The 224,626-nt window shown below is 65.3% G+C and carries 203 protein-coding genes, 6 tRNA genes and 4 pseudogenes (2 of these 213 only partly in view); 126 read left to right on the top strand and 87 right to left on the bottom strand.

Annotated features, from left to right (window positions below):
- A protein-coding gene (gene htpX / locus ACCQ10_RS12010; RefSeq protein WP_228889653.1) for a protease HtpX crosses the window boundary here: on the top strand, positions 1 to 838 show its 3' portion. The gene continues 41 nt to the left of window position 1, outside the view; 838 of the gene's 879 nt are visible here — the last part of the coding sequence; its start codon lies off the left edge, out of view; the stop codon is at positions 836 to 838.
- 220 nt (positions 839 to 1,058) lie between these two features.
- Here the strand turns inward: htpX and ACCQ10_RS12005 are convergent, their stop codons facing one another.
- The 4 genes from ACCQ10_RS12005 to ACCQ10_RS11990 all read right to left on the bottom strand — a co-directional run bounded on the left by ACCQ10_RS12005 (position 1,059) and on the right by ACCQ10_RS11990 (position 5,624).
- Positions 1,059 to 3,128 (bottom strand): EAL domain-containing protein, encoded by a 2,070-nt coding sequence (locus ACCQ10_RS12005; protein ID WP_372360767.1) that lies wholly within the window; start codon positions 3,126 to 3,128, stop codon positions 1,059 to 1,061.
- A 227-nt stretch (positions 3,129 to 3,355) separates the two neighbouring features.
- Positions 3,356 to 4,537, bottom strand: a complete 1,182-nt coding sequence (locus ACCQ10_RS12000; RefSeq protein WP_372360766.1) for a BaiN/RdsA family NAD(P)/FAD-dependent oxidoreductase — start codon at positions 4,535 to 4,537, stop codon at positions 3,356 to 3,358.
- Positions 4,534 to 5,082, bottom strand: coding sequence for a YaeQ family protein (locus tag ACCQ10_RS11995; protein WP_039407675.1), 549 nt, complete (start codon positions 5,080 to 5,082; stop codon positions 4,534 to 4,536). The genes ACCQ10_RS12000 and ACCQ10_RS11995 overlap by 4 nt, the downstream gene beginning before the upstream one ends.
- A gap of 56 nt (positions 5,083 to 5,138) precedes the next feature.
- Positions 5,139 to 5,624: a YaiI/YqxD family protein gene (locus tag ACCQ10_RS11990; protein ID WP_372360765.1), complete on the bottom strand. Its 486-nt coding sequence runs from the start codon at positions 5,622 to 5,624 to the stop codon at positions 5,139 to 5,141.
- Between the two features lie 267 nt (positions 5,625 to 5,891).
- On the opposite strand from ACCQ10_RS11990, the gene ACCQ10_RS11985 reads away from it, so the two are divergent.
- On the top strand, positions 5,892 to 6,101 hold the full coding sequence (locus ACCQ10_RS11985; protein ID WP_006451993.1) for a cold-shock protein: 210 nt from the start codon (positions 5,892 to 5,894) through the stop codon (positions 6,099 to 6,101).
- A gap of 374 nt (positions 6,102 to 6,475) precedes the next feature.
- A complete protein-coding gene (locus ACCQ10_RS11980; RefSeq protein WP_372360763.1) occupies positions 6,476 to 7,174 on the top strand; it encodes a glutathione S-transferase in 699 nt (232 codons plus the stop codon).
- Between the two features lie 100 nt (positions 7,175 to 7,274).
- On the opposite strand, the gene ACCQ10_RS11975 is transcribed toward ACCQ10_RS11980, so the two are convergent.
- Entirely contained in the window at positions 7,275 to 8,150 is an 876-nt protein-coding gene (locus tag ACCQ10_RS11975; RefSeq protein ID WP_372360762.1) for an alpha/beta hydrolase, read from the bottom strand.
- A 261-nt stretch (positions 8,151 to 8,411) separates the two neighbouring features.
- Here ACCQ10_RS11975 and ACCQ10_RS11970 point away from each other — a divergent pair, with 261 nt between their 5' ends.
- Together ACCQ10_RS11970 and ACCQ10_RS11965 are read left to right on the top strand one after the other, a co-directional pair.
- Positions 8,412 to 9,968, top strand: coding sequence for a protein adenylyltransferase SelO (locus ACCQ10_RS11970; RefSeq protein ID WP_372360760.1), 1,557 nt, complete (start codon positions 8,412 to 8,414; stop codon positions 9,966 to 9,968).
- A 94-nt stretch (positions 9,969 to 10,062) separates the two neighbouring features.
- Positions 10,063 to 10,623 carry an adenine phosphoribosyltransferase gene (locus ACCQ10_RS11965; RefSeq protein ID WP_184387385.1) on the top strand — a complete coding sequence of 187 codons (561 nt, stop codon included), beginning with the start codon at positions 10,063 to 10,065 and terminating at the stop codon, positions 10,621 to 10,623.
- A gap of 299 nt (positions 10,624 to 10,922) precedes the next feature.
- Here the strand turns inward: ACCQ10_RS11965 and dbpA are convergent, their stop codons facing one another.
- On the bottom strand, positions 10,923 to 12,299 hold the full coding sequence (dbpA, locus tag ACCQ10_RS11960; protein ID WP_372360759.1) for an ATP-dependent RNA helicase DbpA: 1,377 nt from the start codon (positions 12,297 to 12,299) through the stop codon (positions 10,923 to 10,925).
- 102 nt (positions 12,300 to 12,401) lie between these two features.
- Here dbpA and ACCQ10_RS11955 point away from each other — a divergent pair, with 102 nt between their 5' ends.
- Positions 12,402 to 14,291 (top strand): ATP-binding cassette domain-containing protein, encoded by a 1,890-nt coding sequence (locus tag ACCQ10_RS11955; RefSeq protein WP_372360758.1) that lies wholly within the window; start codon positions 12,402 to 12,404, stop codon positions 14,289 to 14,291.
- A gap of 163 nt (positions 14,292 to 14,454) precedes the next feature.
- Here ACCQ10_RS11955 and ACCQ10_RS11950 read toward each other — a convergent pair whose 3' ends face one another.
- Together ACCQ10_RS11950 and ACCQ10_RS11945 are read right to left on the bottom strand one after the other, a co-directional pair.
- Positions 14,455 to 14,880: a barstar family protein gene (locus tag ACCQ10_RS11950; protein ID WP_372360757.1), complete on the bottom strand. Its 426-nt coding sequence runs from the start codon at positions 14,878 to 14,880 to the stop codon at positions 14,455 to 14,457.
- Positions 14,877 to 15,317 carry a ribonuclease gene (locus ACCQ10_RS11945; protein ID WP_104579640.1) on the bottom strand — a complete coding sequence of 147 codons (441 nt, stop codon included), beginning with the start codon at positions 15,315 to 15,317 and terminating at the stop codon, positions 14,877 to 14,879. The genes ACCQ10_RS11950 and ACCQ10_RS11945 overlap by 4 nt, the downstream gene beginning before the upstream one ends.
- A gap of 260 nt (positions 15,318 to 15,577) precedes the next feature.
- Between ACCQ10_RS11945 and ACCQ10_RS11940 the strand changes: the two genes are divergently transcribed.
- A complete protein-coding gene (locus ACCQ10_RS11940) occupies positions 15,578 to 16,189 on the top strand; it encodes a superoxide dismutase (protein ID WP_039407641.1) in 612 nt (203 codons plus the stop codon).
- 159 nt (positions 16,190 to 16,348) lie between these two features.
- On the opposite strand, the gene ACCQ10_RS11935 is transcribed toward ACCQ10_RS11940, so the two are convergent.
- The gene (locus tag ACCQ10_RS11935) at positions 16,349 to 17,182 is read right to left on the bottom strand and encodes an inositol monophosphatase family protein (RefSeq protein WP_005913068.1); all 834 of its coding nucleotides are present in this window, start codon (positions 17,180 to 17,182) and stop codon (positions 16,349 to 16,351) included.
- Positions 17,183 to 17,298: 116 nt separating this feature from the next.
- Between ACCQ10_RS11935 and ACCQ10_RS11930 the strand changes: the two genes are divergently transcribed.
- Genes ACCQ10_RS11930 through ACCQ10_RS11920 form a run of 3 tightly spaced genes read left to right on the top strand, consistent with a single transcriptional unit; the run spans position 17,299 to position 21,158 of the window.
- Entirely contained in the window at positions 17,299 to 18,063 is a 765-nt protein-coding gene (locus ACCQ10_RS11930) for an RNA methyltransferase (RefSeq protein ID WP_372360756.1), read from the top strand.
- Positions 18,064 to 18,114: 51 nt separating this feature from the next.
- Positions 18,115 to 19,044: a phosphate/phosphite/phosphonate ABC transporter substrate-binding protein gene (locus ACCQ10_RS11925; protein ID WP_047697830.1), complete on the top strand. Its 930-nt coding sequence runs from the start codon at positions 18,115 to 18,117 to the stop codon at positions 19,042 to 19,044.
- Positions 19,041 to 21,158, top strand: coding sequence for a putative bifunctional diguanylate cyclase/phosphodiesterase (locus tag ACCQ10_RS11920; protein WP_372360755.1), 2,118 nt, complete (start codon positions 19,041 to 19,043; stop codon positions 21,156 to 21,158). Before ACCQ10_RS11925 ends, ACCQ10_RS11920 begins: the two co-directional genes overlap by 4 nt.
- Positions 21,159 to 21,296: 138 nt before the next feature.
- Here the strand turns inward: ACCQ10_RS11920 and epmB are convergent, their stop codons facing one another.
- Positions 21,297 to 22,325: an EF-P beta-lysylation protein EpmB gene (gene epmB, locus ACCQ10_RS11915; RefSeq protein WP_372360754.1), complete on the bottom strand. Its 1,029-nt coding sequence runs from the start codon at positions 22,323 to 22,325 to the stop codon at positions 21,297 to 21,299.
- A gap of 101 nt (positions 22,326 to 22,426) precedes the next feature.
- On the opposite strand from epmB, the gene efp reads away from it, so the two are divergent.
- The 6 genes from efp (at position 22,427) to ACCQ10_RS11885 (ending at position 27,447) form a co-directional block, all read left to right on the top strand.
- On the top strand, positions 22,427 to 22,993 hold the full coding sequence (gene efp, locus ACCQ10_RS11910) for an elongation factor P (protein WP_039407624.1): 567 nt from the start codon (positions 22,427 to 22,429) through the stop codon (positions 22,991 to 22,993).
- A gap of 4 nt (positions 22,994 to 22,997) precedes the next feature.
- Positions 22,998 to 23,846 carry a PA3715 family protein gene (locus tag ACCQ10_RS11905; RefSeq protein WP_372360753.1) on the top strand — a complete coding sequence of 283 codons (849 nt, stop codon included), beginning with the start codon at positions 22,998 to 23,000 and terminating at the stop codon, positions 23,844 to 23,846.
- Between the two features lie 18 nt (positions 23,847 to 23,864).
- Positions 23,865 to 25,202: a TRZ/ATZ family hydrolase gene (locus tag ACCQ10_RS11900; RefSeq protein ID WP_047697848.1), complete on the top strand. Its 1,338-nt coding sequence runs from the start codon at positions 23,865 to 23,867 to the stop codon at positions 25,200 to 25,202.
- 29 nt (positions 25,203 to 25,231) lie between these two features.
- On the top strand, positions 25,232 to 25,951 hold the full coding sequence (gene ubiG / locus ACCQ10_RS11895; RefSeq protein WP_372360752.1) for a bifunctional 2-polyprenyl-6-hydroxyphenol methylase/3-demethylubiquinol 3-O-methyltransferase UbiG: 720 nt from the start codon (positions 25,232 to 25,234) through the stop codon (positions 25,949 to 25,951).
- 112 nt (positions 25,952 to 26,063) lie between these two features.
- Entirely contained in the window at positions 26,064 to 26,729 is a 666-nt protein-coding gene (locus tag ACCQ10_RS11890; protein WP_372360751.1) for a phosphoglycolate phosphatase, read from the top strand.
- Positions 26,730 to 26,757: 28 nt separating this feature from the next.
- The gene (locus ACCQ10_RS11885) at positions 26,758 to 27,447 is read left to right on the top strand and encodes an isoprenoid biosynthesis enzyme family protein (protein WP_166748729.1); all 690 of its coding nucleotides are present in this window, start codon (positions 26,758 to 26,760) and stop codon (positions 27,445 to 27,447) included.
- Positions 27,448 to 27,513: 66 nt separating this feature from the next.
- Here ACCQ10_RS11885 and ACCQ10_RS11880 read toward each other — a convergent pair whose 3' ends face one another.
- The gene (locus ACCQ10_RS11880; RefSeq protein WP_372360750.1) at positions 27,514 to 29,181 is read right to left on the bottom strand and encodes a glycoside hydrolase family 28 protein; all 1,668 of its coding nucleotides are present in this window, start codon (positions 29,179 to 29,181) and stop codon (positions 27,514 to 27,516) included.
- Between the two features lie 385 nt (positions 29,182 to 29,566).
- Complete coding sequence (locus ACCQ10_RS11875) at positions 29,567 to 30,706, bottom strand: putative acyl-CoA thioester hydrolase (protein ID WP_372363112.1); 1,140 nt, start codon at positions 30,704 to 30,706, stop codon at positions 29,567 to 29,569.
- A 398-nt stretch (positions 30,707 to 31,104) separates the two neighbouring features.
- Here ACCQ10_RS11875 and ACCQ10_RS11870 point away from each other — a divergent pair, with 398 nt between their 5' ends.
- From ACCQ10_RS11870 to ACCQ10_RS11860, 3 genes are all read left to right on the top strand, one after another.
- Positions 31,105 to 31,593, top strand: a complete 489-nt coding sequence (locus ACCQ10_RS11870; RefSeq protein ID WP_039407610.1) for a pyridoxamine 5'-phosphate oxidase family protein — start codon at positions 31,105 to 31,107, stop codon at positions 31,591 to 31,593.
- A gap of 116 nt (positions 31,594 to 31,709) precedes the next feature.
- Positions 31,710 to 32,591: an MBL fold metallo-hydrolase gene (locus ACCQ10_RS11865; RefSeq protein WP_372360749.1), complete on the top strand. Its 882-nt coding sequence runs from the start codon at positions 31,710 to 31,712 to the stop codon at positions 32,589 to 32,591.
- Between the two features lie 93 nt (positions 32,592 to 32,684).
- Positions 32,685 to 32,975 carry a hypothetical protein gene (locus ACCQ10_RS11860; RefSeq protein ID WP_039407608.1) on the top strand — a complete coding sequence of 97 codons (291 nt, stop codon included), beginning with the start codon at positions 32,685 to 32,687 and terminating at the stop codon, positions 32,973 to 32,975.
- Between the two features lie 59 nt (positions 32,976 to 33,034).
- Here ACCQ10_RS11860 and eutC read toward each other — a convergent pair whose 3' ends face one another.
- The 6 genes from eutC to yidD form a co-directional block, all read right to left on the bottom strand.
- Positions 33,035 to 33,853: an ethanolamine ammonia-lyase subunit EutC gene (eutC, locus tag ACCQ10_RS11855; RefSeq protein ID WP_372360748.1), complete on the bottom strand. Its 819-nt coding sequence runs from the start codon at positions 33,851 to 33,853 to the stop codon at positions 33,035 to 33,037.
- Positions 33,850 to 35,262 carry an ethanolamine ammonia-lyase subunit EutB gene (locus ACCQ10_RS11850; RefSeq protein WP_372360747.1) on the bottom strand — a complete coding sequence of 471 codons (1,413 nt, stop codon included), beginning with the start codon at positions 35,260 to 35,262 and terminating at the stop codon, positions 33,850 to 33,852. The genes eutC and ACCQ10_RS11850 overlap by 4 nt, the downstream gene beginning before the upstream one ends.
- Positions 35,259 to 36,623: an ethanolamine permease gene (gene eat / locus ACCQ10_RS11845; RefSeq protein WP_372360746.1), complete on the bottom strand. Its 1,365-nt coding sequence runs from the start codon at positions 36,621 to 36,623 to the stop codon at positions 35,259 to 35,261. Before eat ends, ACCQ10_RS11850 begins: the two co-directional genes overlap by 4 nt.
- 907 nt (positions 36,624 to 37,530) lie before the next feature.
- Complete coding sequence (locus tag ACCQ10_RS11840) at positions 37,531 to 38,376, bottom strand: M23 family metallopeptidase (protein ID WP_372360745.1); 846 nt, start codon at positions 38,374 to 38,376, stop codon at positions 37,531 to 37,533.
- Positions 38,376 to 39,725, bottom strand: a complete 1,350-nt coding sequence (locus ACCQ10_RS11835) for a dihydroorotase (protein WP_039407595.1) — start codon at positions 39,723 to 39,725, stop codon at positions 38,376 to 38,378. The genes ACCQ10_RS11840 and ACCQ10_RS11835 overlap by 1 nt, the downstream gene beginning before the upstream one ends.
- Positions 39,722 to 40,018 carry a membrane protein insertion efficiency factor YidD gene (gene yidD / locus ACCQ10_RS11830; RefSeq protein ID WP_068838601.1) on the bottom strand — a complete coding sequence of 99 codons (297 nt, stop codon included), beginning with the start codon at positions 40,016 to 40,018 and terminating at the stop codon, positions 39,722 to 39,724. Before yidD ends, ACCQ10_RS11835 begins: the two co-directional genes overlap by 4 nt.
- Positions 40,019 to 40,102: 84 nt before the next feature.
- On the opposite strand from yidD, the gene dksA reads away from it, so the two are divergent.
- Positions 40,103 to 41,128, top strand: a complete 1,026-nt coding sequence (gene dksA, locus ACCQ10_RS11825) for an RNA polymerase-binding protein DksA (protein WP_372360744.1) — start codon at positions 40,103 to 40,105, stop codon at positions 41,126 to 41,128.
- Between the two features lie 16 nt (positions 41,129 to 41,144).
- Here the strand turns inward: dksA and ACCQ10_RS11820 are convergent, their stop codons facing one another.
- The 4 genes from ACCQ10_RS11820 to cysS all read right to left on the bottom strand — a co-directional run bounded on the left by ACCQ10_RS11820 (position 41,145) and on the right by cysS (position 45,221).
- The gene (locus tag ACCQ10_RS11820) at positions 41,145 to 41,270 is read right to left on the bottom strand and encodes a hypothetical protein (RefSeq protein WP_372360743.1); all 126 of its coding nucleotides are present in this window, start codon (positions 41,268 to 41,270) and stop codon (positions 41,145 to 41,147) included.
- Between the two features lie 167 nt (positions 41,271 to 41,437).
- Positions 41,438 to 42,688, bottom strand: a complete 1,251-nt coding sequence (locus ACCQ10_RS11815; protein WP_372360742.1) for an MFS transporter — start codon at positions 42,686 to 42,688, stop codon at positions 41,438 to 41,440.
- Positions 42,685 to 43,122 carry a SufE family protein gene (locus tag ACCQ10_RS11810; RefSeq protein WP_372360741.1) on the bottom strand — a complete coding sequence of 146 codons (438 nt, stop codon included), beginning with the start codon at positions 43,120 to 43,122 and terminating at the stop codon, positions 42,685 to 42,687. Before ACCQ10_RS11810 ends, ACCQ10_RS11815 begins: the two co-directional genes overlap by 4 nt.
- A 683-nt stretch (positions 43,123 to 43,805) precedes the next feature.
- Positions 43,806 to 45,221: a cysteine--tRNA ligase gene (cysS, locus tag ACCQ10_RS11805; RefSeq protein ID WP_372360740.1), complete on the bottom strand. Its 1,416-nt coding sequence runs from the start codon at positions 45,219 to 45,221 to the stop codon at positions 43,806 to 43,808.
- A 177-nt stretch (positions 45,222 to 45,398) separates the two neighbouring features.
- Between cysS and ACCQ10_RS11800 the strand changes: the two genes are divergently transcribed.
- From ACCQ10_RS11800 to ACCQ10_RS11740, 13 genes are all read left to right on the top strand, one after another.
- Positions 45,399 to 45,893 (top strand): hypothetical protein, encoded by a 495-nt coding sequence (locus ACCQ10_RS11800; RefSeq protein ID WP_047694959.1) that lies wholly within the window; start codon positions 45,399 to 45,401, stop codon positions 45,891 to 45,893.
- 309 nt (positions 45,894 to 46,202) lie between these two features.
- A complete protein-coding gene (locus tag ACCQ10_RS11795; protein ID WP_372360739.1) occupies positions 46,203 to 47,228 on the top strand; it encodes an N-acetylornithine carbamoyltransferase in 1,026 nt (341 codons plus the stop codon).
- A 71-nt stretch (positions 47,229 to 47,299) separates the two neighbouring features.
- The gene (locus tag ACCQ10_RS11790; protein ID WP_372360738.1) at positions 47,300 to 48,541 is read left to right on the top strand and encodes an argininosuccinate synthase; all 1,242 of its coding nucleotides are present in this window, start codon (positions 47,300 to 47,302) and stop codon (positions 48,539 to 48,541) included.
- Between the two features lie 223 nt (positions 48,542 to 48,764).
- Positions 48,765 to 49,892, top strand: coding sequence for an acetylornithine deacetylase (locus ACCQ10_RS11785; protein WP_372360737.1), 1,128 nt, complete (start codon positions 48,765 to 48,767; stop codon positions 49,890 to 49,892).
- A gap of 45 nt (positions 49,893 to 49,937) precedes the next feature.
- Positions 49,938 to 51,281 carry an acetylglutamate kinase gene (locus ACCQ10_RS11780; RefSeq protein WP_039414245.1) on the top strand — a complete coding sequence of 448 codons (1,344 nt, stop codon included), beginning with the start codon at positions 49,938 to 49,940 and terminating at the stop codon, positions 51,279 to 51,281.
- 5 nt (positions 51,282 to 51,286) lie between these two features.
- Entirely contained in the window at positions 51,287 to 51,898 is a 612-nt protein-coding gene (locus ACCQ10_RS11775; protein ID WP_372360736.1) for a GNAT family N-acetyltransferase, read from the top strand.
- Positions 51,895 to 52,851, top strand: a complete 957-nt coding sequence (gene argC / locus ACCQ10_RS11770) for an N-acetyl-gamma-glutamyl-phosphate reductase (protein WP_372360735.1) — start codon at positions 51,895 to 51,897, stop codon at positions 52,849 to 52,851. The genes ACCQ10_RS11775 and argC overlap by 4 nt, the downstream gene beginning before the upstream one ends.
- 108 nt (positions 52,852 to 52,959) lie before the next feature.
- Positions 52,960 to 54,255, top strand: coding sequence for an argininosuccinate lyase (locus ACCQ10_RS11765; RefSeq protein ID WP_372360734.1), 1,296 nt, complete (start codon positions 52,960 to 52,962; stop codon positions 54,253 to 54,255).
- The gene (locus ACCQ10_RS11760) at positions 54,255 to 54,614 is read left to right on the top strand and encodes a cupin domain-containing protein (protein WP_372360733.1); all 360 of its coding nucleotides are present in this window, start codon (positions 54,255 to 54,257) and stop codon (positions 54,612 to 54,614) included. The genes ACCQ10_RS11765 and ACCQ10_RS11760 overlap by 1 nt, the downstream gene beginning before the upstream one ends.
- A complete protein-coding gene (locus ACCQ10_RS11755; protein ID WP_372360732.1) occupies positions 54,614 to 54,874 on the top strand; it encodes a YciI family protein in 261 nt (86 codons plus the stop codon). Before ACCQ10_RS11760 ends, ACCQ10_RS11755 begins: the two co-directional genes overlap by 1 nt.
- Before the next feature lie 12 nt (positions 54,875 to 54,886).
- The gene (gene proB / locus ACCQ10_RS11750; RefSeq protein WP_184375005.1) at positions 54,887 to 56,038 is read left to right on the top strand and encodes a glutamate 5-kinase; all 1,152 of its coding nucleotides are present in this window, start codon (positions 54,887 to 54,889) and stop codon (positions 56,036 to 56,038) included.
- Between the two features lie 160 nt (positions 56,039 to 56,198).
- Positions 56,199 to 57,443 (top strand): glutamate-5-semialdehyde dehydrogenase, encoded by a 1,245-nt coding sequence (locus ACCQ10_RS11745; protein WP_372360731.1) that lies wholly within the window; start codon positions 56,199 to 56,201, stop codon positions 57,441 to 57,443.
- A 411-nt stretch (positions 57,444 to 57,854) separates the two neighbouring features.
- Positions 57,855 to 59,768: a CocE/NonD family hydrolase gene (locus tag ACCQ10_RS11740; protein WP_372360730.1), complete on the top strand. Its 1,914-nt coding sequence runs from the start codon at positions 57,855 to 57,857 to the stop codon at positions 59,766 to 59,768.
- On the opposite strand, the gene ACCQ10_RS11735 is transcribed toward ACCQ10_RS11740, so the two are convergent.
- The 5 genes from ACCQ10_RS11735 to ACCQ10_RS11715 all read right to left on the bottom strand — a co-directional run bounded on the left by ACCQ10_RS11735 (position 59,749) and on the right by ACCQ10_RS11715 (position 64,357).
- Positions 59,749 to 60,975: a CynX/NimT family MFS transporter gene (locus ACCQ10_RS11735; protein WP_039414269.1), complete on the bottom strand. Its 1,227-nt coding sequence runs from the start codon at positions 60,973 to 60,975 to the stop codon at positions 59,749 to 59,751. The genes ACCQ10_RS11740 and ACCQ10_RS11735 overlap by 20 nt on opposite strands.
- A gap of 123 nt (positions 60,976 to 61,098) precedes the next feature.
- Positions 61,099 to 61,175: transfer RNA gene (locus tag ACCQ10_RS11730), tRNA-Pro, on the bottom strand.
- Between the two features lie 60 nt (positions 61,176 to 61,235).
- Positions 61,236 to 61,346 (bottom strand): cytochrome bd-I oxidase subunit CydX, encoded by a 111-nt coding sequence (gene cydX / locus ACCQ10_RS11725; RefSeq protein WP_047696850.1) that lies wholly within the window; start codon positions 61,344 to 61,346, stop codon positions 61,236 to 61,238.
- 221 nt (positions 61,347 to 61,567) lie between these two features.
- Complete coding sequence (cydB, locus tag ACCQ10_RS11720; RefSeq protein ID WP_372360729.1) at positions 61,568 to 62,719, bottom strand: cytochrome d ubiquinol oxidase subunit II; 1,152 nt, start codon at positions 62,717 to 62,719, stop codon at positions 61,568 to 61,570.
- Between the two features lie 15 nt (positions 62,720 to 62,734).
- On the bottom strand, positions 62,735 to 64,357 hold the full coding sequence (locus ACCQ10_RS11715) for a cytochrome ubiquinol oxidase subunit I (RefSeq protein ID WP_372360728.1): 1,623 nt from the start codon (positions 64,355 to 64,357) through the stop codon (positions 62,735 to 62,737).
- Positions 64,358 to 64,534: 177 nt separating this feature from the next.
- Between ACCQ10_RS11715 and cydD the strand changes: the two genes are divergently transcribed.
- Complete coding sequence (gene cydD, locus ACCQ10_RS11710) at positions 64,535 to 66,244, top strand: thiol reductant ABC exporter subunit CydD (RefSeq protein WP_372360727.1); 1,710 nt, start codon at positions 64,535 to 64,537, stop codon at positions 66,242 to 66,244.
- Entirely contained in the window at positions 66,241 to 67,917 is a 1,677-nt protein-coding gene (gene cydC / locus ACCQ10_RS11705; protein ID WP_372360726.1) for a thiol reductant ABC exporter subunit CydC, read from the top strand. Before cydD ends, cydC begins: the two co-directional genes overlap by 4 nt.
- Before the next feature lie 55 nt (positions 67,918 to 67,972).
- Here cydC and ACCQ10_RS11700 read toward each other — a convergent pair whose 3' ends face one another.
- The 11 genes from ACCQ10_RS11700 to ccmA form a co-directional block, all read right to left on the bottom strand.
- Positions 67,973 to 68,272: a DUF1294 domain-containing protein gene (locus ACCQ10_RS11700; protein WP_372360725.1), complete on the bottom strand. Its 300-nt coding sequence runs from the start codon at positions 68,270 to 68,272 to the stop codon at positions 67,973 to 67,975.
- 101 nt (positions 68,273 to 68,373) lie between these two features.
- The gene (gene metX, locus ACCQ10_RS11695; protein WP_372360724.1) at positions 68,374 to 69,558 is read right to left on the bottom strand and encodes a homoserine O-acetyltransferase MetX; all 1,185 of its coding nucleotides are present in this window, start codon (positions 69,556 to 69,558) and stop codon (positions 68,374 to 68,376) included.
- A 681-nt stretch (positions 69,559 to 70,239) separates the two neighbouring features.
- Complete coding sequence (locus ACCQ10_RS11690; RefSeq protein WP_372360723.1) at positions 70,240 to 71,253, bottom strand: tetratricopeptide repeat protein; 1,014 nt, start codon at positions 71,251 to 71,253, stop codon at positions 70,240 to 70,242.
- Positions 71,253 to 71,690 (bottom strand): cytochrome c-type biogenesis protein, encoded by a 438-nt coding sequence (locus tag ACCQ10_RS11685; RefSeq protein ID WP_047696546.1) that lies wholly within the window; start codon positions 71,688 to 71,690, stop codon positions 71,253 to 71,255. Before ACCQ10_RS11685 ends, ACCQ10_RS11690 begins: the two co-directional genes overlap by 1 nt.
- The gene (locus ACCQ10_RS11680) at positions 71,687 to 72,289 is read right to left on the bottom strand and encodes a DsbE family thiol:disulfide interchange protein (protein WP_039565919.1); all 603 of its coding nucleotides are present in this window, start codon (positions 72,287 to 72,289) and stop codon (positions 71,687 to 71,689) included. Before ACCQ10_RS11680 ends, ACCQ10_RS11685 begins: the two co-directional genes overlap by 4 nt.
- On the bottom strand, positions 72,282 to 74,219 hold the full coding sequence (locus tag ACCQ10_RS11675; RefSeq protein WP_372360722.1) for a heme lyase CcmF/NrfE family subunit: 1,938 nt from the start codon (positions 74,217 to 74,219) through the stop codon (positions 72,282 to 72,284). Before ACCQ10_RS11675 ends, ACCQ10_RS11680 begins: the two co-directional genes overlap by 8 nt.
- 369 nt (positions 74,220 to 74,588) lie before the next feature.
- Positions 74,589 to 75,038: a cytochrome c maturation protein CcmE gene (ccmE, locus tag ACCQ10_RS11670; RefSeq protein WP_039565925.1), complete on the bottom strand. Its 450-nt coding sequence runs from the start codon at positions 75,036 to 75,038 to the stop codon at positions 74,589 to 74,591.
- Positions 75,035 to 75,205, bottom strand: coding sequence for a heme exporter protein CcmD (locus ACCQ10_RS11665; protein ID WP_166751088.1), 171 nt, complete (start codon positions 75,203 to 75,205; stop codon positions 75,035 to 75,037). The genes ccmE and ACCQ10_RS11665 overlap by 4 nt, the downstream gene beginning before the upstream one ends.
- Entirely contained in the window at positions 75,202 to 75,951 is a 750-nt protein-coding gene (locus ACCQ10_RS11660) for a heme ABC transporter permease (protein ID WP_372360720.1), read from the bottom strand. The genes ACCQ10_RS11665 and ACCQ10_RS11660 overlap by 4 nt, the downstream gene beginning before the upstream one ends.
- 112 nt (positions 75,952 to 76,063) lie before the next feature.
- Positions 76,064 to 76,759 (bottom strand): heme exporter protein CcmB, encoded by a 696-nt coding sequence (ccmB, locus tag ACCQ10_RS11655; protein ID WP_039414310.1) that lies wholly within the window; start codon positions 76,757 to 76,759, stop codon positions 76,064 to 76,066.
- Positions 76,756 to 77,400 carry a heme ABC exporter ATP-binding protein CcmA gene (gene ccmA / locus ACCQ10_RS11650; protein WP_372360719.1) on the bottom strand — a complete coding sequence of 215 codons (645 nt, stop codon included), beginning with the start codon at positions 77,398 to 77,400 and terminating at the stop codon, positions 76,756 to 76,758. Before ccmA ends, ccmB begins: the two co-directional genes overlap by 4 nt.
- A gap of 227 nt (positions 77,401 to 77,627) precedes the next feature.
- On the opposite strand from ccmA, the gene ACCQ10_RS11645 reads away from it, so the two are divergent.
- Both ACCQ10_RS11645 and ACCQ10_RS11640 read left to right on the top strand, forming a co-directional pair.
- The gene (locus tag ACCQ10_RS11645; protein WP_372360718.1) at positions 77,628 to 78,776 is read left to right on the top strand and encodes a pyridoxal phosphate-dependent aminotransferase; all 1,149 of its coding nucleotides are present in this window, start codon (positions 77,628 to 77,630) and stop codon (positions 78,774 to 78,776) included.
- Between the two features lie 148 nt (positions 78,777 to 78,924).
- Positions 78,925 to 79,728, top strand: coding sequence for an amidohydrolase (locus tag ACCQ10_RS11640; RefSeq protein ID WP_372360717.1), 804 nt, complete (start codon positions 78,925 to 78,927; stop codon positions 79,726 to 79,728).
- Positions 79,729 to 79,811: 83 nt separating this feature from the next.
- On the opposite strand, the gene ACCQ10_RS11635 is transcribed toward ACCQ10_RS11640, so the two are convergent.
- Positions 79,812 to 80,582 (bottom strand): glutaminyl-peptide cyclotransferase, encoded by a 771-nt coding sequence (locus tag ACCQ10_RS11635; RefSeq protein ID WP_372360716.1) that lies wholly within the window; start codon positions 80,580 to 80,582, stop codon positions 79,812 to 79,814.
- A gap of 163 nt (positions 80,583 to 80,745) precedes the next feature.
- Here ACCQ10_RS11635 and ACCQ10_RS11630 point away from each other — a divergent pair, with 163 nt between their 5' ends.
- On the top strand, positions 80,746 to 81,183 hold the full coding sequence (locus tag ACCQ10_RS11630) for a hypothetical protein (RefSeq protein ID WP_047696531.1): 438 nt from the start codon (positions 80,746 to 80,748) through the stop codon (positions 81,181 to 81,183).
- A gap of 204 nt (positions 81,184 to 81,387) precedes the next feature.
- Here the strand turns inward: ACCQ10_RS11630 and ACCQ10_RS11625 are convergent, their stop codons facing one another.
- The 3 genes from ACCQ10_RS11625 to ACCQ10_RS11615 are packed head-to-tail and all read right to left on the bottom strand — an operon-like array spanning position 81,388 to position 85,151.
- The gene (locus ACCQ10_RS11625; RefSeq protein ID WP_228315223.1) at positions 81,388 to 83,025 is read right to left on the bottom strand and encodes a pseudouridine synthase; all 1,638 of its coding nucleotides are present in this window, start codon (positions 83,023 to 83,025) and stop codon (positions 81,388 to 81,390) included.
- Positions 83,018 to 84,232, bottom strand: coding sequence for an SMC-Scp complex subunit ScpB (gene scpB, locus ACCQ10_RS11620; protein ID WP_372360715.1), 1,215 nt, complete (start codon positions 84,230 to 84,232; stop codon positions 83,018 to 83,020). The genes ACCQ10_RS11625 and scpB overlap by 8 nt, the downstream gene beginning before the upstream one ends.
- Positions 84,233 to 84,245: 13 nt before the next feature.
- Positions 84,246 to 85,151, bottom strand: coding sequence for a segregation and condensation protein A (locus ACCQ10_RS11615; protein ID WP_039412622.1), 906 nt, complete (start codon positions 85,149 to 85,151; stop codon positions 84,246 to 84,248).
- Between the two features lie 350 nt (positions 85,152 to 85,501).
- On the opposite strand from ACCQ10_RS11615, the gene ACCQ10_RS11610 reads away from it, so the two are divergent.
- The 11 genes from ACCQ10_RS11610 to ACCQ10_RS11560 all read left to right on the top strand — a co-directional run bounded on the left by ACCQ10_RS11610 (position 85,502) and on the right by ACCQ10_RS11560 (position 100,914).
- On the top strand, positions 85,502 to 85,801 hold the full coding sequence (locus tag ACCQ10_RS11610; protein ID WP_372360714.1) for a YciI family protein: 300 nt from the start codon (positions 85,502 to 85,504) through the stop codon (positions 85,799 to 85,801).
- Entirely contained in the window at positions 85,798 to 86,067 is a 270-nt protein-coding gene (locus tag ACCQ10_RS11605; protein WP_047694949.1) for a BolA family protein, read from the top strand. Before ACCQ10_RS11610 ends, ACCQ10_RS11605 begins: the two co-directional genes overlap by 4 nt.
- A gap of 204 nt (positions 86,068 to 86,271) precedes the next feature.
- A protein-coding gene (locus ACCQ10_RS11600) for an IS3-like element IS1389-B family transposase (RefSeq protein WP_223574235.1) occupies positions 86,272 to 87,374 on the top strand; the annotation gives its coding sequence in 2 pieces (ribosomal slippage) (positions 86,272 to 86,530 and positions 86,530 to 87,374; 1,104 coding nt in all).
- A 474-nt stretch (positions 87,375 to 87,848) separates the two neighbouring features.
- On the top strand, positions 87,849 to 88,871 hold the full coding sequence (locus tag ACCQ10_RS11595) for a LacI family DNA-binding transcriptional regulator (protein ID WP_372360713.1): 1,023 nt from the start codon (positions 87,849 to 87,851) through the stop codon (positions 88,869 to 88,871).
- A gap of 103 nt (positions 88,872 to 88,974) precedes the next feature.
- Complete coding sequence (locus ACCQ10_RS11590) at positions 88,975 to 91,953, top strand: TonB-dependent receptor (protein WP_372360712.1); 2,979 nt, start codon at positions 88,975 to 88,977, stop codon at positions 91,951 to 91,953.
- 103 nt (positions 91,954 to 92,056) lie between these two features.
- The gene (locus ACCQ10_RS11585) at positions 92,057 to 93,676 is read left to right on the top strand and encodes a glucoamylase family protein (RefSeq protein WP_047694946.1); all 1,620 of its coding nucleotides are present in this window, start codon (positions 92,057 to 92,059) and stop codon (positions 93,674 to 93,676) included.
- Positions 93,677 to 93,679: 3 nt separating this feature from the next.
- Positions 93,680 to 95,050, top strand: a complete 1,371-nt coding sequence (locus ACCQ10_RS11580) for a sugar ABC transporter substrate-binding protein (RefSeq protein WP_372360711.1) — start codon at positions 93,680 to 93,682, stop codon at positions 95,048 to 95,050.
- A complete protein-coding gene (locus ACCQ10_RS11575; protein WP_372360710.1) occupies positions 95,047 to 95,931 on the top strand; it encodes a carbohydrate ABC transporter permease in 885 nt (294 codons plus the stop codon). The genes ACCQ10_RS11580 and ACCQ10_RS11575 overlap by 4 nt, the downstream gene beginning before the upstream one ends.
- Entirely contained in the window at positions 95,928 to 96,764 is an 837-nt protein-coding gene (locus tag ACCQ10_RS11570; RefSeq protein WP_372360709.1) for a carbohydrate ABC transporter permease, read from the top strand. Before ACCQ10_RS11575 ends, ACCQ10_RS11570 begins: the two co-directional genes overlap by 4 nt.
- A gap of 26 nt (positions 96,765 to 96,790) precedes the next feature.
- Positions 96,791 to 99,928: a discoidin domain-containing protein gene (locus tag ACCQ10_RS11565; protein WP_372360708.1), complete on the top strand. Its 3,138-nt coding sequence runs from the start codon at positions 96,791 to 96,793 to the stop codon at positions 99,926 to 99,928.
- Between the two features lie 158 nt (positions 99,929 to 100,086).
- Positions 100,087 to 100,914 carry an endonuclease/exonuclease/phosphatase family protein gene (locus ACCQ10_RS11560; RefSeq protein ID WP_372360707.1) on the top strand — a complete coding sequence of 276 codons (828 nt, stop codon included), beginning with the start codon at positions 100,087 to 100,089 and terminating at the stop codon, positions 100,912 to 100,914.
- A 90-nt stretch (positions 100,915 to 101,004) separates the two neighbouring features.
- Here the strand turns inward: ACCQ10_RS11560 and ACCQ10_RS11555 are convergent, their stop codons facing one another.
- The 6 genes from ACCQ10_RS11555 to ykgO all read right to left on the bottom strand — a co-directional run bounded on the left by ACCQ10_RS11555 (position 101,005) and on the right by ykgO (position 105,690).
- A complete protein-coding gene (locus tag ACCQ10_RS11555) occupies positions 101,005 to 102,237 on the bottom strand; it encodes a TraB/GumN family protein (RefSeq protein ID WP_372360706.1) in 1,233 nt (410 codons plus the stop codon).
- Positions 102,218 to 102,757, bottom strand: coding sequence for a GNAT family N-acetyltransferase (locus ACCQ10_RS11550; protein ID WP_372360705.1), 540 nt, complete (start codon positions 102,755 to 102,757; stop codon positions 102,218 to 102,220). Before ACCQ10_RS11550 ends, ACCQ10_RS11555 begins: the two co-directional genes overlap by 20 nt.
- Positions 102,758 to 102,761: 4 nt before the next feature.
- Positions 102,762 to 103,646: a carbon-nitrogen hydrolase gene (locus ACCQ10_RS11545; RefSeq protein WP_039414639.1), complete on the bottom strand. Its 885-nt coding sequence runs from the start codon at positions 103,644 to 103,646 to the stop codon at positions 102,762 to 102,764.
- 115 nt (positions 103,647 to 103,761) lie between these two features.
- Positions 103,762 to 104,796: an agmatine deiminase family protein gene (locus ACCQ10_RS11540; RefSeq protein ID WP_039414636.1), complete on the bottom strand. Its 1,035-nt coding sequence runs from the start codon at positions 104,794 to 104,796 to the stop codon at positions 103,762 to 103,764.
- Positions 104,797 to 105,023: 227 nt separating this feature from the next.
- Positions 105,024 to 105,365 carry a hypothetical protein gene (locus tag ACCQ10_RS11535; RefSeq protein WP_039414634.1) on the bottom strand — a complete coding sequence of 114 codons (342 nt, stop codon included), beginning with the start codon at positions 105,363 to 105,365 and terminating at the stop codon, positions 105,024 to 105,026.
- A gap of 199 nt (positions 105,366 to 105,564) precedes the next feature.
- A complete protein-coding gene (ykgO, locus tag ACCQ10_RS11530; RefSeq protein WP_005913193.1) occupies positions 105,565 to 105,690 on the bottom strand; it encodes a type B 50S ribosomal protein L36 in 126 nt (41 codons plus the stop codon).
- A 174-nt stretch (positions 105,691 to 105,864) separates the two neighbouring features.
- Here ykgO and cmk point away from each other — a divergent pair, with 174 nt between their 5' ends.
- The 8 genes from cmk to galU all read left to right on the top strand — a co-directional run bounded on the left by cmk (position 105,865) and on the right by galU (position 114,429).
- Positions 105,865 to 106,548, top strand: coding sequence for a (d)CMP kinase (gene cmk / locus ACCQ10_RS11525; RefSeq protein ID WP_039414613.1), 684 nt, complete (start codon positions 105,865 to 105,867; stop codon positions 106,546 to 106,548).
- A 182-nt stretch (positions 106,549 to 106,730) separates the two neighbouring features.
- Entirely contained in the window at positions 106,731 to 108,416 is a 1,686-nt protein-coding gene (rpsA, locus tag ACCQ10_RS11520) for a 30S ribosomal protein S1 (protein ID WP_016903550.1), read from the top strand.
- Between the two features lie 88 nt (positions 108,417 to 108,504).
- A complete protein-coding gene (locus ACCQ10_RS11515; protein ID WP_002805779.1) occupies positions 108,505 to 108,816 on the top strand; it encodes an integration host factor subunit beta in 312 nt (103 codons plus the stop codon).
- A gap of 67 nt (positions 108,817 to 108,883) precedes the next feature.
- Positions 108,884 to 109,189: a lipopolysaccharide assembly protein LapA domain-containing protein gene (locus ACCQ10_RS11510; protein WP_039409757.1), complete on the top strand. Its 306-nt coding sequence runs from the start codon at positions 108,884 to 108,886 to the stop codon at positions 109,187 to 109,189.
- A gap of 6 nt (positions 109,190 to 109,195) precedes the next feature.
- Entirely contained in the window at positions 109,196 to 110,374 is a 1,179-nt protein-coding gene (gene lapB, locus ACCQ10_RS11505; protein WP_039409755.1) for a lipopolysaccharide assembly protein LapB, read from the top strand.
- A 269-nt stretch (positions 110,375 to 110,643) separates the two neighbouring features.
- Positions 110,644 to 111,615 (top strand): MraY family glycosyltransferase, encoded by a 972-nt coding sequence (locus ACCQ10_RS11500; protein WP_372360704.1) that lies wholly within the window; start codon positions 110,644 to 110,646, stop codon positions 111,613 to 111,615.
- Between the two features lie 13 nt (positions 111,616 to 111,628).
- Entirely contained in the window at positions 111,629 to 113,536 is a 1,908-nt protein-coding gene (locus ACCQ10_RS11495) for a polysaccharide biosynthesis protein (protein WP_039564076.1), read from the top strand.
- A complete protein-coding gene (gene galU / locus ACCQ10_RS11490; protein ID WP_372360703.1) occupies positions 113,536 to 114,429 on the top strand; it encodes a UTP--glucose-1-phosphate uridylyltransferase GalU in 894 nt (297 codons plus the stop codon). The genes ACCQ10_RS11495 and galU overlap by 1 nt, the downstream gene beginning before the upstream one ends.
- A 263-nt stretch (positions 114,430 to 114,692) precedes the next feature.
- Here the strand turns inward: galU and ACCQ10_RS11485 are convergent, their stop codons facing one another.
- Positions 114,693 to 115,028, bottom strand: a complete 336-nt coding sequence (locus ACCQ10_RS11485) for a DUF1244 domain-containing protein (RefSeq protein WP_372360702.1) — start codon at positions 115,026 to 115,028, stop codon at positions 114,693 to 114,695.
- 49 nt (positions 115,029 to 115,077) lie between these two features.
- Between ACCQ10_RS11485 and folD the strand changes: the two genes are divergently transcribed.
- The 7 genes from folD (at position 115,078) to ACCQ10_RS11450 (ending at position 121,742) form a co-directional block, all read left to right on the top strand.
- A complete protein-coding gene (gene folD, locus ACCQ10_RS11480) occupies positions 115,078 to 115,989 on the top strand; it encodes a bifunctional methylenetetrahydrofolate dehydrogenase/methenyltetrahydrofolate cyclohydrolase FolD (RefSeq protein WP_104579685.1) in 912 nt (303 codons plus the stop codon).
- Between the two features lie 181 nt (positions 115,990 to 116,170).
- On the top strand, positions 116,171 to 117,628 hold the full coding sequence (gene guaB, locus ACCQ10_RS11475) for an IMP dehydrogenase (protein WP_039409741.1): 1,458 nt from the start codon (positions 116,171 to 116,173) through the stop codon (positions 117,626 to 117,628).
- A 125-nt stretch (positions 117,629 to 117,753) separates the two neighbouring features.
- Entirely contained in the window at positions 117,754 to 119,319 is a 1,566-nt protein-coding gene (guaA, locus tag ACCQ10_RS11470) for a glutamine-hydrolyzing GMP synthase (RefSeq protein ID WP_039564078.1), read from the top strand.
- An 87-nt stretch (positions 119,320 to 119,406) separates the two neighbouring features.
- On the top strand, positions 119,407 to 119,658 hold the full coding sequence (locus tag ACCQ10_RS11465; RefSeq protein ID WP_372360701.1) for a hypothetical protein: 252 nt from the start codon (positions 119,407 to 119,409) through the stop codon (positions 119,656 to 119,658).
- Entirely contained in the window at positions 119,621 to 120,877 is a 1,257-nt protein-coding gene (locus ACCQ10_RS11460; RefSeq protein WP_372360700.1) for a tyrosine-type recombinase/integrase, read from the top strand. The genes ACCQ10_RS11465 and ACCQ10_RS11460 overlap by 38 nt, the downstream gene beginning before the upstream one ends.
- A gap of 60 nt (positions 120,878 to 120,937) precedes the next feature.
- Positions 120,938 to 121,213 (top strand): hypothetical protein, encoded by a 276-nt coding sequence (locus ACCQ10_RS11455; protein WP_154350593.1) that lies wholly within the window; start codon positions 120,938 to 120,940, stop codon positions 121,211 to 121,213.
- Between the two features lie 4 nt (positions 121,214 to 121,217).
- The gene (locus tag ACCQ10_RS11450; RefSeq protein WP_372360699.1) at positions 121,218 to 121,742 is read left to right on the top strand and encodes a helix-turn-helix transcriptional regulator; all 525 of its coding nucleotides are present in this window, start codon (positions 121,218 to 121,220) and stop codon (positions 121,740 to 121,742) included.
- Positions 121,743 to 121,755: 13 nt separating this feature from the next.
- On the opposite strand, the gene ACCQ10_RS11445 is transcribed toward ACCQ10_RS11450, so the two are convergent.
- The 5 genes from ACCQ10_RS11445 to ACCQ10_RS11425 form a co-directional block, all read right to left on the bottom strand.
- The gene (locus ACCQ10_RS11445; protein ID WP_372360698.1) at positions 121,756 to 122,133 is read right to left on the bottom strand and encodes a helix-turn-helix transcriptional regulator; all 378 of its coding nucleotides are present in this window, start codon (positions 122,131 to 122,133) and stop codon (positions 121,756 to 121,758) included.
- A gap of 222 nt (positions 122,134 to 122,355) precedes the next feature.
- Positions 122,356 to 123,456, bottom strand: a complete 1,101-nt coding sequence (locus ACCQ10_RS11440) for a hypothetical protein (protein ID WP_372360697.1) — start codon at positions 123,454 to 123,456, stop codon at positions 122,356 to 122,358.
- A 72-nt stretch (positions 123,457 to 123,528) separates the two neighbouring features.
- The gene (locus tag ACCQ10_RS11435) at positions 123,529 to 124,509 is read right to left on the bottom strand and encodes an IS5 family transposase (protein ID WP_372360696.1); all 981 of its coding nucleotides are present in this window, start codon (positions 124,507 to 124,509) and stop codon (positions 123,529 to 123,531) included.
- A 168-nt stretch (positions 124,510 to 124,677) separates the two neighbouring features.
- Entirely contained in the window at positions 124,678 to 125,463 is a 786-nt protein-coding gene (locus tag ACCQ10_RS11430) for an AAA family ATPase (protein WP_372363111.1), read from the bottom strand.
- 93 nt (positions 125,464 to 125,556) lie between these two features.
- Positions 125,557 to 126,659, bottom strand: a protein-coding gene (locus tag ACCQ10_RS11425) for an IS3-like element IS1389-B family transposase (protein ID WP_506191953.1) whose coding sequence is annotated in 2 segments (ribosomal slippage) — positions 125,557 to 126,401 and positions 126,401 to 126,659 — 1,104 coding nt in all. Because the reading frame shifts where the segments join, the coding sequence is not laid out codon by codon here.
- A 68-nt stretch (positions 126,660 to 126,727) separates the two neighbouring features.
- On the opposite strand from ACCQ10_RS11425, the pseudogene ACCQ10_RS11420 reads away from it, so the two are divergent.
- From ACCQ10_RS11420 to ACCQ10_RS11380, 9 genes and pseudogenes are all read left to right on the top strand, one after another.
- A pseudogene (locus ACCQ10_RS11420) lies at positions 126,728 to 127,159 on the top strand (replication initiator protein A); the annotation flags it as partial.
- Positions 127,160 to 127,412: 253 nt separating this feature from the next.
- Positions 127,413 to 128,051, top strand: coding sequence for a ParA family partition ATPase (gene parA / locus ACCQ10_RS11415; RefSeq protein ID WP_372360695.1), 639 nt, complete (start codon positions 127,413 to 127,415; stop codon positions 128,049 to 128,051).
- Positions 128,048 to 128,311, top strand: a complete 264-nt coding sequence (locus ACCQ10_RS11410; protein ID WP_372360694.1) for a chromosome partitioning protein ParB — start codon at positions 128,048 to 128,050, stop codon at positions 128,309 to 128,311. The genes parA and ACCQ10_RS11410 overlap by 4 nt, the downstream gene beginning before the upstream one ends.
- On the top strand, positions 128,308 to 128,841 hold the full coding sequence (locus ACCQ10_RS11405) for a DUF2840 domain-containing protein (protein WP_372360693.1): 534 nt from the start codon (positions 128,308 to 128,310) through the stop codon (positions 128,839 to 128,841). The genes ACCQ10_RS11410 and ACCQ10_RS11405 overlap by 4 nt, the downstream gene beginning before the upstream one ends.
- Positions 128,838 to 129,437 (top strand): S26 family signal peptidase, encoded by a 600-nt coding sequence (locus tag ACCQ10_RS11400; RefSeq protein ID WP_372360692.1) that lies wholly within the window; start codon positions 128,838 to 128,840, stop codon positions 129,435 to 129,437. The genes ACCQ10_RS11405 and ACCQ10_RS11400 overlap by 4 nt, the downstream gene beginning before the upstream one ends.
- A 436-nt stretch (positions 129,438 to 129,873) precedes the next feature.
- On the top strand, positions 129,874 to 131,835 hold the full coding sequence (locus ACCQ10_RS11395; protein ID WP_372360691.1) for a DUF3363 domain-containing protein: 1,962 nt from the start codon (positions 129,874 to 129,876) through the stop codon (positions 131,833 to 131,835).
- Between the two features lie 139 nt (positions 131,836 to 131,974).
- Positions 131,975 to 133,567 carry a carboxylesterase/lipase family protein gene (locus ACCQ10_RS11390; protein WP_372360690.1) on the top strand — a complete coding sequence of 531 codons (1,593 nt, stop codon included), beginning with the start codon at positions 131,975 to 131,977 and terminating at the stop codon, positions 133,565 to 133,567.
- 286 nt (positions 133,568 to 133,853) lie between these two features.
- Entirely contained in the window at positions 133,854 to 134,861 is a 1,008-nt protein-coding gene (locus tag ACCQ10_RS11385) for an alpha/beta fold hydrolase (RefSeq protein WP_372360689.1), read from the top strand.
- 100 nt (positions 134,862 to 134,961) lie between these two features.
- Complete coding sequence (locus ACCQ10_RS11380) at positions 134,962 to 135,927, top strand: SDR family NAD(P)-dependent oxidoreductase (RefSeq protein WP_372360688.1); 966 nt, start codon at positions 134,962 to 134,964, stop codon at positions 135,925 to 135,927.
- A gap of 9 nt (positions 135,928 to 135,936) precedes the next feature.
- On the opposite strand, the gene ACCQ10_RS11375 is transcribed toward ACCQ10_RS11380, so the two are convergent.
- Complete coding sequence (locus tag ACCQ10_RS11375; RefSeq protein WP_372360687.1) at positions 135,937 to 136,887, bottom strand: LysR family transcriptional regulator; 951 nt, start codon at positions 136,885 to 136,887, stop codon at positions 135,937 to 135,939.
- A 131-nt stretch (positions 136,888 to 137,018) separates the two neighbouring features.
- On the opposite strand from ACCQ10_RS11375, the gene ACCQ10_RS11370 reads away from it, so the two are divergent.
- From ACCQ10_RS11370 to ACCQ10_RS11285, 18 genes are all read left to right on the top strand, one after another.
- Positions 137,019 to 137,984 (top strand): SDR family NAD(P)-dependent oxidoreductase, encoded by a 966-nt coding sequence (locus ACCQ10_RS11370; RefSeq protein ID WP_372360686.1) that lies wholly within the window; start codon positions 137,019 to 137,021, stop codon positions 137,982 to 137,984.
- Between the two features lie 32 nt (positions 137,985 to 138,016).
- Positions 138,017 to 138,895: an SDR family NAD(P)-dependent oxidoreductase gene (locus tag ACCQ10_RS11365; RefSeq protein WP_372360685.1), complete on the top strand. Its 879-nt coding sequence runs from the start codon at positions 138,017 to 138,019 to the stop codon at positions 138,893 to 138,895.
- An 18-nt stretch (positions 138,896 to 138,913) separates the two neighbouring features.
- Positions 138,914 to 139,900 carry an aldo/keto reductase gene (locus ACCQ10_RS11360; protein WP_372360684.1) on the top strand — a complete coding sequence of 329 codons (987 nt, stop codon included), beginning with the start codon at positions 138,914 to 138,916 and terminating at the stop codon, positions 139,898 to 139,900.
- Between the two features lie 329 nt (positions 139,901 to 140,229).
- On the top strand, positions 140,230 to 141,138 hold the full coding sequence (locus tag ACCQ10_RS11355; RefSeq protein ID WP_372360683.1) for a LysR family transcriptional regulator: 909 nt from the start codon (positions 140,230 to 140,232) through the stop codon (positions 141,136 to 141,138).
- A gap of 32 nt (positions 141,139 to 141,170) precedes the next feature.
- A complete protein-coding gene (locus ACCQ10_RS11350; RefSeq protein ID WP_372360682.1) occupies positions 141,171 to 141,446 on the top strand; it encodes an EexN family lipoprotein in 276 nt (91 codons plus the stop codon).
- 222 nt (positions 141,447 to 141,668) lie between these two features.
- Positions 141,669 to 143,672, top strand: a complete 2,004-nt coding sequence (locus ACCQ10_RS11345; protein WP_372360681.1) for a conjugal transfer protein TraG — start codon at positions 141,669 to 141,671, stop codon at positions 143,670 to 143,672.
- On the top strand, positions 143,669 to 144,133 hold the full coding sequence (locus ACCQ10_RS11340) for a CopG family transcriptional regulator (protein WP_372360680.1): 465 nt from the start codon (positions 143,669 to 143,671) through the stop codon (positions 144,131 to 144,133). The genes ACCQ10_RS11345 and ACCQ10_RS11340 overlap by 4 nt, the downstream gene beginning before the upstream one ends.
- The gene (gene trbB / locus ACCQ10_RS11335; RefSeq protein WP_372360679.1) at positions 144,130 to 145,155 is read left to right on the top strand and encodes a P-type conjugative transfer ATPase TrbB; all 1,026 of its coding nucleotides are present in this window, start codon (positions 144,130 to 144,132) and stop codon (positions 145,153 to 145,155) included. The genes ACCQ10_RS11340 and trbB overlap by 4 nt, the downstream gene beginning before the upstream one ends.
- A complete protein-coding gene (locus ACCQ10_RS11330; protein WP_372360678.1) occupies positions 145,152 to 145,535 on the top strand; it encodes a TrbC/VirB2 family type IV secretion system protein in 384 nt (127 codons plus the stop codon). The genes trbB and ACCQ10_RS11330 overlap by 4 nt, the downstream gene beginning before the upstream one ends.
- Positions 145,532 to 145,801, top strand: a complete 270-nt coding sequence (locus tag ACCQ10_RS11325) for a VirB3 family type IV secretion system protein (protein WP_372360677.1) — start codon at positions 145,532 to 145,534, stop codon at positions 145,799 to 145,801. Before ACCQ10_RS11330 ends, ACCQ10_RS11325 begins: the two co-directional genes overlap by 4 nt.
- 13 nt (positions 145,802 to 145,814) lie before the next feature.
- Positions 145,815 to 148,265 carry a conjugal transfer protein TrbE gene (gene trbE, locus ACCQ10_RS11320; RefSeq protein WP_372360676.1) on the top strand — a complete coding sequence of 817 codons (2,451 nt, stop codon included), beginning with the start codon at positions 145,815 to 145,817 and terminating at the stop codon, positions 148,263 to 148,265.
- Positions 148,262 to 148,999 carry a P-type conjugative transfer protein TrbJ gene (gene trbJ, locus ACCQ10_RS11315; RefSeq protein ID WP_372360675.1) on the top strand — a complete coding sequence of 246 codons (738 nt, stop codon included), beginning with the start codon at positions 148,262 to 148,264 and terminating at the stop codon, positions 148,997 to 148,999. Before trbE ends, trbJ begins: the two co-directional genes overlap by 4 nt.
- Positions 149,000 to 149,010: 11 nt before the next feature.
- Positions 149,011 to 149,304 carry an EexN family lipoprotein gene (locus tag ACCQ10_RS11310; protein ID WP_372360674.1) on the top strand — a complete coding sequence of 98 codons (294 nt, stop codon included), beginning with the start codon at positions 149,011 to 149,013 and terminating at the stop codon, positions 149,302 to 149,304.
- The gene (gene trbL, locus ACCQ10_RS11305; protein ID WP_372360673.1) at positions 149,301 to 150,692 is read left to right on the top strand and encodes a P-type conjugative transfer protein TrbL; all 1,392 of its coding nucleotides are present in this window, start codon (positions 149,301 to 149,303) and stop codon (positions 150,690 to 150,692) included. The genes ACCQ10_RS11310 and trbL overlap by 4 nt, the downstream gene beginning before the upstream one ends.
- A gap of 12 nt (positions 150,693 to 150,704) precedes the next feature.
- Positions 150,705 to 151,409: a conjugal transfer protein TrbF gene (gene trbF / locus ACCQ10_RS11300; RefSeq protein ID WP_372360672.1), complete on the top strand. Its 705-nt coding sequence runs from the start codon at positions 150,705 to 150,707 to the stop codon at positions 151,407 to 151,409.
- A complete protein-coding gene (gene trbG / locus ACCQ10_RS11295) occupies positions 151,406 to 152,395 on the top strand; it encodes a P-type conjugative transfer protein TrbG (protein ID WP_372360671.1) in 990 nt (329 codons plus the stop codon). Before trbF ends, trbG begins: the two co-directional genes overlap by 4 nt.
- Before the next feature lie 2 nt (positions 152,396 to 152,397).
- Positions 152,398 to 153,684 (top strand): TraB/TrbI/VirB10 family type IV secretion system protein, encoded by a 1,287-nt coding sequence (locus ACCQ10_RS11290; protein WP_372360670.1) that lies wholly within the window; start codon positions 152,398 to 152,400, stop codon positions 153,682 to 153,684.
- Complete coding sequence (locus ACCQ10_RS11285) at positions 153,681 to 153,908, top strand: DUF2274 domain-containing protein (protein WP_372360668.1); 228 nt, start codon at positions 153,681 to 153,683, stop codon at positions 153,906 to 153,908. Before ACCQ10_RS11290 ends, ACCQ10_RS11285 begins: the two co-directional genes overlap by 4 nt.
- 190 nt (positions 153,909 to 154,098) lie before the next feature.
- Here the strand turns inward: ACCQ10_RS11285 and ACCQ10_RS11280 are convergent, their stop codons facing one another.
- The 3 genes from ACCQ10_RS11280 to ACCQ10_RS11270 form a co-directional block, all read right to left on the bottom strand.
- Positions 154,099 to 154,824 (bottom strand): class I SAM-dependent methyltransferase, encoded by a 726-nt coding sequence (locus tag ACCQ10_RS11280; RefSeq protein ID WP_372360667.1) that lies wholly within the window; start codon positions 154,822 to 154,824, stop codon positions 154,099 to 154,101.
- A 71-nt stretch (positions 154,825 to 154,895) separates the two neighbouring features.
- The gene (locus ACCQ10_RS11275) at positions 154,896 to 155,951 is read right to left on the bottom strand and encodes a nucleotidyl transferase AbiEii/AbiGii toxin family protein (protein ID WP_372360666.1); all 1,056 of its coding nucleotides are present in this window, start codon (positions 155,949 to 155,951) and stop codon (positions 154,896 to 154,898) included.
- Complete coding sequence (locus ACCQ10_RS11270; RefSeq protein ID WP_116521795.1) at positions 155,944 to 156,540, bottom strand: DUF6088 family protein; 597 nt, start codon at positions 156,538 to 156,540, stop codon at positions 155,944 to 155,946. Before ACCQ10_RS11270 ends, ACCQ10_RS11275 begins: the two co-directional genes overlap by 8 nt.
- 168 nt (positions 156,541 to 156,708) lie before the next feature.
- Here ACCQ10_RS11270 and ACCQ10_RS11265 point away from each other — a divergent pair, with 168 nt between their 5' ends.
- The 4 genes from ACCQ10_RS11265 to ACCQ10_RS11250 all read left to right on the top strand — a co-directional run bounded on the left by ACCQ10_RS11265 (position 156,709) and on the right by ACCQ10_RS11250 (position 162,148).
- On the top strand, positions 156,709 to 157,356 hold the full coding sequence (locus ACCQ10_RS11265; RefSeq protein WP_372360665.1) for a hypothetical protein: 648 nt from the start codon (positions 156,709 to 156,711) through the stop codon (positions 157,354 to 157,356).
- Positions 157,353 to 158,561 carry an XRE family transcriptional regulator gene (locus ACCQ10_RS11260; protein ID WP_372360664.1) on the top strand — a complete coding sequence of 403 codons (1,209 nt, stop codon included), beginning with the start codon at positions 157,353 to 157,355 and terminating at the stop codon, positions 158,559 to 158,561. The genes ACCQ10_RS11265 and ACCQ10_RS11260 overlap by 4 nt, the downstream gene beginning before the upstream one ends.
- A gap of 120 nt (positions 158,562 to 158,681) precedes the next feature.
- Entirely contained in the window at positions 158,682 to 160,937 is a 2,256-nt protein-coding gene (locus tag ACCQ10_RS11255; RefSeq protein WP_372360663.1) for an argonaute/piwi family protein, read from the top strand.
- Positions 160,934 to 162,148 (top strand): PD-(D/E)XK nuclease domain-containing protein, encoded by a 1,215-nt coding sequence (locus ACCQ10_RS11250; RefSeq protein ID WP_372360662.1) that lies wholly within the window; start codon positions 160,934 to 160,936, stop codon positions 162,146 to 162,148. Before ACCQ10_RS11255 ends, ACCQ10_RS11250 begins: the two co-directional genes overlap by 4 nt.
- Before the next feature lie 896 nt (positions 162,149 to 163,044).
- On the opposite strand, the gene ACCQ10_RS11245 is transcribed toward ACCQ10_RS11250, so the two are convergent.
- Positions 163,045 to 163,956, bottom strand: a complete 912-nt coding sequence (locus tag ACCQ10_RS11245; protein WP_372360661.1) for an AraC family transcriptional regulator — start codon at positions 163,954 to 163,956, stop codon at positions 163,045 to 163,047.
- Positions 163,957 to 164,111: 155 nt separating this feature from the next.
- Here ACCQ10_RS11245 and ACCQ10_RS11240 point away from each other — a divergent pair, with 155 nt between their 5' ends.
- Positions 164,112 to 164,870: an SDR family NAD(P)-dependent oxidoreductase gene (locus ACCQ10_RS11240; protein WP_372360660.1), complete on the top strand. Its 759-nt coding sequence runs from the start codon at positions 164,112 to 164,114 to the stop codon at positions 164,868 to 164,870.
- 367 nt (positions 164,871 to 165,237) lie between these two features.
- Here ACCQ10_RS11240 and ACCQ10_RS11235 read toward each other — a convergent pair whose 3' ends face one another.
- The 6 genes from ACCQ10_RS11235 to ACCQ10_RS11210 all read right to left on the bottom strand — a co-directional run bounded on the left by ACCQ10_RS11235 (position 165,238) and on the right by ACCQ10_RS11210 (position 173,353).
- Positions 165,238 to 166,161 (bottom strand): NADP-dependent oxidoreductase, encoded by a 924-nt coding sequence (locus ACCQ10_RS11235; RefSeq protein WP_372360659.1) that lies wholly within the window; start codon positions 166,159 to 166,161, stop codon positions 165,238 to 165,240.
- A 210-nt stretch (positions 166,162 to 166,371) separates the two neighbouring features.
- Positions 166,372 to 167,049 (bottom strand): TetR/AcrR family transcriptional regulator, encoded by a 678-nt coding sequence (locus ACCQ10_RS11230; protein ID WP_372360658.1) that lies wholly within the window; start codon positions 167,047 to 167,049, stop codon positions 166,372 to 166,374.
- A 373-nt stretch (positions 167,050 to 167,422) separates the two neighbouring features.
- Positions 167,423 to 168,064, bottom strand: coding sequence for a DUF8082 domain-containing protein (locus ACCQ10_RS11225; RefSeq protein ID WP_184374981.1), 642 nt, complete (start codon positions 168,062 to 168,064; stop codon positions 167,423 to 167,425).
- A gap of 43 nt (positions 168,065 to 168,107) precedes the next feature.
- On the bottom strand, positions 168,108 to 169,235 hold the full coding sequence (locus ACCQ10_RS11220; protein WP_372360657.1) for a Cache 3/Cache 2 fusion domain-containing protein: 1,128 nt from the start codon (positions 169,233 to 169,235) through the stop codon (positions 168,108 to 168,110).
- A 391-nt stretch (positions 169,236 to 169,626) separates the two neighbouring features.
- Positions 169,627 to 170,268, bottom strand: a complete 642-nt coding sequence (locus ACCQ10_RS11215) for a response regulator (protein WP_104579669.1) — start codon at positions 170,266 to 170,268, stop codon at positions 169,627 to 169,629.
- On the bottom strand, positions 170,261 to 173,353 hold the full coding sequence (locus ACCQ10_RS11210; protein WP_372363110.1) for a sensor histidine kinase: 3,093 nt from the start codon (positions 173,351 to 173,353) through the stop codon (positions 170,261 to 170,263). Before ACCQ10_RS11210 ends, ACCQ10_RS11215 begins: the two co-directional genes overlap by 8 nt.
- A gap of 472 nt (positions 173,354 to 173,825) precedes the next feature.
- Here ACCQ10_RS11210 and ACCQ10_RS11205 point away from each other — a divergent pair, with 472 nt between their 5' ends.
- The 7 genes from ACCQ10_RS11205 to ACCQ10_RS11175 all read left to right on the top strand — a co-directional run bounded on the left by ACCQ10_RS11205 (position 173,826) and on the right by ACCQ10_RS11175 (position 179,458).
- The gene (locus ACCQ10_RS11205) at positions 173,826 to 174,299 is read left to right on the top strand and encodes a helix-turn-helix domain-containing protein (RefSeq protein WP_104579667.1); all 474 of its coding nucleotides are present in this window, start codon (positions 173,826 to 173,828) and stop codon (positions 174,297 to 174,299) included.
- Positions 174,296 to 174,952, top strand: a complete 657-nt coding sequence (locus ACCQ10_RS11200; protein ID WP_184440418.1) for a hydrolase — start codon at positions 174,296 to 174,298, stop codon at positions 174,950 to 174,952. Before ACCQ10_RS11205 ends, ACCQ10_RS11200 begins: the two co-directional genes overlap by 4 nt.
- The gene (locus ACCQ10_RS11195; RefSeq protein ID WP_372360656.1) at positions 174,949 to 175,398 is read left to right on the top strand and encodes a DoxX family protein; all 450 of its coding nucleotides are present in this window, start codon (positions 174,949 to 174,951) and stop codon (positions 175,396 to 175,398) included. The genes ACCQ10_RS11200 and ACCQ10_RS11195 overlap by 4 nt, the downstream gene beginning before the upstream one ends.
- Positions 175,399 to 175,511: 113 nt before the next feature.
- On the top strand, positions 175,512 to 177,353 hold the full coding sequence (locus ACCQ10_RS11190; protein ID WP_372363109.1) for an amidohydrolase: 1,842 nt from the start codon (positions 175,512 to 175,514) through the stop codon (positions 177,351 to 177,353).
- Between the two features lie 85 nt (positions 177,354 to 177,438).
- Positions 177,439 to 179,067 (top strand): MFS transporter, encoded by a 1,629-nt coding sequence (locus ACCQ10_RS11185; RefSeq protein ID WP_372360654.1) that lies wholly within the window; start codon positions 177,439 to 177,441, stop codon positions 179,065 to 179,067.
- 5 nt (positions 179,068 to 179,072) lie between these two features.
- Positions 179,073 to 179,303 carry a DUF1427 family protein gene (locus ACCQ10_RS11180; RefSeq protein WP_372363108.1) on the top strand — a complete coding sequence of 77 codons (231 nt, stop codon included), beginning with the start codon at positions 179,073 to 179,075 and terminating at the stop codon, positions 179,301 to 179,303.
- The gene (locus ACCQ10_RS11175; RefSeq protein WP_372360653.1) at positions 179,300 to 179,458 is read left to right on the top strand and encodes a XapX domain-containing protein; all 159 of its coding nucleotides are present in this window, start codon (positions 179,300 to 179,302) and stop codon (positions 179,456 to 179,458) included. Before ACCQ10_RS11180 ends, ACCQ10_RS11175 begins: the two co-directional genes overlap by 4 nt.
- Before the next feature lie 170 nt (positions 179,459 to 179,628).
- Here the strand turns inward: ACCQ10_RS11175 and ACCQ10_RS11170 are convergent, their stop codons facing one another.
- Complete coding sequence (locus ACCQ10_RS11170; RefSeq protein WP_184371132.1) at positions 179,629 to 180,453, bottom strand: alpha/beta fold hydrolase; 825 nt, start codon at positions 180,451 to 180,453, stop codon at positions 179,629 to 179,631.
- A 513-nt stretch (positions 180,454 to 180,966) separates the two neighbouring features.
- On the bottom strand, positions 180,967 to 182,301 hold the full coding sequence (locus ACCQ10_RS11165; RefSeq protein ID WP_372360652.1) for an Nramp family divalent metal transporter: 1,335 nt from the start codon (positions 182,299 to 182,301) through the stop codon (positions 180,967 to 180,969).
- Positions 182,302 to 182,444: 143 nt separating this feature from the next.
- Between ACCQ10_RS11165 and mntR the strand changes: the two genes are divergently transcribed.
- The 3 genes from mntR to orn all read left to right on the top strand — a co-directional run bounded on the left by mntR (position 182,445) and on the right by orn (position 184,092).
- Entirely contained in the window at positions 182,445 to 182,912 is a 468-nt protein-coding gene (gene mntR / locus ACCQ10_RS11160; RefSeq protein ID WP_039409702.1) for a manganese-binding transcriptional regulator MntR, read from the top strand.
- A gap of 68 nt (positions 182,913 to 182,980) precedes the next feature.
- Complete coding sequence (gene tadA, locus ACCQ10_RS11155) at positions 182,981 to 183,436, top strand: tRNA adenosine(34) deaminase TadA (RefSeq protein ID WP_052077038.1); 456 nt, start codon at positions 182,981 to 182,983, stop codon at positions 183,434 to 183,436.
- 71 nt (positions 183,437 to 183,507) lie between these two features.
- Positions 183,508 to 184,092 carry an oligoribonuclease gene (gene orn / locus ACCQ10_RS11150; protein ID WP_039564095.1) on the top strand — a complete coding sequence of 195 codons (585 nt, stop codon included), beginning with the start codon at positions 183,508 to 183,510 and terminating at the stop codon, positions 184,090 to 184,092.
- Between the two features lie 162 nt (positions 184,093 to 184,254).
- Here the strand turns inward: orn and ACCQ10_RS11145 are convergent, their stop codons facing one another.
- Together ACCQ10_RS11145 and ppsA are read right to left on the bottom strand one after the other, a co-directional pair.
- Positions 184,255 to 185,220: a mechanosensitive ion channel family protein gene (locus tag ACCQ10_RS11145; protein WP_372360651.1), complete on the bottom strand. Its 966-nt coding sequence runs from the start codon at positions 185,218 to 185,220 to the stop codon at positions 184,255 to 184,257.
- Positions 185,220 to 187,598 (bottom strand): phosphoenolpyruvate synthase, encoded by a 2,379-nt coding sequence (gene ppsA / locus ACCQ10_RS11140; protein WP_372360650.1) that lies wholly within the window; start codon positions 187,596 to 187,598, stop codon positions 185,220 to 185,222. The genes ACCQ10_RS11145 and ppsA overlap by 1 nt, the downstream gene beginning before the upstream one ends.
- A gap of 142 nt (positions 187,599 to 187,740) precedes the next feature.
- On the opposite strand from ppsA, the gene ppsR reads away from it, so the two are divergent.
- The 3 genes from ppsR to ACCQ10_RS11125 all read left to right on the top strand — a co-directional run bounded on the left by ppsR (position 187,741) and on the right by ACCQ10_RS11125 (position 189,988).
- On the top strand, positions 187,741 to 188,562 hold the full coding sequence (gene ppsR, locus ACCQ10_RS11135) for a posphoenolpyruvate synthetase regulatory kinase/phosphorylase PpsR (RefSeq protein WP_047694908.1): 822 nt from the start codon (positions 187,741 to 187,743) through the stop codon (positions 188,560 to 188,562).
- A 200-nt stretch (positions 188,563 to 188,762) separates the two neighbouring features.
- A complete protein-coding gene (locus tag ACCQ10_RS11130) occupies positions 188,763 to 189,272 on the top strand; it encodes a DUF1249 domain-containing protein (protein ID WP_372360649.1) in 510 nt (169 codons plus the stop codon).
- A 227-nt stretch (positions 189,273 to 189,499) separates the two neighbouring features.
- Entirely contained in the window at positions 189,500 to 189,988 is a 489-nt protein-coding gene (locus ACCQ10_RS11125) for an NUDIX hydrolase (RefSeq protein ID WP_039409691.1), read from the top strand.
- A 350-nt stretch (positions 189,989 to 190,338) separates the two neighbouring features.
- Here the strand turns inward: ACCQ10_RS11125 and ACCQ10_RS11120 are convergent, their stop codons facing one another.
- Positions 190,339 to 191,097 (bottom strand): 3-hydroxybutyrate dehydrogenase, encoded by a 759-nt coding sequence (locus ACCQ10_RS11120; RefSeq protein ID WP_372360648.1) that lies wholly within the window; start codon positions 191,095 to 191,097, stop codon positions 190,339 to 190,341.
- 129 nt (positions 191,098 to 191,226) lie between these two features.
- On the opposite strand from ACCQ10_RS11120, the gene ACCQ10_RS11115 reads away from it, so the two are divergent.
- The 5 genes and pseudogenes from ACCQ10_RS11115 to ACCQ10_RS11095 all read left to right on the top strand — a co-directional run bounded on the left by ACCQ10_RS11115 (position 191,227) and on the right by ACCQ10_RS11095 (position 194,961).
- Entirely contained in the window at positions 191,227 to 191,841 is a 615-nt protein-coding gene (locus ACCQ10_RS11115) for a CDP-alcohol phosphatidyltransferase family protein (RefSeq protein WP_039409759.1), read from the top strand.
- 55 nt (positions 191,842 to 191,896) lie between these two features.
- Positions 191,897 to 192,842: pseudogene (gene phaE / locus ACCQ10_RS11110) on the top strand (class III poly(R)-hydroxyalkanoic acid synthase subunit PhaE); the annotation flags it as partial.
- A gap of 280 nt (positions 192,843 to 193,122) precedes the next feature.
- A complete protein-coding gene (locus tag ACCQ10_RS11105; protein WP_166751065.1) occupies positions 193,123 to 194,196 on the top strand; it encodes a class III poly(R)-hydroxyalkanoic acid synthase subunit PhaC in 1,074 nt (357 codons plus the stop codon).
- A 106-nt stretch (positions 194,197 to 194,302) separates the two neighbouring features.
- A complete protein-coding gene (locus ACCQ10_RS11100; protein ID WP_372360647.1) occupies positions 194,303 to 194,500 on the top strand; it encodes a PspC domain-containing protein in 198 nt (65 codons plus the stop codon).
- The gene (locus tag ACCQ10_RS11095; protein ID WP_372360646.1) at positions 194,497 to 194,961 is read left to right on the top strand and encodes a hypothetical protein; all 465 of its coding nucleotides are present in this window, start codon (positions 194,497 to 194,499) and stop codon (positions 194,959 to 194,961) included. The genes ACCQ10_RS11100 and ACCQ10_RS11095 overlap by 4 nt, the downstream gene beginning before the upstream one ends.
- Before the next feature lie 238 nt (positions 194,962 to 195,199).
- Here the strand turns inward: ACCQ10_RS11095 and ACCQ10_RS11090 are convergent, their stop codons facing one another.
- Positions 195,200 to 196,411, bottom strand: coding sequence for an NAD(P)/FAD-dependent oxidoreductase (locus tag ACCQ10_RS11090; RefSeq protein ID WP_372360645.1), 1,212 nt, complete (start codon positions 196,409 to 196,411; stop codon positions 195,200 to 195,202).
- A 190-nt stretch (positions 196,412 to 196,601) separates the two neighbouring features.
- On the opposite strand from ACCQ10_RS11090, the gene ACCQ10_RS11085 reads away from it, so the two are divergent.
- The gene (locus ACCQ10_RS11085) at positions 196,602 to 196,829 is read left to right on the top strand and encodes a hypothetical protein (protein WP_039409670.1); all 228 of its coding nucleotides are present in this window, start codon (positions 196,602 to 196,604) and stop codon (positions 196,827 to 196,829) included.
- Positions 196,830 to 196,931: 102 nt separating this feature from the next.
- Positions 196,932 to 199,295 (top strand): Tex family protein, encoded by a 2,364-nt coding sequence (locus ACCQ10_RS11080; protein WP_372360644.1) that lies wholly within the window; start codon positions 196,932 to 196,934, stop codon positions 199,293 to 199,295.
- A 326-nt stretch (positions 199,296 to 199,621) separates the two neighbouring features.
- Here ACCQ10_RS11080 and ACCQ10_RS11075 read toward each other — a convergent pair.
- From ACCQ10_RS11075 to ACCQ10_RS11065, 3 genes and pseudogenes are all read right to left on the bottom strand, one after another.
- Positions 199,622 to 202,612, bottom strand: a pseudogene (locus tag ACCQ10_RS11075) (PAS domain S-box protein); the annotation flags it as partial.
- A 42-nt stretch (positions 202,613 to 202,654) separates the two neighbouring features.
- Positions 202,655 to 202,921: pseudogene (locus ACCQ10_RS11070) on the bottom strand (hybrid sensor histidine kinase/response regulator); the annotation flags it as partial.
- Between the two features lie 578 nt (positions 202,922 to 203,499).
- Complete coding sequence (locus ACCQ10_RS11065; protein ID WP_039409661.1) at positions 203,500 to 203,880, bottom strand: response regulator; 381 nt, start codon at positions 203,878 to 203,880, stop codon at positions 203,500 to 203,502.
- 138 nt (positions 203,881 to 204,018) lie between these two features.
- Here ACCQ10_RS11065 and ACCQ10_RS11060 point away from each other — a divergent pair.
- Positions 204,019 to 204,105, top strand: a tRNA-Leu gene (locus tag ACCQ10_RS11060).
- Positions 204,106 to 204,323: 218 nt separating this feature from the next.
- On the opposite strand, the gene ACCQ10_RS11055 is transcribed toward ACCQ10_RS11060, so the two are convergent.
- Positions 204,324 to 204,488 carry a hypothetical protein gene (locus tag ACCQ10_RS11055; RefSeq protein WP_372360643.1) on the bottom strand — a complete coding sequence of 55 codons (165 nt, stop codon included), beginning with the start codon at positions 204,486 to 204,488 and terminating at the stop codon, positions 204,324 to 204,326.
- Positions 204,489 to 204,501: 13 nt separating this feature from the next.
- Between ACCQ10_RS11055 and ACCQ10_RS11050 the strand changes: the two genes are divergently transcribed.
- Positions 204,502 to 204,678 carry a hypothetical protein gene (locus tag ACCQ10_RS11050; protein WP_068835675.1) on the top strand — a complete coding sequence of 59 codons (177 nt, stop codon included), beginning with the start codon at positions 204,502 to 204,504 and terminating at the stop codon, positions 204,676 to 204,678.
- 227 nt (positions 204,679 to 204,905) lie between these two features.
- Here ACCQ10_RS11050 and ACCQ10_RS11045 read toward each other — a convergent pair.
- The 6 genes from ACCQ10_RS11045 to ACCQ10_RS11020 all read right to left on the bottom strand — a co-directional run bounded on the left by ACCQ10_RS11045 (position 204,906) and on the right by ACCQ10_RS11020 (position 206,830).
- Positions 204,906 to 204,981, bottom strand: a tRNA-Glu gene (locus ACCQ10_RS11045).
- Positions 204,982 to 205,028: 47 nt separating this feature from the next.
- Positions 205,029 to 205,104: transfer RNA gene (locus ACCQ10_RS11040), tRNA-Ala, on the bottom strand.
- Between the two features lie 569 nt (positions 205,105 to 205,673).
- Positions 205,674 to 205,749, bottom strand: a tRNA-Glu gene (locus tag ACCQ10_RS11035).
- Positions 205,750 to 205,796: 47 nt separating this feature from the next.
- A tRNA-Ala gene (locus ACCQ10_RS11030) sits at positions 205,797 to 205,872 on the bottom strand.
- Positions 205,873 to 205,964: 92 nt separating this feature from the next.
- A complete protein-coding gene (locus ACCQ10_RS11025) occupies positions 205,965 to 206,423 on the bottom strand; it encodes a c-type cytochrome (protein WP_039409014.1) in 459 nt (152 codons plus the stop codon).
- A gap of 8 nt (positions 206,424 to 206,431) precedes the next feature.
- Positions 206,432 to 206,830 carry a c-type cytochrome gene (locus ACCQ10_RS11020; protein ID WP_184440455.1) on the bottom strand — a complete coding sequence of 133 codons (399 nt, stop codon included), beginning with the start codon at positions 206,828 to 206,830 and terminating at the stop codon, positions 206,432 to 206,434.
- 204 nt (positions 206,831 to 207,034) lie between these two features.
- Here ACCQ10_RS11020 and ACCQ10_RS11015 point away from each other — a divergent pair, with 204 nt between their 5' ends.
- The 3 genes from ACCQ10_RS11015 to ACCQ10_RS11005 are packed head-to-tail and all read left to right on the top strand — an operon-like array spanning position 207,035 to position 214,754.
- Positions 207,035 to 208,168 (top strand): efflux RND transporter periplasmic adaptor subunit, encoded by a 1,134-nt coding sequence (locus ACCQ10_RS11015; protein ID WP_372360641.1) that lies wholly within the window; start codon positions 207,035 to 207,037, stop codon positions 208,166 to 208,168.
- Positions 208,165 to 211,674 carry an efflux RND transporter permease subunit gene (locus ACCQ10_RS11010; RefSeq protein ID WP_372360640.1) on the top strand — a complete coding sequence of 1,170 codons (3,510 nt, stop codon included), beginning with the start codon at positions 208,165 to 208,167 and terminating at the stop codon, positions 211,672 to 211,674. The genes ACCQ10_RS11015 and ACCQ10_RS11010 overlap by 4 nt, the downstream gene beginning before the upstream one ends.
- The gene (locus tag ACCQ10_RS11005) at positions 211,671 to 214,754 is read left to right on the top strand and encodes an efflux RND transporter permease subunit (protein ID WP_372360639.1); all 3,084 of its coding nucleotides are present in this window, start codon (positions 211,671 to 211,673) and stop codon (positions 214,752 to 214,754) included. The genes ACCQ10_RS11010 and ACCQ10_RS11005 overlap by 4 nt, the downstream gene beginning before the upstream one ends.
- Positions 214,755 to 215,206: 452 nt before the next feature.
- Here ACCQ10_RS11005 and ACCQ10_RS11000 read toward each other — a convergent pair whose 3' ends face one another.
- The 5 genes from ACCQ10_RS11000 to zwf form a co-directional block, all read right to left on the bottom strand.
- A complete protein-coding gene (locus ACCQ10_RS11000) occupies positions 215,207 to 215,866 on the bottom strand; it encodes a bifunctional 4-hydroxy-2-oxoglutarate aldolase/2-dehydro-3-deoxy-phosphogluconate aldolase (protein ID WP_039409030.1) in 660 nt (219 codons plus the stop codon).
- Positions 215,867 to 215,918: 52 nt separating this feature from the next.
- Entirely contained in the window at positions 215,919 to 217,835 is a 1,917-nt protein-coding gene (gene edd, locus ACCQ10_RS10995) for a phosphogluconate dehydratase (protein WP_372360638.1), read from the bottom strand.
- A 114-nt stretch (positions 217,836 to 217,949) separates the two neighbouring features.
- Positions 217,950 to 218,669, bottom strand: a complete 720-nt coding sequence (gene pgl / locus ACCQ10_RS10990) for a 6-phosphogluconolactonase (RefSeq protein ID WP_039409036.1) — start codon at positions 218,667 to 218,669, stop codon at positions 217,950 to 217,952.
- Complete coding sequence (gene glk / locus ACCQ10_RS10985; RefSeq protein WP_046964087.1) at positions 218,666 to 219,673, bottom strand: glucokinase; 1,008 nt, start codon at positions 219,671 to 219,673, stop codon at positions 218,666 to 218,668. Before glk ends, pgl begins: the two co-directional genes overlap by 4 nt.
- The gene (zwf, locus tag ACCQ10_RS10980) at positions 219,670 to 221,100 is read right to left on the bottom strand and encodes a glucose-6-phosphate dehydrogenase (RefSeq protein ID WP_104580695.1); all 1,431 of its coding nucleotides are present in this window, start codon (positions 221,098 to 221,100) and stop codon (positions 219,670 to 219,672) included. Before zwf ends, glk begins: the two co-directional genes overlap by 4 nt.
- A 420-nt stretch (positions 221,101 to 221,520) precedes the next feature.
- On the opposite strand from zwf, the gene ACCQ10_RS10975 reads away from it, so the two are divergent.
- A complete protein-coding gene (locus tag ACCQ10_RS10975; RefSeq protein WP_047694870.1) occupies positions 221,521 to 222,609 on the top strand; it encodes an ABC transporter ATP-binding protein in 1,089 nt (362 codons plus the stop codon).
- Here the strand turns inward: ACCQ10_RS10975 and ygfZ are convergent.
- Positions 222,606 to 223,478, bottom strand: a complete 873-nt coding sequence (gene ygfZ, locus ACCQ10_RS10970) for a CAF17-like 4Fe-4S cluster assembly/insertion protein YgfZ (protein WP_372360637.1) — start codon at positions 223,476 to 223,478, stop codon at positions 222,606 to 222,608. The two genes, ACCQ10_RS10975 and ygfZ, sit on opposite strands and share 4 nt — an antisense overlap.
- Here ygfZ and ACCQ10_RS10965 point away from each other — a divergent pair.
- The 4 genes in view from ACCQ10_RS10965 to sdhA are tightly spaced (at most 56 nt apart) and all read left to right on the top strand, a layout consistent with a single transcriptional unit that may run on beyond the window.
- The gene (locus ACCQ10_RS10965; RefSeq protein ID WP_338063804.1) at positions 223,380 to 223,688 is read left to right on the top strand and encodes a DUF1674 domain-containing protein; all 309 of its coding nucleotides are present in this window, start codon (positions 223,380 to 223,382) and stop codon (positions 223,686 to 223,688) included. The genes ygfZ and ACCQ10_RS10965 overlap by 99 nt on opposite strands.
- 56 nt (positions 223,689 to 223,744) lie before the next feature.
- Complete coding sequence (gene sdhC, locus ACCQ10_RS10960) at positions 223,745 to 224,140, top strand: succinate dehydrogenase, cytochrome b556 subunit (protein ID WP_047694866.1); 396 nt, start codon at positions 223,745 to 223,747, stop codon at positions 224,138 to 224,140.
- Complete coding sequence (gene sdhD, locus ACCQ10_RS10955) at positions 224,137 to 224,523, top strand: succinate dehydrogenase, hydrophobic membrane anchor protein (protein ID WP_184384507.1); 387 nt, start codon at positions 224,137 to 224,139, stop codon at positions 224,521 to 224,523. Before sdhC ends, sdhD begins: the two co-directional genes overlap by 4 nt.
- 33 nt (positions 224,524 to 224,556) lie before the next feature.
- A protein-coding gene (sdhA, locus tag ACCQ10_RS10950; RefSeq protein WP_039409054.1) for a succinate dehydrogenase flavoprotein subunit crosses the window boundary here: on the top strand, positions 224,557 to 224,626 show its beginning. Its footprint extends 1,721 nt past the window's final position; the window shows 70 of its 1,791 coding nt (coding positions 1-70); its start codon is at positions 224,557 to 224,559; the stop codon falls past the right edge of the window.

The raw sequence follows: 224,626 nt of genomic DNA, 5'->3' as shown, positions 1-224,626 counted from the left end.
GGTGCTGATGCTCGCCGGCATCGTCATGTCGGTGCTGGGCGTCAATCCCGCGCAAATGAGTGGATTGTTGGTGATGGCTGCCGTCTTCGGTTTCGGTGGCTCGTTCATTTCGTTGCTGCTGTCCAAGTTCATGGCCAAGCGCAGCACCGGTGCGCAGGTGATCACCGAAGCGCGCACGCCGACCGAGCGCTGGTTGCTGGAGACGGTGCGGCGTCAGGCGCAGGCCGCCGGCATCGGCATGCCGGAAGTGGCGGTCTACGACGGACCGGAAATCAATGCCTTCGCCACCGGCGCCAACCGCAACAATGCCCTGGTGGCCGTGTCCACGGGCCTGCTGCAGAACATGAGCCAGGACGAGGCCGAAGCGGTGCTGGGCCATGAGATCGCGCACGTCGCCAACGGCGACATGGTGACCATGGCGCTGCTGCAGGGCGTGCTGAACACCTTCGTGATCGTGCTGGCACGCGTCGTTGGCGGCATCATCGACAGCGCGATGTCGGGCAACCGCGAGAGTGGTCGAGGCTTTGCGTACTACATCATCGTGTTCGCGCTGGAGATGGTTTTCGGCCTGTTCGCAACCATGATCGCGATGTGGTTCTCGCGTCGCCGCGAATTCCGCGCCGACGCCGGTGGTGCGCATCTGGCCGGGCGCAGCAAGATGATTGCCGCATTGGAGCGCCTGTCGCTCAATCACGGCCAGAACACCTTGCCCTCGCAGGTGCAGGCCTTCGGGATTTCCGGAGGCGTGGGCGATGGATTGCGTCGCCTGTTCCTGAGCCACCCGCCGCTGACCGAGCGTATCGCCGCGCTGCGGGCGGCCAATGGCACGGCGATGTAAGAAGCGGCACCGGGATCGCTGGGGGCGCTGAACTATGTGGAAGGCGCCGCAGCCGGGATTGGCTTCGATGCTGGAGCGGTAGCGCCAATCTCCATGCTCTCCGAACCGGTCTGCTGTAGGGTCTAGCCGGCCAGCGACCAACTCGGGATCATTGCCAAAGACAACAAAAGGCCCGCGCATTGCGGGCCTCGCTGTGCTGCGTTACCGGCTTTCGGTTGGCTCAGCCGAACTCGTAGTTCATCAGCGGCCCGGTCGGTGCCACGAAGTCGCCCTGCACGTAGTCCACGCCGGCACTGAAGAAGCTGCTCATCGATTGCGCATCGGCTACGAACTCGGCCACGGTCAGGATGCCGGCCGGCTGCGCGCGCGAGGTGATCTCGCGAATCTTTTCCTGGCTGTCGCGCGCCGAGGCGACGTCGCTGGTGATGCCGCGATCCAGCTTGAGGAAGGCCGGCTGGAAATGCGCCAGCAGCTGAAACGAATCCAGGCCCGAGCCGAACTGCTCCAGCCCGACCTTGCAGCCCATGGCCGACACCGCCGCCAGAAACTGCTGGGCATTGCGCAGATGGGTGAACACCTTCGATTCTGGCGTCTGCAGCCACAGCCGTTCGCCGGGCACGCCATAGACCGCCAGCTGTTCGCGGATGATGTCGACCATCTGCGGGTCCGAGAACGAGTTCGGCCCGATTCGGACCAGCAGATGCGTCTTGTGCCCGGCGCGTTGCCGTTCGCCCAGTTGCCGGATCGCACGCGCGACCACCCAGCGATCGATTTCGGTGATCAGGTCGTGCTCTTCGGCGATCGCCATGAAGGCGTTCGGCGACATCATCTCGCCATTGCGCTCCAGCCGCAGGAAGGCCTGGTACAGCTCAAGCGGCTCGCCCTGCAGGTTGAGCACCGGCTGGTAATGCAGAAGGAAGCCATCGCCCACCAGCGCCTCGCGCAGCTGCTCGACCCAGCGTTCGATGCGTTCTTCCTCGGCGCGGTCGGAGGCCGCCGGGTCATAGATGCTTGCCGCATTTCCACCGAGCTCGGCCGTGGTGCGCACGGCCTCGGTGCCGCGATTGAGTACCTGGCCGATGCTGGCGATCTTTTCGCCGATCTGCACGCCGCCGATGCTGACCGTGACCGTGGCCGAGCGCGAGCCCACGCTGAAGACATGCTGCGCAAACGCATCGCGTACGGCTTCGGCAACCGCATGGGTGCGGGCATAGTTGCCGTCCATCAGCAGGGCAAAACTGTGCTCGCCGAAACGTGCGGCCACCACGCTGTCGTCCACCACGCCGGCCACGTGCGCGGCCATGGCGGCGATCAAGGCATCGGCCGAATCCAGGCCGATTTCCGGCAGGATGCGCACGTAATGATCCGGCTCGATCAACAGGAAGCCGGACTGGCCTTCGCTGCGACCGGCCTGTGCCACGGCCTGTTCCAGCGCCACCATGAAGGTGGGGCGGTTGAGCAGGCCGGTGACCTGGTCGCGCTGGCGCAGGTCCTCGACCTCGCGTGCCAGTTCAGGATCGAATTCCTCGCGGCGCCGGAACACCACCTGGATGCACGGCTCGCCTTCATAGGTGGCGGTGGCGAACTCCATCGTCGCCGGGAAGGTGTCGCCTTCCAGCCGGCGTGCGTCCACCTTGTACTGCGCCGGCGGCGGTTCGCCCTTGGCCATCGCCTTGAGCAACTGCTTGAAGTCGTCCACGTACTGCGCGGCGATCATGTCCAGCAGCGAGACGCCTTCGACATCCTCGAACGACTCGAAGCCGAACATTTCCAGATACGCCTCGTTGGCGCGGATATGCATGCCTTCGTGCACGTAGGCGATGGGGTCGCGCGAGGAGGCGATCAACGCATCGCAACGGCGCTCGGTTTCGCGCATCTGCGCCTCGATGCGGCGCAGCCCGCGGCGTGCCTGCAGGTCATCCCACTCCGCGCGCACCAACGCCAGCAGGTGTTCGGGACGATGGCGCAATGCAATCGCGCGAACGCCGTGCGAAGCGGCCTCGACCAGGGCGTTCTCTTCGATCCGATCGGCCAGCAGGATGATGGGGATGTCCTTGCCGCTGCCGGCGATCTGCGCCTGCAGCGCGCTCATCGGCACCTGTTGCGCCTGCCCCTGCAGCGCCAGATCGATCTGGCCCGACAGCATGCTGGCCAGTTCCTCCTGGGTTTGCGGTCGCGACGGGCGCACTGCAATGCCGCCATTGCGCAATGCGGTGACGATGGTCTCGGCGCTCTCCACGCTGTCATCGACGATCATCAGGCGGAGGGTGAGATCTTTGCCTTTTTGCATGCGCGGCTCCCTGGAGACGGGCTTTAATACACGAAGGGGTCTGGCACGTCCATGTATGTGGAGCATGCCGCATCTAGTGTGAGACGTAGTGCACTGATTGCACGTGCCAGTGGCCTTCCGGAGGGCCGGCGCACCGCAATCGGTGACTGATCGCTGCATTGCTCCGCAACGGCCTGCGTGTCACCGACCACGCGATCGGTCACCACCGGCACGACGTGCCGGTCGCCCTATGCGACGCTGCCGGCGGCATGGCCGGACGCCCATGCCCACTGGAAGTTGTAGCCGCCCAGCCAGCCGGTGACGTCCAGGACTTCGCCAACGAAGTACAGGCCGGGCACCAGTCGCGACTCCAGCGTGCTGCTGGAGACCTGGTGGGTATCGACCCCGCCGAGCGTTACTTCAGCGGTCCGGTAGCCTTCGGTTCCGCTGGCAATCAGCGGGAAGGCGCCGAGCAGGTCGGCAGCGCTCTGCAGCTGCGGCGGATCCAGCTGACGGACCGGCCTGTCCGGCAACCACACCTCGCACAGGCGCTGCGCGAACCGTTTCGGCAACACCTCTGCCAGCACGTTGCGCAGTTCGGTCGCGCCGCGCTGTTGCTTCTGCTCGCGCAGCCAGGCGCCGGCGTCATGGCCTGGCAGCAGGTCCAGGCGCAGCTCGTCGCCCGGCTGCCAATAGGACGAGATCTGCAGGATTGCCGGCCCGCTCACGCCGCGATGGGTCAGCAGCATGAAGTTGCGGAAGCTGGCCCCGTTGCAGTGCGCCTCCACCGGCAACGCCAGCCCGGACAGATCGTGCAGGCGTTCCTGGTGCTTGCCGCTCAGGGTCAGCGGCACCAGCCCGGCCCGTGTCGGCAGCAGCGTGTGGCCGAACTGCTGGGCCAACGCATAGCCGAATCCGCTGGCGCCCATGCTGGGGATCGACAGCCCGCCGGTGGCCACGATCAACGATTGCGCCTGCACGCGTCCCTGGCTGGTCTGCACCTCGAAGCCGTCGCTGCCGCGCTGGACCGACAGCACCTCGCACTGGGTGCGGATCTGCACGCCGGCCGCCTCGCACTCGTCCAGCAGCATGCGCACGATCTGCTTGGAGGAGATGTCGCAGAACAACTGGCCCAGCTCCTTCTCGTGATAGGCAATGCCATGGCGTTCGACCATGTCCACGAAATCTGCGGGGCGATAGCGCGCCAACGCAGATTTACAGAAGTGCCGATTGGCCGAAATGAAATTGCCGGGCGCCGTACCGGTATTGGTGAAATTGCAGCGCCCGCCGCCGGACATCAGGATCTTCTTGCCGACCTTGTTGGCATGGTCGATCACCAGCACCTGGCGGCCGCGCCGGCCGGCAGTGAAAGCGCTCATCAGCCCGGCCGCGCCGGCGCCGATGACCAGCACGTCGCACCGCCTGCTCATTCGGCTGGGGCTTGCCGCACCATCGGGGTCAGGGTGACGCTGCCGTGGTCGGCCAGCATCTGCACCTCGCCGTCCTGGATGATCACGTCAAAGCGCATGCCGCGCTGGATCAGCGCGCCCAGGGCCTCGGTGGACTGCGCGTCGAGCTCGATCACGCGCAGGTTGCGATGCCTGCCCATGGCGTTGGCGTGTTTCTTCCACCAGGTTTCGGTGGCCTGGCCGCCGTAGCCGATCACCACCACCTCGCGCGAGCGGTTGCAGGCCTTGCGCACGCGGCTCTCATCGGGCTGGCCGAGGTCGATCCACAGGTCCGGGTCGCCGGTGTAGTCGCGTCGCCACAGGTCCGGTTCGTCGTCGTTGCTGAGGCCACGGCCGAATTCCAGCCGGTCGTCGGCAAACAGGGCAAATGCCAGCAAACGCACCATCAGGCGCTCGTCGGTTTCGGAAGGATGCTGGGCCAGAGTCAGCGAATGGTTGGCGTAGTAGCCGCGGTCCATGTCGCTGATCTGAAGTTCCGCCCTGCGGACGGTGGCGGTGAGGGCCATCAGGATGCCGATTGCAAAGGGCGCCCATGATACGCGCCCACCCCGGACGTGGCGCGTTACGCCGGGCTGCGCGGTTGCGCGGCCAGCCAACGATCCAGCTGCGCGGCAAACGCCTGCCGATCGGGCGCATGCAGCGCCGGCGGCCCGCCGGTCGCAATGCCGGCGCCACGCAGCTCCTCCATGAAGCCACGCACCGACAGGCGCTCCTTGATGGTGTTGCTGGTGAACGCCTCGCCGCGCAAGCCCACTGCCGTAGCGCCGGCTTCCAGTGCACGTGCCGCCAAGGGGATGTCCTGGGTGACCACCAGGTCGCCGGCAGCGACCCGCTCGGCGATGGCATCGTCGGCCGCATCCGGCCCGCCCGGAACCTGCAGGGCGCGGACCTGGGGCAGGGTGGGCGTGCTCAGGTAATGGTTGGCGACCAGGGTGACCGCGACGCCGGTGCGTGCGGCAGCGCGGAACAGGATGTCGCGGATCACCGCCGGGCAGGCATCGGCGTCGACCCAGATCTGCGCGCGGAGGGGGGCTTGGGGTGTCTTCATCGGTAGAGTGTGGATGGGGAAGTGCCTGACAGACGGTGGGATTTGGCCTGACTGCAAAAGATTTGGCGCCAGGTGTCGCTTTTTGCCGAAAACACGAGTACTGTGCACGCACTGTGTTTGCAAGGGTCACCGTGAATCGTGGCCTGGTGCAGCCGGATCGTTACAGATCTCGCTTCATCGTTCCGCTTTACCAACGCCTGCAACTCAGTCTCAGCTCCGGCTTTTCGGACGCTGCGATTTATCCATCTATAGTTCAGGAGTTTGTAAATGTCAGATCGTCAGAGCGGTACCGTGAAGTGGTTCAACGATGCCAAGGGCTTCGGCTTCATCACCCCGGAAAGCGGCCCGGACCTGTTCGTGCACTTCCGTGCCATCCAGGGCACCGGCTTCAAGTCGCTGCAGGAAGGCCAGAAGGTCACCTTCGTCGCCGTGCAGGGCCAGAAGGGCATGCAGGCTGACCAGGTGCAGGCGGTCTAATCCGTCTGCAACCGGAAGGTTGCCAAAAACGCCGGTCGCGCAAGCGACCGGCGTTTTTTTATTGGCCGTGCGTCGACCAGGCCGAACAGGTCCGTGCATCAAGTGGCGGCATGTGCTGTCCTTGGCAGCTGCCGGTGTCCTATGGGCGATCAGCACCAGGCGATGGGTGGCAGGCTGTCCTTGGTCGACCTCGTTATCCTCTGTCGACAAATCGGCCGAAGGCGTGCATCGCTGTCTGCACCCTGTCGCGTTGCAGCCATCCAGCTGGGCAATACGCGCGCGCCAACCGCTGGCAGTGAACAGAACCACGGGCTTTGCGCGCTGCGACGACGCGGCGCTGGGTACGATGGGGCTTTCCGCCTGCGGACGCCTTCATGATCACCGTTCACCATCTCAACAACTCCCGGTCGCAGCGTGTGCTGTGGTTGCTGGAAGAACTGGCGCTGCCGTACCAGATCGTGCGGCACGAGCGCGACCCCAAGACCATGCTGGCACCGGCGGCGCTGCGGGCGATCCACCCGCTGGGCAAATCGCCAGTGATCGTGGATGGCGAGCTGACCATCGCTGAATCCGGTGCGATCCTGGACTATCTCACCGAGCGCTACGACACCGAATGCGCCTTGTCGCCGCCGCCGCGGCCGATCGACTCACCCGAGCGGCAGCAGTTCCGTTACTGGATGCACTACGCCGAAGGCTCGGCCATGCCGCCGCTGCTGATGACGCTGATCTTCGGCCGGATTCGCAGCGCGCCGATGCCCTTCTTCGCCAAACCGGTCGCGCGCGCGATCGTGGACAAGACAATGTCGGGCTTTGTCGGCCCGCAGGTCAAACTGCACATGGACTGGATGGAGCAGTCGCTGCAGGCCAACGCCTGGTTCGCGGGGGAGCGCTTCACCGCTGCCGACATCCAGATGAGTTTCCCGGTGCAGGCCGCGGCGGCGCGTGGTGGCGGGCTGGAGCATTACCCGCGCCTGGCCGCGTTCCTGCAGCGGATCGAAGCGCGCCCCGCGTATCAGGCAGCGCTCAAGAAGGGAGGCCCTTACGAGCTGATGGGGCGCAGCCGCAACGCCTGATGGTGGTGTGCCGGCGTGGGCGGTGACGCCACGCCGGCGGTCTCGTCCATTATGACCGTCGAGGTGTGCAGCCGTCCTTCTCCGGCAGGCTGCGTTCGGCTCAGGGCGCCTTGCACTGCCGCAGGAACTGCAGGGTGTCGCGCAGCTCCGGCGAGCCGGTCAGCGGTTTGCGGAAGGCCAGTACCAGGCCCATATGACCGACGTGCGGATACTGCTTGACCTGCACATCTTCGCCCTTGCGGCGCATGGCCGACGCCAGCGAGAGGCTGTTCTGTGGCTCGACAACGTGGTCGGCATCGCCATGCAGCAGCAGCATGGGCGGCTCATCGCCGTCGACGAACAGGACCGGCTGCGACCTGGCTTGGTCAGTGGCCGATGTACCGAAGATATCGACCAGCTCGGGGTCGGTCATTGGAAGGAAATCGTAGGGGCCGGCCAAACCGACTAAGCCGCACAGCTGCTGCGGCTGCAGGCCCTGCGCCTGTAGCCAGCTGCGATCGGTGGCCAGCAGGCCCGCGATATGCGCACCGGCCGAATGCCCCATGACCGCCAGCCGCTTGGGGTCGCCGCCATAGTCATGCGCATGCTGCAGGCCCCACGCGGTGGCGCTGGCCGCATCCGTCATGAAGCCTTGCAGGCCCACCTGCGGGTACTTGCGGTAGTCGGCGACCATGGCCACCACGCCCTGACGTGCCAGGGCGCGGCCCATCCAGCGGTAGTTCGCGCGCTTGCCGCGTTTCCAGGTGCCGCCGTAGAAGAACACCACCACCGGTGCGTCGACCACGCCGCGCGGCTGATAGACGTCCAGCGCCAGGCCGTGTGCCGGATCGAAGACCTGATCGTGATGCTCGATGACGCCGTCACGGCTGGAGGCGGCGTTGATGCCGCCGAAGAACACGCTGCTGCAGGCGGTCATCGTCAGCGAGCCGAGCAGTAACAGGGCGGGGCGGATCCAACGGGAGGGGCGAACAGGCATGGGCGATGTCGATGATCAGTCAGGAGAGGGGGGCAGCGGTGTCGCGGCATGTGTTGATGCTGTGCCATGACGGTCGGGCGGCGCCGCATATCGCCCGGGCAGGCAACGGTGGAGGCGTATTAGCGGCGATCAGGCGTCGCTGGCATGTGCATGAAGAGCTCGCTTGGTATCGGAATGCGAAGTGAAGATACGGTGCGCGGGCGGCGCCGGATGCGGCGCGGCCCATGCCGAGTTCACCGTCGGTGGCCTAGGCTTGGCGCCATGACACGATTGCATTTTGATAACCGCCTGCGCCAGCAGTTGCCTGGTGACCCGGAACAGGGCGTGCGCCGCCGCGAGGTGAGCGCGGCCTGGTCGTCGGTCCTGCCCACCCCGGTCGCCGCCCCGCGCCTGGTTGCCTATTCGCCGGACGTGGCGCAGCTGCTGGGAATGGACGGGGCCGAGCTCGCCAGTGCGCGCTTTGCCGAGGTCTTTGGTGGCAATGCGCTGTATCCGGGCATGCAGCCCTGGGCGGTCAACTACGGCGGGCACCAGTTCGGACACTGGGCCGGGCAGCTGGGCGACGGCCGGGCGATTTCGCTGGGCGAGGCGATCGGCGTCGATGGTGGCCGCTATGAACTGCAACTCAAGGGTGCTGGCCCGACCCCGTATTCGCGCGGTGCCGACGGCCGCGCCGTGCTGCGCTCGTCGATCCGCGAATTCCTGTGCAGCGAGGCCATGTACCACCTGGGGGTGCCGACCACGCGCGCACTGAGCCTGGTGACCACGGGCGATGCGGTGGTGCGCGACATGTTCTACGACGGCCGGCCGCAGCGCGAGCCGGGCGCGATTGTCTGCCGCGTGGCGCCGTCGTTCGTCCGCTTCGGCAATTTCGAATTGCCGAGTGCGCGGGGCGATATCGCGCTGTTGCGGCAGTGGGTGGAGTTCACCATCACCCGCGATTTTGCGCAGCTTTCCGGTACCGGCGAGGCCCTGTACGCCGACTGGTTTGCACAGGTCTGCGAACGCACGGCGGTGATGGTGGCGCACTGGATGCGGGTGGGGTTCGTACATGGGGTGATGAATACCGACAACATGTCGATCCTGGGGTTGACCATCGATTACGGCCCGTATGGCTGGGTGGACGATTACGACCCGGACTGGACGCCGAACACCACCGACGCGCAGGGTCGGCGATACCGCTTCGGCACCCAGCCGCAGGTGGCCTACTGGAATCTTGGCCGCCTGGCGCAGGCGCTGGCGCCACTGTTCGCCGACGCCGCGCCGCTGCAGCAGGGGCTGGACCGGTTCCGCGACACCTATCTGGCCTGCGATCGCACCGATACCGCCGCCAAGCTGGGCTTGGCGGAGTGTCGCGACGAAGACCTGCAGTTGATCGATGCACTGCGCGCGCTGATGCGCGAGTCGGAAATGGACATGACACTGACCTTCCGCGCGCTGATCGACTTTTCCGCCGAGCGACCGGATCCGGACCTGCTGCGTGACGCCTTCTACGACGAAAACAAGCGCCTGGCCGATGCGCCGCAGCTACACGCGTGGTTGCAGCGCTATGCCGCGCGCCTGAAGCAGGACACGCTGCCGCCCGAGCAACGGCGCACCCGCATGCGCTTGGCCAACCCGCGCTATGTGCTGCGCAACTATCTGGCGCAGCAGGCGATCGACAAGGCCGAGCAGGGCGATGCGTCCGGTGTGCAGGCACTGCTGGAGGTGATGCGGCGGCCGTACGACGACCAGCCGGGCCGCGAGGCGTTTGCCGCGCGACGCCCGGACTGGGCGCGCGACCGTGCCGGATGTTCGATGCTGTCGTGCAGTTCCTGACCGGCTCAGATGCACGTATGCCGTAAACGCAGCGTCAAGGCCGCGCGCAGCCTAGAATAGGCCGCACCCCACTGGCCACATTGCCGCCACCACCATGACAGATTGCAGCCGCTGCGCCGGCACCCATCCATCCGGCCCCAACCACTGGTCGGAGCGGATCCGCGATATCGCCGATTTCCCCAAGCCAGGCATCGTCTTCAAGGACATCACCCCACTGCTGTCCGATGGCCCCGATTTTGCGTCGGCGCTGGACGAAATGGCGCAGCCCTGGCGGACCACGCCGCTGGATGCGGTGCTGGGCATCGAGGCGCGCGGCTTCATCCTGGGTGCGGCGCTGGCGCGCGAACTGCGGACCGGCTTCGTACCGGTGCGCAAGCCGGGCAAGCTGCCTGGACGTACCCTGGTCCAGGAATACGCGCTGGAGTACGGCACCGACCGTATCGAGATGCATGAGGATGCGCTGCCGCGCGGCGCGCGCGTGCTGATCGTCGACGACGTGCTGGCCACCGGCGGGACGTTGCGCGCGGCGCTCGGCCTTGCCGCACAGCTGGAGCTGGAAATCGTTGGCGCTGCGGTGTTGGTCGAGCTGACCGCGCTGCAGGGCCGCGCGAAGTGGGCCGATGACGTGCCGCTGCTGGCGACCTTGTCGTATTGAGCGCCGTTCGTAAGCTGTGTGCCGTCCCTGGACGCGCGCAGCTGCTGCCTGAACCACGTGCTGACCGCTGCGGTGGCCACGGAGGCCGAACACGCGGTGGGCCTGCGGGTGGAAGAGCCGGAATACGCGGCTCATTGTCGGCCTCTGCGTGCCCGGTTGGTCCGCTGCGATGCGGGCATGGGTGCGCCACGCTCGTCCTGAATGCATGAGGCAATGGCCGGCGGATGCACGCGTGTGTGCATTCGCGCGACGCCATCATTGCCATGCCCGCGGCCGGTATCGTACCGGGCGCTGTCTGCTCAGAGCTTGCTGACCCGGAAACGGCGTCCCTTGATCTTGCCCGCATGCAGGTGCGCCAGCGCCTTGGCGACCTGCGCGCGCGCAATCGCGACATAGGAGCGGGTGGGGTAGATCGCAATCTTGCCGATCGCCGCGCCCGACAGGCCGGCTTCGCCGGTGAGCGCGCCCAGGATATCGCCGGCGCGCAGTTTGTCGGTCTTGCCGCCATCGATGCGCAATGTGGTCATCGCCGCCTGCGGCAACTGTGCCGGGCGCGCAGTGGCCAACGGCGCGCGCGACCATTTCAACGGCTGGCCTTGTTCGGTCTCCAGCGCCTGGGCGCGCGCCGCTTCACGCGGCGCCACCAGGCTCAGCGCCAGGCCGTGCTTGCCGGCACGCGCGGTACGGCCGATGCGATGGCGATAGGTTTCGGTGTCGGTAGGCAGCTCGTAGTTGACCACTGCCGACAGGTCTTCCACGTCCAGCCCGCGCGCGGCCACATCGCTCGCCACCAGTACATTGCAGCTGCGGTTGACGAAGCGCACCAGCACCTCGTCGCGGTCGCGCTGTTCCATGTCGCCATGCAGTGCGAGCGCGGAGAAGCCGAACTCCTGCAGCGAGCCGGCCACCTCGTCCACTTCCTTGCGGGTATTGCAGAACACCACGCTGGATTCGGGATTGAAGCGCAGCAACAGGCCGGCGACCGCCTTTTGCCGATAGGTCGGGTCGACTTCGAAGAATTGCTGGTCGACTTCAGGCGCGTTGTCGGCGCCTTCCACGGTGATTTCGACCGGGTCCTTCAGGATCTCGCGCGCCAGCGTGCGGATGCTCTCCGGGAAGGTGGCCGAAAACAGCAGGCTCTGGCGATGCTTGTCGCAGCGGCTGGCGATCTCGCGGATGGGTTCTTCAAAGCCCATGTCGAGCATGCGGTCGGCTTCGTCCAGCACCAGCGTGCGCACGCCGCCCAGGTGCAGGGCGCGTTTACGAGCCAATTCCTGGATGCGTCCGGGCGTACCGACCACCACCTGCGGGTCGTGCGCTTGCAGCGAGGCCAGCTGCGGGCCGAGCGGCATGCCGCCGGTAAGCACCACCAGCTTCATGTTGGGGATGCCGGTGGCGAGCTTGCGCAGTTGCTTGCCGACCTGGTCGGCCAGTTCGCGGGTGGGGCAGAGCACCAGCGCCTGCGCACGGGTCAGTGCCGGGTCGAGCTTCTGCAGCAGGCCCAGCCCGAAGGCGGCGGTCTTGCCGCTGCCGGTCGGCGCCTGGGCGATGACGTCCAGCCCCTGCAGGATCGGCGGCAGGCTCTGCGCCTGGATGGGAGTAAGCACGGTGTAGCCAAGGGCGTCGATGCCGGGGGCCAGGGCCGGCGACAGCGGCAGCGCGGAAAATTCGTTCATGGCGCATTTTAGCGGGAATCGGGAATCGGGAATCGGGAATCGCAAAGGCGAGGGCGCTTTCCATTCCCGATTCACCATTCCCGATTCCCGTACAATCGCGGCATGCCTTTAATCACTCTGCAAAGCGTCGACTACAGCGTCGGCGGCCCCTTGTTGCTGGAAAAAACCGACCTCACGATCGAGCCGGGCGAGCGTATCGCCCTGATCGGCCGCAACGGCGCCGGCAAATCGACCTTGATGAAACTGATCGCCGGCGAGCTCAAGCCCGACGACGGTGAAGTGCGCGTGCAGCAGGGTGTACGCATCGCGCGGCTGGAGCAGGAGGTGCCGCAGGGCACCGGCGGCAGCGTGTTCGACGTGGTGGCCGACGGACTGGGCGAGTTGGGCCATTGGCTGGCCGAATTCCACCAGCTCAGCCATGCCGAGGTCTTCGACGCCGACGCCTTCGGCAAGGTGCAGGCCAAGATCGATGCAGCCGACGGCTGGGCGCTGGACCAGCGCGTCACCGAGACGCTGACCAAGCTGGAACTGGATGGCGATGCGGAGTTCGCGCGGCTGTCCGGCGGCATGAAGCGGCGCGTGCTGCTGGCGCGCTCGCTGGTGTCTTCGCCTGATGTGCTGCTGCTGGACGAGCCGACCAACCATCTGGATATCGAAGCCATCGATTGGCTGGAAACCTTCCTGAAGGGCTGGAGCGGCAGCGTGCTGTTCGTCACCCACGACCGCCGCTTCCTGCGAGCGCTGGCCACCCGCATCGTCGAAATCGATCGCGGCCAGGTCACCAGCTGGCCGGGTGACTGGGCCAATTACGAGCGGCGCCGCGAAGAGCGGCTCAACGCACAGGCGCAGGAAAATGCGCGCTTCGACAAGTTGCTGGCGCAGGAAGAGATCTGGATCCGCCAGGGCATCAAGGCGCGTCGCACCCGCGACGAAGGCCGTGTGCGACGCCTGGAATCGATGCGCAACGAGCGCGTGCAGCGCCGCGATCTCACCGGCAATGTGCGCATGGAAGTCTCGCAGGGCGAGTCGTCCGGCAAGAAGGTGATCGAGGCCAAGGAGGTCGGCTTCGCCTTCGGTGCGCGTACCATGGTCAAGGATTTTTCCACCATCATCCAGCGCGGCGACCGCATCGGCCTGATCGGCCCCAACGGCAGCGGCAAGACCACCTTGCTCAAGCTGTTGCTGGGCGATCTGCAGGCGCAGGAAGGCGAGATCCGCATCGGTACCAATCTGCAAATTGCGTATTTCGACCAATACCGCTCGACGCTGCGCGAAGACTGGAGCGCGATCGAGAACGTGGCCGAGGGCCGCGATTTCCTGGAAATTAACGGCAAGCGCAAGCATGTGCATGCCTATCTGCAGGATTTTTTGTTCACCCCCGAACGCGCACGCGCGCCGATCACGCGGCTGTCCGGCGGCGAGCGTAATCGCCTGCTGCTGGCGCGGCTGTTCGCACAGCCGTCCAACCTGCTGGTGATGGACGAACCGACCAACGATCTGGACGTGGAAACGCTCGAATTGCTGGAAGAATTGCTCGGCGACTACAGCGGCACCTTGCTGCTGGTCAGCCATGACCGCGACTTCCTCGACAACGTGGTGACCTCCACGCTGGTGATGGAAGGCGATGGCCTGATCGGCGATTACATCGGTGGCTACAGCGATTCGCTGCGGCAGCGGCGCACGCCGGCGGCCAGTGCGATGGCAGTCGCCAAGGCGTCTGCTACCGCGGCGCCAACCACGCCGGTTGCGGCGGCGCCGGTGGATGCCGCACCCAAGCGCAAGCTGGGCTACAAGGAAACGCGCGAGCTGGAGCAGTTGCCGGCCCTGATCGAGACGCTGGAGCAGCAGGTTGCCGCGCTGACCGAGGCGATGAACGACCCGGCTTTCTATCAGCGCGACAGTGCGGCGATGACCGCGCACACCGACGCACTGAGCCAGGCGCAGGCGCAGCTGGACGCGGCCTATGCGCGCTGGAGCGAGCTGGATAGTTGACCGGCATGCCGGCGCGCATGACGTGCCGGTACTGACCCACGTACTCGGTGACCGACGCTGCGTGATGGGCGACGAGCGCGATCGGCCTGAGACGCGGCTGATCGGCCGTTGTGGTGTCCCGTGATTCTTAGGTGTCATCAGCGCGCGTGCCCGGGTGAGACGCCTACCCGCAGGCGCTGGCCGGAGCGACGAACGCCGTAAAGGTCAGTGCACGCGCCGCCCAGCGCGTGGCGGCTTCATCGAGGATATCCAGCAACGTGTCGCGGTCGTTCGGTGCGGCATTTGCCAGCGCGTCCGCACCATCGATCAACAGCGCATACCCGCGTGGCGACGGCAGCCATGCCAGGTCCTGCAAGGCATCGCTCAGCGCATCCCAGTTGCGGCCGAAGCTGGCGGGAAAATCCAGCTGGGTTGCCAGGCGCATCAGCAGCATGCGTTTGTCACTGCAGGTGGCCAGGTCCACGCGCAGGATGCGCAGACCCGCATCACGGGCCAGTGCGGCCATGGTGTCCAGGTCGTCGGTGTCGGCCTGATACACGCCCGACTGCTGCGGGTCGGACAGGTTCAGCGCGAAATTGCCTGCGCTCATGGTGCCTGCTCCGGTGTCGGGCCCTGGAACGCCTTGAAACTCTGGTAATGGTCGTCGCTGTAGTACCAGGCCTGCGGTGGCGTGCCCCCGGTGACGATGCGGCGGGCACCACGGTCGGCGCTGCCAGGCGTGTCGACGGTGTACTCGCGGTAATAGCCGCGCGGGCGCTCCGGCAGGCGATGTTCGCGGTTGCCGAACACCGCGCCATCCTGCGGATACGGAAATGGACCGCCGCGCTGGATCAGCACGATGGTGCCCATCGCTTCGGTGGGCAGGAAGGCGGGCAAGCGCGGCACCTGGCGTGCGACCGCTGCGGTGGCGATGGGGGCGCTGAGTTGCGGGGCAAACTGCGGCTTGGGCGTCTGCAGCGTGCGCATGCCCCATAAGCCGGCAACGAGCAGCACGATGGCGACGATCAGCAAAGCGGGTTTGCGCATGAGGATGATCCGTAAAGCGGGAATGTGTGCGGCAGAGCGAGTATGCCGCCGCGCGACTGTGTCGACTTTGAACGTGGCCGGGCACCTATACGGTTCACGCGCATGTAACTGGGGCATGGTGCAAGGTGTGCAGCGAACACCGCGCGGCATGCGATGGGATGAAGTTTCCCTGCCAGCACCCTTGGTAAGCGCCGCCGCCGTCCTTACCATCTACCCCGCAACGCCCGGCCTTCGCCGGGCGGCAAGTCCAGGAGACACGCATGGCTTACACCCTTCCGCAGTTGCCTTATGCCTACGACGCGCTGGAACCGAACATCGATGCGCAGACGATGGAAATCCATCACACCAAGCATCACCAGACCTACATCAACAACGTCAATGCGGCGCTGGAAGGGACCGAGTATGCGGACCTGCCGATCGACGAACTGGTGTCCAAGCTGAAGAGCCTGCCGGAAAACCTGCAGGGCCCGGTGCGCAACAACGGTGGCGGCCATGCCAACCACTCGCTGTTCTGGACCGTGCTGTCGCCTAACGGTGGCGGCGAGCCCAAGGGCGAGGTCGCCAAGGCGATCGACAAGGACATCGGTGGCTTCGAGAAGTTCAAGGAAGCCTTCACCAAGGCCGCCGTCAGCCGCTTTGGCTCGGGTTGGGCATGGTTGAGCGTGACCCCGGACAAGAAGCTGGTGGTGGAAAGCACCGCCAACCAGGACAGCCCGCTGTTCGAAGGCAACACCCCGATCCTGGGCCTGGACGTGTGGGAACACGCGTACTACCTGAAGTACCAGAACCGTCGCCCGGAATACATCGGCGCGTTCTACAACGCGGTCAATTGGGACGAAGTCGAGCGCCGCTACCACGCCGCGATCGCCTGAGTCTTGAGCTGACGCTGTAACGCAAGAAGGCCGGGAGCGATCCCGGCCTTCTTCGTTGTGCGGTCCACGTCGTAGGGGCGACCTCGGTCGCGATGGGCATTCCCGTGGAAAGCTCCATCGCGCGCAAGCGCGCTCCTACCGCAACCGAAGCGGCGCCGATCAGAACTTGGCGTCGAACTCGCGGGCGTAGCCGGTGTTGACGATGACCTTCTGCAGCGCGTCGCTGATCTTGATGTTGCCGGCGACGATCTGCTGGGTTTCCGGGCCCATGTTGTCCATGCGCGGCGGGGTGGCGCCCTTGTAGTCGCAGACCCGGCCACCGGCTTCGCGCACCAGCAACACGCCGGCGGCGATGTCCCAGGCTTTGACGCCGGCTTCGAAGTAGGCATCGGCACGGCCGCAGGCCACATAGGCCAGGTCCAGCGCGGCCGAGCCGGTGCGGCGCACGTCTTCGGCCTGCACCAGCAACGCATCCACGCACTTGAGCTGCGCGCTGGCGCGTGCACGCTCGCGCGGCGGGAAGCCGGTGTGGACCATGGCGCCTTCCAGATCCTTGCGCTCGGCGATGCGGATGCGGCGGTCGTTGAGCACCGCGCCGGCGCCACGGCTGGCAGTGAACAGCTCATTGCGCAGCGGGTCGAAGATCACCGCATCGGTGGGTTCGCCATTTTCCACCAGCGCGATCGACACGCAGTAATGCGGAAAGCCGCGCAGGTAATTGCTGGTGCCGTCGAGCGGGTCGATCACCCAGGTGTAACGGCCACTCTTGCCGCCCTGCACGCCGCCTTCCTCGCCGAACACGGCGTACTCGGGGTAGCCGCGCTTGAGTTCCTTGATGATGACCTTCTCGGCATCGGCATCGACTTCGCTGGCGTAGTCCATGCGGCCTTTCTGCACCACGTTGAGTGCATCGAGCTTGTTGATACCGCGCAACAGCACATTGCCGGCGAGGCGGGCGGCTTTGACCATGACGGTGACGGCGGGTTTCTGCATGGTTAAAGCTCCCGTGAAGGCAGAATGGACGATGACGAAGGTAAAAGAGCGGTCCGGCGCCAAAGCCGGCCGCGCAGTTTACCATCTACGACCGAATCGCTCCCCAATCTCCGTTCATGTCCGTCACTCAGCGCATCCGTTTTGTTCTTGTCGGTACCCAGCATCCAGGCAACATCGGCGCCGCCGCACGTGCGATGAAAACGATGGGTGTGACGCGCCTGGTGCTGGTGGCGCCGGAACGTGCGCTCGACGAGGACGCCTACCGGCGCTCGGCCGGCGCTGAAGATGTGCTTGGCGATGCGCCGGTCTTCGACACCCTGGGCGAGGCAGTGGCCGATTGCACCCTGGTCATCGGCTGTACTGCGCGTGCGCGTCGGGTGGCGCTGGAAGAACTGCTGCCCGACGAAGGCGCGCAGCGCGCCCTGGCCAAGGCGGGCGAGCCGGCCGAAGTGGCGTTCGTGTTCGGCCGCGAGCGTACCGGCCTGACCAACGACGAATTGCAGCTCTGCCATGCCGCCGTGCATATCCCGTCCGACCCGCAGTTCAGTTCGCTCAATCTGGCCGCGGCGGTGCAGGTGCTGGCCTACGAAGTGCGGTTGGCGCAGCTGGCGTCCGGCGAGGCCGAGCCGGTCGCTGCGGTCGCTGCCGGCCTGCGCGACGGCCCGGCCAGTCATGCGCAGCTGGAAGGCATGTTCGGCCAGCTGGGCGACACGCTGGACGAGATCGACTTCCACAAGGGGCGTGCGCCGGAGTCGGCGATGCGCAAGCTGCGACGGTTGCTGCTGCGTGCGGAGATGACCGAGCAGGAGGTGCGCCTGATCCGCGGCATCCTGTCGGACGCGCAGCGCATGGCCATGTTGGCCAGGCGTGCCGGAAACTGACGTCTGTCACATCTTTGAAGATTCGGCTAGGCTGTCCGCGGCTCTAGGGGAGTGTCGGTTTTGCGCGGTCTACGATGGTGTCTGAGTGCCTGCTGGCTGATCGCCGGCGCAGGCTTGGCCGTAACCGCTGCAGCAGCGCCTTCTCCGGTCCTGGTGCTAGGGCGGATCAGCGATGATCCGGCCACGCATTACGACCAACTCAAGCCGCTGCTGGACTATGTGGTACCGCGCATGCGCGAGGTCGGCATCCGCCGCGGCGAGATCCTGATGGCACCGGATGCGCGGCAGATGTCCAGCTATCTGCGGCGCGGCCGGGTCGACTGGGTCAGCGAGACCACCGGTGCGGCAATGTTGCTGGAGCGGCGCGGCAGCGCGCATCCGCTGCTGATGACCGAGCGCGGCGGCGTGCGCGAGTTCCACACGGTGTTCTTCGTGCGCCGCGACAGCCCGATCCAGTCGCTCGGGCAACTGCGTGGGCACACCCTGGCCTTGCAGAACGCCTCGTCCACCAGTGGATATCTGGTGCCGATGCTGGAGCTGATGCGCAACGGTCTTGCATGCGATGTGCTGCTGTCGCCGGACGACACCCAGGTGCTGGGCTCGGTCGGCTATCTGATGGTCGGCTCGAAATTGAACATCGCCGCGTTCGTGCACAAGCGGCTGGTCGATGCCGGGGCGTTCAGCAATCTCGATTGGGACGACGAGCGGCATCTGCCCCCGGTATTCCGGCGCGACTTCCGCATCGTCTACCGCAGTGCGCCGGTGCCGCGCGCGGTGGAGATGGTGCGCACCGGCATGGACCCAGCGGTGGAGCGCCGCCTGCGCATCGTGCTATTACAGGCCGCCTCCGACCCGAAGGCCGGGCCGGCGCTCAAGCGGTTCTTCGGCACCAGCGCGTTTCATCCTGTGGATGGGCAGAGCCGCCGGCGCCTGGACGCATTGAGCGCGGGCCTGCAACACGTCAGGGATGAGATGGAATGAGTCAGGTGCGCTTCGGGTTGCAGGCACGTTTCCTGTTGGTCATGGCGCTGACCCTGCTGCTGGTCGGCGCGATCCTGGCCTCGCTGCTGCAACGCCAGAGCGCCATGCAGCGCGAGGTGCGGGGCTTGAGCGCGCAGATCCTGCATGAGCTGTTCGACCGCAGCCTGCGCACCCGTGGCGAGACGCTGGCCACCGAGCTGGCCTCCGGCCTGGCCAACCCGCTGTATTACTCCGACCTGGGCGCCGTGGGCGCGCTGGTGCGCAATGCCGCGCGCCAGCAGGTGGTCAGCTACGTGCTGGTGTTCGACCGCCGCGGCCGGCTGGTGCATGACGGCACGCCGACCCTGCAGCGCTACGGCCAGACCATGACCGACCCGCTGGCGGCCAAGGCGGTCAGCGCACGGGCGATGCTGCTGCAGTCCTCGCCCGAGGTGCTGGAGGTCACGGTACCGATCAAGATCGGCGACCAGCGCATCGGCGGGGTGCGCGTGGGCATGTCGCGCGAGCGTGTGCGCAGGATCGAGTCCGGCGCCAACCTGACCCTGGTCGAAAACCTCAATGCGATCGGCAAGCGCGATCTGGGTTGGCTGCTGGTGCTGCTGGCTGCGCTGGTGGGGTTGGGCGTGCTGCTGGCGATCTACGTGCAGCGCACGCTGGTGGCGCCGGTGCGGCTGCTGGCGGCGGCGGCGCGGCAGATCGAGCGCGGCGACTATGCCGTGCAGCTGCCGCCGCACCCGCGCAACGACGAGATCGGCGAGTTGATCTCTGCGTTCGGCCGCATGAGCGAGAGCATTGCCCGGCACGATCGCGAGGTGCGCCACATGGCTTACACCGACGCGCTGACCGGGCTGACCAACCGGCTGGGTTTCCGCGAGGGGCTGGACCATCTGCTCAATACCGCGCGCAGCACCGACAGCAAGCTGGCCTTGCTGTTTGCCGATATCGATGACTTCAAGCGCGTCAACGACACCCTGGGCCACGAGGCCGGCGACGAAGCCTTGCTGCAGTTCGCCAGCCGCATCAGTCGCGCGGTCTGCGCGCTGGGGGGCGACGACGCGATTCTGGCGCGCTTTGGCGGCGACGAGTTCGTGATCCTGCTGCAGAGCGGCGATGTCAGCTTGCTGGCCGCGCAGCTGGCGGACCGCCTGGTGCACGAATTGAGCCGCCCGTTGAACGTGCATGGGCGCGAAGTGTTCCTGGGCACCTCGATCGGCATCACGCTGTTCCCCGACGATGCCAACGATGCCACCGCGTTGCTCAAGAACGGCGACATTGCGATGTACCAGGCCAAGGTCGCCGGCAAGAACTGCCACCGGTTCTACAGCCGTGCCGCCGACCATGCGGTCGAACGCCGCGTGCATATGGAGCACGAGCTACGCGGTGCGTGGGAGCGCGACGAACTGCGGCTGGTGTACCAGCCGATCTACCGCACCAGCGACCGCGTGCTGGTAGGCGTGGAGGTGTTGCTGCGCTGGCAGCACCCGGCGCTGGGCACGATCGCGCCGTCCACCTTCATCGACATCGCCGAGCAGAGCGGGTTGATCGAGGTGATCGGCCCCAAGGTCCTGCGTGCGGCCTGCCTGGAGGCGGCGCAGTGGCCGATGGTGGGCGATGGCCTGTTCATTTCGGTCAACGTCTCGCCGCGGCAGTTGCGCAGCGGTGCGCTGATCGACACCGTGGCCGAGTGCCTGGCCGAGTCCGGGTTGCCGGCTGCCCGATTGCATCTGGAGCTCACCGAGACCGCGGTGATCGGCGACGAGATGATGGCGGCCAGCCTGCTCGACCAGCTGCACCGCACCGGCGTGAAAGTGTGGCTGGACGACTTCGGTACCGGTTTCTCCGGCCTGAGCCACCTGCGCCAGGTGCCGGTGGACGGAGTCAAGATCGACAAGAGTTTCATCGCCGACCTGCAGCGCGACCCGGACGATCTGGCGCTGACCACCGCGATCATCAACATGGCCCATTCGCTAGGGATCACCGTGGTGGCCGAAGGCATCGAGCAGGAAGCGCAGTTCAACCTGCTGCGCGAGCGCGGCTGCGACCTGGGGCAGGGCTACTGGTTCAGCCGCCCGCTGAGCCCGGCGGACATGGTCAAGCTGATCGCGGCGGGGTGAGTGCGTGCATACGTCGCTTTAACGTGCCGCACCGCTGTGCGTAGGAGCGCCCTCGGGCGCGATGGAGCATTACCGGTAAGGCCGCATCGCGCCCAAGGGCGCTCCTACAGTGCACGTGAGCGCCGATGGCGGTGACGGTTACAGCGGCCGCTTGCCGGTGTCGCCGGGGATTTCGCGCACCAGGCGCGGGACCAGGTAGCCGGACAGGCGCGTGGCCAGTGCCGCATGCAGGGCGCGTGCGCGGGTGTCGTCGACTTCGAAATGCGCCACGCCGGCCACGCGGTCGAGCTGGTGCAGGTAATACGGCAGCACACCGGCCGCAAAGCTGCGCTCGCTCAGGGCGGCCAGCGCGTCCACGCTGTCGTTGACCCCGCGCAGCAGCACGGCCTGATTGAGCACCTGCGCGCCAGCGCCGCGCAGGGCATGCACGGCAGCGTCCACTGCGGCGTCGAATTCGTTGGCGTGGTTGGCATGGATCACGAACGCCACCGGCCATGGCAGGCTGCGCAGCCAGGCCAGCAGCGCTGCGTCCACGCGTTCGGGCAGCACCACCGGCAGGCGGCTGTGGATGCGCAGGCGCTTGAGGTGCGGGATCGCGGCCAGGGCGTCGGTCAGTTCGACCAGCTTGGGCGTGGCCAGCGACAGCGGGTCGCCACCGGAGAGCAGCACTTCGTCGATGCCCGGGTCGGCCGCGATCGCGGCAACGGCCGCGCGCCAGCCGTCGCGGGCGGCGGTTTCGTCTGCATACGGGAAGTGGCGACGGAAGCAGTAGCGGCAGTGCACCGCGCAACTGCCGGTGGCGATCAGCAAGGCGCGGCCTCGGTATTTCTGGATCACCCCGGCGGCGGTTTTTGCAGCCGCATCGCCGACCGCATCCAGGCCGAAGCCGGGAACAGGCTGCATCTCCGCATCCAGCGGCAGCACCTGGCGCAGCAGCGGGTCGTTGAGGTCGCCAGGCCGCATCCGGGCCACGAACGCCTGCGGCACCCGCAGCGGGAACTGCGCCGCCGCTTCATCGCTGATGCCGGCGGCCTGCGCCTCCAGGCCCAGCAGCGCCAGCAGGGCGCGCGGGTCGCGCACGGCGTCGCGCCACTGCTGTTGCCAGCGCGGCGGCTGCAGGACGGGGAGCGGGGACGGCTGCAAGGCGAGGGGGGCTGCGGTTATCATGTGCGGTCACAAAACCAATGCCCGCCGGTGATGGCGGGCGCCCCATTCTAATCCGACCCGCCCCAGAGTGGCGGGTCGTGGTCTTATCGAGGAGCTGCACCATGGCCACTGTTGGCATGAACGATGTCAAGAACGGCATGAAGATCCTGGTCAATAACGAACCGGCGGTCATCACCGAGACCGAGTACGTCAAGCCGGGCAAGGGCCAGGCCTTCACCCGCATGAAGTACCGCTTCATCAAGTCCGGGCGCGTGGTCGAAATGACCATGAAGGCGACCGACGACGTGGAAGTGGCCGACGTGGTAGACACCGACATGCGCTACCTGTACAGCGATGGCGAGTACTGGCATTTCATGGACCCGGAATCCTTCGAGCAGGTGCAGGCCGACAAGGCCGGCATGGGCGGCGCCGAGAAGTGGCTCAAGGGCGAGGAAGACTGCATCGTGACGCTGTGGAACGGCGCGCCGATCTGGGTCCAGCCGCCGAACTTCGTCGAGCTCAAGATCACCGAGACCGACCCGGGCGTGCGTGGCGATACCTCCGGCGGCGGCGGCAAGCCGGCCACGCTGGAAACCGGTGCCGTGGTGCGCGTGCCGCTGTTCGTCAACCAGGACGAAGTGATCAAGGTCGACACCCGCTCGGGCGAATACTCCGCGCGCGTCAAGTAACCGCATGCGCGCCGGACACTGGCTGGAGCGAGCGCGACGCGGTGCCAGTGTCCCGTGGCTCGTGGGCGGCGTGTTGTGCGCCGCGCTGGCCGCCTGCCCGGCGCTTGCCCACGCGGCCGCCGCAACCTGCGATGCACGCAGCATTGCAGCGGTGGCGCAGGCCGACGTATTCGACGGCGCCGTCGCTACGGCGCCGGACGATCGCGTGGTGGCGCAGACCTGCAAGCTCTGGCCCTACGATGCGACGATCCGGCTGGCGGCCATCGCGTTTGCCGCCGATGCCGCCGCGCCAGGCGAGCGTGAACTGCAATTGCGCGTTGCCCTGCTGGACGCCGCCAGCGGCAAAGTGCTGGCCGGCTATACGCAGGCCCTGGGCGAAGACGCCGCCTTCGAGCTCGATGCCGACAGCCTGCGCCTGGATACCGCGCGCTACGACGTGGCGCCCGGGACGCGCGCGATCGGGGTGGTCGTGCACAGCGTTGCGCGTGGGCCCAGTTGCCCGGATTTCCGCAGCGGGGATGCACTGACCCTGCTGGTCCGCGACGGACGCACGCTGCGCCCGGTGCTGCAACGCGATCTGTCGCTCTGGCAGCGCGTCAAGGGCGAACCCTGCAGTCCGGGGCGGGGCGGGGTGATCACCGAAAGTGCCGAGCTGGCCCTGGCGATGGCACCGCAGTCACACGCCGGCTATGCGGACATCGTCCTGACCGCAAACATCCGCACCCTTGAGAGCGTGACCGGCGGCGGCCCCGATGCCGAACGCACGCGTCGCGCACTGCAGCTGCTGCGCTACGACGGAACACGCTATGTGGCGACCTCCGGCGGCGATGCCAGCTGGCCGTTCGGCAACTAACCTTCTATGGATCCGCTCATGACCAATGCTCCCCCAGAACCGTGCGACCTGCTGATCGAAGCCGGTTACGTGGTGCCGATCGAACCGCATGCGGTGGTCCTCGAAGATCATGCCGTGGCCGTGCGCGGCGGCGTGATCGTGGCGATCCTGCCGACTGCGCAGGCACGCGCGCGCTTTGCGCCGGCCCAGACCGTGTCGCGCCCGGACGCGGCGCTGATGCCGGGCCTGGTCAACGCGCATACGCACAACCCGATGACGCTGCTGCGCGGCGTCGCCGACGACCTGCCGTTGATGGTGTGGCTGCAGCAGCACATCTGGCCGGTGGAAGCGGCGGTGATCGGGCCGGAGTTCGTCGCCGACGGCACCACGCTGGCGATCGCCGAGATGCTGCGCGGCGGCACCACCTGCGTCAACGAAAACTACTTCTTTGCCGATGTGCAGGCAGCGGTCTACAAGCAGCACGGGTTCCGCGCACTGGTCGGTGCGGTGATCATCGATTTCCCCACCGCGTGGGCCTCGTCGGACGATGAGTATTTCGCGCGTGCCGGCGAGTTGCACGACCAGTGGCGCGACGATCCGTTGATCAGCACCGCGTTCGCGCCGCATGCGCCGTACACGGTGAACGATGCCAATTTCGAACGCGTGCGCATGCTGGCCGACCAGCTGGACATGCCGGTGCACCTGCATACGCATGAAACCGCGCAGGAAGTGGCCGACTCGATCACGCAGTACGGGCAGCGCCCGCTGGCGCGCCTGGACCGGCTTGGCCTGGTCAACGACCGCCTGATCGCCGTGCACATGACCCAGCTCACCGATGCCGAAATCCACCTGTGCGCCGAGCGTGGCGTCAGCGTGGTGCATTGCCCGGAATCCAACCTCAAGCTGGCCTCGGGGTTCTGCCCGGCCTGCGCGCTGCAGCGTGCAGGCGTGAACCTGGCCATCGGCACCGACGGCTGCGCGAGCAACAACGACCTGGACATGTTCAGCGAGAATCGCACCGCCGCCATCCTGGCCAAGGCGGTGGCCAACGATGCCACCGCCCTGGACGCGGCGACCACGCTGCGCGCGGCCACGCTGGGCGGTGCGCGTGCATTGGGCTTCGGCGACAGGATCGGCTCGATCGAAGTCGGCAAGCAGGCCGACCTGGTCTGCGTGGATCTTGCCGCACTGGAAACCCAGCCGCTGCATCATGTGTTGTCGCAGCTGATCTACGCGGCCGGCCGGCATCAGGTCACCGATGTGTGGATCGCCGGCAAGCCCAAGCTGGTGCAGCGCGAGCTGATCGACATGGATACCGCGGCCCTCGTCGCCAACGCGCGGCAATGGCGCGACCGCATCCGCACCGTCCGCGCCTGAGCGCGCGTCATCGCATCCCGGAGTTCCGCATGAATCCCACGACCCACTCCAGCTCCACCAACTTCCATCAGGCCGAACTGGACAAGTTTGCCGCACTGGCCAACCGCTGGTGGGACGCAGACGGCCCGCAGAAGCCGCTGCATGCGCTCAACCCGGTGCGTCTGCAGTACGTGTCCGCACGCCAGCAGCTGGCCGGCGCGCGCGTGCTCGATGTGGGGTGCGGCGGCGGCCTGCTCAGCGAGTCGATGGCACGCATGGGCGCGCAGGTCACCGCGATCGATCTGGCGCCGGAGCTGGTCAAGGTGGCGCGCCTGCACAGCCTGGAATCGGGCGTGCAGGTGGACTATCGCGTGCAGTCGGTGGAAGACCTGGCGGCCGAACAACCGGGCAGCTTCGATGCGGTGACCTGCATGGAAATGCTCGAGCACGTGCCGGATCCGACCGCGATCATCCGCGCCTGCGCCAGCCTGCTCAAGCCGGGCGGCAAGCTGTTCCTGTCCACGCTCAACCGCACCCCGGCCGCGTTCGCACTGGCGGTGGTGGGCGCCGAATACATCGCGCGGCTGCTGCCCAAGGGCACCCATCACTACAAGGATTTCATCAAGCCGGCAGAGCTGGCGGCCTGGTTGCGCAATGCCGAGCTGCAGCTGGACGACGTCAGCGGCATGCTCTACGAGCCGTGGCGCAACCGCGCGCGGTTGTCTTCGCGCACCGAGGTCAATTACCTGGCATATGCGGTAAAGCCGTGACGGGCAGGCAGTCGGGAATCGGGAGGCGGGAGTCGCAACGGCGGTCGGCAGGGGGCTTGATGGATCCCGGCGCAGGTCCGGTTGCAGATCGCCGCGTGATGGCGGTGGTCCTGTGAGCCTTCCGCGCGCGGTGTTGTTCGATCTGGATGGCACCTTGCTCGATAGCGCGCCGGACATGCTGGCGACCGTCAACGCGATGCTGGCGGCGCGTGACCGTGCGCCGCTGGCGTTGGAGCAGTTGCGTCCGGTGGTGTCGAAAGGGGCGCGTGCCATGCTGGGCGTAGCGTTTGCCGAGCTCGATGCCGATGCACGCACGGCACTGGTGGCGGAATTCCTGCAGCGTTATGAAGGCCTGATCGGCACGCAGTCGCAGCTGTTCGATGGTATCGAGGCGCTGCTGTCGCAGCTGGACGATGCCGGCTGCAGCTGGGGCGTGGTGACGAACAAGCCCGAATACCTTGCGCGTCTGATCCTGCCGCAACTTGGGTGGCAGCAGCGCTGCGCCGTGTTGATCGGTGGCGACAGCCTGCCCGAGCGCAAGCCGCATCCGTTGCCGCTGCTGGCGGCTGCCGAACGCATTGGTGTGGCGCCTGCGCAGTGCGTCTATGTTGGCGATGACGAGCGCGACATTGTTGCCGCGCGCGCGGCCGGCATGCCGTCGGTGGCGGTGTTGTGGGGCTATCGTTTACATGACGATGCGCCATCGCGCTGGCACGCCGATGTGCTGGTGGAGCATCCGCAGCAGTTGTGGGACCCGGCGACATGGCCGCAGACCTGATCTTCTTTCGCTTTTTTTCGGACCAGCCATGAGCCAATCCAGTGCTCTCGACAGCTTTCTCGACAAGTGGCGCACCCGCTGGCCGGAGTGGTCGGTTGCCGAGCCTTTCGTTCCCGAACCGCAGCGGCGCCTGAGCGCTGCCTGGTTTGCGTTGCTGCAGGAATGGGAGGACATCATGAACATCGCCGGCGACCCGTTGCCGGCCGATGCCAAGCTGGCCTGGTGGCAGCAGGAGCTGCGCGACTGGTCCAGCCAGCGCTCGCGTCACCCATTGGGGCGCGTGCTGGAGCCGGTACGTGCGCCGTGGGCGCAACTGGCCGACACCTTGCCCGCGATGCAGGCCGCGCGTGTGCAGCCTGCATCGTTGCAGCAGGCACTGGAGCAGCTGCGTGACTTCGCCCAGGCAGTGGTTGCGGTGGAAGCGGTGCTGTTTGCGCGTGCACAGCCGGGCGATGCCACTGCGGTGGCGGTGCAATGGCTGGACGCACGCCAGCGCGTGGCCGGCGATAGCGCAGCGCCTGGCGGCGTGACCACGGTGGCTTGGCGCACGCAGTTGCTGCGTGCGTGGCCGCGCAAGCCGGCCCTGGCGCGACCGCACCGGGTGTGGTCGCGGCTGGCACGGTTGCGCCTGCAGCGCGAACTGGCCGGCAAGGCGGCCTATCCGCCGCCGGTCCAGCAGCTGTGGCATAGCTGGCGGGCTGCCAGCGGCTCGGCGTGAAACGCCCGCTGGCTGCATCCTGCTGGAATGCAGCCAGCGGGCTTCAGGGCGCACGCGTGGCCGCGATCAGATCGGCGAATCGGGCAGCACGGTGTGATACGCAATGAAGGCGTTGCTGCAGTCCAGCGGCTTGCCCGGGCCGGGCGTGCCCTGCAGCTGCACATCGTCCGGAACCGAGGCCGTGAGCTGGTCATAGAAGCTCACCGGGCCGCCGTTGAAGCTGAAATGCACCGCACCCGGATTGCTGGCCGGTCCGCCGAAGTGGGGCTGCGCAAAGCTGACCTTGCCGCCATCGAGCACGACATTGTCCAGCGACAGGGTGATCGGCCGCGTGGCGCTGGCATCGCGATACCCGTAAAAGCTCAGTTCGCCGGCGCCGAGGGTCGTTGAACCCAGCGAATGCACATTGCGCAGCGAGATGCCGCTGAACTGCGGGATCTTGCCGTGCACGGCCGCGTTGGCGTAGTTGGCATCGAACACCAGCGGACGCGCGACGCCGCGCATGCAGATGGCGTCGAAACTGATGTCGGAGACCTGCCCCCCACGTGAGGCGTCCGACTTGATGCGCAGGCCATTGGCCGAATACGGGTCGCGCGCAACGTCGTTGGCGTTGAAGCCGTCGATGCTCAAGCCACGCACGGCGATGTGGCGCATGCCAGCGTCGGTTTCGCTGCCCAGCGAAAAGCCATGCGTGAAATAGAACTGGTTGTAGGCAAACAGCATGTTCTCCGAGGCGATGACGCGCGTGGCCTTGGCCCCTGCCTTGATGGCCACGCCATCATCGCCGGTGCCGATGTACGAATAGGCCAGCAGCACGTTCTTCGACTGGCCGGGGTCGAATCCGTCGGTGTTCTTGGCGGTTTCCGGGGTAAAACAGGTCGCATGCGGATTGACGTCCGGTGTGCTGCCGGCCGGGCAGCGATACCCGGGGCGCGAATACACCAGGCTGGGCGCCAGGATCTTGATGCCCCATGCAGTCAGCCCCACCACGTTATCGCTGATGACGTGGAAGTTGGGCGAGTTTTCCAGGGTGATGTCGTACAGCGTCACGTCGGTGCTGTTGTCGATCTGCATCAGGCGCGGCACGTGCTGGCTCAAGCCCTTGGTGACGTTGAGATAGGCAAGATCCCACCAGCTGGCCTTGCCGGCATTGGGCCCGGCGGTGAGCGTGCTTCCGCCGCGGCCGTCGATCTTGCCGGCGCCGACGATGGCGCTGTTGGCGGTGTCGGAAAAATGGATCAGCGGATTGCACGACTTGGCCTTGTCGGTGGTGGCGGTACCGCAGGTGCCTAAGCCATTGTCGTAGTCCTGCGGATTACGCGAGGCGAACACGGTGACGTTGCGGTCGATCCACAACGTGACGCCGCTCTTGATGGTGAGCGGGCCGGTCAACAGGCCCGACTCGCCGGCATCGCCGGGAACCAGATGCACCGCGCTGCCCGCCGGGCAATCGTCGATGGCGGCCTGCAGGCGCGCGGTATCGCGCTTGGAGCGCGCCGGATCCTGATCGAGCGCATCCAGTGAACCGGCAACCGGCACCAGGGCCGCCTTGAGCGTGCTGCAGATCCGTGTCGGCAGCGTCGGCTGCCGGATCACGCCCCAGCTGGTGGAGATGCTGTGCGCGCTATCGGCATCCGCCTGTGCATGCGGCGGTGCGGCGCCGGCCTGGAGGCTGATCAGGCCAATCAATGCCACGGTCAGTGGCGCGCGGGTGGGAGAGGTGGGGCTGGGCATTGGAAGTGCTCCGGGGAGGACAGGACGCGCCTGCCCGATCTGTGCACGGCAGCCACCTGCGGTCATGACGGTGGCGTGGTTGCATGCAGTTGCACGGGCGGCGGTTTGATGCCGCGGTGCCGATCGGTCAGGTGCGGGCGCCAGCGTGGCGCCTTGCCCCGCTGCCCGGCGTCGGCGGGGCGAACTCAGCACCGTCTTGCCGAAGCCAGCAATGCATTGCTGCAATTCCGTGGCGCACCGCACTCAACGGCACGGCAGCAACAAGACCAGAGGGCCCGTTGGCCTGGCGCGTCACGCGCCAGGCCAACAGGCGCTGGTTGCCGTGCCGAGCGACATCGCGCCATTAAAAGCCACGCGCGTCGTCCAGGACGCTGTTGCAGACAGCTCAGTCGGCGGCGCCTGCACCGCTGTTGCCGTACTCATAGAAACGGTTTGCCGAGTTGGCACAGCCGCTGCTGCAGAACGGACGGTTGGCCGTGGATGCATTCCACGGCGCCGCCTTGCGGATGTGGCTGCCCAGGGTGGAATCGCGCACCGTGACCTGGCCGTTGGGCGAGGTGCCGTTGACATACGCGCTCAGGCCGCTGACACCTTCGTCCCAGGCACGGCCCAGGTAGGTCTGATTGTCGGGCGAGCCGGACACCGCCACAAAACTGCTGTTGATCGCCAGAAAGCCGTAGCTGCTGCCGGGGCGCGTACTCGGTGCAAAGATGTAGCCGCCCCGGCTGGTTCCCAGGCGTGCACCGAGCGAACGGATGGTCGCCTTGTCGAACACGCCGATGCCCGAGCCGAAGATGAAATCGACATCGCCGTCGATCGTGCTGTTCTTGAAGTAGGCACGATTGACGTTGGCCGCGTTGGTGGCGCTGATCAGCAAGGTGTCCTGGTTGCCGGTGATCGACACGTCCTCGAAACTGGCCTTGTCGCCACGCACGGCCAGTGCGACGGCTGACTGATTGGTGTCGACGTAGGTGCCTTCGACGTAGTTGTTGTCGATGCGCAGATGGCGCGCCTGGAAGTGGGCGGCGCGCACCGTCACCGTGGCGCTGTTAGACGTGCCGACCGTGGTCGCCGCCGCATTGCTGGCGCAGGCGTGGCTGGCGGTGCCCGCCGGCTTGGGCGTGGGGTTGGCGTTGTTGAAGCGAATGACGGTGTCGCCTGCGGACGCGCCCAGCCCGAACAGCGTCAACGGCGGCGCGTTGGCCGGCACGCAGACCAGTTCGGTGTAGGTGCCCGCCTTGATGCTGATGTAGCGGCGCGTGGTGCCACCGGCGGTCACCGCTGCATCGATCGCCGATTGCACGCTGCGGTAACTGGTGGAGCCGTCCGCGGCCACGGCGTAGTCGGCACTGAGCAGCGCAACGCCGGCGGTGGGATTCCAGTTGTCGGTGACCGGTGCGGTGATTGGCCCGGCCTTGGCCAGTGCCTGGGTGATCGTATAGGTACTGGCTTCGCTACGGGTGAGCTGCGGCCGCGTGGCGGTGCCGGTGACTGCTGATGCATCGACGCTGACAAGCGTCAGCAATGCAGCGGCGATGCAGGTCGTGCGCAAGGACGGGACGGACATGGTGAGGTGCTCGCTTGAGAAGGGATGCGTGCATACCTGTGGAATGCCGGCAATTCGCGCAGTAGCCGTTACGTCGCAGCGGCCATCCACTCGAACTCACGCCAGTCGCCGCACGCAGGGCAGGGCGATGGTACTGCCGGGTTCGCTCGTGGATGACCGACGGTGCACAGCAATGTACGAGATGTGCGGAGTGATCACGGTTTGCAACGGGACCAGGTCCCAACACGCTCACCAGGCGATGCTGCGTGGGCAGGCACTGCCGGATGCATGGTGCAGCGCCGCGTCCTCACATGCCGTGGGCATGCATCCTTCCAGACTCAGCGGCCCGCGTGCAAACGCGTACGTCAGGAATCGAAATGGCAGATCCCAAAGAACTGCAGGACAAATTCTGGAAGGCCTTGAAGTCCGACCGCACCGTGATGCTGGGCCTGGATGGCGTCGAAGACGGCCACGCGCGTCCGATGACCGCGCAGATCGAAGGCGACAGCGGCGGCCCGATCTGGTTCTTCACCTCCAAGGACAATGCATTGATCGCCATGCTGGGGCAGGGCCGTCGCGTCATCGGTGCCTTCAGCAGCAAGGGGCATGATCTGTTCGCCAGCATCAGCGGTTCGCTGCGCGAGGACACCGATCCTGCCGTGGTCGAGCGCTTGTGGAACCCGCACGTGGCCGCATGGTACGAAGGCGGAAAGGATGACCCGAAATTGGCGCTGCTACGCCTGGATGCGGACCACGCACAGATCTGGCTCAATGGCTCCAGCCTGCTTGCCGGGATCAAGGTGCTGTTTGGCGTCGACCCGAAAAAGGATTACCAGGACAAGGTGGCGGACGTTCCGCTGCGCTGAGTTCTTAGCGCACGCGGCCGTCAAGGTCGCGTGTGCATGCGCACGCCGGTGGCACGAACGGTCACCGGGGTGCGACGCCGGCACTGCGACGCTGGCCCGCCAAGCGGAGCGCGCCGATGCGCGTGCATCACCTGAACTGCATTTCCACGTGTCCGCTGGGCGGACATCTGATGGACGCTCGCACGCCTGGTGTATTGAATCGCGGTCACCTGTGTTGCCACTGTCTGCTGGTGGAGACCAGCGCCGGGCTGGTGCTGATCGACACCGGCTTTGGGTTGCGCGATGTGACCGAGCCACGCGCACGTCTGAGCGGTTTCTTTCTGGCCCTGGTCCGGCCGGAGCTACGCGAGGAAATGACGGCCATTCGGCAGATTCAACGCCTGGGCCTGGACCCGCGCGACGTGCGGCACATCATCCTGACCCATCTGGATTTCGATCATGCCGGCGGGCTGGATGACTTCCCGCATGCGCGTGTGCATCTGATGGCGAGCGAGCGTGACGCGGCATTTGCGCAGCGCACCTGGATGGATCGGCAACGGTTCCGGCCGCAGCAGTGGTCCACACGTGGCCAATGGCATGCCTATGACGCGCTTGCCGGCGAACGCTGGATGGGCCTGGACTGCGTGCGCGACCTGCACGGCCTGCCGCCGGAGATCCTGATGCTGCCGCTGCCGGGCCACACGCTGGGGCATGCGGCCATTGCCGTGCGCAGCGCCGAACGCTGGTTGCTGCTGGCAGGCGATGCGTATTTCTTCCATCGCGAGATGGATGCGCAGCAACCGTACTGCACGCCGGGGCTGCGCCTGTATCAGTGGATGCTGGAAAAGGATCGCGCCGCGCGGCTGGGCAATCAGCAACGTTTGCGTCGCCTGCGTCAGCACCACGGCGGGGAGGTCGAGCTGTTCTGCTCGCACGACATCACCGAGTTCGAGCGCGTCGCCGGGCAGCCGGCACGCCTGCCGGCAGGCGCCTTGCTGCACGCGCCGACGCCGCACTGATCTGCGCTTCACCGCCCCCAGACACGGCGCAACGCCATGATCGTCGCTCATGGCGTTGCGCGGGTGACGCGATGCCTCAGACGGAGACGGACAATGCAGCAGATCGAAATCGGCCAGATGGTGTTCCTGCGCGACGGTGAAGTCGGCGTTGGCGCGGTGCGCGATATCCGCAACGACGGCGCGGAGCTGGTGATCAATATCGAAAACGGTGGCGACTTCGTGCTGCCGGCCTCGGTGGTGCGCGATGTGCACTCGGGCAAGGTGATGCTGGATGTGGAGCAACTTCCGGACGATGTACGTCAGGCGCTGCGCCACCCGCACGACAACGAACTGCAGACCAGCACCTATGCAGCCAGCAATCCGCAGGATGGCGCGCTGAAGTAGGCTCTGCGGTGGTGCGTGGTGCGTGGTGCGTGCAGGCGTGCGTCGGCGACCGATGCAGGTCAGTCAGGCAGCAGGAAGTTGCGTGGCACCGCGTCTGCCGGTCCGTCGGAGAGCAGGGCCGGCTGCTCGGCTTCGTCCTTGAGCTGCACGCCGGAGAGCCTGCGCCGGAAGGCCTCGCGTAGCAGGTACGCCAGTTTGTGCGTCGCGTCGGCATAGCTCAGGCCTTCTGCACGAATATTGGAAATGCAGTTGCGCGCGGCATCGGTCAGGCCGACGCGCGGCGCGTAGGTGAGATAGAGTCCCAGGCTGTCGGGCGAGCTGAGCCCGGGACGTTCGCCGATCAACACGACGACCGCGCGCGCCTTCAGCAGTTCGCCCACTTCATCGCCCACCGCCACGCGCCCCTGTGCGACCAGCGCCACTGGCGCCACTGTCCAGCCTTGCTGCACTGCCAATGCGTCGATGTGTTCCACCATCGGCACGGCATGCCGGTGCACCGCGAGCGCAGACAGGCCGTCGGCGACTACCACCGCCACATCGTGGCCGCCGCCGTGCACGGCGGTCTGGCCACGTAGTTGCGTCGCCGCAGTGTCGGACAGGCAGCGGCCCAGGTCCGGGCGCTGCAGATAGGTATGGCGGTCTGCTGCCGCGCTCTGCAACAGGATGCTGTCGCGCCCTCGTCGCCGCAGCGCTGCCTGCAACGCAGCCGGGTCGAATGCCAGGTGTACCGCATCCCGCGCCTGCGCATGCGCCAGTTGGAACTCCAGGTGGGCAGCAGTTGGCAGGCTGGTGCCGACCCGCCCCAGCGCAATGCGCGCCGGGGTCAGTTGGCGTAACCGTGCCCATGCATCGCGCGGTGGCATGGCCGGGTTGCTCACGATGGGGTGCCGGAGGGCAGCTGCGAGAGCGCACGACGAAACAGTGCCGGGACCTCGCTGCCCAGTTCAAACCGCCCGTCGTCGTGCAACCGCAGGATGCCGTGTTGCTCCAGCCACTGCTCGAACTCGGGCGCGGCGCGCAGGCCAAGCGCCTGGCGCGCATACAGCGCATCGTGGAACGAGGTGGTCTGGTAGTTGAGCATCACATCGTCCGAGCCGGGGATGCCCATGATGAAGTTGATGCCGGCCGTGCCGAGCAGGGTGAGCAACACGTCCATGTCGTCCTGATCGGCTTCGGCATGATTGGTGTAGCAGATGTCGCAGCCCATCGGCACGCCGAGCAATTTGCCGCAGAAATGATCCTCCAGCCCGGCGCGGATGATCTGCTTGCCGTCATACAGATACTCCGGGCCGATGAAGCCGACCACGGTGTTGACCAGCAGCGGCTTGAACTGCCGCGCCACCGCATACGCGCGCACCTCGCAGGTCTGCTGGTCCACGCCGTGGTGCGCGTTGGCCGACAAGGCGCTGCCCTGGCCGGTCTCGAAATACATCACGTTGTCGCCGACGCTGCCCCGGCGCAGCGACAGGCCGGCCTCGTAGCCTTCCTGCAAGAGCGCCAGATTGATGCCGAAGCTGGCGTTGGCCGCTTCGGTGCCTGCGATGGACTGGAACACCAGATCCACCGGCACGCCGCGGTTGATGGCCTCGATGGTGGTGGTGATATGGGCAAGCACGCACGATTGGGTGGGAATCTGATAGCCGGTGATCACCGCATCGAGCATGCGCAGCAACGCGGTGGTTGCCGCCAGACTGTCGCTGGCCGGGTTGATGCCGATCACTGCATCGCCGTTGCCGTACAGCAGGCCGTCGAGCACGCTGGCGGCAATGCCGGTGGCATCGTCGGTGGGGTGGTTGGGCTGCAGCCGCGTCGACAGCCGGCCACGCAGGCCCAGGGTGTTGCGAAAGCGCGTGACCACACGTTTCTTCTGCGTCACCAGGATCAGATCCTGCACCCGCATCAGCTTGGACACCGCAGCCACCATTTCCGGCGTCAGCCCCGGTGCCAGCGCCGCCAATGTGGCTTCGTCGGCCTGCGGGCTCAGCAACCAGTCGCGAAAGCCGCCAACGGTGAGATGCGCCACCGCGGCAAACGCCGTCGCATCGTGCTGGTCGACGATCAGCCGGGTGACTTCGTCGCTGTCATAGGGCACCACCGCTTCCTGCAGGAAATGGCGCAGCGGCAGATCTGCCAGTGCCATCTGCGCTGCCGCCCGTTGCAGCCCGGAGTCGGCCGCCAGCCCGGCCAGCTGATCGCCCGAGCGGGCCGGCGTGGCCTTGGCCAGCAACTGCTTGAGATCGGCAAACCGGAAACGCTCGCCACCGGCAGTGAAGGCGAAGCCGCTCATGTGCTGCCGGCCGCAGTGGCGCCCTGGCGACGCAGGCTCAGCACGCAACAGGCTGCGCCGAGCAGCAGCAGGCCGACGAAGATCACCGCCACGATCGGGTTGAACCACACCATCGCCACCAGGCACACCACCGCCAGTGCCAGCGCGACCGCCGGCACCACCGGGTAGCCCGGAGCCCTGAAGCTGCGCTCCAGCCCCGGTTCGCGACGGCGCAGCGTGAACAGGCTGAGCATGCTCATGACATACATCACGATCGCACCGAACACCGACATGGTGATCATGGCCGCGGTCAGCGACATGCCCTGGATCTCGACGACGCCGTCGCTGCAGATGGCCGCAATGCCGATGACGCCGCCGGCCAGGATCGCGTGATGTGGCGTGCGGAAGCGCGACAGTTTCGCCAACCCGTGCGGCAGGAAGCCGGCGCGCGCCAGGGCGAAGAATTGTCGCGAATAGCCCAGGATGATGCCGTGGAAGCTGGCCACCAGGCCGAACAGGCCGATCCACACCAGCATGTGCAGCCAGGTGGAACTGTTGCCCACTACTGCCTTCATCGCCTGCGGCAGTGGGTCGTTGATGTTGGACAGCTGACGCCAGTCGCCCACGCCGCCGGCAAACACCATCACGCCAAGCGCCAGCGCCACCAGGGTGAGAATGCCGGCGATGTAGGCGCGCGGAATGGTGCGCCTGGGGTCCTTGGCTTCCTCGGCCGCCATGGCGGCGCCTTCGATCGCCAGGAAGAACCAGATCGCAAACGGAATCGCCGCAAAGACGCCGGAGATGGCCGCCGGCCCGAACACGTCGCTGCCGGCCCAGCCATTGGCCGCAAAGCGCGCGACGCTGAAACCCGGCGCCACCACGCCCATGAAGACCAGCAGCTCGATCACTGCCAGCAAGGTCACGATCAGCTCGAAGGTGGCCGCAATCGCCACGCCGACGATGTTCAAGCTCATGAAGATCCCGTACGCGCCGATCGCCGCGACGCGCGGGTCGAGCGTGGGGAACTGCACGTTCAGGTACGCCCCGATGGCCATGGCAATGGCGGGCGGCGCAAACACGAATTCGATCAGGGTGGCCAGGCCCGCGAGCATGCCGCCATAGGTGCCGAACGCACGCAGGCTGTAGGCGAACGGGCCGCCCGCGTTTGGGATGGCAGTGGTCAGTTCGGTGAAGCTGAAGATGAAGCAGGTGTACATCACTGCGACCAGCAACGTGGTGACCAGGAATCCCAATGTCCCTGCAGTCCCCCAGCCATAACTCCAGCCGAAATACTCGCCGGAGATCACCAGGCCCACCGCAATACCCCATAACTGCCAGGTGCCGAGGGTGGGCTTGAGTTGCTCGTTGCGCATGTCGCACATCTCCTGCGGTCGGGGAGGGGAGACCAGGCACGTCCGCCAGTGGCGCGGATGGACCGTCGCGGGCTGAGCTGGCGCTGCAATCAGCCGACGCTCGGCGGCCTCCCGGTTATACCGCAAAGCCTGCTGGCGGACACATGCGCAGCGGGTAGGTCTGCCAAGCCAAGGTGGCGGGCAGCGGCGAGACGCGCGTGCGCGTGGATGGACATGCGTCTGCGGACGCGCTTTCCGCAGACAGGTCTGTTCTGTGCTTGGAAGCGGGTTGTGTACAGGAGCATCGTCTCTGCATCGCTGCCATGGGCGATTGCGGCAGCCGGCATTGCCGCTGCAGATGCGGCCTCAGGCAAGTGCCGGCTCCAGGCCCGCTGCCTGCCGTTGCGCGGGGCTTTGAGGAGGCGCGTACCGCAAGATACCTGACGCTGCCGCATCCTCATCCGGCGCTGCGCGCCACCTTCTCCCGGGAGGAGAAGGCAAGTGCGGCCTCACGCCGGGCATTGCCTGAGACGCCTGATTGGTGGCACGCCGCATGCGCACCAGTAATGGATCGATCCGCATGTCGAACCGCGCCGCAGTCATCTCGACGCCGCGCGAGAGCAACCGCGCCGCCGCGCGCCGGAGAGCGTGGCGCCTCGGATAGCCCGCACGTTATTTACCGCGTTCGAGCACCAGCAATGGATCGATCCGCACGTCGAACCGCGCCGCGGTGATCTCGACGCCGCGCGACAGCAACCGCGCCGCCGCGCGCCGGAGAGCGTGACGCCTCAGATAGCCCGCACGTTATTTGCCGCGTTCGAGCACCAGCAATGGATCGATCCGCACGTCGAACCGCGCCGCAGTGATGTCGACGCCGCGCGAGAGCAACCGCGCCGCCGCGCGCCGGAGAGCGTAAAGCCCCCAGATAGCCCGCCAGTTATTTGCCGCGTTCGAGCACCAGCAATGGATCGATCCGCACGTCAAACCAATTCATTCCCCAGTGCAGATGCGGCCCGGTCGCGCGCCCGGTCGCACCAACGGCCGCGATGACCTGGCCTTGCTCGACCCGATCACCCACCTTCACGTCGATGCGCGACAGGTGCAGAAAATTGGAACTCACCCCGAAGCCGTGATCCAGCAGCACCGTGCCGCCGGTCAGATACAGATCCGGCGCGGCGAAGGTGACCACGCCAGCGGCGGGTGCTTTCACTGGTGTGCCGGTCGGCACTGCGATATCCATGCCCGAATGGCCGGCGCCGGGTTGCCCGTTGTAGACGCGTGCGTTGCCAAACCGGCCGCTGATGCGCCCCTGTACCGGCCAGATGAAGGGCTGCGCAAAATCCGTACGCGCATCGTCGCGATCGCGCGCCGCGGTCACCTGCGCCTGCTCACGCTTGATACGTTCGGCAATCGCCGCTGGTGGATTGACTGTCTTGGGCGGCACGCCGTTGACGCGCTCGATCGGCCAGTCGCGCGGCGTCACTGCGATGCTCACGGTCTGCGTGCTGCCTCCGGGCGGGGTGATCTGCACCTGCAATGGCCCGGTGGCATCGCGGCCGATACCGAACACCACGCTTCCATAGCCGCTTACACGCAGGGTCCGGCCGGCGTACTGCACCTTGCTGCCCGCCGGCACCTTGCCGATCAGCAGCGCACCTTGCGAGGCGCTTTGCGGAAACACGACATCAGTCGCGGCGGTCGCGCTCTGCGCATCGGCAGTACCTGCCACCACCAGCGCGACTGACGCCAGGAGCAACCAGGCGCCAAACAGTGCTGCGCGCATCAGCGGTCGAAGGTCAGGCGCTGGCCGGCGGCGCTGCCGACCAGCTGCTCGCCGTCCCACACCTGCTGGCCGTTGACCCAGGTCGCGGCGATGCGCGAGCGGAAGGTGGTGCCTTCGAACGGCGACCAGCCGCACTTGGACAACACCTGCTCGCGCTTCACGGTGAACGGGGTGTTGTCGATCATCACCAGGTCGGCGAAATAGCCCTCGCGCAGGAAGCCGCGCTGTTCCACATCGAACAGCTGTGCCGGTGCATGCGCGAACTTCTGCACGATACGGGTGATCGGCAGCTTGCCTTCGTGCACCAGCTCCAGTGCGGCGACCAGTGCGTACTGCACCAGCGGCAGGCCCGAAGGCGCTTGTGCGTACGGCTTCTGCTTCTCTTCCCAGGTGTGCGGGGCGTGGTCGGTGGCAAGCACGTCGATCACGTCTTCGGCCAGCGCCTGGATCAAGGCCAGACGGTCCTCGGGGTCCTTGATCGCCGGGTTGCACTTGATCAGGTTGCCCAGGCGCGCGTAGTCGCTGCGGTCGAAACGCAGGAAGTGGATGCAGGTCTCGGCGGTGATGCGCTTGCGCAGCTTGCCGTCGGCGTCCACCAGCGGGCCGGCTTCGAACAGCGACAGCTCATCGGCGGTGGAGATGTGCAGCACGTGCAGGCGTGTGTTGTGCCTGCGCGCCAACGCCACCGCCAGCTGCGAGGACTTCAGGCAGGCTTCGCGCGAGCGGATGTCCGGGTGCATGTCCGGCGTCAGCGCGTCGCCGTACTTCTCCTTGTACTGCGCCATCGTCGCATCGATAGTCGGCGTGTCTTCGCAGTGGGTGATGATGGGGGTTGGCGCATCCCGGAAGATGGCGTCCAGGGTTTCGGGGTTATCGACCAGCATGTTGCCGGTGGAGGCGCCCATGAACACCTTGATGCCCGGCGCCGTCTTGGGGTCCAGCGACTGGATGTGGGCCAGGTTGTCGTTGCTGGCGCCCATGTAGAAACCGTAGTTGGCCCAGGCGCGCCCGGCCGCGGCGTCGTACTTGGCCTGCAGTGCGGCCGCATCCAGGGTCGGCGGGTTGGTATTGGGCATGTCCATGAAGCTGGTCAGGCCGCCGGCCACGGCCGCACCGGATTCGGTGGCGATGTCGCCCTTGTGGGTCAGGCCCGGCTCACGGAAATGCACCTGGTCGTCGATCATGCCCGGCAGCACCCAGCGCCCGGCTGCGTCCACCACGGTATCGCCGTCGGCGGGTGTGATGCTGCTGTCGATCCTGGCGATGCGACCGCCCTCGATCAGCAGGTCGGCATCGAACTCCTTGCCTTCGTTGACCAGGCGGGCATTGATGATGAGGGTTCGGCTCATGGATGAGGTCCTTTGCAGCGGCAGGAAGAAGAAGATGGCGTGGCGGCGCCGGGCGCATCGGGCACCGGATCGAACCCGCCTGGATGGAAAGGGTGGCAGCGGCCCAGCCGGCGTGCGGCCAGCCAGCAACCGCGTAGCGGGCCGAAGCGGCCGATGGCAGTCATCGCATACTCCGAGCAGCTGGGCGCAAACCGGCAGCGCGGCCCGAGCAGGGGGCTGATGAACAGCTTGTAGAAGCGCAACAGCGCGATGAGCAGGCGTGAGATCACTTGCCAATCATATGCGAGTTGCATTAATAGGTGGTTGCCGGGGGTCTGCGGGGTACGCTATAAAGACCCGCTTTCCCGGGCCCCGGGGGAACCAAGGAAGAGCGTTTCGTGGCTGCTAAAAAACCTGCAAAAAAGGCCGTAGAGGCCGCCAAGAAGTCCGCCAAACCCGTTGCGAAGAAGGCAGCGGCGCCCGCTGCTGCAAAACCGGCCGCCAAGAAGGCGGCGCCGGCCCCCAAGCAACCGGTTGCCAAGAAGGCAGCTGCGACCAAGACCGCTGCCAAGCCGGCGCCGGTCTCCAAGCCCGCAGCGACCAAGCCCGCGAAACCTGTCGCCAAGACTGCTGCCAAGCCGGCGGCCAGCAAGGCAGCTCCGGCTGCCGCCAAGCCGGCCGCAAAGCCGGCGGCGTCCAAGTCCGTACCGAAGCCGGCCACCAAGCCGGCTGCGGCCAAGTCAGTCCCGGTCAAGGCTGCAAAGCCCGCGCCCGCACCGGCCCCCAAGGCCGTCCCTGCGAAGCCGGCAAAGCCTGCGACCCCGTCACCTAAGAATCCCGTGCCCGTTTCGAAATCTTCCGCTAAAACGCCAACCAAAACCGAAGCCCCCGCCAAGCCCGCCGCGACCCGTCCGGTCGGCAAGGTGGCTGTGGCCGTGACCGCCAAGCCGTCCAGTCAGACGCCCAAGACCAAGTACAAGGTGGTCGACTACAAGACCGACGACGCCACCGGGCGCCCGATCCTCCCGCAGGGCTACAAGCCGTCTGCGGACGAGGAGTACATGAGCAAGCTGCAGCAGGAATACTTCCGTCAGCGCCTGCAGAGCTGGCGCAACGAGATGGTCGAGGAATCCAAGCAGACCATCGAAAACCTGCGCGAAGAAGTGCGCGACATCGGCGACGAAGCCGAGCGTGCCACGCGCGAGACCGAGAACTCGCTGGAACTGCGCGCGCGTGACCGCGCACGCAAGCTGATCTCCAAGATCGACAGCACCCTCAAGCGTCTGGAAGACGGCGACTACGGGTACTGCGTCGATACTGGCGAAGAAATCGGCCTGGACCGCCTGGAAGCGCGTCTCACCGCCGAGCGCACCATCGACGCCCAGGAGCGTTGGGAGCATCTGCAGAAGCAGCAGGGCGACTGATCCGGCGCCTCGACGCTCACGAAAGACCCCGCCAGTGCGGGGTTTTTTTATGGTCGCCGCGCGCGGTGTGCAGGCGTATGGTTAGCCGCAGCGGCAGGGCCGACATGGCTGCCACCCGGACGATCTGCTTGCGGTCCCGCATGACGGGCAATCGTGGTATCGGGCTGTCGCACCGCGCGCCGCGTGATGTCGGCGGCCACCCATGGCACGGCATGCAGCCGGCGCGTGTGCCGGCGTGCGGCGCAAGGATGCTCCAACGCGACAGGCAGCAGCGACCGCATCCGCGGCCGCTGCTGCCTGTGCATCCGGCTATTGCAGCTCGCGCAAATCCAGCTTGCGCAGGCGCGGCGCCTTCCAGGCCGTGGTCGCCACCACGCCCAGGGTGACGCAGCCGCCGATCACCACCGCCGGCACCAGCCCGACCAGGCGCGCCATCACGCCGTCGTAGAACGCGCCCAGCTCGTTGGACGAGCCGATGAAGATGCCGTTGATCGACGACACCCGGCCGCGCATCGCATCGGGCGTGGCCAGCTGCAGGATGGTCTGCCGCACCACCACCGACACCCCGTCGCACATCCCGTACACCAGCAGGATCGCCGCCGACAGCCAGAACTGACGCGACAGCCCGAAGGCGATGGTGCACAACCCGAACCCGGCCACCGACAGCATCAGCACACGCCCGGCATTGCGTTGCAGCGGGTGTCTGGCCAGCCAGATACCCACTACGATCGACCCCAGTGCCGGCGCACCGCGCAGGATGCCCAGGCCTTCCGGGCCGTAATGCAGGATGTCGTGGATGAAGGCCGGCAGCATCGACACCGCGCCGCCCAGCAGGACCGAGAACATGTCCAGCGCCATCGCGCCCAGCATGATCTGGTTGGACAGCACGAACTGCGCGCCTTCGGCGATGCTGCGGAAGATCGGCGCGCGCGGGCCCTCGTTGACCGGCTCGCTCACGCGCAACAGCGCCAGCGCCAGGATCGCCACCATCGCCACGCTGGCAGCCACGCCATAGGCCAGCCCCTTGCCGCCCCAGCCGACCAGCACGCCGCCCAGTGCCGGGCCGATCACCATGCCGGCCTGGAAGGTGACGCTGCCGACGCTGGCGCCGCGCGCGAACGCTTCGCGGGGCAGTGCACGTGCGAACAGGGCGTTGTAGACCGGCGACAGGAACGAGCGTGCCGCCCCGGTCAGCGCAATGGCGGCATAGATCGGCCACACGCCTTGCACCGGCAACCAGCCTTGCGTGATCGCCAGCAGCAGGAGTGCAGTGGCGACCAGGCCCAGCACCGCCACCATGCCCAGCCGGCGACGCGGCAGGTGATCGACCAGGTAGCCGGCAAACGGGGCGATGCAGAAGAACGGCAGGATCTCCGCCAGGCCGATCAGACCCAGCGAGAGCGGATTGCGGGTGATCTCGTAGATGTGCCAGCCGACCGTGACCGCCACGATCTGGTACGACAGCATCGCCGCCACCCGGTACAGCAGCACCAGGCCAAACCCTGGATGGGCGAACAGCGTGCGTAGCGAATCGGCAGGCGAGGGCGCGGGCGTGCTCACTGCTGCGCGCGCGCGGTGTCGCGGATGAAGGCCAGCATGGCGGCCACGCCGTTGCTGCGGGTCGGCGACAGGTGCTTGGCCAAGCCAATGCCGGCGATGTAGTCCGGCTCGGTGGCCAGGATCTCCTGCGCGCTGCGTCCGGAGTACACGCGCAATGCCAGATAGATCAGCCCCGAAACGATGGCCGAATCGCTGACGGCATGGAAGTCCAGCCGCTCGGCATTGCCTTCGGGCACGATCCACACCATCGATTGGCAGCCGTGCAGGCGGTGTTCTTCGGTCTTCCACTGTTCGGGGAAGGTGGGCAGTTTGCGGCCCAGGTCGATCAGATACTGGTAGCGCTCGGACCAGTCGCCAAAGAAGGAAAACTCATCGGCAATGGCCGTCTGTGCCTCGACGGCAGTGGGTTCGAGCGGGAAGGGGGTGGTGTTCATCAGGACATCCAGAAGCGTTGGTCAAAGCCCCTTTCGTGCTGGGGCGAGAAGGCGTGGTTTGCATGCCACCGGCGCGCGGGCCTTGGAACAACCGCGCTGCCAGCGCGGGCCGGGTCGCAGAGCAGGGCCGGAGTGAGATGCGCGCCAAGCCTGGCGTGTTGATGCATGTGGCTTCGCCCTTACCCTCATCCGGCGCTGCGCGCCACCTTCTCCCGGCGGGAGAAGGGACAGGCGTGTGCGTCGGAAGGATGGGTATGCACGTGCGGTTTCAAAATAAGTACGTCAAAGGAGTGCGTCGTGGAATAGGGCATTGCCATGAATTAGCCCCTCTCCCGCCGGGAGAGGGGTTGGGGTGAGGGTACGTGCGCAGCCACATGCATCAAGGTCTCTCATGAGGCTTCGCCCGCACCCTCATCCGGCGCTGCGCGCCACCTTCTCCCGGCGGGAGAAGGGACAGGCGTGTGCGTCGGAAGGATGGGTATGCACGTGCGGTTTCAAAATAAGTACGTCAAAGGAGTGCGTCGTGGAATAGGGCATTGCCATGAATTAGCCCCTCTCCCGCCGGGAGAGGGGTTGGGGTGAGGGTACGTGCGCAGCCACATGCATCAAGGTCTCTCATGAGGCTTCGCCCGCACCCTCATCCGGCGCTGCGCGCCACCTTCTCCCGGTGGGAGAAGGGAAGGTCATGCGCGCTTCCAGCGTACGCCCTGCGGGGTGTCTTCGAGCACGATGCCTTCGTCTGCCAGTTGCGTGCGGATGGTGTCGGCGCGGGCGAAATCCCTGGCTTTCTTCGCGGCGCTGCGTTCTTCCACCAGCGCGGTGATGCGTGCATCGTCGCCGGCGTCGGTGCCGCGCGAGAACCAGGCGGCCGGGTCCTGTTGCAACAGGCCCAGTGCCAGTCCGGCGCCGAGCAGCTCGGCCTTGGCGCGTTGCAATGCTGCAAGCGTCTGCGGGCTCTGGGCGTTCGTCGGGCTACCGGCCGGAGCGACATCGAGCAGCGCCCGGTTGGCTTCCTTCGCCAGCTTCGCCAGCACCGCAAGCGCCAGCGGCGTGTTGAGATCGTCGTTGAGCGCGTCTTCGATCGGCTCGGGAATCGTTGGCTCCGCTTCAACCGCCTGCAGGCCCCGCAAGGTGCCGTACAAGCCATCCAGCCGTTTGACCTGGTCCTCGATCAACGCCTCCGACCAATCCAGCGGCTGCCGGTAATGCGCACTCAGCAGGGCAAGGCGCAGTGCCTCCGGCGGATGCCGGGCGATCAGGTCGTGCACGGTTTCGATATTGCCCAGCGACTTGCTCATCTTGGCGCCGCTGAAATTGAGCATGCCGTTGTGCAGCCAGAAGCGTGCGAAGGTGGCGCCGCCGTGCGCGCACTCGCTCTGCGCAATCTCGTTTTCGTGGTGCGGGAACTGCAGGTCCACGCCGCCGGCGTGGATGTCGATGGTCGGGCCCAGGTGCGCGGCGGCCATCGCCGAGCATTCGATATGCCAGCCGGGGCGGCCACGGCCCCAGGGCGAGTCCCAGCCGGGCAGGTCGTCGCTGGACGGCTTCCACAGCACGAAGTCGCCGGGGTCGCGCTTGTAGGGCGCCACGTCCACGCGCGCGCCGGCCAGCATTTCGTCCGGGTCGCGGCGCGACAGTTTGCCGTAGCCTTCGAAGCTGGCGACCGCAAACAGGACGTGGCCTTCGGCGGCGTAGGCATGCTCCCTGACGATCAACTGCTCGATCATCGCCACGATCTGCGGGATGTGTGCGGTGGCCTCCGGTTCGATGTCCGGTGGCACCACGCCGAGCGCGGCCATGTCCTGCCGGTATATTGCGGCGAAGCGGTCGGTGATGGTCGAGATCGGCACGCCCTGCGCCTGCGCAGCTGCGTTGATCTTGTCGTCCACGTCGGTGATGTTGCGTGCGTAGCGCAGCGCGCCATAGCGGCGCCGCAGCAGCGCGGCCAGGACGTCGAACACCACCGGGCCGCGGGCGTTGCCGATGTGCGCGTAGTTGTAGACGGTGGGGCCGCACACATACAGGGTGGGGCTGGACGGATCGAGCGGCGCGAACGGCTCGACCCGCCGCGTCAGGTTGTTATGCAGGCGCAGGCTCATCGGCATCCGAAAAAGGGTAACCGCGCGATTCTAGCCCGTTGCGGCAGGATGGCGAACCGGCGCCGTGACACCGGTAACCGGATGGGCTGCGTTCAGCCCCGGAGATCGCAAGCTCCATACACTTACGTATTGCCCGGCTGCGCCTTCCTGGTACTGATGCGACCTTCTCCGTTCTTCATGCTGCTGTGTGTCCTGGCCTGGCAGGCAACCTCGGTGCACGCGGCAGAGCCGGACCCCAAGAACCGGGTCGTGGTGATCGAGAACGTGAAGCTGGACTACGCGCAGGTGCTCAATGTGGAGCCGGTCTACCAGACCTTGCGCGCCACCCGCATCGAAGAACAGTGCGAGTCCGAGCAGGCGGCCCAGGTGGCGGCCACGCCGGCCGAGGACGAGGGGCGCATCAACCGCATGGTCGACTCGGTCAAGGAAATGTTCTCGCGGCGTCCCGAGCCGGCGGCGCCTGCAGCGGTGCCGCCGACCAGTACGCGCCGCAATTGCAAGGTGGTGGAAGTGCCGCGCGAGTTCCGGCGCCCGATCGCCTTCGACGTGGATTACGTCTACAAGGGCACCAAATACCGCTCGCGGTTACCGGAAGATCCGGGCAATCGGCTGCGCATCCGGGTCTCGGTGACCCCGTACATTCCCGATGCCATCGTCGCGCCGCCGCGATGAGACGTATAGCGGTTGCGCCGTGCCCGCATGCATGCGAGGATTCGCGCCCTATGCAAGCAAACCCCTTTCAGCACGACACCAGCGCCGCCCGGATGGCCTCCGGCATGACCTCGCGTGCCCGCCGACCGGAATCCCACATTTTCGCTGGGTAACCGGGGCGTTTTGCTGTCCGTCGTTGAGAACCCAGCCCGCAGGCTGGGTTTTTTCGTTTTGGCGTCACGAAAGTTTCAACCGCAAGAAACGCGCATGTCGCGCACCCGTCGCTCCTGGCGGACCACGCAGCAGCAGCACGCAGCAAAGGATCGATCGATGTCACTGAAGCACTTCTTGAACACCCAGGACTGGAGCCGCGCCGAACTGGACGCGCTGTTGACCCAGGCCGCGCTGTTCAAACGCAACAAGCTGGGAAGCGAGCTGAAGGGCAAGTCGATCGCGCTGGTGTTCTTCAACCCGTCGATGCGCACCCGCACCAGTTTCGAGCTGGGTGCGTTCCAGCTGGGTGGGCATGCGGTGGTGCTGCAGCCGGGCAAGGATGCGTGGCCAATCGAATTCAACCTGGGCACGGTGATGGACGGCGACACCGAGGAGCACATCGCCGAAGTGGCGCGCGTGCTGGGGCGCTATGTCGACCTGATCGGCGTGCGCGCGTTTCCGAAGTTCGTCGACTGGTCCAAGGACCGCGAGGACCAGGTGCTCAAGAGCTTTGCCAAGTATTCGCCGGTGCCGGTGATCAACATGGAGACCATCACCCACCCGTGCCAGGAGCTGGCGCATGCGCTGGCGCTGCAGGAGCATTTCGGCACGCAGGATCTGCGCGGCAAGAAGTACGTGCTGACCTGGACCTACCACCCCAAGCCGCTCAACACCGCGGTAGCCAATTCCGCGCTGACGATCGCCACCCGCATGGGCATGGACGTGACCCTGCTGTGCCCCACGCGGGACTACATCCTGGACCAGCGCTACATGGACTGGGCGGCGCAGAACGTGGCCGAAAGCGGCGGTTCGCTGCAGGTGAGCCATGACATCGACAGCGCCTATGCCGGCGCCGATGTGGTGTATGCCAAGAGCTGGGGCGCGCTGCCGTTCTTCGGCAACTGGGAGCCGGAAAAGCCGATCCGCGACCAGTACCAGCACTTCATCGTCGACGAACGCAAGATGGCGCTGACCAACAACGGCGTGTTCTCGCATTGCCTGCCGCTGCGTCGCAACGTCAAGGCCACCGACGCGGTGATGGATTCGCCCAACTGCATCGCCATCGATGAAGCCGAGAACCGTCTGCATGTGCAGAAGGCGATCATGGCTGCCCTGGTGGGCCAGGGCAGCCGGGATTCGTGATTGGGGATTAGGGATTCGCAACGGCGAACTCCGCTCCCGACCTAACTTAGTCAACTTCTAAAGAGACCCCCATGTCGCAACAGACCGCTTCCACCAATCCCGAATCCCTAATCTCCAATCCCGGCACCAAAGATATCGTCCTCGCGTTCTCCGGTGGTCTCGACACCAGCTTCTGCATTCCGTATCTGCAGGAACGCGGCTATGCGGTGCATACCGTGTTCGCCGACACCGGTGGGGTGGATGCCGAAGAGCGTGAATTCATCGAGAATCGTGCCGCCGAACTGGGCGCCGCCAGCCATGTCACCGTCGATGGCGGTCCGGCGATCTGGGAAGGCTTCGTCAAGCCGTTCGTGTGGGCGGGCGAGGGCTACCAGGGCCAGTATCCGTTGCTGGTGTCGGACCGTTACCTGATCGTGGATGCCGCGCTCAAGCGCGCCGAAGAACTGGGCACGCGCATCATTGCGCACGGCTGCACCGGCATGGGCAACGATCAGGTGCGTTTCGACCTGGCGGTGAAGGCACTGGGCGATTACCAGATCGTCGCGCCGATCCGTGAAATCCAGAAGGAACATACGCAGACGCGTGCGTATGAGCAGAAGTACCTGGAAGCGCGTGGCTTCGGCGTGCGTGCCAAGCAGCAGGCCTACACCATCAACGAGAACCTGCTGGGCCTGACCATGTCCGGCGGCGAGATCGACCGTTGGGAAGCGCCGGGCGAGGGTGCACGTGGCTGGTGCGCGCCGCGTAGCGCGTGGCCGACCGAGGCTCTGACGGTGACGCTGAAGTTCGTCGAGGGCGAGGCCGTCGAGCTCGATGGCAAGCCGCTGCCGGGTGCGAAGATCCTGGCCAAGCTCAACACCTTGTTCGCGCAATACGGCGTGGGCCGCGGCGTCTACACCGGCGACACCGTGATCGGCCTGAAGGGCCGCATCGTGTTCGAGGCGCCGGGACTGATTTCGTTGCTCACCGCGCACCGCGCGCTGGAAGATGCGGTGCTGACCAAGCAGCAGAACCGCTTCAAGCCGGACGTGGCGCGCAAGTGGGTGGAGCTGGTGTATGAAGGTTTCTACCACGACCCGCTCAAGACCGACATCGAGGCCTTCCTGAAGTCTTCGCAGGCCAAGGTCAACGGCGAAGTCACGCTGGAAACCCGCGGTGGCCGCGTCGATGCGGTGGCGGTGCGTTCGCCGCACCTGCTCAACACCAAGGGCGCGACGTATGCGCAATCGGCCGACTGGGGTGTGGAAGAAGCCGAAGGCTTCATCAAGTTGTTCGGGATGAGCTCCACGTTGTATGCGCAGGTGAACCGCTGAGGCAATCGCTCCGCAGACGACGTTGCTTCTCCCGCATGCGGGAGAAGGTGGCGCATAGCGCCGGATGAGGGCGGCCTGCCGCATGCCCCCATCCGCCCTGCCGGGCACCTTCCCCCGCAGGCGGGGGAAGGGCTGGATGGGCATTGGAACGACCGACCCATGCTGCCCGACGCACTCAAAAAAGACCAATCACACGCGACCCGACGCAATCAAGACGCGATCAATGACCACACTGCTCGACAACACACTGACGCATCTGCAACAGCTGGTGTCCTTTGACACCCGCAACCCGCCGCGTGCGATCACCACCGGTGGCGTCTTCGAGTACCTGCGCGCGCAGTTGCCGGGGTTCGAGGTCGAGGTGATCGACCACGGCAACGGGGCCGTGAGCCTGTATGCGGTACGCGGCACGCCGAAGTACCTGTTCAATGTGCATCTGGACACCGTGCCGGATTCGCCGCACTGGACTGCCGACCCGCACGTGATGCGGCGCACCGACGACCGCGTGATCGGGCTGGGCGTGTGCGACATCAAGGGCGCGGCAGCGGCGTTGGTGGCGGCGGCCAATGCCGGCAATGGCGACGCGGCGTTTCTGTTCTCGTCCGACGAAGAAGCCAACGACCCGCGCTGTATCGCGGCGTTTCTGGCCGCCCACCCCGTGGTCCCGGGTCCCGGGTCCCGGGTCCCGGTCTTCGAAGCGGTGCTGGTGGCCGAGCCCACCATGAGCGAAGCGGTGCTGGCACACCGCGGCATCAGCTCGGTGCTGATGCGGTTTGCCGGCCGCGCCGGGCATGCATCAGGCAAGCAGGACCCTTCTGCAAGCGCTTTGCACCAGGCGATGCGCTGGGGCGGCAAGGCGCTGGATCATGTCGAGTCGCTGGCGCATGCACGCTTCGGCGGATTGACCGGATTGCGCTTCAACATCGGCCGTGTCGATGGCGGCATCAAGGCCAACATGATTGCGCCGGCGGCTGAGCTGCGGTTCGGCTTCCGCCCGTTGCCATCGATGGACGTGGATGGCCTGCTGGCGACCTTCGCCGGGTTTGCCGATCCGGTAGCAGCGCATTTCGAAGAAACCTTTCGCGGCCCGAGCCTGCCCTCAGGCGACATCGCGCGCGCAGAAGAACGTCGCCTGGCCGCGCGCGACGTGGCCGATGCGTTGGACCTGCCGATCGGCAATGCGGTGGACTTCTGGACCGAGGCCTCGCTGTTTTCGGCAGGCGGCTACACCGCGCTGGTCTACGGCCCGGGCGATATCGCGCAGGCGCACACCGCCGATGAGTTCGTCACCCTGGAGCAACTGCAGCGTTACGCCGAGTCGGTGCACCGCATCATCAACGGTTCCCTGTAACCGCCTCCCGCGCCTGGCGCATCCCTTCCTCTTTCGATCACGGCAATGTCCCTCTCCGCACAGCCCCACAAACAGACCCGCCAGACCATCGTGCGCCTGCTTTCGAGCATGGCCAGCGCCAAGGAAATCAGCCAGTACCTCAAGCGTTTTTCGCAGCTGGATGCCAAGCGCTTTGCAGTGGTGAAGGTGGGCGGCGCAGTGCTGCGCGACGACCTGGACGCACTGACCTCGTCGCTGTCGTTCCTGCAGGAAGTAGGGCTGACGCCGATCGTGCTGCACGGTGCGGGCCCGCAGCTGGATGCCGAGCTGTCGGCGGCAGGCATCGAAAAACAGACCGTCAATGGCTTGCGGGTGACCTCGCCGGAAGCGCTGGCGATCGTGCGCAAGGTGTTTCAGGCGTCCAATCTCAAGCTGGTGGAGGCGCTGCAGCAGAACGGCGCGCGTGCGACGTCGATCACCGGTGGTGTGTTCGAGGCGCAGTATCTGGATCGCGATACGTATGGCCTGGTCGGCGAGGTCAAGGCGGTCAATCTGGCGCCGATCGAAGCCAGCCTGCAGGCTGGCTCCATCCCGGTGATCACCAGCCTGGGCGAAACGCCCAGCGGGCAGATCCTCAACGTCAACGCGGATTTCGCTGCCAACGAACTGGTGCAGGAGCTGCAGCCGTACAAGATCATCTTCCTCACCGGCACCGGTGGCCTGCTGGATGCCGATGGCAAGCTGATCGATTCGATCAACCTGTCCACCGAGTTCGATCATCTGATGCAGCAGCCGTGGATCAATGGCGGCATGCGGGTGAAGATCGAGCAGATCAAGGACTTGCTCGACCGCCTGCCGCTGGAATCGTCGGTGTCGATCACCCGGCCGGCGGACCTGGCCAAGGAGCTGTTCACGCACAAGGGCTCGGGCACGCTGGTGCGGCGTGGCGAGCGCGTGCTGCGCGCCAGCTCGTGGGACGAACTGGATCTGCCGCGGCTGACCTCGCTGATCGAATCAAGCTTTGGCCGCACGCTGGTACCGGACTATTTCAGCACGACCAAGCTGCTGCGTGCCTATGTGAGCGAAAACTATCGCGCTGCGGTGATCCTGACCGACGAAGGCCAGTTCGGTGCCGGCCGGCTGACCTATCTGGACAAGTTCGCCGTGCTCGACGATGCGCAAGGCGAGGGCCTGGGCCGCGCGGTGTGGAACGTGATGCGCGAAGAAACGCCGCAGCTGTTCTGGCGCTCGCGTCACAACAACCAAGTCAATATCTTCTATTACGCCGAATCCGACGGCTGCATCAAGCAGGAAAAGTGGAAGGTGTTCTGGTACGGGCTGGAAAATTTCGAGCAGATCCAACACTGCGTGGCGCATTGCGCGACGCGTCAGCCGACCTTGCTGGGCTGAGTGCGATGACATCCGTGGCGTTGCCATCGTCGTGGAGCCAGCTGCCTGTCCTGCGTGGGCAGCACGCCACGCTTGAGCCCTTGCAGACAGCCCATGCCGACGGCATGCGTGTTGCGCTGGGCGACGGGTCGTTGTCGCAGCTGTGGTACACCGGCGTGCCGGCACCGGCCCGGGTGGACGCCTACATCGCGGCTGCCCTGGCGGCGCGCGCCGATGGCACGGCGCTGCCGTACGTGGTGCGCGATGCCGCCGGCGAGATCGTGGGCTGCACGCGCTACTACGCCCTGGATGCCAGCGTGCCACGGCTGTCCATCGGCTACACCTGGTACGCGCCACGCGTGCAGCGTAGCGGCGTCAACACCGAAGCCAAGCTGATGTTGCTGCAGCATGCGTTCGAGACGTTGGGCTGCCTGAGCGTGGTGTTCGAGACCAGCTGGTTCAATCACACCTCGCGCGCGGCGATCGCGCGGCTGGGCGCAAAGCAGGACGGCGTGCTGCGCAATCACACCCGCCACGCCGACGGCACGCCGCGCGATACCGTGGTGTTCTCCATCATCGATACGGAATGGGCCGGGGTGAAACGCCACCTGCAGTTCCGCCTGGAAGCAAACGCATGACTGCTCAAACAACGACAACGATCGGGATTGTCGGCGCCCGCGGGCATACCGGTTCGGAACTGATCAAGCTGGTGCAGGCGCACCCGCATCTGCAACTTGCGTTCGTGTCCTCGCGTGAACTGGCCGGCCAGTGCGTGGCCGAGCATAACCAGGCCTATGAGGGCGACTTGCGTTACGAAAGCCTGGATGCCGATGCGGTGGCTGCCAAGGCCGCCGACGTGGTGATCCTGGCGCTGCCGAACGGCAAGGCTGAGCCTTTCGTCGCGGCGATCGACGCGGCCAGGCCGCAGACGTTGTTCATCGATCTGTCCGCCGATTACCGCTTCGATCCGGCCTGGTACTACGGGCTGCCGGAGCTGACGCGCGCCAGGTACGCCGGGCAGAAGCGCATCAGCAACCCGGGCTGCTATGCCACCGCCATGCAGCTGACCATCGCGCCGTTGCTCGATCAACTGGCCGGTCCACCGCAGTGCTTCGGCGTGTCCGGCTATTCCGGTGCGGGCACCACGCCGTCGGACAAGAACAACCCCGCGTTGCTGGCGGACAACCTGATGCCGTATGCGCTGACCAACCATATGCACGAGCGCGAAGTGTCTGCGCAGCTCGGCGTGCCGGTGGAATTCATGCCGCACGTGGCGCCGCATTTCCGTGGCATCACCATGACCGTCAATCTGTGGTTGCAGCAGCCGCTGACGCGCGAGCAGATCCAGGCGCGCTATGCGCAGCGGTACGCCGACGAGCCACTGATCGAGATGGTCGATGAGGCGCCGTGGGTGAGCCGCATCGCCGGCAGGCACGGTGTGCAGATCGGTGGTGTCACGTTGGCACCCGGCAACAAGCGCGTGGTGGTGGTGGCAACGCTGGACAACCTGCTCAAGGGCGCCGCTACTCAGGCCATGCAGAACCTCAACCTGGCGCTGGGCTGGGACGAGTTGATGGCAATTCCACTGTAATCGTCGGGACCCGGGACCCGGGACCCGGGACCCGGAGAAGCAAGGGCAGATGCTCCTGCTTTTCCGGGACCCGGGACCCGGGTCCCCGGTCCCGCAAAAGGACCCCCAATGACCAATCTGTTGTGGCAAAAACCCGGCGTGGCGGTGGATGCCAAGATCCAGAGCTTCCTGGCCGGCGACGACGTCATCCTGGACCGCGAGTTCTTCCTGCACGACATCGCTGCCAGCAAGGCGCATGCGCAGGGGCTGCAGCACATCGGCATCCTGTCGCTGCAGGAGCTGGGCGGTCTGAGCGAACAGCTCGATCTGCTGGCCGACGACTTCCGCAGCGGTGCGTTCGTGCTCGATGAACAGTACGAGGACTGCCATTCGGCCATCGAAGCGCGCCTGACCGAGCGTCTGGGCGATGCCGGCCGCAAGATCCACACCGGGCGCAGCCGCAACGATCAGATCCTGGTCGCCACGCGGCTGTGGTTGAAGGACAAGCTGCAGCGTGTGGCGACGCTTAGCGCGGAGATCGCCAAGGTGGCGCTGGACCGTGCGCAGGCCGAGGCCGATGTGCCGGTGCCCGGTTACACGCACATCCAGCGTGCGGTGGTGTCGTCGGCCGGCATGTGGTGGGCGGGCTGGGCGGAAGCCTTTATCGACAATGCAGTGCGCGCCACCGACACCTTGCAGCTGGTGGACAGCAATCCACTCGGTACCGCCGCCGGCTATGGCGTGAACCTGCCGCTGGATCGTGCGCATACCACCGCCGAGCTGGGGTTTGCGCGGCTGCAGGTCTCGCCGATCTACGCCCAGCTCTCGCGCGGCAAATACGAGCTGGCGGCGCTCGAAGCGTTGGGCAGCGCCACGCTGGATCTGCGTCGGATTGCCTGGGATCTGTCGCTGTTCACCAGCGGCGAGTTCGCCTTCGTTGCATTGCCGGCGCAGTACACCACCGGCAGTTCGATCATGCCGAACAAGCGCAACCCGGACGTGATCGAACTGATGCGTGCCACCCACGCCAGCGTGGCCGCCGCGCGCACCGAGATCGAACAACTGCTGTCGCTGCCCTCGGGCTATCACCGCGATCTGCAGAGCAGCAAGGGCGCCATCGTGCATGGCTTTGGCCGCGGGCTCGCCGCGCTGGAGCTGCTGCCGGCGTTGCTGGCCAATCTGGAATGGCGGCCGGACAAGCTGCATGCGGCCATCGATTCGGGCATGTACGCCACCGATGTGGCGGTGGAAGCGGCCGTGGCCGGTGTGCCGTTCCGCGAGGCCTACAAGGCCGCAGCCGAATCGTCCGACACTGCAGGGCAGGGACGCACGCCGGAAGGCAGCCTGGCCGCACGCGTCTCGCCGGGCGCCGCTGCGGACCTGCAACTGGATGTGCTGCGTGCCCGTTGGGAGGCGCTGCGCTGATGGCCATGATCAGCACCGACAGCGCAGAGCATTACCCCTGGGGCGAGGCCTGCGACGGCTGGCACCTGTTGCGCGACCCCAACCTGAGCGTGCTTGAAGAGCATATGCCGCCGGGTGCTGCGGAGTTGCGCCACCGGCACAGTCGCGCGCGGCATTTTTTCTATGTGTTGTCCGGCGAGGTGATGCTGCAGCTGGACGGCGAGCGGCATGTCCTGCGCGCCGGGCAAAGCCTGCACGTGCCACCGGGTTCCAGCCATCAGATGCACAATCTTGCGGATGTGGAAGCGCGTTTCCTGGTGATTTCCACGCCGTTCGGCCGCAACGAGCCCACGCCCGCCGCCGATAGCGAGGCAGGCTGATGTCCACACGTTATCTGGTGCTGGCGATGCGCAATCCGCAGTTTCCTGCCGATGTGGTGGCGCCGCATCGCGCATTTCTCGACGCGCTGCGCGCGGCCGGGCAACTTGAATTGACTGGTGGCTTCAGCGATCGCAGCGGTGGGGCGTATGTGCTGGTCAATGTCGCCAGCCTGGAGGCGGCGCAGCAGATCGTGGCGAGCGACCCGTTGGTGCTGCGCGGCGCATCGACGCTGACCGTCCACGAGTGGAACACGCACTGAGCCGCCGCCGACATGACCACGCCTGCACGCCCTTCGCCTTTCATCGAGCAGCCCCTGCCGCCGTGGCGGCGCGCGGTGCTCAAGGTCGGCAGCAGCCTGCTCGCTGCCGATGGCGGGGGCTTGTCGCCGCGCTTTGCGCTGGGGCTGGCGCAGTTCGTGTCGGCCAATCTGATCGCCGGGCGCGAACTGGTGATCGTGTCCTCGGGCGCCGTGGCTGCCGGCCGCGCGATCCTGCCGAAGGCCGCCGAGATCGGCGCGCCGATCGCCGCGCGGCAGGCGCTGGCGGCATTGGGCCAGGCGCAGTTGATCGCACTGTGGCAGCGCTTTTTCGAGCGCCCGGTAGCGCAGGTGTTGCTCACCCACGACGACCTGCGTAACCGCCGCCGCTATCTCAACGCACGCGCCACCCTGGGCGAGTTATTGCGGCTGGGCGCGTTGCCGGTGATCAACGAAAACGACACCGTGTCGGTGGATGAGCTCAAGCTGGGCGACAACGACAACCTGGCCGCAATCGTGGCCGCGCTGGTCGATGCCGATGCCTTGTTCATTGCCACCGACATCGATGGCCTGTACAGCGCCGATCCGCGCAGCAATCCGCTGGCGCGACCCCTGGACGATGTGCCCGAACTGACCCCGCAGGTGCTCGCCATGGCCGGCGGCAGCGGCAGCAGCGTGGGCACCGGCGGCATGCGCACCAAGCTGGAAGCTGCCGCAAAAGCCGGCGCGGCCGGCATCGAGACCTATTTGTTCAATGGCCGCAGTGGCGAGGTGGTGCGCGGCCTGGCGCAGGACCGCCTGCGCGGCACGCGTATCCATGCCGCGCGCACGCGCATCGCCGCCCGCAAGTACTGGCTGCGCCACGCACCGGTGGAGGCGGGCGCAATCCTGATCGATGCCGGTGCCGCCGCCGCGCTGACCGACAAGGGCGCCTCGCTGCTGCCGGGCGGGGTGGCCGGCGCGGAGGGCGATTTCCGGCGCGGCGACATGGTGGAGATCCGCCTGCGCGATCATGATGGCGAGCGTTGCCTGGCGCGCGGCGTCAGCCAGTATTCGGCGGTGGATATCCGCCGCATCGCACGCCGCCATTCGCGCGAGATCGACAGCGTGCTTGGGTATAGCTACGGCGAGAATGTGGTGCATCGCGATGATTTGGTGCTTTTGTAGCCGGGATTGGGGATTCGGGAGTGGGGATTCGCAAACGCCTGTGCATTGCGTTTTCCAACCACCGCCTCCGCGTCCGGGTGACTGATCCCCGTGTAGTGGTAAAACGAGACGGATTGTTTTTACCAATCCCCAATCCCGACTCCCAAATCCCGGCCCCCCAATGACCATCAAATCCCTCGCCCTGCAATGCCGTGACGCGGCGCAGGTGCTCTCGCAACTTTCTGCGCAGGCCAAGCAGGACCTGCTCGAGGCGATGGCTGCCGCGCTGGAAGCCGATGCCGCGTCGATTCTTGCCGCAAACGCGCGCGACCTCGAGGCCGCCCGTGCCAAGGGCACCGGCACGGCCATGCTCGACCGGCTGGCGCTGGACGACGCCCGTCTGGCTGGCATCGCTGCCGCACTGCGCGAGGTGGCGCAGCTGCCCGATCCGGTCGGCCAGGTCACCCGTGATGACACGCGCCCCAACGGCATCCGCGTGCAGAAGGTGCGCGTGCCGCTGGGGGTGATTGCAATGATCTACGAAGCGCGCCCGAATGTGACCGCCGATGCGGCAGCGCTGTGCATCAAGGCCGGCAATGGCGTGATCCTGCGCGGTGGCTCCGAAGCGATCCACTCCAACACCGCCATCGCGCATGCCTTGCAGCGTGCCTTGCGCGCGGCCGATATCCCTGAAGCGGCATTGACGCTGGTGCAGGATCTGCGCCGCGAGACCATGCTGGAGTTGCTGCAGCTCAGCGACATCATCGACCTGGCGATCCCGCGCGGCGGCGAAGGCCTGATCCGTTTCGTTGCCGAACATGCGCGGGTGCCGGTGATCAAGCATTACAAGGGCGTGTGCCATCTGTTCGTGGATGCTTCGGCCAACGTGGAGCTTGCGGTGCGCCTGCTGATCGATGGCAAGGCAAGCCGCCCCTCGGCCTGCAACGCCCTGGAAACCCTGCTGGTGCACGCGGAGGTGGCAGAGCGCTTTCTGCCCGCCGCCGCCGCCGCACTGCGCGCGCGTCACGTGGAATTGCGTGGCGACGCGGCAACACGTGCGCTGCTGCCGGAGATCGCGCTGGTCACCGAAGACGACTATGCCGCCGAATATCTCGAGCTGATCCTGGCCATCCGCGTGGTACCGGACCTGGACACGGCGCTGGCCCATATCCGCCAGTACGGCTCGGACCATACCGAAGTGATCGCCACCCAGGACGCAGCCAACGCCGACAAGTTCGTACAGTCGCTGCGCTCGGCGGTGGTGATGGTCAATGCCTCTTCGCGGTTTTCCGATGGCGGCGAACTCGGCCTGGGCGCGGAGATCGGCATCTCAACAACGCGGCTGCACTCGTATGGGCCGATGGGTTTGGAGGCACTCACCGTGGAGCGGTTCGTGGTGCGCGGCGAGGGGCAGGTGCGGCACTGACGCACTCAGCGGCGCCGTTGGCGTGGCGCGCGTCTGCACCGGTTGGCATGTCCCTGCGCGCAGCGAGGGGTCACGCGCTGCGGGTTAGTCCGCAGAGGTGGCTGGCTTCAGGTACCGCGACACGGTGCCGCAGCGGAGCCGCAGAGCGTCACCGCAGATGCCGGCAGCGCGAGCGCTGCAACGTGCCGGCGTCACACCGGTTGGCGTGCCCGCCGCATGTTCCGGGTCCGGAGCTCGCCACCATCGTGGGACAGGCGGGCGGTCGACGGTCGCGCGGTCCGGCCGTCAGTCAGTCGGCGCCACAGAGACTCGGGCCGTCGCACGCCGCAACCACGACCTTTGACACTCCCCCGGCAGCCCGGCGCCTGCCTACAGTCGACGATTGCCCCCCCGCACATTCCGGAGTTGTCGATGCGCCGCCTTGCCGCCTGCCTGCTCGCCACCGCCATTGCCGCCAGCACCGGCAGCGCCTTCGCCCAGACCGCGGCAATGACGCCGGACATCACCGGCAAGCCGTTCGTGGCCAGTGATGCCGCCAACGACTACATCAAGCGCGAGGTGATGATCCCGATGCGCGACGGGGTCAAGCTGCATACGGTGATCGTGCTGCCCAAGGGCGCGCGCAATGCGCCGATGGTGCTCACGCGCACCCCGTACAACGCCAGCGGACGCACCGAGCGCATGGCATCGCCGCATATGAAGGACCTGCTGGCGCAGGGCGATGACGTGTTCGTCGAAGGCGGCTACATCCGCGTGATCCAGGACGTGCGCGGCAAGTACGGCTCCGAAGGCGATTACGTGATGACCCGGCCGCTGCGCGGTGCGCTCAATCCCAGCGAGGTGGACCATGCCACCGATGCCTGGGACACCATCGACTGGCTGGTGAAAAACGTGAAGGAGTCCAACGGCAAGGTCGGCATGATCGGCTCGTCCTACGAAGGTTTCACCGTGGTGATGGCGTTGACCAACCCGCATCCGGCGCTCAAGGTGGCGGTGCCGGAAAGCCCGATGATCGACGGCTGGATGGGCGACGACTGGTTCAACTACGGCGCGTTCCGCCAGGTGAACTTCGATTACTTCACCGGCCAGCTCACCCAGCGCGGCAAGGGCACCGGCATCGCGCGGCAGGGGCACGACGACTACAGCAACTTCCTGCGTGCCGGCTCGGCCGGCGACTTCGCCAGGGCCGCCGGCCTCGAGCAGTTGCCGTGGTGGCACAAGCTCACCGAACACGCCGCCTACGATGCGTTCTGGCAGGAGCAGGCGCTGGACAAGGTGATGGCGCGCACGCCACTGAAGGTGCCCACGATGTGGCTGCAAGGCCTGTGGGATCAGGAAGACATGTGGGGCGCGGTTCATAGCTACGCGGCGATGGAGCCGCGTGACAAGGGCAATACGCTGAACTACCTGGTGATGGGCCCGTGGCGGCACAGCCAGGTCAACTACGATGGCGGTTCGCTGGGCGCGCTGAACTTCAACGGCGACACCGCGCGGCAGTTCCGCTCCGAGGTGCTGCGCCCGTTCTTCGACCAGTACCTGGTCGACGGCGCGCCCAAGGCCAGCACACCGCCGGTGTTCATCTACAACACCGGCGAGAACCACTGGGACCGCCTGCAAGCCTGGCCGCGCAGCTGCGCCAAGGGCTGCGCGGCGGCGAGCAGGCCGCTGTATCTGCAGGCCGGTGGCAAGTTGTCGTTCAAGGCGCCGGCAGCCGCGCAGCCCGGCTTCGAAGAGTACGTCTCCGACCCGGCCAAGCCGGTGCCGTTCGTGCCACGCCCGGTGGATTTTGGCGACCGCAGCATGTGGACCACCTGGCTGGTGCACGACCAGCGCTTTGTCGACGGCCGCCCGGACGTGCTGACCTTCGTCACCGAGCCCTTGACCGAGCCGCTGCAGATCGCCGGCGCACCGGAAGTGCATCTGCAGGCGTCCACCAGTGGCAGCGACAGCGACTGGGTGGTCAAACTGATCGACGTGTATCCGGACGAGATGGCATCGGACCCGAAGATGGGTGGCTACGAGTTGCCCGTGTCGCTGGCGATCTTCCGCGGCCGCTACCGCGAGAGCTTCAGCACGCCCAAGCCACTGGCGGCCAACCAGCCGCTGGCGTACCAGTTCGGTTTGCCGACTGCCAACCACACCTTCCAGCCGGGCCATCGGGTGATGGTGCAGGTGCAGTCCAGCCTGTTCCCGCTCTACGACCGCAACCCGCAGACCTACGTGCCCAATATCTTCTTCGCCAAGCCGGGCGAGTATCAGAAGGCCACGCAACGGGTGTACGTGAGCCCCGAGCAGCCCAGCTACATCAGTCTGCCGGTGCGTTGACCGCACGGGCGCCGCGTGCCGGCTGCGCCCAGCTGTCTTCCAGCAGTTGTGGGCGGCAGGCCACCCAGGCGGCGGCCAGCTGCACCAGGATGCAGATCACCAGGAACACGAACGGGGAGGTCCAACCGCCGCGATGGGCGTGCAGCCAGCCGAACAGGAACGGTCCCAGGCAGCTCATCGCATAGCCCATGCCTTGCGAGAACCCGGACAGTGCGGCCGAGCCGGCCGCGGTGCGGCTGCGCTGGTTGACCAGCACCAGCGCCAGCGGAAAGGTGCTCGGGCCCAGGCCGAGCAGGGTCACCCACAGGATCGGCGCGGCCAGCGGTGCCCACCACAGCCCGGCGAACGCGATCAGATGACAGGCCGCGCACGCCAGCACGATCGGGAAGGGGTTGCGCATGCGCACCGCCAGCGCCGGCATGGTCAGCGCACCCACCATGCCCAGCGCCGCGAACAACGCCACCATGGTGCCGCCGAAGGCAGGCGAGGCGCCGGCTTCGCGCAGCAGCGTGGGCAACCAGGTGAACATGGAATAGGTGACCAGCGACGTCATGCCGAAGGTGACCGCCATGCTCCAGCCCAGCGCAGTGCGTGCGACCCGACCCTCGGCCTCCGGGGTCGGGGTGACCGGCGCCGGGCCGGTGGCGCGCAGGCGACCCTGGCTGGCATGCACCAGCGCCCACGCCGCCAATGCCAGCAGCGCCGGCATCACCCACACCACCATCGAGCTGCGCCAGCCTAGCGCATCCGCCACCGGCACCGCCAGCAACGCCGGCAGCAAGGTGCCCACCTGCAGCACGGTGATGTACAGCGTGCTGACGCGACCCACGCGGTCGCCGAAATAGCGTTTCACCAACGGCGGCAGCACCACGTTGCCCATGCCCATGCCGGCCAGCGCCACCAGCGAGCCGAGCAGCAGCCCGGTTGTGCCCGGCAACAGCGGCCGCAAGACCATGCCAAGCGTCGCCAGCGCCATCGACAACAAGGCAGTACGCAGCAAGCCGATGCGACGCAACACCGCCGGGGTCGCCACACCGGTCAACGCAAAGGCAGCGGTGGGCAACATGCCCAGCGCACCCATCGTCGGAGCACCGAAGGCGTATTCGTCGGCGATGCGCTCCAGCAGCGGCGTCAGCGAGGTCACCGCAGTGCGCAGGTTGAAGGCCGACAACAAAATGGCAGCCAGCACCAGGCCGCGACCACGCAATTGGGCGGACGAGGAAGCGGCGGCGGTGACAACAGACATGACAGACCATCCGCACCGTGCACATGCGTGCGACGGCGCCTGAAAACACAAAACCGGCACAAGGCCGGTTTTGTGTTTTGAAACTGGTCGGGGAGACAGGATTCGAACCTGCGACCTCTACGTCCCGAACGTAGCGCTCTACCAGACTGAGCTACACCCCGAAGGAGCCGCGTATGTTACATAGGGAATGCGGAATCGGCAAGCATCTTGCGCAATTATTTTTACTGCGGCGGTTGGATGCGCTCGGGCTCGCGTGCTTCGAACCACATGCCGTTGAGCACTGCGGCCAGTGCCGCCAGGCCGGTACCGAGAATCCAGGCGAAGTACCACATGATGTTGCTCCTCGAATCGTTGCGAAAGTGGGATGGCGAACGCGGCGGCGCCATTGCGCTGGTGTCGCCGCAAGAAAGTGAGATGAAGCGCCAGCGCCGCGAAGCGGGCAGTCATTGCCCGGCTGCGTAGCGCCAAGCAGCCGCCGCGTGCGAGCGCAACGGGCCGCTACCGAATCACGCCGCATCGCGGTGAGCGACGTCGGTCGGGTGGGTGGCTGCCCTCAATACGCGTTGGGATTGGCCGACAGTTCGTCGTCGGTGACCTTGCCCCTGAGCACGCGATACACCCACGTCGTGTAGGCCAGGATGATCGGCATGAACACGGTGGTGGCCAGCAGCATGATCCACAACGTGAGCCGGCTGCTGGAGGCATCCCACAGCGTCAGGCTGGCGCTCGGTGCAGTGGAGGAGGGCAACAGGAACGGGAACAGCGCAAGGCCCACGGTGAAGACGATGCCCACGATGGCGCTGCCCGAGGCGATGAAGGCCAGGCCGCCACGCCGCACGCGCAACAGCACGGCGCTCATGGCAAGCCCGAGCAGCCCGACCAAGGGGGCCAGCAAGGTGGCCGGCATGCTGCTGTAGTTGTGCAGCCAGCCGCCGGCGGCGGTGAGTGCAGCGGTCTTGGCCAGTGGATTGGTCTGCGCGTCGGTCGCCAGCACCGAGGTCACCGCATAGCCGGGCAGGCCAAGCGCGACCCAGGCACCGGCCGCGGCGAACACGCCCGCTGCAATCAGCGCCGCGATGCTGCCAAAACGCGCCGCACGCTCGGCCACCGGGCCATCGGTCTTGAGCACCAGCATGGCCGCACCATGCGCAACCAGCATCGCCACGCTGAGCACACCGGCCAGCAACGCGAACGGCGTCAGCAGGCCGAACAGGTTGCCGGTGTAGTACGTGCGCATGCTGTCGTCGAAATGGAACGGCACCCCCAGCAGCACATTGCCGACGGCCACGCCCATGATCAGCGCCGGGATGAAACCGCCGACGAACAGCGCCCAGTCCCAGTTGTTGCGCCAGCGCTGGCCGACCAGCTTGCCGCGGAACTTGAAGCCCACCGGGCGCAGGATCAGCGCAAACAGGATCACGAACATCGCCAGGTAGAACCCAGAAAAACTCACTGCGTACAAGGGCGGGAACGCGGCGAAGATGGCTCCGCCGCCCAGGATCAGCCACACCTGGTTGCCCTCCCAGACCGGGCCGATGGTGTTGATTACCAGCCGGCGTTCGGCATCGTTGCGGGCAACCAGCGGCAGCAAGCTGCTGACGCCCAGATCGAAGCCGCCCATCACCGCGTAACCGGACAGCAATACGCCAAGCAACAGCCACCAGATCACGCGCAATGTGGTGTAGTCGAGCAAGATGAAATCCATGGTGTCTCTCCTGGCTTACGGTGCGCCGCCGGCCAGCGCGCCGGTGCTCAATGGGGCGTTGGGTGAGGACGCGTGGGGCGAATCGCTGTGCGGCGATGGAGTGCCTTGGGTCGGCGGGAACATCGCATCCGGTCCCTTGCGGATGGTCTTCAACGACAGCTTGATCGCGATGACCAGCAGCGTGGTGTACAGCGCGGTGAACCCGACCAGCGTCATCACGATCTCGTACAGATCCAGCCCGGATGCGGCGTAGAACGTGGGCAGCACGCCTTCCACCGCCCACGGCTGGCGGCCGTACTCGGCCACGAACCAGCCGCATTCGATCGCGATCCACGGCAGCGGCAACGTCCACAGTGCCAGGGTCAGGAACCAGCGTTTTTCCTGGAAGTTGTGCTTGCACGCAAACCAGAACGCCACCGCAAAGAAGGCGATCAGGTAGATGCCGATGGCCGCCATGATGCGGAAGGTCCAGAACAGCGGCAGCACGCGTGGCACCGTGTCCATCGCGGCCTGGGCGATCTGCTCGGGCGTGGCGTTGCCGATGTCGTCGCGGTAGCGCTTGAGCAGCAGGCCGTGGCCCAGGTCCTGCCAATGCGCGTCGAAGACCTTGCGTGCTTCGGCATCGTTCTTGTCGGCGCGAATGCGTTGCAGTGCGCCGTAGGCGATCTGGCCACCGCGGATGCGGTGCTCGGCACGGCCCACCAATTCAAGAATCCCTGGAATCGGCTCATCCAGCGAACGGGTGGCGATCAGGCCCATCAGGTACGGGATCTTGATCGCGTAATCGTTGCGATGGGTGGTCTGGTTCGGAATGCCGAACGCAGTGAAGTCGGCCGGTGCAGCTTCGGTTTCCCACATCGCCTCGATCGCGGCCAGCTTCATCTTCTGGTGCTCGTTGGCGGCGTAACCGCTTTCATCGCCCAGCACCACCACCGACAGCGACGACAACAGGCCGAACGCGGCGGCCACCGCGAACGAGCGCCGCGCCATCTCCACATGCTTGCCGCGTAGCAGGTAGAACGCGCTGATCGACATCACGAACACCGCACCCAGCGCGTAGCCCGCACTGACGGTGTGCACGAACTTGGCCTGCGCCACCGGGTTGAACAGCACGGCGACAAAGTCGACCACTTCCATGCGCATGGTGTCCGGGTTGAACACCGCACCGGCCGGGTTCTGCATCCAGCCATTGGCGATCAGGATCCACAGCGCGGAGAAGTTGCTGCCCAGCGCCACCAGCCAGGTGGTGATCAGGTGCTGCACCTTGCTCAGGCGGTTCCAGCCCAGGAAGAACAGACCAAGGAAGGTCGCCTCCAGGAAGAAGGCCATCAGCCCTTCGATCGCCAGCGGTGCGCCGAAGATGTCGCCGACGTAATGGCTGTAATACGACCAGTTCATGCCGAACTCGAACTCCATCACGATGCCGGTGCCGACTCCCATGGCGAAGTTGATGCCGAACAGCACGCCCCAGAACATGGTCATGCGTCGCCAGATCTGCTTGCCGGTCATGACGTAGACGCTTTCCATGATGCCGAGCAGGAACGACAGCCCCATGGTCAGCGGCGGAAAGATGAAGTGGTACATCGCGGTGACTGCGAACTGCAGCCGCGACAGTTCGACAACTGTCGAGTCGATCATGGCGGGGTGGCCTGGTTGAGAATCGGTAGTGGATGCGGCGGATCATCTGCTCCTGCCGCGCCCGGCGCGTTGATCCAAATCAATGCGGCCCCGATGAGCTGCGGCACAATGCCCATCCCGCAGTGGCGGGTGGCGACTTACAATCGCTTGCAGTGAGCAGTCTTCGACCGAACCGATGTGAGCCAGCCCAGCGTGCGAGCCAGCGAAACACCCGCCCAGCGCCGCCAGCGCGGCCAATGGCTGGATGCATTGGCCGCACCCGCCGCTCGTGCGCGGCGGCTGGCCGGTGTGGCCGTGGCGCTGTCCGGGGTGCTGCTGCTCGCGCAGGCGGCCGCGATTGCCTGGTTACTGCAGGCCGTGCTGGTGCGGCACATGGCCGTGGCGCAGCTGCGCGACGTGGGTATCGGCCTGCTGGTGGCCGTGCTCGGCCGCGCACTGCTCACTGCCTGGGCGCAAGCGCTGACCGGCGAGGTGGCCGATGTGGCCAAGCGCGCGCTACGCGCACGCATCGCGCGTCGCCTGGTGCAGCACGGGCCGGTATGGCTGCGCCGGCAACGCAGCGGCGAGCTCGGCGAACTGAGCCTGGCGCATACCGATGCGCTGGAAGGGTATTTCGTCGGCTATCGGCTGGCGCGGACCGAGATGCTCCTGGTGCCACCGCTGATCCTGATTGCGGTGTTTTCAGTCGATTGGGTGGTGGGCCTGGTGCTGTTGCTGACCGCGCCGTTGATCCCGTTGTTCATGATGCTGGTGGGCTGGGGCGCCGAGGCCGCCGGCCGCGAGCAGCTGGGCGAGCTGGCACGCATGGGCGGGCATTTCGCCGATCGTCTGAAGGGCCTGGGCCTGCTGCGCGTGTACGGCCGCGGCCAGGCGGAATTGCGCGGGATTGCCGCCGCCGCCGAGGGCGTGCGCGAGCGCTCGCTGAAAGTGCTGCGTATCGCGTTCCTGTCGTCCACCGTGCTGGAGTTCTTCGCGTCGGTGAGCGTGGCGATCGTGGCCTTGTACTTCGGCCTGAGCTATCTGGGCATGCTCGACCTGCATGGGCTGCCGTCGCTGGGCGCGGGCATGTTCTGCTTGCTGCTGGCACCGGAATTCTTCGCGCCGCTGCGGCGTCTTGCTGCGCATTACCACGACCGCGCCAATGCGCTGGCAGCGGTGGCCGAAGCCGAGCGACTGCTGGAAGGCGTCGACGCAGAGCCGGCGCCTGCCGGCGCGCCGCCGCCACGTCCACTGGAGCCGGCGCAGGCGCATGCGCCGCTGCTGCAGGTGCGTGATCTGGCGTTGCGCCCGCCGGGCGCGCCGCATGCGGTGGTGACGCAGTGTTCGCTGGCGTTGCGGCCCGGCCAGCGCGTGGCGTTGATCGGTGCCAGCGGCAGCGGCAAGAGCACCTTGCTGGAGGGCCTGGCCGGTTGGTTGACGCCGGAGGCGGGCAGCGTGGCGCTGCGCCCCGGCACGCGGGTGGGCTACGCCACCCAGCGGCCCTACCTGTTTCACGGCAGCATTGCCGACAACCTACGCCTTGCCGACCCGCAGGCCAGCGACGCGCGACTGCTGGCGGTGGCCGATGCGGCGCAGGTGATGCGGTTTGCCGCGCAGCTGCCGGCCGGCCTGGACACGGTGATCGGCGAACGCGGCTTCGGCCTGTCCGGCGGCGAGGCGCGGCGCGTGGCCTTGGCGCGGCTGCTGTTGCGCGAGCCGGACCTGTTGCTGCTGGACGAGCCCACCGCCTTTCTCGACCCCGACACCGAAGCGGAGCTGCTACGCACGTTGGGCGTGTTTGCGCGCGGTCGTGCAGTGGTGCTGGCCACGCATAGTCCGGCCGTGATGCGCTGGGCCGACACGGTGATCGATCTGCACGGCGCCAGCGTCACGGTGGAGCAGCCATGAGCGACCCACGCCACGATCGTCTGCGCGATGTGTTTCACCGGCATGCATGGCGCCTGCTGCTGTCGGCACTGCTGGTGCTGGTCACCGCGCTTGCCGGCGTGGGGCTGCTGGGCCTGTCCGGCAGCTTCCTGACTGCCGCGGCCCTGGCCGGCGTGGCCGGCATGGGCGCGGGCTTCAATTTCTTCTCGCCCTCGGCGGGCATTCGCGCGCTGACCTTTGCCCGCATCGTGTCGCGCTACGGCGAAAAGGTGATCGGGCACGATGCGACGCTGCGCATTGCGCGCGATCTGCGTGTGTGGTTCTTCCGGCGCGCGCTGCCGCTTGCGCCGGGCCGGTTGTCGGCCACGCGCACCGGCGATCTACTGGCGCGGCTGATGTCCGACATCGGCGAGGTGGACGGTCTGAGCGTGCGTGCGCTTGCCCCGCTGAGCGCACTGCTCGGCATCTGGCTGGCCGGGCTGGTTGCCGCTGCGCTGATCTACCTGCCTGCTGCACTGCTGTTGCTGGTGCTCGGCGTGCTGATCGGCGGGCTGGTGCCGTGGCAGGTTGCACGTGGCGGCGCACAACGCGAGCGGCTGCGTGCGCAGCAGCGCACGGTGCTGCGCACGCAGGCCTTCGAAGGGCTGGAGGGCGCGGCCGATCTGGCCGCCATCGATGCGCAGGGCGCCTGGCTGCAGCAGGCCGATGCCGCTGCCGCCGACGTGGTGCAGGGCGACCGCCTGCAGCGCCGGCACCTGATTGCCGGCACGGCGTTGCATGCGGCGTGCGGCGGCATCGGGCTGGCCGGCATGCTGTGGCTAGCGCTGCACGCTGCCGAGCGCGGGTTGATTGCGGCCGAACTGGCGGCAGGGCTGGTGTTCCTGACCATGGCGCTGCTGGAAGTCTGGGCCGGTGCCGGGCTGGCGCTGCAGGCGTTGCAGAGTGCGCGCGTGGCCGCCAGACGCCTGCAGGCCATCGTCGATCAGGTACCCTCGGTCGGCGATCCTGCGCAGCCCGTCGATGCGCCGGTCAGCGGCACGCTGCAACTGCAGCAGGTGTCCTTCGCGTGGCCGGGCGGCGTGCGTCCGGTGCTGCAGGCGCTGGACCTGACCCTGGCGCCCGGCGAGCGTATCGCCATCAGCGGCGACAGCGGCAGCGGCAAGAGCACCTTGTCGGCCCTGCTGCTGCGCCTGTGGGACCCGCACGCCGGGCAGGTGCGCTATGCCGGCATCGATCTAAAAGCCTTCGCGCAGGCGCAGTGGCATCGGCGCATCGCCTGGCTGCCGCAGAACGCGCCGGTGTTCGCCGGCACCGTGCGAGACAACCTGGCGATCGGCGATGCCGATGCCGACGATGCCGCGCTGTGGGCAGCGCTGGATCAGGTGCGTCTGCGCGACTGGGCCACCGCCCAGGATGGCCTGGACACCTGGGTTGGCGAAAATGGCGCCACGCTCTCCGCAGGCCAGGCGCGCCGCCTCGCACTGGCCCGCGCGCTGTTGCGCAATGCACCGATCCTGCTGCTGGACGAACCCACCGACGGCCTGGACGTGGACACCGCGCATGCCTTGCTGCTCGATCTTGCCGCGGTACTGGGCGAGCGCAGCCTGGTGATGATCACCCACGACAGCGTGCCCGCCGGCGTGGTGCATCGGCACTACCGCATGCGGGGCGGAGTGCTGCAACCGCTGGGGTGAGCCGTCGGACGAGCGGTGCGTCATGCGCCGACAAGACCCAGGTCGACGACACGCCTTAGCCCGTCAGATACACCGCCCACGTCAGGGCCGCGGCGTTCGCCAGCGCGCTGACCCAGAACGCGATCTGGAACGAGGTCTTTACGGTCTTGTGCCGGAACAGCGACTGCGCCAGCAGCGCGCCGGGCCAGCCGCCGAGCAAGGCGATGGCATGCAGGGTCGCTTCCGGGGTGCGGCGCTGGCCGCGCGTGGCGGCGGTCTTGTCCAGCCGATAGGCGATCAGCGCGGCAATGCTCGTTACCGCGTACCAGAGCGCAATCGCAGCCGGTAGCCGGTCTGCGAGCACCAGACCGAGCATGCCGACCGCGAACAGGCCGGCCAGCAGCCGGCGCGGCAGTGCGCTGCTGGCGGTTTGCGAGGGGCGTGCTCTGGCTCTGGAAGTGGCTCTGGACCTGGCAATCAGCAAGCGTCCAGGAAGTCGCGGACTGCCGGGCCGAAGCGGGCGAAATCCACCAGGAAGGCATCGTGGCCCTGCGGCGAATCCAGGCCGATGAAGCGGGCATCGGCGCCGCCTGCGCGCAGGCCCATGGCAATCTGCTCCTGCTGCTGCACCGGAAACAGGATGTCGGTGTTGGCGCCGATCGACAGCGCACGCGCAATGCGGATGGTCGCCAGGCCGGCCAACACTTCGGCGTCGGTGGACACATCTGCGGACGCGATGCTGCTGTGCGTGTCGACGGTCCGCATCGCATCGACCGGGGCCGTGTCCACGGATTCGGCCAGGTCGAACCAGTCCATCGAGCGGCTCAGATACAGATAGCAGTTGGGGTCGAAGAAGCGCACGAAACGGCGCGCATGGCCTTCCAGATAACTTTCCACCTGGAATTCCAGGCCAAACGGGTCGTCGGCGGCCTGTTCGGAATCCAGCCGCACCCGGCCGAAGCGACCATCCCACTCCAGTGCCGAGCGATACGTGATCACGCCAAGCTTGCGCGCCATGCGCATGCCCGATTCCGGGTAGTGCATGTCGTCGTAATTGCCGCCATTCCAGTGCGGGTCCAGCCGGATCGCTTCGCGTTGCAGCGAGCGGATGGCGATGGAAAACGGCAACGCCTGCGCGCTGCCGGAGATGTTGATGTGATTGCGTGCAATGCCTGGATGGCGCAGCAACAATGCCAGCGCCGTCATGCCGCCCATCGAGTTGCCGATCAGGCAGGCCAGCTGGGTGATGCCCAGTGCGCGCACGACATCGGCGGCCGCATCGGCCACGTCTTCGATCGACAGGTCCGGAAATGTCAGCCGATACGGCTGCCCGGTCGCCGGATCGATCGACGCCGGCCCGGTGGAGCCCTTGCAGCTGCCCAGCGAATTGACGCATACCACGAACCAGCGGGCGGTATCGATTGGCTTGCCCGGCCCGACCATCGCGTCCCACCAACCCGGCTCGGGATTGGCCTGGTTCGCTGCAGCGTGCGCGTTCGGCGACAGGCCGGTGACGATCAGTATGGCGTTGCTGCGATCTGCGGCCAGCGTGCCCCAGGTCTCGTACGCCACGCGTGCCTGATGCAACACGCCACCACGTTTCATCGGAAACGGCGAAGGCAGTGCGTGATAGAGCGTGCCGGGAGGAATGAATTCAGTCATGTCGCAATTCTATCTGCCATGGGATGCGCTGGGTGCAGGGCGGGAATCGGGAATCGGGAATGGGGAATGGGGAATTGGTTTGAGCCGTTGCGTGGTGTGATGCCGCTCCTTAAAGCGCGTGGGCTGCAACTTTGCTGCGGGGCCCTTGCCCGCCCACCATCGCAGGACACGCTGCAAGTACGTCCATGTAGCTCCTTGGCGGCATCCATGCCGCCAAGGGTCCCGCGACGGTGGGCGGGCAAGGACCAGTCGGGATGGTCGGTGTGCAGAGCTTTCAACAGAGCAACCAGCAAACCGTGCGACGCGGTGTCTTCGTTCTTCAGTAAAACCACCAGCCAACTGTCTAGCGTGGTGTCCTCGCCGATTGCGGGACCGTTGGCGGCATGGATGCCGCCATCGAGCCTCCACGGACGGATTCACGGCGTGTCCCGCGAGCGGTGAGGGCACCGCGCCCTCGACCAAACTTGAAGATAGCCAAGCGATCGCGACACGCACGATGCAGGCGTCGCTACCTGATTACTTGATCCGGGAAGCAAAGGCGCAGGGCCAGTTATGGTGGTCGGTGCGCAAAGCTTTCAAGCAGTCACGATGGTGGTGCGCAACTGCAGGCGGTTGCAGCCTGCGTGTTGGTCGCTCCCTGTCCATTGACCTCCAAGGCGTGCAATGACACACGGCGAGCACTCAGCGGCCGATCACCAGTTCCACTGGGGCGACTGCCGGCAGTTCCACCGTCACCGGCACGCTCTCGACTTCATCTGCCTGGCGCATGGCGTTGCCGGTGCGCGATAGCCGGGCCAGCACCTGCACCTTGTCCAGTGACGAGAGCGGACGCGTCGGCATCGGGCTGTCGCCGTCGTCGAGGGTGAGGGTCAACGGCAGTTCGCTCAGTGCGTGTTTTTCCACTGCTACCGGCATCGGTGTGTCGGCCGCACGCGCGATCACGAACACGCTGGTGTCGTTGGGCAGGCCGGCCCGTTTTGCGAACTCCGCATCCAGCGTTACACGCACCTGGATGCGTTTGCCAGCGGCTGCATCGGCGGCGGACGCCGCCGGTGTCTGGATCGGCTCCAGCTTGGCTTCCTGCCGCGCGGCGTTGATCTGTTCGAGCAGGCCGGGGCGGGTGCTGGCGTCGACCACCCGCAGCAGCGGTTCCCAGGTGGCGCTGGCTTGGGCGGGTTGGCCGGCCTGACGTTGCACCACGCCCAGGAACCAGCGTGCGCGTTGATGGTCAGGCGCTACCACCAACGCGTGTTCGAGCAGGCGCATGGCCTGCGGGTCCGGGCGGCCGCTGTCGTCGGCCAGCATGCGCGATTGCGCGGCGGCCACCAGCACATCCGGCTCGTCCGGGCGCAGGGCGACCGCGCGCGCGAAGGCATCGCGGGCCTCGGCAAACTTCTGCTGGCTGGACAGCGAGCGCCCCAGCAGCACCCAGCCTTCGGCCTGATCGGGATTGCGCGCCAGCGCCGTGCGCAGCTGCGCAATGGCTTCGTCCAAGGTGCGCGGGGCGGCCGGCCGGTTGGCGGCCTGCTCAATCGCCGAGGGCGTGCCGACCAGCCAGTACAACGCCGCACTGGCGGCCAGCAACAGCAACGCAATGCCGGCCGCCAGGCCGCGCGTTTCACGCCAGAGCGGCCGCAGCGCCACGCCGAACGCGAGCAACGCGATCACGATCACCGCAAAGGCAAAGCCGGCCATCACCACTCCTGCTCGTCGGCGGGTAACGCGGGTGCGGCCGCACTGCGCCGACGCACCACCATCATCACCGCTACCCCGCCCAGCAGCAGCACCAGCAATGGGCCGAACCACAGTAGCCAGGTGCGCGATTCCACCTGCGGGCGGTACAACACGAACTCGCCATACCTGGCGACCAGAAACTGGCGGATCTGCGCATCGCTGCGGCCGTCGTGCATCAGCGCCAGCACTTCGCGACGCAGATCCTGCGCTATCTGCGCGTTGGAATCGGCCAGCGACTGGTTCTGGCACTGCACGCAGCGCAGCTCGGCGGTCAGCGCGTGGAAACGCGCTTCTTCCGCCGCCGAGCGGTACTGCAGCGGCGATGGGTCGCCGACCGGCTGGGCCAGGGCCAGCCAGGGCAGCAACAGCAGCAACGTCAGCAGCCAGGCACGCGTCATTGGTTGGCGTGCAGGTCTGGAGCGGCAGTGGGCGAGCGTTCGATCTTGCTCAGCGCCGGTATCAGCTGGGTGTCGATGATGGATTGGGTCAGCATGCCGCTGTATTTCCAGCGCACCACGCCGCGCCCGTCGACCAGAAACGTCTCCGGCGCGGCAGCGATGCCGAAGTCGATGGCGGTGCGGCCATCTTGATCGGCGACCACCAGCAGATACGGGTTGCCCAGCTGCTCCAGCCAGCGCAACGCATCGGCGCGCTCGTCCTTCCAGTTATAGCCGATCACGCGCACGCGCTTAGTTAGCGCAAAGCGGCTCAGCACCGGATGTTCCTCACGGCAGGCCGGGCACCAGCTGCCCCACACGTTGATGATGTACGGCGCACCGCGCAGCTCGCGCGCATGCACCACGATGCTGGGGTCGTGCAGCAGCGGCAGCGCGAACTCCGGTGCCGGTTTGCCGATCAGCGCGGAGGGCAGGGCATCGCGATCGTCGTGACCTGAGCGCACCACCGCATAGACCAGCAGTGCTGCAAGTGCGAGCAGCAGCACGATGGCGCCCACGAGGACGGCCGTGGGCAGGCGGGGCGAACGTGACTCAACCATCTTGGATCTCCGGAGAACGACGAAAACGCCGGTCGGCGGCTGTGACCAGGCCGCCGAGCGCCATCAGCAGCGCCCCCAGCCAGATCCAGCGCACGAACGGTTTGAGGTGGACGCGCACCGCCCAGGCCTGATTGCCCAGCGGTTCGCCAAGGGCGACATACAGGTCGCCGAACGGGCCGGGGCGGATCGCCGCCTCGGTGAGGGTTTGTCCGCCGCTGGCGTAGCGACGCTTTTCTGCATGCAGCATGCCGACCGGCGCGTCGTCCTTGAGCACCTGCAGGTTGGCGCGGTCGGACACGTAATTGGGTCCCCGCCGTTCTTCCAGGCTGTCGAAGTGCAGCGCATAGCGGCCGAGCTGTACCTGCTGGCCGGGCGCCAGCGCCACTTCGCGCTGCAGGCTCAGCGATTCAACCAGCAAGGCACCGGCCAGGAACACCGCCACGCCCAGATGCGCCAGCACCATGCCCAGCATTTCGGCGGTGTAGCGACGGCCCTTGGCCGCCCGCCGCGTCCACAGGAAGCGTGCGGTGCCCAGCATCACCCAGGCCGCACCGGCCACACCAATCGCGGCCTTGAACTGGCCTTGCGGCGCCATGAACCAGGCCAGCGCTCCGGCCGCCAGCGCCAGGGCCGCCCACGGCGCCAGCAGCGCCAGCGGCCGCGAGGCCTGTTCGCGCTGCCAGCGGGTGAGCGGGCCGAACGGCAGCAACGCCACCAGCGGCGCCATCAACACCACGAATAAGGTGCCGAAGTAGGGCGGGCCGACCGACAACTTGCCCAGGCCCAGCGCATCGGCCAGCAGCGGATACAGCGTGCCCAGCAACACCATCGCGCAGGCGCAGGCGAGCAGCAGATTGTTCAACAGCAACAAGGTTTCGCGCGAGCTGCCGGCAAATGCGCGGCGCGGGTCAGCGTCGGCCGACATCCGTGGCGCGCGCAATGCGTACAGCAGCAGCGAGCCACCGACCACCGCCAGCAGGAACACCAGGATGAACAGTCCGCGTGACGGGTCCGCGGCAAACGAATGCACGCTGGTCAACACGCCCGAGCGCACCAGGAAGGTACCCAGCAACGACAGCGCAAAGGCGGCAATGGCCAGCAGCAGGGTCCAGCTGGCAAAGCTGCCGCGTTTTTCGGTGACCGCCTGCGAATGCAGCAGGGCGGTGCCGACCAGCCACGGCATGAAACTGGCGTTTTCCACCGGATCCCAGAACCACCAGCCGCCCCAGCCCAGTTCGTAATACGCCCACCAGCTGCCCAGCGCGATGCCCACGGTGAGCATCGACCACGCCACATTGGTCCACGGCCGCGTCCAGCGTAGCCAGCGTGCGTCCATGCGGCCTTCCAGCAATGCAGCAATGGCGAAGGCGAACGGCACCGCAAAGCCGACATAGCCGCAATACAGCATCGGCGGATGGATGATCAGGCCCGGATCCTGAAGCAGTGGATTGAGGTCGGCGCCTTCCAGCGGTACCGGCACCAGGCGCGCAAACGGGTTGGAGGTGAACAACAGGAAGGCCAGAAAGCCGACGCTGATCAGCGCCATCACCCCGAGCACGCGCGCCACGACCTGTGCCGGCAATTGCCGCGACCACAGCGCCACCGCGCCGGTCCACAGCGCCAGTACCAGGGTCCACAGCAGCAGCGAGCCTTCGTGCGCGCCCCAGACTGCCGAGTAGCGGTACATGACCGGCAGCAGGCTGTTGGAATTTTCGGCGACATAGCGCACCGAAAAGTCCTGGACCAGAAACGCGTGCGTCAGCACCGCAAAGGCGGTGGCGATCAGGCCAAGCTGCACCAGCGCTGCCGGCCGCGCCACTGCCATCCAGCTGCTGCGGCCACGCTGGGCTCCGGCCATCGGCACGGCGGCCTGCACCAGCGCCACCAGCAGGGCCAGCACCAGCAGGAAGGTGCCGAGTTCAGGAAGCATGGGAGAGCCGGGACCCAGGACCCGGGACCCGCGACCCGGGAGGAGCAGGGCTTGGGGCGCAGCCGAGACGCATGCGAGGAGCTATCGCCGACAGGCCTGCTTCGGCGGCAAAGCGCCTTGTCCGGGTCCCGGGTCCCGGGTCCCGGGTCCCAACATTCCCCAAGCCCGGATCACCACGACGCATGCGCAAGAACACATCTGCACTGGCCGCAACGCGCCCTTCCCGGGTCCCCGGTCCCGGGTCCCGGGTCCCGACATTCCCCAAGCTCGGATTTCCGCGACGCATGCGCAAGAACACGTCTGCACTGGCCGCAACGCGCCCTTCCCGGGTCCCCGGTCCCGGGTCCCGGGTCCCGACATGCCTTTCCCTCACTGCGGCCCCTCCACGCGATGCTTGCGGTGCGCACTGCCCATCTTGTCGGCCACTTCCTTGGGCATATAGGTTTCATCGTGCTTGGCCAGCACATCTTCGGCCACGAACACGCCCTGCTGCATGCGACCGGTGGCCACCACCGCCTGACCTTCGCGGAACAGGTCGGGCAGGATGCGGTCGTAGCGTACCGGCAGCTGCGCGTCGCCATCGGTAACGCGGAACTGCGCTTCCAGCGAACCGGAGGCTCTTTTGAAGGAGCCTTTCTCGACCATGCCGCCAAGCCGAAAACGGGAGTGCGCGCCGGCATCGCCACGCAGCACTTCCGAAGGCGTGTAGAGGTAGGCCACGTTGCGCTGCAGGGCCATGGCCACCAGCGTGGTCGCCAGCCCCCCGGCCAGCACCAGCGCGATCACCAGCCATAGACGGCGGCGACGTTGCGGGTTCATCGGCTCAGCTCTGCATCACTGGGCAGCACGCGCTTGCGCTCACGCAGGCGGCGCGCCTGCGCAACCCTCAATGCACGGCGCACCTGCCAGCGGCCGGCGATCAAGTCCCACAGCAGCACCAGCACGAACACCGCATAGGCAGCGACGACATAGGGTAGGTAGCTCATGCCGTGCCCTCCGCATCGCGCACGATCCAGGCCTTGCCGGCCTCGCGGCGCAGGTTGTCGGCGCGCGCGCGGGTGAGCAGGGAGCCGGCGAACCAGAACTTGGTGCCGATCACCATCAGCCACAACGGCAGCAACATGCTGGCATCGATGGTCGATGGCCCGAACAGGCGAATGCTCTGGCCCTGGTGCAGCGAATTCCACCACACCACCGAGTAGCGGATCACCGGCAGCAGCACCACGCCGACGATCGCCAGCAAGCCAGCCGCGCGTGCGGCCTGGCGACGGTCATCGATGGCGTGGTACAGCCCGATCACCCCCAGATACAGGAACAACAGGATCAGTTCGGTGGTCAGGCGCGGGTCCCAGTCCCACCAGGCGCCCCACATCGGCTTGCCCCAGATGCTGCCGGTCAACAGCGTGATCACGGTGAACGCCGCGCCGATGGGCGCGCATGCCATCGCCAGGATCTCGCACACCTTGATGCGCCAGATCAGCGCGATCGCCGCGTACACCGCCATCAGCCCAAACACGAACAGGCTCATCCACGCACTCGGCACATGGATATACAGGATGCGGAAACTGTCGCCCTGCTGGTAATCGGCCGGCACCGCAAACAAGGCCTGCCAGATGCCGGCGCCCAGCAGCAACGCGGCCAGCGCATGGCACCACGGCGCCCAGCGCGCAGTGAATCGGTCGAAGATCGGGGGCGAGGCGAGTTGGTGGAACCAGCGGGCGACGACGTTCATGCGGTGGCGACGGCTCTTGGCATGGCGATGGCTTCTTGCATGGAGACAGCTCTCGGTACGACACCGCCGTACGACCTACGGTGTCCCGTCAACGGCGCATCTGTAACGTCGATCAGCTCAGCGAAATGCGGATCGCCGCCGCCGCTGCCAGCGGTGCCAGCACGATGCCGATCACCAAGCCCGCACCCAGCAGCAGCAACGCACCCACCGCATCCTGCCCTTGTCCGCTTGCCGCCACGCTGCCGGCCCCGAACACCAGCACCGGCACATACAACGGCAGCGCCAGCAATGCCACGAGAATACCAGAGCGTTTCATGGTGACAGTCAGTGCAGCGACCACCGCGCCGAGCAGGCTCAAAAGCGGTGTGCCCAGCGCCAACGATGCCAGCAGCACCGGCAATTGGTCATGCGGCAGGTGCAGCAATTCGCCGAGCAGCGGCGTCACAGCAATCAGCGGCAACGCACTGGTTGCCCAATGCAGCAGCACGCGCACCGCAATCAACCAGGCCAGCGGCACCGGTGCCAGCAGCCACTGCTCCATCGAGCCGTCGTCGACATCGCTGCGGAACAGCGCGTCCAGCGACAACAGGCCGGCGAGCAGCACCGACAGCCATAGCACCGCCGGTGCCGCCTGCGCCAACAGGTCCGGGCGTCCGCCCAGGCCCAGCGCGAACAGCACCACGATCAGCAGCGCGAACAGCGCCGGCTGCAGTGCGTCGCTGCGACGGCGCCACAGCAGCTGCAGATCGCGACGCAACAGCGCGCGGCCAGCCTGCAGCAACGAGGGTTGTGGCGAAGGCGTGCTCATGCTGCCGCCTCCAGGGTGAGCATACGGGTGCGCACCGGCGGCGCCGCATAGGCGCCATGGGTGGTAACCAGCGCCGCGCCGCCGCCGCGCAGGTGCGCGGAGATCATCCGGTTGACCAGGGTGATGCCGTCCAGATCCAGATTCGCGTACGGCTCGTCCAGCAGCCACAGCGGCGCCGGCGACAGCCACAGCCGCGCCAGCGCCAGGCGCTTGCGTTGCCCGGCCGACAATTGCCGCACCAGGGCATCTTCGTAGCCGGCCAGCCCCACGATGGCCAGCGCGCTGCCCGGCATCTGCTTGGCCCGCCGGCCATGCAGGCCGCACAGGAAGTGCAGGTTCTCCAGGGTGCTGAGGTCGGCCTTCAGGCCGGGCAGGTGGCCCAGGTAGGCCATGAAGCGGCTGCGGTCGCCGCGCCGCGCAGTCTTGCCGTCGATCTGGATCTGCCCGCGCTCCACATGCAGCAGCCCGGCCAGCACGCGCAACAGCGTGGTCTTGCCGGCGCCATTGTCGCCCTGCACCAACAGGGCTTCGCCGGCATCGACATGGAAATCCAGCGGGCCGAACACCGGCTCCTCGTTGCGGTTGAAGGCCAGGGCGTGCGCCGCCAGCAGCGGTGGCGCGGTGTGCAGCGGTTCGATCATCGGTGCAGCGGGCTCCCGTCGCAGGACGGCATGGGGGAAGGACCGGGGCGAGGGCGCACCAGACCGGGCGCGCATTGTAGCGACGATGGTGGCACGCCGGGGACGTATGAGGCAGCGCCGGAGGCGCCGCGGTGGGTCGGGGAACGCTGTTTTGCAGCGTCCGAACGCACCCGCCTGGCGGCTTTGCGTACACTCGCGGTCCCCCGTTTCTTGTCCGGACAGGCACCATGCTCCTCACGACCAAGCTGCCCAAGGTGGGCACCACCATCTTTACCGTCATGTCGCAGCTGGCGGCCGAGCACGGCGCGGTCAACCTGGGTCAGGGCTTCCCGGATTTCGCGGTGCCGCAGCGCCTGGTCGAGGAACTGGACCAAGCCATGCGCGCCGGCCACAACCAGTACCCGCCGATGACCGGCGTGGCGGCGCTGCGTCAGGCCATCGCCGGCAAGGCGCAGCGCTGCTACGGCGCGCAGGTCGATGCCGATACCGAGATCACCGTGACCAGCGGCGCCACCGAGGCCATCTTCAACGCCATCCACGCGGTGGTGCGCGCCGGCGAGGAGGTCATCGTGCTGGACCCGGCCTACGACTGCTACGAGCCGGCGATCGATCTGGCTGGCGCGCGTGCGGTGCACGTGGCATTGCACCCGCAGACCTTCGCGGTCGACTGGGACGCCTTGCGCGCCGCGATCACGCCGAAGACGCGCCTGTTGATGATCAATTCGCCGCACAACCCCTCCGGCGCCATGCTCTCGGCCGACGACATGCAGACGCTGACCGAGCTGCTACGCGGCACCGACATCTTCCTGCTCTCGGACGAGGTCTACGAGCACATCGTGTTCGACGGCCACCGCCACGAATCGGTGCTGCGCTGGCCGGAACTGCGCGAGCGCGCGTTCGTGGTTTCCAGTTTCGGCAAGACCTATCACTGCACCGGCTGGAAGATCGGCTACGCCATCGCACCGCCGGCGCTGACGGCCGAATTTCGCAAGGTGCACCAGTACAACACCTTCACCAGTTTCGGCCCGGCCCAGCACGCCTTTGCCGCGATGATCCGCGACGAACCCGAACACGACGAACAACTGGGCGCCTTCTATCAGGCCAAGCGCGACCGTTTCCGCGAACAGTTGCTGACCACGCGCCTGAAGCCGCTGCCGGTGCCCGGCGGCTACTTCCAGCTGGTGGACTATTCGGCCATCAGCGATCTGCCCGACACCGAGTTCGTGAAATGGCTGACGGTGGAGAAGGGCGTCGCCGCGATCCCGCTATCGCCGTTCTACGAAAACGCACCGGCTGGGCAGCGCTTGGCAAGGCTGTGCTTCGCCAAGAACGATGCAACGTTGGACGCCGCAATCGAGCGTTTGCAGAAGCTCTGACGAGCTGGGATTCGGGAGTCGGGATTGGGGATTGGCAACGGCGGCGCGCCGCTTGTCGCTTCGAATCTATACGACACCGATAGCACCAAGCCGCCCGACACCCGCTATTTCGAATCCCCAATCCCGAATCCCAAATCCCCGTCTCTCTATGAACGATCTGCGCATCTCCCTGATCCAAGGCGACACCCGCTGGCATGACCCGGCTGGCAATCGCGATTATTACGGCGCGTTGCTGGAGCCACTGACCGGGCAGACCGATCTGGTGATCCTGCCGGAGACCTTCACCAGCGGGTTTTCCAACGACGCCATCGACAAGGCCGAAGGCATGGACGGGCCGACCGTGGCCTGGGTGCGCGCGCAGGCGGCGCGGCTGCGTGCGGCGGTCACCGGTAGCGTGCAATTGCGCACCGATGCGGGGGTGTTCAATCGGCTGCTGTGGGCCACGCCCGATGGCGCGCTGCAGTACTACGACAAGCGTCACCTGTTCCGCTTCGGCAACGAGCATCTGCGCTATGCGGCAGGGCGCGATCGCCTCTGCGTCGAGTGGAAGGGCTGGCGGATCAATCCGCAGGTCTGCTACGACCTGCGCTTTCCGGTGTTCTGCCGCAACCGCTTCGATGTGGAACGCCCCGGACAGTTGGATTTCGATCTGCAACTGTTCGTCGCCAACTGGCCGTCCGCCCGCGCCTATGCGTGGAAGACCTTGCTGCGCGCCCGTGCGATCGAAAACCTGTGCTTCGTTGCCGCGGTCAACCGCATCGGTGTGGACGGCAACCAGTTGCACTACGCCGGCGACAGCGCGGTGATCGATTTTCTCGGCCAGCCGCAGGTCGAAATCCGCGAACGCGAACAGGTCGTCACCACCACCATCAGTGCAGCCGCACTGGCCGAGCACCGCGCCCGCTTCCCGGCGATGCTGGATGCCGATCGATTCGAGATTCGGGATGTGTAAGCCGGGATTGGTGCAAGCCAATCCAGTCCAGGCGCGAGCACGCCCGCTGTCACCAATCTCGAATTCCCAATCCCGAATCCCAGCTACTCAGTCAATTTGATCTCATAGATCGTCGGCCAACGCTTGCCGGTGACGAACACGCGGTCGTGGTCTGCGTCATAGGCGATGCCGTTGAGCACGTCGTTGCTGGGGTCGGTCAACGTGTCGGCATCGGGGACCAACGCTTTCAGGTCGATCCAGCCGATGACCTTGCCGCTGGCGGGGTCGATCCGTGCGATGCGGGTGGTCAGCCAGACATTGGCCCACAGCTCGCCCTTCACCCATTCCAGCTCGTTGAGATTGTCCAGCGGGCGGCCGCGCGCGGTGACCTGGATGCTGCCGATCTGCTTCAGGGTCTGCGGGTCCAGCCGGCGGATGCTGGCGGTGCCATCGCTCATGTACAGCTGGCGCGCGTCACTGGTCAGCGCCCAGCCTTCGCCCTGGTAGGAAAACTGCGAACGCGGCGCCAGCGTGGCCAGGTCGTAGACGAAGCCTCGCTGGTTGCGCCAGGTCAGCTGAATCACCCTGTCGTGCCAGGCCACGATGCCTTCGCCGTAGTAGGGCGAAGGCGTATCCACCTGCTGCAGTACCCGGCCGCTTTTCAGCTCGACCTTGCGAACGCTGGAATGGCCCAGCTCGCCGGTGCTCTCGTACAGGTGGCCATCCAGATAGAACAGGCCCTCGGTGTAGGCGGCGGTGTCGTGCGGATAGCGGTTGACGACCGTGTAACCAGTGGTCGGAATCGCCTCGCCGCAATGCGCGAGCGAGGGCAGCAACAAGGCGACGAAGAGCAGCGGGTTGGCAGTGCGTGACATGCGCCGATCATCCCACGCCGCGCCCGTGCCCGCAGCACCCACGCAGGGACGGGATGCAGGTAATGATTGGCTGAACGCGAGTTGGAACGCTGCCGCCACCTTGTCGCGGCTGCCACATCGGCGCTGCTAGTCTCGCGCCACGTCCATCACCGGCAACGCACACATGATCAAGTCACTGTCTCTTTTTGCCCTGCTTGGCGCGGCAACGCTGGCCCCGCAGGCGCAGGCCGCCGGCAATATCGATTGCCAGCTGAAGTTCAATCTGTCCGGCTGGTCGGTGTTCTACAAGACCGCCAGCGGCACCGGCACCATCACCTGCGACAACGGCGCGGTCATCCCGGTCAAGATTTCCAGCAAGGGCGGCGGCCTGACGGTCGGCAAGTCCAAGATCACCGGCGGCCGTGGGTCGTTCTCCGGTGCCTATAGCCTCAACGACCTGTTCGGCACCTATGCCGCTGCCGAAGCGCACGCGGGCATCGTGAAGTCGAGCACCGCACAGGTGGTCACCAAGGGCGATATCTCGCTCGCGCTGGCAGGTACCGGCGAGGGTGTGGATCTGGGTGTGAATGTCGGCAACTTCGTGATCGAACGCCGCAAGTAAGCGGAAGCATCGCGTCGCGCGCATCGACCGATGCGTGCGGCTCCTGCCTCGCGGCAAGCTTGCGCAAGACAGGGGCTGCTGGCGCGACTGCCTGAGTGGACCCGGCGGAATCCTCTGCTCCAGTCGACGGTCCATCGTGTCGGCCACAACAAAAGAAAACGGCCCCGCGAGGGGCCGTTTTTTGTTGTGCGGATCAACTGATGCTCAGCGACCGCGATTGCCGCCGCCTGGCGGACGACGGTTGCCGCCACCCGGCGGACGGCCGCCCGGGCCACCACGCGGTGCGCCGCCGGGACCACCCGGTCCGCGCGCGCCACCGCCCGGACCACCGGGGCCGCGATTGCCGGCTGCAGGGCCGCGATGACCGCCCGGTCCCGCCGGACGGCCGCCGCTCGGGCGTCCGGCAGGACGCGCAGCGCCATACGGGCTGAACCCGGGGTTGGCATGATCGGACGGAAAGATCGGCGCGTTGCCCGGGTGACCATAGGGATGCTTGCGCTGTCCCTGGCCTTGCCCCTGCGATTGACCCTGACCACCTGCGCCGCCGCGGCCCTGGCCGCCGGCACCCGGACGCGCGCCGCCAGGACCCTTCTTGGCATACGGACGTGCCTGGCCGGTGCTGTTGCCTCCCGGGCCGGCGTTGCGGTGGCCGCTCGGGCCGGTGCTCACGCCATCGGGCACGTACCAGCTGCGGAATGCCGCCGGGTTGCCATCGGGCAGCGAGCGATCGCCCTTGGCCGGGCCGCGCTGCTTGAACGGGCGTTGCTGCGACTGCTTGGCCGCCGCTTCGCCGCTGACGGTCAGGCCGCCCTTGAACCCGCCAGGCTTGCCACGGCCGCCGCGGCCGCGATCTTCGCGCAGGTTGTCGAAGCGACGCAGCTCACGGCCTTCGTCGGCGCCGGACGTCTGGCCGTTGACGTAGGCATTGCTGCGGCCATCGCGCGAGACGTGCACGGTGGACTTGGCGGCGCGGCGCTGGCCGATCACCGGCTGCAGGGTCAGCGCCGACGGCGCGCCTTCTTCCAGCTTGAGTTCGGCGCGCAGGCTTTCCACCTTCTCCTGCGCCACTTCCACCGACTGACCACGCAGCAGTTCGCGCGGCAGCGAAATCTTGCCGTAGCGGCTGCGCTTGAGGCGGCTGACCTGGCAGCCCTGCGATTCCCACAGGCGGCGCACTTCGCGGTTGCGGCCTTCCTTGACGACCACGCGGAACCAGTCGTGCGAGTCGGTGCCGCCGATGCGCTCGATCTCGTCGAACTTGGCGCCGCCGTCTTCCAGCAACACACCGCGCGACAGCCGCTCGATGATGGCGTCGGAGACGGTTTCTTCGCCTTCCGGGGCGCGCACGCGCACCACGTACTCGCGTTCGACCTCGTAGGAGGGGTGCATCATCGCGTTGGCCAGCTCACCGTCGGTGGTCAGCAGCAACAGGCCGGTCGTGTTGATGTCCAGGCGACCGATGGCGATCCAGCGCGAGCCCTTCAGTGCCGGCAGCGACTCGAACACGGTCGGGCGGCCTTCGGGATCTTCGCGCGTGGTCACTTCGCCTTCGGGCTTGTTGTAGATCAGCACGCGCGACGGTTCGGTCAGCGCGCTGGCCACGAAGCTGCGGCCGTCCAGTTCGATCTTGTCGCCGCTGCGCACCGACATGCCGGTCTGCGCGACGGCGCCATTGACCTTGATCAGGCCATCGGCAATGCGCTGCTCCAGCGCGCGGCGCGAGCCCAGGCCGGCCTGGGCCAGCACCTTGTGCAGGCGCTCCTCCAGCTTGGGCGCTTCGGGCGCGCTGTCGCGCTTGAGGGAAAGCTTGTTCAACGACAGCTTGCGGGGGGTGTCACTCATGTGTCTGGCTCCGGCCGCCGCGTTGCGGGTCGGCCTCTGGGTCGGAATCGGCTTCGTCAACAGCCACGGTCGTCGTCGCGACGGCGTTGTCTTCGTCTTCGTTCACTGCATCCGCGCGCGTTCCCGGCGCGGTGTCGGGGTCGCCCTCGCGGGCGTCATCTGGGTGGTGCGTATCCTGATCCTGCGCCGGGGCACGCCCGGGGTGTTGCGGTGTCTGCGCGCCCGTCACGTCGGCATCGTCCATGTCGATGGCGTCGTGAAGAGCGTGGTGTTGCTGGTCGACCTCGGCATCGCTGGCCGTTGCCGGCGCGTGCTGGTCGGCAATGGTGTCGATGTCTGTTTCGGGATCGCGCCCGGCATTGGCCTGATGATCGGTCGCTGCCTGGGAGCTGCCGTCCTGGCTTGCCACCGCGGCGGTCCCGGGCGCTTCCAGATCCTCCCGCGTCGCGCTGATGTCGCTGTCATCGGCCGCGGCGTCAGCGCTGGTGGCGTCTGCATCAGCGCCATCAACGTCGGCGCCATCAACGTCGGCGCCATCAGCAGTTGCGTCCGCATCGGGGCCTCCAGCGCTAGCCGCATCGGCATCTGCCTGATCCTGCCCGGTCTGCATCGCTGCCGACGCCGGCACGGCGCCATCCAGTTGCCCGTCGCGGTCCAGCGGCAGCTGCGGTTCCAGCTCGGCGATGTCCTTCAACTCAGACAATGGCGGCAGCTCGTCCAATCGCTTGAGCCCGAAGTAATCCAGAAAGCCCTTGGTGGTACCGAACAGGGCGGGCTTGCCGGGGACATCGCGGTGGCCGACCACGCGGATCCACTCGCGTTCTTCCAGCGCCTGGATGATGTTGCTGCTGACCGCCACACCGCGCACCTGCTCGATCTCGCCGCGGGTGATCGGCTGGCGGTAGGCAATCAAGGCCAACGTTTCCAGCGTGGCGCGGGTGTACTTGGTGCGGCGCTCGGTCCACAGCCGTGCCACCCAGCCATGCACCTCGGCCTTGACCTGGAAGCGGAAGCCCGAGGCCACCTCGACCAGTTCCACGCCGCGCTCGGCGCAGCCCTCGCGCAGCAGTTCCAGCGCGCGCTCCACGCTGCCGGGCGGCGCGGGTTCTTCTTCCGGAAACAAACCCTGCAATTGCGCCAGCGTCAGCGGTTGGCTGCTCGCCAGCAGGGCGGCTTCGATGATGCGGGTGATCAGCGCTTGATCCATTCGGTGATCGGCTTCAGATAGGTTCGTTGGCAGCATCGCTGTCATCGAATTCGCTGGAGAATTGTAGCGGCGCGTTGGTATTTCCCAACGCCAGCGACTTCACGTAGATCGGCGCCAGTGGCGCTTCCTGCACGATGTCCAGCAACTGCTCCTTGGCCAATTCGAGCAGCGCCAGGAAGGTGACCAGCACGCCGAGCTTGCCTTCCTCGGCAGTGAACAGCGATTCGAAGCGATAGAACCTGCCATCGTCCAGGCGGCTCAGCACATCGCCCATGCGCTGGCGCACGCTCAGCGCCTCGCGCTTGATCGCATGGCCGGTAAACAGCTCGGCGCGCTTGAGCACGTCGTACAGCGCCATCAGCATTTCTTTCAGTTCCACCGGCGGCGGCAGCTTGACCGCCGCGCGCTCGGGCAGATGCGCCTGCACCGGCGCGCTGTCGCGGCCCATGCGGGGCAGGGTGTCCAGATCCTCGGCGGCCTGCTTGAAGCGCTCGTATTCCTGCAGGCGACGTACCAGCTCGGCGCGCGGATCTTCTTCTTCGCCATCCTGGCTCGGCGGGCGCGGCAACAACATGCGCGACTTGATCTCGGCCAGGATCGCGGCCATCACCAGATATTCGGCGGCCAGTTCGAAGCGCAGCTCCTGCATCACATTGATGTAGTCCACGTACTGCCGGGTGATCTCGGCCACGGGTATATCCAGAATATCCAGGTTCTGGCGCCGGATCAGGTACAGCAGCAGGTCCAGCGGGCCTTCGAAGGCATCCAGGATGACTTCCAGCGCGTCCGGCGGGATATACAGATCCTGCGGGATCTGCAGCACCGGCTGCCCATGCACCACCGCCAGCGGCATTTCCTGCTGCTGTGGCGGCGCGCTCGTGGCTGGCGGAGTCGCGACGTGCGCGAGTTCGGAATTCATCAGGTCGACATCGGGTCTTACGGTCGCCGGCCACGGTCTGAAGCCGCGCCTGCAGGGCTTTGCCTTGAGTTATTACGATCAATGTCGTGCCTGGGCCGGCACGATCCTACAAATCCACATATAACGTGCGCCGCGTGGCATGCGGCGACGGAACAGCGAGGAGGTCGTCTACGCGAGCCGGCGGTGGGCAGCGAATCGCTCGTCGAGTGTGGCGTGGGGCCTGGGCCGACGGGCCGCTGCGTCCGGTTGCGTGTGCAGTGGTGCCAAGGGTAATGCGTGCGCGGGGGCGGTGTCCAGCACTGACGCGGCTAGAATCGGGCGGTGATCTTCAAGTTCTGGCGAGGTGGCGTGTGTGGTACGTAATCGAAGGGTATGACCGGGCCGACGCCCTGGCGGCGCGGCAGCAGGCGCGACCGGCGCATCTGGTGCGCCTGCAGGCCTTGGCGGCAGCGGGCCGCTTGCTGGTAGCGGGCCCATGCCCGGCCATCGACGCCGAGGATCCTGGTCCGGCCGGCTTCAGCGGCAGTGTGGTGATCGCCGCGTTCGACGCGCTGGAGGATGCGCGCGCATGGGCCGACGCCGACCCGTACGTGGAGGCCGGCGTGTACGTGCGCACGGAGGTCCGCCCGTTCCGGCGGGTGTTGCCATGAGCCGGGTCGAGCGAATCCGCGCGGCGGTGCAGGCGGCGCTGGCGCCGACCGAGCTGGAGGTGGTGGATGACAGTCATCGCCACGCAGGCCATGCCGGCGCACGCGACGGGCGCGGGCACTTCAATGTGCGCGTGGTCAGTGCCGCCTTCGCCGGCAAGCCGCCGCTCGCGCGCCACCGCGCGGTGTACGCGGCCGTCGGCGAGATGATGCAGACCGATATCCATGCCTTGTCGATCGAGGCATTGGCGCCGGGGGAAGCCGGCTAGCCGGAGCGCCCAGACCGCGTCATGTAGGAGCGCACCCGGGCGCGACGGGGCTTTATCGGTAACGCTCTGTCGCGCCCGGGTGCGCTCCTACGGGCGCGGCAGTGCCTGGGTGGACGACCCAGCCATGGCGCCTGGCCGACGTCCCCCCAATTTTGAGTAGCACCTCAGTTTGGAGTCCAATTCCCTACCCCAAGGAGATTGGACGTGAAGAAGCGTTTTTCCGAAGAGCAGATCATCGGCTTCCTGCGCGAAGCCGAAGCGGGCATAGCGATCAAGGACTTATGCCGGCGGCATGGCTTCAGTGAGGCCTCGTACTATCTGTGGCGCAGCAAGTTCGGCGGCATGAGCGTGCCCGACGCCAAGCGGCTCAAGGACCTTGAGGCCGAGAACGCGCGGCTAAAGAAGTTGCTGGCCGAGCAGTTGTTCGAGAATGACCTGATCAAGGATGCTTTGCGAAAAAAGTGGTGAGCGCACCGGCGCGTCGTGCGCTGGTGCGCGAGTGGATCGGGCGTGGTGCCAGCGAGCGTCGTGCGTTGGCGGCGATCGGCATGAGCGCCAGCGCGCTGCGCTATTGCCCACGTCAAGACCGCAATGGCGAACTGCGCGAGCGCATTCTTGCGTTGGCGCATCGCCATCGCCGCTACGGCGTGGGGATGATCTATCTCAAGCTGCGACAGGAAGGACGCCTGGTGAACTACAAGCGCGTGGAGCGGTTGTATCGCGAGCAGCAGCTACAAGTCCGGCGCCGCAAGCGCAAGAAGGTACCGGTTGGCGAGCGTCAGCCGCTGCTGCGGCCAGCGCAGGCCAACCAGGTGTGGTCGATGGACTTCGTGTTCGACCGCTCCGCCGACGGCCGAGTGATCAAGTGTCTGGTGATCGTGGACGACGCAACGCACGAAGCGGTCGCCATCGAGGTGGAACGCGCGATCTCCGGGCACGGGGTTGCGCGCGTGCTGGATCGGTTGGCACACAGTCGCGGCCTGCCGCAGGTGATCCGCACCGACAACGGCAAGGAGTTTTGCGGCAAAGCGATGGTTGCCTGGGCGCATGACCGGGGTGTGCAGCTACGGCTCATCCAGCCGGGCAAACCAAACCAGAACGCCTACGTCGAATCGTTCAACGGCCGGCTGCGCGACGAATGCCTCAACGAGCACTGGTTCCCGACGTTGCTGCATGCGCGCACCGAGATCGAACGCTGGCGACGCGAATACAACGAGGACCGACCCAAGAAAGCAATTGGCGGCATGACGCCGTCCGCTTATGCCCAACATCTGGCAAACACCGATATCATCAACCCCGGACTCTAAACCCGACCGCTACTCAGGGCGGGGGGACGTCGTGGCAGCAGCACCTCCATGACATAGCCGTAGTAAACCTGAGCGCGGCTGCATTGCCGCGATGGCCCATCACGCACTCTTTCTGCGAGCTACTTGCAAGGCGCGACACGATAGAGATTCAGCCCTTGGTAGCCGCGCTGGCGCGTCGGTGTCACGAACTTCGCCCGCGCGCTGTCGACAGCCCGACACGCCTTGCAGGGTGGTCATGCCCGCACCGGTCACGCCGCGGAGAAAACCGCCAACCGTGATCCGCGTTGTGCTTCGTTTGTGGACACATGGGCACGTATTTGTTGCGTCGCAGCACATTGCTTCACGTATTCATCACTTGCAGATGCTTGATCTGTAAGCGGTTTCACACGCGTGACGACAGGGGTTTACGCCCGCTTATGAAAACGCTTACAGTCCGCGCCAGTTTTGGGAAGCCGGTCGCGGAGGGCGACACGCATGGCCAAGGGCGCGGTCACCATCAAAGATGTTGCACGGGAAGCGCAGGTGTCCGTGGCGACGGTGTCGCGCGCGCTCAACGGGCACGACAACGTGGCCGGACCGGTACGCCAGCACGTCATGGAGGTCGCCGAACGGCTGCGCTACAGCCCGCACGCTGCTGCGCGCAGCCTGAGCAGCCGGCGCTCCCAGACCCTGGGCGTGGTGCTGCCGGACCTGTACGGCGAATTCTTTTCCGAGCTGATCCGTGGCATCGATGGCGCCGCCCGCGCTGCCGGCCAGCACCTGCTGGTGTCCAGCTATCACGGTGATCCGGAGGCCCAGGGCAGGGCGCTGCGCTCGATGCGGGGCCGGGTGGATGGCTTGCTGGTGCTTTCGCCGTATGCCGAGCAGCCCGGTTTCCTGACCGACAACCTGCCGCAGTCGCTGCCCACGGTGCTGATCAATACCCACCTGCCCGGAGCCGGCTATCCGGTGCTGAGCATCGACGACCACGCCGGCGCCATGGCCATGACCGAGCACCTGTTGCGGGCCGGGCACCGGCGCATCGCCTTCATCGGCGGGCCGGCGCTCAATTTCGATGCGCGCGAGCGCCTGCGCGGGTTTCGTGACGCGATGGCCGCACACGGTGAGCAGGCGCAGGGCATCGAATATGCCGGCGACTTCGACGAAGCCTCCGGCCATCGCGCGGGGCTGGCCATGCTGGCCGCCGGCCCCCTGCCCGATGCGGTGTTCGCGGCCAACGACATGACCGCGCTGGGCTGCCTCTACGCGTTTGCGCAGGCCGATATCGTGGTCCCGGACGACGTTGCGCTGGCCGGTTTCGACGACATCCCGCTCGCGCGTTTCGTGCACCCGGCGCTGACCACGATGCGGGTCAGCATCGCGCGCCTGGGTGAGCAGGCAATGACCCGCCTGATGCGGCTGGTCGAGGCCCCCGGCGGTGACGACGGCCTGCGCCAACTGCTGCGGCCCGAGCTGGTGATCCGTGCGTCCTGCGGTGCCGGCGACGCCGGCGGCTGACCTTTTCGCGGACGTCCTGTCCGCTCCCGCTGCCCCCGCGGCGGTCGTTCCTGCAAGACCGCAACGCCACAACAACAATCTGTACCGATCCCTGGAGGGACCAATGCGCCACCACCACTCCCATACCGCGCGCCCGGCGCGCAAGCTGCTCAGCTGCGCCCTGGTCAGCTGCCTGCTGCTGGGCGCCGCGCCTGCGTTTGCGCAGAGCACCGCGGCGACCATCCGAGGCCAGGTCACCGTCGACGCTGTACCTGCGGCGCAGGCCCAGGTCACCGCGACCAATCTCGCCACCGGACTGACCCGGACCGTGCAGGTCAGCAACGGCGGTTACTCGGTCGGTGGCCTGCCGCCGGGCTCCTATCGCATCGACGTCACCGCCAACGGCCAGACCAGCTCGCAGAACGTGACGGTGCAGGTTGGCCAGACGGCCACCCTGAACCTGGGCGTCGGCGGCGAGCCGGCCACGGCGGCCGGTGGTAACGCCACCACGCTGGATGCGGTGCAGGTCAAGGCGCCACCGGTACTGGTGGAAACCCGTACCTCCGAGAACGCCACCTACATCTCCAACGTGCAGATCCAGAACCTGCCGCGTGCCACGCGCAACTTCCTGGAACTGGCCGACACCGTGCCGAACGTGCAGTTCACCCGCGACGCCAACGGCACCACCAAGGTGCGCTCGGGCGCCACCTCGGCCGAGGGCACCAACGTCTACATCGACGGCGTCAGCCAGAAGAACTACGTGCTGACCGGCGGCGTCAGTGGCCAGGATTCCAGCCGCGGCAACCCGTTCCCGCAATCGGCGATCGGCGAATACAAGGTCATCACCTCCAACTACAAGGCCGAGTTCGATCAGGTCAGCGGCGCGGCCATCGTGGCCTCGTCCAAGTCGGGCACCAACGATTTCCATGGCAGCTTCTTCTGGGATACCAGCAACGACGGCTGGCGCGAGGAGAGCCCGCTGGAGAAAAAGGCCGGCGTGCGCGACGACTTCGAAGAAACCCAGTACGGCGCCACCTTCAGCGGCCCGATCCTCCAGGACAAGGCGCATTTCTTCATCGCCTATGAAGCCAAGGAATACACCACGCCCAATGTGGTGATCCCCGGCTCGATCTATTCCGACCGTATCGACCAGCTGCCGGCGCAGCTGCAGCCGCTGGTGGCCACCTACAGCACGCCGTTCAAGGAAGACCTGTACTTCGGCAAGATCGACTGGACCATCGGCGAGAACAACCTGTTCGAGCTGACCGGCAAGTATCGCAAGGAAGACGAGCTCAACGACGTCGGCCGCACCTCGACCTACGAGCACGGCAGCGTCAACGGCCAGGAAGAAAAGCGCGCCAACCTGCGCTGGCAGTACAGCGGCGCCAATTTCCTCAACGAAGCCAACCTGAGCTACGAAAGCGCGTTCTGGAACCAGGCGCCGCTCAATGACGGCACCGGCTACGTGCTGAGCTACGTGCCGGTGCGCGGGATCGAGGACGAAGTCTTGTCTGCCGGCGCCGGCAGCAGCTTCCAGCGCAAGGGCCAGAAGGGCTGGACCTTCCAGGACGACCTGACCTTGAACAGCCTGGAATGGCATGGCGCCCACACCGTCAAGATGGGCGTGAAGTTCAAGAGCATCGATCTGGACTCGACCCAGTTCAATCCGGCCAACCCGCAGTACTACTACAACATCCTCACCGACGTGCAGACGCCGTACCGCGTGCGCTTCGGCGCGCCGCTGGTGGAAGGTGGCGGGTCGGTGGTGTCCAAGAACAAGCAATACGGCATCTACCTGCAGGACGACTGGGAGGTCAACGAGCACTGGACTTTGAACCTGGGCGTGCGCTACGACTACGAAGAAACCCCGGCCTTCCTGGACTTCGTCACCCCGACGGATGTGGCCGGTGCGCTGCAGAACTGGCCCAACCTGCAAAACGCCAACTACAACATCAACAACTTCATCAGCACCGGCAACAACCGCAAGGCCTTCAAGGATGCCTGGCAGCCGCGCCTGGGCGCGTCCTACGATCTGTTCGGCGACCAGGCCCACGTGATCTATGGCGGTGCCGGCCGTGCGTACGACCGCAACATCTTCGACTACCTGGCCCTGGAGCAGCTCAACAACTCGTTCAAGTCGTATAGCTACTACTTCACCAGCGCCAACAACGGTGCGTGCCTGGGCGACCCGTGCACGGCGTGGAATCCGGCCTACAGCACCCAGCAAGGGCTCGACGCGCTGGCGGCCACCAGTGCCGGCGGCGGCGGGCGCGAGATCTACCTGATCGACAACAACATCAAGACCCCGTACTCCGACCAATTCAGCATCGGCATGCGCAACATGGTGCCGCTGTGGGGCCAGGACTGGTTCACCGATGTCACCCTGAGCCGCATCGAAAGCCACGACGGCTTTGCGTTCCTGCGCGGCAACCGTCTGCCCGACGGTTCGTTCTTCCAGCCGGGCACCACCTCGGGCGTGCCGACCGACGGCCCGGATGGCTACAGCGCCATCGTGCTGGGCACCAATGGCGTGGAGACCCGCAACAACCAGCTCGCGCTGCAGATCGAAAAGCCGTTCGACGAAGACTCCGGTTGGGGCCTGACCGTGGCCTATACCTATTCTGATGCCAAGGAGAACCGCCAGTTCGGCGAGCACTACGCGCTGGACCGCGAACGTATCCAGGATTACGGCTGGCGTGAAGCCGGCGGCATTCCCAAGAACCGCCTGGTGGTCACCGGCATCTATGAGTTGCCGTACGAGATCAAGCTGTCCGGCAAGCTGTCGCTGGCCAGCCAGACCGCGCGCTACGGCCAGAATTGCCTTGCCGGCAACGATCAATGCGACATCATCCAGTTCAAGCCTGACGGCACCCTAGGCTACAAGGAGTTCAGCATTGCGGCCAACAAGCAGTGGGATACCGGCGCAGGTGTCAAATTCAACGTGCGTGCGGATATCCTCAACGTGTTCAATTGGGTGAACTACGCCAACTTTAACGGCGACACCGGGACACTGGCAGACTTGAACACGGCTTACGGCACACCGACCGGTGTGCTGGCGTCGCCGATGCGTACCTTCCGTCTGGCCTTCGGTCTGGACTGGTAAGGTCCTCGACCGCCCCGGCAACACGGCCGGGGCGGTCGAACTCGGCGCTTGGATAGGGTAGGTTGGCGTGCGAGATGTAATCGATTACACAAGCGGGGGGCGGATGGACAGGGGCAACACGTCGCGTTGGTTGACGATTCCACTATTGCTGGGCGCGCTGCTGCTGGCGTCCTGTAAACAGGCCGAGGAACCCAAGGTGGCCGAAAAGAAGGCGCCGGTGAAAGTCATCCTGATCGAGGCGCAGTTGCCGCCCAAACCGGTCAAGCCGCCGCTGCCGCCGCTGTTCTCGGACATCGAACGCCGCACCTTCCAGTTCTTCTGGGACACCACCAATGAACTCAACGGACTGTCCCCGGACCGGTTTCCGTCGCGTCCGTTTGCCAGCATCGCTTCGGTCGGGTTCGCGCTGACCGCGTATCCGATCGGCATCGAGAACGGCTGGGTCAGCCGCAATCAGGCGATCGACCGCACCCTGACCACCCTGAAATTCTTCCGCGACGCTCCGATGGGGCCGCAGCGGACCGGTCGGGCCGGATACAAGGGCTTCTACTACCACTTTCTCGACATGCAGCAGGGCAACCGCTACGACAGCTGGGTCGAACTGTCGAGCGTGGACACCGCACTGCTGATGATGGGCGTGTTGTTCACCCAGTCGTATTACGACGGCGAGGACCCGCGCGAAAAAGAAATCCGCCAGATCGCCGATACGCTCTACAAGCGCGTGGACTGGCGCTGGCTGCAGCAGCGTGCGCCGCTGATCTCGATGGGCTGGTTCCCCGAGAGCGGCTTCATCGACCACGACTGGATGGGCTACAACGAGGCGATGATGCTGTACATCCTCGCGCTGGGCTCGCCCACGCACGGCGTCGACCCGGAAGCGTGGACCAGCTGGACCCGCACCTACAACAACGACTGGGGCGTGTACCAGGGCCAGGAATACCTGTCCTTCGGCCCGCTGTTCGGCCACCAGTACAGCCATGTCTGGATCGACTTCCGCGATATCCAGGACCAGTACATGCGCGAACGCGGCATCGACTACTTCCTCAACAGCCGCCGCGCCACCCTGGCCCAGCGCGACTACGCCATCGACAACCCGATGAAGTGGAAGGACTACGGCGAGAACGTCTGGGGCCTGACCGCCGGCGATGGCCCGCAGAACACCAGCCAGGAATACCGCGGCGAGCAGCGCCAGTTCCGCCATTACTCCTCGCGCGGCGCCGGCCTGCGCGAAAACTTCGACGACGGCACCATCGTGCCGTCGGCGGCGATCTCCTCGATCGTGTTCGCCCCGGAAGTGGTGATCCCGGCCACCGAGGAAATGCACAAGCGTTACGGCAACTTCCTGTATTCCAGTTACGGGTTCCTGGACTCGTTCAACCCCAGCTTCAATTACGACATCCCGCTCAAGACCGGGCGCATGGTGCCGGACCGCGGCTGGGTGGCCAGCGATTACATCGCCATCGACCAGGGCCCGATCCTGGCGATGATTGCCAACTACCAGAACGAATTCGTCTGGACGGTGATGAAAAAGAACCCCTACATCCGCGCTGGTCTGGAACGCGCCGGCTTCACCGGTGGCTGGCTCACGCCCGAGGGTGAGCCGCAGCCGTTGCCGCAGAAGGACGAGCAAAAGGCAGCTGCCCGCTCGCTGGGCATGGCCGAATCGCGTGCCGCCGCCGCCCAGGCCCAGCAAGACCCCTCGCAACGCCAAAAACCCGAGTAATCCGTGCGCCTTTTGAAACTGTTGATGCTGGCCGCCGCCTTGTGTGCAGGTGCGGCGGGATGTAATCGCTCCGACCCTGCCAAGACCACCGTGCGCTTCTGGGCCATGGGCAAGGAAGCCGAAGTGGTCGCAGAGCTGGTGGCCGACTTCGAAAAGCAGCACCCGGACATCCACGTCGATGTGCAGAACATCCCGATGACCGCGGCGCACGAAAAACTGCTCACCGCCTTTGCCGCCGACGGCTTGCCGGACGTGTGCCAGCTCGGCAACACCTGGCTGCCGGAATTTGCGCTGCTCGACACCCTGGAGCCGATGCAGCCGTATGTGGCGCGCTCGACCATCGTCGACCCGGCCGACTACTTTCCCGGCGTGTGGGACACCAACGTGGTCGATGGCACGCTGTACGGGGTGCCGTGGTATGTGGACACGCGCCTGCTGTTCTATCGCAAGGATCTGCTGCGCGAGGCCGGCTACAGCGAAATGCCCAAGACCTGGGCGGAGATGGAACAAGTGATGGCGGCGATCAAGCGCAAGGTCGGCCCCGACCGCTACGCCATCCTGATGCCGCTCAACGAGTTCGAGCAGCAGCTGTCGTTCGCGCTGCAGCAGGACGACCGCCTGCTGCGCGACCACGACAACTACGGCAACTTCCGCGGCGCAGGGTTCCGCAAGGCGCTGGGCTTCTACGACGGCATGTACCAGAAGGGCTGGGCGCCGAAGGTCTCCGAGACCCAGGTGTCCAACGTCTGGTACGAATTCTTCAATGGCTACTACGCGTTCTACCTGTCCGGGCCCTGGAACGTGCGCGAGTTCAAGCTGCGCCAGCCGCCGGGCATGGAAGGCAAGTGGGGCACCGCTGCGTTGCCTGGGCCGAACGGCCTGGGTGCGGGCATTGCCGGCGGCTCCAGCCTGGTGATCTTCAAGTCGTCCCAGCACAAGGACGCCAGCTGGAAGCTGATCGAATACCTCTCCCAGCCCACGGTGCAGGCGCGTTTCCACGCCATCATCGGCGACCTGCCGCCGCGCCGCAGCACCTGGAAGTTGCCGTCGCTGGCCAACGACGAACTGGCGCATGCCTTCGGCGACCAGCTGGAGCGGGTCAAGGCCACGCCGAAGGTGCTGGAGTGGGAGCGCATCGTGCAGGAAATGCGTCTGGTGACCGAGCGCGTGGTGCGCGGCGGTCAATCGCACGACGCCGCGGTGCAGGAACTGGATCAACGTGTGGACGAGATTCTGGCCAAGCGCCGCTGGATCTTCGAGCAGGAGGGCGGGCATGTCGGTCCGGCCGGTGAGACGGCCACACCCGCAGTAGCGCCATCTGCTGCAGAAATCGTCACGCCAGCCGCCGCCGCGGGCCAGGGAGCCGCACCATGATGAAACGCAATTCCGTCGCCGGCTGGGTGTTCGCCGCGCCGTCGATCATGGTGCTGGGCATGTTCTTCGGCGTGCCGGTGTTCGCCGCGCTGGTGCTCAGCGTCACCGACTTCGACCTGTACGCACTGGCCGACAGCAGCCATCTGCGCTTCGTCGGCCTGGGCAACTACGTCGAACTACTGCAGACGCCGCTGTTCTGGAAGTCGCTCTGGAACACCACGTATTTCGTGCTGCTGGGCGTGCCGATGTCGATCGGCGTCTCGCTCGGCGCCGCGCTCCTGCTCAATGCCAAGGCCTCGCGCCTCAAGGCCTTGTTCCGTACCGCCCTGTTCGCCCCGGTGGTGACCACGCTGGTGGCGGTGGCGGTGATCTGGCGCTACCTGTTCCACATCAAATACGGCCTGGTGAACTTCGGCCTCAGCCATCTGGGCATCGCTCCGATCGACTGGCTGGGCGACCCGCGCTGGGCCATGCCCACCATCATGCTGTTCGCGGTGTGGAAGAACTTCGGCTACAACATGGTGATCTTCCTGGCCGGGCTGCAGGCGATCCCGCAGGACCTGTACGAGGCCGCGCGCATCGACGGCGCCTCGCGCTGGAAGCAGTTCCTGCACATCACCCTGCCGATGCTCGGCCCGGTGCTGATGGTGGTCGGTGTGATCACCATTTCCGGCTATTTCCAGCTGTTTGCCGAACCCTACGTGATGACCCGCGGCGACCCGCTGCAAAGCACCGTCAGCGTGCTGTATTTCATGTTCGAAGAAGGCTTCAAGTGGTGGAACCTCGGCCGTGCATCGGCAGTGGCGTTCCTGTTGTTCCTGATCATCCTGGCGGTGACCACCGTGATGTTGCGCTTTGGCCGCAAGAAGGACCTGATATGAGCCGTGATGTCGGCGAATCGCGCTGGAATGCCGTGCTGATCAACGGCGGCCTGCTGGTGCTGGCCCTGATCAGCCTGGCGCCGCTGCTGTGGATGCTGTCGGTCTCGTTCATGCCCACCGGCGAGGCCAGCCGGTTTCCGCCGCCGATGCTGCCCTCGGCGTTCACCACCGCCAATTACCACGAGCTGTTTGCGCGCACCGGCATGGCGCGCAACTTCACCAACAGCCTGCTGGTGTCCGGGCTGATCACGCTGGGCTCGCTGCTGATCAACACCATGGCCGGCTATGCGTTTGCCAAGCTGCAGTTCGTCGGCCGCGAGCGCATCTTCAAGATCCTGATGGCCGCGCTGGTGATCCCGGCGCAGGTGGCGATGCTGCCGCTGTTCCTGCTGATGAAGCAGCTGCACCTGGTCAACAACATCGGCGGAGTGGTAGTGCCGGCCTTGGCCACGGTGTTCGGTATCTTCCTGGTGCGCCAATACGCGCGCAGCATTCCCGATGAATTGATCGAAGCCGCGCGCATCGATGGCGCCAGCGAGATGCGGATCTTCTTCCAGATCGTGCTGCCGATGCTCAAGCCGGTGCTGGTCACCCTGACCATCTTCACCTTCATGGGCTCGTGGAACGACTTCATGTGGCCGCTGATCGTGCTGACCGACCAGGAGCAATACACCTTGCCGGTGGCGCTGGCGGCGCTGTCGCGCGAGCACATCATGGACGTGGAACTGATGATGGCCGGTGCAGTGGTGACGGTGATTCCGGTACTGCTATTGTTCCTGGCGCTGCAGCGTTACTACATCCAAGGTCTTCTGCTGGGGAGTGTGAAGGGGTGAAGCCAATGTTCCTGCGATTGTTTGCCATGACCGCTGTTGCCACCTCTGCGGTCACGGCGCAGGCGCAGGAGCGCGTGCTCGACGGTTTCAACGACATCGGCGCGTGGCGCCTGGTGGTCTCCAACCAGGTCAGCGGTTCGCTGCGGCCGGTGGCTACGACATCCGGCGGGCATGCGTTTTGCCTGGACTACAACTTCAATGGCGTGTCCGGCTATGTCGGCATCCGTCGCAACCTGCCGATCGACTATCCAGAGAACTACCGCCTCGGGTTTTCGCTGCGCGGCGACTCGCCGTCCAACGATCTGCAGGTCAAGCTGATCAATGCCAGCGGCGACAACGTGTGGTGGGTCAACCGGCCGGGCTTCACGTTCCCGAAAAACTGGACCACGTTCAACTACCGCAAGCGCAACATCGAAAAAGCCTGGGGCCCGGGTGCGGACAAGCAGCTGCGCAGCAGCGCGGATGTGGAATTCACCATCTACAACAAGGTGGGCGGCAAGGGCACGGTGTGCTTCGATCGGCTGACCCTTACCCCGTTGCCGCCGGAAGACACCTCGCCGCTCAAGGCCGAGGCCATCACCGACACCGCGCCCGCGCTGGAACAGCGCCTGGCCGACGGCAAGCCCGACACCTTCTGGCTCAGCGGCGCGGTCAAGCAGCAGACGGTCACGCTGGACCTGGGCAAGGTGCGCGAATTCGGCGGCGCCGTGGTGCAGTGGGTGCCCGGCCTGCAGGCTTCGCAATACGTGGTGCGTGCCTCGGCCGATGGCCGCAGCTGGCGCGACCTGCGCACCGTCACCGCCGGTGCGGGTGGCACCGACTGGCTGGCGCTGCCCGATACCGAGGCGCGCTACCTGCGTTTCGATCTCAAGGATGGCCCCAACTGGCGCTACGGCATCAAGGAAGTGCAGCTGCAGCCGTTGGCATTCGCGGCAACGCCGAATGATTTCATCAAGTCGCTCGCCGCGCAGCTGCCGCGCGGTAGTTACCCGCGCGGGTTCTCCGGCGAGCAGCCGTACTGGACCATCATCGGTCTGGACGGCGGTACCGAGCAGGGCCTGATCGGCGAAGACGGTGCGGTGGAGGTGGGCAAGGGCGGTTTCAGCATCGAACCGTTCGTGGTCACCGGCGGCAAGCTGCTGCACTGGTCCGATGTGAGCAGCGAGCAGAGCTTGCAGGACGACTACCTGCCGATTCCCAGCGTCGACTGGCATCACGACCTGATGAATCTGCGCGTGACTGCCTTCGTGCAGGGCACTCCGGAGCAGGCGCAATTGGTCGCGCGTTACCAACTGCACAACACCGGCAAGGATGCGCGCGAGTTCACCCTGGCGCTGGCAGTCCGGCCATTCCAGGTCAACCCGCCGGCGCAGTTTCTCAACACCTTGGGTGGCGTCAGCCGCATCGACCAACTCGCAGTGGATGGTGGCCAGGTCAGCGTCAACGGCAAGCCGCGGGTGTTCGCTGCACAGCGGCCGGATGCCGGCTTTGCAAGCGCCTTCGACAGCGGCATGGATGTCAGCCATCTCACCGCGGCCACGCCGCCGACGGTGACCCAGGTCAAGGACGAAACCGGCCTGGCATCGGGCGTGTTGTTGTACCGCTGGAAGCTGGAACCGGGCCAACGGCGTGAAGTGGCGCTGGTGATCCCACAGACCGGCGCAGCGCAGCTGCCGGCCGGTTTCGATGCCGACACCGCGCAACAACAAGTGGCGCAGCAATGGCGCGGCAAACTCGATCGCGTGCGCATCAGCGTGCCGGCCGAAGGCAAGCCGGTGGTCGATACGCTGCGTACCGCACTGGCGCACATGTTGATCTCGCGCATCGGCCCGCGTCTGCAGCCGGGCACGCGTTCGTACTCGCGCAGCTGGATCCGCGACGGCGCGATGATTTCCGAAGGGCTGCTGCGGCTGGGCCGCGAAGACGTGGTGCGCGACTATGTCGACTGGTTTGCGCCGTTCCAGTTCGCCGACGGCATGGTGCCGTGCTGCGTAGATGACCGCGGCAGCGACCCGGTGCCGGAAAACGACAGCCACGGCGAGCTGATCTACAACATCGCCGAGTATTACCGCTACACCGGCGACAAGGCGTTCCTGGAAAAGATGTGGCCGCACGTCACCGGTGCCTACGACTACATGGAAAAACTGCGCGCCAGCGAACGCACCGAAGACAACTTCATGCGCAACCCGGCCTTCTACGGAATGATGCCGGTCTCGATCAGCCACGAAGGCTATTCGGCCAAGCCGGTGCATTCGTACTGGGACAATTTCTGGGCGCTGCGCGGCTACAAGGACGCCGCCATGCTGGCCGGCGCGCTCGACAAGCCGGAGGACGCCGCCCGGTTCGGTGCCGCACGCGATGAATTCAGTGGCGACCTGATCGCCTCGCTCGGTGCCGCGGTGCGCCAGCACAAGCTCGATTTCCTGCCCGGCTCGGCCGAACTCGGTGATTTCGACGCCACCTCCACCACCATCGCGCTCACTCCGGGAGGCGAGCAGCAGCGCCTGCCGCAGGAATTGTTGAACAACACCTTCGAGCGCTACTGGAAGGAGTTCTCCGACCGCCGCGACAGCAAGCGCGAATGGAAGGACTACACGCCGTACGAGTGGCGCAACGTGGCCGCATTCGTACGGCTTGGCTGGCGCGAGCGTGCCTGGGATGCCACCGCGTTCTTCTTCAAGGACCGCGCGCCGCAGCCCTGGAACCAGTGGGCCGAAGTGGTCTCGCGTACCCCGCGCACGCCGTTCTTCGTCGGCGACCTGCCGCATGCCTGGGTGGCCTCGGACTTCGTCCGCTCGGTGCTGGACATGTTTGCCTACACCCGCGAATCCGACCAGAGCCTCGTGATTGCCGCCGGCACGCCGACGCGCTGGTTCGAAGGCAAGGGCATCGGCATCGCCGAATTGCGTACACCTTACGGCCGCCTCAACTACAGCCTGCAGCGCAGCGAAAAACAGCTGCAATTGCAACTGCAACCCGGCTTGCTGATGCCGCCGGGCGGTGTGGTGTTTGCGTGGCCGTACCAGGGCGAACCGGGCAAGGCCAGCGTCAACGGCGAATCGGTCGAGTGGCAGAACGGCGAGCTGCGCATCCAGCAGCTGCCGGCCACGGTGCAGATCGATGTGCCCGGCGCGGTGCGGCGGGCCGAGAAGGCCGCGCAATGATGCTTGTGCCTTGTCCGCGACGGGCAGGGCAGTGGCGCCACCGCGGCCTGATGCTGGCCTCGGCGGCGCTGTTGGGGGCGTGCTCTGCGGCTGCCCAGGCCGGGCCGGCGGAAGTGCGGCTGGAGACCGATCAAGCGAAGCCGCATGGCGCGGCCGCGATGATTACCGGATCAGGGCCGGCGACTGCCGCCACCGCGCAGGCGCGCGAGATGACCCTGGTCACGCTCAACCTGCACCACGACCGCGAGGACTGGCCAGGCCGTCGCGCGCATATCGCCAAGGAACTCAGGCAGCTGGCGCCGGACGTGATCGCACTGCAGGAGGTCATCGAACGGCGCGGCAGCGTGGAAAACCAGGCCGTCTGGCTGGCGCGGAAGCTTGGGTACGCGGTCATCTTCGTCTCGGTCGATCCTGCCGGTGCGCCCAAGCGCTACGGCAATGCGCTGCTGAGCCGGCGCAAGGTGCTGGCGCGCCACGAGCGCCTGCTGCAGCCGCTGGACGACTATCGGGTTGCCGCGCATCTGCAGGTGGATGTCGACGGCCAGCCGGTCAACGTCTACGTCACCCATCTCAACGAACGTGCCGATGCGCGCGGCACCGCCACGCGCACGCGCCAGGTCGGCGATCTGCTGGAGTTCATTTCCTCCACCAGTGCGCAGGCGCCGGTGGTGATTGCCGGCGACTTCAATACCGCCGCCGATGCACTGGACCTGCAAGCGCTACGCAAGGGCTATGGCGACAGCTATGGCAGCGTGCATCGCACTAGCGATGTCACGGTCAGCACCTTGAACATGCACATCTTCGACAAGCCGGCGCGCATCGATCACGTGTTCTTCCAGCAGAACCGCCTGCTCGCCCGCGAAGCCCGCATCCTGTTCGATACGCCCTACGCCGAAGGTCGCTGGGCATCGGATCACTACGGCGTGTGGGTGCGCCTGCAGTTGGCGCCACCGGCGCAGTCCGCACCGAGCGACCGAATGCCGTAGGAGCGCACCCGGGCGCGACGGAGCGTTACCGGTAACGCCCCGTCGCGCCCGGGTGCGCTCCTACGAGACAGCGCACTGCGGCTCTCGCGCTCACCCCTGCAGCCGATTGAAGATCTGCACACCCGCCAGCCACACCCCGGCCATGCTGCCGAAATTGGTCAGCAGGAACGTCAGCACCACGCGCGAGACGCGATTGCGATACCAGCCGCGCAGCGTCTGCGCATCGTCGCGCAAAGACAGGAAATCGCCATAGGCCGGCTTGCGCATATGCACTTCGACCAGTGCCGCGAACGCACCGGTCGGCACGCTCAGACGGAACGGTTTGAACGGTGCCACCACCGCGGCAGTGAGAATGCTCAACGGATGGCTGCCGGCCAGCAGGCAGCCCAATGCCGCCAGGCCGCCGGTATACATCGCCCACTGCAGCAGCAGGTCGGCGCCCATGCTCAGGCCACCGCGCCAGAAGCCGATCCCGATGCCGGCGATGATCACCGTCAGGATGCCCAGCGTGATCCAGGGGATGCGCTTGCGCTGCTGTACGTACTCCAGCGACTCGCGCAGCGGGCCAGGTGCATCGGTGTCCTGCTCCAGATGCCGCGCCAGGCCGGCCAGATGGCCTGCGCCGACCACTGCCAGCACCTCGTGCTGCCCGGCACTGGCTTCTTCGCGCAGACGCGTGGCCATGTAGCGATCGCGCTCGGCAATCACCGTCTCGTACAGCTCCGGACTTTCGCTGGCAAAGTCGCCGAAGCTCGCCTCCAGCATGTCGCCCTGCTTGAGCTTCTCGATTTCCTCTTCGCCGACTTCGTCAGCGGCGAATAGCCCGCCTAGCAGGCCGCCAGCCAACTTCATCTTGCCGAAGAAGCCCAGCCGCCCGGATGCACGCTTGAAGGTCAGCCCGACTTCGCGATCGATCAGATGCACCGGCAGCCCCTGCGCTCGCGCCAGGTTGACCGCCTCTTTCAATTCGGCACCCGGCTCGATGCCGAGCTGCTTGGCCAGGCGGCGCTGGTAGGCGGCCAGCGCCAGGTTCGCGGCGAACAGGGCCACGCGGCCCTTGCGGATCACCTGCACCAGATCCAGGCGGGCAAGAGCATCCGGGTCGCTGAGCGCCTGCAACCGCTGCGCATCCAGCTCTACGGCCACCGCATCGTAGCGGCCGCTGCCGATCGCACGTTGCACCGCCGCCACGCTGGCCAGCGACACGTGCGCGGTGCCCAGCAAGGTGTAACGCACGCCATCGCGTTCGACGATGCGGTGCGGCTGGCCGGACAGCGCATCGTCCAGAACGGGGGTGGTCTGCTCAGTCATGGGGGTATTCATCAGAAGGAGGGGCGGTGTCACCGGAGCCGAGCTGGCGCTGCATCTGCACGCCGTCCAACCAGCGGCCCTGCTTGCGGCCGATACCGGTGAACACTCCGACCGTGCGAAATTCAAAACGTTCATGCAGCCGTCGCGATGCCTGGTTGGCGGCATCGCCGATCACCGCAATCATCTGCCGGTAGCCGCGCTGTTCGCAGACCGAGATCAGCTCGCCCAGCAAGGCCTTGCCGATGCCGCGGCCCTGCACGTCGGCAGCGAGATAGATCGAGTTCTCGACCGTGAAGCGATACCCGGTGCGCGCACGAAACGCGCTGACATAGGCATAACCGACCACGGTCCCATCGTACTCGGCGACCAGGTACGGGTAGCCAGCGCCCACGATCGCCTGCACGCGGGCCCGCATCGCTTCGCTGGAGGGCGCGCTGTATTCGTAGGTGTTGAACCCGGCGATCTGCTCCGCATAGATCGCTGTGATCGCCGGGATGTCCGCATCGCGGACTGCACGCAGCTCGACGGGCATGCGGTCAGTCGATGTAGCGCTTGAGCAGGTCGCCGTACGCATCGATACGGCGATCACGCAGGAACGGCCAGATACGCCGCACATGTTCGCTGCGCTGCAGATCGACATCGCAGATCAGCACGGTCGGGTCCTGGCCGGCTTCGGCAATGAATTCGCCCTGCGGCCCCAGCACATGGCTGTTGCCCCAGAACTGGATGCCCGAGGCGCCCAGCGGCGAGGGCTCATGGCCGACGCGGTTGCACGACAGCACCGGCACGCCGTTGGCCACCGCATGGCCGCGATGGCTCAGGATCCACGCATCGCGCTGGCGTTCCTGCTCGGCTTGCTGGTCGTCCGGGTCCCAGCCGATCGCAGTGGGGTAGAGCAGCAGTTCCGCACCGGCCAGCGCCATTAGGCGCGCCGCTTCGGGGTACCACTGATCCCAGCACACCAGCACGCCCAGGCGGCCGACCGAGGTGTCGATCGGCGTAAACCCCAGATCGCCCGGAGTGAAGTAGAACTTCTCGTAGAAGCCCGGATCGTCGGGGATGTGCATCTTGCGGTACTTGCCGAGCAGGCGGCCGTCGGTTTCGAACACCACCGCGGTGTTGTGGTACAGGCCGGCGGCGCGGCGCTCGAACAACGAGGCCACCAGCACCACGCCGTGCTGCTTGGCCAGCGCGCCCAGACGGTCGGTACTGGGGCCGGGAATCGGCTCGGCCAGGTTGAACTCGTCCACCGACTCGTGCTGGCAGAAATACGCACCGTTGTGCAGCTCCTGCAGCAGCACCAGCTTGGCGCCCTGCGCTGCGGCTTCGGCCACGCGCGACTCGATGATGGCCAGATTGGCCTCGGCGTCGCCGTGGTTGCGCTCCTGGATCAGCGCGACGGAAAGAGGGTGACGGGACATGGCATCTCATCCTGCAAGGTAGCGCACTACGGTAGCGCGCCATGGCATAACACCGGCCTGCCGGCCGGAACAAGAAACGACGCGCTGCCTGGAGCAGCCGTCGGGTCGACAACGCTTAGGCGGCGAGCAGCCCGGCTGGCACCTGCATGGTCAGGCAATGCAGGCTGCCGTTCTGCCAGATCAGCGCACGGCACGGCACTGCCACGATCTCGTGCTGCGGGAACGCCTGCGCCAGCACGGCCTGCGCCACCGTATCGGCCGGATCGCCGTAGGCCGGCATCAACACCGCGCCGTTGACGATCAGGAAGTTGGCATACGACGCCGCAAGCCGCCGGCCCTGGTCCAGGATCGGCTCGGCCCAGGGCAGCACAAACAGCCGATATGGCTGGCCATCGGCCTTGCGCAGGGCCGCCAGTTCATTGCCCATCGCCTGCAGTTCGGCGTAATGCGAATCGCCCGGCACATCGCAGCCCTGATAGACGATCGCATCCGGGCCGGCAAAGCGCGCCAGCGTATCGATATGCGCGTCGGTATCGTCGCCTTCCAGGTAACCGTGATCCAGCCATAGCACGCGGTCCTGCGCCAGCCATGCGGCCAGATCGCTGCTCAGCGATTCGCGGGTGCGCTGCGGGTGGCGTTCGTGCAGGCACTTCCAGGTCGTGAGCAGGGTGCCGGCGCCGTCGGTTTCGATCGCGCCGCCCTCCAGGGCAAAGTCCACCGTCTGCACTGGCGTCGGCACAAATACCTGTGCGGCCTCCAGCGAGCTCACCAATTGATCGTCCAGGCTGGCCTCGAATTTGCCGCCCCAGCCGGTGAAGCGGAAATCCATGAGCCGGAAGCCGCCATCCTGGCGCAGCGTGATCGGCCCCGAATCGCGCAGCCAGGTGTCGTTGTAGGCAGCGACCACGAAACGCACGCGTGCCATGTCCACCCGCGCCGAACGCAGCCGTGCTTCGGCGTAGATCTGCAGATCGTCATCGGCCACGCAGATGACCACCGGCTCGAATCGGGAAATCGCCGTCACCAGCGCGATGTAGGTCTCTTCCACATCGGCCAGGCGCTCGGCCCAATCGGTACCGGCATGCGGCCACGCGAGCAGCACGGCGGATTGAGGTTCCCACTCGGCGGGAAAACGAAGACGGTCGGTCATGCCTGGCAATTACTCTTCTTGGTGTGCGGGCAGCCGCCCGCACGTTCATCGGTCTCCCGCAGGCGAATGCGGGCTCTTGCAGCCCGGGCGTGCATGGACGCCTGGGCTTGGTACAGATTCGCAGCAACGCATGTCCGGTTGCTGACGGGGGCAACGCACGTCACGCCGCATACCGTGGTGGCCGCAGGTGCGGCGCGCAGGCGCCAGCAACTGCGGCTGCGTTGTCGTCAACGGATCGGCGGCTTCGGCCCGATCTCGTTGGCATCGGCCTTGTTGGCCACCACGTCGATCACCTTGCTCTTTTCGAAGTACACGGTGAACGCCGGATACACCCAGCGATGGATGGTCGGCCATTGGCGCTTCTGGCCGCCGCGCGGGTCGAGCTTTTCCGTTGGCGCGCCATAGCGGCCTTCGACCTGGCTCATGCTGTCGCCACGCAAGGGCAGGGCAGCGGCAGGCTTCTGCTGTGCACGATCGACCAGCAGCGTATCGGCCGACGCGACGGCACTGATCCCCATCAGCGCGATTGTCAGCACGATCGGCGGCATCACAAACAAACGGTTGCGCATGTCATCTACTCCCCAGTGGACAAGATTTCAGATGGTGATTACAGCAAAAAACCAGCACCCGCGTTGCGCCTTGATGCAATGACCGCCCGGCAGGCGTGGAGACCTTCCGCCACGAGCGAAGCACTGCCGACATGAAGCAGCGGCCAAGAAAAAACCGCCCGGAGGCGGCTTTCTCGGGTCTTGCACGCGCCGTAAAGGCTTAGCGCTGACGCGCCTTGAAACGCGGGTTCGACTTGCAGATCACGAAGACCTTGCCGCGGCGGCGTACCACCTTGCAGTCGCGGTGACGGGTCTTCGCAGACTTCAGGGAGGACAGGACTTTCATGGCACACCTCGGTGTAAACGGTTGGGTTCGATGGAAGAGTGCCCGCGTTCGAAGGGTGCACTCGCAATTAAGCCGGCAATTCTAACCGGCTTTTCGTCGTGCTTTCAAGTGGTTGCAGCGCAATCGTGGCGCGCGGCGCTACACTACCGTCTGATGCCGCTCCCGGAAGCCTGAATGACCGACCTTTCACCCGTCCTCACCATCGATGGTCCCTCCGGCGCCGGCAAGGGCACGGTCAGCCGGATCGTTGCCGCCCGGCTGGGCTGGCACTATCTCGATTCGGGTGCACTGTATCGTGCGGTAGGGGTGGCGGCGAGCTGGGCCGATCTGGATGTCTCCGACCCGGCTGCCCTGGTGCGCTGCACCTTTGACACGAAGGTGGAGTTCGACGACGCGGGCGAGGCGGGCTTGCGGGTGCTGGTCAACGGGGTGGACGCCACTGGCGAATTGCGCCTGGAAACCACCGGGGCCCTGGCCTCGGCGATCGCCGCGATTCCGGAGGTGCGCAGCGCGCTCAAGGAACGCCAGCGCGCATTCAGGCGGGCGCCCGGGCTGGTCGCCGACGGACGCGACATGGGCACGGTGATCTTCCCGGATGCCGCCTTCAAGGTCTTCCTGACCGCCAGTGCCGAAGAACGTGCGGGCCGTCGTCATAAACAGTTGATGGAAAAGGGTGTTTCGGTTATCTTTGACGACCTGCTGCGCGAGATCATGGCTCGAGATGCCAGAGATGCGCAGCGGGTGGTGGCGCCATTGCGGCCGGCCGAAGACGCCGTGCTGATCGATACCAGCGGAATCGGGATCGAGGATGTCGTCCAGCGTGTGGTTGCGGTGATCGCTGCCCGCACGCCGTCGTAAGCGTTCCGCAAGCGGGCCTGTCCCGCCGACGGTAAGGCGTTCCAAGGCTCCGTCGCGCATCCTGCGTGGCGGTTCTACTACTTCCAAACCGACTCGTTGTTGGGGTCGACCAACAGGCTGGGCGGTCCGTCTCTGTCGCAACCCGACGACCGGCGCCCGTGTGTTCAACTGAGTAAATCCAAATGACAGAATCTTTTGCTGAACTGTTCGAAGCCAGTCAAGCCAATCTGGCGAAGCTGAAGCCGGGCTCGATCGTCACCGGTACCGTCGTGGAAGTGCGTGGCGACGTGGTGGTGATCAACGCTGGCCTGAAGTCCGAAGGCATCGTGCCGATCGAGCAGTTCCGTAATGACGCTGGCGAGATCGATGTGGGCGTGGGCGACCAGGTCAAGGTTGCGCTGGACTCCATCGAAAACGGCTTCGGCGAAACCGTGTTGTCGCGCGAGAAGGCCAAGCGCGCGATGGTGTGGGACGAGCTGGAAGAAGCGTTGGAAAAGAACGAAACCATCACCGGCCGCATCAGCGGCAAGGTCAAGGGTGGTTTCACCGTGGACATCAAGGATGTCCGCGCGTTCCTGCCCGGTTCGCTGGTGGATGTGCGCCCGGTGCGCGACCCGGCCTACCTGGAAGGCAAGGAACTCGAGTTCAAGCTGATCAAGCTGGACCGCAAGCGCAACAACGTGGTGGTCTCGCGTCGTGCAGTGGTCGAGAGCGAGCACTCGGAAGAGCGCGAGCAGCTGATGGACAAGCTGCAGGAAGGCGCGATCCTGAAGGGTGTCGTCAAGAACCTGACCGACTACGGCGCGTTCGTGGACCTGGGCGGTATCGATGGCCTGCTGCACATCACCGACATGGCCTGGAAGCGCGTGCGCCATCCGTCCGAAGTCGTCAACGTCGGCGACGAGCTGGACGTGCGCGTGCTGAAGTTCGATCGCGAGCGTAACCGCGTCAGCCTCGGCCTGAAGCAGCTGGGCGAAGATCCGTGGGACAACATCGCACGTCGTTACCCGGCCAACAGCCGCGTGTTCGGCAAGGTCTCCAACGTCACCGATTACGGCGCATTCGTCGAGATCGAGCCGGGCGTCGAAGGTCTGGTGCACGTCTCCGAGATGGATTGGACCAACAAGAACGTCAACCCATCCAAGGTTGTGCAGGTTGGTGACGAAGTCGAAGTGATGGTGCTGGATGTCGACGAGGAGCGTCGCCGCATCTCGCTGGGCATGAAGCAGGTTGCCGCCAATCCGTGGGAAACCTTCGCTGCCACCCACAAGAAGAACGACAAGGTGTCCGGTCAGATCAAGTCGATCACCGACTTCGGCATCTTCATCGGCCTGGACGGCGGCATCGACGGTCTGGTGCACCTGTCCGACATCAGCTGGAACACCACCGGCGAAGATGTCGTGCGCAACTACAAGAAGGGCGACACGCTGGAAGCCGTCGTGCTGGCAGTTGACCCGGAACGTGAGCGCATCAGCCTGGGCGTCAAGCAGCTGGAGCAGGACCCGTTCGGTCAGTACATGGCGTCCAACCCGAAGGGTTCGAAGGTCGAAGGCGTGGTGCGTGAAGTGGATGCCAAGGGTGCCACGATCGACCTGGCCGATGGCATCGAAGGCTACGTCGCTGCACGCGACATCGCCAACGAACGCGTCGACGATGCGACCCAGCACCTGAAGGTCGGCGACAAGATCGAAGCCAAGTTCGTGGGTATGGACCGCAAGGGCCGCACCCTGCAGCTGTCGATCAAGGCCAAGGACGATGCCGAAATGCGCGAGACGCTGGAGGAATATCAGTCCTCCGCTGCGTCGGGCGGCATGACGCAGCTGGGCGCGCTGCTGCGTGCACAGTTGAACAGCAACAAGTCCGAGTAAGCGCGTAGCGCTCTCGCGAGCGTGATGGATCGGCCCGGGCTTGCCCGGGCCGATTCCGATGTGTCAGTCGAAAAAAGCAAGTCTTCCCATGACCAAGTCCGAATTGATTGAAATCCTGGCGCGACGCCAAGCGCATCTGAAGTCGGACGACGTGGATCTGGCAGTGAAATCGCTGCTGGAGATGATGGGGCAGGCGCTGTCCGATGGCGATCGGATCGAAATTCGTGGCTTCGGCAGTTTTTCGCTGCATTACCGTCCACCTCGTCTGGGACGCAATCCCAAGACCGGTGAATCGGTTGCGTTGCCGGGCAAGCACGTTCCCCACTTCAAGCCAGGCAAGGAATTGCGTGAGCGCGTCAGCTCCGTGGTCCCGGTCGATCTGGCCGATGCGGCGGACTGACGGCGGCTCTCCCGCTGCGTTTATGTCTGCTCGGTTAAGCTAGGCCCCTTCCCGACGGAGTCTCGCGATGAAGGTGTTTCGCTTGTTGGTGATGTTGGCTTTCCTGTTGGTCGGCCTGGTCATCGGTGCCGTCAATTCGCAGGACATCACTCTCGATTTCCTGTTCTCCAGTGTGCATACCACCTCCGGAGTCGCGATCATTGCCGCGCTGCTGGTGGGTGTGTTGATCGGTGCCGGTATGGTGCTGGTCAGTGTGGTCATTCCCCTCTATTCCAAGCTGCGCCAGGCCAACAAGGCTGTTGCGGTCAGCCGCGCCGACGCCGGGCCGATCACGCCTGCCGCCGTCGAGCCGCGCCCCCTCGATGGACTCTAAGCACGTATGGACTTCCTGACCGAGTGGTTCTGGTTTTTCCTGTTTTTACCGTTGGCGGCATTGAGCGGCTGGATCGTCGGTCGACGCGGTGGTCAGCGCCACGGCGATACCCAGGTCAGTCGTCTGTCCAGCACGTATTTCCGCGGTCTGAACTATCTGCTCAACGAGCAGCCGGACAAGGCGATCGAGCTGTTTCTGCACATCGCCGAATTGGACAAGGAAACCTTCGAGACGCAGGTGGCACTCGGCCACCTGTTCCGCCGTCGTGGCGAGGTGGATCGCGCCATCCGCCTGCACCAGGGGCTGGTGCAGCGCGCCGACCTGACCGACCAGCAGCGGGTGCAGGCCCTGCTTGCGTTGGGCGAGGACTACATGAAGTCCGGTCTGCTGGATCGCGCCGAAACGGTCTTCACCGAGCTGGCACAGCTCGATCAGCGCGCTCCGCAGGCACTGCGTCATCTGATCGGCATCTACCAGGCCGAGCGTGACTGGGAAAAGGCGATCGACAACGCCACCCGCTATGAAGAAGTCACCGGCGAGCCGATGGGCAAGCTGATCTCGCAGTTCGAGTGCGAGCTGGCCGACCGCTACCGCGGATTGGGCAAGGCCGATGAGGCCCTGCAGGCGATTGCGCGGGCCTATCAGGCAGACGGTACATCGGTGCGCGCCGGCATCCTGGAAGGGCGCATCGAAGCCGAACGCGGCCACGACGAAGCCGCCGTGCGCGCGTTCGAGCGCGCGGCCCGGCACGATCCCGAATACCTGCCGGAGATCATCCCGGCGCTGATGGCGGCATATCGCCGCGTCGGCGATATCGCCGGCGCGCGTAATTTCCTGTCGGAGATGACCGAGCACTATCGCGGCATCGCCCCGGTGCTGGCGCTGACGCAGCTGATGGAAGCGCAGGATGGCGTGGCGCCTGCGCTGGCGTATCTCGGCCGACAGCTCAAGGATCGGCCCTCGGTCCGTGGCGAATCGGCCTTGATCGACCTGACGCTTGCCGAAGGCAGCGATCCGGTGGGCACCTTGAACGATCTCAAGCACATCACCGACCAGTTGCTGGTGCGCAATCCCAGCTACCGCTGCACGCGTTGCGGGTTCGGCGCAAAGACCCACCACTGGCAGTGCCCGAGCTGCAAGGAATGGGGCACGGTCAAGCCGCTGCTGAACTACGCGGTGGTGTAAGGCGTGTTGGTGCGATCCAGGCAACCGACCTCCGGCCTTGCCCAGTCCTCGTGGGCGGGCGTTCGCGCCATGCGTGGGCGGGGCCCTGTGGTGATCCGCGCGGCTCAGGGCTTGCGCGTGCGGCCCTCCACCATCAACGGCAGCCTGCAGTCTGGCTCGCTCCGCGCTGAAACAGCGAGCATGTGGCCCGGCTGCCGTGTCAGGGCCAGCGGCACCGTGTTGATGCAGCTGCCACGTGCCCGTGGCGCGCACCTTGGTGAGCCCCGCTGATGCATGATTGGCTCTGGTGCGCGCTGCACCTGGTGGTCGCCGCGGTTGGCACGTGGCTGCTGCGGCGTTACGCGCTGCACCGCCGTCTGCTCGACCATCCCGGCGAGCGACGTAGCCATGTCGTGGCCACGCCGCGAGGCGGCGGCATGGCGATCGTCGTGGCTATTTTGCTGGGCTGCGCGACGGCAGGGCTGGCCTGGCCTGCCGTACGCACGGTGCTCGGCTGGTTTGCGGTCGGGTTGATCCTGGTGGCGGGAGTGGGTTGGTGGGACGACCATCGCCCGTTGTCGGCCCGGGTACGTTTTGCCATCCACCTGATCGCCTCCGCATCGCTCGGGCTGCTGGTCTTTCATTCCACCGGCGACGTTCTGGACGGCATCCTCAGCGCAGCCGCATCGGTCGTGCTGATCAATGTCTGGAACTTCATGGATGGCATCAACGGCCTGGCCGCCAGTCAGGCGGCGCTGGCCGCGCTGGCCTTCGCTGCCGTGGTCCCGAACGGGTGGTCCTTGGCCGGCCTGGCAGTGGCAGCGGCGTGTCTGGGCTTCCTGCCGTTCAACTTCCCGCGCGCGCGGATCTTTCTCGGCGATGGCGGTAGCGGTGCATTGGGGTATGTACTGGCCGCGCTGCTTGCCCTGAGCGTGGCGGGCGGGCAACTCAGCTGGTGGATCGGCTGGCTACCCTTGACCGCCTTTCTTGTAGACGCCGGCTTCACACTGCTGACTCGCATGCTCGGCGGTCAGCGGTGGTGGGAGCCACATGCGCAGCATGTCTATCAGCGCCTGGCGCGCCGTCTTGCGACACACGTTCCGGTTACTAGTGTTTACTTCGCTTTCAGCGTCACTGCCGTCTGCTTGTTTGTGTTAATTCGTCATGATGCTTTCTGGCAGCAGGTTGTCGCCGCGCTCGTCTGGGGCGTTGGCGTGACTGCCATCTGGTTTTTTCTGCGCGATGGACTGCGCAATTCCTGAGTAACGGATTCCTATGATTTCCTGGCGTGACCGTTTGACCAAGGCGCTGCCGCAAGTGGCAGTGGTGGTACACGACCTACTGATGGTCTGGGTGTGCTGGCAGCTGCTGCACGCGGGCCGTTACTCGATGCTGCGCGAGGCCCCCGATCTTCCCTTGTGGGACTGGCGCACCGGCGTGGTGCTGGTGGCGCAGGGACTGGTGTTCTGGAAGATGGGGCTGTACCGCGGCCTGTGGCGCTTCGCGTCGGTGCCCGACCTCTGGAATATCTTCAAATCGAGCTTTCTTGGGCTGGTGGCCATCGTGCTGGCGCTGTCGTACGACCGCCTGGATGGGGTGCCGTTGTCGGTGCTGGTGGTGTACCCCTTCGCGCTGTCTGCGCTGCTGGGAACGCCGCGCCTGCTGTATCGCGCCTGGAAGGACTACCAGATTGCGCATTCCGGCGATGCCGCGCAGCGCGTATTGATTCTGGGTGCCGGGCGCGCCGCCGAAGGCCTGGTGCGCGATCTGCGCCGCACCGGCACCTTCGTGCCGGTCGGCTTTCTGGACGATGCGGCCAACCTGCACGGTGCCAAGATCCAGGGCCTCAACGTGCTGGGCAATTTGGATGAGGCTGCCTCGATCGCCAAGGAAACCGCTGCCAAGCTGCTGGTGATCGCGATCCCGTCGCTGGACGCGTCCGGCATGCAGCGCGTGGTGGCGATCTGCGAAAGCACCGGGCTGCCGTTCCGGATGGTGCCCAAGCTGATCAATGTGCTGGAAGGGCGCTCGCTGCCGGGCGAGCTGAAGGAAGTGGCGATCGAGGACCTGCTCAATCGCAAGCCGGTCACGCCCGACTGGCGCCTGATCCGCGACTGGCTGACCAACAAGACGGTGATGGTGACCGGTGCCGGTGGTTCCATCGGCTCGGAAGTCTGTCGGCAATGTGCGCGCCACGGTGCCCGTCGCATCGTGTTGCTGGAGATCGACGAGCTGGCCCTGCTGACCATCGACTCGGATCTGCGCCGGCTGTTCCCTGACATCGAGGTGGTGCGCGTGCTTGGCGATTGCGGCGACCCGGCGGTGGTGGCGCATGCCTTGAGCACTGCGGCGCCCGACGCGGTGTTCCATGCCGCCGCCTACAAGCAGGTGCCGTTGCTCGAAGAACAACTGCGCGAGGCGGTGCGCAACAACGTGCTGGCGACGGAAAACGTCGCGCGCGCCTGTCAGCGTGCCCGCATCGAAACCTTTGTCTTCATTTCCACCGACAAGGCGGTCGAGCCGGTCAATGTGCTCGGTGCGAGCAAGCGCTATGCAGAGATGATCTGCCAGAGTCTTGACGCGCGCGATGCACCGACGCGCTTCATCACGGTGCGCTTCGGCAACGTGCTCGATTCCGCCGGCAGCGTCGTGCCATTGTTCCGCGAGCAGATTCGCCAGGGTGGCCCGGTCACGGTGACGCATCCGGATGTGACCCGCTACTTCATGACCATTCCCGAGGCGTGCCAGCTGGTGATCCAGGCGGCGGCCTCTGCCTCGCATGGCGCGATCTATACGCTGGACATGGGCGAGCCGGTGCCGATCCGTTTGCTTGCCGAACAGATGATCCGTCTTGCCGGCAAGCAGCCGGGCAAGGATGTGGCGATTCTCTATACCGGCTTGCGCCCGGGCGAAAAGCTGCACGAGACGCTGTTCTATTCCGACGAAGACTACCGTCCCACCGCGCACCCGAAGATCCTGGAGGCCGGCGTGCGCGAGTTCTCGCACGAGCAGGTACTGCAGCTGGTGACGCGTTTGCGTGAGGCGGTTAATCGCTATGACATCAAGGCAATGGAGACTGTGTTGGGCAGCCTGATGCCGGATTTTGCGGCTGCTCGACGGAAAGTCGACGCGCGATCTGATACGGTCGTTCCATTCCCCGCACGTGAGGTCAGAAGACTGTAATGAGCCAGCGTATTCGCAAGGCCGTATTCCCCGTCGCAGGTCTTGGGACCCGCTTTCTTCCGGCCACCAAGACGGTGCCGAAGGAAATGCTGCCAATCATCGACAAACCATTGATCCAGTACGCCGTCGACGAGGCCATCCAGGCCGGGTGCGATACGCTGATCTTCGTCACCAACCGCTACAAGCACTCGATTGCCGACTATTTCGACAAGGCCTACGAGCTGGAGCAGAAGCTCGAGCGTGCAGGCAAGCTCGAGCAGCTGGAGCTGGTGCGCCACGCATTGCCGGAGGGCGTTCGTGCCATTTTCGTGACGCAGGCCGAGGCATTGGGTCTGGGCCATGCCGTGTTGTGCGCCAAGGCGGTGGTCGGCAACGAGCCGTTCGCCGTGCTGCTGCCGGACGATCTGATGTGGAACCGCGGCGACGCCGCGCTGACCCAGATGGCCGACGTGGCAGAAGCGTCGGGTGGCAGCGTGATTGCGGTGGAAGATGTTCCGCATGACAAGACGGCCAGCTACGGCATCGTGTCCACCGACGCGTTCGACGGCCGCAAGGGCCGCATCAACGCGATCGTGGAAAAGCCCAAGCCGGAAGTGGCACCGAGCAACCTGGCCGTGGTCGGCCGTTATGTGCTCAGCCCGAAGATCTTCGATCTGCTCGAGTCGACCGGTGCGGGTGCGGGCGGTGAGATCCAGCTGACCGACGCAATTGCCGAACTGTTGAAGCAAGAGCAGGTCGACGCATTCCGTTTCGAGGGCCGTCGTTTCGACTGCGGTGCCCACATCGGCCTGATCGAGGCGACTGTGCATTTTGCCCTCGAGCACGAAAAGCATGGTGGCCCGGCGAAGGAAATCCTGCGCACTGCGCTGGCTCAGGCGGATGCACGCGGCTGAGGTCTTGCAGCAAGTGCTTTGAGAAACGGCGCCCTTGGGCGCCGTTTTTTTGTCAGCGTGTCGCGCCGTGCCAAACGCAGGCTGGCAACCATCGAGGTGAGTTGTCCTGGCTTCACGGGGCAGGGCAGCGGTCGCGACGTCATGCAACGCCACGATCTGCGCAGCGTCGCAGGAACTGCTAGCAGGGTTGTGGCAGCTCAGTGCTGCCGGCGGCGGCACACCTGCAGCGCGACCGGCGCACCTGTGCATGTACCGCGGCGAGGTCAGGACGCGTGCTTGCGTTGTGCAGCGGCGAAGGCCTCCAGCTGCTCCGGCGTGGCATCTTTTTGATGCTGCTGCTTCCACTGCGCAAACGGCATGCCATAGACCGCCTCGCGTGCCTGATCCTTGCTCATCGGCTGCCCCTGCGCTTCGGCCGCTTCGCGGTACCAGTCGCTCAGGCAGTTGCGGCAGAAGCCGGCAAGAATCATCAGGTCGACGTTCTGCACGTCGGTGCGATCCTGGTTGAGATGCTGCAGCAACCGGCGAAACGCGGCCGCCTCGATGGCGGTGGTGACCGGGTCGTTGCTCGAGGTGCTGATGGGAGTGATGTCGCTCATGACGGAATCGGGGACAATGGACGGCCTTCGACTCTACACCTGACGCCCCATGACCGCTTCCGCGCCAGCTGCTTCCGCTCCGGCCCGCCTTCTCGATGGCCGGCGCATTGCCGAGGAGTTGCTCGACGGCCTGAAGCTGCGGGTGGATGCGCGCGTGGCCGCCGGCAAGACACGGCCGGGCCTGGCGGTGGTGCTGGTGGGCGGCGATCCGGCCTCGTCGGTGTATGTGCGCAACAAGCGGCGTGCGGCGGAAAAGGTGGGCATCGAGGCCTTCGACTACGACCTGCCGCAGGGCACCAGCGAAGCAGAGCTGGCGGCACTGATCGACGAGCTCAACGCCGATCCCAAGATCCACGGCATTCTGATCCAGCTACCGTTGCCGGGCATTCCGGATGCCAACCGGCTGATCCAGCGGATCGACCCACGCAAGGATGTGGATGGCTTCCATCCGCAGAACGTCGGGCACCTGGCATTGCGCGAATTCGGCCTGCGCCCCTGCACGCCGCGCGGCATCGTGACCCTGCTCGGGCATACCGACCAGCCCGTGCGCGGGCGCAATGCCACCATCGTTGGCGTGAGCAACCACGTAGGCCGCCCGATGGGGCTGGAGTTGTTGATTGCCGGTTGCACGGTGACCAGCTGCCACAAGTTCACTCCGGCCGACGTGCTGGAAGCCAGCGTGCGCAATGCCGACATCCTGGTGGTGGCGGTGGGCCGGCCCGGGCTGATCCCCGGCGAATGGGTCAAGCCGGGCGCGGTGGTGATCGATGTCGGCATCAACCGGCTCGAGGATGGACGCCTGGTGGGTGATGTCGGCTTCGACGCCGCCGTGCAGCGGGCCGCGTGGATCACTCCGGTGCCGGGCGGGGTAGGGCCGATGACGGTGGCCACGCTGATGCAGAACACCATCGAGGCCGCTGATGCGGCCGGGAGTGGGGATTCGGGATTGGGGATTCGTTAAAGGCAACGGCGAAGCGCATGCGTCGGTCGATCCGGAGTGCGTCCAGGATCGGCGGGCATCGGCATCCTAGACGAGCGGCGGGGCGGTGCGGGACGGCGCCTTTGCCAATCCCGGATCCCGATTTCCCACTCCCGGCCCCAATGCGTTAAAATGCCGCGCTTCCCCAAACTCGGGTCCGCCGATGCTACGCATCCAGGCTGAAGCTCTTACCTACGACGACGTCTCGCTCGTCCCCGCCCATTCGATCGTCCTGCCCAAGGATGTCAGCCTGGAAACCCGGCTGACCCGCGATCTGCGTCTGAAGCTGCCGATCCTTTCGGCCGCGATGGACACGGTGACCGAGCACCGCCTGGCGGTGGCCATGGCCCAGCTGGGCGGCATCGGCATCATCCACAAGAACCTGACCCCTGCGCAGCAGGCGGCCGAAGTGGCCAAGGTCAAGAAGTTCGAGTCCGGCGTCATCACCGAGCCGTTCACGGTGAGCCCGGACACCACCATCGGCGAGGTGATCGCGCTGACGCGTGCGCGCAACATCTCCGGCGTGCCGGTGGTCGATGGCAGCGAACTGGTCGGCATCGTCACCAGCCGCGACATGCGCTTCGAAAAGAAGCTGGACGATCCGGTCCGCCACATCATGACCAAGAAGGATCGCCTGATCACCGTGCGCGAGGGCGCCAGCGACGAGGAAGTGCTGGAGCTGCTGCATCGCAACCGCATCGAAAAGATCCTGGTTGTCAACGACAGCTTCGAGCTGCGTGGGCTGATCACGGTCAAGGACATCCAGAAGAAGACCGACAACCCCAACGCGGCAAAGGACAGCGCCACGCGACTGCTGGTGGGTGCGGCCGTGGGCGTGGGCGGTGATACCGAACAGCGCATCGAGCTGCTGGCCGCCGCCGGCGTGGACGTGGTCATCGTCGACACCGCGCACGGCCATTCGCAGGGCGTGATCGATCGCGTGGCCTGGGTCAAGAAGACCTACCCGCAGTTGCAGGTGATCGGCGGCAACATCGTCACCGGCGATGCCGCGCTGGCGTTGATGGATGCCGGTGCCGATGCGGTCAAGGTCGGCGTGGGCCCCGGCTCGATCTGCACCACGCGTGTGGTCGCAGGTGTGGGCGTGCCGCAGATCACCGCGGTGGACATGGTGGCCGAAGCGCTGCAGGACCGGATTCCGCTGATCGCCGATGGCGGCATCCGCTATTCCGGCGACATCGGCAAGGCGCTGGTGGCTGGCGCGTCCACGGTGATGGTCGGTGGCCTGCTGGCAGGCACCGAAGAGGCGCCGGGCGAGGTCGAGTTGTTCCAGGGCCGCAGCTACAAGAGCTATCGCGGCATGGGCAGCCTGGGTGCGATGGAGAAGGGCTCCAAGGACCGCTATTTCCAGGACGCTTCCGACGCCGACAAGCTGGTCCCCGAAGGCATCGAAGGACGTGTGCCGTATCGCGGCCCGGTCGGCGGCATCATCCATCAGCTCATCGGTGGACTACGCGCGACCATGGGCTATGTGGGCTGCGCCACCATCGAAGAGATGCGCACCAAGCCCAAGTTCGTCAAGATCACCGGCGCCGGCCAGCGCGAGAGCCACGTCCACGACGTGCAGATCACCAAAGAGCCGCCGAACTATCGCGCCGGATGACCGGCGCGCGGGATTGGGGATTTGGCATTCGGGAGTCGTAAGAGCCTACTGCATCCCCGCCCGGCCGCGGTTGTGGCTTGTGTTTTTGCGAATCTCCAATCCCAACTCCCCAATCCCGGCTCTCAATGACCAACATCCATAGCGACAAGATCCTCATCCTCGATTTCGGCGCGCAGTACACGCAGCTGATTGCGCGGCGCATTCGCGAGCTGGGGGTCTATTGCGAGATCTGGGCATGGGATCACGATCCGTCCGAGATCGCCGGCTTTGGCGCCAAGGGCATCATCCTGTCCGGTGGGCCGGAATCGACCACGCTGCCGGGCGCGCCCGCAGCGCCGCAGCAAGTGTTCGACAGCGGTTTGCCGGTGTTCGGCATCTGCTATGGCATGCAGACCTTGGCCGCGCAGTTGGGCGGTGCGACCGAAGCCGCCGATCAACGCGAATTCGGGCATGCCGAGGTGGACGTGGTGGCGGCCGATGCGCTGTTCTCCGGCCTGACCGACCACGCCGGCGCAGCGCGCCTGAATGTGTGGATGAGCCACGGCGACCACGTCTCGCAGGTGCCGCCGGGTTTCACCATTACCGCCGTGACCGACCGCATCCCGGTGGCCGCGATGTCCAACGAAGACAAGCGCTGGTATGGCGTGCAGTTCCATCCGGAAGTGACGCATACCTTGCAGGGCCAGACCCTGCTGCGCCGCTTCGTGGTGGATGTCTGCGGCTGCCAGACGCTGTGGACCGCGGCCAACATCATCGACGACCAGATCGCGCGCGTGCGCGAACAGGTGGGCGAGGATGAAGTGATCCTGGGCTTGTCGGGCGGTGTGGATTCGTCGGTGGTCGCGGCACTGTTGCACAAGGCGATCGGCGACAAGCTGACCTGCGTGTTCGTCGACACCGGCCTGCTGCGCTGGCAGGAAGGCGACCAGGTGATGGCGATGTTCGCCGAGCACATGGGCGTGAAGGTCATCCGCGTCAATGCCGCCGACCGCTATTTCAGCGCGCTGCAGGGCGTGAGCGACCCGGAAGCCAAGCGCAAGATCATCGGCAACCTGTTCGTGGAGATCTTCGACGAAGAATCCAACAAGCTGGCCAATGCCAAGTGGCTGGCGCAGGGCACGATCTACCCGGACGTCATCGAGTCGGCCGGCAGCAAGACCGGCAAGGCGCATGTGATCAAGAGCCATCACAATGTCGGTGGCCTGCCCGAGCACATGAAGCTGGGCCTGGTCGAACCGCTGCGCGAGTTGTTCAAGGACGAAGTGCGCCGCCTCGGCGTCGAACTCGGGTTGCCGCGCACGATGGTGTATCGCCACCCGTTCCCCGGTCCCGGCTTGGGTGTGCGCATCCTGGGCGAAGTGAAGCGCGAATACGCCGAGTTGCTGGCCAAGGCCGATGCGATCTTCATCGACGAACTGCGCAAGGCCGATCTGTACGACAAAACCAGTCAGGCATTCGCGGTGTTCCTGCCGGTAAAATCGGTCGGCGTGGTAGGCGACGCGCGTGCCTACGAATGGGTGATCGCGCTGCGCGCAGTGGAGACCATCGACTTCATGACCGCGCATTGGGCGCACCTGCCGTACGACTTCCTCGGCACGGTGAGCAACCGCATCATCAACGAACTGCGCGGCGTCTCGCGCGTGGTCTACGACATCTCCGGCAAGCCGCCGGCGACGATTGAGTGGGAGTGAAATTAGGTCCTTCGGGGACTATCGCAGACTATCGAAAAACTTCCGTAACGTGTTGATTTAAAAGAAGATACGTCACGACTGCTATCGGTGGCTATCGCCAGCCAGCAAAACGGGTTGGCGGTGGAACTGGCGGTAAGAACTGAGGGCCGGATTAAGACCATCCCGTTCACTATTCGGACCAAACCCGTCTTTGACGGTAAAGGTCTCCTCGGGAAAGCTCGTTTTATGCGGCTTTCCCGGCATCAGCAGGTCTCCTGGCCCCTGACGGTAAAAGCCGTCACGAAACAGGAGAAAAACCTCGATGCTTACCGACACCGCACTGCGCAATCTCAAGCCTAAGTCCAAGATTTATAAGGCTTCAGACCGCGATGGAATGTACGTAACGGTATCGCCTACCGGTACCGTCACCTTCCGCTACGACTACCGTCTAAACGGACGCCGCGAAACCCTCACCATTGGCCGCTATGGACCTGCCGGTATTTCGCTGGCCCTGGCCCGTGAAAAGCTGATCGACGCCAAGAAGGCCGTCGCTCAGGGCAAGTCCCCTGCGCTGGAGAAGCAGCGCGAGAAGCGCCGCCTAACCGCCGCCAAGACCTTCGGCGAGATGACTGGGAAGTGGCTCGCGGGTGCCCGGATGGCCGACAGCACCAAGGCGATGCGCAAGAGCATCGTCGATCGGGACATCTTGCCGGCCTTCGAGAACCGGCAGCTCAACGAGATTACCTCCGACGATTTGCGAACCTTGTGCAACAAGGTGAAGGAGCGCGGCGCGCCCGCCACTGCGGTGCACATCCGCGACATCGTGAAGCAGGTCTATGCCTTCGCCATCTTGCACGGCGAGAAGGTGGAGAACCCCGCTGCCGATGTGGGGGCAGCGTCGATCGCGACCTTTGTGCCAAAGGATCGCGCCTTGTCGCCGCTTGAAATCCGCCTGATGGCGCGACAGATGGAGTCGGTGGCGACCTATCCGACCATCCGGCTGGCGTTGCGCATGATCCTGCTGACCTTGGTGCGCAAGAGCGAACTGATCCAAGCCACCTGGGATGAAGTTGATTTCGAGAGCGCGACCTGGACTATCCCGAAGCAGCGGATGAAGGGGCGCAATCCTCACGTGGTCTACCTGTCGCGCCAGGCGCTCGACATCTTCGTGGCGCTGCACACGTGCGCGGCCGGTTCCAAGTTTGTGCTGCCGTCGCGCTATGACGCCGACCGCTGCATGTCGAACGCGACCCTCAACCGGGTGACGCAGATCGTGGCGGAACGGGCCAAGGCCGCCGGCCTGCCGTTGGAGCCATTCACCGTCCATGACCTGCGCCGCACCGGCTCGACGCTCCTCAACGAAATCGGCTTCAACCGCGACTGGATCGAAAAGTGTCTGGCCCATGAGGACGGACGTTCTTCGCGCTCGATCTATAACAAGGCCGAGTACGCCGAGCAGCGGCGTCACATGCTGCAGGAGTGGGCCAACATGGTCGATGCCTGGATCGACGGGCAGACGTATGTGCCGAGGCTGATGCCGGATAACGTCGTGGTCCCAACGCTGAGCGCAACGGCCTGAAAACGCAGCCAGGTTGTCAGTTGACAACCTGGCTGTTTATTCTCATACTGGAGATCACTGATGGCCCGTTCCCCTCATCCGAAGAAAGAGGTCGAGGAAGCTCTCAGACACGCCGAAGGGCAGGGCTGGCGCGTAGAAGTTGGCGGCAGCCACGCCTGGGGGCGGATTTATTGTCCGTACAACGACGAAGAATGCCGCTGCGGCGAGTTTTGCATCACGTCGATATGGAGTACCCCGAAGAACCCTGGCAACCACGCCCGCGCCTTGCGGCGCGTCGTGGACAACTGCACCACGCATCGCAAGCAGCGCGAGGCTGATGACGATGCCAAGGAGTAGCGCGATGGAATACACCTTCACCTTGAAGTACCAGCTTGCCGACGACGACCGCGACCCGGATGTGCTGGTCGAGCGCCTGGGCGAAGCCGGCTGCGACGATGCCTTGGTCGGCATCGGCCAGCCGGGACGGCTGGCGCTGGAGTTCACCCGCCAGGCGGCCGGAGCGGAGGCTGCAGTGCGTAGTGCGTTGGCTGCCGTGCGCAGTGCCATACCGGCGGCCAAGCTGATTGAAGTCGCACCCGATCTGGTTGGGCTGACCGACGTGGCCGACATCGTGGGTGTTTCCCGGCAGAACATGCGCAAGCTTATGTTGGCGCATCCGTGCAGTTTTCCTGCGCCGGTGCACGAGGGTAGTGCGTCGATTTGGCATCTGGCCGACGTCCTGGCCTGGTTGCAGGCCAAGGGCAGCTATTCGCTGGCCAAGGATATACTGGACGTGGCGCGGGTGGCCCTGCAGATCAACGTGGCGAAGGAGAGCCAGCGGTTGTCGCGGTCGGCTTCCAAGGAACTGCAGGCACTGGTCGGATGAGGCGTCGCCGGCATCATCCTTCGCTCGAACCCGCCCGAACAGGGCGGGTTTTTCGTAGGCGGACATCCGGCTGAGAGTTGCTGCCGCGACGGGCTTGTTTGCGTTCTTCGATCCAGGCTTCCACTTCGGCCAGATCCCACACGACGCAACGAGACGTCAGATTGAAGCGACGCGGGAATTCGCCACGGCGTTCCATTTCATAGATTGTCGTTTCAGCCAGAGGAACGATCTGCCGCAACTCCTGACGGCGGATGGTCCGGCGAAAGGGCAAAACGCCAGACTTCGGAAACTGCGGGAGTTCCCCATAAGCGGCCGAGCCGGGAAGCGGAGTAGCTACGGGGCTCGTGGATTCTTGGGCTCCGCCCATTTTGGGTAACAGGGTATTCTCCATGGCGCACTCCATGAGTATTGATGCCGCAAACCACGAAGCAATAGTGGCTTTCATTGGCTATCGGTGAAACCCGTTGGGGCGTAGCGAGGCGTATTGCAGAACGGATAGCTACGGAAAAGCTCAGGGGCATGGCGAGGTCATGGCTTCGCCAATTCATTGCAAGGCGTCCAGCGGAATCCAGTTCGAGCGTCGTGCCTCTGCGCACCGTGTGCGAGCTGACCCCTAATCTTGAAAGCTCGCCCTTAGATCCGCTTCAATTTGCTGCCGTTCTGCTTGCAGATCCGTTCTCTCTGGTAGGGTGATCCCCAGGTCTTGAATCTGTCGGAGTTTGCTCCACGCTTCGTAGTCGTGAAAAGGATTGAGTCCCATCACGTTGCCAAGGGTTTGATCGGCCTGACCCGCTAATGCTGATATGCGAGCGAAGATGGCGATAGCCTGGCTGAGACTCCAGTTGCTCACGAACAGAAGAAGTGCCGCCAACGCCAGCACGCAGCTTGCCACGTCTCCATATTTGCTTCTGTTAGCCTGTTTAATCGGGCCGTAGTTCTCGGAAATAAACCGGGCAAGTGAAAGGCTTTGCTCATACTTGGGTTGAAGGATTGTCGGATCAAAAACGGTTTCGCCGTGATAGCGTTTCGCCAGGGACTCGATACGATCAACTATCTGGTGTAGCCAGAGGCGCCTCTCACGAACACCGTCCAGGATTGCTTGATAGCGCGCCCCAAGGACGCGCGCTGACTCTATTGACCAATCGAAACCGGGCACGGCAGCAATTTCGCGCGTCAGTCGTACTTCTGACGGGAGTTGACCCAGAGACGGACTAGCGATCCGCCATAGCGTGTTAAGCCAACCAGGTACTCGGGAGTCCAGCGTTACCTGAAAAGATGTCTTGATCTTCTCCTCAAAAAACCACTGGCGCATGTCGCGGATCGTCTTTTGGCTGAACTCGCCCGTGTGTATTCCGCTGCAAACGAGCTCGCGGACAGCTTTCGTCAAATTCGAGTTGGCGTTTCCGAATGCGACAAGATTCTCGGGTGTGAAACTTGCTGAGTCGTTTGTTGCGTAGTCGCATTGCGGACGATGACCCGGCGACACAAAACGAAAACATGCTTGTCGTATTGCCTTTTTCGAGCTTTTAGAAATCGCTTCCTTGACGACGTCCGCGCCTGTCACAAAGCAGCACGGGCATTCGAGATCAGTACGTAAGATTTCGCGCCACGAATCCGGTATCTGATCGATTGTCTTGCGCTCCTGATTCCAGTTCTTTCGAGCTAGCACTAGGGAAGGTCTGAACAACGATGCCGACAGGGCGGAAGGTGGCATCGTTCCGGAGAGTCGCGTTTGGAGCTTCGGATTTCTCGCCGTTTATGGCGCTTTCCGTGGGAATTCCCCGGTTTATAGGCGCATGCTCCCCATAGCCGGCAGTAACTGCTTTCGCTTCATCCACAGGTTTGACAGTGCAAACAAGGTCAGCACCTGTGCCGTGTTCTTGGCCAATCCGCGATAGCGGACCTTGGTGTAGCCGAACTGGCGCTTGATCACCCGGAACGGATGCTCCACCTTCGCGCGCACGCTGGCCTTGAAGCGTTCCCAACGCTGTTCCTGGGCACGCTCGCGTTTGTTGCCGATGGCTTGGATCGTCGAGGGCCTGGCGGCGATGAAGAATGCTGCTTCGCAGTCCTGCAATTCTTCGCGTTTGTCTGCACCGGTGTAGCCGCTGTCGCCGAACACGCTGTCTTCTTTGCCATGCAGCAACCTATGCATCACCGTGACATCGGCGACATTGGCCGCTGTGCAATGGACATGGTGCACCAGCCCGGAAAACTCATCCACGCCGATGTGCGCCTTCATCCCGAAATACCACTGATTGCCCTTCCTGGTCTGATGCATCTCAGGGTCGCGCGCGTGATCGGCGTTCTTGGTCGAACTGGGTGCAGCGATCAGCGTCGCATCGACGATCGTGCCTGACCGCAGGCTCTGGCCTTTGCGCGCCAGATGCGCGTTGACCGCTTCCAGCATCCGCCCGGCAAGGCCATGGGTCTCCAGCAGGTGCCGAAAGTTGAGAATCGTGGTCTCGTCGGGAATGTCGTCCAACCCGCCGAGCTGGGCAAATCGCCGTAAGGTCGGAATCTCGTGCAGCGCTTCTTCCATCGCCGGATCGCTCAACGCATACCACTGCTGCAGCAGATGAATCCGCAACATCGTCGCCAGGGCGTACGGCTGCCGCCCTGGCCGCCCCGACACCGGATAGTGCGGCGCGATCAGCCCGAGCAGTTGCTGCCACGGAACCACCTGCTCCATCTCGGCCAGAAAGATCTCGCGCCGGGTCTGCTTGCGCTTGCCCAGGCCCTCAGCGTCACCGAACGTCAGCTGCATAGATGATCCTTTAAATGAGGGGGGGTAGTGTCGCGTATCTGTGGTGGGTTGTTCAGAGGTTCCCTAGCAGTACTTGCTCGACATCAAGTTCCTTCTGTTCGGAGATTGAATATGCAGTTAATGGCATTGAGTACCTCTAGTTGTTATTCTTCGCGCACATGTCAACTCTTAATCAGTCGCGACAAGAACCATCTCGTCGTAGTGTTTCTTGTCTACTTCTTCGAGCCACTGAAAGATGTGGCCAATGACGCTGTGGCTTTCACCGGCCAAGTTTTCTGCCGACTCCTCGGTTATTTCAATTACATCGCTATGTGAATACTTATTGATAAAGCGGTAGATTTTTTCCTTAAGCTCTGGTGTCGTGATGGTGCAGTCTTTCAACCCAACTTCCATCAGTTGACTTATGTCGCTTCGCCGCTTTGGATACTTGAAGGTGAAGAACGATTCAACGAGCTTGCGCGCGAGGTTGGCGGTCAAGAATGCTTCATCTCGATTGAGAGTAGTGTGCGCCCTGTATTCATAGAGCTTCTTGAAGATATAGTGGTATTCCGATCCGTAGTTCTTCAAAGAGTCGTCGGCATCCACAAGCAGGGAGTGACGAGGGGAGCCAGGTGGCGCATCCAGACGATAGAAGAAGCAATTCTCGGCCTTGCCTTTGTTGACTCGGTTCCTATTAGTGCCAGTGAACCAGTCTCTCACCAGCTTGAAGTAGGTGAAGTTGTGGGTCAGCACGAAAAGCTGTTTAGCGTCAGTGCATTGAGTTCTCAGGAACGAGTAGGCGTGGAACAGGTGATTGGAGTCAAAACTTGAAACAGGATCGTCTACGACGACAATCGTGTCCTTGATGTTGTTTCCGTTTTCCTTGAGCTTCGTGATGAAGTAGACAAAGGCAATCGCAGTCTTCTCACCTTCGCTCAAATTCCCATCGTGCTCACCCACGCCGTTTCTGATGATCTCATAGCCTTTCTTCTTCTGATTAAAATTAAGGCAAAGCTCAGATCGGCCGATGAAGCGACGACGTCCCCCCGCCCTGAGTAGCGGTCGGGTTTAGAGTCCGGGGTTGATGATATCGGTGTTTGCCAGATGTTGGGCATAAGCGGACGGCGTCATGCCGCCAATTGCTTTCTTGGGTCGGTCCTCGTTGTATTCGCGTCGCCAGCGTTCGATCTCGGTGCGCGCATGCAGCAACGTCGGGAACCAGTGCTCGTTGAGGCATTCGTCGCGCAGCCGGCCGTTGAACGATTCGACGTAGGCGTTCTGGTTTGGTTTGCCCGGCTGGATGAGCCGTAGCTGCACACCCCGGTCATGCGCCCAGGCAACCATCGCTTTGCCGCAAAACTCCTTGCCGTTGTCGGTGCGGATCACCTGCGGCAGGCCGCGACTGTGTGCCAACCGATCCAGCACGCGCGCAACCCCGTGCCCGGAGATCGCGCTTTCCACCTCGATGGCGACCGCTTCGTGCGTTGCGTCGTCCACGATCACCAGACACTTGATCACTCGGCCGTCGGCGGAGCGGTCGAACACGAAGTCCATCGACCACACCTGGTTGGCCTGCGCTGGCCGCAGCAGCGGCTGACGCTCGCCAACCGGTACCTTCTTGCGCTTGCGGCGCCGGACTTGTAGCTGCTGCTCGCGATACAACCGCTCCACGCGCTTGTAGTTCACCAGGCGTCCTTCCTGTCGCAGCTTGAGATAGATCATCCCCACGCCGTAGCGGCGATGGCGATGCGCCAACGCAAGAATGCGCTCGCGCAGTTCGCCATTGCGGTCTTGACGTGGGCAATAGCGCAGCGCGCTGGCGCTCATGCCGATCGCCGCCAACGCACGACGCTCGCTGGCACCACGCCCGATCCACTCGCGCACCAGCGCACGACGCGCCGGTGCGCTCACCACTTTTTTCGCAAAGCATCCTTGATCAGGTCATTCTCGAACAACTGCTCGGCCAGCAACTTCTTTAGCCGCGCGTTCTCGGCCTCAAGGTCCTTGAGCCGCTTGGCGTCGGGCACGCTCATGCCGCCGAACTTGCTGCGCCACAGATAGTACGAGGCCTCACTGAAGCCATGCCGCCGGCATAAGTCCTTGATCGCTATGCCCGCTTCGGCTTCGCGCAGGAAGCCGATGATCTGCTCTTCGGAAAAACGCTTCTTCACGTCCAATCTCCTTGGGGTAGGGAATTGGACTCCAAACTGAGGTGCTACTCAAAATTGGGGGGACGTCGCGCGAGACGACCGGGCGGCGGTTACATCGCTTCTCGTGGATCAACGAATGGAAGGAACTGGCCGACGCCCGTGGCACGCCGCTGGGTATCGAGCTGATCCTGCCGGACTGGTTCTATGCCGGCGTGCTCGACGCCGCCTTGGTGCTGACCATCGACCCGGCGTATTTCCGGCTGACAGGCGGCATCGAGCGATGGTTATACCGGCTAGTGCGCAAGCATGGCGGCAAGCAGCCTGGCGGTTGGCAATTCGACTTCCGCCACCTGCATCGCAAGTCGGGCAGCACGGCGCAGCCCTACGACTTTGCCTGCGACCTGCGCGCGCTAGTCGCTCGGCAGTCGCTGCCCGGCTACGTGCTCGGCATCGAACGGATGCCGGACAGCAACGCCGAACTGCTGACCTTCCGGCCCGTGCCGTTCACGGCACGGGGATAACTCGGGGACAACGTGTGGACGGCCTCGTGCTATCAGGCGTGCCGGGTATCGTGCTATCAGGCGTGTTCCTATCGTGCTATCAGGCGTGCGAAACCGCCGCAAAGCCAATAACGGCGCGGGTTTCGGCGTCCTCTAACTTACCTAACTTAAAAGCTCTAACTTTTGGTAAGAGCGCGCCGTTTCGGTGGACAACCGCCAAACGGCACCACGCGCAACAGCCAAAGCCCGGCTTTCCAACACGGAGGGCCGCGCCATGATCGTTGCGCTGCTCAACCAGAAAGGCGGCGTCGGCAAGACTACGCTCGCCACGCACGTTGCCGGCGAACTGGCGATGCGCGGGCAGTCGGTCATCCTGCTGGATGCCGACCCGCAAGGCTCGGCGCTGGACTGGACGCAGCGCAGAAGCCAGCAAGGCTTGCCACGGCTGTTCAGCGCCGTGGGCCTCGCCCGCGAGACGCTGCACCAGGAAGCGCCGGAGCTGGCCCGTCGCGCCGATCACATCGTCATCGACGGCCCGCCGCGCATCGCCGCCCTGGCGCGCTCCGCGCTGCTGGCGGCCGAGCGCGTGCTGATCCCCGTGCAGCCCAGTCCCTACGACTTGTGGGCGTCGGCCGAGATGGTGGCGCTGATCCGCGAGGCGCAGGTGTTCCGGCCTGCGCTGTGCGCGGCCTTCGTCGTCAACCGGCGCGTCAGTACCACCATCATCGGGCGCGAAGCGCGGCAGTCGCTGGCCGAACAGCCGCTTCCTGCGCTGCGCGCGGAAGTGCATCAGCGCATCGTGTTCGCCGACAGCGTGGCCGCTGGCCGGCTGGCCCGCGAGACGGCACCGGACAGCGCCGCCGCCCGCGAGATCGCCGCGCTGACCGACGAGCTGCTGCGGTGGCCGGCATGAGCCAGCGCAACGGCAAGCGTGTCGGCATCGGCGCGCGTCCGCCCGCGAACCCGCACGCAGATGCGTGGGTTCGCCAGGGCGACGCCGACGGCATCCAGAAAGGCGACCTCTACACCGCGCGCCTGACCCTCGACATCACGCCCGCGATGCGGGCGCGCATCAAGGTGTCGGCGTTCACGCAAGGCGTGACGGTCGCCGAACTGCTGCGTGCGCTGCTGGAACGCGAGTTTCCCGAAAGAGGCACGGAGAACCTGCCATGAACGCATCCGCTCTGGCGGCCACGACTGCGCCGCCGCCATCGCTCGCGGTGCTCGCTGGCCAGGCCGGCATCGCGTCGCTGACCCGCGTTTCGCTCGCCTACATCGAACAGCGCATCGACGTGTATCTGCGCTTCGGCGAACCGGCGCGCACCATCCGGCTCGACCGCTGGCGGCGCGTCGCGGTGTTCCTGCCGGGCGCGTTGTTCTGCCGCATCCGCTGGCACGCCAACGACTACGGCACGATTCGCTGGCAGCTCATGGTGATGCAGGCTTGCACGCCGCTGGACGCGGCGCAGCGCATTCCCGGCGTGCTGCCGGGCGCGCGCCTGCTGCTGCACGCCGAAGGTGAACCCGCCGTGCGCGCCGTGCTTGCCCAGCTCGATGCCATTGAGGCGCAAGGTATCGCGCCCGCTGACGTGTCGCCCGCGTACTGGCGCACGCTCGGCAACCGGCTCGCTGCACGCTTGCCGCTGCCGGCGTACACCGCCGAGCGGCACGCCGCCTGGCTGGCCGGGAGGGCGCTGCCATGACGAGCCTTTCCCCATCTGCCGACACGAACGGAACGGCGCCGCTTCCTCGCTCGCGCGGGTGCGCTCGCATCGTCGTGGGGACACTGGCCGCCTGCGGCTTCGCTGCGCTGGCCTGGGCGTCCTTCGTGTCGCCGCTGCCGCGCCTGACCTACAACCCGTCCGACAGCGTGGCGGTCGGCTGGTATCGCGTCGATCCGCTCGACTACCGGGCCGGCTCACTGCCACGTCCGATGTCCGTGGACAGCATCGTGCTCGTCCCGCTGCCCGCCAAGGCCGCCGTGCTGGCTGCGCAACGCGGCTACCTGCCGACGCGCGTGCCGCTGCTCAAGCGCATCGGCGCCGTCGCGCCGCAGGAGGTGTGCATCGCGGGCGGCATCGTCCGCATCGACGGCGTGCCTTCGGCCGCCGTGCTGCGTGCCGACCGGCTGGGCCGTCCGCTGCCATCCTTGCAGCTTTGCCGCCGCCTCGAACCGGGCGAGCTGTTCCTGTTGAGCGTGACCAATCCGTCGTCGTTCGACAGCCGGTATTTCGGCCCGGTCAGCGCGTCCACCGTGATCGGTGTTGCGCATCCGGTCTGGCTGGAGACATGCCAATGATGGCTGCCGATTCGCTGCGCTTCATCGTGCCATCCGGCGTGTCGTCCTGCTGGCCGTCGCCGTGTCGTCGCGCGTGTCGTGCGAGCGCATCCGCGCCGCACGTCGCGCAACATCCGGCGACGCTTTCCCCCGTGCAGGCATCTTGCCTTGAACGCGCCCGGCCGATGGCCGTGGCTGCGTTCCCCGGTGCGCTGGCTGCGAGCAGCGCAGCGCCGCCGGGCCGCCGATGCCCGGAGCGCCAGCGAGGGGCAAAGGCGGAAGGCAAGATAAAAGGTCGCGGCACATCGCCGCTTGAAAACCTTGTCTGCACATGGGGGGAGCGCGGCACGCGCTCAGGGGCGACAGCGTGCCGCGAAGGTGAGCAATGCCGCATCGGCATTGGCGAAGTCGCGTGCTTCGTCCGCTGGACTGCGCCGGTCTTGGATGGAGCCGCATCATGAGCCAGCGAAACGACGATCGCTTCCGCGTCCGGCCCGGTGCTCCGAAACAGCGTGGCGATGCCTACATCAACAAGGTGCTGCGGCAGGCCAACAAGACTGGCGAGAAGCTCGGCAAGGCAGCAGGCAAGGTCGGCCAGCGCCCCGGCTCCCGGCTGGGCCGCGGCCACGTCGCGGCGCGCTTCGCCGGTCGAGGGCTAGGGCCGAACGCGCGGCGCGTGACGATCAAGGCGCGTCTGGTGAATCTGGCGAAGGCCGGGCCGCGCTCGACCGTCGCGCACCTGCGCTACATCGAGCGCGAAGGCGTCGATCGCCAAGGCGGGGCAGGGCGGGCCTACGGGCCGACGACTGACGAGGCGGACACCAAGGCGTTCGAGGAGCGCGGGCGGGAGAATCGGCATCAGTTCCGTTTCATCGTCTCGCCAGAGGATGCCGAACAGCTTGACGACCTGCGCACCTACACCCGCCACCTCATGGCGCGCATGGAGGCCGACCTGGGCACGCGGCTTGAATGGGTCGCCGTCGATCACTGGAACACCGACAACCCGCACACGCATGTCGTCCTGCGCGGCAAGGACGACACCGGCAAAGACCTCATCATTTCCCGCGACTACATTGCCGAGGGGATGCGCCGTCGGGCGTCGGAGCTGGCGACCAAATGGTTGGGGCCGCGCACCGAGCTGGAGGTGCAACGCGCCATGCAGCGCGAAGTCGATCAAGAGCGGTGGACGGGCCTGGATCGCACCTTGCAGCGTGAGGCCGGCGACGATGGTCTGGTGCGAACCGAACGCTTCGCCGATCCCCGACTGCAACGCTATCGGCAAGTGCTGATCGGCCGCCTGCAACGCCTACAACGCATGGGGCTGGCGACCGAACAACAGCCCGGCGCGTGGGCCGTCTATGCCGAGGCCGAGCCGACCTTGCGGGCGATGGGCGAGCGTGGCGACATCATCCGCACGATGCAACGGGCGATGAGCGGCAAGCAGCGCGAGCTGACCGTGTTCCAGTCTAGTGGGGATAGCCGCGCCGTCATCGGTCGCGTCGTCGGCAAGGGTCTGGCCGACGAGCTGTACGACAAAGGCTATCTGATCGTCGATGGCACTGACGGCAAGGCGCACTACGTCGCGTTGCCGCCCCGCTCAGAGTTGGAGCAATACCCGACCGGCGCGGTGGTGGAGGTGAAAGGCGCGGCTGACGTGCGCGCCGCCGACCACAACATTGCCGCGCTGGCCGTCGATGGCGTGTACCGCACCGATCATCACCTGGCCGTCGCCCAAGGTCAGGCGACCCCCGACCGTGACCCGCGCGAGGTGGTGGCCGCGCATGTCCGTCGGCTCGAAGTCTTGCGCCGTGCCGGCATCTTGGAGCGCGAGGCCGAAGGCGTCTGGCGCGTCCCCGATGACCTGGCCGAGCGAGGCCGCCAGTACGATGCGCAGCGCCTTGGTGGCGGTGTCGCGGTGGATCTGAAATCACACCTGCCCATCGAGCGACAGGCCCGCGTGATCGGCGCCACCTGGCTTGACCAGCAGTTGATCGGCGGCGGCAAGGGGCTGGCCGGCGTGGGCTTTGGGGCCGAGGTCAAGGACGCGCTACGACAGCGCGCCGACTTCCTGGCCGAACAGGGCTTGGCCGAGCATCGGGGGCAGCGCATCGTCCTTGCGCGCAATCTGCTGGCGACGCTGCGCGGGCGCGAGCTGGCGCAGACCGCGAAGGACATTGCCGCTGAAACCGGGCTGGAGCATCGGCCAGTGGCCGACGGGCAGCGCGTGGCCGGTATCTACCGGCGTTCGGTCATGCTCGCCAGTGGGCGCTATGCAATGCTCGATGACGGCATGGGCTTCTCGCTGGTGCCGTGGAAGCCGGTGATCGAGCAGCGGCTGGGCCAACAACTCGCCGCCACAGTACGCGGAGGCGGAGTGTCATGGGAGATCGGGCCGCATCGCGAGCACTCCATTGGATAGATATCAGCAATGTGAGTGAAACTGGGGCAATGCGGCTAGTTAATTTGTTCCATGATGGAACATCTAAAGGGAAATAGGCGTGGATTATCAATATTGGCGCGCATGGCTATCCTGACAAGTCCTTTTAAGAAGGATGCACATGAACATCATTCAGCGAATCGTTGCCGCAGCGATGGCGTTAGCCTTGTCCGTTCCCGGACTTGCGTTTGCACAGGCTGTGTCGCTGACGGAGCCTGTACAGACTACCTCGGGGCCAGTTCGGGGCGTTGTCGAGGGAGATTTAACGTCCTGGCGCGGCATTCCATATGCCGCGCCGCCCATTGGAAATCTGCGATGGAGGGCGCCGATTCCCCCGCGTGCTTGGAGCACCCCACTCATTGCCAATGCCTACGGCAGCGTATGCGCACAGAATGCTGATCTAGGCGTTTTTGCGAAGGCCGGTGGCAGCGAAGACTGCTTAAATCTCAATGTATTCGTCCCAACCGCAAAGCGCTCCAGTACTACGCTCTTGCCAGTATTCGTGTGGCTTTATGGCGGAGCGCTGCGTGTTGGCGCGGCGCTCGATTATGATCCCAGTCGACTGGCAGTCGAAGGCGGCGCAATTGTTGTTACTCTGAATTACCGAGTTGGCCTCTTCGGTTTCTTCGCACATTCTGCAGTGCAAGAAGACGGCAAGTCAGGCGTCAATTATGGCTTGCTGGATCAGCAACTGGCTCTTAAATGGGTGAATGACAACATCGCCAGATTTGGCGGAGACGCAAACAATGTAACCATTGCAGGCGAGTCAGCCGGCGGTGATAGCGTCATAGCTCATTTGGTCTCCCCTGCTTCACGGGGAACTTTTCAGCACGCCATTGCGATGAGCGGCACGGCCAACATTCTCAAATTTCCTACATTTGGAGCCCCGCGCCCTCTGAATGCCGCTCAGAAGATGGCTTCAGACTTTGCGGAAGCGGTTCATTGCAACACGCAGATGGCCGCCGCTTGCTTGCGAGCTCTACCAACCAGCCAAGTGCTGGCGCATCAAACCGGCTTTACCGCCCAACAGTTCATCGTAGACGGTAAGACGCTCCCGATAGAACCAGGCGTCGCGTTGAGCACGGGGCAGATCAATCCCGTGAGAACAGTGATCCTTGGAAGCACACGCGACGAAGGAAATTTCTTCGCAGGATATCTTGAGAATGAGTCAGGCAAGCCAATCGATGAAAGTAGCTTTCCCAAGACCATGGAGATCTTCTTTGGTGACCATGCCGAAGTCGTGATGAAGCAGTACCCTGCATCAGCCTATACTTCGCCGAGCGAGGCCTTTGCAGCGGCGGCAACTGACATGCTATTTGCCTGCACTTCGCAAGAAGCCGCGCGGAGAATTACGGCGAAGACACCGGCTTATGTCTATGAATTCGCGGATCGCACCGCGCCGTCCTATCTCAAACCGACGACTTTCGCGCTGGGCGCTGCCCACACTTACGAGCTGGCCTATCTTTTCCCAAGCTTCCACGGCGGCTCAGGCATTCCGACTACGCTGAATCCGCTTCAGAAGAAGCTGGCGTCACAGATGGTCCGGTATTGGTCGAATCCTTTAAATGTGACTGCACCCAATAGTGGCTGGCAGCCGTACAACGCTAAGCGCCAGAATGTCATGAGCTTTGTTCTTCCGACTGCGCGTATGACCGAAATGTCGTTCGCCAGGGCTCATCACTGCGAGTTCTGGGACAAGCTAGGGGTGTATTGAGCCCGGCCTTCGAGCTCATCTGAGAAGATGACTCTGGGAACAGAAGGCTCTCAAGGAGATTGTGGTGGCAGACCCCAGTTGGCTTAGAGAGCACGCTGACGAGTTGACGCATCTACCATGAACATGGACGGGTGAATGGAGAGGAATAGCAATGATACTCAAGTCAACTTCTCGGGTTGCTTAATTATGCAGCGTCAAACTTTCACGGGTTGGACGTTCGACTCACATGCCTCTTCCGCAATTTCCAGTGGCAAAGCGATTAAATTAAAAACTCTTTGAGAATAATATGAAATTGAAAACGTTCGGTTGGCTTGCTGCTGGGGGGGAAGAAGTTGAACGTAAAAATTCCGGCCCATCTGGCACGAAAGTTCTTCGTAACCAAGCATATGTGGAGTACTACATACCTGAGGAGCGAGCTGAGAATGCATACCCAGTCATACTGACTCACAACTATTTCGGTGCCGCAGCTTGGCTCGGAAACGCTGAAGGTGGTGAGGGCTGGGTACAGTATTTCTTGCGACGCGGATTTCCGGTGTTTGTCGTCGACCCGCCCGGCACAGGCCGGGCAGGCTTCAATCCTGACGACATCGAGCAAAACGCTACGGTTATTGGCGGCGCATTTCCGGTTGATGCTGGCTTCTGGCCGGGACAAGACTCCAGCGCATGGGCCGCATGGAATATGGGGCCGCAGTGGGGCTTTGCAGGCGATGGCATCGTGCAAGGAAATCAAATGCCAACGGATGAAAATGCGCGACGCAGGTTGCTTGCGACGCTCACGCCTAACAAGCCAACGTCCCAGGATGTCCTCGATGCTGCCTTTGTACAGGTCTTGGAAGCTGTGAATCGCATGGAGGGTCCAGCGATCTTTATTGCTTGGTCTATGGGCGGCGGGATGGGGCAGCGCCTCGTTCTGCGGCGCCCTGATCTCTTCCGGGCTCTCATACTCCTTGACGGTTACTGTGGCGAAAAACGATTTCCACAGCCAGGGAACTGGTTTGACAATGGCCCTATCAGCGCTTCCGATGAAGTTGCCAAGGCGCTGGTGGATGGCGACATACCGTTACTGAACGTCAATAGCGCCGCAGGCCACTTCTCGAATACGGGGCATGCCAAGAAGCTGGGTACGACGCTTACAGACAAAGTTGCAAGCAAAGGGGGTTCTGCCCGTACGATTTATCTGCCCGACGTGGGAATACAAGGCAATGGACACATGATGTTCTTTGAGAAGAACAGCGATGCCATCGCCGAAGTGCTCACGGGGTGGATCAACGATACGATACCTAGACGTGAGTAATGCAGCGGAAAGCGCGCATTGGCGCAGCGGGCTAGAGCCATATTGGATGGCGCGGAAAGGTAGACACCACCGGTTCTATCTATGAAATATGGGAAATCAAGTGGCACGTAAATTCGACGCGACTTCGACAACCGACGAAGTGCTTCACAATGTCGATCTTTCCGGTAGACGAATACTCATTACCGGTGTTTCCGCGGGCCTCGGAGTCGAAACCGCACGAGCGCTCGTCGCGCATCACGCGTATGTCACCGGCACGGCACGGAACTTAGAAAAGGCTGAGCGGGCGGCAGAACACGTGCGCAACGCGGCGGGCGACGGAGGTGGAACCTTCGAGCTGGTCGAACTCGACCTGGCAAACCTTGCAGACGTGCGCACCACAGCTGAGCACTTGGTCAAAAGCGGGCGCCAATTCGATATTGTGATGGCCAATGCCGGGGTGATGGGTGTCCCTTTCGGGCGCACGACGGATGGTTTTGAAACACAGTTCGGCACGAACTACCTCGGCCACTTTGTTCTTCTCAACTGCATCGGCCCGTCCATTTCATCAGGCGGCCGGGTCGTGATTCTGTCCTCGGCTGCGCATGCCCTTTCGGACATCGACCTGGATGATCTCAACTTCGACACTACGAACTACGATCCGTGGATAGCCTACGCCCGTTCGAAGACTGCCTGCGCGCTGCTTGCTGTGGAGTTCGATCGCCGCCACCGGGATCGTGGCGTGCGCGCCACGGCTGTTCATCCGGGAACCATTCGCACGGAACTGCAACGGCACTACAACGCCGAGCAGGAGGCGGCTTATATCGCGTTGACGAGAAAGGGCAATGCCTCCCGCGAGGAGCCGCCCCTCCAGTGGAAGACCGTTCCTCAGGGCGCGGCGACCTCCGTGTGGGCAGCGGCGGTGGCGTCCGCCGACGCCATTGGCGGCCATTATTGCCTAGATTGCCATGTCGCAGAGATCAACGACACCACTGGCATCCGTACTGGAGTCCGCTCCTATGCCGTGGACCCGAAGCGGGCAAAGGCACTTTGGATGAAAAGTGAAGTGTTGGCTGCAGAATGGATTTGACTTGGCGGGTCAGGAAGACGGAACCCAGTCCAAAAAAGCCTTATCCCAAGGGGTCGGGTCAGGAAAAATCTCTTCCAGAAATTTCATGAACACCTTGACGTTGGGGCTACCCCGGCGACTCTCGGGCCAAAGCGCCACAATGTCGTTTCGCTCGACCCAATAATCTTTCAGCACTGGCACGAGTGCCCCGCGTTCAACGAAGGCCATTGCGATAAAGATTGGCAGTATCCCGATACCGCCACCAGCGACGATAGCGGTTGCCACAGCGTCCGTATTGTCTACGATGATGGCCGGGCTTGGTGCTATTTCGACCACATGCTTGCCCATTCGGAACGGCCAGCGCAACGGTTGCCCGGAACTCTGGAAGCGGACGTTGACGCAATCGTGTGATTCAAGGTCCTCCGGGCGTTCCGGGGCAACCCGCCGTGCAAGGTACGCCGGCGACGCAAAGGTGCATACCGTATTGGAAGCGAGCTTGCGTGCAATGAGCCTGGAGTCGGCTAGGCGCCCAATGCGGATGGCAACGTCGATACCTTCTTCAACAAGATCGGAAAACTGGTCGTTCAGTCGGAGGTCCACGGAGAGTGCAGGATATCGCTCCCTGAACTTCGGCAGGAAAGGAGCGATGAGATGAATCCCGACTGGAAGAGGGGCAGTTATACGCAGAACTCCTGCCGGCTCAGATCGTGCGGCGGCCGCGGCCTGTTCGATTTCTTCGGCGTCCCGCAACAGCTTCAGTGCCTTATCGTGCAGGTCGTGCCCCTCGGGCGTTAGGGTCAATGATCGGGTCGTGCGGGTAAACAGGCGGATGCCCAGCCGCTCTTCCAAACGTTGAACGCTCTTGCTGATGGCGGAGGGAGAAACCGATAGGGATCTCGCCGCAGCGGTATAGCTGCCAAGGGAGGCAGCACGTGCGAAAGCGATGATGCCGGTAAGTCGATCAAAGCCAATTTGTTCCATAGTGGAATTATTATACTGAGTTTGAGGCTAATTATCAACATGGTGCCATAGGATTACATTCTTAGACGAGCCAAAAGAGCGGGCGGTGTCCCGCTCATCAAACACCGTTGCATTGTTATGAAGGAGAGAAGATGACTTCCAGGTTTGACGCAACCTCGACTGCGGATGAAGTTCTCTCAGGACTAAATCTGAAGGGGAAACGTGTTCTGATCACAGGGGTTTCCGCAGGGCTCGGGGTGGAAACGGCGCGATCACTCGCGGCGCATGGCGCGCAGGTGACGGGTACGGCACGCGACGTCGCCAAGGCAGAACAGGCGACGAAGCTCGTCCGTGAAGCGGCATCGGCCGCTGGCGGCTCCCTCGACCTAGTTCATCTTGATCTTGCCGACCTCGCGAGCGTGCGTACCGCAACTAATCAGCTGCTGGATGAGGAGCGCCCGTTCGACATCGTTATTGCTAATGCAGGCGTCATGGCAACACCCTTCGGCCACACAGCTGATGGTTTCGAGACCCAATTCGGCACCAACTATCTCGGACATTTCGTGTTGGTGAATCGCATCGCCCCCCTACTGGGTGATGGTGGTCGGCTGGTGACGCTGTCCTCCGCAGCACACCAAATCGCCGACGTCAATCTGGACGATCCGAATTTCGAAAAGACTGAGTACGCCCCGTGGATTGCTTACGGACGCTCTAAGACGGCGGCCGCTCTGTTGGCTGTGGAGTTCGACCGGCGCCATCGAGATCGTGGCGTTCGTGCGACGACGGTGCATCCCGGTGGCGTGCAGACGGAGTTGCAGCGCCACTACAGCCCAGAGGTGGATGCAGCCTTCATCGAACAGATCAACGCCGCCAACGCCGCCAGGGGGCTGCCGCCCTTCCAGTGGAAAACGATCCCGCAAGGCGCAGCGACTTCAGTTTGGGCTGCCACAGTGGCTTCGGCTGATGCAGTAGGCGGCCATTATTGCGAGGACTGCCACGTTGCGGAGATTAATGACTCGGAGGGCGTTACCAACGGCGTCCGTTCCTATGCACTCAACGTGGAACATGCACGCGCGTTGTGGGCCAAGGCCGAAGAATTGGTTGGCGAACAGTTTTGAACGTTGAATTTGTTAGTGGAGGGGCATCCGAAATGACAGCAGGGTTGAAAGGAAAAATCGCGCTCGTCACGGGTGCCGGTACCGGCATCGGACGCGCCATCGCAAAGCGTTTCGCCGATGAAGGCGTTACGGTAGTCATTACCGGCCGCACGGAGGAAACTCTCGAAGAAGCTGCAAACCAGCACGAGAACATCTCCTACCTCGTGGCCGACCTCGGCAAGCCCCAGGATGTTGCCAATCTCGTGTCCGAAGTACGGAAGCGCCATGGCAGGCTCGATATTCTGGTTAACAACGCGGGTATCGCGCCGGTGACGCCATTCGCCGAAACTACCCTTGACGAGTACGACCGCGTGTTCGTCACGAACGTGCGCGGGCTGGTCGATCTGACCCATCAGGCGCTTCCGTTGCTCAAAGCCGTAAAGGGCAATGTGGTCAACTTGACCTCCTCGATCATCGCGAGGCCGCTGGCGAATATGTCCACCTATGCCGGAAGCAAGGCCGCCGTCGCTAGCTACACAAAAGTATGGGCGAAGGAGTTTGCGCAGGATGGCGTCCGCTTCAACCTGGTGAGCCCGGGGCCGATCGAGACTCCGATCTACGATAAGACGGATCTGTCAGCTGAAGGCATTCAGGCGCACATCAACCGCGTGACGCAACTCGTGCCGCTGCATCGTTTTGGCAAGGTGGAAGAAGTAGCCTCCGTGGTCGCGTTCATTGCCTCCGATGAAGCGAGCTTCGTTACCGGAGCCGATTTTGCGGTGGACGGCGGACTGAGTATTTGTGGCTACCGGCGCCGCCACCATCCGGTGGTTGCGGAGATGCGACGAATTGCTTGCCCGGAGGCTTGCTGGCGAGAGTCAAATCCGACCGTCATTCGGATAAACGGCCTTGATTGGGGCGCCATCATATGACTGGAAAGGAGAATTTCTATGAAAACTCGCGTGTTGGGTAAAAATGGCCTGAAAGTATCCGCGCTCGGCATAGGCGTTATGGGCTTGACGTATGGCTACGGTCCGGCAACGGATCGCGGCGATGCGGTAAAGCTGCTGCGTGCGGCGCACGACCTCGGCGTCACCTTCTTCGACACCGCTGAGGCTTACGGAGCGGACAACGAGGAGTTGCTGGGAGAGGCGCTCGCCTCCGTCAGAGACAACGTGGTCTACGCGACCAAATTCGGTTGGAAGGACGGCAATGCTCGCACGGGCGAACTGGACAGCCGACCTGAGCGTATTCGCTTCGTCGCTGAGCAGTCGTTAAAGCGTCTGAAGACCGACCGGATCGACCTGTTCTACCAGCACCGCGTTGATCCCAACGTACCGATCGAGGACGTGGCGGGTACGGTGAAGGATCTAATTGTCGAAGGCAAGGTGAAACACTTCGGACTGTCCGAGGCGGGTGTGCAGACGATTCGCCGCGCGCATGCCGTGCAACCCGTTGCTGCCATACAGAGCGAATATTCGCTGTTCACGCGCGACCCCGAGGCAGAGATCTTGCCGATGCTCGACGAACTAGGTATAGGTTTCGTGCCTTTCAGCCCACTCGGCAAAGGCTTCCTGGGCGGCAAAATAGACATGAAGACGTCATTCGGCAAGGACGATATTCGTAGCATGCTGCCCCGATTCCAAGCGGAGGCACGCGAGTCGAACCAGCGTTTGGTCAATGCCATTGACGAAATTGCCCAGCGCAAAGGTGCGACCCCTGCACAGATTGCTCTAGCCTGGCTCCTTGAGCAGAAACAGTGGATTGTGCCGATTCCGGGAACGACAAAAATTCATCGACTTCAAGAGAATGTTGGAGCAGCCGAGGTTGATTTGACGTCCGATGATCTGAACGCGATCAGAGTCATCATTGACAGCAATCCGGTCGAGGGCACTCGCTATACGGAGCAGGGAATGAGACTGATTGATGAGGCCTGATCTGCTGCGATGTTGAGCAGTAAGTCCAGTCACATTGCTTCCTTGCAGTAGCTTTCCCAGAATCAGTTCTGGTCGGAGCGTATGCCTCTGCTTTCCTCGGTTTCATGTCGGATCCAGCAACGTGTTGCGATGCGCTTTTCCAGGTGATGGCCGATGTTGCATGACGTTGTCCTGTCGGTTTGAAGAGCACGCAGTCAAGAGTGCCAGTGATCGGCTGCCGGCCCAGGTCATGAGTGCCGGCAACTAAGACGCGCGGCGAATCTGTGAGCGTACCGAGCAAGTCCTTAGAGCACTCCCTTGATTCTTGCTGAAAAGACCAGGTAGAAGTAATGGAGCTACGTCACCTTCGATGCTTCCTTGCCGTCGCTGAAGAACTCCATTTCGCCCGCGCAGCGGAGCGACTGCACATTGAACAGTCGCCGCTGTCGCGAGCGATCAAGGAGTTGGAAGAGGACCTCGGCACACAGCTCTTTGTGCGTACCACGCGCAGTACCCGACTGACCCGTGCGGGAAAGCTATTCTTGGAACACGTCCCGCGCGTCTTCACTGCCTTGCAGCAGGCACGTGACAGCGTGAAGGCTGCAGCCAACGGCTATCACAGTCAATTGCGAGTAGCTTTGTCGGACGGCATTACGCCATCGTGCTTCTCGACTCTGCTTGCGCTTTGCAGGAAGGAAGAGCCTGAGATCGAAATTCGTCTGTCCGAGGTGCCTCTGTCACAGCAGATCAAGGGCTTGCAGGGCGATGTGTATGACGTAGGATTCGCTCAATCGGATGAGGTTGGCGATGAGCTCATTGCGGAGCCCATATGGCATGATCCATTGATGTTAGCAGTACCTGCGCGCCATCCTTTGCTTGCATACAAGCAAGTGCCTTTGGATGAGGCGTTGCGCTACCCCATGATACTTGGTGACACGAGTTCATACGAAGGACATGTACGTCAAGTAGAACGGGTATTGTGCCGAGCGAATCAAGAGCCCTTGATCGCCGAGCGGGTTGCCTCTTTCGACCTGATGATGACGCTGGTGTCAGCAGGAATTGCGCTGGGACTGGCCGGGGCTTCGCAAATAGCCGCCAGCCGTGAACCAAGTGTCGTAGCACGACCGTTGGCCGGTGGTTCGCATAAGCTCACGACTTACCTGCTGCGTGTGGGGAACGAACCGTCGGATGCTCTGGCCCGTTTCATTGAACGGGTCTATGCCGTTGAGCCACCAAATGGAAAGACATCTGCTGCATGAGCAAAGCCTGATCCACTGGAGGAAATCGAGTCATGAAGAAGACAGTCTCGCTTCTGCTTGCCACGATGCTGGTGGCCTGCGGTAGGTCCGAACCAACCGAGACGGTCACCGCATCCGGCCGGATCGAAACGGTGGAATCGCTCGCAGCCAATCCCGAACGGCTGAAGACCCTACGCCAGCAGTGCAAGACGGATCGCGCCAAGCTCGGCGATGAACTCTGTAACCGTGTAGCCGAAGCGACGAACCAACGTTTCCTTGGCGACGGCAATACGCCCTACACGCCGACGAAGGAACAACCCAAGTTCTGATCGTGTACGACATACGACAAGAACCGTAAATTTCTGCTCAATACGCCGCAGCGCGCTGTCGCTTGCGGCGTTTTTATTTGCTTCGCCACTTCATGAATTGATGCGTTATAGGGAATCTTTGTCCTGATAACGGTCTTTGACCGGCCCTTGACCTGACTCCGATCCTCGCATGTACGGCACGCCCTTGTGTCGCGTGTTGCACAGGAGAAAGCGGAGGCCGAGATGCAAGGTCAAGGCGTGCTGTTCGGACAGATTGTCGCCGTGTTCGGCATCGTGATCGCTGGCGTATGGGCTGCGACACAGTGGACAGCAGCAGTCTTGGGCTACCAGCTACGCCTTGGCTCGCCGTGGTTCGACTTCTTCGGCACACCGGTCTATCACCCGTGGCGGTTGTTCGAGTGGTGGTTTTTCTTCGACGCCTACGCGCCGCGCATCTTCGACAACGGCGGCGCAATCGCTGGCGGTAGCGGCCTGGTCGCCGTGGTCGTCGCCATCGGCATGTCGGTGTGGCGCTCGCGGCAATCGAGGCTGGTCACGACCTACGGCTCGGCGCGCTGGGCCGAACTTGCCGATATTCGCAATGCCGGCCTCGACCAGCCTGCGGGCGTGTTCCTTGGCCGCTATCGCAGCCAGTACCTGCGCCATGAAGGCCCGGAACATGTTCTGACCTTCGCGCCGACGCGCTCCGGCAAGGGCGTCGGCTTGGTGGTGCCGACGCTGTTGAGCTGGCCCGCGTCCGCCGTCATCCACGACATCAAGGGCGAGAACTGGCAAATCACCGCCGGCTGGCGTTCGCGCTTCTCGCACTGCCTGCTGTTCAACCCCACCGATCCGAAGTCGGCCGCATACAACCCGCTGCTCGAAGTCCGACGCGGCGCGCATGAAGTACGCGACGTACAGAACATCGCGGACATTCTGGTCGATCCCGAAGGGGCCTTGGAGAAGCGCAACCATTGGGAGAAGACCTCGCACGCGCTGCTGGTCGGCGCGATCCTGCATGTGCTCTACGCGAGCGAGGACAAGACACTGCGCGGCGTCGCCAACTTCCTCTCCGATCCGGCTTGCCCGTTCGAGCTGACGCTGCACCGGATGATGACAACGCGGCATCTGGGCGACGCGCCGCATCCTGTCGTCGCATCAGCCGCGCGTGAAGTGCTCAACAAGTCGGACAACGAGCGGTCGGGCGTGTTGTCCACGGCCATGTCGTTCCTCGGCCTGTACCGTGACCCCACGGTGGCCGAAGTCACGTCGCGTTGCGATTGGCGCATTGCCGACCTGATCGCGTCCGAACATCCCATCTCGCTGTATCTCGTTGTGCCGCCGTCCGACATTAGTCGCACGAAGCCGCTGGTGCGCCTGATCCTCAACCAGATCGGCCGGCGGCTCACTGAATCGCTCGACGGCAGCGACGGCATCGCGCGCCGCCACAAGCTGCTGCTGATGCTGGACGAGTTCCCGGCGCTCGGGCGCTTGGACTTCTTCGAGACGGCCTTGGCGTTCATGGCCGGCTACGGCATTCGCAGCTTCCTTATCGCGCAGTCGCTCAACCAGATCGACAAAGCCTACGGACAGAACCATTCCATCCTCGACAACTGCCATGTGCGGGTGACGTTCGCCACCAACGACGAACGCACCGCCAAGCGCATTTCTGAAACGCTCGGTACCGCGACCGAGCTGCGCGCGCAGCGCAACTACGCCGGCCATCGACTCGCGCCGTGGCTCGGGCACCTCATGGTGTCGCGCCAGGAAACCGCGCGACCGCTCCTAACGCCGGGCGAAGTGATGCAGCTTTCGCCCGACGACGAGGTGGTGATGGTGTCCAGCGTCGCGCCGATCAAGGCGAAGAAGCTGCGCTATTACACCGACGCCAATTTCAAGCGCCGCGTGCTGCCACCGCCTGCGCTCGCCATCGGGCGCTACGCCGATGCGCCGCCGTTGCGGCCCGACGACTGGAGCGGACTGGCAATTCCCGCCGTGCCGGCTGCGTCTGTTGCTGCTGGCCTTGCGGGCGACGGCACCGGCACTGCCGATGACGGTGGCCCGCGCCGGCAGCCGGAGCTATCCGAAGTTTCCGAATACAGCTCCGAACCGCAGAGCGCCGACTCCGACCTGGCGCTGCTTGATGACGACGACCTGCCATTGCCGCTTCCTCGCCAGCTCGATCCGGCCATGCAACGCACGGCCCGGCTGGCATCCCTCGACCAACAAGACGGGATCGAGCTATGAGCCAGTACCGCCTCAACCTGTTCATTTCCCACGAGCAGGCCAAGCGCCTCGACGAGCTGGCCGCCAAGAAAGGCGTCTCCAAATCCAGCATCGTCGCCGCGGCGCTTGCGTCCTGGCTGTCGCCCGACGCTGGTGACCAGCGCGAGGCCGCGATTGCCAAGCGCCTCGATCGACTTTCGCGCCAGTTCGAGCGGCTGGAGCGCGACCAGAACATCGAGATCGAGACGCTGGCGCTGTTCGTTCGCTACTACCTCACGGTCAGCACGCCGGTTCCCGAAGCCCACCAGGAAGCGGCCCGCGCACAGGGCAGGGCGCGCTTCGAACAGTTCGTCGAACAGCTTGGTCGCCATCTGATGCGCGGACGCAGCTTGGTGCGGGATGTGGTGGAGGAACTGAACCCCGACGCCGCGCAGCTGGACGATGCGGTGGCACTGGCCGAGGCGCAGGAGCGTGCGTCATGAGCGCCGTGGTGCAGTCCTTTGCTTCCACATCACTCGACCGGCGCATCCGTATGTTGCGCACGGCTATGGGGCCGCTGATTGCCGCCGCGCTCGAAGACCCCGACGTGGTGGAAATCATGCTCAACCCCGACCGCACGCTATGGGTTGATCGGCTGTTGTCGGGCCGTGCGCCGATGGGCGTGGAGCTGTCCGAGGAAGATGGCGAACGCATCATCCGACTGGTCGCCGCGCACGTCGGCGCGGAAGTGCATCGCGGCCAGCCGCTCTTGACCGCCGAACTACCGGAAACGGGCGAACGCTTCGAGGGCATCTTGCCGCCAGCGGCGCCGGGGCCAGCCTTCGCCTTGCGCAAGCGGGCCGTGAGCATCATCGGCCTGGATCGCTACGTCGCCGACGGCATCCTGTCCGCACCGCAAGCCGAGTTCTTGCGCCGCGCCGTGCGCGAGCGGCAGAACATCCTCATCGCGGGCGGCACCAGCACCGGCAAGACCACGCTCGCCAATGCCTTGCTCGCGGAAATCGCCGCCACCGGCGACCGCGTGCTGGTGCTGGAAGACACCATCGAGCTGCAATGCGCGGCGCGCGACCACGTTCCGCTGCGCACCCGTGCCGGCGTCGTGTCGATGACAGAACTGGTGCGCGCCACGATGCGCCTGCGCCCCGACCGTGTGATCGTCGGCGAAGTGCGCGGCGGCGAAGCCCTGGACTTGGTGAAGGTGTGGGGCACTGGCCATCCCGGTGGCATCGCCACCGTCCACGCCGGCTCCGCCTTGGGCGCGCTGCTGCGCCTGGAGCAGTTGATTCTCGAAGTCGCGGTGAATCCGCCGCGCGCCCTGATCGCCGAGGCGGTGAACGTCGTCGTGTTCATCGCCGGCCGCGGCCGCAAGCGCCGCATCGAGAGCATCGCCCGCGTCGCCGGCTACGACGGCGCGGGCTATCGCCTGGCGGATGCGCTGGAGCCGTCGCTTCCCGAGCTACCGCTGTCTTTCCCATCCCCCGACCACTCTGGAGAACTGCCATGACGCAGATGCACATCCATGCTTTCCGCATTTCCGTAAATCCGGCTTCGATCACTGCACGCCTGCGGCGTCTGGCAGGCCCGGCGCATCAAGGCTTGCTGTCTGCTGCCGTGATGCTGCTGCTCGCCGGCACTGCGCGCGCATCCGGTTCGTCGATGCCGTGGGAAAGCCCACTCGAATCCATCCTTGAATCCATCCAAGGGCCGGTGGCGCGCATCGTCGCCGTCATCATCATCATCGCCACGGGCCTCGCGCTCGCCTTCGGCGACACCAGCGGCGGCTTCCGCAAGCTCATCCAGATCTTGTTCGGATTGAGCATCGCCTTCGCGGCGTCCTCGTTCTTCCTGTCGTTCTTCTCGTTCTCCGGCGGGGCGGTCGTATGAGCACCGCCAACGACTTGCCGGGCTTCGAGGTGCCGCTGCATCGCTCGCTGACCGAGCCGATCCTGATGGGCGGTGCACCGCGCACCGTGGCGATCGCCAACGGCACGATGGCCGCCGCCGTCGGGCTGGGCCTGCAAATGTGGATTCCGGGGCTGGTGCTCTGGATCGTCGGCCACTCGCTCGCCGTGTGGGGAGCGCGGGTCGATGCGCAGTTCATGCAGGTGTTCGCCCGTCACCTCAAGCACAAGCCGCTGCTGGACGTGTGAGGAGGACGCCGCGATGCTCAACCTTGCCGAATACCGCCAGCGTCCGGCCTTGCTCGCCGACTGGCTCCCGTGGGCCGGCCTGGTCGCGCCGGGCGTCGTGCTCAACAAGGACGGCAGTTTCCAGCGCACGGCGCGCTTTCGTGGCCCCGACCTCGATAGTGCGACGCAAGGCGAGCTGATCGCCACGGCCGCCCGCCAGAACAACGCGCTGCGCCGCTGCGGTTCCGGCTGGGCCTTCTACATCGAAGCCGAACGCCGACCAGCGGCGGACTATCCGCACTCCGATTTTCCCGAGCCGCTGTCGTGGCTCGTGGACGAGGAACGCCGCGCCACATTCGAGGAATCCGGCAGTCACTTCGAGAGCGTCTATCACCTGACGCTGCAATACCTGCCGCCCGAAGAATCCCGCGCCCGCGCTGCCGGCCTGCTGTACGAGAACCGGCCGACCGAAGGCGTGGACTGGCGCGAGCGCCTGACCGCCTTCGTCGCGGAGACGGAACGCCTCTACGACTTGCTCGACGGCGTAATGCCGGAAATCGCGTGGCTCGGTGACAGCGAAACGCTGACCTATCTGCACTGCACCATCTCGACGCGGCGCTATGGCATCGGCATGCCGGAAGTGCCGTTTCACCTCGACGCGCTGCTAGCCGATGCGCCGCTGATCGGTGGACTGGCGCCGATGCTGGGCAACCACCATGTGCGCGTTGCCACCGTGCGCGGCTTCCCGACCTCGACCTGGCCAGGGATTCTCGATGACCTCAACCGGCTGGGATTCGCGTACCGCTGGAGCACGCGCTTTATCTGCATGGACAAGTCCGAGGCCGAAAAGGAACTCGGCCGCCTGCGCCGGCAGTGGTTCGCCAAGCGCAAGAACGTCCTTGCGCTGCTGCGCGAAACGATCTTCCAGCAGGAATCTCCACTGGTTGATACCGACGCCAGCAACAAGGCCGCCGACGCCGACGCGGCGATGCAGGAGCTGGGCAGCGATCAAGTCGCCTACGGCTACATCACCGCGACCGTGACCGTGCTCGACACCGATGCCAACGCGGCCGACGAGAAGCTGCGCATGGTGGAACGTGCGATTCAGGGACGCGGCCACGTCACCATCCCCGAAACACTCAACGCCGTGGAGGCGTGGCTGTCGTCGGTGCCGGGCAATGCCTATGCGAACGTGCGCCAGCCCATCGTCTCGACGCTGAACCTGGCGCACCTGATGCCGGAATCGGCGGTGTGGGCCGGGCCGGAGAAGAACGATCACCTCGACGGGCCGCCGCTGGTGGTCACCCGCACTGAAGGCGCGACGCCGTTCCGGCTGGTGACGCACATCGGCGACGTGGGGCATACGCTGGTGGCCGGCCCGACCGGCATGGGCAAGTCCGTCCTGCTGGCGCTGCTGGTCTTGCAGTTCCGCCGCTATCGCGGCGCACGGATCTTCGCCTTCGACATGGGGCGCTCGATGCGCGCCACCATCCTCGGCTTGGGCGGCGAGCACTACGACCTCGGCGCCGACGGCGGCATCGCGTTCCAGCCGCTCGCACGCATCGACCAGGAGGGCTACCGCACCTGGGCCGCCGAGTGGATCGAGGGCCGGCTACGCCACGAAGGTGTCGCCATCGGCCCCGACGAGAAGGTGGCGATCTGGTCGGCGCTCGGCAGCCTCGCCGGTGCGCCGGTCGAACAGCGCACGCTCACCGGGTTCTCGGTACTGCTGCAATCCAATGCGCTGCGGCAGGCGCTCGCGCCCTACGTGCTCGGCGGCGCGCACGGCAAGCTGCTCGACGCCGACCGCGACCGGCTGGGACTGGCCGACGTGCAGGGCTTCGAGATGGAAGAGCTGATGCACAGCAAGGCCGCCGTCACGGCCGTGCTGCATTACCTCTTTGCGCGCTTCGATGAGCGTTTCGACGGTGCGCCGACGCTGCTGATCCTCGATGAAGCCTGGCTGTTTCTCGATGACCCGGTATTCGCCGCGCGCATCCGCCAGTGGCTCAAGACGCTGCGCAAGAAGAACGTCAGCGTCATCTTCGCCACGCAGTCGCTCGCCGACATCAAGGATTCAAGCATCGCTCCCGCGATCATCGAGAGTTGCGCCAGCCGCATCTTCCTCCCGAACCCGCAGGCCACCGAGCCGCAGATTCGCACGATCTACGAAGGCTTCGGCCTCAACAGCCGACAGATTGAGATCGTCGCCACCGCGCAGCCCAAGCACGACTACTACTACCAATCCCGCGCGGGCAATCGCCTGTTCGACCTTGACCTGGGGCCGGTCGCGCTCGCGTTCGCGGGCGCATCCACACCGCAAGACCAACGCGACATAGACCGCGTGCTGGCGCAGGCCGGCACGCCGGGCTTTGCCGGCGGCTGGCTGCGCCATCGCGGCCTCGATTGGGCCGCCGATCTGCTGCCGTCCGCACCGTCGGCGGCTTCTTTCCTCGCTTCTCAACCGCTGGAGATTTCGCCATGAAAACCCGTGTGCTTTCCACGGCGTTCGCCGCCGTGCTGTCCGGCTCGCTGCTGCTCGCGCAGCCAGCGGCGGCCATCACCGTCATCGACCCGACCAACCTCGTGCAGAACACGCTGACGGCGATTCGTACGATGGAAATGATCGAGAACCAGATCAACCAGCTCCAGAACGAAGCGCAGATGCTGGTCAATCAGGGACGCAACCTGGCGAGCCTGCCGTTCACCGTGGTCAACCGGCTGCGCTCGACGCTCGCCACCACCGAACGCCTGATTGCGCAGGCGCAAGGGCTGGCGTTTGAGGTGCAGAGCATGAACGCCGAGTTCTCCCGCCTGTACCCGGAGCAGTACGCCGCCACCGTCAGCGGCAATCAGATGTACCAGGACGCGCGCCAGCGTTGGCAGAACACGCTCAACGGCTTGCAGACCGCGATGCAGATGCAAGCGCAGGTGTCGCAGAACCTGACCGACGACGAGGGCGTGCTGACCGACCTCGTGAGCCAAAGCCAGTCCGCGACTGGCGCTTTGCAAGCGCAGCAGGCGACCAATCAGCTTCTCGCCTTGCAAGCCAAGCAGTCGATCCAGGCGCAGCAGCTCCAGCTTACGCAGGGGCGTGCAACGGCGCTGGAACTGGCGCGTCAGGCCGCGGCCGTCGAACGTGGCCGCGAGATGACGCGGCGTTTCCTCGGCACCGGCACGGCGTACACGCCGCAGCCCGTGACCTTCTACGGCAACTGACGGACACGGCCATGAACCGCGCGCCCGTCCTGTTCGCCTTCGCGTGCCTGCTGGCCGGCTGCGACCGGCCGCAGGCGTTGTCGGTCGATGTACTGGCCGCCGATCCGGCGCGGCTGCACGCGCTCGCGGCGCAGTGTCGTCGCGGCGAAGGGGACGGCGCGCTCTGCGCACGGGTCGCGCAAGCCGACCTGCGGCGCTTCCTGTCCGGGCAGGCCCAGCCCGACGAATACCGGACGCTCGCCGAGCTGCCGCCGATTCCGGCCAGCTTCGACGGCCCCGATGCGCCGACGGAGGAACGGCCATGAACGACGTTTCGATCATCGACCATTTCCTCAACATCTTTTCTACCTACATCGACTCCGGTTTCGGGTTGCTGCGCGGGGAGATCGCGTTCCTGACCGCGACGCTGGTGGCGATCGACATGACGCTCGCCGGCCTGTATTGGGCGCTCGGCCACGCCACCGGCCAGGGCGAAGACGTGATGGCGAAGCTCATCCGCAAGGTGCTGTACGTCGGTGCCTTCGCCTACATCATCGGCAACTTCAACCTGCTGTCCGGCATCGTGTTCCGCTCGTTCGCCGGCTTGGGCCTGACGGCCACCGGCTCGGCCGTGAGCATGGAGACGTTCCTGCAACCGGGGCGTCTCGCCAAGACCGGCATCGACGCCGCCGCGCCGATCCTCAACCAGATTGGCGACATGGCCGGCTTCCCCGAGGTGTTCATCAACATCACGCCTATCGTCGTGATGTTCCTCGCGTGGTTCACCGTCATCGTCTGCTTCTTCGTGCTGGCGGTGCAGCTTTTCATCACGTTGATCGAGTTCAAGCTGACCACGCTGGCCGGCTTCGTGCTGGTGCCGTTCGCGCTCTGGAACAAGACCGCCTTCCTTGCCGAAAAGGTGCTCGGCAACGTGGTGTCGTCTGGCATCAAGGTGCTGGTGCTGGCAGTCATCGTCGGCGTCGGCACGGGGCTGTTCGCGGAGTTCCCGACAACACCCGCCGAACCGTCCATCGACCACGCGCTTGTCGTGATGCTGGCCTCGCTCGCCTTGCTCGCGCTCGGCATCTACGGGCCGGGCATCGCTACCGGCCTCGTGTCCGGTGCGCCGCAGCTCGGCGCGGGCGCGATGGCCGGCGCGGCGCTGGGCGCAGCCGGCACCGCCGTCGCGGTCGGTGCTGCCGCTACCGGCGTTGGCGGGGCCGTGGCAGCCGGTGCGCACATGGCGCCCGCTGCCGCCAGCGCACTCGGCAAGGGCGCACGCATGGCCGTATCCACCGCCAGCAGTGCGGGTGCGGCATTTCAGGCCGGTTCCTCTGCCGCCGGTGGCGGTGCCAAAGGCGCGATGGCGGGCCTTGGCAACGTCGCCAAGACCGGCGCACAGGCCGCCGGCCAGAAGGCCGCCGCCGGGGCGCGCTCCTTCGGGCAACGCGCCGCCGCTGCTTTTCGCTCGGAGGGCGCGAGCAGCAGCGCAGGCGCATCCAGCGGCGGCGCTTCGCCCGGCTCTGCCGCATCCGGCCAGGCCGCCGGCACCCCTTCGGCCAACACCACCGACCAGCCGCAACCCGCCTGGGCCAAGCGGCTGCATCGCCGCCAACAGATCACCCACGCCGCAACCACCGCTGCGCACACCTTGCACGGCGGCGATGGCGGCGGTTCGGCGCAAGGCCCGAGCTTGGGCGATTCCGACCATTGAGGAGAACCCGCCATGCGATTCAAGCGACCGCAGGTGCGCTACGCCGACACGCCGCAGCCTGCCACCCCATACCAATCCGCCGCACAGGCGTGGGACGAGCGCATCGGCTCGGCGCGCGTGCAGGCGAAGAACTGGCGGCTGATGGCCTTCGGCTGCCTCGTGCTTGCGCTGCTGATGGCCGGCGGCCTGGTCTGGCGTTCGGCGCAGTCCATCGTCACGCCCTACGTCGTGGAAGTGGACAAGACCGGCCAGGTTCTTGCGGTCGGCGAAGCCGCCACGCCGTACCGACCGGCCGATGCGCAGATCGCATTCCACCTCGCGCACTTCATCACGTTGGTTCGCTCGCTTTCCATCGACCCCATCGTCGTGCGGCAGAACTGGCTCGACGCCTACGACTACACCACCGACCGTGGCGCGGCCGTACTCAACGACTACGCCAGCAAGAACGATCCGTTCGCCCGCGTCGGCAAGGAGTCGGTGACGGTGCAGATCACCAGCGTCACGCGCGCCAGCGAAACGTCTTTCAACGTGCGCTGGACGGAGCAGCGGTTCGCCAACGGCGCACCGACTGGCACCGAACGCTGGAACGCCGTGCTTTCCACCGTCCTGCAAACCCCGCGCACCGAGCAACGCCTGCGCAAGAACCCGCTCGGCATCTACGTCAACGGCCTGTCGTGGAGCCGCGAACTCGATGCGTCCGAAGGAGCCAAGCCATGAATGCACTTTTACGTATATCCGCATTGCCGTTGATCCTGCTGGCGCTGTCGGGCTGCGCTTCGCAGGGCAAGCCGCCGCCGCACATCTCGCTCGACGAGCCGGTGCAGGCGCAGCGGCAGCCCGAACCGCCCAAGCCGGTCGAAGTGGTGGAGATGCCGAAGGTGCTGCCGATGCCGGCGCAGATGAAGCCGCTGCCAGAGGTGGACGACGCCAGGCCTGCGCCGGAACCCGCCGACGAAACCGTGCGCGTCTCGCGCGCCAACGCCGAGGCGCGCATCGCGCCCACGCGCGAGGGCTACGTCAATGCGATTCAGGTCTGGCCCTTCACCGATGGCGCGCTGTATCAGGTCTATGCGGCACCGGGGCGCGTGACCATGATTTCGCTCCAGCCCGGCGAAGAACTGGTGACGGTCGCCGCCGGCGACACCGTGCGCTGGATCGTCGGCGACACGTCCAGCGGAACCGGCAGCGATCTTCGCGTCAGCGTGTTGGTGAAGCCAATCCGTTCCCGCCTCAAGACGAACCTCGTCATCACCACCAGCCGGCGCACCTACCTGATCGAGTTGACCTCGACCGACAAGGCGTGGATGGCATCGGTGTCGTGGGAGTACCCGAAAGACCAGATGCTTGCCTTGCAGCGTCAGGATCGGGCCGCGCAAGCTGCCGCACCGATCGACGCCGGCCTGTCGCTGGAGAAGATCCGCTTCCGCTACGCGGTCAGCGGCAGCAATCCGCCGTGGAAGCCGCTGCGCGCCTTCGATGACGGCGAGAAGGTCTATATCCAGTTCCCGCCCGGCATCGCACAGGGCGAGTTGCCGCCCTTGTTCGTGATCGGCGCGCAGGGTGACGGCCAGCTCGTCAACTACCGTTTCCGCTCGCCGTACTACATCGTGGATCGGCTGTTCGGCGCGGCCGAACTGCGCCTCGGCGGCGACAAGGGCGACGTGGTGCGCATCGAGCGCACGGACGGCACGCGGGGGAACTGACCATGAGCCAGGATGAAACCCCGGACGTGCCCATTCCCAATGCCGCGCCGAAGGTCGCACCGGAGAACGTGATGCTGCGGGCGCAGCCGCGCCCGGTGACGCGCCTCAATCGGCGCACGCTCGTCGTTCTCGCCGGAGGCCTGGCGGTCGCGGTCATGGCCGCCACCATGTGGTCGCTGCAACCGAAACCGCGACGCAGCGACAGCGACCCGGCTGAGCTTTACAACGTCGACCGCGTATCGAAGTCCGAAGCACTCGACCAACTCCCCACCGACTACTCCAAGCTGCCGCCGAAGGTGCCGGAGCTGGGGCCGCCGCTACCGGGCGACCTGGGACCGGCCATCGTCAAGTCGCAGCCGCCGGCGGTGGCCAGCTACTCGCCGCCCGGCCAGGACGCGGCGGAGGCCGAGCGCGACGCGCTGCGCAAAGAGGCCGAAGCAGCGGCGGGTTCGTCGGTGTTCTTCCGCTCCGGCACGCAGAAGGCCGCGCCGGCGGCGCAGTCGCAGGTTGCCGCCGCGCCGGGCTTCGCCGCCAATGCGGCATTCGACCCCATGGCCGCCGGGCCGGCCACGACAGCGGCGCAGCCCGCCGACCCGACCGCCGTGCAGAACCGGCAAGACCAGAAAGAGGCGTTCCAGAAAGCCGGAACCACGGAAACCCGTAATTCCGGCAACCTGCAGATGCCGGCTTCGCCGTATCAGGTCATGGCCGGGACGGTGATCGCGGCGGCGCTGGTGACAGGCATCAAGTCCGACTTGCCGGGCGACGTGATCGGCACGGTGACGGAGCCGGTGTATGACACCGCGACCGGCCGCTACCTACTGATCCCGCAGGGCTCGCGCATCTTCGGTAAATACAACAGCCAAGTCGCCTACGGGCAAAGCCGGGTTCAGGTCGTCTGGAACCGGATCATCCTGCCCGACACGTCTTCGCTAACGCTCGACAATCTAGCCGGCACCGACTCAGCCGGCTATGCCGGTCTGGAGGATGGCGTCGATTGGCATTGGGATCGCGTTTTCGCCGGTGCGGTGCTGACGACGCTGCTGGGCGTCGGTGCCGAGCTGGCCGCGCCGGAGAACCGCCAGGACGGCGATCGCGTCATCATCGCCGGGCGCGACAGCCTGCAGGACAGCGTGAACCAGGTGGGGCAAGAGATGACCCGGCGCAACCTCAACATCCAGCCCACGCTGACCGAGCGGCCGGGCCTGCCGGTGCGCATCATCGTCAACCGCGACCTGGTGCTGCGGCCGTACCAGCCGCTGTTCTTCAACCGGGAGGCTTCACGATGAGCACCACGCGCAAACTGCGGCTGGGGCCGCTGCCGAAAACCGAGAGCGTCAAGCTGACCTTTGCGTGCCCGACCGCCCTAAAAGCCGACCTGGACCGTTACGCCGCGCTTCACGCGCAGGCGTACGGCGAAGCGGTCGAGGCAACGACGCTGATCCCGCACATGCTAGAGGCGTTCATCGCGGGGGATCGCGAGTTCAAACGGGGTAGGGGCGTCAAAGGGTGATCGCGGCGGCCTTCGCCTGCGCAATCGGTGTGATTGCGACACGCCTGCGTGTCGCCCCTAGGACAGGCCTATTTGCTGCGCAGTAAATATGCCTGTCCTAGCGAATATGAGCCTGCAGTCTCCGCACGTTGGCCTCTTGCACGTACAGCGCAATCGGACTGCGCAAGGCTGAGGCGGCAGCTCCGCAGCTCTATGCGTTAGATGTTCGACGAGCCAGGATGGAGATGATCACAGGTGTGGGGGTCCCCGGGGGCAAGTTGGGATTCGCGTGTTGAACGTATGGAAACGGGGTGGCCCCTTGATTCCAGTCCAGTACCTGCACGTCGGTCACTGCAAACCCAGAGTTCTTGAACATGTAGTCGTCGTATTCTTTCACCATCCCGTCCTTGATTTCAGTTTCGCTGACGCCGGGTGGGGCGGCACCACGTTGCACGGTATGCACCCACTCGACGGACGATGGGCAGAGAGGCGCAATGACCAGCCGGTCCTCAACGTTTTCTCGATATACCTTGGGCTTTTGCTCTGAGCGCAGGTCGGTCGGAGTGCGCTTGTCATTGTCGTCGGGATGAGAGCCGATGAACCACCCAACGACGACCTTGGGCTGGAAAGCCTCGATTGCTTTAAGCAGGTCGTCAGACGGCTCGAACAGGTCGGACTGGATGATCTCCGCAGTCGCCCCGTGGGATTGCAATCGGGCGCGAGCGCGTTCAATCAAATGGGGGTTGTTGTCGATGGCCAAGACGGGGCGAGTGGCAGCGAGGCTTAGCGTACTCCATCCGGCTCCGCAGCCCACTTCTAAGGTCGCTTCAGCAGGAACCATCTCGCTGAGGCGAGCATAGATTTTGTCGCTGTCGAATTGCGACGATTCACGCTCCCAGAACTCCGAATAGTCTCTTGGTGTCATTCGCTGCAGCATTACTCCTCCCGTTAAATTTGCAAATTTCTAGTAGGTTTGCGACTCCGCAATTCGCGCCGCGGCAACCATGATCAAACCAGGACATTGTCAGTCCCAGGACCAGGATCGGCTGGGTCTCGAATCGCATTCGCCTTCTCTTGGATGGCCCGGCATTGCTGGAGGAGGGCCTCGAACGATTCGACCTCATCGAGGAACAGCCCATCGTCGACCATGTGCTGGTAGTCAGCGGCCAACTTGGCCAGGGCCTCGTCATTGGGCACCAGGCACAGTTCGCCCGAGACGGCGGCGTGGTAATCGACCAGTGCGCCGTCTTGGCTTTTTTCCGCGAAGAAGATGCTCTTGTGATCGGCTACTGCTTTCGCGAGCCCCCTGTCGGCGATCGCCGCGTCAGCGAAACCGGCGGCGTCTAAACGCGTGACGTCGTGCCAGTGACGCGCAAAGCGCTCGCCACCACGAAAGACCCCTTGCGCGCAAAACACGTGGATCGCGGTGGCCTTCTCCCAGAAAGTCCGCTCGGCACGCATCACCTGCGGCGTCGCTTCGGGGAATTCCACGCCTTGCAGGTGCTCGGCGGCGTCGCAACGGACCACGCGCGGTTCGCAAGGCTCCCCGGTGGACCGCGCGCCGAATTCGAGCATGACCGCCGGCGGCACATAGCCTGTTCCTGACGCCAGCGGCGTGTAGTCGATGAACACCTTGTCGCCTTCGGCGCGGGCCTGGGCAGGAAGGCCCTGCTGCGCCAGGTCCTGCTGAAGCTGCGGAACGACCTCGGCCGTCACCCATTCAGCCAGCCGGGAGCGAATCTCCTTGCTCCATTTCTTTTCCTGGCTCTTGCTGGCGGGAAGGGGCGTGTCCGCGTCGCCGATCAGATCACCGGCGATAGCGCGGATGTCATAGGTGAGATCCACGTCCTCGGAAAAGCGCTGAATGACGCCGTAGGCCTTCGACAGCGAGGTACCGCCCTTGAAGATGAGATGCGGCGCGTAGGGTGCGGCGAAGAGATGACGCAGAGCCCACACCACCCACACGTCCTTTTCCAGCAGGTGGGGCGGGCGGCCGGAAGCATCGGCCGCCAAGGCCAGGGCTTCCAGGCGTTCATCGACAGACAGATCGAAGAACTTAGCCATGCGACACCAGCGCGCTCACTTCCTTCGCCATCCATGTCGGCAGGCGCGCACGTGCCGATGCGACTTCCTTCATCTCGGCCGGCGGCAGTTTGGCGCGCAGTGTGCGCAGTGCTTCACCGGCACGCTCGGGCCCCAGCCAAGCCAGCGCCCGCACGACATCACCGGCAGCGCGGCCAGGAAAGATCAACTGCCACACCGGCGCGTGCCGGAATTCGACGGTCTGGGCCCCCAGCTTCAAACGGCGGCTGGGGCCGGAGGTCAGGTAGACGGAGCGCACGGGCACTTGCGTGGTGAGGCCCAGCGCGTTGGCCGCCGCCGCACCATGCGACACGATGGTCTCCCCGCGCTGGTGGGCCAGCCCCTCGACCATTTTGGAAGCCGAGGGGGCGCGAGAACCGAAACGACTCTCTACCGGCAGGACATAGATGCCGCGGCCGGCGCGCAGCAGCGTGCCGCGCTGCACGAGTCGTGACAGCACCTGGTCGACCGCCGCCCGGTTTCCCAAATGGAGCAGTTCCTTGGCGACCAAGGGGGTGCCCTCCGGCAATCCAGCGGCGTGTTCCAGAACCTGTTTGGCGAGGGTTTGCATGATGGAATCTCCTTACTGGTAGAAGTATGGAGTAATTTCTGACACTTTTCAAGAGATGGAAGCCTCCGTGCTTGCGATGGAGGGCAAGCATTCCCATAGTTTTTCGTTCTAAACGAAACTTTTTGGTGGTAAAATTCCGAAAAGCGAAATCAGATCTTTGGAGGACGAATGGCCCAGCCGCCCGTAGACACAATCCCCGACCTTTTGCAGCGCAGCCTTCCGCGCGAGCTGCTGATGGGCATCGAGGAAGCCTTGACCGTCGGCGCCCAGCGCGCGCACGCCGCATCCAAAGGCATGAACGAAGGCCACTTGCCCCATGTCGTGGGTCAACTGCGGCATTTCCACATGAACGAGGCGTTTCATCGGGCGCTGGAGATGGGCGAGGCTTCGCCAACCGCTATTCGCGGTAACGGCATCGTCAGCGGTCGAGCCGGGGTGCTCACCCTGGCCAGGTTCAACATCCCGGACGGCTTCTGGATAAACGGCCGACGTAGCCATACGCGCCGCCAGATGTCCTATGCGAACAAGGCCATCGAGCCGTTAGTGCAACCGGAGCTGTTCGATCAATACACGGCGGCCGCCGATGCGGTCGCGTTTTTCGTGGCGTGCTTTTCTGGCTCGCTGCATATCCAGCCAGAGTCCCCCATGTCGATCCAGATTGCGGTACCGGACCGCGAAATGCGCGGCTGGCTGTTCAAGGAACCGCTGAATGCGTTCCTGCAGCGGTACGAACAAAAGCCGGCGGCGCAGGACGATTTGGCCAAGCCCAAGCTCAAGAAGATCAAGAAGCAAGGCAACGATGGCAGCGCGTCATGAGTCGCGGTGGTATTCAAGGTTTTGAAAGCGAGCGCCTCAGTCAGATTCTTGCCGCGAGGCGTTTGAGTCAAGCGCAACTTGCCGCGTTGGTCGGCGTGTCGCCCGCGACGGTCAGCAAATGGCGGTCGGGCAATCAGGCGCCCGAGCGGGAAACGCTGGAGCGCCTTGCCGGCGTGGTCAACGTCACGCCCGAATGGTTCACGCGGGCGCCCTCGGCCAAGGTGTCGCTACCGCTGTTTCGCAGTAACGCGTCCGCCCACGTGGCGGCACGCGCGATGCTGGAAGCTCGCATGGAGTGGGCGCAGGACGTCGCGCTCGCGTTGTCCGAGTTCGTCGACTACCCGGCCCTGAATTTGCCGACCCGGCAGTTCAAGGAGCCCGATGAGATCACGCCTGACGAGATTGAACTGGCGGCAAGCGAATGCCGCGATCTTTGGCGTATCGGCCGTACGGCGGTACCCGACTTGGCATTGGCCATTGAAGGCGCTGGGGTCGTCCTGATCCGCGAGGAAACGGGCATTTCGCAGATCGAGGGCTTGTCGGCATGGAGCGATGCGCTGGGGCGCCCGCTGGTGTTGCTCTCGGCCGACAAGGATAACGGCTATCGGAGCCGTTTCGATTTGGCGCACGAACTTGGCCACCTGATCCTGCATCGGTTCATTCCGCGGCCGACCGAGCGTGACCGTCATAAGCAACTGGAACAGCAAGCCCACCGCTTTGCGGGCGCATTCCTGCTGCCGGCTGAAACGTTTGCCAATGAAGTCCGCACCCCGGTGACGCTGGACGATCTTCTCTTGCTTAAACGCAGATGGGGGGTGTCAGTCGCTGCGATCGTGATGCGTTTGCGTGCGCTGAAGATTCTGGATGAAGAAGCGGCGCAGTCGCTGTTCAAACGTCGGTCCGCCCGTTGGGGCGCGAAGTCCGAGCCGGGCGACGGCGATAGGCCGCCCGAGCGGCCGCGCCTGCTGCGTCGAACGATCGATCTGCTCGTCGAGGAAAACGTGATGCCGCTTGACTCGATCCCCAGGCACATTGGCCTGGCGGCCCATGACATCGAGATGCTGGCTGGCTTATCGGAAGGGTACTTCCAGGGCAAGCCCAAGGTTGTGCAGCTGGCTCGGTTGCGTTCAGTGCCCAGTGGCGCGGACGCACCGGTTGCCACGGACAGCAATGTTGTGCCGTTTCGATTTTCGCCGAAGCGTTGATCGGCGCGTCTATGGAGATCAGTCAAGCCTTCCTGGCGGATGCGCGGGATGTGTCTCATCGATAGATCAATTCTAAAAATTCGGATGTTGATCCGGCGACACAAGAGGATGTGAGGGCCTATGGGACGACAGCTGCAGCTTAATTTCACACCGCTGCGAGTGCGCGGTGATGCCATTCGGCTGCAGACGTTGCCTTTCGAGGACGCGCAGCAGTTCCGAAAACTGCGTGACGAGCACCGTGCGCACTACGCCGTGACCCGTCGGTCAGATCACATCGTGGCGCTACCGCTTACATTGAGCGCTTCGCCGATTGGCGAAGAGAAGACTGTTTCGGTAGTCGAGAACGCTTCGCTCATTCGTCCGCTGCTTGAGCAGCGTCTCGTGACCTTGCTCAGTTCCAATCGGCGACTGGTTGCGCGCTATAACCCGATTACGACGGTGGGGCGCACCTTGCCGACGGGCTTCATCGAGGCCGACAGGCATCTCCATCTGCAGTCACGCGTCTTGATCGCGATCCGCTCGCTAAAGCTGCCGAACGCAGAACCACTCGGTCTCTTGTGGGACATTGAGATTCAGAAGACCTGCGCAACCAGCCTTGCTGTTTTGCATGAGCAAGGTGTGCGGCTGGATGGGTTGGCGGTCGAGCGCTTGGTGCCGGTTGAAGATGTGCGCATGCTGCCTTATCGACGGCTGGTGGGGCGGGTCGGTGCCATCACTAACGGCCACGCGCGCATGTCCGAGCGCTTTCAGAATGTGGAGGAGCTGCTCCCACTCGATGAGCTGTACCTGGAGGCGTCGCCTGAAAATCTTCGACACCTGCTGCAGCACTTCACGCGCAACACGTCGGGCAGGGTGCTGGGCAAGATCGACGAGATCGTGTTCGAGAACAGCAGAGGGCGTGCTCGCATGGAGCATATCGCCCGCATTTCGGACTGGCTCCGCGGTCTCGGAGAGATCGAGCTGCAAGAAGGTCTTAGCGTCGGCATCGGCAACCTGCTTAGCGAGAAAGATGCGCAGAACTTCCCCCGTTTCACCGAGGGCACGACTCCGACCTATGTCTTCGACGCCGGGACGCTCAAGTCGGAGTCGCGGGCTGCGGTCGGTCTAAGCAAGTTCGGTCCCTACAGCCGGCACGTCTTCACGCCCACGCGGCCTAATGTCTGCGTGATCTGCGACCGCGCGCGGCGTGGTCAATTTGAACTGTTCCTTCGGAAGTTTCGAGATGGCCTGACGGTCGACGGCAAATCACTGCCATTTGGGCGAGGGTTTCTCGGCATCTACGGACTGCAGGACATCAACCTGACGTTCGTGGAGGCAGACGCCTTCACGGCCGACGCCTACCATGCAGCTGCTTCCAAGGCAGTCCGGATGGCCGCCGAGGGCACGCCCTGGCATCTGGCCTTGGTGCAGACCGAGCGAGACTCGCGCCAGTTGGCGCCGCAGAAGAATCCGTATCTGGTGGCCAAAGCGGCGTTTCTCTCTAATCAGATCCCCACGCAGTTCGTCGCCTTCGAGACATTCTCGATGGCGCCGCTCAGTCTCGCCTACACCCTCAGCAATCTCGCTCTTGCGGTCTATGCCAAGCTCGGTGGTATCCCCTGGCTGATCAAGTCGGACAAGGGCATCGCGCACGAGGTGGTCATCGGCTTAGGCAGCGCAGCGATTGGCGAATCCCGCTTTTCCAGGAAAGAAAGAATTGTCGGCATTACCAGCGTCTTTCGCGGCGACGGCGGCTATCTGCTGTCGAATCTGTCGAACGCTGTTCCGATGTCGAAGTACGGCGAGGCCCTGACCGAATCATTGCACGCAACCCTTCAGCGCGTGCGCAACGAGATGAACTGGATCAAGGGTGATTCGGTACGTGTGATCGTTCATGCGTTCAAGCCGATGCGCAACACGGAGGTCGAATCGGTCAAAGCAGCGTTGAAGGAGTTCTCTGAATTCGATCTGCAGTTCGCCTTCCTGCACGTCAAACAGGACCATCCGTACCTGCTGTTTGACGATGATTCCGTCGGGACCAAGGGCAGGGGAGAGAAGACACCGGTTCGTGGGCTCTTCGCGGAAATCGGACACAACGAGACCTTGTTGACGTTGACGGGGCCGCAGCAGCTCAAGCGCCCGACGGATGGCTTACCCAAACCGCTACTGCTAAGCCTGCATCGCGATTCGACGTTCACGGACATCATCTATCTCACCAAGCAGGTGTATTGGTTTTCGAACCATTCCTGGCGCAGTTTCCTGCCGGCGGCGATGCCGGTCACCATCTACTACTCCGACCTTGTCGCAGGCCTTTTAGGGCGGCTTGACCGTTTGGGTAGCCGGTGGAGCCCGAGTGTGATGCTCGGCAAGATCGGCACAACGCGGTGGTTTCTATGAGCGCGGGCAATCCGATGCTGTACGAGGCGCTACGCGCAGTAGCCGGCCAGGCCGAGACACTGACGACTGCGGGCCCGCTGTCGATCGCCTTTTATCACTGGGTGCTCGCTGAAGGGCTGTCCACCCAGCAGAGCGCCGCAATGGCGCAGGACCTGTGCGAAGAGATTTCCGGCGGCGGTCGGTCGATTCATGCGGTCGCGGCTTTGGGATTCCTGCTGAGCATCGACCCGACGTTGAGTGATGCGTGCCGCGACTCATTTGCGCAGGGTGCGGACTGGTTGATGGGACGTAGAGGCGATTCCCAAACGGCTCTCGTCAGCTTGATGCAGCCGTTAGCGCATACCGGCGTTCTGGTGGGTTTGTTGGCCACAGCCGATGATGCGCGGTGGTCGAAATTCGGCGCATGGTTCGCATCGCTCTATGCAAAGCTGCAGCCGTTGTTGCCGGCGGAAGTCGGCTGGCGCGATGAACTGCTGTCCATGATCAAGACGCGGTCCGAGGTGGGATTGAACGGCGAACTGACAGTAGTGCCCGCCACCGCGGGCGCAGCTATCTACGTCGCACGTCGCTTGGCAGATGCTTCGTCGGCGGTCGATAACGACTTCGCGTCGCGTTTGCTTGGCCGCATCAAGTCGGTTGTCTATGATGACCCCGAACAGGCGGCCTTGGACCTGGCAGCGTTTCACTATCTCGCCCAGGGCGCGGCGCAGATTGATCTGCGCGCACCGAGTCTAGACGATGTCGGACTGCTACTTCGCCGGCTCCCCTCTGGGTTGCGTCGGTGGACCTGGGACGAACAGAAGAAGACACCGAACTCGACCGCGCAAAAGTGGGCGGTTGAAAACGAATACCACTTTCAGAACCTTCTGTGCGCCGTGCTTGCGCCGGTGTTGCCCGACCTACGCGATGAGGAGTGGCTTGCGTCCGTGGGACAGAAGAAGCCACGGGCAGACTTGGTGGTCCCGTCGCTGCAACTGGTGATCGAGGTCAAGTATTGGCGGAACAAGAGCACGCCGCAGGACCTGATTTCGCAGATTGGTGAAGACGTCAGCCTTTACCTGAAGCGTGGCAGCCCGTATCGCAAAGTGCTTCCGATCATCTGGGATCAAGGGCGACGCACCGAGCAATACGACTTGCTTATTGCGGGACTCAGTGAGATTCGCGATGTGGTCAGCCCGGTCGTTATCGCTCAACCGGCGTTTATGGTTTGAGCAGTGCCCAAACAAAGCCAATGAAATTGCATGAAGAGAGGATACCCAAATGAGTAGTTCAAGCTGCCCGCTTGAGGCAGGCGATCGCATTGATCACAAGCTCTTCGGATTCGGAACCGTCGTGGGCGCACCTGTTCCTATGGTGGGCCCTGACCTCCGAAGCACCAGTAGCGTCCGCGACGCCGGCTGGAGCGTTCCGGTCAAATGGGACGACCCAACGCGGACCGCCGGAGCCGTCATGCATCAGGCGCTACGCAAAGTGTCATCACCTGAATCACGGCCCTTCGGCCACTGGGATCGACAGTGGCAGCCTTTGCTGCAGGCTTGGCTGGCTGCTCGACGTGACGTTGAACAGTTGTCGTCAAGCTTCCGGCCCGCACCCGAGCCTCACGCTTTGAAAAGAATGCAGGACGTTGAGCGAAAAGCCTTTGAAGCGATGCAGCGTTTTCGGGACGCTGAGCAATCAGGTGAGCATCCCTAGAAGACCCGCTACAAGTGTCAGCTACCGGTTGAACCCAGGCTCGCTTGCGTTTGCGACGGCTGACGGTTAGGGATTTCTCCGGTATCCTGATAGCTGATTGATCATGGTGTCGAAAACGTCGCTCTCCCGCAAATCGGTCCATCTCCCGCGCCAGCACAAGGTGTGTGCTCTTGACGGTAAAAGCGACGGTAGCGCGCCATGTTGATCACAGCCAATCCCTTTAACCACGCGGGCTTGGGCGACCTGTTGATGATGGAGTGGGAGTGAGGGGCCGTCTGGCCCTGACCAGCGTTCGCTAGCCCCAGCACACTGAAAGCCCGCTTTATGCGGGCTTTCGGCTTTCAGCACAGCGTTCCGGGCAGGGATTGATGCGTGACGATCTGCCTGCAATCAGGCCACGTCGCGCGGCAGGCACTTACGGTGCGGAGTGGGGCCGGGTGGAGGAGCCGATCGCCTGACGCACCGCGCGGACATCGCGTGCGGGAGGCGCGCCGAACTGGCGGAGATATTCGCGGCTGAATTGCGAGGCGCTCTCATAGCCGACGGCGAAGGCGACATCGGACGCGCGATGCTCGCCAGCGAGCAGAAGCTGGCGCGCTTCCTGCAGTCGGAGGCGTTTCTGATACTGGATCGGGCTCAGGCCGGTCAGCGACAGAAAGTGGCGATGCAGACTCGCCCGGCTCATGCCGCTTGCCGCGCACAGTGCATCGATGCGCAGCCGTGCATCGAAATTGTCCCTGATCCAGGCCACCGCGCGCCGGATACTGCCGAGTGCGCCTTCGGGCTGGGCGATCTGCCGTAGCAAGCGGCCTTGCGGGCCTTGCAGGAGACGATAGAGCAATTCGCGCTCGAGCATCGGAGCCAGCACCGGGATGTCGGCGGGTGTGTCCAGCAGGGACAACAGCCGCAGCAAGGTGTCGCGGAGCGGGGCCGTCATGGGATTGATGGCGATGCCGATACCCTTTTGTTCGCTCTCGCGTACCGGCGGCATGGTCGCGGCCAGCTCCGCCAGCACGGCCGGATCCAGCACCAGCGACACCGCAACGTAGGGCTGCTCGTCCGGGGCATCCAGAATCTGGCCGATCAACGGCAGATCCAGGGCACTGATCAGATAATGTTCGCTGTCGTAGCTCAGCAAGGTGTCGTTGAGCGCGACGCGCTTGGAGCCCTGCAGGATGAAACAGATCATCGAGCGATACAGGCATGGCGCCTGGTCCGTGGAGCCTTGCCCCACGCACAGATCCACCCGCGGAATAGGGGTGGAGGTCAGGCCCGGCGGGGCATGGCGCAAGGCGATCTGAAGGTGGGGTACCAGGGCGTGCTGCATGCAGCGATTATGCCGGGGGCCGACCGCCGTACAAGATGCCTGAGACAATCGGGCAATGAATTGAGCGCATCAGGCGTGGGTTGGGCGGCGCTCGTTGCCTATCGTGGCCGGGTCGAAAAGCGCCGACCGGCGCACCCACCCCGCAGAGACCACGCATGACCCCTCAGATCGCACTCATCACCGGCGCCAGCCGCGGCCTTGGACGCAACATGGCGCTGCACCTCGCCAGGCGCGGTGTCCACATCATCGGCACCTATCGCAGCGGCGCTGCCGAAGCGGACACGCTGATGAACGAAATCCAGGCGCTCGGTGGCAAGGCGGCGATGCTGCCGCTCGATATCACCGACATCTCCAGCTATCCGGCCTTCACCACTGCAGTGGCCGAGACGCTGAAGGCCGAGTTCGGCCGTGGGCGCTTCGATTTCCTGGTCAACAACGCCGGCAATGGCCTGTTCTCGAACTTCGTGGACGCCACCCAGGCGCAGTTTGCGTCGCTGGTGGAAACCCATCTGCGTGGCCCGATCTTTCTGACCCAGGCGCTGCTGCCGTTGCAGGAAGACGGTGGCCGCATCCTGAATGTCTCGTCCGGCTTCGTGCGCTTCACCCTGCCGGGCTACGGCATCTACGCAGCGGTGAAGGCAGCCATCGAAGTGCTGACCCGTTACATGGCGGTGGAGCTTGGTGCGCGGCAGATCCGCGTCAACGCCATTGCGCCCGGCGCCATCGCGACCGATTTTGGCGGTGGCGCGGTGCGCGACAACCAGGATGTGAACGCCTACGTGGCGCAGGGCATCGCGCTGGGACGCGTGGGCTTGCCGGACGATATCGGCGGCGCAGTGGCGGCAATCCTGTCCAATGACATGCACTGGGCCAATGGCACCACCTTCGACATTTCCGGCGGCCAGCTGCTCTGAGCGGAAATGCCACCTGTCCCTGCCAGTCTATCGGTGGGACCGCATGCCCGCGCCAGCAGGGCACAGATTGGTAAGCCGCCGTCGCGGCCACGGTGCTGCACGTGGCCGCGTGTCGTTGGACAAACAAGTGATGCAGAACGGCAGCGGCTTGCCCTCCGTTCTGGATGACCTTGCCCTCTCACTTCGATGCGATTGCGTGACGTACCGAAATGCGCGCTGCGTTCGCGCATGTCGCTCAGGCATGCAGTGGTTTCACGGGACCGCAGTGAGCCAGCACCGCGGCAATGCGGTTCGCTATCGCAACGCAGTGAAGCTGGCGCCAAGAGAGGGTGCGTGGGTCATATGGTGATCCGGTAGTCAGGGCGCGTCAGACGAGCGAGACCACGATCTTGCCGCGTGCCTTGCGCGAGGTCAGGCGCGCCCAGGCCTGGTCGAAGGCGTCGATGGATGCAATGCTGTCGATGACCACGCGCACACCTTGCGCGACGATGGATGCCACCAGCTGATCCAGACGGTCTGCGTAGGGTTTTGCATAGAACATGCTGGCCAGCACGCCGTGTGCATTGGCGGCTGCCTCGTCCGGTGGCATGGCCGTGGAGACCAGGCGTCCACCCGCACGTAGCACCGCATACGACTGCGTCTGGGTGTCGCCGCCGACCAGGTCCAGCACGACGTCCACGTTGGACGCGATGGCGGTGAAATCCTCTGCGGTGTAGTCGATGACTTCATCGGCGCCCAGGTGACGGACCAGGTCCAGGCCATCACCGGAGGCTGTTGCGATGACGCGGGCGCCGGCCTTGCGCGCGAACTGCACCGCAAAACTGCCTACGCCGCCGGCAGCGGCATGGATCAACACGGTTTCGCCTGCCTTGAGGCGCACGGTGGAGAACAGCGCATGCCATGCGGTGATGCCGGCGGTGGGAATCGCAGCGCCTTCGGCCGCCGACAGGCCGGGCGGCAGCGCGACGCAGGCGGTGGCCGCGACGGCGGCGAATTCGGCAACCGCGCCGCTGCTGCCGGCATCGGTCCAGACCAGCACACGGTCACCCGGTTGCCACTGCGTCACTGCAGCACCGACGCGTTCGATCACGCCGACGAAGTCGGTGCCCAGGGTGATGGGCAGGGAAATATCGAAAAAGTGCCGGGCAGCGCCGGAGACCACCAGCGCGTCGAGCGGGTTGAGTGCAGCGGCGTGTACGCGCAGCAGCACCTGATCCGACGCGATGTCGGGCATGGCGATGTCTTCCGTGGCGGGACGGTCATTGAATCGATGGAGACGGACAGCTTTCATGAGGTGCTCCGATGGAGGTGAACGAGGCGACGCTGCGTGCGGCAGCTATCGCGGCGGTGGTGCAGGTGTTGCGTCGGCCAACGCCCGGCGAGATGAGCGGCAGGCACGGTCAGGCACGCCAGATCGACCGACCAGGCGAAAACGCCAGATGCAATGCACGGCAGTGGGTCGTTACCGCATCGCCGCGTGGTGGATGCGAGGTGCTGCGGGTTATCCGCTCTGCGCCTTGACGGTGCGCTGGCCGACCGTTGCGCCCTGCAGCAAGGTACAGACCGCGTTGCCGACGATGGTGTCGATTTCCGACGCGTGCAGTGGCGGGCTGATCAGGCCGACGATTGCCAGCAACTTGACGTGGCTGGCGGTCATGCTCATGAACTGCTCCGCCAGCACATGAGCGGACAGGCGATCGGTGAACTGGCCGGGCGCATCGCCTTGCTGGGTGGCGATCCACTTGGCCACCTTGTCCTGGATCTTGAGGTAGCTGGCATTCAACATCGCCTGGGCGATATCGGGGAAGCGTTTGCCCTCGTTGGTCAGGATGCGATGCACGGCCAGTGTGTGCGGCGACAGCGCGGTGCGCACGAGGCGATGGCCGAGTGCGGGCAATACGTCTGCAGGATTGCGCCCTTCGATGACCAGTGCATCGAGCGGCTTGGCCATCTCTGCGGCCACGTGCAGCATCGCCGCCTTGAACAGCCCTTCCTTGCCGCCGAAATGCGCATAGACATTGCGTCGCGAGCCACCAACCGTGGCGATGAGGTCGTCCACCGAAACGGCGTCGAAGCCCAGCTCCAGAAAGCGCTCGGACGCCACCACGATGAGGTCGTGGATGCGCTGCGCACCCTTGGTCGTGCGGTGGATGCGGGCGTCGGAGTGCGGGATTGCCATGAGCCTGATTGTGCAGTTGGTGGGGTACTGTACCGTACCATTTTGCGAACGCAAGTGATGTTGGTGTTTTCCGTGGCGCGTCCCATTGCGGTGTATCGGGCGTTGACAGCGGCGAGCAGTGCGCCGAGCAGCTGGTCGAACGGTGCGGCTGCAACGCGGCAGCGCGTGCCGATGTCCGCCCACAGGTTGACGGACGTGCAAAAAAAAACGAGCGCTGGGCGCTCGTCTATATTCTGGGCTGTGGAGACCGATGTGGCTGCATCGGTGGCTGAAGCGTCCCGCTGATCAAGTGCTGCCGCGGGCTTTGTCGCTGCTGGCGCAGCCACCGTGAGCGATGCCTGGACCCAGATTGCCGGACGCGACGGCGCTTGCCTCAGCGCACCTTGGCCAGTGCCACGCGGGCATCGGCCATGAACTTTTGTGCTTCTTGCGGCGTAGCCAGGTTGGCGCCGAGCTGGCTGAGGACCTGTTCGATATCGCTGGAGGCTTCCCAGGCTTCGTCGCAGAGCATGCCGGCGATCGGGCCGAGATAATTCAATGCGACCTTTTCCAGCGCATCGCGTACCTGGTCGTCCGGTGCGCCCGCGCCGCCGGTGGCCGAGGGTGCAAGGGTTGACGGGGCAGGGGCCTGCGCTGCGATCGGTGCCGGCGTAACCGGCGCCGCTGCGGGCGCGACCGGTGCACGGGCTGGTGCCGGCGCACCGCCCAGGTCCTGCTCGAACCCGCCCATCAACCACTGGCGGGAATCTTCGCTCAGCAGCGACGGCTTGCCCATGCCGGCGCCGGGGTCGACCTGAAAGCGGGCCTTCGCCGCACCGACCATGGTGAGGCGTTGCACGGCCTCGTCATTGCGCAGCATGCGGAAGACCACTTCTTCGATCTGCCCGGCATTGATGCGAACGATGCAGGAATGATTTTCTTCGGTGACGACAAACAGAAAGCCGGACGCCTTCTTCAATGCCAACGCCCTGAGCTCGCGCAGGACATCGATCAGCGGACGGAATTCAGTGGACATGGCGTCTTCCTTGCATCATTTGGTACGGGTCAGGTGAAGCGGCTCAGCGTTTGCTGAGGCGCTCCATGGCCAGCCGGACACTGTTGGACAGGCGAGAAATGGCGCGCGCCAGGGTACCAATTTCATCCTTGAGGTTGACCTCGTCGATGGTGTGGTTCCACTTGCCCAGGCTCAGTTCTTCGGCCACGGTGGTCAGATGCTGGATAGGGCGCAACACGCGGCTCCAGATCAGCGCCCATTGCAGGCCGAGCAACAGCGCGCACACCAGCAGGCCGATGCCGGCAATCCACAGCGACTGACGCACGATCACGCCATTGACGTCGCTCTTGGGATACGCCGACACCAGGGTGAAGCCCCAATCGGGCACTTCCTGCTTGGTCACGACCCAGTCGTCCGGGCTGTCCTTGACGATGCGCTCGATGGTGGCGGTGTCGGTGGTGGCGCCGGTGGTGGACTGGAAGCGCAGCTTGTTCTTGCTGTCGAATACGGCGATGAAGCCGGAGTCGAGCACGCGGCGGCTGCTGACCACGTTTTCCAGGGCCTGCGTGTCGGCCTTGTAGCCGACGTACCAGGCGCCGATGACGCGCTTGTCGCTGCCGGCGAAGATCGGCTCGTAGCCGGTGACGTACGGGTTGCCGAGGATGTCGACCACGCCGTAGAAGCTTTCGCCATTGCGCAGCTTGGCGGCAGCCTGGCCATTGGGGTCGAGCACGGTGCCGATGGCGCGGCTGCCGTCGTCCTTCTTGACGTTGGTGGAGATACGCACGAAGTCGTCGCCGGTGCGCGAGAACAGCGTGGCGGTGCCTTCGTGGATGGCGGTGACGTCGTCCAGCATGGTGAAGACGTTGGCCTGCGGGCGCTGGCCCAGCAACAGGTCGTTGGCATTGCGATCGGCGACGCGGATCTCGCTGCCCACGCTCGGTGCACCCTGCGCATTGGCTTCCTTGCGCAGCTGGCGCATGGAGGAATTGACACGGTCGAGCATCATCGAGCGGGTGACCGCGAACAAGGTCTGCAAGGACACCGACTGGCGCTCGATCGAGTCGCCGGCTTCGAACTTGACCCGGTTCGCTTCGGTAATGGCCAGAATGACCGTCAGTGCCACCACCACGACCAGCACCAAGGCCAGCACCGGCAACAGCAGGCGCACCCGCAAAGAGTGACGAAGCATCGCAATTCCCCTGAACGCGTTTAAATGATTGAAACGATGGCCGCCGCGGCGTCGTGCGGCGGTCGGACGTAGCCGTTATCGGCTGTCACCCATGATGCTGAAGCGGCCCCCATGCCGCTGGCGGTGCATACGATAGCTCAAGCCGATCCATTTGACAGGGTGCACCGATCGAGACGTGCGCCTTGCGTTCAAGAATGCGCGACCGTGTTGCAAAGTTGGCGGAGTGGACTTAGGCGACTGCAGCCCGGGGCGCGCGCTTGCCGGACCGTCCAGGTTATGGCTTTTGCATGTCACGCCGCCGCGCTGCAGATCGGCATGGCTGCAGGCAAAACGTCGTGGGTGAAGTTAGATCCCCGCTGTTCGATCGATGCGTGCCGGGCACCGGTGTCGCTCAGGTTTCCAGCGATAGGATTCCGCGGCGCAGCGCGACGGTGACCGCATGGGTGCGATCACGCACGCCCAGCTTGGCGAGGATGTTCTTCATGTGCGCCTTGACGGTCTCCTCGGCGATGGTCAGCGCATTGCCGATCTGCTTGTTGGAGCAGCCGGTGGCGACCAGGTTGAGCACCTCGGTCTCGCGGGCGGACAGTGCGTCGTCGAGCACGTGGGCGGCGATGTTTTCGGCCACCGATGCCGGCACATGCCGGCGCTGGCCACGGCGCACGTCGCGGATGGTGTCGACCAGTTCGCGCCGCAACGCGCTCTTGAGCAGGTAGCCGCAGGCGCCGGCCTGCAGGGCGCGCACCGCACGCACATCGCCGGTGTAGGTGGTCAGCACGATGACCTTGGCGGACGGGTCGACGCGGCGGATGCGCTGGATGGCTTCCACGCCATCCACGCGCGGCATCTGCAGGTCCATCAACACCACGTCCGGGCGCAGGCGCGTGTAGCAGGCCACCGCCTGTTCGCCGTCTTCGGCCTCGCCCACCACGCGCATGTCGCATTCGGCGGCAAGCATGGCGCTCAGGCCATCGCGCAGCAACGGATGATCGTCCACCACCAGCACATTGGTTGGTTTGACCGTCTCAGCCATCGAAGCTCTCCATGGAGCGTGCGTGTCCAAAGGGCCACCACCAGCGCGGCGGCCGTGCGTAAGCGGTACGGGCGGGTAGCACGATCTGGATCTCGGTGCCGCTGCCCGGACGCGACCACAATTGCATCTTGGCGCCGATGCGCTGCGCGCGTTCCTGCATGCCGGTCAGCCCCCAGTGCCCGGTGCGCGCCTGACCATGCAGCACGTCCGGGTCCAGGCCGCAGCCATCGTCGCGGATGCGCAGCGTGAAGTCACGTGAACCGTAACGCAGTTCCAGCGCGATGCGCGTGGCTGCGGCATGCCGGTCGGCGTTGGCCAGTGCCTCGCGGCCCAGCTGGAACAATTCGTCGGCCACCAGCGGACGCAGCGCCACCGCTCGGCCGTCCACCAAGACCTGCAACTCGGCCGCGGGCGGGGGCATGCTGGCGTTGCGCGAGCGCTGCAGCGCGGCGGCCAGGTCTTCGCGCAGCGAGTAGCTGTCGCGCAGTCCGTTGACGCGGTCGCGGCCCTCGATCAGGGCGTTCTCGGCCAGATCCACCGCTTGTTCCAGTTCCAGCCGGCGTGGGTCGTTCCAGGGCAGCGAGCGGCTGGCGGCATGCAGCCGCAGGATCAATCCTTGCGTGCCCTGCAACAAGGTGTCGTGCAACTCGCGGGCGATACGCTCGCGTTCGCGGTACCGCTCTTCCAGTCGAGCCCGCAGCCGTCCGGCCACCTGGCGGGTGCGCATGCGCCACAGCAGGGCAAGGGTCAGCAGCAGCGCCAGTGCGGCGCAGACCTTGAACTGCCAGGTCTGCACGAAGGCCGCCTCGATGACGAAATCGAGCGTGTCGCCGCGCGCGTTCCAGACGCCATCGTTGTTGGCGGCGGCGATGCGGAAGCGGTAACGGCCCGGCGCCAGATTCGTATAGAACGCCTCGTTGCGATTGCCGGCGTCCTGCCAGCGTGCGTCCACGCCCTCCAGCCGGTAGCGGAAGCGCACCCGCTCGGGGCGGGTGAGGCTGACCGCGTCATAGCCGATGCGCAGGCGGTCGGTCCACTTGGGCAGGCGCAGGCCGTCGTCGCGCGGGTAGGGCCGGTCATTGGCGACGATCTCGGTGATGAAGACATCCGGCGCGGTGGGATTGCGGTAGGTCTGGTCCGGGTCGAGCCAGGCCAGGCCCTGGTTGGTGGTGAACCACAGCAGGCCGTCATCGGCGGCGATGGCGGTAGGTACCGGCGTGGCCTGCTGGGCGATGCCGGGCAACCCATCCATGATGTCGTACAGCCGCATCGGGCCGACCACGCCAGCGTGCACGCTGCTCAGCAATGCCCGTTGCGCTACCTGCACCACGCCACGGTTGCCGTTCAACCACAGCATGCCGTGCCGGTCCTGCACGATGCCGGTGATGCCCTGCAGCAGCGGCGCGCTCTGGTCGGCTACCTGATGGAAGCGGCCATCGGCGCCGAGCACGGCCAGCCCGGTCTCGCCGGCGACCAGGGTGAGCGTGGGCCCGTGCCAGATGGCGGTGATCGGCCCCACCGACAGGCCATCGGCTGCGGCGTAGCGCTTGAGTTGTTGCCCCTGCAGCACGCGCACTTCGCCCTTGACGGTGCCCACCCACAGGCGGCCGTCCCGGGTCGTGGTCAGCACCGAGCAGGGCGTGTCCTGCAGCGTGGCAACGGGCACCCACGCCTTGCCATCGAAGACGTGGGGGCCACCGGCATCCGGGCAGACCCATGGCTGGTCGTGGCTGTCCACCATGAAGGCGCGAATGGCGCCGGGCGTCGCGCCGAGCGGCAACGCCACCGCCTGCGCATGGCCGGCCTGCAGACGCAGCAGGGCGTGTTCGCCGAGTACCCAGCCGCTGGCGCTTGCGGGCACTGCCAGGGTGCTGGCGGCGGGCGCGCCGTGCTGCAGGCGCCCGATGCGCTCGCGGCTCAACGCGAGCACGCGGTCGTCGCGCAGGCTGGCCAGCAGCGGGCCGGGCGAGGCGCCCGGGGCGGTCGCAAAGGTGGCCACCGCCATCGGCTGGCCCGGCAGCAACGCGGCCAGCGGCAGCAATGCGCGGTGTCGAAAGCGATTCAGGCCCAGATTGGTGCCGGCCCACAGGTTGCCTTCGCGATCTTCGAGCAGGGGCCCGGCGGTCGCCGAGGTCAGCCCTTGCACCGGTCCGAAGCGTTCCAGCACCGGTACCGGTGCTGCAGGCAGGGCGATGCGGAACACGCCGTGCGCGGCATAGTCGCTGCCCCACAGCGCGCCATCGCGCATGAAACGGATGCGCCGTGCGAAGACGCCGGGAAATTGCGGCTGGGCGCGCGCACTCGCCGGCAGGACCTGGCCCTTGGAATCGGTCAACGCGAAGACGCCGCGGTAAGGGTCGGCGACCCAGATCACGCCGTCCGGGCTCTCGGCCATGGTGACGTACAGGCCCACCGGCTGGCCGCTGGGTTCGAAGCGTCGCGCACCGGGGCGCAACGACAGAATCTGGGTGCCGTCGCTGACCCAGAGCACGCCGCGCACGTCGCGCAGCAGCCAGTGGGCGCGCGCGGCCGTGTATCCCCAATCGGCGCCGGCGCGCTGCCAGCGTTGGCCATCGAACCAGCACAGACCGCCATCGATGGCGGCCCACATGCGCCCGCTGCCATCGTGCTCGATCCGGAACACCATGCCGTCTGGCACGTCCTTGCCCGGGGCGAAGTGGGTGAGGTGACCGTCTGCAAGGCGGTCGATGCCGGCGTTGAAATAGCCGATCCACGCGGTGTCGTCCGGCGCCAGCGACAGCGCGGTCATGTTGTGCGATGCATAGGCCTCGCCATCCGGTGGCGCCTGGCGCGTGAAGCGCTCGCCATCGAACTGGAACAGGCCGAAGCCGGTGGCCAGCCACAATGGGCCGGCGTCGGCCTGCTGGATGTCCCAGATGTCGGCCGGCGCACCGCGCTCGGTGCTCCAGGCGGTGTGGTGGAACTGCAGCAGCCCGGCACGGGTCGCGACGATGTCGCCACGTGCGGCGAGCGCGCACCATGGCAAGCCACTGCACACGACGACGAGCACCACTGCGCACAGGCGAAACAGCAGGCGTGATCGGATGACGGGGGCATGCGGCATCGCGGCATTGTCGGGCGAGATCGGGGGAAGCACCACCACCTCTTTCGGGGGAGGGACGTCCGGCGCCAGATCGGGTACGCATGGAATGACGCGCAGTCACGCCTGCCTGCACGCAGCACGCATGCATCACGCACTGCGCGCTGGCGCGCTCGCAGTCTGGTGCGTGCCAACGCTGGTCTGCAGAGGATCCTTTGCCTTGCATCGTGCGGCTATTGCAGTGGCGTTCGCTCTGCCGCCCGTGCTCACCTGCGCCACGGTCTGCAAGGGAGCCTCACACCGCAACTTGGGCAGAGACTGCGCAGCGGCGCGTGGCTGCCAGCGCGCACGGCGCAGTGCTGTGATGACCAACACGCCGCTGCGTAGCGAGGGCATGCCGCTCCCCCGAAAGAGTGAGCGATCGGCCTCACCATCAGGGGTGGGGCGATACGGAGGCTCGCCGCACCATGGCGGCATTCCCCGCCGGAGACGCCGCATGGCACGTCTGATTGCCACAGGTCGCCCCGATCTGCATGCCGCTGCCACGCTGTCGCCGCATGCACCACGCACACGTGCGGTGGCAAGAGCGCTGCATTACATCGAGACGCACCTATACGAGCCGATCGGCGTGGCGCAACTGGCCGGCGCTGCCTGCATGAGCCGTTTCCATTTCGCACGGGTGTTTCGCGACGCCATCGGCGCCAGCCCGATGGAATACCTGCGCCGTCGTCGGCTCGAATGTGCGCAGGCCATGTTGCGCGAAGGCCGCCACACCATCAGCCAGATCGCCACCGATCTGTGCTTCTTCGATCAAAGCCATTTCGTGCGCAGCTTCCGCAACGCCACCGGCTGCACGCCGGCGCGCTTTGCCGCGCAGGTTGCGGTCGATCGCTGTCTGGCGATACCCGCACCGCGTGCGCATCGGCACACCGGTCATTCCTTTTCCACCTCACAGGAACAACACGCATGACCACTGCCACCGCCGTCCCCGGTAACGCCCTGCTGTCGCCCGGCGATCACACCTTGATCCTGATCGACCATCAATCGCAGATGGCCTTTGCCACCCACACCATCGACATCTCGGCATTGCGCAACAACGTGTCGCTGATTGCCAAGGGCGCCAAGGGCTTCAAGGTGCCGGTGATCCTGACCACCGTGGCGGAAAAGTCGTTCTCCGGCCCGCTGTTTCCGGAGTTGCCGGACATCTTTCCGGGTGAGCCGGTGTTCGATCGCACCAGCATGAATGCCTGGGAAGACCAGGGAGTGATCGACCGCGTCAATGCCATCGGCAAGCGGCGCCTGGTGATTGCCGGGCTTTGGACCAGCGTGTGCATCGTCGGCCCAGCCCTGTCGGCCATCGAGCAGGGCTTCGAGGTCTACGTCATCACCGACGCCTGCGGCGATGTCAGCGACGAAGCGCACGAACGCGCCGTCACCCGCATGGTGCAGGCCGGCGCCGCGCCGATCACCAGCGTGCAGTACCTGCTGGAATTGCAGCGCGATTGGGCGCGTGGCGACACCTATGAGCTCACCACCGGCATCGCACGCGCACACGCCGGCGGCTACGGCATCGGCATCCAGTACGCCAAGAGCATGTTCGGCGCCCAGGAAGGCGGGCATTGAACGCACCTACGCCACGCAGTGAGGCCGGTAGTGCCGCGGCATTGTTGATGCTGCGCATTGCCGGCGGCGGCTTCCTGCTGCCGCACGGGCTGGGCAAATTGCTCGGGTGGTTTGGTGGACCCGGGCTGGGCGGTTTTGCAGCAGAGCTGCAGCAGTTCGGGCTTCCGTCCACCACCCCGTTGCCGTTGGTGCTGGCGTTGGTGCTGGCGTTGGTGCAGACACTGTCCGGGCTGGCGGTGCTGCTCGGGTTCTGGACCCGTGCGAGTGCCGCGCTGGCGGCGCTGTTCATCGCCACCACCGTGCTGGTGGCGATGCCGAAAGGCTGGTTCTGGATGCATGGCGGCATGGAATATCCGTCGATGTGGCTGCTGGTGTTGCTGGCGCTGGTCGCCGCCGGCGCTGGTCCGTGGTCGCTGGATGGGCTGCGCCGGCAGGGTTCCGCATGAGCCGCGTGCCGGGCGATCACGATGCCGGGCGGCGCCTGCTGATGCAGGGTGCCGCAGCCGGTCTTGCGTTGGGCGTGCTGCCCGCTGCTTCCTCCGCTTCAAGGACGCCTGCCATGGCCGATCTCGTCGTTCGCAATGCACGCATCACCACGCTCGATCCGCGTCGGCCCAGTGCCACCGCACTTGCCGTCAGCGCTGGGCGCATCGTCGCGGTTGGCGACGATGCGCAGATCATGGCCATGGCTGAAGGTGCCCGCATCATCGATGCACAGGGACGGCGCCTGCTGCCCGGCCTCAACGACAGCCATACCCATCTGATCCGCGGCGGGCTCAACTACAACCTGGAGTTGCGTTGGGATGGCGTGCGTTCGCTGGCCGATGCAATGGCCATGCTCAAGGCGCAGGTCGATCGCACTCCGGCGCCGCAGTGGGTGCGCGTGGTCGGCGGTTTCACCTCGCATCAGTTCGTCGAAAAGCGCCTGCCCAGGCTGGAGGAGATCAATGCGATTGCGCCGGATACACCGGTGTTTCTGCTGCATCTGTACGATCGCGCCTTGCTCAATCGTGCGGCCTTGCGTGCCTGCGGTTACGACAAGAACACGCAGGACCCGCCCGGCGGGCGCATCGAACGCGACAAGCTCGGCAATCCCACCGGTCTGCTGCTGGCCAAGCCCAATGCACTGATCCTGTACGCAAGCCTCGCCAAGGGCCCGCGCCTGCCGGTGGAATACCAGGCCAATTCCACCCGCCATTTCATGCGCGAACTCAATCGCCTGGGCATCACCTCGGTGATCGATGCCGGCGGCGGCTTCCAGAATTATCCGGAGGACTACCAGGTCATCGAACAACTGCATGCGGCCGGCCAGCTGAGCGTGCGCATCGCCTACAACCTGTTCACCCAGAACAAGGGCAAGGAGGTGCAGGACTTCCGTGGCTGGACCGAGCTGCTACCGGTGCGCAAGGGCGATGACCTGCTGCGTCACAACGGTGCCGGCGAAATGCTGGTGTTCTCTGCGGCGGACTTCGAATTGTTCAGCGAGCCACGGCCGGAGCTGCCGCCGGAGCTGGAGCCCGAGCTGGAGCAGGTGGTGCGGCTGCTGGTCGAAAAGCGCTGGCCGTTCCGGATCCACGCCACCTACGACGAAAGCATCGAGCGCATTCTCGATGTGTACGAGAAGGTCGATGCCGACATCCCGTTCGATGGCCTGCACTGGTTCATCGATCACGCCGAAACCATCACGCCGCGCAACATCGACCGCATCCGCGCGCTGAATGGCGGCATCGCCGTGCAACACCGCATGGCCTACCAGGGCGAGGCGTTTGTGGAGCGCTATGGCGTGCAGGCGGCGCGGCACACGCCACCGGTGCGGCGCATGCTGGCTGCCGGTGTTCCGGTGGGCGCCGGCACCGATGCCACGCGGGTGGCCAGCTACAACCCGTGGGTGGCGCTGTCGTGGCTGGTGACCGGGCGCACCGTCGGCGGGCTTGCGCTGTACGGCGAGGAAAACGTGCTCGATCGCGAGCAGGCGCTGCGCCTGTGGACCCAGGGCAGTGCCTGGTTCTCCGGCGACGAGTCCACCAAGGGCACCCTGGTGGCCGGGCAGCTGGCGGACTTCATCGTGTTGTCGGACGACTATTTTCGTGTCGACGACGCCGCCATTGCCGACATCACCAGTGTGCTCACCGTCTTGGGCGGGCAGGTGGTGCATGGCGATGGCGACTTCGCGGCGCTGGCACCGCGCTTGCCGCCTGCCATGCCGGACTGGTCACCAGTCAACCGGTTTGGTGGCTACCACGTGGGCGGCGGAGCCAGTGCACTGTCCGGCGCCGCGCACGTGCATGGCCACGGCTGCCAGGCGCACGGGCCATACCAACATGCGGCCCAGCATGCAGCGCCCAGCGACGACCTGCGCGGTTTCTGGGGCGCATTGGGTTGCTCATGCTTCGCGTTCTGACACCGGCCGCGCGGCCACGCGCAGGCAGCTGCGTGTGGCCGCGCTGCGCCATTCGTCTTGCTTCGTCACCTGGAGCCTTGCTGCAATGACTTCTTCTGCCGCACCTGCCGATGGCGGTGCCTGGGCGCCGCTGCGTGCGCCGATCTTCCGTGCGCTGTGGCTGGCGATTCTGGGCAGCAACATCGGCACCTGGATCAACGATGTCGCCGCATCCTGGGTCATGGCCGAGCAGACCGGCTCACCGCTGATGGTGGCCGCGGTGCAATCGGCCACCACCTTGCCGGTGGTGCTGTTTGCCCTGGCCGCCGGCACCCTGGCCGACATCGTCGACCGCCGCCGTTATCTGATGCTCACCCAGGGCTGGATGCTGCTGGTGGCCGGCGCGCTGGCGGTGCTCGCGCATCTGCACCTGCTGACTCCCTGGGTGCTGGTGGCACTGACCTTTGCGATGGGCATGGGTGCGGCGATGGCCATGCCGGCACAGGCGGCGATCGTGTCGGAACTGGTGCCGCGCCCGATGCTGGCTTCGGCGGTGGCGCTCAATTCGATCGGCATGAACATCGCGCGTTCGATCGGCCCGGCGATCGGTGGGCTGATCGTGGCGCAGTTCGGGCCGCCGTGGGCGTTTCTGCTCAACGGGGTGACCTTCGGCCTGATGCTGCTGGTGCTGTGGCGCTGGCGCCGCGAGGCAGATGCTTCGGCGTTGCCGCCGGAGAGTTTCGGCGCGGGCCTGCGTGCGGGCCTGCGCTACGCCGCACGCGCAGGGCGCCTGCAGGCGGTGCTGATCAAGGCCGCGGGGTTCTTCCTGTTTGCCAGCGCATTGACGGCCTTGCTGCCGCTGGTGGTCCGCCGCGACATGCAGCTGGGCGCCGGCAGTTACGGCATCCTGCTGGGCTGCATCGGCGTTGGCGCGATCAGCGGTGCGCTGCTGCTGCCGCGCCTGCGCGCGCGCTACGACCGCGACCTGCTGGTGTTGGTCGCCACCGTGGTGTGCGCAGCCTCGTTGCTGGGGCTGTCGCTGTCGCGTCAGATCGGCGTGTTGTGCGTGGTGATGGTGGTCAACGGCCTGGCCTGGATCACCGTGTTGTCGTCGTTGCAGATCGCCGCGCAGACCGCAGTGCCTGCCTGGGTGCGCGCGCGCGCACTGTCGTTGTACATCGTGGTGTTCTCGGCAGGCATGGCGGCCGGCTCGCTGCTATGGGGCGCGCTGGCGCAGCGCACCTCGATCGCGGTTGCCCTGCAGATCGCCGCCGCCGGTGCGGTCATCGCCGCGCTGCTGGTCAAGCGGGCGCGCATTGCCGGCACCGAACAGCTGGACCTCGCACCCGGCGGGCACTGGCCCGCACCGGCGCAATCGGACGCGGTGGAACACGATCGCGGCCCGGTGCTGGTAACGGTGGAATACCGCATCGCCGCCGATGCGCGCCTCACATTCCTGCAACTGATGACGCAGCTGGGCAACGCGCGACGCCGCGATGGCGCGGTGGTCTGGGGTATTGCCGAGGATGCGGCGACGCCTGGAGTGCAACTCGAGTACTTCATCGTCGCCTCGTGGCTGGAACACCTGCGACAGCACGAGCGCGTCACCGGCGATGACCGCCAGCTGCAGGAACAGATCCGTGCCCTGCATCAGGGCGAACGCGCGCCGGTGGTGCGCCACTTCGTCGGCGGCGGCGGTGCGGCAGTGCCGCCGCATGCGCATTCGGATATCTGATGGCCGTGAACTGGAAGTTCATCGGCGGTGTCGTGCTGGGCGTGGCCATCGGCGTCGGTTGCCGTGCCGCCGGCATTCCATCGCCAGCACCGACGGCCTTCGTCGGCGCGCTGCTGGTGCTGGCGATGACATGCGGCTATGTAGTGGCCGACCGGTTCCTGGCCCGGCGTGCCGCACGTCATCTGACGCATTGCGGCGGACCCAGCGGCCGCAGTGCAGGGCAGGGCGACGCATGAGCCTGGCATTGCTCGGGGTGCTGCTTGCACTGGCGATTGGCGTTGGCTGTCGTCTGCTCGATCTGCCGTTGCCGGCACCGCCACGCCTGAGCGGTGCGCTGCTGGTGGTGGCAATGAGCGGCGGGTTCCTGCTGGCCGACTGGTTGCTGCAATAAGGAAGCGCCGCAGCTGGATGCTGTTGATCCAGACAGCAGTGCCGCACATACCCAAGTGAAGACTGCCCGCACCGTTGATTCAGCCCTTCCCGGATACAGCATCAGTATCGTTGACGTAGAAAAGGCCGGCTCTCACGAGCCGGCCCTTGTCGTGCGCGTGACAGCAGCGATCAGGCCTTGGCGAACGCCAGCAGATCCTTGTTGAACTGATCGGCGTGGGTGAAGGTCAGGCCATGCGGCGCGCCGGCATAGATCTTCAGCTCGGCATTCTTGATGATCTTGGCCGACAGCTTGGCCGATGCATCGATCGGGACGATCTGGTCGTCGTCGCCATGCACCACCAGTGCCGGCACATCGATCTTCTTCAGGTCGGCGGTGTAGTCGACCTCGGAAAATTCCCTGATGCAGTCGTACTGGCCCTTGTGGCCACCCAGCATCCCCTGCAGCCAGAACGAATCGCGCATGCCCTGGGTGACCTTGTTGCCGTCGCGGTTGGCGCCGAAGAACGGCGTAGCCAGGTCCTGGTAGAACTGCGAGCGGTCCTTGGCCACGCCGTCGCGGATGCCGTCGAACACGCTCATCGGCAGGCCGCCGGGATTGGTCGGGCTCTTGACCATCTGCGGCGGCACCGCGCCGACCAGCACCACCTTGGCCACGCGCTTGCTGCCATGACGGCCCACATAGTGCGCCACTTCGCCACCGCCGGTGGAATGGCCGACCAGGATGGCGTCCTTCAGGTCCAGCGCCTCGATTACGGCGGCCAGGTCGTCGGCGTAGGTGTCCATGTTGTTGCCGTCCCAGGTCTGGCTGGAACGGCCATGGCTGCGGCGGTCATGCGCGATGACGCGGTAGCCGTGCTGCCCCATGAACAGCATCTGCGCGTCCCAGGCATCGCCGCTGAGTGGCCAGCCGTGTGCAAACACGACCGGCTGGCCCTTGCCCCAGTCCTTGTAAAAAATGGCGGCCCCGTCGGGGCGTTTGACGAAATTGGACATCGGGTTGACTCCGTGAGTGGACGAGTGGGGTGGGGTGGCAGACGCGGGGTGCATGGGCGTCGCGGCCGTGGCAAACGCGGGCAGCGACAACGCTGCCACGGCTGCCGTGCCGGAGATGAGAAAGCTGCGGCGTCCGGCATCGGCCGGGTGCGCCTCGAACGGATCCATAGAAACTCCTGTGGGCGAGGGCATGCAGCCCGGCGGTCGCATGGCGCAGTGCATCCCATGCGGCGCGTGCCCACGCCATTGGGTGCGGCGCAGTCATGGACGTGCCGGTGCATGTGCGCAGTAGACCGCTTGCGGGGCCGTTGCAGATTGCATCTGCGTGCGCTCTGCTGCCTGGACGCTTGCAGGCGTAGCGCATCGCTCACTGCACCGGGTAGGGCCTGCCCGTCAGCGCGCAGGAGTGCGAACGGGGCGCTTCTGCCCGGCGATCAATCGATGGGCTGCGTCGTGCGCACGCGCGCGGAGCGCATGGATGCGATGTCGAAAAGCGTAGCCCGCACGCGACCGTCAGTGCAGCGCGGTGTCCCACAGCAGCTTGCCGTTCAAGGCCACGATCACTGCGGCAATCAGCCAGGCCACGCGCACCAGCCACGCCGGCGCCACCAGCGCGCCCATCAGTCGGCGGTCGGCGACGAAGCGCACCAGCGGGATCACCGCAAACGGCAGTTGCATCGACAGCACCACCTGGCTCAGCACCAGCAGCCGCGCAGAGCCGGCTTCGCCGTACAACCAGGTCACCACCACCACCGGCACGATGGCGATACCGCGAGTCAGCAACCGGCGCAGCCATGGCGGCAGCCGCAGTTGCAGGAAGCCTTCCATCACGATCTGCCCGGCCAGGGTCGCGGTCACGGTGGAGTTGACGCCGGAGGCGAGCAGGGCGACTGCGAACAGGGTCGAGGCCAGGCCCACGCCCAGCATCGGCGCCAGCAGCGCGTGCGCCTGTTCGATCTCCTGCACGTCGGTGCGGCCTTGCGCATGAAACACCGCTGCGGCCAGGATCAGGATCGATGCATTGATGAACAATGCGAACATCAGCGCCACCGTGCTGTCGGTGACCGCCCAGCGCAGTGCCGAGCGCCGTCCGTCATCGGTACGCGGGTACGCACGTGTCTGCACGATGGAGGAATGCAGATACAGGTTATGCGGCATCACGGTCGCCCCGATGATGCCGATCGCCAGGTACAGCGCCTGCGGGTCGGTGACCACGCGCGCGTGCGGGATGAAACCGCCCAGCACCGCCGCAACCGACGGGGCCGCCAGCGCGATCTGGATGCCGAAACACACGAAGATGATCAGCAGCAAGGCCATCACGAATGCTTCCAGCGCACGGAAGCCCCGGTGCATCAACAGCAGCACCAGCACCACATCCACTGCGGTGATGATCGCGCCCAGCGTCAGCGGGATGCCGAACAGCAGCTTCAACGCGATCGCCGTGCCGATCACTTCGGCCAGATCGCAGGCGATGATCGCCAGCTCGCACAGTCCCCACAATGCCAGGTTCACGCCGCGCGGGTAGCGCGCCCGGCAGGCCTGCGCCAGGTCCAGGCCGGTGGCAATCCCCAGCCGCGCCGACAGGCCCTGCAGCACGATGGCCATGATGTTGGACAGCAGGATCACCGACAGCAGCAGGTAGCCGAACTGCGAACCGCCGGCCAGGTCGGTGGCCCAGTTGCCCGGATCCATGTACCCCACCGACACCATGTAGCCCGGCCCCAGGAACGCCAGCAGCCGGAACCACCAGTGACCACCGCCAGGGACAGCCACGCTGGCGTGGTGATCTCCCAGCCCACCAGTGGACGCGGCGGGCAAGTGGACAGACGCAGGGGTATCGATGGACATGCGCGGCAAGTAAAGGGCGGTCAAAGGAATGATATAGCAAGTGCTATGCTGTTGAGCATTGGCAAACCCAATCGTATTGATCGGCCGCGTGCCTCAAACTAGGCACCCCGGCAGCGAGGCCGGACGGGATGACGAGGACAAGGGTGGGCAAGAGCGAAAAGCTGGAGGCGGCCACGCCGTCCCTGATCGATGCGCAGGTGCATATGGAGAGCTTCCGCCAGGTGCGCGAAGCGCGCCGCGCCGAGCTGGTCGAGGACTACGTGGAGCTGATCTCCGACCTGCTGGTGGACGGCGGCGAGGCGCGCCAGGTCGATATCGCCGCGCGCCTGGGCGTGGCCCAACCCACCGTGGCCAAGATGCTCAAGCGCCTGGTGCGCGATGGCTGGGTGGTGCAGCGGCCGTATCGTGGCGTCTTCCTGACCCCGGCCGGCGAGGCATTGGCCGCGTCCAGTCGCCAGCGGCACCAGATCGTCGAACGCTTCCTGCTTGCCCTTGGCATCGACGAGGCCACCGCCCGCCGCGACGCCGAGGGCATCGAGCACCATGTCAGCGAGGCCACCGTGGCGGCCTTTGCCGCGTTTCTGGACCGCCAGGGCGGCCCGGCCGCGTGAACGCGTCGGCCGACGCACCGGCCGGTGCAGCGCTCGATGCGTCCCAGGCGGCGCTCGACGCGCGCTGGATGCAGCACGCCTTGCGCCTGGCCGAGCGTGCCGAACGCGACTATGACGAGATTCCGGTAGGGGCGGTGCTGGTCGATGCAGCCGGCACACTGCTGGGCGAAGGCTGGAACTACAACATCGCCAGTCACGATCCCAGCGCGCACGCCGAGATCATGGCCATGCGCGAGGGCGGCCGCCGGCTGGCCAATCACCGCCTGATCGGCTGCACGCTCTATGTCACCCTGGAGCCATGTGCAATGTGCGCCATGGCCATGATCCATGCGCGCATCGCGCGCGTGGTGTTCGCGGCAAGCGACCCCAAGACCGGCGCCTGCGGCAGCGTGTTCGACCTGCTTGCCGACCCGCGCCACAACCACCGTGTGCAGGTCAGCGGCGGGGTGCTGGCGGCCGACGCCAGTCTGCGCCTGACCAATTATTTCCGCGCCAAGCGCGGCAAGCCGCCGCTGCTGCCGTGAGCGGCTTGCCGCGGTATGATGCGCGCCCTTTCCAGCATCCGGCCGGCGACGGCTCTCCACAGGACCGCGATATGGCAGACACCCTTGCAGGCAACGACCGACTGATCTGGATCGATCTGGAGATGACCGGCCTGGATACCGACCGCGATTCCATCATCGAGATCGCAACCATCGTGACCGATGCGCAGTTGAACGTGCTTGCCGAAGGGCCGGAACTGGCCATTGCCCATCCGCTGGAAACCCTGGAGGCGATGGATGAGTGGAACCGCAACCAGCATCGGCGCTCGGGACTGTGGCAACGCGTGCTGGACAGCCAGGTCACCCATGCGCAGGCGGAAGCGCAGACCGTGGCATTCCTGAGCGAGTGGATCCGTGCCGGCGCTTCGCCGATGTGCGGCAATTCGATCTGCCAGGATCGCCGCTTCCTGCACCGCCAGATGTCGCGGCTGGAGCGCTACTTCCACTATCGCAACCTGGATGTCTCCACCATCAAGGAGCTGGCGCGTCGCTGGGCGCCGACGGTGGCCAACGGGTTTGCCAAGAGCTCGGCGCATACCGCACTCAGCGACGTCCGCGATTCCATCGACGAGCTGCGCCACTATCGCCAGTTCATGGGCGCACTGGGTGGCGACACCGAGGCAGGCGTGCAGGGCTGATCGGGGCGCTGCAGCTGCAGCGGCAGCCCGGGCTGCTGATGCGATCGCGGGATGTCAGCAGCTGCGCGCGCCTTCGTGAGAACGCATGCCCCGCAATGCCTGTCGAAAACAACAAAGGCCGCATCTTCCGATGCGGCCTTTTGTTTGCCGTCGACCGCTGCCTCAGCGTGCCAGCGGTGGCCCCTTGGTCAGGTCGCCATCGTCGGTGACGCCCTTGAGCAGCAGCTCCGAGATCGGCTTGCCGTCGGCATCGTGGTGATACACATGCAGATCGCGTTGCGGATACGGAATGCTGAGACCATTTTCCAGCAGCTGGTTGCGGATCTGCTCCAGCGTGGTGCTCTTGGCCGCGCCGAAGTTGCCGTTGCTGGCGTAGGCAAACAACATCAGATCCACCGTGCTCTCGCCCAGATTGGTCACCTGCACGAACGGCGCGGGCGATTCCAGGATGTTGGGATTGTCCTTGGCGATCTGCAGCAATAGCTGCTGGGCCTTTTTCAGATCGTCTTCGTAGCCCACGCCAACAGTCACCTCGAGACGCCGATTGGGCAGGGTGGTGTAGTTGATGATGGGTGCGGTGGTGATCGTGCTGTTGGGCAGGGTGATCATGCGCTCATCGAACGAGCGCACCCGGGTCTGGAAGATCCGGATCTCGTCGACAATGCCTTCCTGGCCCGCAATGACGACGTGGTCGCCGTCGCGCATCGGCCGCAACACGATCAGCATGACCCCGGCGGCGATATTGGACAGCGAGTCCTTCAAGGCCAGACCCACGGCCAGGCCGGCCGCACCCAGCACCGCAATCAACGAGGTCGGCGGCACACCGATCTGGCTCAGTGCACTGACAAATACCAGAACCAGCAGCAATGCGTAGACGACATTGCGCAGGAAGTTGGTCAAGGTGATCTCGACCCGGGCACGGCTCAGGACACGATGCAGCCATTGGCTCAGCTGCCTGGCCAGCCACATGCCGATCACCACGATCAGCAGTGCGACTCCCCAGTTGAGGGCGTACTGCGCCCACGGGATAGTCGACCAATTGAATGCCGGTTCGGCAGTCTTCACCGCCGCCGGCTTGGCAACCGCTGCTCCCGCAGCGGCTGCCACCAATGCACCAAACAGCCCCATCAGCTCTCGCTCTTGAGTTTGGCCAGACGCAGCCAGGTATCGACCACGGTGTCAGGATTCAGGGACACCGATTCGATGCCTTCCTGCATCAACCACTCAGCCAGTTCCGGGTGATCCGACGGCCCCTGGCCGCAGATGCCGACATACTTGCCCTTGGCGCGCGCCGACTTGATGGCCATCGACAGCAACTTCTTGACTGCCGGATTCCGCTCGTCGAACAGGTGCGCAACGATCGACGAGTCGCGATCCAGGCCCAGGGTCAGCTGGGTCAGGTCGTTGGAGCCGATCGAGAAGCCGTCGAAGATCTCCAGGAACTCGTCGGCCAGCAGGGCGTTGGACGGCAGCTCGCACATCATGATGATCTTCAGCCCGTTCTCGCCCTGCTTGAGCCCGTTCTGCTCCAGCACCTCGATCACCTTGCGGCCTTCTTCCAGCGTACGCACGAACGGGATCATCACCCAGAGGTTGTCCAGGCCCATCTCGTTGCGCACCTTCAGCACCGCCTTGCACTCCAGCGCGAACGCCTTGGTGAAGGACGGATCGACATAGCGGCTGGCGCCACGGAAGCCGATCATCGGGTTCTCTTCATGCGGTTCGTAACGCGAGCCGCCAATCAGGTTGGCGTACTCGTTGGACTTGAAGTCCGACAAACGCACGATCACGGTATTCGGTGCCACCGAGGCAGTGAGGGTCGCGATGCCCTCGGCCAGACGGTTGACGTAGAAGCTCACCGGGTCGCCATAGCCGGCGATCTTGGCGTCGATCTTCCTGCGGACATCGGCGTCCTGCTTGTCGTATTCCAGCAGCGCGTTCGGGTGGATGCCGATATGCGCGGCAATGATCATTTCCAGGCGCGCCAGGCCGATGCCGGCATTGGGCAACTGGCCGAAGTCGAAGGCGCGCTCCGGGTTGGCCACGTTCATCATGATCTTGAGCGGGGCAGGCGGCATGTTGCCCAGATCGGTGGTGGTGCGCTCGAACGCCAACTCGCCGTCATAGATGAAGCCGGTATCGCCTTCGGCACAGCTCACGGTCACTGGCTGGCCGTCGCTGATGACCTCGGTTGCATTGCCCGAGCCGACCACCGCCGGCACGCCGAGCTCACGCGCGATGATCGCCGCATGGCAGGTGCGCCCGCCACGGTTGGTCACGATCGCCGAGGCGCGCTTCATCACCGGCTCCCAATCGGGGTCGGTCATGTCGGCGATCAACACGTCGCCGGCCTGAACCCGATTCATGTCGTCCAGCGAGCGCACCACACGTGCGACGCCGCTACCGATCTTGGCACCGACTGCGCGGCCTTCGACCAGGATCTTGGCGTCCTTGGCCTCCAGCGAGAAGCGCTCGATCTGGGTGGCGTGGCTCCGCGACTTCACCGTTTCCGGGCGCGCCTGCACGATGAACAGCTTGCCGCTGACACCGTCCTTGGCCCACTCGATATCCATCGGGCGGCCGTAATGCTTTTCGATGACCAGCGCCTGCTTGGACAGTTCCTGCACGTCCTCGTCGCTGATCGAGAAGGTGCTGCGCAGCTCCAACGGCGTGTCTTCGATACGCACGCGTTCGCCCGGCACATCCGAATACACCATGCGAATGGCCTTGCTGCCCAGCGAGCGACGCAGGATCGCCGGCTTGCCAGCCGTGAGCGTGGGCTTGTAGACGTAGAATTCGTCCGGATTGACCGCGCCCTGCACGACCATCTCGCCCAGGCCGAAGCTGGAGGTGACGAACACCACGTCGCGGAAGCCGGATTCGGTGTCCAGCGTGAACAGCACGCCCGACGAACCCACGCCCGAGCGCACCATCAACTGCACGCCGGCCGACAGGAACACGTCCTCGTGCTTGAAGCCGTGATGCACGCGGTAGGCGATTGCACGATCGTTATAGAGCGAGGCGAACACTTCCTTGACCTTGTGCACCACATCGTCGGCGCCGGTCACGTTGAGGAAGGTCTCCTGCTGGCCGGCGAACGAGGCGTCCGGCAGGTCTTCGGCGGTGGCCGACGAACGCACCGCCACGGCCACTTCGCCGCCGCCGTTTTCGGCGCACAGCGTGTCGTAGGCAGTGCGGATGTCGCGGTCCAGCTCCGGCTGCAGCGGGGCGTCGATCACCCAGCCGCGGATTTCCTTGCCGGCCACGGTCAGGGCATTGACGTCCTCGACATCCAGCGTTTCGAGCTTGTCGAAAATGCGCTTGGACAGGTCGTTGTGTGCGATGAAGTCCTTGAAAGCTTCGGCGGTGGTCGCATATCCACCCGGAACCGACACGCCCAGCCCGGCCAGGTTGCCGATCATCTCGCCGAGCGAGGAATTTTTACCGCCTACGCGGGCCAGATCGGCCAGGCGTAGCTCATGCAACCACAGGATATTCTCGTTCAAGCGCGATGCTCCGTATGGCCATCGCCCGAGCGGGCTGGATGGCCGCGTCCGTAGGAAGAAGCCGCTATGATGCAGTGCACAGCGGAATCTGCACAAGCATGAACCCGTAAGTTTTGGACACCAGTTCAAAGAGGTGGTCTTGATGTCAACAATCCGGCCGGTGTTTTACGTCTCCGATGGAACCGGTATCACCGCTGAAACGATTGGGCACAGCCTGCTCACCCAGTTCAGCGGATTCAACTTCGTCACCGACCGCATGTCGTTCATTGATGATGCAGAAAAAGCGCGCGACGCCGCGATGCGGGTGCGCGCGGCCGGGGAGCGGTACCAGGTGCGCCCAGTGGTCGTCAATTCGTGCGTCGATCCACAGTTGAGCATGATCCTGGCCGAGAGCGGGGCCTTGATGCTGGACGTATTTGCGCCCTTCATCGAGCCGCTTGAGCGCGAGCTCAATGCGCCGCGCCATTCGCGCGTCGGGCGTGCACACGGCATGGTGGATTTCGAAACCTATCACCGCCGCATCAATGCGATGAACTTCGCCCTCAGCCATGACGACGGCATTGCGCTCAATTACGACGAGGCCGATGTGATCCTGGTGGCGGTGTCGCGTGCGGGCAAGACGCCGACCTGCATCTACCTGGCCTTGCATTACGGCATCCGCGCCGCCAACTATCCGCTGACCGAAGAAGACCTTGAGAACGAACGGCTACCGCCGCGCTTGCGTAATTACCGCAGCAAGTTGTTCGGTCTGACCATCGATCCGGAGCGTCTGCAGCAGATCCGCCAGGAACGTCGCGCCAACTCGCGCTACAGCGCGGCCGAAACCTGTCGCCGCGAGGTGGCCATTGCCGAGCGGATGTTCCAGATGGAACGCATTCCTTCGTTGAGCACCACCAATACCTCGATCGAGGAAATCTCCAGCAAGGTGCTGTCCACGCTGGGGCTGCAGCGCGAGATGTTCTGAGGCCGGGATTGGTAGGCGGGATTCGGGAGTGGGCAAGCAAGCGTCGCGTTCACGCTGCGGATGTATCGGCGGCGCGGCGGCAGGCTCGCCGCCAACCCAGCGGAAATCAAGCGGGCGGGGCAGTGCCTCGCCAAGGTAGGCCTGCGATCGGGCCCTCGTCAATGCTGCCCGTGCGGCAGCGCAGCGTGTAGGATCGGTGCATGGCCCAAGCATTGAGCAAACTCGAAATCATCCCCCGCCTGAGCCGGTTTGGCTGGCTGATGGGGTTGTATGCAGAAAACTTCCAGCACCTGACCCGTCTGTTCGCACCCGGCGATCTGGCACCCGGGTCGTATGTGTCCTCGATCGGCGACGGCCTGGATTTGCGCCTGGATGTGATCGAGTGCCATCGCTACACCGTCGAACTGCGGCTGACCTACGACCTGTGCGACCCGGTCACCGGCGAGCCCGACCCGTCTGCCTACGTGCGTCTGTACCGCGATGCGCGCCAGGCCGAGACCACGCATTGCTACGTCGGCCGTCGCTGGCAGGACGTCATGGGAATGTTTCCGCCGCCGGCCGAGCTGATCAGCCATCGGATGCGCATGAACACCTTCCTGGGCAAATGGCTGGAGTACCTGGCCGAACGCGGTCACGGTGTCGCCACGCTGCACCTGGACACCGATTACGTTGCGCCGCCGCGGCCCGGTTCGCAGGCCGCTGTCGGCTAAGACGCGAAACGCTGCCGTGGCTTGCGCGCCGGCCTGCGGCCGATGGCAACGCTGGCATGTCGTCCATGTGGCGGCCTCGAGCGTTACCGGTGTGTTAGCCGGGTGGCATCATCGGTCTTCCTGCGAGGACGACACGTTGTGCACGAGCATCCTGCACCGACCGGCCGTGTCGCGCGAGCCTTGACTGCATCGGTCATACTGCTGCGCTTCGTGTCAGATCCCGTGCCATGCCCTATACCCCGATTGTCGCCACGCTTGGCTACCTGCTGTCGCCGGACGGCACGCAGGTGCTGATGATCCACCGCAATGCGCGTCCCGGCGATCAGCATCTGGGCAAGTACAACGGGTTGGGTGGCAAGGTGGAGCCGGACGAGGACGTGCTGGCCTGCATGCGTCGCGAGATCCGCGAAGAGGCCGGCGTCGACTGTGGCGACATGCAGCTGCGCGGCACCATCAGCTGGCCCGGGTTTGGCAAGCAGGGCGAGGACTGGCTGGGTTTCGTCTTTCTGATCCGCAGTTTCCAGGGCACGCCGCACACCTCCAATCCGGAGGGCACGCTGGAATGGATTCCGGTCGCGCAGATGGACCAGGTGCCGATGTGGGAAGGCGATCGCCATTTCCTGCCGCTAGTGTTCGATGGCGACCCGCGCCCGTTTCACGGCGTCATGCCCTACCGCGACGGACGCATGCAATCGTGGACGTACTCGCGCGTCTGAGGCGCGCGGGAGATCGCCGCGCCTGACCAGGCGCCTGCTGCCCTGGTCCGGACGCATGGTCGGCCGAGCGCTCCGCGGCCGGGCCGCTGCACCGCGCGTGCACGCACTGCACCTGGCAGCGCCGCGCGCGCGCTTCAGTCAGGCCCGCGCGTAACGCTACAGCGAGCACAACCTTATTGCCCGCTGCAACGATACGCTGCCGGCATCGACACCGGCATCGGTCCCGCGATGCGGTTGTGCACTTCTCCACATCGCCTGTGGATGACGGCTGGGCAAGTCTGTGGACAACTGCCCGGTGCCCTTGCGCTGCAACGTTGTCGAGCTGGCTGGCGAAAGTTTCGCCAGCGCGCTCATTGCGCTGTCCAGCCGCCGTCGATGGCGATCGACTGCCCGGTGATGTTGCGCGCGGCATGCGACATCAGGAAGGCCACCGTGCCGGCCAGCTCGTCGTACTCAATGAAGGCGCCCTTGGGCATCGGCTTGAGCATCACATCGCGGATCACCGCATCTTCGGCGATGCCGCGGATGCGGGCCTGGTCGGCAATCTGGCGCTCCACCAGCGGCGTGCGCACATAGCTGGGGCAGAGCGTGTTGACGGTGATGTCGCAGTCGGCGGTTTCCAGCGCGATCACCTTGGCCAGCCCGACCAGGCCGTGCTTGGCGGCCACATAGGCGCTCTTGTAGGGGCTGGCCACCAGCGAATGGATGCTGCCGATGTTGACGATGCGGCCATAGCCGGCCGCACGCATGCCGGGCAGCACCGCACGGCTGAGTCGCGCAGCGCCGGTCAGCATCACGTCCACCAGCAGCGCCCAGCGCTGCATGGGGAAGTCTTCCAGCGCAGCCACCTGCTGCAGGCCGGCGTTATTCACCAGCACCTGCGGCGCGCGGGAGGCCGTCGCCAGGGCCTGCGCAATGCTGTCATCGTCGGTGACGTCCAGCGCCAGTGCCTCGGCCGAGCCGCCCGCATCGCGTAGTTGCTGCGCGACGTGGGTGGCGGCGGCATGGTCCCTGTCGCTGACCAGCAGGTGGTGGCCATCGGTTGCCAGTTGGGCGGCAAGGCCGGCGCCAATGCCGCTGCCCGCGCCGGTGATCAGGATGCTGCGCATCGGGTGTCCTTGAGCAGTGCGTGGCCGGGAGCGGCCACGCTGGTCGTCAGCCTAGCGGAGGATGCCGAAACGGTCGCCTGCCTGGCGTGCGCGCGTTACCCTTTGCGCCTCGTTCTGATCAGGTTCCGCATGAAACGCCATTTCTCGATGCTGCGCGATTTCCAACTGGCGGACTGGTTCACGCTGGCCAATGCCTTCTGTGGCACCGGAGCGGTGTTTGCGGCAATGCGCTTCCTGCAGGAAGGCCACCGTGGCGATCTGCTGCTGGGTATGGCGCTGATTCCGCTGGCGTTCGTCTTCGACGCGCTCGACGGGCATGTCGCGCGTTGGCGCAAGGCGTCTTCCACGCTGGGCCGAGAACTGGATTCGCTGGCGGATGTGATTTCCTTTGGTGTGGCGCCGGCAGCGCTCGGCTACGCCTGCGGCATGCGCGGCGGTTGGGACTGGCTAGTGCTGAGCTACTTCGTCTGCTGCGGGGTCAGCCGGCTGGCGCGCTACAACGTGACCGCCGAAGAGATCGCCGGCGACGCCGACAAGGTGCCGTACTTCGAAGGCACGCCGATTCCGACCAGCCTCGTGCTGGTGATCCTGCTTGCGGTGGCCGCCAGCAGCGGGCACATCGGCCAGACCTTGTGGTGGGGGCAGTGGCAACTCGGGCCGTGGCAGTTCCACCCGCTGGTGCTGCTGTTTGCCATCTCCGGCTCGCTGATGATCAGCAAGACCTTGCGGATACCCAAACCCTGACCGGCACACGCGGGCGCACGCGGTAGGATGGCTGGGTGGACGGTCACGGGAGGGGATGATGGCAAGCAGCGGTTCGGACAACGGCAACTTCGAGGACAAGGCGCGCCAGTACTGGAGCGCCTGGGGAGATGCCATGCGTCACGGTCAGTCCGCCGCTGGGGCGCAGCCACCGCCGGGCCCGCCAGGCGAGGCCCCGCAGGACTGGCGCAAGGCCGTTGACTGGTGGTCGCAGTTGTTGCCCACCCAGGCCGCGCCGCAGGCGCAGGAGGCGATCGACCGCTTCCGGACCCAGGCCGGAGGCTGGTTCGGCACTATGCAGCAGGTGGCCGCCCAGTTTGCCGGCCGCGATACCTCGGCCAACGAAGTCTCCGATGCCTGGCGCCGCGCCGTGCAGGGGCAGGGCGAACAATTGATGCAATGGACGCTGGGCTCGCTGCGCGGCGGCAGCCCCGGCGGCTTCGACCCGTGGCTGCAGGAGGCTGCGCAGACCCTGGGCAAGTGGCGCGAAGAAAATGCGCCGTGGCTGGACATGCCCGCGTTTGGCCTCAACCGCAATCATCAGGCCCGGCTGCAGAAGCTTGCCCGCGCGCAGCAGGAGTATCAGGCGCAGTCGCAGGCGTACGGCGAGCAGCTGAAGGCCGCAATCGAGCAGGCGTTCAGCCGGTTCACCAGCAAGCTGGGCGAGCACGAAAGCAGCGGCAGTCAGCTGACCAGTGCACGCGCCTTGTTCGATCTGTGGATCGAAGCTGCCGAAGAGTCCTACGCCGATGTGGCCCTGTCGGACCAGTTTCGGCAGGTGTACGGCGGGTTTGCCAATGCGCATATGCGGTTGCGCGCCGCCCTGCAGGAAGAAGTCGAACAGCTCAGCGAACGCTTCGGGATGCCGACGCGCTCGGAAATGGATGCCGCCCACCGCCGCATCGCAGACCTGGAACGCGTGGTGCGGCGCATGCTGCGCAGCAGCGTGGGCGTCAGCCCCGCCGGCAAGCCTGCCCAGGCCACGCCGGCCGATCCCGGTGCTGCGCCACCGTCCAGGCGTGCAGCGCCACCCAACGCCGGAACGGCGCCCGGGCGTTCGGCATCGACCGACGCGGGCAAGCAGTCTGCAGCAAGGGCGGCGGCCCCCAAGGCGGCATCGTCGGCGAAGCCTGCAGTGAAAAAGACCGCGGCAGCAAGACCTGCATCCACGCCTGCTTCGAGACCCACCTCGACAGCGACAGCGACACCGGCTACGTCGCCCGGCCGCAAGCCGGCCGCAGGCAGGTCACGTGGAGCCAAGGCATGAAAGGGCCGTTGGGATTCAGTGCCGAAGACCTGATGCAGGAAACCCTGTCGCTGCAGCGCAAGTTGCGCGAGGGCCTCAAGTTGCTGCCCGGCGTGGAAGACGTCGACTACGGGGTGACCGAGCGCGAAGAGATCTGGCGCGACGGTAAGGTGGTGCTGTACCGCTTTGTCGGCGATCAGGCGCCGGTGGCCAGGACGCCGCTGCTGATCGTGTATGCGCTGGTCAACCGGCCCTACATGGTGGACCTGCAGGCCGACCGATCGCTGGTCAAGGGGCTGCTGAGCCACGGCCAGGATGTCTATGTGCTGGACTGGGGCTACCCGGACCGTTCCGAGCGCTACCTCACCCTCGAAGACTATCTGCTGCGTTACATCGATGGCGCCGTGGATCACCTACGCGCGCATGCGGGGCTGGACGCGGTCGACGTGCTCGGCATCTGCCAGGGCGGCACGTTCTCGCTGTGCTACGCCGCGCTGCAACGCCACAAGGTGCGCAACCTGATCACCATGGTCACGCCGGTGGATTTCCACACTCCCGACAACATGCTGTCCAACTGGGCGCGCATGGTCGATGTGGACCTGTTCGTCGACACCATGGGCAACGTGCCGGCGGATCTGATGAACGCCAGTTACCTGATGCTCAAACCGTTCCGGCTCAATCTGCAGAAGTATGTCGGCTTGCTAGACATTCTGGACGACAAGCAGGCGCTGGAAGATTTCCTGCGCATGGAAAAATGGATATTCGACTCGCCCGATCTGGCCGGCGAAGCGTTCCGCGAGTTCGTCACCTTGTTCTATCAACGTAATGGGCTGGTGACCGGGCAGGTGGCCATCGGCGGGCAGGCGGTGGATCTGCAGGACGTGGACATGCCGGTCCTCAACATCTACGCCGAGCATGATCATCTGGTGCCGCCCGACGCCTCGCGTGCGTTGCGCGGGCTGGTGGGAAGCCAGGATTACAGCGAACTGAGTTTTCGCGGTGGGCATATCGGCATTTACGTTTCCGGGCGTGCGCAGCGCGAGGTGCCGGTGGCCATCCATCGCTGGCTGCAGGCCCGCGACGACCGCTGACGGACGGGCGGCTGCAATGGCCGGAAAGGGATCGTGCTGAAACGCCGTCACGGTTCGCTGTCGTCGGTGTTTCTAGACTGACCGCCACGTTTCCAGGAGTCTGCCCATGACCACCACCGCACTGTCCCGTTCTCTCAACGATCGCATGATTGCCGGCGTCGTCGGTGGCATCGCGCGCCGCTTCGGCTGGAGCTCCACGCTGCTGCGCGTGTTGTTCGTCATCGTCTCGATCGCCTCGGCCGCGTTCCCCGGCATCCTGGTCTATCTGATCCTGTGGCTGCTGATTCCCAACCAGGCCGATTGAACTCGGCGCCGCGCGGGCGAGCGGCCCTGCTGTTGCTGGGCGCGTTATGGACCCTGCCCAATACCGCGCTCGGTGTGTTGGTGGGTCTCATCGGCAGCTGTGGTGGTGCACGTCCGCGTTGGTCGCCTCAGGAACATGCCATCGTCTTTCATGCCTGGCCGTGGGGGCCGGGCGGAGCGATGACGCTCGGCAATGTGATCCTGCTCAAGGGGGCGTCGTTGGACCTGCAGTGCAGCACCTACGCGCATGCGGCCGGCCGGTGTGAATATCCGCCAGTACGCCTGGGTGACCACGAGCGTGCGCATGTCTACCAATACATGGTGCTCGGGCCGCTGTTTCTGCCGGTGTATCTGCTGTGTGGCGGCATCCACGTGCGCAACCCGCTGGAGCGGGCGGCCGATGCCTACGCGCTGAATGGGCGGGGATGGTGGCCATGGTCGGTCCAGGGCCTGATGCGCTGAATCGCTGCTCGGTGCGGGGTGGTGCCGCGTGCTGATCGCAGGTGTCGGCTGCCAGGCGCTCGGATGCTTGCCGTGCACCTGACGCGTCAGGCGGCGATTACGCTGTGCGTCGCTCGCAGTGTCAGCTTACCAGTGCGATCCAGTGCAGGCGAGTGCGATCAACCCTTGCGTTATGCAACGCCGGCCGCGTCATCCACCACGGCACCGGCCAGTAATGCTGCAGTCAGGCCCGGCGCGCTCAACCCAATCGTTCGAACCCGAACAGCGCGTGCAGTGGATGTGGCCTGCCTTCCAGCTGCGCACGCAGCAGGCCAGCCCCGATCGCGCTATAGGTGATGCCATTGCCGCCATAGGCCATCGCAAACAGCAGGCGCGGGCCGTGTTCGGCATGCGCGCCGAAGAACGGCAGCCCGTCGGCGGTTTCGGCAAATGTGCCGGCCCACGAAAACACCGGGCGCAGGCGCATGTCCGGCATGGTCTTGCCGATCTTCTTCAGCAGCGTCTTCAATTTGCCCTGCACGCGCGCATCGCGGCGTGCGGGGATGTCGACATTGTCGTCTTCGCCGCCTGCCACCACACGGCCATCGGGCGTGCTGCGCATGTACAGATACGGGCGTGCGGTCTCCCACATCATGGTGTGCCTGAGCGCGCCCATGTCGCTGTCATGCAGCGGGTCGGTCACGAACGCGTAGCTGCTGCGGTTGCGTGCCACGCGTTGCGAGAGCCACCGCTGGTTGCCGTAGCCGGCCGCCATGATCACGTGCCCGGCGCGGACCGTGACGCCTTCTTCGGTGCGCAACTCGACATGCTGCGCCTGCGGTACGATCGAGGCGATGCTGGTGCGATCAAAGATGCGCGCGCCGTATTGCTCGCATTCGGCAAACAGGCGATAGCACAGCCGATACGGGTCGACGCTGGCCGCCAGGCGGCTGAGGATCGCGCCGTCCGAGCGCACGCCATAGTCGTGCCACAACGGTTCGCGCTCGACCCATTCCACCGGCAGCCGATGCGTCCGGCGCGCATCCAGCTCGCTGCGCAGGTCGTTGAGGTCGCGCGCGCGGCTGGCGTAGTACAGGCTGTCCTGGCGAGTGAAATCGCAGCCGCCGAGGCTGTCGCACAGGTCCTGCAGATCGACGATGGCCTGCGCGCAGGCGCGGTAGGCGAGCGCGGCTGCCGGCATGCCGTATTGCCTGGCCAGTTCGATCATCGGAGTGTCGATTTCGTACTGCAGCAGCGCGGTGCTGGCCGAGGTGCTGCCCCAGCCGATTTCGCGTTGCTCGATCACCGTGACGTCGTGGCCATTGCGCAGCAACTCGTGGGCAATCAGCGCGGCAGTGACGCCGCCGCCGACGATCACGACCTCGCTGTGGGTGGCCTGCTCCAGGCGCGGATAGGCGCGCATCAATCCGTTGCGGATCGACCAGAAGGGGTAGCCACTTTTGAGGTCCATGCGATGTCGTACGTGCGGGCGGTCCGAGATTGGACGGCCAAGCGGGGTGAAGCGGTCGTGAGGCGGGCGCGGCCTTTCAGCCCGTCACCAAACCGCAAACAGCCGGCGTTAACGTGCGTGGAAAGCTCCTCACGGCGCGCTGGTTATGCTCGCGCCTCCCAACGCAACAACTGCAGTAAGAGGGTGTGACATGTCGATTGTCCTGTACGTCGGTGGCAGCAAAGATGGCGATAAAGGCGTTGTGCCTTACGGCTTCAGCAAGTCGCGCACCATGACCGCCAGTGGTCCGGAGATCTACGTCGAGCGCATGGTGCCGCTGAAGGACGTGGGCAAGATCCGTGTCATGGCGCTGGAATCGCTGCAGGAGAGCATCCTGGTCGAGCGCGCCGCCACCCATTACGCCCACCGCGCCAGCTGAGCGCGACGGCATAGGTTTACGGCGGCGCTGTCAACGGGTTTCCGTGGCGGGCCTGCACTGCGAAAATGCGGGTTTTCAGTGAAGCGGTTTACCCGCGCCGTCATGCACGATAGCCAGCTTGCCCAGCAGATCGCTCGCACCATCGCCGACGAGATCGGTGCCCAACCCGCCCAGGCGCGCGCCGCCATTGCCCTGCTCGACGAGGGCGCCAGTGTTCCGTTCATCGCCCGCTACCGCAAGGAAGTCACTGGCGGCCTGGACGATACCCAGCTGCGTAACCTCGAAACGCGCCTGACCTATCTGCGCGAACTGGAAGAGCGCCGTGCGGCGATCCTGTCCAGCATCGGTGAACAAGGCAAACTCAGCGACGAATTGCGTAACGAGATCGCCGCGGCCGATACCAAATCGCGGCTGGAAGATCTGTACCTGCCCTACAAGCCCAAGCGGCGCACCCGCGCGCAGATCGCACGCGAAGCCGGGCTGGAGCCCTTGGCCGATGGCTTGTTGGCTGATCCGGCCCAGGCGCCGGAAGTGGCCGCTGCAGCCTTCATCGACGCCGACAAGGGCGTGGCCGACATCAAGGCTGCACTGGAAGGCGCACGTGCCATCCTGATGGAACGTTGGGGCGAGGACGCTGCGCTGGTGGGCGAGCTGCGCAGCTGGCTCAACGATCACGGCGTGATCCGCGCAAAGGTGGCCGAGGGCAAGGAAGAGGCCGGTGCCAAGTACCGCGACTATTTCGACCATGCCGAATCGCTGGCAAAGATTCCGTCGCACCGCCTGCTGGCGCTGTTTCGCGCGCGCCGCGAAGAAATCCTCTATCTCGATCTGGACCCGGGTACCGATGCCGAAGCCGGCCACCAGTACGCCGAGGGGCGGGTGGCGCGCAATGCCGGCATTTCCAATGAAGGCCGGCCGGCCGATCGCTGGTTGCTCGACGCGTGCCGGCTGACCTGGCGTGCCAAGCTGCACATGCACCTGCTGCTGGACCTGTTCAATCAGGCGCGCGAAAAGGCCGAGGCCGAAGCGATTGCGGTGTTTGGCGACAATCTCAAGGACCTGATGCTGGCCGCGCCGGCGGGCCCGCGCGTGGTGCTGGGGCTGGACCCGGGCATCCGCACCGGTTGCAAGATCGCGGTGGTCGATGCCACCGGCAAACTGGTGGCCACCGAGACGATCTATCCGCACGAGCCCAAACGCCAGTGGGACCAGTCGCTGCAGACGATCAGGACATTGTGCATGCGGCACAACGTGGAGCTGATCGCGATCGGCAACGGCACCGCCAGCCGCGAGACCGACAAACTGGCCGGTGAGGCGATCGCGTTGTGCGGAGCCACCAAGCTGCAGAAGATCGTGGTCAGCGAGGCCGGTGCGTCGGTGTATTCGGCGTCGGAATTCGCTGCCAAGGAATTTCCCAACCTGGATGTGTCGTTGCGCGGCGCGGTGTCGATCGCGCGGCGGCTGCAGGACCCCTTGGCCGAGCTGGTCAAGATCGAGCCCAAGGCAATCGGCGTGGGCCAGTACCAGCACGACGTCGATCAATATCGCCTGGCCAAGGCGCTTGACGCGCGCGTGGAGGATTGCGTCAACGCGGTCGGCGTCTACGTCAATACCGCGTCGGCGGCGCTGCTGTCGCGGGTGTCCGGCTTGTCCAGCACCGTGGCCGAGAACATCGTGCGCCATCGCGACGACAACGGCCCGTTCAAACGCCGCAAGGACCTGCTCAAGGTGCCGCGACTGGGCGACAAGACCTTCGAACAATGCGCCGGCTTCCTGCGTATTGCCGATGGCGACGAGCCGCTGGATGTGTCGGCGGTACATCCGGAGGCCTATCCGGTGGTCGAGCGCATCGTTGCCAACACCGGCAAGCCGATCAAGGCATTGCTGGGCGATGGCAGCTTCCTGCGCGCGCTCAAGCCGGAGCTGTTCACCGACGAGCAGTTCGGTGTGCCGACCGTGCACGACATTCTGAAAGAGCTGGAAAAACCCGGCCGCGACCCGCGCCCGGAGTTCAAGGCCGCGCAGTTTGCCGAAGGTATCGAAGACATCAAGCACCTCAAGCCGGGCATGGTGCTGGAAGGCGTGGTCAGCAACGTGGCCGCGTTTGGCGCCTTCGTCGATATCGGCGTGCATCAGGACGGTTTGGTGCATATCTCCGCGTTGGCCGATACCTTCGTCAAGGATCCGCGCGATGTGGTCAAGGCCGGCGACATCGTCAAGGTCAAGGTGCTGGAGGTGGACGTGGCGCGCAAGCGCATCGCGCTCACCTGTCGCCTGTCCGACACGCCGCCACCGGCCGACGGCACGGCGCCATCGCGCGAGGCGCGCGGTCATGGCGGGCCCGGGCAGGGTCGCCGCGATGGCGGCGGACGTGGGCCGGCAGCCGGCAACAACAAGCCGCGCATCACCGCGCCCCCGGCCGACAATGCGTTGGCGGCCGCGTTCGCGCGCGCCAAGCGCAGCTGAGCCAACGCGCCCCGGCCGACGTGGTCGGGGCAGGGTGGGGAGGCGGCCTTACCCAGCAGGTCGCGGCGCGGCATGACCGCCGCTGCGACCGTTGCCCCTGTGTGCTCAGTCGCCCCGGGACGCTACTGCCCAGGCGCTATGAAACAACGACACACCCACGTTTATCGCGCCCCGGCACGTGCGCCCGGCAGCACGCACGCGGCGGCTGTGCGCAGGCGGCGGGCGTGATTGCGCATGATCCATGCCTCCCGCCGCTGCGGGCCGTGGGCATCACCTCGGCCGGATTGCAGGCGCTGCCAGCAGCCTGCCGCCTGCCCTTGAGGCCATCACGACGCGCCATGCCGCGTGCGTGCGGGCACTACCAGACGTTCGATCAGATCCACCAACCCGGGCGGCTCCACCGGCTTGCCCATATGCGCATCGAAACCGGCCACCACGGCGCGGTCGCGGTCCTCTTCGCGCACATAGGCGGTCAGTGCGATCGCCGGGATATGCCGCGGCAGATCGGCGCGGCCGGCACGCACCGTGCGGATGAGGTCGTAGCCATCGCGCAGCGGCATCGCGATATCGCTGACCAGCACATCGAACGGCGCGGTAGCCAGACAGTGCTCGGCCGCATCCACCGAACCGGCCGCCTGCACCTGCGCGCCGGCAAGCATCAAGAACTGCATCACCGCCTCGCGTGAATCCTGGTCGTCATCGACCAGCAGGATGCGCACATCGGCCAGGCGACCATGGCAGTCGGCCGGCAGCGGTCCCGAAGGCGCGAGCTCGGCCGAAGCGGGGCGCCAATCGCTGACGCCATGCTGGAACGGCAGCACGATGGTGAAGGTCGAGCCCTGGCCCGCACCGGGGCTGGAAGCGCCCAGGCTGCCGCCATGCAGGTCCACCAGCTGGCGGGAGATCGACAGGCCCAGTCCCAGGCCGCCCACGCGGCGTGTCGTACCGGCATCGGCCTGGCGAAAGCGGTCGAAGACATGCGGAAGGAAATCCGGCGCGATGCCGATCCCGCTGTCGTGCACGCACAGGCGCAGGCGCCCGTCGTCCACCTCCAGGCCCACCCGCACACTGCCGCCGGGCGCGGTGAACTTGAGCGCGTTGCTGAGCAGGTTGGAGAGCACCTGTTGCAGGCGCCCGGCATCGCCGAAGAACCACAGCTCGCCATCGACCGGCGCGTCCAGGTCCAACGCAATCTCGCGTGCGAGCGCGGCCGGCTGCATCAGTTCCACAGTGCTGCGCGCCAGCCCGGCGATGTCGAAGTGCTCTGCCTGCAGCCGGATCTTGCCGGACAGGATCGCGCTCATGTCCAGCAGGTCGTCGATGATCTGGGTCTGCGCACGCGCACTGCGTTCGATGATGACCAGGCCCTTGCCCAGGTTGTCCGGCGCGAAGGTCTGTGATTGCATCAGCCGCGACCACCCCAGGATGGCGTTGAGCGGCGTGCGCAGCTCGTGGCTCAGGGTGGCCAGGAATTCGTCCTTGACCCGGTTGGCATGCTCCGCCTGGTTACGCGCGGCCGTTTCCGCCTGCAGCGACAATGCGAGCCTGGCGTCCACCCGGGTCCGTTCGATCACGATGCCGGCCAGGTGCGACGCCGAGCGGGCCATGGCCTGCTCGCGCAGCGAAGGCAGATGCGGGCGGTCGTAATAGATGTTGAGCGTCCCCAGCACCTGGCCATCGCTGGACAGGATCGGCGTCACGCAGCACGCCACGATGCCCAGTGCCGCCGACACCGCGTGGTGGCGGCTGAAGCTCGGTTCGGCCTGGATGTCGGCACAGACCACTTGTTGGCCAAGATGCGCAGAGCGTGCGCACGGTGGTCCTTCCGGCCCTGCCGGCACCGGCTCGAACGGGCCGGGGTAATCGACCGGAAAATGCGGCGCCGAACCGAAGCTCAGGGTGTGCCGTACCTCGTCGAGCACCATCACCGAGCAATACAGCGCGATCTCGCCGCGTGCTTCCACGCTCAGGGCAATGGCATCCAGCACCACCGGCAATGGCGCGCCGGTGGTAATCAGGCTCAGGATCGCGCGGTCGGACGCTGTGGCGTCTTCGATCAGCTTGCGCTCGGAGATATCGGTCAGCGAGCCGATATGCCCCAAGAAGCGCCCGTCGCTCGCGAAGTGCGGCGAGGCGGTATCGATGCACCAGCGGTACTGCCCGTCATGGCGGCGTACCCGGTATTCGGCCAGGAATTCGCCACGCCGCTGCAGCGCCTGTTCGAATGCCAAGCGCACGCGCCCGGCATCGTCCGGATGCATCACGTCCCACCATCCCTGATCCAGCGCCTGATCCTCGGCCTGTCCGGTGAAGTGGTACCAGCGTGGGTTCCAGTAGACGCAATCGCCTTGCGCATCGGCCATCCAGATCATCGCCGGCACGGTTTCGCACAGTGCGCGGAAGCGGATCTCGCTCTCACGCAACTGCTGCTCGAAGGTGCGGCGGTCGTGGATGTCGGTATAGGTGCCGATCCACTCGCTGATACCGCCATCGTCGCCACGCACCGGCAGTGCGCGCGTCAGGTGCCAGCGCACCTGACCATCGTGACGCTGCAGCTCGCACTCCATTTCATAGGCGCGCTCGCCCTGCAGCGCGTCCTGCCAGGCCTGTCCCGACAGACGCAGGCCGTCGGCGGTATGGGCCTGGTGCCAGGCGGCGGTCTCGTGGTCGGCCGGGTCCAGCCCGGTGTATTCGTACCAGCGCTGGTTGAAATAGCGCGGCTGGCCGTCCGCTCCGGCAATGAAAATGATCTGCGGCAAGGTGTCGGCCAGGCGGCGCAAGCGTGCCTCGCTCGCTGCCAGCTGCTGCTGCGCCTTGGCGCGTTGCATCGACTCCCAGCAGCGTGCCGCCACCAGACGGACCAGCTCGATTTCGGTGGACAACCAGCGCCGCGGTGCGCGCTGATGCACACCGATGGCCGCCACCAGCCGGCCGTGTTTGTGCAGCGGAATCGCCAGCGAGGCGCGCAGGCCCGAGCGGCGATACTGCTCGGCCACATAGTCCGGCGCCCCGGGCGCCATCGCGTCGGTGGTGAACCAGGGCCGGTTTTGCAGCAGCGCGTCGCGCAGGCCCTGTGCTGCTTCCAGCGGAAAATCGCCCTGCAGGCTGGGCATGTCCTGCACGTGATCGCTGATGACGTGCATGGTGCCGCCGTCGGCGGCCGCCAGCCCGAACGCACACCGGTTGGCCTGCAGATGTTCGCCCAGCAGGCGCACGCTGGTGTCGATGATGTGCCGCGGATCGGAGACATGCTGCAGGGCGTCTTCGAGCATCAACAGGAAGCTGTCGCGACTCTCGACGCGGCGCTGCGCGGTGACATCGAAACCATGCACCAGGATCGCGTCGACGCGCCCATCGCTGTCGCGCATCGGCTGGTACAGGAAGTCCACGAAGGTTTCGTCAGGCGCGCTGCCCGGCGTGCGCTGCAGGTAGGCCGTCATCGATTCGCCGATGAAGGGCCGTCCACTGCGGCGCACGTCGTCGAGCAGTGCCAGATACCCTTGGTCGGCGATTTCCGGCATCGCCTCCAGCAAGGGACGGCCGAGGAGCGGCCGCTCACCGACGAGATCGTGGAAGCGTTGGTTGACCGTCTCGAAGACGTAGTCCGGGCCACGCAACACCGCCATGAAAGCCGGAGCCTGGTCGAGCGCTGGCGTTGCGACGCGCGTCGCCGCACTGCGATCTGACCGATCTGTCGCCTTGACAGGTGCAGCGGCGACATACAGCGCACCCACCTGCCGGCCGGCATCCAGCACCGGGCTGCATGACCAGGTCGACAGATCCAGGGCGGCGTGTGCGCCGGCAGACAGCGTGTCGGTGGCGTCGGGGCCAGTCAGCTCGGCAAGCGGCCGGCCGAACGCGGTCGGGTGACGCTCGCCCAATGTGTCGATGCAGGCATCGTTGTAAACGCAGTGCCCGTGCTCGCCCCACACCAGCAGCATCGGATGTCGTGCATGCAGGCAGATCGATAGGGAAGTACGCAGCGCCGGATGACCGCACAGCAGCGGATCGGCGGCGCATGCGGACGCCAAGAGCAGGGCGGCAGTTTCGCTCGTCTCCGGCAGCAAGCCGGCATACGGCGACACGGCACTCTCCATCCAGCAACCCGCCTGTCGTTTCGATGCCTGGATTTTAGTGGCAACGGGTCGGCTGGCAACCCGGGCCGCGATCATCGGTCAGGCTGCGACAGGGCAGGGCGCACGGCTCAGCTGCTGGCGCCGCTCAGTTGCCGGGCACGCAAGAGAGCGTTGACCAGCTCCTCGGAGAGGTAGGGCTTGGTGAGGATCACGCCGCGTTCGAAGCCGGCAGGGATGCTGGTACTGGCGACGCCGGTGGCCAGCACGAACGGGATGCCGCGCTCGGACAGCAACCGCGCAACCGGCTCGCTGGTCTCCCCGTTGCCCAGCCGATAGTCCAGCACGGCGATATCGGGCGCATCGTCCTGGATCAACCGCAGGGCCTGATGGACTTCGCCGACCGGGCCGGCGACGGCCGCGCCAGCATGGACCAGTTGCAACTCGAGCAGCATGGCATTCATGTCATCGTTTTCGACCACGAGTACCCGAACTCCACGCAACACCGACATTGCTTACTCCTTCACCAAGTCGGCCAGTATATCGGCCCTGACCAGGCAGGGTGCCGCCGACGTTTCAGGCACCTGAATTCGTCAGGCGCGTTGTGACACTGTTCGTTTCATTCTCAAGTCGCTATACTGCGCGGCCACGCCGAAGTGGCGGAATCGGTAGACGCAGCGGACTCAAAATCCGCCGCCCTTAAAAGCGTGTGGGTTCGAGTCCCACCTTCGGCACCAGGATGTTACGGTTTCAGCAAAGCCCTTCCGGCAAACGCCGGAGGGGCTTTTTGCTATTGGCGGTCTGGCGATGGAGCGCACGCAGCAGCGGCGGCGTTTTATCCGCGCGTGCACCTGGCGTGTTGATCGCGCTGGAACCCGGCCTGGTGCTGTCGCTTGTTTGATGCCCGCATATGCGGCGCCGCTGCGTCTGGCAGCTCACGCAATGCACCTTGGTTTCAGGCGAAGCATTGTGCGTCCTCATTTGCCTCGCCCCATGCCGTCGATTCGCCGCGTGTGGCGACCACATGTGTGGCGCTGAAATGGTGTTTGTCCATCGCCGCCGACAACAGCGCAGGCACGCAACCATCACGCACGGTGCGTACCTTGGAGGTTTCCTTCAAGCAGGTGTCCTCCATGGACTACGATTCTTCGCAGCAATTGCGCATTCTTCGCGACATCCACGACACCAAGCCGGTATCGGACGAAGAGGGAAACTGGGCGGTACGCGCGGGCTATGCCACCCAGGCCGAAGATGGCGACATCGATCTGACGCACGAAGGCCGCAAGGCACTGGATGATGGCCAGGCCTGAGGCTCCTGCATCCAGCACGTACCGGTCGCGCAAGCTGCTCTTGCCGCGCGAGTGGTCGTCGGTGCTCGTCGGGATGTGCATGCGTGTGCATTGCAGGCAGGCAAGAGTGACGGATGCACACAGGCGCCAGGCCTTCGAATATGGACGCGAGGGACGAGTTTGCAGCTCGCGGGACATCGGTCGTCAGATAAAAAAAAGCCCCGGCATTGCCGGGGCTTTTGGATGATTGGCGTCCCCACGGGGATTCGAACCCCGGTGTTCACCGTGAAAGGGTGGTGTCCTAGGCCTCTAGACGATGGGGACGCGTATCAAAACCTGAGTTGTCACTTTAGACGGCCTAATGTCTGAAGTGGTGGAGCCAGGCGGGATCGAACCGCCGACCTCCTGCATGCCATGCAGGCGCTCTCCCAGCTGAGCTATGGCCCCGCGTTGCTGCGAGCCGGCAATCATAGCGACTGAAAACGACTTTGGGAAGCGGTCTGCGCAAAAAAGATGCGCTCCCATCTTTGAGTGCCGATGACGGTATGGCCGCGCGCGCGAAAGTGCGTGCTGCCTGCTGCCTGTTGCCTGCTGCGTTCTTCGCGGGCTTGCCATCTGGCGCATTCGCATTCTGAGCGCCTCGTCGTTCGTGGCGCTGCGCATTGCATCATGCGTCGACGCGCTTGCTGACGTTGCACAGTGTCCAATGCAATGCCGTGCTTGCCGCCAGATCTTCAGGGCGAGCTGACGGTGGACACCTGTTGCAGGAAGCTAAGATCGATCTGCACAGGTGAGGCATCGGCGCGTTCGCCCGCGCTGAGGTTACGCGTGTACTCCTTCGCGCAGAAGTTGCAGTTATCAGTTCACATGCGCGCGAGGGCGAAGCGGCGCTGAAGCGGAATGCACGTCGTGGCGCAGTACCGCTGCAGTGCGCCCGCAGCAGCGCGGCCCTGCGGTCACACGCGCACGCAAAACGCATAAAAAAAGCCCCGGCATTGCCGGGGCTTTTGGATGATTGGCGTCCCCACGGGGATTCGAACCCCGGTGTCCACCGTGAAAGGGTGGTGTCCTAGGCCTCTAGACGATGGGGACGCGTATCAAAACCTGAGTTGTCACTTTAGACGGCCTAATGTCTGAAGTGGTGGAGCCAGGCGGGATCGAACCGCCGACCTCCTGCATGCCATGCAGGCGCTCTCCCAGCTGAGCTATGGCCCCACGAAACTGAGAACGAAATGATAGCGGCCTGTGAATGTTCGCGCAAGCGATTTTTCATTCCGCATGAGACGGCGCGCGTGCGCCGCGCCGGCTCACTTGACGCCGTGCAGGTCGCGCAGCTGGGTCTGCCGCGCACCGAAGTAGGCGGCGAGATCGGCGATGTCCTGATCGCTCAGTGCGGTTGCCTGCGCGGTCATCAACGGATGCTGGCGGTCGCCGCTGCGATACGCCTGCAATGCATGCGCCAGGTAGTCGCCGTACTGGCCACCGAGTTTGGGATAACTGGGGTCGATTGGTGCGTTGCCGTCGGCACCGTGGCAATCAACACAGCTCTGGCCGGTGGCCTTGCCCTTGGCGTGTGCCAGCTTGTCGCCGGCATCGGCGCGGCCGGTCGGCAGGCCGGCGGAGGAGCCCGAGCCATGTTCGCCGCTGGCGTGGCCGGCATCGCCGGCGGAGTGATCGGTGGACTCGACCTGGGATTGAGAGCAGGCCGCCATCAGGGCAGCGACCAAGACGATGGCTAGACGCGGAGCGTGCAGGGCGTTCGGCATGTGGGCGCTTATTTGAGGGTGGACAGAAAGGCTGAGATGTCGGCGATGTCCTGCTCGGAGAAACTCTGTGCCTGCGCCTGCATGGTCGGATGCTTGCGCTTGCCCTGGCGGTACTCGGTCAGCGCCTGCGTCAGGTATTGGGCAGACTGCCCGCCGATCTTGGGCACGCGATAGCTGGGGTAGGCGTTCTTGTAACCGGTGACGCCGTGGCAGCCCTGGCAGGTGTAGGCAAGCAGGCGACCGTTGGACGGATTGCCGGACGGTGCAGCGGGTGCGGGGGCGGCCGTGGCCGTGGCAGGTGCCGGCGTGGCCGGAGCTGCAGGCGTGACGGATGGTGTTGCTGATGCGCCCCCAAACGGCAGGAAGACGACCAGAGCGAGACAAGCGGCGAGCGGCTGCGGGCGCATGGTTTCGTATCCGGAAGACTGATTGAGCGTCCGCACGTGGGGGCGTTACGGAACCGGACCGAGTATGCCTGCGATTTGGCGCGGCGCAAACGGGGTGAATACGCGAAGTTGAACAGACCATGACCTTTGGCGCATTGGCGGCATACGTGCCCGGGTGGTTTACTTGCCTACAACACCTGTTCACGCATCCACTAGGACACGACGATGTCGCCATTCTCCTTCTTGCCCGGCCGCAGCGGAACCTGCGCGCTAGCCTTGTTTATCTCCACCAGCCTGTTGTTGGGCGGTTGCAAGACCGGCGACAGTGAGGCCAAGGCTGCAGAAGAAAAGAAGACCGTGGATGCGGTGCCGGTGGAGACCGCCAAGGCGGCGCGGCGCGCGGTGGCCGCCAGTTACACCGGCACCGCAGCGCTGGAGCCGCGCGCCGAATCGCAGGTGGTGGCCAAGACCTCGGGCGTTGCGCTGGCGGTGCTGGTGGAAGAAGGTCAGAAGGTGTCAGCCGGCCAGGCACTGGTGCGACTGGATCCGGACCGCGCGCACCTGGCAGTGGCGCAGAGCGAGGCGCAACTGCGCAAGCTGGAAAACAGTTATCGCCGTGCCACGCAGTTGGTGGGCCAGCAACTGGTGAGCGCAGCGGATGTGGATCAGCTCAAGTTCGATGTGGAAAACAGTCGTGCGCAGCACCGTCTGGCATCGCTGGAGCTGTCCTACACCACGGTGCAGGCGCCGATTTCCGGGGTGATCGCTTCGCGTTCGATCAAGACCGGCAACTTCGTGCAGATCAACACGCCGATCTTTCGCATCGTCGACGATTCGCAGCTGGAGGCCACCCTCAACGTGCCCGAACGCGAATTGGCCACGCTCAAGTCGGGCCAGCCGGTGACCTTGCTGGCCGATGCGCTGCCGGGCCAACAATTCGTCGGCAAGGTGGATCGCATCGCGCCGGTGGTGGACTCGGGCAGCGGCACGTTTCGCGTGGTCTGCGCATTCGGCCAGGGGGCCGAAGCGTTGCAGCCGGGCATGTTCGGACGCATCCGCATCGATTACGACCAGCGCAAGGACGCATTGGTGATCCCGCGCCTGGCGTTATTGGACGATGGCGAACCGGCAGTCTTCGTAGTGCGCAACGGCAAGGCCAGCCGGGTGCCGGTGAAACTGGGCTACGCCGAGGGGCCGTGGCTGGAAGTGCGGCAGGGCCTGAAGGAAGGCGACCAGGTGGTGACTGCCGGCAAGGTGGCGCTGCGCGACGGCACTGCGGTGCAGGTGATCGGCCAACCCGATCGCAAGCCGGTCGCGACCAAGGCCGCTGCGCCCGCACATGATGAGACGCACGCATGAGCGAGAACGGCAACCCGCACGGACCCGTGCATGATCCGCACGCACCACTGCCTGGCGGCGGTGGCCTGGTGGCCTTCGCCACGCGGCGGCGTGTGACCATCGCCATGATCACCGTAACGATGCTGCTGTTCGGACTGATCGCGTTACGCAGCCTCAAGGTCAATCTGCTGCCCGACCTGAGCTATCCCACGCTCACCGTGCGCACCGAATACACCGGTGCGGCGCCAGCGGAAATCGAGACGTTGGTGACCGAGCCGGTGGAAGAGGCCGTCGGCGTGGTCAAGAACCTGCGCAAGCTCAAGTCGATCTCGCGCACCGGGCAGAGCGATGTGGTGCTGGAGTTTGCCTGGGGCACCAATATGGACCAGGCCAGCCTGGAGGTGCGCGACAAGATGGAAGCCTTGTCGCTGCCGCTGGAAACCAAGCCGCCGGTGTTGCTGCGCTTCAATCCGTCCACCGAGCCGATCATGCGGCTGGCGTTGTCGCCCAAGCAGGCGCCGGCCTCCGACACCGATGCGATCCGCCAGCTCACCGGGCTGCGTCGTTACGCCGATGAAGATCTGAAAAAGAAACTTGAACCCGTGGCCGGCGTGGCCGCGGTCAAGGTCGGTGGCGGGCTGGAAGACGAGATCCAGGTCGATATCGATCAGCAGAAGCTGGCCCAGCTCAATCTGCCAATCGACAACGTGATCACCCGGCTCAAGGAAGAGAACGTCAATATCTCCGGCGGCCGGCTGGAAGAAGGCTCGCAACGCTATCTGGTGCGCACGGTGAACCAGTTCGTGGATCTGGACGAGATTCGCAACATGTTGGTCACCACGCAGAGCAGCAGCGGCAGCGCGGCCGAAGCGGCGATGCAGCAGATGTATGCCATTGCGGCGTCCACCGGCTCGCAGGCGGCGCTTGCAGCTGCAGCCGAAGTGCAGAGCACTTCGTCGGCGTCCAGCAGCAGCATTGCCGGCGGCATGCCGGTGCGGCTGAAGGATGTGGCGCAGGTGCGCCAGGGCTACAAGGAACGCGAGGCGATCATCCGCCTGGGCGGCAAGGAAGCGGTGGAGTTGGCGATCTACAAGGAAGGCGATGCCAACACCGTGTCCACGGCCGCCGCGCTGCGCAAGCGCCTGGAGCAACTGAAGGCGACGGTGCCGGGCGATGTGGAGATCACCACCATCGAAGACCAATCGCACTTCATCGAGCACGCGATCAGCGACGTCAAGAAAGATGCGGTGATTGGCGGCGTGCTGGCGATCCTGATCATCTTCCTGTTCCTGCGCGATGGCTGGAGCACGTTCGTGATCAGCCTGTCGTTGCCGGTGTCGATCATCACCACGTTCTTCTTCATGGGCCAGCTGGGGTTGAGCCTCAACGTGATGTCGCTGGGCGGGCTGGCGTTGGCCACCGGCCTGGTGGTGGACGATTCGATCGTGGTGCTGGAGAGCATTGCCAAGGCACGCGAACGCGGCTTGAGCGTGCTGGATGCGGCGATTGCCGGCACCCGTGAAGTGAGCATGGCGGTGATGGCATCTACGCTGACCACCATTGCGGTGTTCCTGCCGTTGGTCTTCGTCGAAGGCATCGCCGGGCAGTTGTTCCGCGACCAGGCGTTGACGGTGGCGATCGCGATCGCGATCTCGCTGGTGGTGTCGATGACGCTGATCCCGATGCTGAGTTCGCTCAAGGGCGCGCCGCCGATGGCGTTCCCGGACGAGCCGAGCCACCCGCAGTGGCAGCCGGAGCAGCGCTGGCTCAAGCCGGTGGCCGCCGGGCGGCGCGGTGCGGGTGCGAGCGTGCGTTACGCGTTCTTTGGCGCGGCGTGGGCGGTGGTCAAACTGTGGCGTGGCATTGCGCGGGTGGTGGGGCCGGTGATGCGCAAGGCCAGCGACCTGGCGATGGCGCCGTATGGGCGTGCCGAGCGTGGTTATCTGGCGATGTTGCCGGCGGCCTTGAGGCGTCCTGGCCTGGTGCTGGGTCTGGCAGCGGCCGCATTTATCGGCACGGTGTTTCTGGTGCCGATGCTGGGCGCGGACCTGATTCCGCAGCTGGCCCAGGATCGCTTCGAAATGACCGTCAAACTGCCGTCCGGCACGCCGCTGGCGCAGACCGATGCGCTGGTGCGCGAGCTGCAGCTGGCCCATGACAAGGACCCCGGCGTTGCCTCGTTGTACGGCGTCAGTGGCAGCGGCACGCGGCTGGATGCCAACCCCACCGAGAGCGGCGAGAACATCGGCAAGCTCACCGTGGTGATGGCCGGCGGCGGCAGCCCCGACGTGGAAGCGGCCGCCACCCAGCGGCTGCGCAGCAGCATGGCCGGGCATCCGGGCGCGCAGGTGGATTTTGCGCGGCCGGCGTTGTTCAGTTTTTCGACGCCGCTGGAAGTGGAACTGCGCGGGCAGGATCTGGGCGAGCTGGAACAGGCCGGGCAGAAGCTGGCGGCGATGCTGCGCGCCAATGGCCACTATGCGGACGTGAAGTCCACGGTGGAGGAGGGCTTCCCGGAAATCCAGATCCGCTTCGACCAGGAGCGCGCCGGTGCGCTGGGGCTGACCACGCGCCAGATCGCCGATGTCATCGTCAAGAAGGTGCGCGGCGATGTGGCCACGCGCTACAGCTTCCGCGATCGCAAGATCGATGTGCTGGTGCGTGCGCAGCATAGCGACCGCGCCAGCGTGGAGGCGATTCGCCAGCTGATCGTCAACCCGGGCAGCAGCCGGCCGGTGCGTCTGGCGGCAGTGGCAGAAGTGCTGGCGACCACCGGCCCCAGCGAGATCCATCGCGCGGATCAGACCCGCGTGGCGATCGTGTCGGCGAGCCTGAAGGACATCGACCTGGGCGGTGCGGTGCGTGAAGTGGAGACGATGGTGCGCAAGGACCCGCTCGCTGCCGGCGTGGGCATGCACATCGGTGGGCAGGGCGAGGAACTGGCGCAGTCGGTCAAGTCGCTGCTGTTCGCGTTCGGTCTGGCGATCTTTCTGGTGTATCTGGTGATGGCCTCGCAGTTCGAATCGCTGCTGCATCCGTTCGTCATCCTGTTCACCATCCCGCTGGCAATGGTCGGTGCGGTGCTGGCGCTGCTGATGACCGGCAAGCCGGTCTCGGTGGTGGTGTTCATCGGCCTGATCCTGCTGGTGGGGCTGGTGACCAAGAACGCGATCATCCTGATCGACAAGGTCAACCAGCTGCGCGAAGCCGGCGTGCCCAAGCGCGAGGCATTGATCGAAGGCGCACGCTCGCGCCTGCGTCCGATCATCATGACCACCTTGTGCACCTTGTTCGGCTTCCTGCCGCTGGCAGTGGCCATGGGCGAGGGCGCGGAGGTGCGCGCACCGATGGCGATCACCGTGATCGGCGGCCTGCTGGTCTCGACGCTGCTGACCTTGCTGGTGATACCGGTGGTGTACGACCTGCTGGACCGGCGTGCCGATGCCTACTACCTGGAGCGTGGCCGGCGGATGGCACGACGCGAGGCGCCCGCCGGCGGCCATACCGACGGACTGGAGGCGCTATGAGCGTTGCCGCCTTCAGCATCCGCCGGCCGGTCACCACCATCATGTGCTTCGTGTCGTTGGTGGTGGTGGGCTTGATCGCCGCGTTCCGGCTGCCGCTGGAAGCCTTGCCGGACATCTCCGCGCCATTCCTGTTCGTGCAGTTGCCGTACACCGGCTCCACCCCGGATGAGGTGGAGCGCAACCTGGTGCGGCCGGCCGAAGAAGCCCTGGCGACGATGACCGGCATCAAGCGCATGCGCTCCACGGCCACTGCCGATGGCGCCAACATCTTCATCGAGTTCAGCGACTGGGATCGCGACATCGCCATTGCCGCCTCGGACGCGCGCGAGCGTCTGGATGCCATCCGCGACGATCTGCCGGACGATCTGCAGCGCTTCCATATCTTCAAGTGGTCCAGCAGCGACGAGCCGGTGCTCAAGGTGCGCCTGGCCAGCCAGACCGACCTGACCGGCGCCTATGACATGCTGGACCGCGAGTTCAAGCGGCGTATCGAGCGCATCCCCGGCGTAGCGAAGGTGGAAATTTCCGGCGCGCCGCCGAACGAAGTCGAAATCGCCATCGCACCGGACCGCCTCACCGCACACGACCTCAGCCTCAACGACCTGAGCGAGCGGCTGGGCAAGCTCAATTTCTCGGTATCTGCCGGCCAGATCGACGACAACGGCCAGCGCATCCGCGTGCAGCCGATCGGCGAACTGCGCGATCTGCAGGAATTGCGCGAGCTGGTGCTCAACGCCAAGGGTCTGCGCCTGGGCGATATCGCCCAGGTACGCCTGAAGCCGACCCGCATGAACTACGGTCGCCGGCTCGATGGGCGGCCGGCGATCGGTCTGGACATCTACAAGGAGCGCAGCGCCAACCTGGTGGACGTCTCGCGGCTGGCCTTGAAGGAGGTCGAGGACATCCGCGCCGAGCCGGCAATGCGCGATGTGCAGGTCAAGGTCATCGACAATCAGGGCAAGGCGGTGACCTCGTCGCTGGCCGAACTGGCCGAAGCCGGCGCGGTAGGGTTGCTGCTGTCGATCACCGTGCTGTTCTTTTTCCTGCGGCACTGGCCCTCCACGCTGATGGTGACGCTGGCCATCCCGATCTGCTTTGCGATCACGCTGGGCTTCATGTATTTCGTCGGTGTCACCCTCAACATCCTGACCATGATGGGCCTGTTGCTGGCGGTCGGCATGCTGGTCGACAACGCGGTGGTGGTGGTGGAAAGCATCTACCAGGAGCGCGAACGCACGCCCGGCCAGCCGCAACTGGCGGCGCTGCTGGGCACGCGTAGCGTGGCGATCGCGCTCAGCGCCGGCACGCTCTGCCATTGCATCGTGTTCGTGCCGAACCTGTTCGGCGAGACCAACAACATCAGCATCTTCATGGCGCAGATCGCGATCACCATTTCGGTGTCGCTGCTGGCGTCGTGGCTGGTGGCGATCAGCCTCATTCCGATGTTGTCGGCGCGCATGAAGACACCGCCGATGGTGACCTCCGAGCGCGGCGTGATCGCGCGGCTGCAGCGGCGTTACGCGCGCGTGCTGGCATGGACGCTGGCGCATCGCGGCTGGAGCGTGACCGGAATCATCCTGGTCAGTGCGATCAGCCTGGTGCCGATGAAGCTGACCAAGGTCGACATGTTCGGTGGCGATGGCGGCAACGAGGCCTTCATTCAATACCAGTGGAAAGGCTCGTACACGCGCGAGCAGTTGGGCGATGAGATCGGCCGGGTGGAGAACTATCTCGAAGCCAATCGCGCCAAATACCACATCACGCAGATCTATTCGTGGTTCAGCGAGGTGGAAGGCAGCAATACCGTGGTGACCTTCGACGCGAGCAAGGTCAAGGACCTGCCGCCGTTGCTGGAACAGATCCGCAAGGAGCTGCCGCGGTCTGCGCGTGCCGATTACAGCATCGGCAATCAGGGCGACGGCGGCAGCGGCAATCAAGGCGTGCAGGTGCAGTTGGTCGGTGATTCGACCGAGGCGCTCAAGGCGTTGGCCGACGACGTGATTCCGCTGCTGGCACAACGCAAGGAATTGCGCGACGTGCATGTGGACACCGGCGACCGCACCAGCGAACTGGCAATTCGGGTGGATCGGGAGCGGGCGGCGGCGTTCGGCTTCAGTGCCGAGCAGGTGGCCAGCTTCGTCGGCTTGGCGTTGCGTGGCACGCCTTTGCGCGAGTTCCGGCGTGGCGACAACGAGGTGCCGGTGTGGGTGCGCTTTGCCGGTGCCGAACAGAGCAAGCCGGAAGACCTGGCCAGCTTTACGGTGCGTACCAAGGATGGCCGCAGCGTGCCGTTGCTGAGCCTGGTGGAGGTGCAGATCCGTCCGGCCGCCACCCAGATCGGTCGCACCAATCGCCAGACCACGCTGACCATCAAGGCCAACCTGGCGGAGAAGGTCACCGTGCCGGAGGCGCGCGCTGCGATGGAAAAACCGCTCAAGGCGATGCGTTTCCCGGCCGGCTACAGCTACACCTTCGACGGCGGCGATTACCAGGACGATGGCGAGGCGATGGGCCAGATGGTGTTCAACCTGGTGATCGCGCTGGTGATGATCTACGTGGTGATGGCCGCCGTCTTCGAGTCGCTGTTGTTCCCGGCGGCGATCATGAGCGGCGTGCTGTTTTCCATTTTCGGGGTGTTCTGGCTGTTCTGGATCACCGGTACTGCGTTCGGAATCATGTCCTTCATCGGCATCCTGGTGTTGATGGGCGTGGTGGTGAACAACGGCATCGTGATGATCGAGCACATCAACAATCTGCGCCGCCGCGGCATGGGGCGCACGCAGGCGCTGGTGGAGGGGTCACGCGAGCGGCTGCGGCCGATCATGATGACCATGGGGACCGCCATCCTGGCGATGGTGCCGATCTCGCTGACCAGCACCACGATGTTCAGCGACGGCCCGCCGTACTTCCCGATGGCGCGCGCCATTGCCGGCGGCCTGGCCTTTTCGACGGTGGTGAGCCTGCTGTTCCTGCCGACGATCTACGCGATCCTTGACGACATGAGCAGCGGCGCAGCGGCGCTGGTACGACGAGCGCGCGGTGTGCCGAAGACAACGCCGATGAACGCTGCGTTGGAGTAGCGAACGAGGTGCTGCCTAACAATGCGGCTGTGGCTCTTGAAAGGCGCGCGATGCATCAAGCCCCTCTCCCCCCGCAGAGGGGTTAGGGTGAGGGTACGGCTCTCCGGCTGATACAGGGACCGAGGCACCTGCCTGTTAGCCACTGGTTTCGGCGAGAGGCGGCAGCGCGGCCGGGGATCGGCTCGTCGCGGCACATCCCTGTGCCGCTCTCCGCCAATCCCCGACCACGCTGCCGCCACGGTTTGTCATCGCTATGGCTTCGATCAGCAAAGTCGCGTAGCAAGCGACGCTTAAAAAGATCGTTTGTCAGCCTGCGATCAAGAGGTTGGAGTGGCAACCACCACGCATGAGTACTGGGTCTCCAAACCTTGTTGAGAGGATCAGCACGTCCTTTCCGACGCGCTGGATCCCTCACATCCGGTCATCAATTCGCCGAACAAAGTGTCCAGCACTCAGCCCGCACGCACCTGGCGCACGATCGCCGCGGCCTTGGCCGAGCTTTCCTTGACCTTGTCCCACTGGCCCTGTGCCAGCCAGTCCTTGGGCACCATCCACGAACCACCGATGCACAGCACGTTGGGCTGCGACAGGAACTCGGCCGCGTTGGCTTCGCTGATGCCGCCGGTGGGGCAAAGCTTGAGCTCGGACAACGGACCGGCCAGGCCCTTGAGCATCTGCAGACCGCCCACGGCGGTGGCCGGGAACAGCTTGCACACCCGGAAGCCGAGGCCCATCAGGGTCAGCAGCTCGGTCGGCGTCGCTGCGCCAGGTACGGCCGGAATCGGCGCATCGGCCAGCAGGCGCGCCAGCGGTGCAGGCGTGCCCGGGGTCACCAGGAAGTCGGCGCCGGCATCCACCGACTGACGCAACTGCAGTTCGCTGAGCACGGTGCCGGCGCCGATCACGATGTTGGGAAGCTCGCGCTTGAGCATCGCCAGCGCGTCGATCGCCACCGGCGTGCGCAAGGTCAGCTCGATCGCGGGCAGGCCGCCTTCCAGCAGCGCATCGGCGACGCGGCGTGCCTGGTCCAGCGTGTCGACAGTGACCACCGGCAGGATGCCGGCGTCGCGCAGCAGCTGTTCGGCCGTGTTCTGGGTCTGGGCAATCGTCATTGCAACTCCATTAGACGGCGGCCGCCGGGGCGGCCGCGCAGAGGGTAAGGGGTCAGGCGTCCTTGGACTCGTGCGGTGCAGCCGCCGCGGCCGCATCGGCTCCGAGTTCGTATTCGGCGTCGTAGCTCCACAGCGCACCGTCCGGATGGGTCGGGCCGCAGGAAATGGAGATCGCGCCCTGGTCGGCCGGGCCGACGACCTGCCGGTTGATCGCAAACAGGTTGCGGCCCAGGTCATTGCCCGCCACGGCGGTGTTCGGCGCCACCTCGCGCGATGCCCATTCTTCGGCCGACACCAGCACTTCCAGGGTGCCGGCTTCGCCGTTCAGACGTACGATGTCGCCTTCGCGGACGCGTCCGATCGGGCCGCCGCGCGCCGCTTCGGGGGTGAGATGGATCGCCGCCGGGAACTTGCCCGACGCGCCGGAAAGGCGGCCATCGGTCACCAAGGCCACGCGGCGGCCCTGGTTCTGCAACAGGCCCAGCAATGGCGCCATCGAATGCAGCTCGGGCATGCCGTTCGCGCGCGGGCCCTGGTAGCGCAGCACCACCACGAAATCGTGCGGCAGCACGCCAGCGGCATGCAGCTTGTTGAGCACCTGCGGCGTGTCGATCACCACCGCCGGCGCTTCGATCGTGCGATGCTGCGGCTTGACCGCCGACAGCTTGATCAGCGACCGCCCCAGGTTGCCGCGCAGCAGGCGTAGACCGCCCTGCGCTTCGAAGGCATCGCTGACCGGGCGCGCCACGCTGTCGTCGGCGGTGGTCGCGGTACCCGGAACATAGGTGACCTTGCCGTCCTGCAGGCGCGGCTCGTTGACGTAGGCGCGCATGCCGCCTTCGACCACGGTGGGCAGGTCGTCGTGCATGTAGCCTGCGTCCATCAGCTCGCGGAACACGAACGCAGTGCCGCCCGCGGCCTGGAAGCGGTTCACGTCGGCCTCCCCGTTCGGGTAGACGCGGGTCAGCAGCGGCACGGTCTGCGAAATCAGATCCATGTCGTCCCAGGTCAGCACGATGCCGGCCGCACGTGCCACCGCGATCCAGTGGATGGTGTGGTTGGTCGAGCCGCCGGTGGCCATCAGCGCGACCACCGCGTTGACGATGGCGCGCTCGTCGATCAGGCGGCCGAACGGGCGGAAATCCTGGCCCAGCGCAGAAATGGCCAACGCACGTGCGGTGCCCTCGCGGGTCAACGCGTCGCGTAGCGGCAATTCCGGGTTGACGAACGAGGCGCCGGGCAGCTGCACGCCCATCGCCTCCAGCAACACCTGATTGGAATTGGCGGTGCCGTAGAAGGTGCAGGTGCCGGGCGAGTGGTACGACGAAGATTCCGCTTCCAGCAGTTCGGCGCGGGTGGCTTCGCCTGCGGCATAGCGCTCGCGCACTTCGGCCTTCTGCTTGTTCGGGATGCCTGGCGTCATCGGGCCGGCCGGCATGAAGATCGCCGGCAGGTGCCCGAATGCCAGCGCGCCGATCAGCAGGCCCGGCACGATCTTGTCGCATACGCCCAGGTACACCACGCTATCGAACATGTCGTGACTCAGGCCGATCGCGGCAGCCTGGGCAATGTTGTCGCGCGAGAACAGCGACAGTTCCATGCCGGCGCGGCCCTGGGTCACGCCGTCGCACATGGCCGGCACGCCACCGGCGACCTGCGCGGTGGCGCCGAGCGAACGCGCCGTGTCGCGGATCAGCTGCGGATAATGCTCGAACGGCTGATGCGCCGACAGCATGTCGTTGTAGGCAGTGATGATGCCCAGGTTGGGGGTGGCCGCACCGCGCAGGCGCGACTTGTCGGTCGGCTCGGACGCAGCAAAGCCATGGGCAAGATTGCCGCAGCTCAAACGGCTACGGAACGGTCCCTCGCGCAGGGCGGCATCGAGACCGGCCAGATACGCCGCGCGCGACGGCGCGCTGCGCTTGCGGATACGGTCGGTGACAGCTTGAATGTTCGGATGCAGGCTCATTGGCTACCGGCTATGAAAAACGGGAAAGGAAATGCGCTTTTAATTCCCCGCACATGGATGTGCGGGCTGTTGCGAAGGACTCGCACGAGATCGCCTCCTGCGAGGGGACTCGCATCACTGACACCAATGCACCCGCAAGCGCGGGCCAGGCTGCTGCAGCGCCACGCGGATCGGGTACTCGCCGACGTCCTCGCCTGCCAGCGCGGCCTGCAACACATCCAGCTTCTGCTTGCCGCGCAACAGCAGCAGGCGGGTCGGGATCGCGGACAGACCGGCAGGCGTGAGGGTGATGCGCAACGGCCACTGGTTCGCGCCCGGGCAGCCGGTCGCATCCAGCGAGGCGTACGGCTGCGGGCTGGCGAGCGCCTTGGGCAGGTCGGTGGAGCCTGGGAACAGCGAAGCGGTGTGCCCGTCGCCGCCCATGCCCAGCACCGCCAGACAGGCCGGCTCGGCATGGGTGGCCTGCAGGTTGGCGGTGTGCACGCACTCGGGCAACTGCTTGCCGGGGCGCACCAGCGGGATGAAGGTGGCCGCCGGTGCGTGGGTCAGGAAGCTGTGATTGACCAGCCAGGCGTTGCTGTCCTGGTCCTGCGGCGAGAGCCAGCGCTCGTCGACCAGGCCTACCTCCACCCGCGACCAGTCCAGCGGGCGGTGGGCGAGCGATTCGTACACCGGCGCTGGCGTCGTGCCGCCCGAGAGCAGCATGCGCGCCTGGCCACGCCGCGATATCTCCTGTTCGAGCAGGTCGGCCATTTCGCTGGCCACCGCCTCGGTCCACTCGGCCGGGTCTTCGTAACGCACCAGGGTGATGCGCGGGTTGTCCTGCAGGTTCATCGCTGCTCCCCGGGGTGCTGGCGTTGCGCGTCCACCGCATACGCGGCGGCGCCAAGCAGACCGGCATGGGGATGCATGACCGCCAGCGACGGCACCCGCGACATGATGGCGGAGAACCGGCCCTTGTGTTCGAAACGCTGGCGGAAGCCGGAGTGCTGCAGCGAATCCAGCACCTTGGGCACCAGCCCGCCGGTGAGGAACACGCCGTCCCAGGCGCCCTGCATCAGCACCATGTCGCCGGCGATCGCACCGAAGATGGCGCAGAACAGGTCGATGGTGCGCGCCGAACGCGGGTCGCCAGCGGCTGCGCGTGCGGTGATGTCCTTGGGCTCCAGCGGGCCCGGGTCGATCCCGGCGATCTCGCTCAGGGCGCGATGGATGTTGACCAGCCCCGGCCCGCAGATCAGGCGCTCGTTGGAGACCCGGCCGAACTGCTCGGAGAGGATCTCCAGCACGCGGATTTCCTCGGGCGTGCCCGGCGGGAAGCTGACATGGCCACCTTCGGTTTCCAGCGGAAAACAGCGCCCGTTGCGGATGATCAGACCACCCACGCCCAGGCCGGTGCCGGGACCGATCACGCCATAGTTGCGCGGCTGATCGATCGGCGCCGGCCGCCAGCTGGCGCCGCCGACCTGCACCACGTCCTGTGGCCGCAACAGGCTGATCGCCATGGCCTGGGCGGCGAAGTCGTTGATCAGGTGCAGCGTGCTGAAACCCAGCATGCTGGCGGTGCGCGTGCGCGAGATCACCCACGGATGATTGGTGATGCGGGCTTCGTCGCCATCGACGCGGCCGGCCACGGCGAACACGCCCTGGGTGGCCTGCACGCCGATCTGGTCGAGGTAGTAACGCGCGGCTTCGCCAAGCGAAGCGAACTCCACCACCGCAAATTCGCGCGAGGTGTCATCCAGCAGCGGTACCGAGGCGTCGACATCGGCCAGCGCGAAGCGCGCGTTGGTGCCGCCGATATCGGCAACCAGCACCGGCTTGGAAGGAGCGGTCATGCGTTGTTTCCCTGTGCGTCGGTGGCCGGAGGCAGGAACGGGGTAGCGGCGTCGGGGCCCCAGCTGCCAGCCGGGTAGGGCTGCAACGGCAGGGCTGCGTCCTTCCAGGCATCGCTGACGCTGTCGATCCAGGCCCAGGCGGCCTTGACCTCGTCATCGCGCACGAACAGGGCCGGGTTGCCGTTGAAGGCGTCCACGAACAGCCGCTCGTAAGCGATGCGGCGGTGCAGGCCGGTTGGCACCGACAGTTCCAGTTCCAGCGGCTGCAGCTCGATGGCGCCCCATTCCGGGCCGGCCAGGCTGCTCATCAGGCCGAGTTCGATGTTTTCCTGCGGCTGCAGCTGGAAGGTCAGGCGGTTGGGCACCGCGTTCTGGCGGTCCGGGCGCTCGAACAGCCAATGCGTGACCGGCTTGAGCGTCACCACGATCCGGGTGGAGCGCTCGGCCAGGCGCTTGCCGGTGCACAGGTGGAACGGCACCCCTGCCCAGCGCCAGTTGTCGATATGCGCAGTCACCGCGACGAAGGTTTCCACGTCGCTGCCTTCCGGCGGGTGATAGGCCTGCGCCGGTTGGCCGTTGATGGTGCCGGCGGTGTAGCGGCCGCGCACGCTGTCGTGCGCGGCGTGGTCGGCGGTCATCGGGCGCAGCGCCCGCAGTACCTTGACCTTCTCGTCGCGGATGCGGTCGGCTTCCAGCGAGGCCGGCGGCTCCATCGCCACCAGGCACAGCAGCTGCAGGATATGGCTCTGGACCATGTCGCGCAGTGCGCCGGAGCGCGCGTAATACGCGTCGCGCCCGTCCACGCCTTCGCTTTCGGCGACCAGGATCTGCACCGACTCGATGTAGGTGCGGTTCCACACCGCTTCGAGCAGCGTGTTGCCGAAGCGCAGCGCGATCAGGTTCTGCACCGCCGCCTTGCCCAGGTAATGGTCGAGACGGAACACGCGGTCTTCGTCGATCAGCGCGCCGATCGACTGCAGGATCTCGCGGGCGCTGTCCGAATCGTGGCCGATCGGTTTTTCCAGCATCAGCCGGTGCGGTGCCGCCAGCGCGCCACCCAGGGCCAGGCCCTGGCAGGTGCTGATGTACAGCCCCGGCGGGATCGCCAGGTAGCTGACGCACTGGCGGTTGGCCAGCTCGCGCACCGCATTGGCCACCGACTCTGCATCGCGCAGATCCACCGAGCGGTAATCCACCCGCTGCAGCAGTGTCTGGATCTGCTCGGGCGTGGCGATCGGCAACGCCTCGGTCAGGCGCGGCCGCAGCACCTCGCGGAACGCCTCGGTGTCGTGCGGCGACAATGCCAGCGCACGGATGCGGAAGTCCTCCGGCAACAGGCCGTCGACGAACAAGCGCAGCAGGGAGGGAAAAAGATAGCGCTGGGCGAGATCGCCGGTGGCGCCGAACAGGATCAGGGTGTTGTGCATGGACCGAGTTTCAGATTCTGGAGACATCGTTATCAGCGGCTTGGCGGAAAGGCGCCGGACAGCCGGCGGTCGGTACGTCTGTTCCTGAGCGACACTTGCGTGCGCGCAGCGGGGGATGGACGCTGACGTCCAGCCCCCGATTGTTGCAGCAACGGGCCGTGAGGGGTTAGCGCCCCGGCGGCATACCTGCACCTGCGTGGCGGAATGCCGGGTGGCGAGGCACTGGTGACGCCGCTGGAAACTGCGGCGTGCGTCGGTAGCGGCATGGTCCCTCCCGAGATCGATGTTGCCATGTGAAAACGATTACATGTCAGAATAAACCAATGCATTCGTTTGCACAGAGATTTCGCGCAAACGGGTCGGTCGTCATTGCCGTCGGGAGGGCCGAGGGCAGGGCGCATACACAGTCGAGGCCGAACGATGGCGAAAGTGCAGTTGGAAGGTGTCCGCAAGGTCTATGAAAACGGCCAGGTGGCGGTGCAGGGCGCAAGCTTCGAGGTCGCCGATGGCGAGTTGATGGTGCTGGTCGGGCCGTCCGGCTGCGGCAAGTCGACCTTGCTGCGCATGATCGCCGGGCTGGAGGACATCAGCGCCGGCACGCTGAAGATCGGCGAGCGCGTGGTCAACGACGTGGCGCCGAAAGACCGCGACATCGCCATGGTGTTCCAGAGCTACGCGCTGTATCCGCACATGACCGTCGCCGAGAATCTGGCCTTCGGGCTCAAGCTGCGCGGCCACCCGAAGCAGGTCATCGCCGAGCGCGTCAACAATGCGGCCGAGCTGCTGGGCCTGACCCCGATGCTGGACAAGCTGCCCAAGGCCATGTCCGGCGGCCAGCGCCAGCGCGTGGCACTGGGCCGGGCGATGGTGCGCGAATCCTCGGTGTTCCTGCTCGATGAGCCGCTGTCCAACCTGGACGCCAAGCTGCGCCACAGCGTGCGCACCGAGATCGCGCAGCTGCATCGCAAGCTCGGCACCACCATGATCTATGTCACCCACGACCAGGTCGAGGCAATGACGCTCGGCCAGCGCATCGTGGTGCTCAAGGACGGCGTGATCCAGCAGATCGACAGCCCGATGGCGCTGTACGACCGCCCGGCCAATCTGTTCGTGGCCGGCTTTCTGGGCAGCCCGGCAATGAATGTGCTGCAGGGGCGTCTGGACGAGCAGGATGGCCTGCACCTGGTGCTGGCCGATGGCTGGCGAGTGCCGTTGGGCGCTGCCCGGGTTGATCGTCGCTGGTTCGGTCAGGACGTGATCGTCGGCGTGCGCCCCGAGCACCTGCAACCGTCCGAAGACGCACGGCTGGGCTTCGAGGCACGGGTGGAAGTGATCGAGCCGGTAGGCAACGAGATCTTCCTCAACCTGGACCGCGGCGGCCAGCCGCTGGTGATCCGTGTGGCGCCGCAGGCCCTGCCTGCGGTCGGGCAGCCGCTGCGCCTGGCGTTGCGCAGTGATGCGCTGCATTTCTTCGACCCGGCGACCGGGCAGCGGCTGGAGCCGGCCTAACGCTCCAGGCCGGGAAGGAGGGCGAGCGGGCGCGCGCGGTGCGCGCCTGCCTGCAGCACGGCGTCATCGCCCAGGGCCAGATCCAGCGGGAGCACGGCCAGCGCAAGTGGTTCGGCGACACTGACCACTGTCCCGATGGCGGTGCCGTCGAGCACGACACTGTCGCCGGCTTCGGCCTTGCCTTCGATCTCCAGCAACTGCAACGCACGCTTGGCCTTGCCCAGAAAGTGCGTGCGCGCCACGATTTCCTGGCCGGGGTAGCAGCCCTTCTTGACGCTGAAAGCGTGCAGGCGGTCCAGCGCAAGTTGTTGCGGCGTCCACTGTTCGCGCTGGGCCTGCGGCAGGCGAACCAGCCCTAGTTGCAGATCTTCCTGGCGCCATCGCGCGTCGATGCTCGGCACTTCCATCGGCGCGGCCAATGACGTGTCCTGCGCAAGCAGCAGCGTGCGCGGCCGCCCGGCAGTGCCCATGTCCAGCGCGATATGCAGCGTTCCGATATCGGCGTGTGCACCGTGCGCGCGTTGCGCCGGCTCGAAGCCGCCATACGCCGATAGCTTGATGGCGTTGATTGTCAGCTTGCGCCGGAACACGAAACGGCCGAGCTGCGCGGCGATCTCGGCTGCATTGCCGTCCGGCAACAGCATCAGCACTTGCGCGTCGTCCTCACGCAGGAGTGCGAAGATGGCAACCACGCGCCCCTTCGCCGTCAACCACGCATTCCATTGCCACTGCCCGATCGCCAGCGCCTGGACGTCATTGGCAAATTGGGCATGCGCAAACGCCACTGCATCCGCGCCGGCCAATCGGACGTATTGCATGTCGTGCAGGGAGCCAAAACCCTGCGGAATAAGATTCAGGTTGTCAGCCACGGAAGGGGAGGACTAAAATCGCAATGTTGTGAGACCACTATGATAGGCCATCCAACCCCCACGCCATCGCAGGATTCCGAGACGCAGCCTTCCCCTCAGGAGCACATTCCCGAGAAGAAGCCACTGCCCAAAGAGATCGGTGGGCGCGACGGCCCTGAGCCAACGCGCTACGGCGACTGGGAAAAAAATGGACGCTGCATCGATTTTTGAGCAGCTTTTAGCCACAGCGGCCTAGTGCCGCCCAGCCGAGATAACGAGCCCAGCGAATGGCGATCCGCGAACGTCCTCTTTCCCCGCATCTCCAGGTGTACCGCTGGCAGATCCAGATGGTGACCTCGATTCTCAATCGAGCCACCGGCATTGTTCTGTCGGTCGGCGCCTTGGGAATTGCCGCCGCCTTGCTCACATTGATGCTTGGCCCCGACCACTGGAATTGCCTGCGCGAACATGCTGCCGCCTGGTACGGGCAGGTGTTCCTGTTCGGCTGGACCTGGAGCTTTGCCTTCCACCTGTTCGGTGGGTTGCGCCACATCCTGCAGGACTTCGGCCAGGGCTACGCCGTGCGTTCGTTCGTCAGCCTGGGCTGGCTGTCGGTGGTGCTGAGCCTGGTGCTCACCGCCGCGATCTGGGCTTACGTCCTGTTGTCTGGAGGTGCTGCATGAGCCGCTACCGTACCCCGCTGAAAAACGTGCGAGGCCTGGGTGCCGCCAAGACCGGTACCGAGCATTTCGTCGTCCAGCGTCTGACCGCCACCGCTCTGGTGCCGTTGTCGATCTGGTTCCTGATCTTCGTGCTGAGCCTGATCGGCGCCGACCATGCGACCGCCAGCGCCGCCGTCGCCAAGCCGTGGAACGCGATTCTGCTGGTCGGCTTCCTGATCGCCTCGTTCTGGCATGCGCAGCTGGGCATGCAGGTGGTGCTGGAAGATTACGTGCACAACTCGCTGCTCGCGCTTGCGGCGCAGACCATCGTGCGCTTCGTCGCCGTGCTGGGCGCCATCGTCAGCGTGTTTGCCGTGGCGCGTATCGCGCTGGGCATCAGCTGAGTCGCCAGCGACCAAATAGGAATCCATAATTCGATGTCCGCTTACAAGATCACAGAACACAAGTACGACATGGTCGTGGTGGGCGCCGGCGGTGCCGGCCTGC

This window comes from Xanthomonas sp. NCPPB 1325 (assembly GCF_041477645.2).
GTDB classification, from domain to species: Bacteria; Pseudomonadota; Gammaproteobacteria; order Xanthomonadales; family Xanthomonadaceae; genus Xanthomonas; species Xanthomonas cannabis.
Note: the sequence above shows the minus strand (reverse complement) of the source record. Positions and strands in the feature narration are given on the sequence as shown.

What these genes read in the sequence shown, in the direction of transcription:
- ACCQ10_RS12005 (WP_372360767.1), bottom strand. Translation starts at nt 3,128, where the DNA reads ATGCAAAAAGGCAAAGATCTCACCCTCCGCCTGATGATCGTCGATGAC.
- ACCQ10_RS12000 (WP_372360766.1), bottom strand. Translation starts at nt 4,537, where the DNA reads ATGAGCAGGCGGTGCGACGTGCTGGTCATCGGCGCCGGCGCGGCCGGG.
- ACCQ10_RS11995 (WP_039407675.1), bottom strand. Translation starts at nt 5,082, where the DNA reads ATGGCCCTCACCGCCACCGTCCGCAGGGCGGAACTTCAGATCAGCGAC.
- ACCQ10_RS11990 (WP_372360765.1), bottom strand. Translation starts at nt 5,624, where the DNA reads ATGAAGACACCCCAAGCCCCCCTCCGCGCGCAGATCTGGGTCGACGCC.
- ACCQ10_RS11985 (WP_006451993.1), top strand. Translation starts at nt 5,892, where the DNA reads ATGTCAGATCGTCAGAGCGGTACCGTGAAGTGGTTCAACGATGCCAAG.
- ACCQ10_RS11980 (WP_372360763.1), top strand. Translation starts at nt 6,476, where the DNA reads ATGATCACCGTTCACCATCTCAACAACTCCCGGTCGCAGCGTGTGCTG.
- ACCQ10_RS11975 (WP_372360762.1), bottom strand. Translation starts at nt 8,150, where the DNA reads ATGCCTGTTCGCCCCTCCCGTTGGATCCGCCCCGCCCTGTTACTGCTC.
- ACCQ10_RS11970 (WP_372360760.1), top strand. Translation starts at nt 8,412, where the DNA reads ATGACACGATTGCATTTTGATAACCGCCTGCGCCAGCAGTTGCCTGGT.
- ACCQ10_RS11965 (WP_184387385.1), top strand. Translation starts at nt 10,063, where the DNA reads ATGACAGATTGCAGCCGCTGCGCCGGCACCCATCCATCCGGCCCCAAC.
- dbpA (WP_372360759.1), bottom strand. Translation starts at nt 12,299, where the DNA reads ATGAACGAATTTTCCGCGCTGCCGCTGTCGCCGGCCCTGGCCCCCGGC.
- ACCQ10_RS11955 (WP_372360758.1), top strand. Translation starts at nt 12,402, where the DNA reads ATGCCTTTAATCACTCTGCAAAGCGTCGACTACAGCGTCGGCGGCCCC.
- ACCQ10_RS11950 (WP_372360757.1), bottom strand. Translation starts at nt 14,880, where the DNA reads ATGAGCGCAGGCAATTTCGCGCTGAACCTGTCCGACCCGCAGCAGTCG.
- ACCQ10_RS11945 (WP_104579640.1), bottom strand. Translation starts at nt 15,317, where the DNA reads ATGCGCAAACCCGCTTTGCTGATCGTCGCCATCGTGCTGCTCGTTGCC.
- ACCQ10_RS11940 (WP_039407641.1), top strand. Translation starts at nt 15,578, where the DNA reads ATGGCTTACACCCTTCCGCAGTTGCCTTATGCCTACGACGCGCTGGAA.
- ACCQ10_RS11935 (WP_005913068.1), bottom strand. Translation starts at nt 17,182, where the DNA reads ATGCAGAAACCCGCCGTCACCGTCATGGTCAAAGCCGCCCGCCTCGCC.
- ACCQ10_RS11930 (WP_372360756.1), top strand. Translation starts at nt 17,299, where the DNA reads ATGTCCGTCACTCAGCGCATCCGTTTTGTTCTTGTCGGTACCCAGCAT.
- ACCQ10_RS11920 (WP_372360755.1), top strand. Translation starts at nt 19,041, where the DNA reads ATGAGTCAGGTGCGCTTCGGGTTGCAGGCACGTTTCCTGTTGGTCATG.
- epmB (WP_372360754.1), bottom strand. Translation starts at nt 22,325, where the DNA reads ATGATAACCGCAGCCCCCCTCGCCTTGCAGCCGTCCCCGCTCCCCGTC.
- efp (WP_039407624.1), top strand. Translation starts at nt 22,427, where the DNA reads ATGGCCACTGTTGGCATGAACGATGTCAAGAACGGCATGAAGATCCTG.
- ACCQ10_RS11905 (WP_372360753.1), top strand. Translation starts at nt 22,998, where the DNA reads ATGCGCGCCGGACACTGGCTGGAGCGAGCGCGACGCGGTGCCAGTGTC.
- ACCQ10_RS11900 (WP_047697848.1), top strand. Translation starts at nt 23,865, where the DNA reads ATGACCAATGCTCCCCCAGAACCGTGCGACCTGCTGATCGAAGCCGGT.
- ubiG (WP_372360752.1), top strand. Translation starts at nt 25,232, where the DNA reads ATGAATCCCACGACCCACTCCAGCTCCACCAACTTCCATCAGGCCGAA.
- ACCQ10_RS11885 (WP_166748729.1), top strand. Translation starts at nt 26,758, where the DNA reads ATGAGCCAATCCAGTGCTCTCGACAGCTTTCTCGACAAGTGGCGCACC.
- ACCQ10_RS11880 (WP_372360750.1), bottom strand. Translation starts at nt 29,181, where the DNA reads ATGCCCAGCCCCACCTCTCCCACCCGCGCGCCACTGACCGTGGCATTG.
- ACCQ10_RS11870 (WP_039407610.1), top strand. Translation starts at nt 31,105, where the DNA reads ATGGCAGATCCCAAAGAACTGCAGGACAAATTCTGGAAGGCCTTGAAG.
- ACCQ10_RS11865 (WP_372360749.1), top strand. Translation starts at nt 31,710, where the DNA reads ATGCGCGTGCATCACCTGAACTGCATTTCCACGTGTCCGCTGGGCGGA.
- ACCQ10_RS11860 (WP_039407608.1), top strand. Translation starts at nt 32,685, where the DNA reads ATGCAGCAGATCGAAATCGGCCAGATGGTGTTCCTGCGCGACGGTGAA.
- ACCQ10_RS11850 (WP_372360747.1), bottom strand. Translation starts at nt 35,262, where the DNA reads ATGAGCGGCTTCGCCTTCACTGCCGGTGGCGAGCGTTTCCGGTTTGCC.
- eat (WP_372360746.1), bottom strand. Translation starts at nt 36,623, where the DNA reads ATGTGCGACATGCGCAACGAGCAACTCAAGCCCACCCTCGGCACCTGG.
- ACCQ10_RS11840 (WP_372360745.1), bottom strand. Translation starts at nt 38,376, where the DNA reads ATGCGCGCAGCACTGTTTGGCGCCTGGTTGCTCCTGGCGTCAGTCGCG.
- ACCQ10_RS11835 (WP_039407595.1), bottom strand. Translation starts at nt 39,725, where the DNA reads ATGAGCCGAACCCTCATCATCAATGCCCGCCTGGTCAACGAAGGCAAG.
- yidD (WP_068838601.1), bottom strand. Translation starts at nt 40,018, where the DNA reads ATGCAACTCGCATATGATTGGCAAGTGATCTCACGCCTGCTCATCGCG.
- ACCQ10_RS11820 (WP_372360743.1), bottom strand. Translation starts at nt 41,270, where the DNA reads ATGCGGGACCGCAAGCAGATCGTCCGGGTGGCAGCCATGTCGGCCCTG.
- ACCQ10_RS11810 (WP_372360741.1), bottom strand. Translation starts at nt 43,122, where the DNA reads ATGAACACCACCCCCTTCCCGCTCGAACCCACTGCCGTCGAGGCACAG.
- cysS (WP_372360740.1), bottom strand. Translation starts at nt 45,221, where the DNA reads ATGAGCCTGCGCCTGCATAACAACCTGACGCGGCGGGTCGAGCCGTTC.
- ACCQ10_RS11800 (WP_047694959.1), top strand. Translation starts at nt 45,399, where the DNA reads ATGCTGCTGTGTGTCCTGGCCTGGCAGGCAACCTCGGTGCACGCGGCA.
- ACCQ10_RS11795 (WP_372360739.1), top strand. Translation starts at nt 46,203, where the DNA reads ATGTCACTGAAGCACTTCTTGAACACCCAGGACTGGAGCCGCGCCGAA.
- ACCQ10_RS11790 (WP_372360738.1), top strand. Translation starts at nt 47,300, where the DNA reads ATGTCGCAACAGACCGCTTCCACCAATCCCGAATCCCTAATCTCCAAT.
- ACCQ10_RS11785 (WP_372360737.1), top strand. Translation starts at nt 48,765, where the DNA reads ATGACCACACTGCTCGACAACACACTGACGCATCTGCAACAGCTGGTG.
- ACCQ10_RS11780 (WP_039414245.1), top strand. Translation starts at nt 49,938, where the DNA reads ATGTCCCTCTCCGCACAGCCCCACAAACAGACCCGCCAGACCATCGTG.
- ACCQ10_RS11775 (WP_372360736.1), top strand. Translation starts at nt 51,287, where the DNA reads ATGACATCCGTGGCGTTGCCATCGTCGTGGAGCCAGCTGCCTGTCCTG.
- argC (WP_372360735.1), top strand. Translation starts at nt 51,895, where the DNA reads ATGACTGCTCAAACAACGACAACGATCGGGATTGTCGGCGCCCGCGGG.
- ACCQ10_RS11765 (WP_372360734.1), top strand. Translation starts at nt 52,960, where the DNA reads ATGACCAATCTGTTGTGGCAAAAACCCGGCGTGGCGGTGGATGCCAAG.
- ACCQ10_RS11760 (WP_372360733.1), top strand. Translation starts at nt 54,255, where the DNA reads ATGGCCATGATCAGCACCGACAGCGCAGAGCATTACCCCTGGGGCGAG.
- ACCQ10_RS11755 (WP_372360732.1), top strand. Translation starts at nt 54,614, where the DNA reads ATGTCCACACGTTATCTGGTGCTGGCGATGCGCAATCCGCAGTTTCCT.
- proB (WP_184375005.1), top strand. Translation starts at nt 54,887, where the DNA reads ATGACCACGCCTGCACGCCCTTCGCCTTTCATCGAGCAGCCCCTGCCG.
- ACCQ10_RS11745 (WP_372360731.1), top strand. Translation starts at nt 56,199, where the DNA reads ATGACCATCAAATCCCTCGCCCTGCAATGCCGTGACGCGGCGCAGGTG.
- ACCQ10_RS11740 (WP_372360730.1), top strand. Translation starts at nt 57,855, where the DNA reads ATGCGCCGCCTTGCCGCCTGCCTGCTCGCCACCGCCATTGCCGCCAGC.
- cydX (WP_047696850.1), bottom strand. Translation starts at nt 61,346, where the DNA reads ATGTGGTACTTCGCCTGGATTCTCGGTACCGGCCTGGCGGCACTGGCC.
- cydB (WP_372360729.1), bottom strand. Translation starts at nt 62,719, where the DNA reads ATGGATTTCATCTTGCTCGACTACACCACATTGCGCGTGATCTGGTGG.
- ACCQ10_RS11715 (WP_372360728.1), bottom strand. Translation starts at nt 64,357, where the DNA reads ATGATCGACTCGACAGTTGTCGAACTGTCGCGGCTGCAGTTCGCAGTC.
- cydC (WP_372360726.1), top strand. Translation starts at nt 66,241, where the DNA reads ATGAGCGACCCACGCCACGATCGTCTGCGCGATGTGTTTCACCGGCAT.
- ACCQ10_RS11700 (WP_372360725.1), bottom strand. Translation starts at nt 68,272, where the DNA reads ATGCTCGGTCTGGTGCTCGCAGACCGGCTACCGGCTGCGATTGCGCTC.
- metX (WP_372360724.1), bottom strand. Translation starts at nt 69,558, where the DNA reads ATGACTGAATTCATTCCTCCCGGCACGCTCTATCACGCACTGCCTTCG.
- ACCQ10_RS11690 (WP_372360723.1), bottom strand. Translation starts at nt 71,253, where the DNA reads ATGGCCGGCTTTGCCTTTGCGGTGATCGTGATCGCGTTGCTCGCGTTC.
- ACCQ10_RS11685 (WP_047696546.1), bottom strand. Translation starts at nt 71,690, where the DNA reads ATGACGCGTGCCTGGCTGCTGACGTTGCTGCTGTTGCTGCCCTGGCTG.
- ACCQ10_RS11680 (WP_039565919.1), bottom strand. Translation starts at nt 72,289, where the DNA reads ATGGTTGAGTCACGTTCGCCCCGCCTGCCCACGGCCGTCCTCGTGGGC.
- ACCQ10_RS11675 (WP_372360722.1), bottom strand. Translation starts at nt 74,219, where the DNA reads ATGCTTCCTGAACTCGGCACCTTCCTGCTGGTGCTGGCCCTGCTGGTG.
- ccmE (WP_039565925.1), bottom strand. Translation starts at nt 75,038, where the DNA reads ATGAACCCGCAACGTCGCCGCCGTCTATGGCTGGTGATCGCGCTGGTG.
- ACCQ10_RS11665 (WP_166751088.1), bottom strand. Translation starts at nt 75,205, where the DNA reads ATGAGCTACCTACCCTATGTCGTCGCTGCCTATGCGGTGTTCGTGCTG.
- ACCQ10_RS11660 (WP_372360720.1), bottom strand. Translation starts at nt 75,951, where the DNA reads ATGAACGTCGTCGCCCGCTGGTTCCACCAACTCGCCTCGCCCCCGATC.
- ccmB (WP_039414310.1), bottom strand. Translation starts at nt 76,759, where the DNA reads ATGAGCACGCCTTCGCCACAACCCTCGTTGCTGCAGGCTGGCCGCGCG.
- ccmA (WP_372360719.1), bottom strand. Translation starts at nt 77,400, where the DNA reads ATGATCGAACCGCTGCACACCGCGCCACCGCTGCTGGCGGCGCACGCC.
- ACCQ10_RS11645 (WP_372360718.1), top strand. Translation starts at nt 77,628, where the DNA reads ATGCTCCTCACGACCAAGCTGCCCAAGGTGGGCACCACCATCTTTACC.
- ACCQ10_RS11640 (WP_372360717.1), top strand. Translation starts at nt 78,925, where the DNA reads ATGAACGATCTGCGCATCTCCCTGATCCAAGGCGACACCCGCTGGCAT.
- ACCQ10_RS11635 (WP_372360716.1), bottom strand. Translation starts at nt 80,582, where the DNA reads ATGTCACGCACTGCCAACCCGCTGCTCTTCGTCGCCTTGTTGCTGCCC.
- ACCQ10_RS11630 (WP_047696531.1), top strand. Translation starts at nt 80,746, where the DNA reads ATGATCAAGTCACTGTCTCTTTTTGCCCTGCTTGGCGCGGCAACGCTG.
- ACCQ10_RS11625 (WP_228315223.1), bottom strand. Translation starts at nt 83,025, where the DNA reads ATGAGTGACACCCCCCGCAAGCTGTCGTTGAACAAGCTTTCCCTCAAG.
- scpB (WP_372360715.1), bottom strand. Translation starts at nt 84,232, where the DNA reads ATGGATCAAGCGCTGATCACCCGCATCATCGAAGCCGCCCTGCTGGCG.
- ACCQ10_RS11615 (WP_039412622.1), bottom strand. Translation starts at nt 85,151, where the DNA reads ATGAATTCCGAACTCGCGCACGTCGCGACTCCGCCAGCCACGAGCGCG.
- ACCQ10_RS11605 (WP_047694949.1), top strand. Translation starts at nt 85,798, where the DNA reads ATGAGCCGGGTCGAGCGAATCCGCGCGGCGGTGCAGGCGGCGCTGGCG.
- ACCQ10_RS11595 (WP_372360713.1), top strand. Translation starts at nt 87,849, where the DNA reads ATGGCCAAGGGCGCGGTCACCATCAAAGATGTTGCACGGGAAGCGCAG.
- ACCQ10_RS11590 (WP_372360712.1), top strand. Translation starts at nt 88,975, where the DNA reads ATGCGCCACCACCACTCCCATACCGCGCGCCCGGCGCGCAAGCTGCTC.
- ACCQ10_RS11585 (WP_047694946.1), top strand. Translation starts at nt 92,057, where the DNA reads ATGGACAGGGGCAACACGTCGCGTTGGTTGACGATTCCACTATTGCTG.
- ACCQ10_RS11575 (WP_372360710.1), top strand. Translation starts at nt 95,047, where the DNA reads ATGATGAAACGCAATTCCGTCGCCGGCTGGGTGTTCGCCGCGCCGTCG.
- ACCQ10_RS11570 (WP_372360709.1), top strand. Translation starts at nt 95,928, where the DNA reads ATGAGCCGTGATGTCGGCGAATCGCGCTGGAATGCCGTGCTGATCAAC.
- ACCQ10_RS11565 (WP_372360708.1), top strand. Translation starts at nt 96,791, where the DNA reads ATGACCGCTGTTGCCACCTCTGCGGTCACGGCGCAGGCGCAGGAGCGC.
- ACCQ10_RS11560 (WP_372360707.1), top strand. Translation starts at nt 100,087, where the DNA reads ATGATTACCGGATCAGGGCCGGCGACTGCCGCCACCGCGCAGGCGCGC.
- ACCQ10_RS11555 (WP_372360706.1), bottom strand. Translation starts at nt 102,237, where the DNA reads ATGAATACCCCCATGACTGAGCAGACCACCCCCGTTCTGGACGATGCG.
- ACCQ10_RS11550 (WP_372360705.1), bottom strand. Translation starts at nt 102,757, where the DNA reads ATGCCCGTCGAGCTGCGTGCAGTCCGCGATGCGGACATCCCGGCGATC.
- ACCQ10_RS11545 (WP_039414639.1), bottom strand. Translation starts at nt 103,646, where the DNA reads ATGTCCCGTCACCCTCTTTCCGTCGCGCTGATCCAGGAGCGCAACCAC.
- ACCQ10_RS11540 (WP_039414636.1), bottom strand. Translation starts at nt 104,796, where the DNA reads ATGACCGACCGTCTTCGTTTTCCCGCCGAGTGGGAACCTCAATCCGCC.
- ACCQ10_RS11535 (WP_039414634.1), bottom strand. Translation starts at nt 105,365, where the DNA reads ATGCGCAACCGTTTGTTTGTGATGCCGCCGATCGTGCTGACAATCGCG.
- ykgO (WP_005913193.1), bottom strand. Translation starts at nt 105,690, where the DNA reads ATGAAAGTCCTGTCCTCCCTGAAGTCTGCGAAGACCCGTCACCGCGAC.
- cmk (WP_039414613.1), top strand. Translation starts at nt 105,865, where the DNA reads ATGACCGACCTTTCACCCGTCCTCACCATCGATGGTCCCTCCGGCGCC.
- rpsA (WP_016903550.1), top strand. Translation starts at nt 106,731, where the DNA reads ATGACAGAATCTTTTGCTGAACTGTTCGAAGCCAGTCAAGCCAATCTG.
- ACCQ10_RS11515 (WP_002805779.1), top strand. Translation starts at nt 108,505, where the DNA reads ATGACCAAGTCCGAATTGATTGAAATCCTGGCGCGACGCCAAGCGCAT.
- ACCQ10_RS11510 (WP_039409757.1), top strand. Translation starts at nt 108,884, where the DNA reads ATGAAGGTGTTTCGCTTGTTGGTGATGTTGGCTTTCCTGTTGGTCGGC.
- lapB (WP_039409755.1), top strand. Translation starts at nt 109,196, where the DNA reads ATGGACTTCCTGACCGAGTGGTTCTGGTTTTTCCTGTTTTTACCGTTG.
- ACCQ10_RS11500 (WP_372360704.1), top strand. Translation starts at nt 110,644, where the DNA reads ATGCATGATTGGCTCTGGTGCGCGCTGCACCTGGTGGTCGCCGCGGTT.
- ACCQ10_RS11495 (WP_039564076.1), top strand. Translation starts at nt 111,629, where the DNA reads ATGATTTCCTGGCGTGACCGTTTGACCAAGGCGCTGCCGCAAGTGGCA.
- galU (WP_372360703.1), top strand. Translation starts at nt 113,536, where the DNA reads ATGAGCCAGCGTATTCGCAAGGCCGTATTCCCCGTCGCAGGTCTTGGG.
- ACCQ10_RS11485 (WP_372360702.1), bottom strand. Translation starts at nt 115,028, where the DNA reads ATGAGCGACATCACTCCCATCAGCACCTCGAGCAACGACCCGGTCACC.
- folD (WP_104579685.1), top strand. Translation starts at nt 115,078, where the DNA reads ATGACCGCTTCCGCGCCAGCTGCTTCCGCTCCGGCCCGCCTTCTCGAT.
- guaB (WP_039409741.1), top strand. Translation starts at nt 116,171, where the DNA reads ATGCTACGCATCCAGGCTGAAGCTCTTACCTACGACGACGTCTCGCTC.
- guaA (WP_039564078.1), top strand. Translation starts at nt 117,754, where the DNA reads ATGACCAACATCCATAGCGACAAGATCCTCATCCTCGATTTCGGCGCG.
- ACCQ10_RS11460 (WP_372360700.1), top strand. Translation starts at nt 119,621, where the DNA reads ATGCTTACCGACACCGCACTGCGCAATCTCAAGCCTAAGTCCAAGATT.
- ACCQ10_RS11455 (WP_154350593.1), top strand. Translation starts at nt 120,938, where the DNA reads ATGGCCCGTTCCCCTCATCCGAAGAAAGAGGTCGAGGAAGCTCTCAGA.
- ACCQ10_RS11450 (WP_372360699.1), top strand. Translation starts at nt 121,218, where the DNA reads ATGGAATACACCTTCACCTTGAAGTACCAGCTTGCCGACGACGACCGC.
- ACCQ10_RS11445 (WP_372360698.1), bottom strand. Translation starts at nt 122,133, where the DNA reads ATGGAGAATACCCTGTTACCCAAAATGGGCGGAGCCCAAGAATCCACG.
- ACCQ10_RS11440 (WP_372360697.1), bottom strand. Translation starts at nt 123,456, where the DNA reads ATGCCACCTTCCGCCCTGTCGGCATCGTTGTTCAGACCTTCCCTAGTG.
- ACCQ10_RS11435 (WP_372360696.1), bottom strand. Translation starts at nt 124,509, where the DNA reads ATGCAGCTGACGTTCGGTGACGCTGAGGGCCTGGGCAAGCGCAAGCAG.
- parA (WP_372360695.1), top strand. Translation starts at nt 127,413, where the DNA reads ATGATCGTTGCGCTGCTCAACCAGAAAGGCGGCGTCGGCAAGACTACG.
- ACCQ10_RS11410 (WP_372360694.1), top strand. Translation starts at nt 128,048, where the DNA reads ATGAGCCAGCGCAACGGCAAGCGTGTCGGCATCGGCGCGCGTCCGCCC.
- ACCQ10_RS11405 (WP_372360693.1), top strand. Translation starts at nt 128,308, where the DNA reads ATGAACGCATCCGCTCTGGCGGCCACGACTGCGCCGCCGCCATCGCTC.
- ACCQ10_RS11400 (WP_372360692.1), top strand. Translation starts at nt 128,838, where the DNA reads ATGACGAGCCTTTCCCCATCTGCCGACACGAACGGAACGGCGCCGCTT.
- ACCQ10_RS11395 (WP_372360691.1), top strand. Translation starts at nt 129,874, where the DNA reads ATGAGCCAGCGAAACGACGATCGCTTCCGCGTCCGGCCCGGTGCTCCG.
- ACCQ10_RS11390 (WP_372360690.1), top strand. Translation starts at nt 131,975, where the DNA reads ATGAACATCATTCAGCGAATCGTTGCCGCAGCGATGGCGTTAGCCTTG.
- ACCQ10_RS11385 (WP_372360689.1), top strand. Translation starts at nt 133,854, where the DNA reads ATGAAATTGAAAACGTTCGGTTGGCTTGCTGCTGGGGGGGAAGAAGTT.
- ACCQ10_RS11375 (WP_372360687.1), bottom strand. Translation starts at nt 136,887, where the DNA reads ATGGAACAAATTGGCTTTGATCGACTTACCGGCATCATCGCTTTCGCA.
- ACCQ10_RS11370 (WP_372360686.1), top strand. Translation starts at nt 137,019, where the DNA reads ATGACTTCCAGGTTTGACGCAACCTCGACTGCGGATGAAGTTCTCTCA.
- ACCQ10_RS11365 (WP_372360685.1), top strand. Translation starts at nt 138,017, where the DNA reads ATGACAGCAGGGTTGAAAGGAAAAATCGCGCTCGTCACGGGTGCCGGT.
- ACCQ10_RS11360 (WP_372360684.1), top strand. Translation starts at nt 138,914, where the DNA reads ATGAAAACTCGCGTGTTGGGTAAAAATGGCCTGAAAGTATCCGCGCTC.
- ACCQ10_RS11355 (WP_372360683.1), top strand. Translation starts at nt 140,230, where the DNA reads ATGGAGCTACGTCACCTTCGATGCTTCCTTGCCGTCGCTGAAGAACTC.
- ACCQ10_RS11350 (WP_372360682.1), top strand. Translation starts at nt 141,171, where the DNA reads ATGAAGAAGACAGTCTCGCTTCTGCTTGCCACGATGCTGGTGGCCTGC.
- ACCQ10_RS11345 (WP_372360681.1), top strand. Translation starts at nt 141,669, where the DNA reads ATGCAAGGTCAAGGCGTGCTGTTCGGACAGATTGTCGCCGTGTTCGGC.
- ACCQ10_RS11340 (WP_372360680.1), top strand. Translation starts at nt 143,669, where the DNA reads ATGAGCCAGTACCGCCTCAACCTGTTCATTTCCCACGAGCAGGCCAAG.
- trbB (WP_372360679.1), top strand. Translation starts at nt 144,130, where the DNA reads ATGAGCGCCGTGGTGCAGTCCTTTGCTTCCACATCACTCGACCGGCGC.
- ACCQ10_RS11330 (WP_372360678.1), top strand. Translation starts at nt 145,152, where the DNA reads ATGACGCAGATGCACATCCATGCTTTCCGCATTTCCGTAAATCCGGCT.
- ACCQ10_RS11325 (WP_372360677.1), top strand. Translation starts at nt 145,532, where the DNA reads ATGAGCACCGCCAACGACTTGCCGGGCTTCGAGGTGCCGCTGCATCGC.
- trbE (WP_372360676.1), top strand. Translation starts at nt 145,815, where the DNA reads ATGCTCAACCTTGCCGAATACCGCCAGCGTCCGGCCTTGCTCGCCGAC.
- trbJ (WP_372360675.1), top strand. Translation starts at nt 148,262, where the DNA reads ATGAAAACCCGTGTGCTTTCCACGGCGTTCGCCGCCGTGCTGTCCGGC.
- ACCQ10_RS11310 (WP_372360674.1), top strand. Translation starts at nt 149,011, where the DNA reads ATGAACCGCGCGCCCGTCCTGTTCGCCTTCGCGTGCCTGCTGGCCGGC.
- trbL (WP_372360673.1), top strand. Translation starts at nt 149,301, where the DNA reads ATGAACGACGTTTCGATCATCGACCATTTCCTCAACATCTTTTCTACC.
- trbF (WP_372360672.1), top strand. Translation starts at nt 150,705, where the DNA reads ATGCGATTCAAGCGACCGCAGGTGCGCTACGCCGACACGCCGCAGCCT.
- trbG (WP_372360671.1), top strand. Translation starts at nt 151,406, where the DNA reads ATGAATGCACTTTTACGTATATCCGCATTGCCGTTGATCCTGCTGGCG.
- ACCQ10_RS11290 (WP_372360670.1), top strand. Translation starts at nt 152,398, where the DNA reads ATGAGCCAGGATGAAACCCCGGACGTGCCCATTCCCAATGCCGCGCCG.
- ACCQ10_RS11285 (WP_372360668.1), top strand. Translation starts at nt 153,681, where the DNA reads ATGAGCACCACGCGCAAACTGCGGCTGGGGCCGCTGCCGAAAACCGAG.
- ACCQ10_RS11280 (WP_372360667.1), bottom strand. Translation starts at nt 154,824, where the DNA reads ATGCTGCAGCGAATGACACCAAGAGACTATTCGGAGTTCTGGGAGCGT.
- ACCQ10_RS11275 (WP_372360666.1), bottom strand. Translation starts at nt 155,951, where the DNA reads ATGGCTAAGTTCTTCGATCTGTCTGTCGATGAACGCCTGGAAGCCCTG.
- ACCQ10_RS11270 (WP_116521795.1), bottom strand. Translation starts at nt 156,540, where the DNA reads ATGCAAACCCTCGCCAAACAGGTTCTGGAACACGCCGCTGGATTGCCG.
- ACCQ10_RS11265 (WP_372360665.1), top strand. Translation starts at nt 156,709, where the DNA reads ATGGCCCAGCCGCCCGTAGACACAATCCCCGACCTTTTGCAGCGCAGC.
- ACCQ10_RS11260 (WP_372360664.1), top strand. Translation starts at nt 157,353, where the DNA reads ATGAGTCGCGGTGGTATTCAAGGTTTTGAAAGCGAGCGCCTCAGTCAG.
- ACCQ10_RS11255 (WP_372360663.1), top strand. Translation starts at nt 158,682, where the DNA reads ATGGGACGACAGCTGCAGCTTAATTTCACACCGCTGCGAGTGCGCGGT.
- ACCQ10_RS11250 (WP_372360662.1), top strand. Translation starts at nt 160,934, where the DNA reads ATGAGCGCGGGCAATCCGATGCTGTACGAGGCGCTACGCGCAGTAGCC.
- ACCQ10_RS11245 (WP_372360661.1), bottom strand. Translation starts at nt 163,956, where the DNA reads ATGCAGCACGCCCTGGTACCCCACCTTCAGATCGCCTTGCGCCATGCC.
- ACCQ10_RS11240 (WP_372360660.1), top strand. Translation starts at nt 164,112, where the DNA reads ATGACCCCTCAGATCGCACTCATCACCGGCGCCAGCCGCGGCCTTGGA.
- ACCQ10_RS11235 (WP_372360659.1), bottom strand. Translation starts at nt 166,161, where the DNA reads ATGAAAGCTGTCCGTCTCCATCGATTCAATGACCGTCCCGCCACGGAA.
- ACCQ10_RS11230 (WP_372360658.1), bottom strand. Translation starts at nt 167,049, where the DNA reads ATGGCAATCCCGCACTCCGACGCCCGCATCCACCGCACGACCAAGGGT.
- ACCQ10_RS11225 (WP_184374981.1), bottom strand. Translation starts at nt 168,064, where the DNA reads ATGTCCACTGAATTCCGTCCGCTGATCGATGTCCTGCGCGAGCTCAGG.
- ACCQ10_RS11220 (WP_372360657.1), bottom strand. Translation starts at nt 169,235, where the DNA reads ATGCTTCGTCACTCTTTGCGGGTGCGCCTGCTGTTGCCGGTGCTGGCC.
- ACCQ10_RS11215 (WP_104579669.1), bottom strand. Translation starts at nt 170,268, where the DNA reads ATGGCTGAGACGGTCAAACCAACCAATGTGCTGGTGGTGGACGATCAT.
- ACCQ10_RS11210 (WP_372363110.1), bottom strand. Translation starts at nt 173,353, where the DNA reads ATGCCGCATGCCCCCGTCATCCGATCACGCCTGCTGTTTCGCCTGTGC.
- ACCQ10_RS11205 (WP_104579667.1), top strand. Translation starts at nt 173,826, where the DNA reads ATGGCACGTCTGATTGCCACAGGTCGCCCCGATCTGCATGCCGCTGCC.
- ACCQ10_RS11200 (WP_184440418.1), top strand. Translation starts at nt 174,296, where the DNA reads ATGACCACTGCCACCGCCGTCCCCGGTAACGCCCTGCTGTCGCCCGGC.
- ACCQ10_RS11190 (WP_372363109.1), top strand. Translation starts at nt 175,512, where the DNA reads ATGGCCGATCTCGTCGTTCGCAATGCACGCATCACCACGCTCGATCCG.
- ACCQ10_RS11185 (WP_372360654.1), top strand. Translation starts at nt 177,439, where the DNA reads ATGACTTCTTCTGCCGCACCTGCCGATGGCGGTGCCTGGGCGCCGCTG.
- ACCQ10_RS11175 (WP_372360653.1), top strand. Translation starts at nt 179,300, where the DNA reads ATGAGCCTGGCATTGCTCGGGGTGCTGCTTGCACTGGCGATTGGCGTT.
- ACCQ10_RS11170 (WP_184371132.1), bottom strand. Translation starts at nt 180,453, where the DNA reads ATGTCCAATTTCGTCAAACGCCCCGACGGGGCCGCCATTTTTTACAAG.
- ACCQ10_RS11165 (WP_372360652.1), bottom strand. Translation starts at nt 182,301, where the DNA reads ATGTCCATCGATACCCCTGCGTCTGTCCACTTGCCCGCCGCGTCCACT.
- tadA (WP_052077038.1), top strand. Translation starts at nt 182,981, where the DNA reads ATGCAGCACGCCTTGCGCCTGGCCGAGCGTGCCGAACGCGACTATGAC.
- orn (WP_039564095.1), top strand. Translation starts at nt 183,508, where the DNA reads ATGGCAGACACCCTTGCAGGCAACGACCGACTGATCTGGATCGATCTG.
- ACCQ10_RS11145 (WP_372360651.1), bottom strand. Translation starts at nt 185,220, where the DNA reads ATGGGGCTGTTTGGTGCATTGGTGGCAGCCGCTGCGGGAGCAGCGGTT.
- ppsR (WP_047694908.1), top strand. Translation starts at nt 187,741, where the DNA reads ATGTCAACAATCCGGCCGGTGTTTTACGTCTCCGATGGAACCGGTATC.
- ACCQ10_RS11130 (WP_372360649.1), top strand. Translation starts at nt 188,763, where the DNA reads ATGGCCCAAGCATTGAGCAAACTCGAAATCATCCCCCGCCTGAGCCGG.
- ACCQ10_RS11125 (WP_039409691.1), top strand. Translation starts at nt 189,500, where the DNA reads ATGCCCTATACCCCGATTGTCGCCACGCTTGGCTACCTGCTGTCGCCG.
- ACCQ10_RS11120 (WP_372360648.1), bottom strand. Translation starts at nt 191,097, where the DNA reads ATGCGCAGCATCCTGATCACCGGCGCGGGCAGCGGCATTGGCGCCGGC.
- ACCQ10_RS11115 (WP_039409759.1), top strand. Translation starts at nt 191,227, where the DNA reads ATGAAACGCCATTTCTCGATGCTGCGCGATTTCCAACTGGCGGACTGG.
- ACCQ10_RS11105 (WP_166751065.1), top strand. Translation starts at nt 193,123, where the DNA reads ATGAAAGGGCCGTTGGGATTCAGTGCCGAAGACCTGATGCAGGAAACC.
- ACCQ10_RS11100 (WP_372360647.1), top strand. Translation starts at nt 194,303, where the DNA reads ATGACCACCACCGCACTGTCCCGTTCTCTCAACGATCGCATGATTGCC.
- ACCQ10_RS11090 (WP_372360645.1), bottom strand. Translation starts at nt 196,411, where the DNA reads ATGGACCTCAAAAGTGGCTACCCCTTCTGGTCGATCCGCAACGGATTG.
- ACCQ10_RS11085 (WP_039409670.1), top strand. Translation starts at nt 196,602, where the DNA reads ATGTCGATTGTCCTGTACGTCGGTGGCAGCAAAGATGGCGATAAAGGC.
- ACCQ10_RS11080 (WP_372360644.1), top strand. Translation starts at nt 196,932, where the DNA reads ATGCACGATAGCCAGCTTGCCCAGCAGATCGCTCGCACCATCGCCGAC.
- ACCQ10_RS11065 (WP_039409661.1), bottom strand. Translation starts at nt 203,880, where the DNA reads ATGTCGGTGTTGCGTGGAGTTCGGGTACTCGTGGTCGAAAACGATGAC.
- ACCQ10_RS11050 (WP_068835675.1), top strand. Translation starts at nt 204,502, where the DNA reads ATGGACTACGATTCTTCGCAGCAATTGCGCATTCTTCGCGACATCCAC.
- ACCQ10_RS11025 (WP_039409014.1), bottom strand. Translation starts at nt 206,423, where the DNA reads ATGCCGAACGCCCTGCACGCTCCGCGTCTAGCCATCGTCTTGGTCGCT.
- ACCQ10_RS11020 (WP_184440455.1), bottom strand. Translation starts at nt 206,830, where the DNA reads ATGCGCCCGCAGCCGCTCGCCGCTTGTCTCGCTCTGGTCGTCTTCCTG.
- ACCQ10_RS11015 (WP_372360641.1), top strand. Translation starts at nt 207,035, where the DNA reads ATGTCGCCATTCTCCTTCTTGCCCGGCCGCAGCGGAACCTGCGCGCTA.
- ACCQ10_RS11010 (WP_372360640.1), top strand. Translation starts at nt 208,165, where the DNA reads ATGAGCGAGAACGGCAACCCGCACGGACCCGTGCATGATCCGCACGCA.
- ACCQ10_RS11005 (WP_372360639.1), top strand. Translation starts at nt 211,671, where the DNA reads ATGAGCGTTGCCGCCTTCAGCATCCGCCGGCCGGTCACCACCATCATG.
- ACCQ10_RS11000 (WP_039409030.1), bottom strand. Translation starts at nt 215,866, where the DNA reads ATGACGATTGCCCAGACCCAGAACACGGCCGAACAGCTGCTGCGCGAC.
- edd (WP_372360638.1), bottom strand. Translation starts at nt 217,835, where the DNA reads ATGAGCCTGCATCCGAACATTCAAGCTGTCACCGACCGTATCCGCAAG.
- pgl (WP_039409036.1), bottom strand. Translation starts at nt 218,669, where the DNA reads ATGAACCTGCAGGACAACCCGCGCATCACCCTGGTGCGTTACGAAGAC.
- glk (WP_046964087.1), bottom strand. Translation starts at nt 219,673, where the DNA reads ATGACCGCTCCTTCCAAGCCGGTGCTGGTTGCCGATATCGGCGGCACC.
- zwf (WP_104580695.1), bottom strand. Translation starts at nt 221,100, where the DNA reads ATGCACAACACCCTGATCCTGTTCGGCGCCACCGGCGATCTCGCCCAG.
- ACCQ10_RS10975 (WP_047694870.1), top strand. Translation starts at nt 221,521, where the DNA reads ATGGCGAAAGTGCAGTTGGAAGGTGTCCGCAAGGTCTATGAAAACGGC.
- ACCQ10_RS10965 (WP_338063804.1), top strand. Translation starts at nt 223,380, where the DNA reads ATGCGCAAACGCCACTGCATCCGCGCCGGCCAATCGGACGTATTGCAT.
- sdhC (WP_047694866.1), top strand. Translation starts at nt 223,745, where the DNA reads ATGGCGATCCGCGAACGTCCTCTTTCCCCGCATCTCCAGGTGTACCGC.
- sdhD (WP_184384507.1), top strand. Translation starts at nt 224,137, where the DNA reads ATGAGCCGCTACCGTACCCCGCTGAAAAACGTGCGAGGCCTGGGTGCC.